Annotated in this window: 215 protein-coding genes, 2 tRNA genes and 2 pseudogenes (2 of these 219 cut by a window edge); 109 read left to right on the top strand and 110 right to left on the bottom strand. The window is 69.2% G+C overall.

The window, feature by feature from the left end:
* The 4 genes in view from JJQ90_RS11340 to JJQ90_RS11355 are tightly spaced (at most 28 nt apart) and all read right to left on the bottom strand, a layout consistent with a single transcriptional unit that may run on beyond the window.
* Nucleotides 1-140, bottom strand: partial view of an MBL fold metallo-hydrolase gene (locus JJQ90_RS11340; RefSeq protein WP_216875465.1) — the beginning only. Its footprint begins 754 nt before the window's first position; the window shows 140 of its 894 coding nt (coding positions 1-140); its start codon is at nucleotides 138-140; the stop codon falls past the left edge of the window.
* A gap of 28 nt (nucleotides 141-168) precedes the next feature.
* A complete protein-coding gene (locus tag JJQ90_RS11345; protein ID WP_216875467.1) occupies nucleotides 169-624 on the bottom strand; it encodes a DUF6691 family protein in 456 nt (151 codons plus the stop codon).
* A gap of 8 nt (nucleotides 625-632) precedes the next feature.
* Entirely contained in the window at nucleotides 633-1,061 is a 429-nt protein-coding gene (locus JJQ90_RS11350; RefSeq protein ID WP_329959431.1) for a YeeE/YedE family protein, read from the bottom strand.
* Nucleotide 1,062: 1 nt separating this feature from the next.
* Nucleotides 1,063-1,281, bottom strand: coding sequence for a YgaP family membrane protein (locus tag JJQ90_RS11355; RefSeq protein ID WP_216875469.1), 219 nt, complete (start codon nucleotides 1,279-1,281; stop codon nucleotides 1,063-1,065).
* 97 nt (nucleotides 1,282-1,378) lie between these two features.
* On the opposite strand from JJQ90_RS11355, the gene JJQ90_RS11360 reads away from it, so the two are divergent.
* Complete coding sequence (locus JJQ90_RS11360; protein WP_216875471.1) at nucleotides 1,379-1,684, top strand: ArsR/SmtB family transcription factor; 306 nt, start codon at nucleotides 1,379-1,381, stop codon at nucleotides 1,682-1,684.
* Here JJQ90_RS11360 and JJQ90_RS11365 read toward each other — a convergent pair.
* The gene (locus JJQ90_RS11365; RefSeq protein WP_216875473.1) at nucleotides 1,645-2,118 is read right to left on the bottom strand and encodes an RrF2 family transcriptional regulator; all 474 of its coding nucleotides are present in this window, start codon (nucleotides 2,116-2,118) and stop codon (nucleotides 1,645-1,647) included. The genes JJQ90_RS11360 and JJQ90_RS11365 overlap by 40 nt on opposite strands.
* A 99-nt stretch (nucleotides 2,119-2,217) precedes the next feature.
* Between JJQ90_RS11365 and JJQ90_RS11370 the strand changes: the two genes are divergently transcribed.
* The 4 genes from JJQ90_RS11370 (at nucleotide 2,218) to JJQ90_RS11385 (ending at nucleotide 7,277) form a co-directional block, all read left to right on the top strand.
* Nucleotides 2,218-3,630 (top strand): cytochrome ubiquinol oxidase subunit I, encoded by a 1,413-nt coding sequence (locus JJQ90_RS11370; protein WP_216875475.1) that lies wholly within the window; start codon nucleotides 2,218-2,220, stop codon nucleotides 3,628-3,630.
* 9 nt (nucleotides 3,631-3,639) lie between these two features.
* Nucleotides 3,640-4,644: a cytochrome d ubiquinol oxidase subunit II gene (gene cydB / locus JJQ90_RS11375; RefSeq protein ID WP_216875477.1), complete on the top strand. Its 1,005-nt coding sequence runs from the start codon at nucleotides 3,640-3,642 to the stop codon at nucleotides 4,642-4,644.
* A gap of 165 nt (nucleotides 4,645-4,809) precedes the next feature.
* The gene (locus JJQ90_RS11380; RefSeq protein ID WP_216875479.1) at nucleotides 4,810-5,259 is read left to right on the top strand and encodes a hypothetical protein; all 450 of its coding nucleotides are present in this window, start codon (nucleotides 4,810-4,812) and stop codon (nucleotides 5,257-5,259) included.
* Nucleotides 5,260-5,951: 692 nt separating this feature from the next.
* Nucleotides 5,952-7,277: a tyrosine-type recombinase/integrase gene (locus JJQ90_RS11385; RefSeq protein ID WP_216875481.1), complete on the top strand. Its 1,326-nt coding sequence runs from the start codon at nucleotides 5,952-5,954 to the stop codon at nucleotides 7,275-7,277.
* A 367-nt stretch (nucleotides 7,278-7,644) separates the two neighbouring features.
* On the opposite strand, the gene JJQ90_RS11390 is transcribed toward JJQ90_RS11385, so the two are convergent.
* Together JJQ90_RS11390 and JJQ90_RS11395 are read right to left on the bottom strand one after the other, a co-directional pair.
* Nucleotides 7,645-7,989: a hypothetical protein gene (locus JJQ90_RS11390; RefSeq protein WP_216875483.1), complete on the bottom strand. Its 345-nt coding sequence runs from the start codon at nucleotides 7,987-7,989 to the stop codon at nucleotides 7,645-7,647.
* Complete coding sequence (locus JJQ90_RS11395) at nucleotides 7,986-8,198, bottom strand: helix-turn-helix domain-containing protein (RefSeq protein WP_216876285.1); 213 nt, start codon at nucleotides 8,196-8,198, stop codon at nucleotides 7,986-7,988. Before JJQ90_RS11395 ends, JJQ90_RS11390 begins: the two co-directional genes overlap by 4 nt.
* Before the next feature lie 254 nt (nucleotides 8,199-8,452).
* Between JJQ90_RS11395 and JJQ90_RS11400 the strand changes: the two genes are divergently transcribed.
* From JJQ90_RS11400 to JJQ90_RS11465, 14 genes are all read left to right on the top strand, one after another.
* Nucleotides 8,453-8,833, top strand: a complete 381-nt coding sequence (locus JJQ90_RS11400; RefSeq protein WP_216875485.1) for a hypothetical protein — start codon at nucleotides 8,453-8,455, stop codon at nucleotides 8,831-8,833.
* Nucleotides 8,830-9,351: a hypothetical protein gene (locus JJQ90_RS11405; RefSeq protein ID WP_216875487.1), complete on the top strand. Its 522-nt coding sequence runs from the start codon at nucleotides 8,830-8,832 to the stop codon at nucleotides 9,349-9,351. The genes JJQ90_RS11400 and JJQ90_RS11405 overlap by 4 nt, the downstream gene beginning before the upstream one ends.
* The gene (locus JJQ90_RS11410; protein WP_216875489.1) at nucleotides 9,348-10,130 is read left to right on the top strand and encodes a hypothetical protein; all 783 of its coding nucleotides are present in this window, start codon (nucleotides 9,348-9,350) and stop codon (nucleotides 10,128-10,130) included. Before JJQ90_RS11405 ends, JJQ90_RS11410 begins: the two co-directional genes overlap by 4 nt.
* A complete protein-coding gene (locus JJQ90_RS11415) occupies nucleotides 10,127-10,351 on the top strand; it encodes a hypothetical protein (RefSeq protein WP_216875491.1) in 225 nt (74 codons plus the stop codon). Before JJQ90_RS11410 ends, JJQ90_RS11415 begins: the two co-directional genes overlap by 4 nt.
* Nucleotides 10,352-10,489: 138 nt before the next feature.
* Nucleotides 10,490-11,347, top strand: a complete 858-nt coding sequence (locus JJQ90_RS11420; protein ID WP_216875493.1) for a hypothetical protein — start codon at nucleotides 10,490-10,492, stop codon at nucleotides 11,345-11,347.
* Between the two features lie 443 nt (nucleotides 11,348-11,790).
* Nucleotides 11,791-12,093 carry a hypothetical protein gene (locus JJQ90_RS11425; RefSeq protein WP_216875495.1) on the top strand — a complete coding sequence of 101 codons (303 nt, stop codon included), beginning with the start codon at nucleotides 11,791-11,793 and terminating at the stop codon, nucleotides 12,091-12,093.
* Nucleotides 12,093-12,581 (top strand): hypothetical protein, encoded by a 489-nt coding sequence (locus JJQ90_RS11430; RefSeq protein WP_216875497.1) that lies wholly within the window; start codon nucleotides 12,093-12,095, stop codon nucleotides 12,579-12,581. Before JJQ90_RS11425 ends, JJQ90_RS11430 begins: the two co-directional genes overlap by 1 nt.
* Nucleotides 12,578-13,438, top strand: coding sequence for a DUF7146 domain-containing protein (locus JJQ90_RS27480; protein WP_216875499.1), 861 nt, complete (start codon nucleotides 12,578-12,580; stop codon nucleotides 13,436-13,438). The genes JJQ90_RS11430 and JJQ90_RS27480 overlap by 4 nt, the downstream gene beginning before the upstream one ends.
* A complete protein-coding gene (locus JJQ90_RS11440; RefSeq protein ID WP_216875501.1) occupies nucleotides 13,431-14,978 on the top strand; it encodes a hypothetical protein in 1,548 nt (515 codons plus the stop codon). Before JJQ90_RS27480 ends, JJQ90_RS11440 begins: the two co-directional genes overlap by 8 nt.
* A gap of 66 nt (nucleotides 14,979-15,044) precedes the next feature.
* Entirely contained in the window at nucleotides 15,045-15,695 is a 651-nt protein-coding gene (locus JJQ90_RS11445; protein ID WP_216875503.1) for a hypothetical protein, read from the top strand.
* A gap of 37 nt (nucleotides 15,696-15,732) precedes the next feature.
* Complete coding sequence (locus JJQ90_RS11450; protein WP_216875505.1) at nucleotides 15,733-16,266, top strand: HK97 family phage prohead protease; 534 nt, start codon at nucleotides 15,733-15,735, stop codon at nucleotides 16,264-16,266.
* A complete protein-coding gene (locus JJQ90_RS11455) occupies nucleotides 16,266-17,027 on the top strand; it encodes a hypothetical protein (RefSeq protein ID WP_216875507.1) in 762 nt (253 codons plus the stop codon). The genes JJQ90_RS11450 and JJQ90_RS11455 overlap by 1 nt, the downstream gene beginning before the upstream one ends.
* 55 nt (nucleotides 17,028-17,082) lie before the next feature.
* Nucleotides 17,083-19,974: a hypothetical protein gene (locus JJQ90_RS11460; protein ID WP_216875509.1), complete on the top strand. Its 2,892-nt coding sequence runs from the start codon at nucleotides 17,083-17,085 to the stop codon at nucleotides 19,972-19,974.
* Nucleotides 19,975-20,628: 654 nt separating this feature from the next.
* Nucleotides 20,629-21,195, top strand: coding sequence for a hypothetical protein (locus JJQ90_RS11465; RefSeq protein WP_216875511.1), 567 nt, complete (start codon nucleotides 20,629-20,631; stop codon nucleotides 21,193-21,195).
* Nucleotides 21,196-21,780: 585 nt separating this feature from the next.
* Here the strand turns inward: JJQ90_RS11465 and JJQ90_RS11470 are convergent.
* Both JJQ90_RS11470 and JJQ90_RS11475 read right to left on the bottom strand, forming a co-directional pair.
* Nucleotides 21,781-21,855, bottom strand: a tRNA-Gly gene (locus JJQ90_RS11470).
* A gap of 382 nt (nucleotides 21,856-22,237) precedes the next feature.
* Nucleotides 22,238-23,134, bottom strand: a complete 897-nt coding sequence (locus tag JJQ90_RS11475; RefSeq protein WP_216875513.1) for a LysR substrate-binding domain-containing protein — start codon at nucleotides 23,132-23,134, stop codon at nucleotides 22,238-22,240.
* A gap of 145 nt (nucleotides 23,135-23,279) precedes the next feature.
* On the opposite strand from JJQ90_RS11475, the gene phnA reads away from it, so the two are divergent.
* From phnA to JJQ90_RS26955, 11 genes and pseudogenes are all read left to right on the top strand, one after another.
* Complete coding sequence (phnA, locus tag JJQ90_RS11480; RefSeq protein WP_216875515.1) at nucleotides 23,280-24,554, top strand: phosphonoacetate hydrolase; 1,275 nt, start codon at nucleotides 23,280-23,282, stop codon at nucleotides 24,552-24,554.
* The gene (locus JJQ90_RS11485; protein ID WP_216875517.1) at nucleotides 24,551-25,846 is read left to right on the top strand and encodes an alkaline phosphatase family protein; all 1,296 of its coding nucleotides are present in this window, start codon (nucleotides 24,551-24,553) and stop codon (nucleotides 25,844-25,846) included. Before phnA ends, JJQ90_RS11485 begins: the two co-directional genes overlap by 4 nt.
* Nucleotides 25,839-27,392: an ABC transporter substrate-binding protein gene (locus JJQ90_RS11490; protein WP_216875519.1), complete on the top strand. Its 1,554-nt coding sequence runs from the start codon at nucleotides 25,839-25,841 to the stop codon at nucleotides 27,390-27,392. Before JJQ90_RS11485 ends, JJQ90_RS11490 begins: the two co-directional genes overlap by 8 nt.
* Nucleotides 27,393-27,394: 2 nt before the next feature.
* Nucleotides 27,395-28,243, top strand: a complete 849-nt coding sequence (locus tag JJQ90_RS11495) for an ABC transporter permease (RefSeq protein WP_216875521.1) — start codon at nucleotides 27,395-27,397, stop codon at nucleotides 28,241-28,243.
* A complete protein-coding gene (locus JJQ90_RS27290) occupies nucleotides 28,240-29,151 on the top strand; it encodes an ABC transporter permease (protein WP_216875523.1) in 912 nt (303 codons plus the stop codon). The genes JJQ90_RS11495 and JJQ90_RS27290 overlap by 4 nt, the downstream gene beginning before the upstream one ends.
* Entirely contained in the window at nucleotides 29,148-30,671 is a 1,524-nt protein-coding gene (locus JJQ90_RS11505; RefSeq protein WP_216875525.1) for a dipeptide ABC transporter ATP-binding protein, read from the top strand. The genes JJQ90_RS27290 and JJQ90_RS11505 overlap by 4 nt, the downstream gene beginning before the upstream one ends.
* Nucleotides 30,672-30,797: 126 nt before the next feature.
* On the top strand, nucleotides 30,798-31,154 hold the full coding sequence (gene tnpA / locus JJQ90_RS11510; protein ID WP_216875527.1) for an IS66-like element accessory protein TnpA: 357 nt from the start codon (nucleotides 30,798-30,800) through the stop codon (nucleotides 31,152-31,154).
* Entirely contained in the window at nucleotides 31,154-31,501 is a 348-nt protein-coding gene (gene tnpB, locus JJQ90_RS11515) for an IS66 family insertion sequence element accessory protein TnpB (protein ID WP_216840555.1), read from the top strand. The genes tnpA and tnpB overlap by 1 nt, the downstream gene beginning before the upstream one ends.
* 45 nt (nucleotides 31,502-31,546) lie before the next feature.
* On the top strand, nucleotides 31,547-33,148 hold the full coding sequence (tnpC, locus tag JJQ90_RS11520; protein ID WP_216875529.1) for an IS66 family transposase: 1,602 nt from the start codon (nucleotides 31,547-31,549) through the stop codon (nucleotides 33,146-33,148).
* An 8-nt stretch (nucleotides 33,149-33,156) separates the two neighbouring features.
* Nucleotides 33,157-33,324 carry a hypothetical protein gene (locus JJQ90_RS11525; RefSeq protein WP_216875531.1) on the top strand — a complete coding sequence of 56 codons (168 nt, stop codon included), beginning with the start codon at nucleotides 33,157-33,159 and terminating at the stop codon, nucleotides 33,322-33,324.
* A gap of 96 nt (nucleotides 33,325-33,420) precedes the next feature.
* Nucleotides 33,421-33,588, top strand: a pseudogene (locus JJQ90_RS26955) (transposase); the annotation flags it as partial.
* A 94-nt stretch (nucleotides 33,589-33,682) separates the two neighbouring features.
* Here JJQ90_RS26955 and JJQ90_RS26960 read toward each other — a convergent pair.
* From JJQ90_RS26960 to aroA, 15 genes are all read right to left on the bottom strand, one after another.
* Nucleotides 33,683-34,024: a hypothetical protein gene (locus JJQ90_RS26960; protein WP_230410677.1), complete on the bottom strand. Its 342-nt coding sequence runs from the start codon at nucleotides 34,022-34,024 to the stop codon at nucleotides 33,683-33,685.
* A gap of 303 nt (nucleotides 34,025-34,327) precedes the next feature.
* Nucleotides 34,328-35,380 (bottom strand): gentisate 1,2-dioxygenase, encoded by a 1,053-nt coding sequence (gtdA, locus tag JJQ90_RS11535; RefSeq protein ID WP_216875535.1) that lies wholly within the window; start codon nucleotides 35,378-35,380, stop codon nucleotides 34,328-34,330.
* Between the two features lie 43 nt (nucleotides 35,381-35,423).
* Nucleotides 35,424-36,242 carry a tryptophan synthase subunit alpha gene (gene trpA / locus JJQ90_RS11540; protein ID WP_216875537.1) on the bottom strand — a complete coding sequence of 273 codons (819 nt, stop codon included), beginning with the start codon at nucleotides 36,240-36,242 and terminating at the stop codon, nucleotides 35,424-35,426.
* A 74-nt stretch (nucleotides 36,243-36,316) separates the two neighbouring features.
* A complete protein-coding gene (locus tag JJQ90_RS11545) occupies nucleotides 36,317-36,790 on the bottom strand; it encodes a hypothetical protein (protein ID WP_216875539.1) in 474 nt (157 codons plus the stop codon).
* A 178-nt stretch (nucleotides 36,791-36,968) separates the two neighbouring features.
* Entirely contained in the window at nucleotides 36,969-38,207 is a 1,239-nt protein-coding gene (trpB, locus tag JJQ90_RS11550) for a tryptophan synthase subunit beta (RefSeq protein WP_216875541.1), read from the bottom strand.
* Nucleotides 38,208-38,241: 34 nt separating this feature from the next.
* Nucleotides 38,242-38,772: a GNAT family N-acetyltransferase gene (locus tag JJQ90_RS11555; protein WP_216875543.1), complete on the bottom strand. Its 531-nt coding sequence runs from the start codon at nucleotides 38,770-38,772 to the stop codon at nucleotides 38,242-38,244.
* A complete protein-coding gene (locus JJQ90_RS11560) occupies nucleotides 38,769-39,404 on the bottom strand; it encodes a phosphoribosylanthranilate isomerase (RefSeq protein ID WP_216875545.1) in 636 nt (211 codons plus the stop codon). Before JJQ90_RS11560 ends, JJQ90_RS11555 begins: the two co-directional genes overlap by 4 nt.
* Nucleotides 39,404-40,105 (bottom strand): orotidine-5'-phosphate decarboxylase, encoded by a 702-nt coding sequence (gene pyrF / locus JJQ90_RS11565; protein ID WP_216875547.1) that lies wholly within the window; start codon nucleotides 40,103-40,105, stop codon nucleotides 39,404-39,406. The genes JJQ90_RS11560 and pyrF overlap by 1 nt, the downstream gene beginning before the upstream one ends.
* 4 nt (nucleotides 40,106-40,109) lie before the next feature.
* A complete protein-coding gene (locus JJQ90_RS11570) occupies nucleotides 40,110-40,442 on the bottom strand; it encodes a LapA family protein (RefSeq protein WP_216875549.1) in 333 nt (110 codons plus the stop codon).
* Nucleotides 40,443-40,543: 101 nt separating this feature from the next.
* Nucleotides 40,544-40,879: an integration host factor subunit beta gene (gene ihfB / locus JJQ90_RS11575; protein ID WP_216875551.1), complete on the bottom strand. Its 336-nt coding sequence runs from the start codon at nucleotides 40,877-40,879 to the stop codon at nucleotides 40,544-40,546.
* A 76-nt stretch (nucleotides 40,880-40,955) separates the two neighbouring features.
* Nucleotides 40,956-41,882, bottom strand: a complete 927-nt coding sequence (gene sppA / locus JJQ90_RS11580; protein WP_216875553.1) for a signal peptide peptidase SppA — start codon at nucleotides 41,880-41,882, stop codon at nucleotides 40,956-40,958.
* A gap of 6 nt (nucleotides 41,883-41,888) precedes the next feature.
* Nucleotides 41,889-42,035 carry a hypothetical protein gene (locus JJQ90_RS11585; protein ID WP_216875555.1) on the bottom strand — a complete coding sequence of 49 codons (147 nt, stop codon included), beginning with the start codon at nucleotides 42,033-42,035 and terminating at the stop codon, nucleotides 41,889-41,891.
* A gap of 418 nt (nucleotides 42,036-42,453) precedes the next feature.
* Entirely contained in the window at nucleotides 42,454-44,160 is a 1,707-nt protein-coding gene (gene rpsA, locus JJQ90_RS11590) for a 30S ribosomal protein S1 (RefSeq protein ID WP_216875558.1), read from the bottom strand.
* 275 nt (nucleotides 44,161-44,435) lie between these two features.
* Entirely contained in the window at nucleotides 44,436-45,104 is a 669-nt protein-coding gene (gene cmk, locus JJQ90_RS11595) for a (d)CMP kinase (protein ID WP_216875560.1), read from the bottom strand.
* Nucleotides 45,101-46,459: a 3-phosphoshikimate 1-carboxyvinyltransferase gene (gene aroA, locus JJQ90_RS11600; RefSeq protein WP_216875562.1), complete on the bottom strand. Its 1,359-nt coding sequence runs from the start codon at nucleotides 46,457-46,459 to the stop codon at nucleotides 45,101-45,103. The genes cmk and aroA overlap by 4 nt, the downstream gene beginning before the upstream one ends.
* Nucleotides 46,460-46,572: 113 nt before the next feature.
* On the opposite strand from aroA, the gene JJQ90_RS11605 reads away from it, so the two are divergent.
* Nucleotides 46,573-46,893: a TIGR02300 family protein gene (locus tag JJQ90_RS11605; RefSeq protein ID WP_216875564.1), complete on the top strand. Its 321-nt coding sequence runs from the start codon at nucleotides 46,573-46,575 to the stop codon at nucleotides 46,891-46,893.
* A gap of 51 nt (nucleotides 46,894-46,944) precedes the next feature.
* On the opposite strand, the gene JJQ90_RS11610 is transcribed toward JJQ90_RS11605, so the two are convergent.
* The 5 genes from JJQ90_RS11610 to JJQ90_RS11630 all read right to left on the bottom strand — a co-directional run bounded on the left by JJQ90_RS11610 (nucleotide 46,945) and on the right by JJQ90_RS11630 (nucleotide 52,198).
* Nucleotides 46,945-47,301 (bottom strand): AbrB/MazE/SpoVT family DNA-binding domain-containing protein, encoded by a 357-nt coding sequence (locus tag JJQ90_RS11610; protein WP_216875566.1) that lies wholly within the window; start codon nucleotides 47,299-47,301, stop codon nucleotides 46,945-46,947.
* A gap of 285 nt (nucleotides 47,302-47,586) precedes the next feature.
* Nucleotides 47,587-47,991: a hypothetical protein gene (locus JJQ90_RS11615; RefSeq protein WP_216875568.1), complete on the bottom strand. Its 405-nt coding sequence runs from the start codon at nucleotides 47,989-47,991 to the stop codon at nucleotides 47,587-47,589.
* A gap of 451 nt (nucleotides 47,992-48,442) precedes the next feature.
* Nucleotides 48,443-50,272, bottom strand: a complete 1,830-nt coding sequence (gene typA / locus JJQ90_RS11620; protein WP_216875570.1) for a translational GTPase TypA — start codon at nucleotides 50,270-50,272, stop codon at nucleotides 48,443-48,445.
* A gap of 237 nt (nucleotides 50,273-50,509) precedes the next feature.
* Nucleotides 50,510-51,100 carry a hypothetical protein gene (locus tag JJQ90_RS11625; RefSeq protein ID WP_216875572.1) on the bottom strand — a complete coding sequence of 197 codons (591 nt, stop codon included), beginning with the start codon at nucleotides 51,098-51,100 and terminating at the stop codon, nucleotides 50,510-50,512.
* Nucleotides 51,101-51,208: 108 nt separating this feature from the next.
* The gene (locus tag JJQ90_RS11630; protein ID WP_216875574.1) at nucleotides 51,209-52,198 is read right to left on the bottom strand and encodes an adenosine kinase; all 990 of its coding nucleotides are present in this window, start codon (nucleotides 52,196-52,198) and stop codon (nucleotides 51,209-51,211) included.
* A 120-nt stretch (nucleotides 52,199-52,318) separates the two neighbouring features.
* Between JJQ90_RS11630 and JJQ90_RS11635 the strand changes: the two genes are divergently transcribed.
* From JJQ90_RS11635 to JJQ90_RS11645, 3 genes are all read left to right on the top strand, one after another.
* The gene (locus tag JJQ90_RS11635; protein WP_216875576.1) at nucleotides 52,319-52,972 is read left to right on the top strand and encodes an EI24 domain-containing protein; all 654 of its coding nucleotides are present in this window, start codon (nucleotides 52,319-52,321) and stop codon (nucleotides 52,970-52,972) included.
* A 415-nt stretch (nucleotides 52,973-53,387) separates the two neighbouring features.
* Nucleotides 53,388-53,921, top strand: a complete 534-nt coding sequence (locus tag JJQ90_RS11640; protein WP_216875578.1) for a bactofilin family protein — start codon at nucleotides 53,388-53,390, stop codon at nucleotides 53,919-53,921.
* Nucleotides 53,922-53,978: 57 nt separating this feature from the next.
* Nucleotides 53,979-54,626 (top strand): hypothetical protein, encoded by a 648-nt coding sequence (locus JJQ90_RS11645; RefSeq protein ID WP_216875580.1) that lies wholly within the window; start codon nucleotides 53,979-53,981, stop codon nucleotides 54,624-54,626.
* Nucleotides 54,627-54,663: 37 nt separating this feature from the next.
* Here the strand turns inward: JJQ90_RS11645 and JJQ90_RS11650 are convergent, their stop codons facing one another.
* The gene (locus tag JJQ90_RS11650; RefSeq protein WP_216875582.1) at nucleotides 54,664-54,879 is read right to left on the bottom strand and encodes a hypothetical protein; all 216 of its coding nucleotides are present in this window, start codon (nucleotides 54,877-54,879) and stop codon (nucleotides 54,664-54,666) included.
* An 88-nt stretch (nucleotides 54,880-54,967) separates the two neighbouring features.
* Between JJQ90_RS11650 and JJQ90_RS11655 the strand changes: the two genes are divergently transcribed.
* Together JJQ90_RS11655 and JJQ90_RS11660 are read left to right on the top strand one after the other, a co-directional pair.
* Nucleotides 54,968-55,555 (top strand): helix-turn-helix domain-containing protein, encoded by a 588-nt coding sequence (locus JJQ90_RS11655; protein ID WP_216875584.1) that lies wholly within the window; start codon nucleotides 54,968-54,970, stop codon nucleotides 55,553-55,555.
* A 56-nt stretch (nucleotides 55,556-55,611) separates the two neighbouring features.
* Complete coding sequence (locus JJQ90_RS11660; protein WP_216875586.1) at nucleotides 55,612-56,529, top strand: AEC family transporter; 918 nt, start codon at nucleotides 55,612-55,614, stop codon at nucleotides 56,527-56,529.
* 6 nt (nucleotides 56,530-56,535) lie between these two features.
* Here JJQ90_RS11660 and JJQ90_RS11665 read toward each other — a convergent pair whose 3' ends face one another.
* Nucleotides 56,536-57,159, bottom strand: coding sequence for a Maf family protein (locus JJQ90_RS11665; protein WP_216875588.1), 624 nt, complete (start codon nucleotides 57,157-57,159; stop codon nucleotides 56,536-56,538).
* Nucleotides 57,159-58,064, bottom strand: a complete 906-nt coding sequence (locus tag JJQ90_RS11670; RefSeq protein ID WP_216875590.1) for a pyruvate, water dikinase regulatory protein — start codon at nucleotides 58,062-58,064, stop codon at nucleotides 57,159-57,161. Before JJQ90_RS11670 ends, JJQ90_RS11665 begins: the two co-directional genes overlap by 1 nt.
* A gap of 467 nt (nucleotides 58,065-58,531) precedes the next feature.
* Here JJQ90_RS11670 and hemE point away from each other — a divergent pair, with 467 nt between their 5' ends.
* On the top strand, nucleotides 58,532-59,578 hold the full coding sequence (gene hemE / locus JJQ90_RS11675) for a uroporphyrinogen decarboxylase (protein WP_216875592.1): 1,047 nt from the start codon (nucleotides 58,532-58,534) through the stop codon (nucleotides 59,576-59,578).
* Between the two features lie 3 nt (nucleotides 59,579-59,581).
* Here the strand turns inward: hemE and mltA are convergent, their stop codons facing one another.
* The gene (gene mltA, locus JJQ90_RS11680) at nucleotides 59,582-60,685 is read right to left on the bottom strand and encodes a murein transglycosylase A (protein ID WP_216875594.1); all 1,104 of its coding nucleotides are present in this window, start codon (nucleotides 60,683-60,685) and stop codon (nucleotides 59,582-59,584) included.
* 58 nt (nucleotides 60,686-60,743) lie between these two features.
* Nucleotides 60,744-61,424 (bottom strand): Tim44/TimA family putative adaptor protein, encoded by a 681-nt coding sequence (locus JJQ90_RS11685; RefSeq protein WP_216875596.1) that lies wholly within the window; start codon nucleotides 61,422-61,424, stop codon nucleotides 60,744-60,746.
* Between the two features lie 192 nt (nucleotides 61,425-61,616).
* On the opposite strand from JJQ90_RS11685, the gene JJQ90_RS11690 reads away from it, so the two are divergent.
* On the top strand, nucleotides 61,617-62,174 hold the full coding sequence (locus JJQ90_RS11690; protein ID WP_216875598.1) for a histidine phosphatase family protein: 558 nt from the start codon (nucleotides 61,617-61,619) through the stop codon (nucleotides 62,172-62,174).
* Between the two features lie 153 nt (nucleotides 62,175-62,327).
* On the opposite strand, the gene JJQ90_RS11695 is transcribed toward JJQ90_RS11690, so the two are convergent.
* Nucleotides 62,328-63,023, bottom strand: coding sequence for a YggS family pyridoxal phosphate-dependent enzyme (locus JJQ90_RS11695; RefSeq protein WP_216875600.1), 696 nt, complete (start codon nucleotides 63,021-63,023; stop codon nucleotides 62,328-62,330).
* On the opposite strand from JJQ90_RS11695, the gene JJQ90_RS11700 reads away from it, so the two are divergent.
* The 8 genes from JJQ90_RS11700 (at nucleotide 63,022) to JJQ90_RS11735 (ending at nucleotide 72,199) form a co-directional block, all read left to right on the top strand.
* Entirely contained in the window at nucleotides 63,022-63,675 is a 654-nt protein-coding gene (locus tag JJQ90_RS11700) for a thiamine phosphate synthase (protein ID WP_216875601.1), read from the top strand. The two genes, JJQ90_RS11695 and JJQ90_RS11700, sit on opposite strands and share 2 nt — an antisense overlap.
* Before the next feature lie 228 nt (nucleotides 63,676-63,903).
* Complete coding sequence (locus JJQ90_RS11705) at nucleotides 63,904-65,085, top strand: porin (protein ID WP_216875603.1); 1,182 nt, start codon at nucleotides 63,904-63,906, stop codon at nucleotides 65,083-65,085.
* Nucleotides 65,086-65,253: 168 nt separating this feature from the next.
* A complete protein-coding gene (locus tag JJQ90_RS11710) occupies nucleotides 65,254-65,799 on the top strand; it encodes a DUF3576 domain-containing protein (protein WP_230410594.1) in 546 nt (181 codons plus the stop codon).
* A 94-nt stretch (nucleotides 65,800-65,893) separates the two neighbouring features.
* The gene (gene leuS, locus JJQ90_RS11715) at nucleotides 65,894-68,524 is read left to right on the top strand and encodes a leucine--tRNA ligase (protein WP_216875607.1); all 2,631 of its coding nucleotides are present in this window, start codon (nucleotides 65,894-65,896) and stop codon (nucleotides 68,522-68,524) included.
* Entirely contained in the window at nucleotides 68,490-69,152 is a 663-nt protein-coding gene (gene lptE, locus JJQ90_RS11720) for an LPS assembly lipoprotein LptE (protein ID WP_216875609.1), read from the top strand. Before leuS ends, lptE begins: the two co-directional genes overlap by 35 nt.
* A gap of 7 nt (nucleotides 69,153-69,159) precedes the next feature.
* The gene (gene holA, locus JJQ90_RS11725) at nucleotides 69,160-70,170 is read left to right on the top strand and encodes a DNA polymerase III subunit delta (protein WP_216875611.1); all 1,011 of its coding nucleotides are present in this window, start codon (nucleotides 69,160-69,162) and stop codon (nucleotides 70,168-70,170) included.
* Nucleotides 70,171-70,328: 158 nt separating this feature from the next.
* Nucleotides 70,329-71,009: a DUF1194 domain-containing protein gene (locus JJQ90_RS11730; RefSeq protein WP_329959432.1), complete on the top strand. Its 681-nt coding sequence runs from the start codon at nucleotides 70,329-70,331 to the stop codon at nucleotides 71,007-71,009.
* 128 nt (nucleotides 71,010-71,137) lie between these two features.
* Entirely contained in the window at nucleotides 71,138-72,199 is a 1,062-nt protein-coding gene (locus JJQ90_RS11735) for a glycosyltransferase family 32 protein (RefSeq protein ID WP_216875615.1), read from the top strand.
* 9 nt (nucleotides 72,200-72,208) lie between these two features.
* Here the strand turns inward: JJQ90_RS11735 and JJQ90_RS11740 are convergent, their stop codons facing one another.
* The 5 genes from JJQ90_RS11740 to JJQ90_RS11760 all read right to left on the bottom strand — a co-directional run bounded on the left by JJQ90_RS11740 (nucleotide 72,209) and on the right by JJQ90_RS11760 (nucleotide 77,273).
* The gene (locus JJQ90_RS11740) at nucleotides 72,209-73,147 is read right to left on the bottom strand and encodes a hemolysin family protein (protein WP_216875617.1); all 939 of its coding nucleotides are present in this window, start codon (nucleotides 73,145-73,147) and stop codon (nucleotides 72,209-72,211) included.
* Nucleotides 73,144-73,620 (bottom strand): rRNA maturation RNase YbeY, encoded by a 477-nt coding sequence (gene ybeY / locus JJQ90_RS11745; RefSeq protein ID WP_230410595.1) that lies wholly within the window; start codon nucleotides 73,618-73,620, stop codon nucleotides 73,144-73,146. Before ybeY ends, JJQ90_RS11740 begins: the two co-directional genes overlap by 4 nt.
* Before the next feature lie 87 nt (nucleotides 73,621-73,707).
* Nucleotides 73,708-74,679 (bottom strand): PhoH family protein, encoded by a 972-nt coding sequence (locus tag JJQ90_RS11750; protein ID WP_216876287.1) that lies wholly within the window; start codon nucleotides 74,677-74,679, stop codon nucleotides 73,708-73,710.
* An 80-nt stretch (nucleotides 74,680-74,759) separates the two neighbouring features.
* Nucleotides 74,760-76,169 carry a tRNA (N6-isopentenyl adenosine(37)-C2)-methylthiotransferase MiaB gene (gene miaB / locus JJQ90_RS11755; protein ID WP_216875621.1) on the bottom strand — a complete coding sequence of 470 codons (1,410 nt, stop codon included), beginning with the start codon at nucleotides 76,167-76,169 and terminating at the stop codon, nucleotides 74,760-74,762.
* A gap of 153 nt (nucleotides 76,170-76,322) precedes the next feature.
* Entirely contained in the window at nucleotides 76,323-77,273 is a 951-nt protein-coding gene (locus tag JJQ90_RS11760) for a lysophospholipid acyltransferase family protein (protein ID WP_216875623.1), read from the bottom strand.
* 230 nt (nucleotides 77,274-77,503) lie between these two features.
* Here JJQ90_RS11760 and JJQ90_RS11765 point away from each other — a divergent pair, with 230 nt between their 5' ends.
* From JJQ90_RS11765 to JJQ90_RS11775, 3 genes are all read left to right on the top strand, one after another.
* A complete protein-coding gene (locus tag JJQ90_RS11765) occupies nucleotides 77,504-78,553 on the top strand; it encodes an NAD/NADP octopine/nopaline dehydrogenase family protein (protein WP_216875625.1) in 1,050 nt (349 codons plus the stop codon).
* A 107-nt stretch (nucleotides 78,554-78,660) separates the two neighbouring features.
* Nucleotides 78,661-79,482 (top strand): hypothetical protein, encoded by an 822-nt coding sequence (locus JJQ90_RS11770; protein WP_216875627.1) that lies wholly within the window; start codon nucleotides 78,661-78,663, stop codon nucleotides 79,480-79,482.
* Nucleotides 79,479-79,832: a hypothetical protein gene (locus tag JJQ90_RS11775; RefSeq protein WP_216875629.1), complete on the top strand. Its 354-nt coding sequence runs from the start codon at nucleotides 79,479-79,481 to the stop codon at nucleotides 79,830-79,832. Before JJQ90_RS11770 ends, JJQ90_RS11775 begins: the two co-directional genes overlap by 4 nt.
* A 6-nt stretch (nucleotides 79,833-79,838) precedes the next feature.
* Here the strand turns inward: JJQ90_RS11775 and JJQ90_RS11780 are convergent, their stop codons facing one another.
* The 6 genes from JJQ90_RS11780 to hrcA are packed head-to-tail and all read right to left on the bottom strand — an operon-like array spanning nucleotide 79,839 to nucleotide 84,322.
* A complete protein-coding gene (locus tag JJQ90_RS11780; protein ID WP_216875631.1) occupies nucleotides 79,839-80,237 on the bottom strand; it encodes a helix-turn-helix domain-containing protein in 399 nt (132 codons plus the stop codon).
* Nucleotides 80,234-80,785 (bottom strand): Smr/MutS family protein, encoded by a 552-nt coding sequence (locus JJQ90_RS27295; RefSeq protein WP_268958630.1) that lies wholly within the window; start codon nucleotides 80,783-80,785, stop codon nucleotides 80,234-80,236. Before JJQ90_RS27295 ends, JJQ90_RS11780 begins: the two co-directional genes overlap by 4 nt.
* Before the next feature lie 7 nt (nucleotides 80,786-80,792).
* Nucleotides 80,793-81,560: a LutC/YkgG family protein gene (locus JJQ90_RS11790; RefSeq protein ID WP_216875635.1), complete on the bottom strand. Its 768-nt coding sequence runs from the start codon at nucleotides 81,558-81,560 to the stop codon at nucleotides 80,793-80,795.
* The gene (locus JJQ90_RS11795) at nucleotides 81,557-81,784 is read right to left on the bottom strand and encodes a hypothetical protein (RefSeq protein WP_216875637.1); all 228 of its coding nucleotides are present in this window, start codon (nucleotides 81,782-81,784) and stop codon (nucleotides 81,557-81,559) included. Before JJQ90_RS11795 ends, JJQ90_RS11790 begins: the two co-directional genes overlap by 4 nt.
* Nucleotides 81,781-83,211, bottom strand: a complete 1,431-nt coding sequence (locus tag JJQ90_RS11800) for a LutB/LldF family L-lactate oxidation iron-sulfur protein (RefSeq protein WP_216875639.1) — start codon at nucleotides 83,209-83,211, stop codon at nucleotides 81,781-81,783. The genes JJQ90_RS11795 and JJQ90_RS11800 overlap by 4 nt, the downstream gene beginning before the upstream one ends.
* A 52-nt stretch (nucleotides 83,212-83,263) precedes the next feature.
* On the bottom strand, nucleotides 83,264-84,322 hold the full coding sequence (hrcA, locus tag JJQ90_RS11805) for a heat-inducible transcriptional repressor HrcA (protein ID WP_216875641.1): 1,059 nt from the start codon (nucleotides 84,320-84,322) through the stop codon (nucleotides 83,264-83,266).
* Between the two features lie 323 nt (nucleotides 84,323-84,645).
* On the opposite strand from hrcA, the gene JJQ90_RS11810 reads away from it, so the two are divergent.
* The 4 genes from JJQ90_RS11810 to JJQ90_RS11825 all read left to right on the top strand — a co-directional run bounded on the left by JJQ90_RS11810 (nucleotide 84,646) and on the right by JJQ90_RS11825 (nucleotide 86,827).
* Complete coding sequence (locus JJQ90_RS11810; RefSeq protein ID WP_216875644.1) at nucleotides 84,646-84,855, top strand: hypothetical protein; 210 nt, start codon at nucleotides 84,646-84,648, stop codon at nucleotides 84,853-84,855.
* Nucleotides 84,856-84,887: 32 nt separating this feature from the next.
* A complete protein-coding gene (locus JJQ90_RS11815; RefSeq protein WP_216875646.1) occupies nucleotides 84,888-85,523 on the top strand; it encodes a lysozyme family protein in 636 nt (211 codons plus the stop codon).
* A 54-nt stretch (nucleotides 85,524-85,577) separates the two neighbouring features.
* Nucleotides 85,578-85,829 carry a GlsB/YeaQ/YmgE family stress response membrane protein gene (locus JJQ90_RS11820; RefSeq protein WP_216875648.1) on the top strand — a complete coding sequence of 84 codons (252 nt, stop codon included), beginning with the start codon at nucleotides 85,578-85,580 and terminating at the stop codon, nucleotides 85,827-85,829.
* 923 nt (nucleotides 85,830-86,752) lie between these two features.
* Nucleotides 86,753-86,827 (top strand) — tRNA-Gly (locus JJQ90_RS11825).
* 316 nt (nucleotides 86,828-87,143) lie between these two features.
* Here JJQ90_RS11825 and JJQ90_RS11830 read toward each other — a convergent pair.
* Nucleotides 87,144-87,569: a dsDNA nuclease domain-containing protein gene (locus tag JJQ90_RS11830; protein ID WP_216875650.1), complete on the bottom strand. Its 426-nt coding sequence runs from the start codon at nucleotides 87,567-87,569 to the stop codon at nucleotides 87,144-87,146.
* A 380-nt stretch (nucleotides 87,570-87,949) separates the two neighbouring features.
* Between JJQ90_RS11830 and JJQ90_RS11835 the strand changes: the two genes are divergently transcribed.
* On the top strand, nucleotides 87,950-88,864 hold the full coding sequence (locus tag JJQ90_RS11835) for an acetamidase/formamidase family protein (protein WP_216875652.1): 915 nt from the start codon (nucleotides 87,950-87,952) through the stop codon (nucleotides 88,862-88,864).
* A gap of 3 nt (nucleotides 88,865-88,867) precedes the next feature.
* Here the strand turns inward: JJQ90_RS11835 and JJQ90_RS11840 are convergent, their stop codons facing one another.
* From JJQ90_RS11840 to JJQ90_RS11850, 3 genes are read right to left on the bottom strand one after another with little or no spacing between them, the layout of a single operon-like run.
* Entirely contained in the window at nucleotides 88,868-89,296 is a 429-nt protein-coding gene (locus JJQ90_RS11840) for a hypothetical protein (protein WP_216875654.1), read from the bottom strand.
* The gene (locus JJQ90_RS11845; RefSeq protein ID WP_216875656.1) at nucleotides 89,293-90,645 is read right to left on the bottom strand and encodes a recombinase family protein; all 1,353 of its coding nucleotides are present in this window, start codon (nucleotides 90,643-90,645) and stop codon (nucleotides 89,293-89,295) included. The genes JJQ90_RS11840 and JJQ90_RS11845 overlap by 4 nt, the downstream gene beginning before the upstream one ends.
* Nucleotides 90,642-91,172, bottom strand: coding sequence for a DUF2924 domain-containing protein (locus tag JJQ90_RS11850; RefSeq protein ID WP_457851885.1), 531 nt, complete (start codon nucleotides 91,170-91,172; stop codon nucleotides 90,642-90,644). The genes JJQ90_RS11845 and JJQ90_RS11850 overlap by 4 nt, the downstream gene beginning before the upstream one ends.
* 244 nt (nucleotides 91,173-91,416) lie before the next feature.
* On the opposite strand from JJQ90_RS11850, the gene JJQ90_RS11855 reads away from it, so the two are divergent.
* The 5 genes from JJQ90_RS11855 (at nucleotide 91,417) to JJQ90_RS11875 (ending at nucleotide 97,665) form a co-directional block, all read left to right on the top strand.
* Nucleotides 91,417-92,376: a hypothetical protein gene (locus tag JJQ90_RS11855; RefSeq protein ID WP_216875657.1), complete on the top strand. Its 960-nt coding sequence runs from the start codon at nucleotides 91,417-91,419 to the stop codon at nucleotides 92,374-92,376.
* Nucleotides 92,377-92,442: 66 nt separating this feature from the next.
* The gene (locus JJQ90_RS11860) at nucleotides 92,443-95,277 is read left to right on the top strand and encodes a hypothetical protein (RefSeq protein ID WP_216875658.1); all 2,835 of its coding nucleotides are present in this window, start codon (nucleotides 92,443-92,445) and stop codon (nucleotides 95,275-95,277) included.
* Nucleotides 95,278-95,520: 243 nt separating this feature from the next.
* Complete coding sequence (locus JJQ90_RS11865) at nucleotides 95,521-95,946, top strand: helix-turn-helix domain-containing protein (protein WP_216875659.1); 426 nt, start codon at nucleotides 95,521-95,523, stop codon at nucleotides 95,944-95,946.
* On the top strand, nucleotides 95,939-97,243 hold the full coding sequence (locus JJQ90_RS11870; RefSeq protein ID WP_377098644.1) for a site-specific DNA-methyltransferase: 1,305 nt from the start codon (nucleotides 95,939-95,941) through the stop codon (nucleotides 97,241-97,243). The genes JJQ90_RS11865 and JJQ90_RS11870 overlap by 8 nt, the downstream gene beginning before the upstream one ends.
* Nucleotides 97,231-97,665 carry a hypothetical protein gene (locus JJQ90_RS11875; protein WP_216875660.1) on the top strand — a complete coding sequence of 145 codons (435 nt, stop codon included), beginning with the start codon at nucleotides 97,231-97,233 and terminating at the stop codon, nucleotides 97,663-97,665. The genes JJQ90_RS11870 and JJQ90_RS11875 overlap by 13 nt, the downstream gene beginning before the upstream one ends.
* Before the next feature lie 101 nt (nucleotides 97,666-97,766).
* On the opposite strand, the gene JJQ90_RS11880 is transcribed toward JJQ90_RS11875, so the two are convergent.
* The gene (locus JJQ90_RS11880; RefSeq protein WP_216875661.1) at nucleotides 97,767-98,831 is read right to left on the bottom strand and encodes a peptidoglycan-binding domain-containing protein; all 1,065 of its coding nucleotides are present in this window, start codon (nucleotides 98,829-98,831) and stop codon (nucleotides 97,767-97,769) included.
* Nucleotides 98,832-99,334: 503 nt separating this feature from the next.
* Between JJQ90_RS11880 and JJQ90_RS11885 the strand changes: the two genes are divergently transcribed.
* Nucleotides 99,335-100,303, top strand: coding sequence for a Bug family tripartite tricarboxylate transporter substrate binding protein (locus tag JJQ90_RS11885; RefSeq protein ID WP_216875663.1), 969 nt, complete (start codon nucleotides 99,335-99,337; stop codon nucleotides 100,301-100,303).
* Between the two features lie 222 nt (nucleotides 100,304-100,525).
* Here JJQ90_RS11885 and JJQ90_RS11890 read toward each other — a convergent pair whose 3' ends face one another.
* From JJQ90_RS11890 to JJQ90_RS11900, 3 genes are all read right to left on the bottom strand, one after another.
* The gene (locus JJQ90_RS11890) at nucleotides 100,526-101,233 is read right to left on the bottom strand and encodes a recombinase family protein (RefSeq protein ID WP_216875665.1); all 708 of its coding nucleotides are present in this window, start codon (nucleotides 101,231-101,233) and stop codon (nucleotides 100,526-100,528) included.
* Nucleotides 101,233-102,012, bottom strand: a complete 780-nt coding sequence (locus tag JJQ90_RS11895) for a DUF3489 domain-containing protein (protein ID WP_216875667.1) — start codon at nucleotides 102,010-102,012, stop codon at nucleotides 101,233-101,235. Before JJQ90_RS11895 ends, JJQ90_RS11890 begins: the two co-directional genes overlap by 1 nt.
* A 306-nt stretch (nucleotides 102,013-102,318) precedes the next feature.
* On the bottom strand, nucleotides 102,319-102,696 hold the full coding sequence (locus JJQ90_RS11900; protein WP_216875669.1) for a MerR family transcriptional regulator: 378 nt from the start codon (nucleotides 102,694-102,696) through the stop codon (nucleotides 102,319-102,321).
* Between the two features lie 107 nt (nucleotides 102,697-102,803).
* Here JJQ90_RS11900 and JJQ90_RS11905 point away from each other — a divergent pair, with 107 nt between their 5' ends.
* The 6 genes from JJQ90_RS11905 (at nucleotide 102,804) to JJQ90_RS11930 (ending at nucleotide 114,455) form a co-directional block, all read left to right on the top strand.
* Nucleotides 102,804-103,616 carry a glutaredoxin family protein gene (locus JJQ90_RS11905; protein ID WP_230410597.1) on the top strand — a complete coding sequence of 271 codons (813 nt, stop codon included), beginning with the start codon at nucleotides 102,804-102,806 and terminating at the stop codon, nucleotides 103,614-103,616.
* A gap of 199 nt (nucleotides 103,617-103,815) precedes the next feature.
* Nucleotides 103,816-104,175 carry a hypothetical protein gene (locus JJQ90_RS11910; protein WP_216875670.1) on the top strand — a complete coding sequence of 120 codons (360 nt, stop codon included), beginning with the start codon at nucleotides 103,816-103,818 and terminating at the stop codon, nucleotides 104,173-104,175.
* Between the two features lie 334 nt (nucleotides 104,176-104,509).
* Entirely contained in the window at nucleotides 104,510-106,066 is a 1,557-nt protein-coding gene (locus tag JJQ90_RS11915; protein WP_216875671.1) for an ATP-binding protein, read from the top strand.
* Nucleotides 106,067-106,069: 3 nt separating this feature from the next.
* Nucleotides 106,070-108,109 (top strand): Druantia anti-phage system protein DruA, encoded by a 2,040-nt coding sequence (locus tag JJQ90_RS11920; RefSeq protein WP_216875672.1) that lies wholly within the window; start codon nucleotides 106,070-106,072, stop codon nucleotides 108,107-108,109.
* Between the two features lie 275 nt (nucleotides 108,110-108,384).
* The gene (locus JJQ90_RS11925; RefSeq protein WP_216875673.1) at nucleotides 108,385-111,387 is read left to right on the top strand and encodes a hypothetical protein; all 3,003 of its coding nucleotides are present in this window, start codon (nucleotides 108,385-108,387) and stop codon (nucleotides 111,385-111,387) included.
* Nucleotides 111,384-114,455, top strand: coding sequence for an SNF2-related protein (locus JJQ90_RS11930; protein ID WP_216875674.1), 3,072 nt, complete (start codon nucleotides 111,384-111,386; stop codon nucleotides 114,453-114,455). Before JJQ90_RS11925 ends, JJQ90_RS11930 begins: the two co-directional genes overlap by 4 nt.
* Here the strand turns inward: JJQ90_RS11930 and JJQ90_RS11935 are convergent.
* The 7 genes and pseudogenes from JJQ90_RS11935 to JJQ90_RS11965 form a co-directional block, all read right to left on the bottom strand.
* On the bottom strand, nucleotides 114,448-115,458 hold the full coding sequence (locus JJQ90_RS11935; protein WP_216875675.1) for a hypothetical protein: 1,011 nt from the start codon (nucleotides 115,456-115,458) through the stop codon (nucleotides 114,448-114,450). The genes JJQ90_RS11930 and JJQ90_RS11935 overlap by 8 nt on opposite strands.
* Nucleotides 115,455-117,191 carry a nuclease-related domain-containing DEAD/DEAH box helicase gene (locus tag JJQ90_RS11940; protein ID WP_216875676.1) on the bottom strand — a complete coding sequence of 579 codons (1,737 nt, stop codon included), beginning with the start codon at nucleotides 117,189-117,191 and terminating at the stop codon, nucleotides 115,455-115,457. The genes JJQ90_RS11935 and JJQ90_RS11940 overlap by 4 nt, the downstream gene beginning before the upstream one ends.
* Nucleotides 117,191-123,358, bottom strand: coding sequence for a DEAD/DEAH box helicase (locus JJQ90_RS11945; protein WP_216875678.1), 6,168 nt, complete (start codon nucleotides 123,356-123,358; stop codon nucleotides 117,191-117,193). Before JJQ90_RS11945 ends, JJQ90_RS11940 begins: the two co-directional genes overlap by 1 nt.
* Nucleotides 123,359-124,228: 870 nt before the next feature.
* Nucleotides 124,229-125,377 (bottom strand): annotated as a pseudogene (locus JJQ90_RS11950) (IS3 family transposase).
* Between the two features lie 572 nt (nucleotides 125,378-125,949).
* Complete coding sequence (locus JJQ90_RS27715) at nucleotides 125,950-126,129, bottom strand: hypothetical protein (protein ID WP_216875679.1); 180 nt, start codon at nucleotides 126,127-126,129, stop codon at nucleotides 125,950-125,952.
* 274 nt (nucleotides 126,130-126,403) lie between these two features.
* Nucleotides 126,404-129,550, bottom strand: coding sequence for an efflux RND transporter permease subunit (locus JJQ90_RS11960; protein ID WP_216875680.1), 3,147 nt, complete (start codon nucleotides 129,548-129,550; stop codon nucleotides 126,404-126,406).
* Nucleotides 129,547-130,647 carry an efflux RND transporter periplasmic adaptor subunit gene (locus tag JJQ90_RS11965; RefSeq protein WP_216875681.1) on the bottom strand — a complete coding sequence of 367 codons (1,101 nt, stop codon included), beginning with the start codon at nucleotides 130,645-130,647 and terminating at the stop codon, nucleotides 129,547-129,549. Before JJQ90_RS11965 ends, JJQ90_RS11960 begins: the two co-directional genes overlap by 4 nt.
* A 108-nt stretch (nucleotides 130,648-130,755) precedes the next feature.
* Between JJQ90_RS11965 and JJQ90_RS11970 the strand changes: the two genes are divergently transcribed.
* A complete protein-coding gene (locus JJQ90_RS11970; RefSeq protein ID WP_216875682.1) occupies nucleotides 130,756-131,301 on the top strand; it encodes a TetR/AcrR family transcriptional regulator in 546 nt (181 codons plus the stop codon).
* 496 nt (nucleotides 131,302-131,797) lie between these two features.
* Here the strand turns inward: JJQ90_RS11970 and JJQ90_RS11975 are convergent, their stop codons facing one another.
* Entirely contained in the window at nucleotides 131,798-133,663 is a 1,866-nt protein-coding gene (locus JJQ90_RS11975) for a bifunctional sugar phosphate isomerase/epimerase/4-hydroxyphenylpyruvate dioxygenase family protein (protein ID WP_216875684.1), read from the bottom strand.
* A 97-nt stretch (nucleotides 133,664-133,760) separates the two neighbouring features.
* Here JJQ90_RS11975 and JJQ90_RS11980 point away from each other — a divergent pair, with 97 nt between their 5' ends.
* The gene (locus JJQ90_RS11980) at nucleotides 133,761-134,636 is read left to right on the top strand and encodes a shikimate dehydrogenase (RefSeq protein WP_216875686.1); all 876 of its coding nucleotides are present in this window, start codon (nucleotides 133,761-133,763) and stop codon (nucleotides 134,634-134,636) included.
* Here the strand turns inward: JJQ90_RS11980 and JJQ90_RS11985 are convergent.
* From JJQ90_RS11985 to JJQ90_RS11995, 3 genes are all read right to left on the bottom strand, one after another.
* Nucleotides 134,621-135,262 (bottom strand): TetR/AcrR family transcriptional regulator, encoded by a 642-nt coding sequence (locus JJQ90_RS11985; protein WP_216875688.1) that lies wholly within the window; start codon nucleotides 135,260-135,262, stop codon nucleotides 134,621-134,623. The genes JJQ90_RS11980 and JJQ90_RS11985 overlap by 16 nt on opposite strands.
* 71 nt (nucleotides 135,263-135,333) lie before the next feature.
* Nucleotides 135,334-135,999 carry a GntR family transcriptional regulator gene (locus tag JJQ90_RS11990; RefSeq protein WP_216875690.1) on the bottom strand — a complete coding sequence of 222 codons (666 nt, stop codon included), beginning with the start codon at nucleotides 135,997-135,999 and terminating at the stop codon, nucleotides 135,334-135,336.
* Nucleotides 135,996-136,733 (bottom strand): GntR family transcriptional regulator, encoded by a 738-nt coding sequence (locus tag JJQ90_RS11995; RefSeq protein WP_216875692.1) that lies wholly within the window; start codon nucleotides 136,731-136,733, stop codon nucleotides 135,996-135,998. The genes JJQ90_RS11990 and JJQ90_RS11995 overlap by 4 nt, the downstream gene beginning before the upstream one ends.
* Nucleotides 136,734-136,919: 186 nt before the next feature.
* On the opposite strand from JJQ90_RS11995, the gene dctP reads away from it, so the two are divergent.
* The 5 genes from dctP to JJQ90_RS12020 all read left to right on the top strand — a co-directional run bounded on the left by dctP (nucleotide 136,920) and on the right by JJQ90_RS12020 (nucleotide 140,538).
* Nucleotides 136,920-137,924 carry a TRAP transporter substrate-binding protein DctP gene (gene dctP / locus JJQ90_RS12000; RefSeq protein WP_216875694.1) on the top strand — a complete coding sequence of 335 codons (1,005 nt, stop codon included), beginning with the start codon at nucleotides 136,920-136,922 and terminating at the stop codon, nucleotides 137,922-137,924.
* A gap of 4 nt (nucleotides 137,925-137,928) precedes the next feature.
* Nucleotides 137,929-138,408, top strand: a complete 480-nt coding sequence (locus tag JJQ90_RS12005) for a TRAP transporter small permease (RefSeq protein WP_216875696.1) — start codon at nucleotides 137,929-137,931, stop codon at nucleotides 138,406-138,408.
* Nucleotides 138,405-139,706: a TRAP transporter large permease gene (locus JJQ90_RS12010; RefSeq protein ID WP_216875698.1), complete on the top strand. Its 1,302-nt coding sequence runs from the start codon at nucleotides 138,405-138,407 to the stop codon at nucleotides 139,704-139,706. The genes JJQ90_RS12005 and JJQ90_RS12010 overlap by 4 nt, the downstream gene beginning before the upstream one ends.
* A gap of 37 nt (nucleotides 139,707-139,743) precedes the next feature.
* Nucleotides 139,744-140,181 (top strand): type II 3-dehydroquinate dehydratase, encoded by a 438-nt coding sequence (locus JJQ90_RS12015; RefSeq protein WP_216875700.1) that lies wholly within the window; start codon nucleotides 139,744-139,746, stop codon nucleotides 140,179-140,181.
* A 180-nt stretch (nucleotides 140,182-140,361) separates the two neighbouring features.
* A complete protein-coding gene (locus JJQ90_RS12020; protein ID WP_216875702.1) occupies nucleotides 140,362-140,538 on the top strand; it encodes a hypothetical protein in 177 nt (58 codons plus the stop codon).
* A gap of 6 nt (nucleotides 140,539-140,544) precedes the next feature.
* Here JJQ90_RS12020 and JJQ90_RS12025 read toward each other — a convergent pair whose 3' ends face one another.
* On the bottom strand, nucleotides 140,545-140,751 hold the full coding sequence (locus tag JJQ90_RS12025) for a hypothetical protein (protein ID WP_216875704.1): 207 nt from the start codon (nucleotides 140,749-140,751) through the stop codon (nucleotides 140,545-140,547).
* A gap of 64 nt (nucleotides 140,752-140,815) precedes the next feature.
* Between JJQ90_RS12025 and JJQ90_RS12030 the strand changes: the two genes are divergently transcribed.
* Entirely contained in the window at nucleotides 140,816-141,949 is a 1,134-nt protein-coding gene (locus JJQ90_RS12030) for an amidohydrolase family protein (RefSeq protein ID WP_230410598.1), read from the top strand.
* Here the strand turns inward: JJQ90_RS12030 and JJQ90_RS12035 are convergent.
* The 4 genes from JJQ90_RS12035 to JJQ90_RS12050 form a co-directional block, all read right to left on the bottom strand.
* A complete protein-coding gene (locus JJQ90_RS12035) occupies nucleotides 141,925-142,410 on the bottom strand; it encodes an amidohydrolase family protein (protein ID WP_216875706.1) in 486 nt (161 codons plus the stop codon). The genes JJQ90_RS12030 and JJQ90_RS12035 overlap by 25 nt on opposite strands.
* Before the next feature lie 8 nt (nucleotides 142,411-142,418).
* Nucleotides 142,419-143,390 carry a tripartite tricarboxylate transporter substrate binding protein gene (locus tag JJQ90_RS12040; protein WP_216875708.1) on the bottom strand — a complete coding sequence of 324 codons (972 nt, stop codon included), beginning with the start codon at nucleotides 143,388-143,390 and terminating at the stop codon, nucleotides 142,419-142,421.
* A 56-nt stretch (nucleotides 143,391-143,446) separates the two neighbouring features.
* On the bottom strand, nucleotides 143,447-144,454 hold the full coding sequence (locus JJQ90_RS12045; protein WP_216875710.1) for a hydroxyacid dehydrogenase: 1,008 nt from the start codon (nucleotides 144,452-144,454) through the stop codon (nucleotides 143,447-143,449).
* Nucleotides 144,455-144,616: 162 nt separating this feature from the next.
* Nucleotides 144,617-145,591, bottom strand: a complete 975-nt coding sequence (locus JJQ90_RS12050; protein ID WP_216875712.1) for a tripartite tricarboxylate transporter substrate binding protein — start codon at nucleotides 145,589-145,591, stop codon at nucleotides 144,617-144,619.
* A 126-nt stretch (nucleotides 145,592-145,717) separates the two neighbouring features.
* Here JJQ90_RS12050 and JJQ90_RS12055 point away from each other — a divergent pair, with 126 nt between their 5' ends.
* From JJQ90_RS12055 to JJQ90_RS12065, 3 genes are read left to right on the top strand one after another with little or no spacing between them, the layout of a single operon-like run.
* Entirely contained in the window at nucleotides 145,718-146,722 is a 1,005-nt protein-coding gene (locus JJQ90_RS12055) for a Bug family tripartite tricarboxylate transporter substrate binding protein (protein WP_216875714.1), read from the top strand.
* A gap of 4 nt (nucleotides 146,723-146,726) precedes the next feature.
* Nucleotides 146,727-147,617: an SMP-30/gluconolactonase/LRE family protein gene (locus JJQ90_RS12060; RefSeq protein WP_216875716.1), complete on the top strand. Its 891-nt coding sequence runs from the start codon at nucleotides 146,727-146,729 to the stop codon at nucleotides 147,615-147,617.
* 35 nt (nucleotides 147,618-147,652) lie between these two features.
* Complete coding sequence (locus tag JJQ90_RS12065; RefSeq protein ID WP_216875718.1) at nucleotides 147,653-148,384, top strand: IclR family transcriptional regulator; 732 nt, start codon at nucleotides 147,653-147,655, stop codon at nucleotides 148,382-148,384.
* Between the two features lie 139 nt (nucleotides 148,385-148,523).
* On the opposite strand, the gene JJQ90_RS12070 is transcribed toward JJQ90_RS12065, so the two are convergent.
* Genes JJQ90_RS12070 through JJQ90_RS12085 form a run of 4 tightly spaced genes read right to left on the bottom strand, consistent with a single transcriptional unit; the run spans nucleotide 148,524 to nucleotide 153,414 of the window.
* Complete coding sequence (locus tag JJQ90_RS12070) at nucleotides 148,524-150,107, bottom strand: dipeptide ABC transporter ATP-binding protein (protein WP_216875720.1); 1,584 nt, start codon at nucleotides 150,105-150,107, stop codon at nucleotides 148,524-148,526.
* Nucleotides 150,104-150,913, bottom strand: coding sequence for an ABC transporter permease (locus JJQ90_RS12075; RefSeq protein WP_216875722.1), 810 nt, complete (start codon nucleotides 150,911-150,913; stop codon nucleotides 150,104-150,106). The genes JJQ90_RS12070 and JJQ90_RS12075 overlap by 4 nt, the downstream gene beginning before the upstream one ends.
* Nucleotide 150,914: 1 nt before the next feature.
* On the bottom strand, nucleotides 150,915-151,859 hold the full coding sequence (locus JJQ90_RS12080) for an ABC transporter permease (RefSeq protein WP_216875724.1): 945 nt from the start codon (nucleotides 151,857-151,859) through the stop codon (nucleotides 150,915-150,917).
* A 1-nt stretch (nucleotide 151,860) separates the two neighbouring features.
* The gene (locus JJQ90_RS12085; protein ID WP_216875726.1) at nucleotides 151,861-153,414 is read right to left on the bottom strand and encodes an ABC transporter substrate-binding protein; all 1,554 of its coding nucleotides are present in this window, start codon (nucleotides 153,412-153,414) and stop codon (nucleotides 151,861-151,863) included.
* 81 nt (nucleotides 153,415-153,495) lie between these two features.
* Here JJQ90_RS12085 and JJQ90_RS12090 point away from each other — a divergent pair, with 81 nt between their 5' ends.
* From JJQ90_RS12090 to JJQ90_RS12100, 3 genes are read left to right on the top strand one after another with little or no spacing between them, the layout of a single operon-like run.
* Nucleotides 153,496-154,344, top strand: coding sequence for a GntR family transcriptional regulator (locus JJQ90_RS12090; RefSeq protein ID WP_216875728.1), 849 nt, complete (start codon nucleotides 153,496-153,498; stop codon nucleotides 154,342-154,344).
* Complete coding sequence (locus tag JJQ90_RS12095; protein WP_216875730.1) at nucleotides 154,344-155,627, top strand: NAD(P)/FAD-dependent oxidoreductase; 1,284 nt, start codon at nucleotides 154,344-154,346, stop codon at nucleotides 155,625-155,627. The genes JJQ90_RS12090 and JJQ90_RS12095 overlap by 1 nt, the downstream gene beginning before the upstream one ends.
* Nucleotides 155,624-156,943: an aminotransferase class III-fold pyridoxal phosphate-dependent enzyme gene (locus tag JJQ90_RS12100; RefSeq protein WP_216875732.1), complete on the top strand. Its 1,320-nt coding sequence runs from the start codon at nucleotides 155,624-155,626 to the stop codon at nucleotides 156,941-156,943. The genes JJQ90_RS12095 and JJQ90_RS12100 overlap by 4 nt, the downstream gene beginning before the upstream one ends.
* Here the strand turns inward: JJQ90_RS12100 and JJQ90_RS12105 are convergent, their stop codons facing one another.
* The 5 genes from JJQ90_RS12105 to JJQ90_RS12125 all read right to left on the bottom strand — a co-directional run bounded on the left by JJQ90_RS12105 (nucleotide 156,944) and on the right by JJQ90_RS12125 (nucleotide 161,429).
* On the bottom strand, nucleotides 156,944-158,071 hold the full coding sequence (locus JJQ90_RS12105; RefSeq protein ID WP_216875734.1) for a C45 family autoproteolytic acyltransferase/hydolase: 1,128 nt from the start codon (nucleotides 158,069-158,071) through the stop codon (nucleotides 156,944-156,946).
* Between the two features lie 453 nt (nucleotides 158,072-158,524).
* Complete coding sequence (locus JJQ90_RS12110) at nucleotides 158,525-159,295, bottom strand: (Fe-S)-binding protein (RefSeq protein ID WP_216875736.1); 771 nt, start codon at nucleotides 159,293-159,295, stop codon at nucleotides 158,525-158,527.
* Nucleotides 159,296-159,305: 10 nt separating this feature from the next.
* Complete coding sequence (gene dnaQ / locus JJQ90_RS12115; RefSeq protein ID WP_216875738.1) at nucleotides 159,306-160,010, bottom strand: DNA polymerase III subunit epsilon; 705 nt, start codon at nucleotides 160,008-160,010, stop codon at nucleotides 159,306-159,308.
* Nucleotide 160,011: 1 nt separating this feature from the next.
* Nucleotides 160,012-160,593: a dephospho-CoA kinase gene (gene coaE / locus JJQ90_RS12120; RefSeq protein ID WP_216875740.1), complete on the bottom strand. Its 582-nt coding sequence runs from the start codon at nucleotides 160,591-160,593 to the stop codon at nucleotides 160,012-160,014.
* Complete coding sequence (locus JJQ90_RS12125; RefSeq protein WP_230410599.1) at nucleotides 160,590-161,429, bottom strand: shikimate dehydrogenase; 840 nt, start codon at nucleotides 161,427-161,429, stop codon at nucleotides 160,590-160,592. Before JJQ90_RS12125 ends, coaE begins: the two co-directional genes overlap by 4 nt.
* Before the next feature lie 108 nt (nucleotides 161,430-161,537).
* Between JJQ90_RS12125 and gshB the strand changes: the two genes are divergently transcribed.
* On the top strand, nucleotides 161,538-162,488 hold the full coding sequence (gshB, locus tag JJQ90_RS12130) for a glutathione synthase (protein ID WP_216875742.1): 951 nt from the start codon (nucleotides 161,538-161,540) through the stop codon (nucleotides 162,486-162,488).
* 82 nt (nucleotides 162,489-162,570) lie between these two features.
* Nucleotides 162,571-163,158, top strand: a complete 588-nt coding sequence (locus tag JJQ90_RS12135) for a D-Ala-D-Ala carboxypeptidase family metallohydrolase (RefSeq protein WP_216875744.1) — start codon at nucleotides 162,571-162,573, stop codon at nucleotides 163,156-163,158.
* Nucleotides 163,159-163,216: 58 nt separating this feature from the next.
* Here JJQ90_RS12135 and JJQ90_RS12140 read toward each other — a convergent pair whose 3' ends face one another.
* A complete protein-coding gene (locus tag JJQ90_RS12140; protein ID WP_216875746.1) occupies nucleotides 163,217-163,486 on the bottom strand; it encodes a hypothetical protein in 270 nt (89 codons plus the stop codon).
* A 136-nt stretch (nucleotides 163,487-163,622) separates the two neighbouring features.
* On the opposite strand from JJQ90_RS12140, the gene metW reads away from it, so the two are divergent.
* Entirely contained in the window at nucleotides 163,623-164,222 is a 600-nt protein-coding gene (gene metW / locus JJQ90_RS12145) for a methionine biosynthesis protein MetW (protein ID WP_216876299.1), read from the top strand.
* Between the two features lie 43 nt (nucleotides 164,223-164,265).
* Here metW and JJQ90_RS12150 read toward each other — a convergent pair whose 3' ends face one another.
* Complete coding sequence (locus JJQ90_RS12150) at nucleotides 164,266-164,439, bottom strand: hypothetical protein (protein WP_216875748.1); 174 nt, start codon at nucleotides 164,437-164,439, stop codon at nucleotides 164,266-164,268.
* Nucleotides 164,440-164,680: 241 nt separating this feature from the next.
* On the opposite strand from JJQ90_RS12150, the gene phbB reads away from it, so the two are divergent.
* Genes phbB through yddG form a run of 4 tightly spaced genes read left to right on the top strand, consistent with a single transcriptional unit; the run spans nucleotide 164,681 to nucleotide 167,311 of the window.
* On the top strand, nucleotides 164,681-165,403 hold the full coding sequence (gene phbB, locus JJQ90_RS12155; RefSeq protein WP_216875750.1) for an acetoacetyl-CoA reductase: 723 nt from the start codon (nucleotides 164,681-164,683) through the stop codon (nucleotides 165,401-165,403).
* A 12-nt stretch (nucleotides 165,404-165,415) separates the two neighbouring features.
* A complete protein-coding gene (locus JJQ90_RS26970) occupies nucleotides 165,416-166,060 on the top strand; it encodes a YciI family protein (protein ID WP_230410600.1) in 645 nt (214 codons plus the stop codon).
* Nucleotides 166,053-166,436: a carboxymuconolactone decarboxylase family protein gene (locus JJQ90_RS12170; protein WP_216875752.1), complete on the top strand. Its 384-nt coding sequence runs from the start codon at nucleotides 166,053-166,055 to the stop codon at nucleotides 166,434-166,436. The genes JJQ90_RS26970 and JJQ90_RS12170 overlap by 8 nt, the downstream gene beginning before the upstream one ends.
* A gap of 26 nt (nucleotides 166,437-166,462) precedes the next feature.
* The gene (gene yddG, locus JJQ90_RS12175; protein WP_216875754.1) at nucleotides 166,463-167,311 is read left to right on the top strand and encodes an aromatic amino acid exporter YddG; all 849 of its coding nucleotides are present in this window, start codon (nucleotides 166,463-166,465) and stop codon (nucleotides 167,309-167,311) included.
* Between the two features lie 65 nt (nucleotides 167,312-167,376).
* On the opposite strand, the gene JJQ90_RS12180 is transcribed toward yddG, so the two are convergent.
* On the bottom strand, nucleotides 167,377-169,968 hold the full coding sequence (locus JJQ90_RS12180; protein WP_216875756.1) for a tetratricopeptide repeat protein: 2,592 nt from the start codon (nucleotides 169,966-169,968) through the stop codon (nucleotides 167,377-167,379).
* Between the two features lie 136 nt (nucleotides 169,969-170,104).
* Between JJQ90_RS12180 and rph the strand changes: the two genes are divergently transcribed.
* Genes rph through JJQ90_RS12195 form a run of 3 tightly spaced genes read left to right on the top strand, consistent with a single transcriptional unit; the run spans nucleotide 170,105 to nucleotide 172,205 of the window.
* On the top strand, nucleotides 170,105-170,857 hold the full coding sequence (gene rph, locus JJQ90_RS12185; RefSeq protein WP_216875758.1) for a ribonuclease PH: 753 nt from the start codon (nucleotides 170,105-170,107) through the stop codon (nucleotides 170,855-170,857).
* Nucleotides 170,854-171,471, top strand: coding sequence for a non-canonical purine NTP pyrophosphatase (locus JJQ90_RS12190; RefSeq protein WP_216875760.1), 618 nt, complete (start codon nucleotides 170,854-170,856; stop codon nucleotides 171,469-171,471). The genes rph and JJQ90_RS12190 overlap by 4 nt, the downstream gene beginning before the upstream one ends.
* Nucleotides 171,468-172,205, top strand: coding sequence for an alpha/beta fold hydrolase (locus JJQ90_RS12195; RefSeq protein ID WP_216875762.1), 738 nt, complete (start codon nucleotides 171,468-171,470; stop codon nucleotides 172,203-172,205). Before JJQ90_RS12190 ends, JJQ90_RS12195 begins: the two co-directional genes overlap by 4 nt.
* Here JJQ90_RS12195 and JJQ90_RS12200 read toward each other — a convergent pair.
* The 8 genes from JJQ90_RS12200 to JJQ90_RS12235 all read right to left on the bottom strand — a co-directional run bounded on the left by JJQ90_RS12200 (nucleotide 172,184) and on the right by JJQ90_RS12235 (nucleotide 179,966).
* Nucleotides 172,184-172,933, bottom strand: coding sequence for a GNAT family N-acetyltransferase (locus tag JJQ90_RS12200; protein WP_216875764.1), 750 nt, complete (start codon nucleotides 172,931-172,933; stop codon nucleotides 172,184-172,186). The genes JJQ90_RS12195 and JJQ90_RS12200 overlap by 22 nt on opposite strands.
* Nucleotides 172,930-173,499 carry an HD domain-containing protein gene (locus tag JJQ90_RS12205; RefSeq protein WP_216875766.1) on the bottom strand — a complete coding sequence of 190 codons (570 nt, stop codon included), beginning with the start codon at nucleotides 173,497-173,499 and terminating at the stop codon, nucleotides 172,930-172,932. The genes JJQ90_RS12200 and JJQ90_RS12205 overlap by 4 nt, the downstream gene beginning before the upstream one ends.
* A 63-nt stretch (nucleotides 173,500-173,562) precedes the next feature.
* Complete coding sequence (gene rho, locus JJQ90_RS12210) at nucleotides 173,563-174,837, bottom strand: transcription termination factor Rho (protein ID WP_216834699.1); 1,275 nt, start codon at nucleotides 174,835-174,837, stop codon at nucleotides 173,563-173,565.
* A 302-nt stretch (nucleotides 174,838-175,139) separates the two neighbouring features.
* Nucleotides 175,140-175,592 (bottom strand): protoporphyrinogen oxidase HemJ, encoded by a 453-nt coding sequence (gene hemJ / locus JJQ90_RS12215; RefSeq protein ID WP_216875768.1) that lies wholly within the window; start codon nucleotides 175,590-175,592, stop codon nucleotides 175,140-175,142.
* Nucleotides 175,589-176,266: an HAD family hydrolase gene (locus JJQ90_RS12220; RefSeq protein ID WP_216875770.1), complete on the bottom strand. Its 678-nt coding sequence runs from the start codon at nucleotides 176,264-176,266 to the stop codon at nucleotides 175,589-175,591. Before JJQ90_RS12220 ends, hemJ begins: the two co-directional genes overlap by 4 nt.
* Entirely contained in the window at nucleotides 176,263-177,402 is a 1,140-nt protein-coding gene (gene hemH / locus JJQ90_RS12225; protein ID WP_216875772.1) for a ferrochelatase, read from the bottom strand. Before hemH ends, JJQ90_RS12220 begins: the two co-directional genes overlap by 4 nt.
* Before the next feature lie 99 nt (nucleotides 177,403-177,501).
* Nucleotides 177,502-178,899: an ATP-binding protein gene (locus JJQ90_RS12230; RefSeq protein WP_329959433.1), complete on the bottom strand. Its 1,398-nt coding sequence runs from the start codon at nucleotides 178,897-178,899 to the stop codon at nucleotides 177,502-177,504.
* A gap of 17 nt (nucleotides 178,900-178,916) precedes the next feature.
* The gene (locus JJQ90_RS12235; protein WP_216875773.1) at nucleotides 178,917-179,966 is read right to left on the bottom strand and encodes a penicillin-binding protein activator; all 1,050 of its coding nucleotides are present in this window, start codon (nucleotides 179,964-179,966) and stop codon (nucleotides 178,917-178,919) included.
* Nucleotides 179,967-180,172: 206 nt separating this feature from the next.
* Between JJQ90_RS12235 and rsmI the strand changes: the two genes are divergently transcribed.
* Nucleotides 180,173-181,063 (top strand): 16S rRNA (cytidine(1402)-2'-O)-methyltransferase, encoded by an 891-nt coding sequence (rsmI, locus tag JJQ90_RS12240; RefSeq protein WP_329959434.1) that lies wholly within the window; start codon nucleotides 180,173-180,175, stop codon nucleotides 181,061-181,063.
* Nucleotides 181,064-181,392: 329 nt separating this feature from the next.
* Here the strand turns inward: rsmI and JJQ90_RS12245 are convergent, their stop codons facing one another.
* Together JJQ90_RS12245 and hemW are read right to left on the bottom strand one after the other, a co-directional pair.
* Entirely contained in the window at nucleotides 181,393-182,454 is a 1,062-nt protein-coding gene (locus tag JJQ90_RS12245) for a hypothetical protein (protein ID WP_216875775.1), read from the bottom strand.
* A 147-nt stretch (nucleotides 182,455-182,601) separates the two neighbouring features.
* Nucleotides 182,602-183,765, bottom strand: coding sequence for a radical SAM family heme chaperone HemW (hemW, locus tag JJQ90_RS12250; RefSeq protein ID WP_216875776.1), 1,164 nt, complete (start codon nucleotides 183,763-183,765; stop codon nucleotides 182,602-182,604).
* Nucleotides 183,766-183,781: 16 nt separating this feature from the next.
* Here hemW and JJQ90_RS12255 point away from each other — a divergent pair, with 16 nt between their 5' ends.
* Complete coding sequence (locus JJQ90_RS12255; protein WP_216875777.1) at nucleotides 183,782-184,273, top strand: YbaK/EbsC family protein; 492 nt, start codon at nucleotides 183,782-183,784, stop codon at nucleotides 184,271-184,273.
* Between the two features lie 9 nt (nucleotides 184,274-184,282).
* Here the strand turns inward: JJQ90_RS12255 and JJQ90_RS12260 are convergent, their stop codons facing one another.
* Together JJQ90_RS12260 and JJQ90_RS12265 are read right to left on the bottom strand one after the other, a co-directional pair.
* Complete coding sequence (locus JJQ90_RS12260) at nucleotides 184,283-185,254, bottom strand: quinone oxidoreductase family protein (RefSeq protein ID WP_216875778.1); 972 nt, start codon at nucleotides 185,252-185,254, stop codon at nucleotides 184,283-184,285.
* Nucleotides 185,251-185,763 carry a methylated-DNA--[protein]-cysteine S-methyltransferase gene (locus JJQ90_RS12265; protein ID WP_216875779.1) on the bottom strand — a complete coding sequence of 171 codons (513 nt, stop codon included), beginning with the start codon at nucleotides 185,761-185,763 and terminating at the stop codon, nucleotides 185,251-185,253. Before JJQ90_RS12265 ends, JJQ90_RS12260 begins: the two co-directional genes overlap by 4 nt.
* 180 nt (nucleotides 185,764-185,943) lie before the next feature.
* Here JJQ90_RS12265 and JJQ90_RS12270 point away from each other — a divergent pair, with 180 nt between their 5' ends.
* From JJQ90_RS12270 to JJQ90_RS12295, 6 genes are read left to right on the top strand one after another with little or no spacing between them, the layout of a single operon-like run.
* Nucleotides 185,944-186,324: a (2Fe-2S) ferredoxin domain-containing protein gene (locus tag JJQ90_RS12270; protein WP_216875781.1), complete on the top strand. Its 381-nt coding sequence runs from the start codon at nucleotides 185,944-185,946 to the stop codon at nucleotides 186,322-186,324.
* Nucleotides 186,325-186,357: 33 nt separating this feature from the next.
* Nucleotides 186,358-187,683: a tRNA uridine-5-carboxymethylaminomethyl(34) synthesis GTPase MnmE gene (mnmE, locus tag JJQ90_RS12275; protein ID WP_457851886.1), complete on the top strand. Its 1,326-nt coding sequence runs from the start codon at nucleotides 186,358-186,360 to the stop codon at nucleotides 187,681-187,683.
* A gap of 18 nt (nucleotides 187,684-187,701) precedes the next feature.
* Complete coding sequence (mnmG, locus tag JJQ90_RS12280) at nucleotides 187,702-189,576, top strand: tRNA uridine-5-carboxymethylaminomethyl(34) synthesis enzyme MnmG (RefSeq protein WP_216875783.1); 1,875 nt, start codon at nucleotides 187,702-187,704, stop codon at nucleotides 189,574-189,576.
* Between the two features lie 11 nt (nucleotides 189,577-189,587).
* Nucleotides 189,588-190,220 (top strand): 16S rRNA (guanine(527)-N(7))-methyltransferase RsmG, encoded by a 633-nt coding sequence (gene rsmG, locus JJQ90_RS12285; protein ID WP_329959435.1) that lies wholly within the window; start codon nucleotides 189,588-189,590, stop codon nucleotides 190,218-190,220.
* Nucleotides 190,207-191,022 carry a ParA family protein gene (locus tag JJQ90_RS12290; protein ID WP_216875785.1) on the top strand — a complete coding sequence of 272 codons (816 nt, stop codon included), beginning with the start codon at nucleotides 190,207-190,209 and terminating at the stop codon, nucleotides 191,020-191,022. Before rsmG ends, JJQ90_RS12290 begins: the two co-directional genes overlap by 14 nt.
* Nucleotides 191,019-191,885 carry a ParB/RepB/Spo0J family partition protein gene (locus JJQ90_RS12295; RefSeq protein WP_216875787.1) on the top strand — a complete coding sequence of 289 codons (867 nt, stop codon included), beginning with the start codon at nucleotides 191,019-191,021 and terminating at the stop codon, nucleotides 191,883-191,885. The genes JJQ90_RS12290 and JJQ90_RS12295 overlap by 4 nt, the downstream gene beginning before the upstream one ends.
* Nucleotides 191,886-191,900: 15 nt before the next feature.
* Here the strand turns inward: JJQ90_RS12295 and JJQ90_RS12300 are convergent, their stop codons facing one another.
* Nucleotides 191,901-193,064 (bottom strand): DegT/DnrJ/EryC1/StrS family aminotransferase, encoded by a 1,164-nt coding sequence (locus JJQ90_RS12300; RefSeq protein WP_216875788.1) that lies wholly within the window; start codon nucleotides 193,062-193,064, stop codon nucleotides 191,901-191,903.
* A gap of 176 nt (nucleotides 193,065-193,240) precedes the next feature.
* Here JJQ90_RS12300 and JJQ90_RS27300 point away from each other — a divergent pair, with 176 nt between their 5' ends.
* Together JJQ90_RS27300 and JJQ90_RS12310 are read left to right on the top strand one after the other, a co-directional pair.
* Nucleotides 193,241-195,304, top strand: a complete 2,064-nt coding sequence (locus JJQ90_RS27300) for a methyl-accepting chemotaxis protein (RefSeq protein WP_216875789.1) — start codon at nucleotides 193,241-193,243, stop codon at nucleotides 195,302-195,304.
* 109 nt (nucleotides 195,305-195,413) lie between these two features.
* Nucleotides 195,414-197,477 (top strand): methyl-accepting chemotaxis protein, encoded by a 2,064-nt coding sequence (locus JJQ90_RS12310; protein WP_216875792.1) that lies wholly within the window; start codon nucleotides 195,414-195,416, stop codon nucleotides 197,475-197,477.
* Nucleotides 197,478-197,510: 33 nt separating this feature from the next.
* Here JJQ90_RS12310 and hisA read toward each other — a convergent pair whose 3' ends face one another.
* Genes hisA through hisB form a run of 5 tightly spaced genes read right to left on the bottom strand, consistent with a single transcriptional unit; the run spans nucleotide 197,511 to nucleotide 200,472 of the window.
* Nucleotides 197,511-198,236 (bottom strand): 1-(5-phosphoribosyl)-5-[(5-phosphoribosylamino)methylideneamino]imidazole-4-carboxamide isomerase, encoded by a 726-nt coding sequence (gene hisA / locus JJQ90_RS12315; protein ID WP_216875794.1) that lies wholly within the window; start codon nucleotides 198,234-198,236, stop codon nucleotides 197,511-197,513.
* 11 nt (nucleotides 198,237-198,247) lie between these two features.
* The gene (locus JJQ90_RS12320) at nucleotides 198,248-198,829 is read right to left on the bottom strand and encodes a GNAT family N-acetyltransferase (RefSeq protein WP_216875795.1); all 582 of its coding nucleotides are present in this window, start codon (nucleotides 198,827-198,829) and stop codon (nucleotides 198,248-198,250) included.
* A complete protein-coding gene (hisH, locus tag JJQ90_RS12325) occupies nucleotides 198,826-199,479 on the bottom strand; it encodes an imidazole glycerol phosphate synthase subunit HisH (RefSeq protein ID WP_216875796.1) in 654 nt (217 codons plus the stop codon). Before hisH ends, JJQ90_RS12320 begins: the two co-directional genes overlap by 4 nt.
* Nucleotides 199,476-199,874, bottom strand: a complete 399-nt coding sequence (locus tag JJQ90_RS12330) for a DUF2628 domain-containing protein (RefSeq protein ID WP_216875797.1) — start codon at nucleotides 199,872-199,874, stop codon at nucleotides 199,476-199,478. Before JJQ90_RS12330 ends, hisH begins: the two co-directional genes overlap by 4 nt.
* A 1-nt stretch (nucleotide 199,875) precedes the next feature.
* Nucleotides 199,876-200,472 (bottom strand): imidazoleglycerol-phosphate dehydratase HisB, encoded by a 597-nt coding sequence (hisB, locus tag JJQ90_RS12335; protein WP_216875798.1) that lies wholly within the window; start codon nucleotides 200,470-200,472, stop codon nucleotides 199,876-199,878.
* 127 nt (nucleotides 200,473-200,599) lie between these two features.
* Between hisB and hslV the strand changes: the two genes are divergently transcribed.
* From hslV to JJQ90_RS12360, 5 genes are all read left to right on the top strand, one after another.
* Nucleotides 200,600-201,178: an ATP-dependent protease subunit HslV gene (gene hslV / locus JJQ90_RS12340; RefSeq protein WP_216875799.1), complete on the top strand. Its 579-nt coding sequence runs from the start codon at nucleotides 200,600-200,602 to the stop codon at nucleotides 201,176-201,178.
* Nucleotides 201,175-202,491, top strand: a complete 1,317-nt coding sequence (gene hslU, locus JJQ90_RS12345) for an ATP-dependent protease ATPase subunit HslU (protein ID WP_216875800.1) — start codon at nucleotides 201,175-201,177, stop codon at nucleotides 202,489-202,491. The genes hslV and hslU overlap by 4 nt, the downstream gene beginning before the upstream one ends.
* Nucleotides 202,492-202,583: 92 nt before the next feature.
* On the top strand, nucleotides 202,584-202,808 hold the full coding sequence (locus JJQ90_RS12350; RefSeq protein ID WP_168032336.1) for an AbrB/MazE/SpoVT family DNA-binding domain-containing protein: 225 nt from the start codon (nucleotides 202,584-202,586) through the stop codon (nucleotides 202,806-202,808).
* Nucleotides 202,809-202,821: 13 nt separating this feature from the next.
* Nucleotides 202,822-203,211 carry a type II toxin-antitoxin system death-on-curing family toxin gene (locus JJQ90_RS12355; RefSeq protein ID WP_216875801.1) on the top strand — a complete coding sequence of 130 codons (390 nt, stop codon included), beginning with the start codon at nucleotides 202,822-202,824 and terminating at the stop codon, nucleotides 203,209-203,211.
* A gap of 17 nt (nucleotides 203,212-203,228) precedes the next feature.
* Nucleotides 203,229-204,050 carry an EcsC family protein gene (locus tag JJQ90_RS12360; RefSeq protein WP_216875802.1) on the top strand — a complete coding sequence of 274 codons (822 nt, stop codon included), beginning with the start codon at nucleotides 203,229-203,231 and terminating at the stop codon, nucleotides 204,048-204,050.
* A 16-nt stretch (nucleotides 204,051-204,066) separates the two neighbouring features.
* Here JJQ90_RS12360 and JJQ90_RS12365 read toward each other — a convergent pair whose 3' ends face one another.
* Entirely contained in the window at nucleotides 204,067-204,768 is a 702-nt protein-coding gene (locus tag JJQ90_RS12365) for a response regulator transcription factor (protein WP_216875803.1), read from the bottom strand.
* 94 nt (nucleotides 204,769-204,862) lie between these two features.
* Here JJQ90_RS12365 and JJQ90_RS12370 point away from each other — a divergent pair, with 94 nt between their 5' ends.
* Both JJQ90_RS12370 and JJQ90_RS12375 read left to right on the top strand, forming a co-directional pair.
* Nucleotides 204,863-205,579: a HugZ family pyridoxamine 5'-phosphate oxidase gene (locus JJQ90_RS12370; protein ID WP_216875804.1), complete on the top strand. Its 717-nt coding sequence runs from the start codon at nucleotides 204,863-204,865 to the stop codon at nucleotides 205,577-205,579.
* Nucleotides 205,580-205,707: 128 nt separating this feature from the next.
* On the top strand, nucleotides 205,708-207,303 hold the full coding sequence (locus tag JJQ90_RS12375) for a phosphoenolpyruvate carboxykinase (protein ID WP_216875805.1): 1,596 nt from the start codon (nucleotides 205,708-205,710) through the stop codon (nucleotides 207,301-207,303).
* A 70-nt stretch (nucleotides 207,304-207,373) separates the two neighbouring features.
* On the opposite strand, the gene JJQ90_RS12380 is transcribed toward JJQ90_RS12375, so the two are convergent.
* On the bottom strand, nucleotides 207,374-208,537 hold the full coding sequence (locus JJQ90_RS12380; RefSeq protein WP_216875806.1) for an oxygenase MpaB family protein: 1,164 nt from the start codon (nucleotides 208,535-208,537) through the stop codon (nucleotides 207,374-207,376).
* An 83-nt stretch (nucleotides 208,538-208,620) separates the two neighbouring features.
* Here JJQ90_RS12380 and JJQ90_RS12385 point away from each other — a divergent pair, with 83 nt between their 5' ends.
* Complete coding sequence (locus JJQ90_RS12385; protein WP_216875807.1) at nucleotides 208,621-209,388, top strand: SDR family oxidoreductase; 768 nt, start codon at nucleotides 208,621-208,623, stop codon at nucleotides 209,386-209,388.
* Nucleotides 209,389-209,679: 291 nt separating this feature from the next.
* On the opposite strand, the gene pdxR is transcribed toward JJQ90_RS12385, so the two are convergent.
* On the bottom strand, nucleotides 209,680-211,107 hold the full coding sequence (pdxR, locus tag JJQ90_RS12390) for a MocR-like pyridoxine biosynthesis transcription factor PdxR (protein ID WP_216875808.1): 1,428 nt from the start codon (nucleotides 211,105-211,107) through the stop codon (nucleotides 209,680-209,682).
* Between the two features lie 91 nt (nucleotides 211,108-211,198).
* Between pdxR and JJQ90_RS12395 the strand changes: the two genes are divergently transcribed.
* Nucleotides 211,199-211,921: a pyridoxamine 5'-phosphate oxidase family protein gene (locus JJQ90_RS12395; RefSeq protein ID WP_216875809.1), complete on the top strand. Its 723-nt coding sequence runs from the start codon at nucleotides 211,199-211,201 to the stop codon at nucleotides 211,919-211,921.
* 69 nt (nucleotides 211,922-211,990) lie between these two features.
* Here the strand turns inward: JJQ90_RS12395 and JJQ90_RS12400 are convergent, their stop codons facing one another.
* From JJQ90_RS12400 to JJQ90_RS12425, 7 genes are all read right to left on the bottom strand, one after another.
* Nucleotides 211,991-213,388 carry an ABC transporter ATP-binding protein gene (locus tag JJQ90_RS12400; RefSeq protein ID WP_216875811.1) on the bottom strand — a complete coding sequence of 466 codons (1,398 nt, stop codon included), beginning with the start codon at nucleotides 213,386-213,388 and terminating at the stop codon, nucleotides 211,991-211,993.
* On the bottom strand, nucleotides 213,385-214,197 hold the full coding sequence (locus JJQ90_RS12405; RefSeq protein ID WP_230410601.1) for an ABC transporter permease: 813 nt from the start codon (nucleotides 214,195-214,197) through the stop codon (nucleotides 213,385-213,387). The genes JJQ90_RS12400 and JJQ90_RS12405 overlap by 4 nt, the downstream gene beginning before the upstream one ends.
* The gene (locus JJQ90_RS26990) at nucleotides 214,194-215,135 is read right to left on the bottom strand and encodes an ABC transporter permease (RefSeq protein ID WP_230410602.1); all 942 of its coding nucleotides are present in this window, start codon (nucleotides 215,133-215,135) and stop codon (nucleotides 214,194-214,196) included. Before JJQ90_RS26990 ends, JJQ90_RS12405 begins: the two co-directional genes overlap by 4 nt.
* Nucleotides 215,123-216,643, bottom strand: a complete 1,521-nt coding sequence (locus tag JJQ90_RS26995; protein WP_230410603.1) for an ABC transporter substrate-binding protein — start codon at nucleotides 216,641-216,643, stop codon at nucleotides 215,123-215,125. Before JJQ90_RS26995 ends, JJQ90_RS26990 begins: the two co-directional genes overlap by 13 nt.
* A gap of 255 nt (nucleotides 216,644-216,898) precedes the next feature.
* Nucleotides 216,899-217,630, bottom strand: coding sequence for a lysophospholipid acyltransferase family protein (locus JJQ90_RS12415; protein WP_216875816.1), 732 nt, complete (start codon nucleotides 217,628-217,630; stop codon nucleotides 216,899-216,901).
* Complete coding sequence (locus JJQ90_RS12420) at nucleotides 217,627-218,247, bottom strand: YdcF family protein (protein WP_216875818.1); 621 nt, start codon at nucleotides 218,245-218,247, stop codon at nucleotides 217,627-217,629. Before JJQ90_RS12420 ends, JJQ90_RS12415 begins: the two co-directional genes overlap by 4 nt.
* Nucleotides 218,244-218,386, bottom strand: the 3' end of a protein-coding gene (locus JJQ90_RS12425; protein ID WP_216875820.1) for a cell division protein FtsX. Its footprint extends 724 nt past the window's final position; only the last 143 of its 867 coding nucleotides appear in the window; its start codon lies off the right edge, out of view; the stop codon is at nucleotides 218,244-218,246. Before JJQ90_RS12425 ends, JJQ90_RS12420 begins: the two co-directional genes overlap by 4 nt.

Below are 218,386 nucleotides of genomic sequence, written 5' to 3' on the forward strand. Positions count from 1 at the left end.
TCCATGACGGAATCGACCACGGCGCAGGCGGCCGAGGTGGGGTCCTTCACGACGTAGCTGATGGTGTTGGTCGGCGCATCGAAGAAGGCCGTGACGTCCGGCTTCACCGACAGGTCGACGCGATGCGGGATGGCGTTCATGATGCTTTCCTCTCGGGTTTCTTGTTCGTCAGATGCGCGGCGTGACGGGAAAGAGCCTGGCAGGGCGGCTGGCGAGCCAGCGGGCACCCGCCATTCCGACAAGCATCGCCAGGACAAAGCCCAGTGCCGCGTTGCCGCCGGTGGTCAGTGCCGTGAAGGCCGGGCCTGGGCAGAAGCCCGCAAGGCCCCAGCCCACGCCGAAGATGGCGGGGCCCGCGACGATGCGTGCATCGATCCCGGTCGCCGTGGGCAGGTGGAATTTGCCGCCGAAAATCGGCTGGGATCGCCGCAGCACCAGCTTGAAGCCGATGAAGGTGACGGCGATGGCACCCGTCAGGACGAAAGCGAGGCTGGGGTCCCAACCGCCGGTCGGAATCGCGGCCAGGTCGAGAAAGTTCAGCACCTTCGCCGGGTCGGACATGCCGGCGATGACCAGGCCGAGGCCGAAGACCAGGCCAATGGCGAATTGCACCAGGATGGACATGGCTGGCCTCACAGCAGGTGTCGGGTGAGGAAGACGGTCAGCATGGCGGTCGCCATGAAGGTGAGCGTCGCGACCAGCGAGCGCAGCGACAGCCGCGACAGCCCGCAGACCCCATGGCCGGAGGTGCAACCATTGCCCCAGACCGAGCCAAAGCCGACCAGCAGGCCCGCCACGACGAGCAGCCCAGGCCCGGCCTCGATGGTCTGCACCGGCGCGGCCCCGGTCGCCAACATCACCACCAGCGGCGCCACCACGATGCCGAGAATGAAGGCGAACCGCCCGACGAGTTCACCATCGGCGTAGGGCGGCAGCAGTCGCACCGCGATGCCGCTGACGCCGGCGATACGACCCTGGGCGGCCATCAGCATGACGGCCGACACACCAATGAGGGCGCCGCCGAGCAGCGAGGCCAGCGGGGTGAAGTCGGTGGCGGTCACGTCAGGCCTTGCCGATCGCGCAGGTGCGGATGCCGAACAGCATGTAGGCCGGGCAGATGCGGAAGACCGCGGTGCCGAACAGCACGGCACCGACCGCGGCGACGGCAAAGCGCCACTGGCCGAGCGGGGCGAAAAGCTCCGGCAGCAGGAAGGGGGCCGCCAGCAGCGCCGCGCCCAGCACGAAGCGGGCGGCGCGATCGAGTGAACCGATATTGACCATGACGAGACGCTCCGGTGGATTGGTATTCACTTCATATCTGCGAATATTCTAATATGTCAAGATGAAAATGGATATTCCAGGTGATGCTTTCGGACCCATGGAGCCCAAGGCGGAGGACGCGGCACGCCTGCTCGCGGCCCTGGCGAATGCCAAGCGGCTGATGGCGCTTTGTCATCTTGTCGAGGGTGAGAAGTCGGTGGGCGACCTCGCGGAACGTGTCGGCCTGGCGCCGTCCGCCCTGTCGCAGCACCTCGCCCGGATGCGTGACATGCGGCTGGTCGAAAACAGGCGGGAGGGCCAGACGATCTACTACCGCCTGGCCAGCGCCGAGGTCGCCGCGATCCTGGAGACGCTCTACCGCCTCTATTGCGCGCCGGCCGGCAGCAACGCCGAGGCGGCCTGACCCCGACCCTCCAGGCGATCGAGCAAGGCACTCTTGTTCAGCGCGATGTCGGCGACGGTCATGTCGTCCAGAACCGAGAGAAATGCACGCATTGCGCGGTGTAGGCCGCGTGAGAGGTGGCATACGCCGAGCAGCGGACAGGTGTTGGTCTCGGCGTTGAAGCACTCCACCAGTTCGAGCGGCGCCTCCGTCCAGCGGATGATCTCACCCACCGTGATCTGATCGGCCGGCCGCGCCAGGCGCATGCCGCCACGCCGGCCGCGGATGGTTTCGATATAGCCACGCCGCGCCAATTCGCCGGCGACCTTCACGAGATGCGCCTTGGAGATGCGATGCGCCCGGGCGACGTCATCGACCGTGACGATCTCCGGCGCACGGAGCGCCACGAGTTGCAGGGTGCGCAGGGTGAAGTTGGAATACTGGGTCAGACGCAAGGGCGATCCTCTGTCATCGAAAACCTCTAGACAGCATATTGCTTTTCGAACGATCCGACAATATCCTGCACCCGCGATGACAGTTTAAGCGGGGTTGCCATGGAGTCTCTCGACGCACTGACGCTGGCGCGCATCCAGTTCGCCTTCACCGTCAGCGCCCACATCATCTTCCCCGCCTTCTCCATCGGGCTGGCGAGCTTCCTCGCCGTGCTGAACGGCCTCTACCTCAGCACCGGTCGCGCCGTGTTCCTCGACCTGTTCAACTACTGGAAGAAGATCTTCGCCGTCGCCTTCAGCATGGGCGTCGTCTCCGGCATCGTCATGAGCTACCAGTTCGGCACGAATTGGAGCGTCTTCTCCGACAAGGTCGGCCCGGTCATCGGCCCGTTGATGGGCTACGAGGTGCTCTCGGCCTTCTTCCTCGAGGCGGGCTTCCTCGGCGTGATGCTGTTCGGGCGCGAGCGCGTCGGGCCGAGACTGCATTTCCTGGCGACGCTGATGGTCGCGCTCGGCACCTTCATGTCGGCCTTCTGGATACTGGCGGTGAACAGCTGGATGCAGACGCCGGCGGGCTACGGCATGAACGATGTCGGCCAGTTCATCGTGACCGACTGGTGGTCGGTGATTTTCAATCCATCCTTCCCGTATCGCCTCGTGCACATGGTGCTGGCTGCCTACCTCACCACCGCCTTCGTGGTGGGTGCGGTCGGCGCGCTGCACCTGCTGCGCAACCGCGCGCAGCCGGCGGCGCGCATCATGTTCTCCATGGCGATGTGGATGGCGGCCATCGTGGCCCCCATCCAGATCATGGCCGGCGACTTCCACGGCCTGAACACGCTCGAATACCAGCCCGCCAAGCTCGCCGCGATGGAGGGCCATTTCGAGACCCATGCCGGCGCGCCGCTGATCCTGTTCGGCATCCCCAACGCCGCCGAGGGCCGCATCGACTACCGCGTGCAGATCCCGAATCTCGGCGCCTTCATCCTGACGCATGACTGGAATGGGGTGGTCCGGGGCCTGAACGAGTTCCCGCCCGATCAGCGCCCGCCCGTCGGCATCGTGTTCTGGAGTTTCCGGATCATGGTCGGCATCGGCTTCCTGATGCTGGGCATCGGTATCTGGAGCCTGTGGCTGCGCTATCGGCGCGCCCTCTATGACGCGCCTTGGCTGCATCGCGCGGCCATCGTGATGGGCCCCTCCGGCTTCGCCGCCGTGCTGGCCGGTTGGATCACCACGGAGGTCGGCCGCCAGCCCTGGACGGTGCAGGGGCTGCTGACCACCGCGCAATCGGCCTCGCCGATCGATGCGGCGGCCGTCGGTGCCTCATTGATCGCCTTTGTCGTCGTCTACTTCGCGCTGTTCGGCGCCGGCACCTTCTACATCCTGCGGCTGATGAACCAGCCCGCACATGGCCATGAACCTGGCCTGCCGGCGGAGCAGCCGATCCGCGCCGGCGGCATCATGCCGGGGCCGGTGATGGCGGCGAAGAACGCCCTGCCGGTCGCGGAATAGGAGGCTTCCATGACACTCGATCTTCCCCTGATCTGGGCCGGCCTGATTGCCTTCGCGGTCCTCGCCTATGTCGTGCTCGACGGCTTCGACCTCGGCGTCGGCATCCTGTTCCCGCTGATCCGCGGCGAGCCGCATCGTGACGAGGCGATGAATTCGGTGGCGCCCGTTTGGGACGGGAACGAGACCTGGCTGGTACTCGGCGGTGGCGGGCTGCTGGCGGTGTTCCCGCTGGCCTACGCGATCATCATGTCGGCGCTGTATGTGCCGATCATCGTCATGCTGCTGGCGCTGGTGTTCCGCGGCGTCGCCTTCGAGTTCCGCTGGAAGACGCAGCGCGGCAAGTTCCTGTGGGACTGGTCCTTCGCCGCGGGCTCGACCCTCGCGGCCTTCGCCCAGGGCGTCGCGCTTGGCGCGCTGGTGCAGGGCATCCCCGTCGCCAACCGCGCCTATGCGGGCGGCTGGTGGGACTGGCTGACGCCGTTCAGTATCCTCACCGGCTTCGCGCTGGTCATCGGCTATGCCTTGCTCGGCGCCACCTGGCTGATCTGGAAGACCGAAGGCCATGTGCAGCGCCGCGCCTATGACATCGCCTTCTGGGTCGCACCGGCGACGCTGCTGCTGATCGGTGTGGTCAGTCTCTGGACCCCCTTTCTCAGCGGCCCCTACATGGCGCGCTGGTTCGCCTGGCCGCAGGTGCTGCTGGTGGCCGTGGTGCCGCTCGCCGTGCTCGGCGCCGGCTTTCTGCTGATCCGTGGCCTGACGGAGCGGCGCGAGATTGCGCCCTTCCTCGCCTCGCTGCTGCTGTTCGTGCTGTGTTTCATCGGGCTCGGCATCAGCTTCTTCCCGCATCTCGTGCCGAATTCGGTGACCATCTGGGAAGCGGCGGCACCCGACAACAGCCTGTCCTTCCTGCTGGTTGGCGGCGTGGTGCTGATCCCCATCATCCTCGCCTACACCGCTTATGCCTATTGGGTGTTCCGCGGAAAGGTGAACGCTGCCGGGGGCTATCACTGATGGGCATCCCGCGACCAACCCGCTCGCTTGGCGTTCGCCTCGCCTGGTTTGGCGCCCTTTGGGTGGGGAGCGTGATCGGCCTCGGTATCATCGGCCTTGCCATAAAATTCGCGCTGCGATGAACACGCGGCCGCCCCGTTCCCGCACAAGAAAAGGACCGTCCGCATGACCCGCGCCACCCTCCGCCGCGCTGCCCTCGCGCTGCTCGCCACCAGCTCGGTCGCCATCACGCCGGCCCTCGCGCAGGAGCCGCAGCGCGTGCTCGCCCTCGTCACCACGGCCGAGCCGCAAGTGCAGGGCATGGCCTTCGTGCTGCTCAACGCCATGCGCATGCAGGGCGCCACCGTCGAGGTCATGCTCTGCGGTCGGGCCGCCGATCTGGCGCGGCGCGAGCCGCCCGGCCCGGCCGCCACGCCGATGCGCCCGATGAACGCGACGCCCGCCCAGATGCTCGCCGGCATGGTTCGTGCCGGCGTGCGCACCGAGGTCTGCGCGCTGTACCTGCCCAATGCCGACATCGGGCCCGAGGCGCTGATCGAAGGCGTGCGCCCCGCCCAGCCGCCCGAGATGGCGCGCCGCCTGATCGACCGCGCCACCACCGTGCTGCCGTTCTGATCCGAACCGCCGCATGCTTCTGGCCGCCGCAGGCCAGGTCGACAACTTCGCCGGCCCCGGTCAATGCGATCATCACCACCATCGCCAGCCGAACCATCGCGCGGGACGCTTGCTGTCGGCATCTTCTGGCTCCGGGCCGTTCAGCTTCGCGGTTTCGGCGAGGGGGTCGATGATGGCGGCGCTGCCCGCCATGACCGCCACATCGGCGAAACCATCACCATCAGCTCAAGACCGGGGTCGGCTGAGACTTACGCATCGCCTCATGCCTGCCAGCACCAGTCGCACCAGACTGGTCCGCGACGCCATGCTGTGCTGACGCATCGAGCGCGACGAGCAGGAGATGAAGCGCTCGCCAACTCGCCCGCAGCCTGCCTCGATGCCCATGCTGCCAACGCCTCAACGGCGCCAACTCACGACACAGTGGTAAACTTCACGGAGATGATGGAGCGGGCGGGGGGAATCGAACCCCCGACATTCAGCTTGGGAAAGGGCCGCCGGGCGGCCTAAAGTGCGGGGTGCGGTGACGGCCTGAAGGTGAAAGCAAGGATTTTCAGCCTCTTGCAATCTCCCGCAATCTCACCGCGTATCTGGCCGTCTCGCCGGATTTGTGCCCCCGGTGTGCCCCCCGGCGAATCCAGGGGCATTTTCGGGGGCACAGCCGATAAGAATTGTCCCCGCCGGAGCCCGCCCGCGTGAAAGCCAAGCTGACCGTCCCCTACATCGATGCGCTGCGCCCGCCGGAAACGGGCCGGGTGGAGATCAGGGACACCATCGCGCCGGGCCTGGTGCTGCGCATCACCTCCGGCGGGGTGATGACATGGAGCCTCCGCGCCCGCACGGCAGATGGGCGGCAGACGCGCCCTCGGCTGGGCACCTATCCCGCCCTGTCGCTGGCCGATGCCAGGAAGGCCGCCACGGCCATGCTGACGGCGGTCCAGAAGGGCGGCGATCCGGTGGCGGAGAAGCGGGCCGCGCGGGCTGCCAGGGTGCAGGCGGTGGCCGCCAAGGGCGCCACGGTCGCCGCCAGGCTGGCGGAGTGGCAGGCGGCGCGCCTCGCCGATCCCGCCGCGCCATGGTCCACCAAATATGCGGCCGAGATCGCGCGGACCTGCAACCAGGCCATCATCCCCAAGCTGGGCGCCCTGCAACTGGACACCACGACCCGGGAGCAATGGACCAAGGTCATCACCGCCTGGCGCCAGCTGGTGACGAAGCCGAAGGCGGTTCCGCCCGGCACCAAGCGCCGTCCTGCCGGCGCCCCGGCGCGAGACGGCTCCGGCGCCGCCGCCTTCCTGTACCGCACCGTCTCCGCCTTCCTGAACTTCGCCGAGGCCCATGGCTGGATCCCGGCGCCGCTGCTGCCTCGGAAGGGCGCTTCGGTCATCGCCCCGCCGCCAGCGGCGCGCGCCCGGGTGCTGACGGAAGCCGAGCTGGTGGCGGTTTGGAAGGCCGCGGACCGGGAGCCGCCGAAGCTGCGCGCCTTCATCCGTCTGGCGATCCTGACCGGCGCGCGGGAGGGGGAGGTGGCGGAAATCTCGGCAGGGGAGGTGGATCGGGCGGCCGGCCTCTGGGCGATTCCGGGCGTGCGGACGAAGAACGGCCTCGGCTACACCCTGCCGCTGTCACCCCTGGCCCTGGCTGAGCTGGGCGCCGTCTGGCCGGCGGAGGAACCCGCCGCCGCCGATCGGCTGTTGGGCCGCACTGCCTTGCGCGGTTTCCAGGGATTTGGGCGGTTGAAAATCCGGGTGGACGCGGCCAGCAAGGTGACCGGCTGGCGCTGGCATGACATCCGCCGGACGGTTCGTACCGGCATGACGCGCCTGGGCGTGCCACGGGACCATGCCGAGGCTGCCATCAACCACGTCTCTGGCCGCACCATGCTGGAACGGACCTATGACCGCCACGACTACGCGCCGGAGGTCCTGGCGGCGCTGGCGCGCTGGCAGGGGCATGTGGCGGGGCTGGTCGGTGCCGGCGCGGAGGTGGTGCCGCTTCGCAGGCCGACACGCAACGCGTAGGCAATGCCGGCGTCCGCGGCGCGGACACCGGGAAAGCCATCCTCCCTGAGATCGGCATCCCCCGCCAGCGCGCCAGCCAAGGGCCGGGCTCAACCCGGAGTGCGGGTTCAAGCCGCGCCAGCCCCGCGCAGCGAGCCGGCGGGGCCGCAGGCCTTCGAAGTCTGCGGTGCGCAGGTGCAGCGCGGCGGTGGGGCCTCCCATGAACCCCACATTGCGCTCCCGCCCAAAGGCGGTGCTACGGCCGGGAGAGTTTCACCGTGTCACGTCGCGCTGCGGTGGCATTATTAGGCGGCGTGGGCCTCACCGCCACCTCCGAATGCCGGTGGCGCGGGCTGATGATCTCGACGCTGGTTTGTCCTGGTAGAAGCTATTCCGGACGGGTGTCTGCCATCGTGACATTGCGCCCGCCTGCCGCCAGGGCCTGACCCAGGGCATCTATGGCGGTGGCAGTTGGCAGGCCCTTCACCTCAACGGAAGTGCCGTCTGCCAACCGGATCTGCACGAAGCGCGAAGCGCGGGCCTTGATCCACTCGACGATGATCTTGGTGACGAACGGCGCCAGCGCGACCGTGATGGCGACTGTTTCGGCCGAGGCATAGACCGCGCCGGGCCGGGGCAGCGGGCGTTCGAAGGGAATTTCCGCCTTCGCGAGCATGGCGAGGAAATCGTCACGTCCGTGACGAAACACGGTGATGTGGCTGAGCTCGCTCATGATGCGCCGGCCTTGCGCAGCCGAACGCCTGGCCCGCCCCCATTCTCCGCGATGAACTCCACGCCGGCCGCTTCGAGGGCGGCGCGGATGGCCGCGAGGGTTCGAGGTTGCAGAACCTCGCCCTTTTCCAGGCGCACCACGGTGTCTGCTGATACGCCTGCCGCAGCGGCCAACTCCCTCACCCCGAGGCCAACTGCGGCCCGCGCCATCTTCGACTGGACTGCTGCCAACTGAACCACGTTCGGAAAGCCTTGCGTCGTGCTGATACGACGCATATCCTAACCGGGTTCTGATACCTGAACAACGTCAGAACGGCCGGACGGGGAAGGTGGAAGCTCCCCGCGCCCGGCCTGACCACTCCACGAGCCCCACGGAGGCCCGAAAGATGGCTGCTGTCCTCACTACACCCACGCCTTCCCGGCGTGGAGTGCTTGCCTGCACCTCTGCTGCTGGCCTCGCCGCAATGGCGGCCTCCGGCCTGGGTGACATCGCCCCGGAAGCGGATGCGGTGCTGGTGGACCTGGCGCAGCGGTGGCGCGCCGCCTGGCCGGAAGTGGATCGCATCTGCGATGATCTCGAAGCCGCCGAGCTGCGGGGCGATGTGGCAGGCCAGGCGGCGTGCCACCGGCGCAGCGGCGCTGTCTTCGCGACGCTGGCGACAATCGAAGAGGCGATTGCGGCGGCGCCGGCCCATGGCGCCGAGGGCCTCGCGGTCAAGGCTGCGCTGCTGGCCCGCGTGTTCCTCGGCCCGCATGAGCCGCTGCCCCGCAACCGGAATTTGGCGCGATCCCTCGCCGCGGATGCGCTGCGCCTGGCACCCTTCGCCGCTGAGGTGGAGGCATGAAGCCCTCATCATCCCGGCGTGGAATCCTCGCCTGCGCGCTGGCGGCGCGCCTCGCCGAACTGGCGGCCGCTGGCCCGACTGACCAAGCCGCCAGCCTGGCGCCGCAAGCTGGCGGCCTGGTCGCCGCGAGCGGCAGCGGGATCGCCAACGATCCCTGTTTCCTGGCGGGCCTTCGGTTCGGCCAGGCCTCTGCCGCCTATCGGGCGGCCAGCCTGACCGTCTGGTCTGGTTCGAGCGCGGACCCGCTCTATCGCGAGTGGACCTCCGCCGCTGCGCAAATCCTGGCCGCGCCGGCCCATAGCCTTGGCGGTGTCCTGGCCAAGCTCATCATGGCGTTGGACCAGATCGGCATCGCCCGGGAGGACGCGGAAGCCCTCGAGCCCTGCGAGGTGGCGGAGCATGCCTTGCTGGAATGCATCCGCGCCCTTTCGGAGATCACGGGAATCAGCCTGGACGCGATGGGGGCGGACTTCGTCAGCGCCAAGCTCCGCGCCCCGGCGGCGGAGGCGCGGGCATGACGAACGCAACCACCCGCCGCGGCGTCCTGGCCTTTGCGCCGGCCGCGCTGTTGCTGTCCGTCGCGCAGCCTGCGGAGGCGCCGCCTCTGCCTCCGGCGACGCCCGTGGATGCCCTGCCGGAAGCCGATCGCCGGCTGCTGGCGCTGCGTGAATCCGCCAGGGCGGGAAGTGCGGCCTATTACGAAGCCATGCGGGCCGGCTGGGCGGCCGATGAGGCCGGCGACCGCGCTGCCCGCGCCGAAGCGGACGGCGCCCAGGAAGACGCCTGGGCGGCCTATGTGACCGCGCTGGAGGAAATGGCGGAGATTCCAGCGGCAGGCTTCGCCGGCGTGCTGGCGAAGCTGTCTGCCACGGATGCCTACACGGATATCCACTGCGCCGCGAACGCCGAGGAATTTGCCACCCTCGCCAGCGCCGCGGCCGATGCCGCGCGCATCCTGGCGGAGCTCGGCCTGGCCGCCGCCGCGCCGGCGCCTGTGCCGTCCCGCGATTGCGCGCTGCTGACCTGGTGCGAGCAATGGCACGAAGCCGCCATCGAGCGCGAAGAGCGTTTCGACCTGGCGCCGGAGACGATGACCGCATCGGAGCTTCGGGCGGAAGCGGCGCTGCGGCACCGCATGGCCGATCGGATGAGTCTCATCATCGGCACCCCGGCCCTGACCCGGGAAGGGCGGGTGGCGAAGGCGGAGATCCTTGAAGGCTATCTGGACGACCGGCGGGACATGGTCGCCCGGCTGGCGGCATCCCTGGTTCAGGATGTGACGCGGGGTGCCGCATGACAGCCCGCGCCATCTGCGCCATGCGGCGCGCGCAGCGCCGGGCTGTCCGCGGCATCACCTATGGCGAGGTGCAGATGCTGGCCCTTGTCGTCACGGTGCTGGGCGAGGATGCCGCGCGCGCCCTGGTCGCCGCGATGCCCGTGGCCGATGGGCCGGATGCGGTGGCCTGGGCGGTCGCCGAGGCCGCCCGCACGGCGGCGCCGGCCAGGGCGGCGGCGTGATGACGCGGGCATTGTTGCGGCGGCCCGCGCGGGCCGCCATGCTCGAAATCGGCGGGGCTAGGCTGGCCCCCGACAAGTCCGGACCCTCCGCGCCGGATTGCCCCGCCGACTACAGGCGCGGGGCGTGCGGAGGCGCGGATGCAGCATCGGGAATCGGTGCCCGACGATCATGTGCCTGGATCGGGCATGCTGCGGATAGAAGCCGGCGCGTCCCTGCCCTTCGATCTGTTCGCGGCTGCGGATGTCGAGTTGCTGTGTGGTGCGGCCCGCCGGTCGCCAGTGCCGGGACTCAGACACCAACAAGAAGCCCTCCGCCTCAGCGATACGGCGATCGCGTTCGTCATGGAGCGGCGTCGCCGCGACATGACGGACAGGGAGAAGGTCGAGCTTATGAGCCGGATGGCGAAGCTCGCCGAGGAGCTGCACGGCTTCATGCGTCGTTCGGATATCGCGGATCTGTGGGACCCGGACATTGGCCACCTTCCGGCGATTCAGCTTGCGATGGACGCGCCCCACGATGCGGAGTTTTGGAGGCGGAAAGACGCCGCGAAGGAAGCGCGGTATCTGATCGGCGGCGATTCGGACCCTCAGCGCTTTCTTTGGATATTGCAGGTTGCCGCCACCGAACAGGCTCGGCGGTCAACCTTCCCCTCGCGCCGCGGCCCCGAGCGGCAGACGGCCCGGCATGTGTTCGTGTCGCGGGTGTTGCACGCCTACACCGCAATGACGGGCCAAGCTCCAGGCATCGGGCCTGCGAATGGCGGGACCCGCAAGGCCGGGCCGGCTGCGCGCTTCGTCGCCGAGGTCTGTCGGCTGATGCGTGCGAGGCTCACGCATCATGAGCGCGAGGTCGATCCCGGGATCGATGGGCTGCTTGCGTCGGGCGAAGCGGAACACGTCGCGGGCCAATGGGTTAGTGAGGCTCTTCGCCACCGCACGCGTGAAGAGCAGTTGCTGGCCCAGTTGCGTGGAGGGCCGCGCGGCTCGGCGACTTAACCGCGCTTTACCGACTGCGGTTCAGCGTCGTGACGGGGGAATTATCCGTCGATGCGCAACCGCGATTTGTGTTGATAGTGGGACACCTCGGAACACTCCAGAGGTAAACCTCCATATGCGGTACCAACCACCTGATCCGCTGTTGCCGCCCGAAAGTGCCGCAATTGAAGCGGGCCTTAGCATTCCTGCGTTCTATAAGGCGGTAGCCGCCAAGCGGCTGCCATCGCCAGTCTACCCGGCGCCGCGTGCGCCCCGTTGGCGACGAAGCGAGTTGCTTGCCGCGCTGGAAGTCACCCGCGCTCTTCCTTCCCAGGCCAAGGCGGCTCGCCGCGAAGCCAAGCTGGCCCTGGCGGGCTGAGGCGGCACTCATGCAAACCCGTGCGATGCCCTCGGCGACCCCCGCCGCGGCGCATAACCCTGTTGGCCATGCGATGGGATCGCCGATGCGCGAGTCCCTGCGGAGCCTTCCCCTCGGCGCGCGCTGCCTGCTTCTGCTGCTGGCCGATGCAGCGGCGCAGTCCGGCCACGATGAGACGCTGCCCTTCTCCGACACGCCAAGCCTTGCCGTGGTGGCCCATGCCGAGGAAGCGGAGATCGCCGAGCATATCGCGACGTTGATCGATCAAGGGCTGCTGGCCGTCACGACCAGCGGGCGACTCCGGGTGGTTGCCCTGACCCGTACCGGTGGCATCCGCCGCCTGGCGCGGTTGGTGATGCAGCCACATGCCGGCGGAGGGCGCGGCTGATGCCGGGCACAACCTTCAATGCCCTCCCGCTCCATCTTCGCGGCATCGTTGACTTCCGGATCCAGGGCGGCCGTCTGCACATGGTAGGGCCGCGCGACCGGCACCCCCACGGCCCGCCATCACGAAGCGAGCTGCTGTTCATCGGCGATGACCGGGACGGGCCGAATGGATCCCTCGGTCCGGCAGCTTTCGACGGTCCACGGCTGCGCCGCTGGTTGGCATCCTTCGGGCGTGGCGGCGGCGCCGTTGGCGTCTTCGGCGGGGCGCCAGACGCGGCGGCCTATAACTCCCTCTGTCTCTTCGCGGTGACGCTGCCGCGCGGCGCCGTCATCATCGAATGCGCGGTCGGTACGTGGCTGGAGTGGTCGCGCTACATCTACTCCCTTGCCCCCGACGCGCTGCGCATGGATGTGGTGCCAGGCGAAATTCAGGCCGAAGCCGTCCGGCACATGCGCGCCGAAGGCGCCTTTCCGGTGCAGATGCGGTGAGCACCGCCCCGGAAATCGCGGCGCTGCTGGGCGGGCGCAAGGCCGCTGGTGGTGGCTTCATCGCGAACTGCCCCAGTTGCGGTGGCAAGAACTGTTTTCGAGTAAGTCAGAATCGAGAAAAGACCCTCTGGTGGTGCGCATACTGCCAAGACCAGCGCGCCATTACGGCGGCGGTGCTGGCGATCATCGGCGGGCAGGCGCCGATGGCGCCCAGCGTCGCGCCCGCCACTTCGCGCCAGGCGGCGCCGAGCGGGGATGCGGCCCTTGGCCTATGGTCGCGGGTGGTCCCGTGGCGGGATACCCCGGTGGCCAGCTACCTCGCCCTACGGCTGCCCGGGGTCGCCCTGCCGGCGCTGCCGGATATCGGCTTCCTTCCGCAGGCCAAGCATCCCGCCGGCGTCAGGCTGCCCTGCATGGTCGCGTTGCTGCGCGACGTGCATGGGGTGCCGACAGCGGTCCATCGGACCTTCCTCGCGCCGGGTGGCGTGGGCAAGGCGGCAGTCGAGCCCGTGCGGATGACGCTGGGCAATGTGCGCGGGAGCGCCCTGCGCATCTTCCCCGTGGCGGAGCGCCTGGTGGTTGGGGAGGGCATCGAAACCAGCCTCGCCGCCGGGCATCTGCTGCGCCTGCCCGCATGGGCCGCCATCAGCGCCGGCAACCTGGGCCAGACGGTCGCCCTGCCGCCGGAGGTGAGGGAGGTGGTGCTGGCGATGGACGTGGACGGCCCCGGCCGCGCCGCCGCCGCGAAGGCCGCCGTCCGATGGAAGGCCGAGGGCCGCAAGGTGCAGCTCGCAAAGCCGCACCGCGAAGGCCAAGACTTCGCTGACGTGCTCGCGGAGCGCGCGAAGCGTGTCTGAGGACGATCCAGACGATTTCAGCATCGGAGATCCGGAGGACTCTCCGCCGGATGGGGGCGGGAAGAAGCCGAAGGCGAAGCGCCGCCGGCGGGACATCTCCACTCTGGTGCTGAGCGAAATCGATCTGTTCCGTGGCGCGGACCACAAGCCCTATGCGGGGGTTCGCTATTCGCGCGGCCATGTCGAGACAATGCTTGTCACCGGCCGCACCTTCGAGTTGCACCTTCGCGGCGTGGCCCATGACATCCACGGGGTCATCATCAGCGCCGCCGCGCTGCGTGCCGCGCTCGACATGGCTGAGATGCGGGCGCTTGGCTCGGGCGATGTACGGCGCGTCTGGCGCCGCACGGCCGAGGTTGATGGCGAGCACTGGTTGGATATGGGTGGCGGTGACCCGAAGGGCGAGCGGCGCGCCATACGAATCACGGCGGCCGGATGGGCCATCGTTCCCGCGGAGGATGTGCCGGTTTTCTTCATCCGTTCCGACGACGCCTTGCCGCTACCTGAGCCCATGCCCGGTGAGGCGCAGTACGGTGACCTTCGGTCCTTCATCAACGTCCAGGGCGAAGATGATGTCCTGCTCATCTGGGCTTTCCTGGTCTGCGCTCTTCGCGCCTTCCTCGGCAAGGGCGCGTACCCGCTGATATCCGTGATCGGTGAAGCGGGAGGCGGCAAGTCCACCTTCTGCTTGCTGCTGCATCTGCTGATCGATCCCAGCACTGTGACGCTGATCGGCCTGAGCGAGGATGTGCGGGATTATGCGGCGATCCTGCCGACGCGCCATGTTGTCAGCTTCGACAACCTGTCGGGGTGCTCGGCGAGCATCAGCGACCTGTTCTCTCGTGTCGCGACGGGTGGCGTGCACATCGCCCGCCAGCTCAACACCAATGGCGAGCTGTATACGGCGAAGCTGCTGAACCCGCTGATCCTGAACGGCATCGCGGACAGCTTCGGGCGGCCGGACCTTCAGGAACGGACGCTGGTGATCGCGCTCGAGCGGCCGGCGGAGCGGCGGACGGATAGCGAGGTGCATGCGGAGTTCGAGCGCCTGCGGCCCGCGCTGTTGGGGCTGCTGCTGGATGGGTTGAGCGCGGCAATCCGCAACCTACCGAATACCGTGGTGGAAGATGCACCGCGCATGGCGGATGCGGCCCATTGGGCGGAGGCCGCGGCGCCTGGCCTCGGCATAGAGCCCGGTCGGATCGTCGCCGCCTGGCGGTCGAACCGCGGCGCCATGGAGCGCGCGGCGCTTTCGGTGGATGACCTGGCGCGGTCGATCATCACGCTGCTGGATGAGGTCGAGCGCGACAGCGGAAGGGCCGAGTGGCGCGGCGAACCTGCCGAGCTGCATCGCCGGCTGAGTGACATTGCCGGGGAGCGTGTGACGAAGAGTCGCCTCTGGCCTTCGAATGCCGCCGGCATGTCGAATGCCCTGCGGCGCATCGTCGGGCCGCTGCGCAACGTGCACGGCATCGAAATCACGAAGGGCAAGGGCGGCGCCGATAGCACCCGATGGGTGAGCGTTCGCCGAGGTCCCTAGTGCCAGGTTTCGGGCGCGCGCCGCTTCGCCCGATGCCTTTTCACATAGCGGCATGGAGTGACGAAGATGGATTTCAAAGCACTGTTTCCCATGCGCCCGAAGGGTGAGTCTGTGAAGGATATCGACGAAGCCCTTCAGCTTGCGCGGAACGCCGGAGAGGCGGCGCGCGCCAGCATCGGGGATATCCAGGCGCGGCGCGCAGCCGTGCTGCTGAATGGCAGCGAGCAGGAGGTCGCCAGCGCAGAGGCCGCGCTTGCGGCGGCGCGGGCGGATGCCGAACGGTCGGATGTCCTGGTGCCGGCCCTCGAACAGAAGCTCGCCGAGGCCCAGCGCCGCGAGCGGATCGCCGCCCTCGTCGTCCAGGTGGCGGAGGCCAACGCGAAGTGCGCGGCGGCGGAGAAGGCGATCCATGCCCGGTATGAAGAGCTGGCGCACGCTCTCGTGCGGGATGTGTTGCAGCCGGAGAATGAGGCGATCCGGGCGCGAGAAGCCGCGGCGCTGGCCGTGGATCGGCTGGTGCAGGATCTTCGCCTTGACGAGATCCCGGAAAACCTTCGGGTGAGGAAGGTGCCTTTCGGTGTGCAGATGCCGAACACCCTCTTCCGCAATCAGCTCGGCGACGAAATCAGGCTGCCCAGCCTGAAGGGCACCGGCTTTCCGAACGATCATGTCGCGGCGATCTGGCCGCCGCACAATGGACACCGTCAGGGTGGCTAGAGGCGCGGCGCCTCCGCCGGTTCCCCCGCCTCTCGCGGTGGAGCCGGCTTCTATCGACGGGGCTGCGCCGCCTTTCCTGCAATGGGGCGAGGTTGACGGACGACTCGGAAAGCGCGGCTTCGATTCGAAGGCGCGACGCATCGTCGGCCGCATCTGTTCAGAAGGTCCCGTGCAGCATCGGGGGGCGGATGAGCGGCTGATTCTGGACATGGCGAGGGCCGATCTGTCGCTGTTGAATTCTGGGCGGGCGCCTGTGCTGTTGGACCATATGCAGGCGTTCAGCGGCCTTATCGGCGTGGTCGATCGGGCGTGGGTTGAGGGCAACGCCTGCCTGGCAGAGATGCGGATCGGCCCCACGGCGAGATGCGCTGAGGTGTGGGATATGATCGCTGCCGGAATGCTGCAAAACATATCCATCGGATTCCGCTTTCTGGCCTGGCCTTCGGCGGCGGGTGTCCTGCGTGCGGCACAGTGGCACCCCTTTGAGGTCAGCCTTGTTACTGTGCCGGCGGACTGGACTGCGTCGCTGCTGCATGGTCGTTTGCCCAGCGCGGCCCCTTCGGTGGACTGATGTCCCGTCGCCTCACCTCACATCGCTGCTGGCCGGCCGCTCCGGCCGGCGCGCGCGATTCCATCCATGCGATTGCGGTGGAGATCGCGGGTGGTGTGGCGAAGAGCGTTGCGCCCATCTGCACCGCGCTGGAAGCGGAGGCGGTGGCGCTGCTGCGGCGCTTGGCGCGGCAGGGAGGCGCGCCGACACGTGCCGTGGCCGTCGAACGCCTGCGCCGTCTACAGGCTGCCGCCGCAGCCCTGGCGCAAGCCTGCGCCGATCTGGACCCGGTGACGCTGAGTCTTCTGGCGGCGCGATCGGCCACCCTCCCGCTGCGCGCGGCGGTGGTTATGGCAAGGCGCATTGCGGATTCGGCGAACGTCGCGCGGCTGGATCTGGTGAACGCCACGCCGCCGACACCAGGCCCCGGCAATCTGGCGGATCGGCTATGGGGCGATCCGCGGTTGTCCCTCTGTCGCGGGTGTTGCGGCATCGTCTCCGCTTTTGCCGGCAAGGATGCATGCAGCAGCTCGCCCGGCGGCTTGGTTCATCGCACGGCAGCGGCCGTGTGGGACCGCGCAACTGGCGAGGTTGGGGAAGAGGCCGGCCTTGAGCGGTACGTCGCCATGGCACTGAGCATGACGCGGGCAGCGGATGCAGGCGGTTGCAGTGCAGAAGCGCGGTTTGTCGAATCTCCCGGCAGGGCGGGGGAATACGACAAAGCCTTTCGTGAGGAATCGATGCAGTTTTCCCCGACGCCGCAGCCTGCGGTCGCGCCGTAGATGCGGCGGGCCTTGGTGATGGCCTTGCCGACGTCTGGTAGCGGGAGAATTGAAGATGAGCGGATCGCGGGGGCGTAGCGTCTACAACTTCCGCGTCCAGGCTGAGGGGTTCAACGAATTCGTCCAGGACCTGCGCAGCGTCGCGGGTGAATCCGAGGCCGCGAACCGCGCCATCGAAACCCTGGTGCGATCCAGCCCGCAACTGGCCAGCGCGATGGAAGCGGCGGCCGCGGCGACGGAACGGGCGGCCAAGCGGGCGGTGGAGCTGCGGGAGCAGCAGGACCGAAGCGTCACTTCGGGCGGCCGGGCGACGCAGACGGTGGGCGGCCTGTCTGCGGCGCTGGGCGACCTGGAAGGCAAGACGACGGCGGCGCGTCGCGCGGCCGGGGATTTCCGTGGGGCGCTGGATCTGATCGGCGCCAACACCATCGCCCAGAAGGTCGGCGATGTCAGCAGCATCATCAGCAATGTCGGCGACACGCTGGGGGCCGCCGGCCTGGCTGCGGGGCGGTTCGAGGGTGCGTTGTCGCTGCTGTCGGGCCGTCTGGTTGCCGTGGCTGGCGTCGTCGCGCTGCCGCTGTTTTTGAACAGCGTGGGCCTCGGCATCAGCACGGCTGGAGAGGCAGCCACGACTGCCGGCACTGCGATGGATCAGTGGCGCGAGATGCTGCTGCGCCTCAACCCGACCTTGGAACAGACGGCGCAGCTTGCGGAGCGGACGGCAAAGGCGCTCCGCGAGACGGAGCTGCGCGAGGTCGAGCTGCGTTACGGCCGTGTGGTGGAGGAGCGCGGTACGGCCATTGGCCGGCTGCCGGAAGTCGACGCGCAGCTGCGCGCGGCCGAGCGTGCGGCTGCTGATGCGGAGGCGCGTGCTGTTCGGATCGAGCTGGAACTCGGCGCTGGAGAAGGGCCTGTTGGCGACCGCGCAATGTTCGGCGTGGCGCAGCGCCGGCAGCGGGAGCGCGCGGCGAGCGCCGCGGTGGCGGCGCGCGAGCAGGTGAACACCCTGCGGAGCGAGCGGCTGCGGCTGGAAGAACAGATTAACGCGGCCGGGGTCGCGGCCAATCAGTACCGTAATGAGCGCGCGCGCCTTTCAGGCCCGATCTACGGCGAGCCCGCCGGGCCGCCAGCGCCGCCCGGCCTGACGGTACCGGCATCTTCCGCCGGTCGCCGCATCGCCGATACCTCCGCGCGCGACGCTGCGGCCGAGGCGCGCGATTACGATCGTTCCGAGCAATTGGCTCGGCGCACGGCGGAGGCGCAGTTCGATGCGTTCAGCCGCGTCCAGACCGAAATCACCCGCGCGCAGCAGCGCGAGGAAGCGGTGCGGGAACGCTCGGCGGAGCGGGTCACGGACAGCATCACCCGTTACGCGGCCGACGGCTTCGCGGACCTGTTCCAAAGCGTGGAAGGCGGCTGGGCCGCGACGCTGCGGAAGGTGCAACAGACGGCCCAGAACACCGTCATCCGCTTCGGGGCGGAGGCGATTATCCGCCCCGTGGTTGCCTCCGGCGTCAGTGCGCTGGGGCTGGGCAGCGGCGGCGGTGGCCTGTCGGACCTGCTGGGCCTCGGCCAGACCTTCGGCCAGGCGACCAGCCTGCTGGGGCTCGGCAGCGGTGGCGGCATCGGCGGTTTCCTCGGCCAGCCCATCTTTGGCCAGGCGGCGCTGGCCGGCTCCACCAACAGCGCCCTGGCGGCGCTGGGCCCGGGCGTCTACGGCCCGGCGACGCCTTCGGCCCTCGGGCTAAGTGGTGCCACCTTCGGCCAGGCGTTGGGGGGCATCGGCGGCGGCTTTGCCATCGGCAGCACCATCGGCGGGCTGATCGCCGGCAACAGCGCCGCGCGGCAGACCAATGCGCAGATCGGCGCGGGGCTCGGCGCCGGCGCCGGCTTCCTGATCGGCGGGCCGGTGGGCGGGCTGATCGGCGGCGGCCTGGGCGGCGCACTGGGTGGCGTCCTCGGCCCTGGCGAAAAAACCAACGCCTTCGGCTATGGCGTCACGGCCTCCGGCGGCCAGTTGGGCCTGTCCGGGCTGTCGACCACGGGCGATGGCGCGGGCGGGGATGCCGCGATCCAGGCGGCGCAGCAGCAGGTGGCGCAGATCAATGCCGCGCTGGCCGCGGCCGGGCTGACGGTGCGGGACAACAACCGCGCCGTCACCGGCGGCGGAAACCGGCCGACCGATGGCAGCCAATCCGCCAGCTTCGAGGAGGCGCTGCGCACCTTCCGCTTCAGCAGCGGGAACAGCAACGTCCAGACGGCGCTGGATCGCCGGCCGGATGCGACGCTGGATGAGGCCCTGGCCATCGCCCAGAATTTCGAGGCGGTGAAAGCCGCGATCGAATCGCTGACGGCGGCACCGGTCTCCGCCCTGACGGCGGAGCTGCGGCAGATCGGCGTCGTCTTCGACGCGGCGCGCGCCAGTGCCGCCGAATATGGCCTGGCGCAGGACGAGCTGAACCGGCGCCAGCAGGAAGCGGTGACGCTGGCCGAGACCCGGTCGGAAGCCGGGTTGCTCGGCGGGCTGACGCAGCGGTCGCGGATCCTCGGCGGTTTCCTGGAAACGCGGGCGCGGTCGACCGGGTCGGCGCAGTCGCAGTTCACCGCGGCGCGGTCGCAGTTCGACAACGCCTTGGCGGCGGCCGGCGCGGCGGGCACCGAATCCGCCGATCTGTCCGGCCTGGTGCGGTCGGCGGAGGCTTTGCTCACCGCCAATTCCGCCTTCAATGGCGGCGGCGCCCAGGCGGCGGCGGTGGAGGCGCGGGTGCGCGGCGCGATCATCGCGGTGGGCGGACAGTTGGACCTGCCCGGATTCACCGATGACCTGACGGGCGCGATCTACCGCGCCGGGGAACGGCAGGTGAATGAGCTGCAACAGATCCGGAGTGGACTGGATGCGCTGCGCGAGGAAGTGCGATCGATCCGCCTCCTTTCATCAAGAGGCTAAATTTCTATCAGGTCATTGCGGTGAATGGAGACGAACTTTGAGACAAAGCCCAACTGATCTTAGCCTTGTCTTGCAGCAATCAACGCGTCTTTTGGACGCGATAAACGCTGCGCTTGCGCGAGAGGAGGACCTACGCCGGGCCTCGGCCGCTTATGAGGCATCGGTTCAAGAGGTTCGCCTGGCAAGGGAAGCGTTCCTGCCGTTAATGGAAAGCAATCCAGAGGCGCGGGCCGCCTGGGACCGGGCGCGGGCTGGCCTGGGTTTGCCGCCGGCTGATCCTCCGGCGTCTTCGCCGCAGCCGAAGGTAGAAGGTCTGACCCTGCTACATGGCGGAAAGGCGTAGCTGGCCCATGCAAGTAGGCGCCCTTCCCCTGCCCTTCCCTGGGATGTCGCACGTTCGCCCGCACGGGACCGGGGTGTTTGGCCCTGGGCGGCGGCGGCGGATGCGCGGTGGAAATCGCTCGGGCGTTCGCATTTCGAGGCTTGACGGGCTCAATGTCCGATTTCGCCCCTTGACAGGCCGAATTTGGCACGGGTTGGCACGGCCCTTGCCGTGGTGGGTCCCTCTGGCGCTCCGGCTAATACGGTGAGAATGCCCGCCCGGCTTCACCAGTAGGTGGGTCGAAAACCTGCCTAAACTATTGATACTTAACGATGGAGAGCGTCATGTCGGTTAAGAGGGCTGAGGCGGCCCGCATTCTGAACGTAAGCAAGGCGAGGATCACCCAATACGTTAAGGATGGCATGCCCTCCCTGGCGGATGGGTCGATTGATATCGATGCGGCGCGGCGCTGGCTTAACGACAACATCGATCCCGCGAAGCGCGCGGGTTGGGCGACGGCGAAAGCGCAGCGGGAGCCGGCGCGGAGGCTGGGAGAATTCGTCCCCTTCACAGCCTATCCCGATCCGACACACCGGGGTTTTGCGGTCGCCGCGTGTGCCGCGATTCTCCAGATGCCGACGCATGTGGTGAAGGCTGCTGCTGATATCGGGCTGAATCAGCGTCAGGCGGAGCAGCTCGCGGACCTGGCAATGACGTTCTTGTGGGGAGACCTGGAGGACAAGGCACGGGGCATCGGAATTCCCTGCAATGATCCGAGCGGCGATGTCCTCCGGCTGGATGATACTTGGTGTCATCGGTGGCAGGATCGGTTTCCGTGGCATGAATTGTACGGCCCGGACGGGGTGAGCAAGGTGACCGGCGAGATCCCAGAGGGATAACTGCCGCCCATCTGTTGCATGGTTTGATAGGCCCGCTTCCAAGTCATGGGGAGCGGGCTTTTTCGTGTCGACCAGGTGGTAACCGCAGCCGCGAATCACCTGGCCGTGGCCCTCTGCCAGCGAGCGGTCTGAGACCATGCGCCACCCCTTCCAGCAGACAAGGAAGAAGCAAAAAAAGCGAGGAAAACCGCCACTTGCGGACGACCCGGACGACCCCGGACGATCAAGGGTGCTGCGAACCCCCCAGGACTTAGGCCGGTTACGGACGACCCGGACGACCCGGACGACCCTTTTTTTCTAATTCAGAAAAAGAGATGCAGAAGGGAGGTGTTGCCGCGCGAATGCGCGAGTCCGGAGATAGGGAAAAAGCCGTCCGGATCGTCCGGGTCGTCCGTAACCGGCCTTCAACCTAGGGTTTTTCCGGACGACCCCGGACGATGGCGGACGATCACTCAGGGGTTTCGGGGCGATATCTCGGGCCTTGGCCCGGGGCGGAGGCTGGAGGCGAGGATGTGCCCCCGATGTGCCCCAGGGCTCTATTGTGCCCCCCGGCTAGTAACTGATGGCGTCTAAGCCATTGAAAAATGGAGCGGGCGGGGGGAATCGAACCCCCGACATTCAGCTTGGGAAGCTGACGTTCTACCTCTGAACTACGCCCGCGCGCTGGAAGAAAGCATAGCGGGCGGGGCCTTCGGCGGCAAGGCAGAGGTGCTTCATCCTGAACAGAGGCCCGGTCTCTGGTACTATCGGACCACGTCGGTGACCTCCGCCTGCCTGTCCCGGCGGCGGGCGGCCCGTTCCGCCCACGCCGGGCCTCATGCTTCGTCCGGACAGGGACGGCGACGGGCAGGCGGACCTCGATCAAGCTGGGCGAGCACCCCGCTCTCAAGCCCGCCGACCGCCTTCGCCGACACAAGGGAAAGTTGGTCGCGGCACGTGCTTGAGGACCGCAATCCACCCCACGAAGTACCCCGGGCTCCGGGCGCACGCCGCGTTCGCTTGAACGCAACGCGTGCTCTAGAAGTAATTGAATCTAAATGCGTCAGATGGCTTGCTGCGCGAGCGCCTCGATCTCCGGATGGAGCCATTCCAGAAATGGCGCCGCGCGCTGCCGCATGGCCGCGGTTGCCGGCATGACGATGCTGTAGACGACACCCGGCACCGTGATGCCGGGCCAGGGCGCCACCAGGCGCCCCGCGGCGACATCCGCCGCGGCCAGCAGGCTCGGTGCCACGATGAGGCCCTCTCCGGCGAGTGCCGCCTCATAGGCAACGTAGAAATGCGCGAAGCGTTGGCGTGGCTGGGCAATCCGCTGCACCGCCGCCGCGGCGAGCCAACGGTCCAGATCGCCGGATCGCGTCTGGCTTTCCAGCAGCGTCAGGGTGTCGGGCGCCGTTCCGCCCTGCGCCAGATGCGGGGCGACGAAGGCCGTCAGGGATTCGCGCAGCAAGGGCTGCGCCTCGTAGCCGGTGGGGACGAAGCCGTCGCGCCGGATCGCGAGGTGATGCGGCAGGGTCAGCCAGTCATCCCCGGTGTTGGTCGAACGCAGGGTGACCTGCAATGTCGGCGCCGCACGCTCCAGCCGGAACAGGCGCGGAACCAGCCACTTCATGGCGAAGGTCGCCGGCGCCAGGACACTGAGCTGCGTGCGGGCCTTGTCCGCCGGCCGCAGCGCCGCCAGCCCGTCGCCGATCTGCGCCAGGCCCGCGGTGACCGATTGCGCCAGCCGGCGTCCCGCGCCGTTGAGCACGGCGTCGCGCCCCTCCTCGGCGAACAGCTTCTGGCCGACCCAGTGTTCCAGCGCCCGAAGCTGCTTGCTGATGGCCCCCGGGGTCACGTTCAGCTCCGCGGCCGCGGCGGCCCGGGAGCCCAGCCGCGCCACGGCTTCGAAAGCTTCGATCATGCGCAGGGAGGGACGGGCGCGGGGCGGATCGGCCATCATGATGTCTCCATGAAAAGAATATGAAAACCTCATGTCAGCAGGAAATAACGGACCAGGATCGACGAATATTCGTTGTTCGACCCCGGCGTTCTCCTGCGACATATAGCGCCGGACACAACGGGTCCGAAAGCTCGACAACCTGATGACCGATGGGCTGACGCAATACACGCACCACGTCACTGTGAATGGGCGCCGCTATCGCCGCCCGGATGGCGCCGTCGTGGTGATCTGCCTGGATGGCTGGGACCCGGCCTATCTGGACGTGTCACTCGCGGCCGGGGAGCTTCCCGCGATCGCGCAATGCGGCCTGCACGGCTTCCACGGCAACGCCGTCTCGGCCATGCCGAGCTTCACCAACCCGAACAACTTCTCGATCGTCACGGGCGTGCCGCCGGCGGGGCATGGCGTCTCCGGCAACACCTATCTGGACCGCGCCACCGGGCAGCCGGTGATGGTCACCGGCGATGCGGAATTCCGCGCCCCCACCATCCTGGCGGCCCTGGCGGAGGCCGGTGTCGCCGTGGCGGTGGTCACGGCGAAGGACAAGCTGCGTCGCGCCCTGGCCAAGGGGCTGCCGATCGGCGCCCGCGGCATCGCCGTCTCCGCCGAACAGGCTGGCGCGGCCCGTCCGGAGACGCATGGCCTGGGCGACCTGCCCGGCCTGGTCGGCGCGCCGGCCCCGGGGCAGTACTCCGCCGAGCTGTCGCTCTTCGTGCTGGATGCTGGGCTGGCGCTGCTGCGCGGCGGCCGCGCGCAATGCCTGTATCTCTCGCTGTCCGACTACATCCAGCACCAGCACGCCCCGGAAGCGCCGGAGGCCCGCGCCTTCCTGCGCGCCGTGGACCAGCGCATCGGCGCGCTGATGGCGGAGGGCGCGCTGGTGGCCGCCACGGCGGATCACGGCATGTCCGACATGGCGCGGCCCGATGGCAGCCCGAACATCGTCTTCGTCGGCGACCTGCTCGATGCGCGCTTCGGCGCGGCGGCGGCGCGGGTGATCTGCCCCATCGCGGATCCCTTCGTGCGGCACCACGGCGCCTTCGGCGGCTATGTGCGCGTCCATCTGGCGCCCGGCGGCCCGGACCCGGCGGAGGTCATCGCCTTCCTGGCCGCGGTGCCCGGCGTGCACCTCGCGCTCAGCGGCGCGGAGGCCTGCGCCCGCTATGAGCTGGTGCCGGAGATGGAGGGCGAGGTCGCCGTGCTCGGTGCGCAGGGCGTCGCGCTGGGCGCGCGCGCGGCGGAGCATGACCTGAGCCAGTTGGCCGGCGCGCGCCTGCGTTCCCATGGCGGCGTGTTCGAGCAGGCTGTGCCCTTCCTGCTGTCGCGGCCGCTCGATCCGGCCTGGCTGGCGGCGCATCCGGCGCTGCGGAACTACGACATCTTTGATGCCGCGCTGAACGGGACGCTGGCGCCATGACGCGGCGCGCCGTCGTCGTCGTGCTGGACGGGCTGCGCCGCGACCTGCTGGGCCCGGCGGCGACGCCGGCGCTGGCCGCCTTCGCAGGCGCGGCCACCAGCTTCGCGGCGCATCGCTCCGTCTTCCCCTCCGCCACGCGTGTCGTCTCCGCCTGCTTCGCCACGGGCTGCCTGCCGGCACGCCACGGGCTGCAGGGCAATGGCGTGGCGCTGATGGAGGATGGCGTGCTGGTCCGGCACGATGTCGGCCACCCCGGCTTCATGGACCATCTGCGCGCCCTGCGGGGCCACAGCCTGGCGGTGCCGACCCTGGCCGAGCGTCTGGCGCAGGCGGGGCGGGAGGCGATGGTCTTCTCCAACGTCTCGCCCGGCGCCGCCCGCGCGCATGACCCGGATGGCCATGGCTGGGTGCTGCACCGCGCCTGGGCGCATGGCCCGGGGCTGCGCCGGCTGAAGGGAGCGGAAGCGGTGGCGGAGGTCACGCTGGATGCCACCGGCGATGCGATGCTGACCGAGGCCTTTCTCACCCGCGCCCTGGCCGGGCGCGAGGCGGCGCTGGCCGTGCTGTGGCTGGGTGAGCCGGATGCCACGCAGCATGCCGTGCCGCTCGGCGCGCCGGCGGCCATGGCGGCCATCGCCGCGGCCGATGCCCGCTTCGCGCAGGTGCGCGCGGCGGTGCAGGCTCGACGCGCAGCGGGCGAGGATATTCTTCTCATTGCCTGTTCCGACCATGGCCACCAGACGGTGAAGGCTGTGGTGGATATCGAGGCGGAGCTGGTCGAGGCCGGGCTGAAGCGGGATGCCGCCGATGCGGGGCTGCTCTCGGTCTCGAACGGCACGGCGGCGCTGGTCTACCTGCATCCGGACCGCGCGGCGCAGGCGGCGGCGGTGCTGGAGTTCCTTGCCGCGCGCCCCTGGGCCGGCGCGGTGTTCAGCGGCGCCGGGCTGGCCGGGATCGGGCACGCGCCGCGCGACCACCTGCTGTGTGCCGTGGCGATGGCGACGGAACACGCGCCCAACGCCCATGGCGTGCCCGGCCTCGCCTATGCCGCGAAGCCGGCCGGCGGCAAGCCGGACCGGCTCGGCTGCGGCCAGCATGGCGGCCTCGGCCTGGCCGAGCAGATGCCGTTCCTGATGATCGAGGGCCCGGGCTTCGCCGCCGGCGCGACGCGATCGGCGCCGAGCAGCCCGATCGACCTGGCCCCCACCATCCTGCGCCAGCTCCACCTGCCAGATGATGGCTGCGACGGGGCGGCGCTGCAGACACCACCACAGGAGAACGACGATGACTGACGTTCCGCTGAACCTGCTTCGCCGTCATCTGCTGCTCGGCGGCGCCGCATTGGCGCTTCCGGCCTCGGCACTTCCGGCATCCGCGCTGGCGCAATCCGCGCCGCGCGCCGGCACCTTGAAGGTGGCCTTCCTCGGCCTCGACACCGCCGACCCGCATCGCCACACCGGCTCCATCGCCGTGCAACAGGTCTTTGTCGAGACGCTGACCTCGATCGCCGATGACGGCACCGTCAAGCCCTTCCTCGCCACGGCCTGGGAGATCAGCCCGGACGGCAAGCGCTACAGCTTCACGATCCGCGAGAATGTGCGCTTCCACAATGGCCGCTTGCTGACCGCCGAGGATGTGCGCGCCAATGCGGTGCGCGTGCGCGATCAGGTGCGCGGCGGCTGGCTCTCCGCGCCGATGCGCCTGGTGGAAAGCCTGGAGGCGCCGGATGCGCGCACCTTCGTCATGACGATGAAGGAACCCTACGGCCCGCTGCTCAACCTGCTGTCGGAGCTGTGGATCGTGGCGCCGGAAAGCGAGGGCTGGGCGCAGACCATCCGCATGCCGATCGGCACCGGCCCGTTCCGCTTCGGCCGCTGGCAGCCGAATGTCAGCTTCCATGCGCCGGCCTTCGCGCAGTACTGGCAGCCCGGCCTGCCGCGCGCGGAAGCGGTGGAGTTCTCGCTGCGCGACAGCAGCGACCTGTCGCTGGCCCTGCGCGCCGGTGACCTGCACATCGCGCGCGTCGGCTACGACAAGCTCGCCTCCGTCCGCGCCGATCCGAACCTGGAAGTGCAGTTCATGAAGGACACCACCTGGTGGTTCTGGTCCTTCAACAACCGCAATCCGCGCGCGCCCTTCAACGACATCCGCGTGCGCCAGGCCGTGTCCTACATGCTGGACAAGCCCGCCTTCATGCGCTTCGTGGCCGGCGAGGCCGGCGTCGTCACCAACCAGATGGCCGCACCGGGCCAGTTCTTCTGGGACAAGGCGATGCATGACGCCGATGCCCATGCCGCGCCGAACGAGGACCGCGCCCGCGCCCTGCTGCGCGAGGCCGGCGTGAACCCGGCGAACACGCCCTGCCGCATCGTCTCCTGGCAGAGCACCTATCCCGAGATCGCCGTGCAGGCGATGCGCAAGCTCGGCTTCCAGGTGGAGCATCTGGCGCTGGACGACATCGGCGCGCAGCGCCGCCTCGGCCAGTACGACTGGGACCTGGCGCCCTTCGCCTCCGGCCCGCGCGCCGACATCTTCCTGCGCTTCGTGCGCATGATGTCGGATGGCCCGAATGTCGGCCTCTGGGGCGGCACGCGGGATGCGGAGTTCGACCGCCTGGTGGAGGCGGCCATCGCCTCAGTCGATCTGAATGAGCGCCGGCGCCTGTACCTCGCCGCCTGGCAGCGGGCGATGGACAACTACTACACCGTCGTCATCGGCCATGCGCCGGAGCCGATCGTGAACCGGCGCGAGGTCACGGGCTATTCGCCGGGCTTCACCTGGGGCCAGCACCGTGTCGATGGCGGGCTCGCCTTCGGCGCGCTGACGGCGCGCGGCTGACCATGTCCGCCAGCGCCACGGCGGCATCGTCCCGCGCTGGCGGGATCGGCGGCTTCGGCATCGGGGCCGCGATCCTCGGTGTCGCGCTGCTCTTCGCGATCCTCGGGCCAAGCCTCGTGCCCTACGACCCGCTGATGCAGGAGCTGGCGGCGCGCAATGCGCCGCCGGATGCGCTGCACTGGCTGGGGCGCGACCATCTCGGGCGGGACGTGCTGGCGCGGCTTGCGGCCGGCACGCAGATCTCGCTCGCGGTGGCGCTGGGGGCCACGCTGCTGGCGGTCGGGCTCGGCGCCGGGCTGGGGCTGGTGGCGGAGGCGCTGGGCCGTTGGCCCTCCTTCCTGGTCTTCGGCGCCTTCGACATGGTCCGCGCCATGCCCTCCATCCTGCTGGCCTTGACGCTGATGGTGGCGCTCGGCGTCGGGATCTGGCCGCTGATCCTGGCGCTCGGCGTGGCCTTCGCACCGCATATGGCGCTGGTGGCCCGCGCGGCCTGGCGCCGTGAAAGCAGCGCGGGCTATGTGGCCGCGGCGCGCGTCATGGGCGCCGCGCCGCTGGCCACCATCTGGCGCCATGTGCTGCCCAATATCGCCGGCGCGCTGGTCACGCAGGCGGCCATCATCATGCCGCGCGCCATCACGACGGAAAGCGTGCTGTCCTTCTTCGGCCTCGGCGTCTCGCCCGAGACGCCGAGCTGGGGCCGCATGATCTCCGGCGCCTCCCGCTTCGCCGAATCCGCGCCGCATGCGGTGCTGGCGCCGGTGGTGGCGCTGTGCGTGGTGACGCTGGGCTTCGCGCTGATGGGCGACCGCCTGCGCCTGGCGCTCGACCCGCTGCGGGAGCGCGGGCGATGACACTCGCATTTCAGGCCGGGCTGGGCCTGCTGCGCCAGGTGCTGCTGCTGGCCGGCATCGCCATCGCGGTCTTCCTGCTGATCCGGGTCGTGCCCGGCGACGTGGTGGATTCCATGGCGCTGGAAGGCAGCCTGGATGACGAGGCCATCGCCGCGCTGCGCGCCGAACTCGGCCTCGATGCCGGGGCGCTGACGCAGTTCCGCATCTGGGCCAGCCATGCGCTGACCGGCGATTTCGGCAATTCGCTGCGCTTCGACCGCCCGGCGGCGGAGCTGATCCTCGACTCGCTGCCGACCACCCTTCTGCTCGCGGCGCTGGCGCTTTCGGCAGGCCTGGCGCTGGGCATCGGGCTTGCGACGGCCGCGGTGCTCTGGCCGCGCTCGCCGCTGCCGGCGCTGGTGGAGGCGCTGAACCTCTGGTCCATCGCGCTGCCGACCTTCTGCGTGGGGCTGGCGGCGATCCTGGTCTTCTCGGTCTGGCTCGGCTGGCTGCCGGTGATCGGGCAATGGCTGTCGCCGGTGCTGATCCTGGCGCTCGACATCGGCGGGCAGGTGGTGAAGCCGCTGCATGAGGATCTGAAGGAAGCCGCGACCGCCAGCCATATCCGCACCGCGCGCGCCAAGGGGCTTTCGCCGGTGCGCATCGTGCTGCGGCACCTGCTGCCCAATGCGCTGACCACGGTGGTGGCGCTCGGCGGGTTGATCCTGGCCGGGATGATCGGCGGCGCCCTGACCATGGAGGTGCTGTTCGGCCTGCCGGGCCTCGGCACGCTGGCCTTCCAGGCGATCTCGGGGCGCGACTATCCGGTGATCCAGGCCGTGGTGCTGGTCTTTGCCGCGGGGGTCGTGGTGGTGAACTGGCTGGCTGACCTGGCGCAGCGCGCCCTGGACCCGAGGTTGCGGCGATGACGGACATCCCCCTGGTGGAATTGCGCGACTTCCGCGTGCGCTTCGGCGCGGCGCTGGCGGTGGGGGGCGTGTCGCTGACGCTGCGGGCCGGGCAGACGCTGGCCCTGGTCGGCGAGAGCGGCTCCGGCAAGTCGCTGACGGCGCTCGGCATCGCCGGGCTGGCACCGCCCGCGGCAACCCTGTCCGGCAGCCTGCGGATCGATGGCGCGGAGATGCTGGGCGCGCCGGAACGCGCCTGGCGCCGGCTGCGCGGCGCGCGGATCGGCATGGTGTTCCAGGAGGCGATGGGCAGCCTCAACCCGAGTATGCGGATCGGCGCGCAGATCGCGGAGGCGATCGCCGCCCATCGCGCGATGCCGCGGCCGGAGATCGAACGCCGCGTGCTGGCCGCGCTGGAGGAAGTCGGCCTGCCCGATCCGCACGGCAAGATGGCGGCCTTCCCGCACCAGCTTTCCGGCGGGCAGCAGCAGCGGGTGATGATCGCCATGGCGCTGGCCGCCGATCCCGCCCTGCTGATCGCCGATGAGCCGACCACCGCCCTGGATGCGACGGTGCAGGCGCAGATCCTGGCCCTGCTGGCGGCGCTGCAGGCGCGGCGCGGCCTGGCGATGCTGTTCGTCTCGCACGATCTGGCCGTGGTCGAGGGCATCGCGCAGCAGGTCGCCGTGATGCAGCATGGCCTGGTGGTGGAGGCAGGGCCGACGGCACGGGTCTTTGCCGCACCAACCCATCCCTATACCGCGGCGCTGCTGGCCAGCCGGCCCGGCCCGGTGCTGCGCGCCACAGCCGGCGCGACGGCGGCGGTGCCGGCGCTGGAGGTTCGCGGCCTGGCGGTGGTGTTCCGCGCGCATCGCCTGGGTGGCACGAAGCTGCGCGCCGTCGATGGCGTTTCCCTCCGCATCGCGCCCGGGGAGGCGCTGGGCCTGGTGGGCGAAAGCGGCTCGGGCAAGAGCACGCTGGCGCGCGCCGCGGTCGGGCTGGTGGTGCCGACAGCCGGGATGATCCGCGTCTTCGGCCAGGACCCGGCCGAGGCCCGTGGCCGCAGGCAGATGGCGCGCGCCGTCCAGATGGTGTTCCAGGATGCCGCCGGCAGCCTGAACCCGCGCCTGACCATCGCGCAGATCCTGGCCGAGCCGCTGGCGGTTCACGCGCTTGCGCCACCCGGGGCGCGCCGCACCCATGCCCGGCGGCTGCTGGAGGAGGTGGGGCTCGCGGAGGCGCATCTCGACCGCTATCCGCACCAGCTCTCCGGCGGGCAGCGGCAGCGCGTGGCCATCGCCCGCGCCCTGGCCGTCGATCCGCGCCTGCTGGTCTGCGACGAGCCGGTCTCGGCGCTGGACATGACGGTGCAGGCGCAGGTGCTGGACCTGCTGGGCCGGATCCGGCGCGAACGCGGTCTTGCCCTGCTGTTCATCGGCCATGACCTGGAGGCCGTGGGCGCCGTGTCGGAGCGGATCGCGGTGATGAAGGATGGGCGCGTGGTGGAGAGTAAGCGTCAGCCGATCCCGGCCTTGAGTTGATGGTGGTAGTTCGCCGAAGTGGCTGTCATGACGGACAGCACGACGACGACGCCACTCCTTAGCCCCTCGTATGACGGTAGTAAGAGCGGTTCCGGTGCCCGCGCGGGCCGCGGCGTCGAGGTTCGTGTGCGGGAGGTCCGGCGCCGGAACTGGTCGACGGAGGAGCGGCTGCGGATTGTCCGGGAGACGCTGGAGCCCGGCGTAATTGTTCAAGCGGTGGCGGACCGGCACGGCGTCAGCACCGGCCAGCTCTACACCTGGCGCAAGCAGATGCTGGCCACGGCGATGGCGGGCTTCGTGCCGGTGGAGGTGGTGCCGCAGGCACCGCAGCTCCCGCCGCCGGGCTCGGTCATGTCGCCTGACAGCAGCGTGCCGTCTGGCATGATCGAGATCACGCTGGCCTCCGGCGCCAGCATTCGCATCACCGGATGCGCCGACGCCGCGACGCTGCGCGTCGTGCTGGCCGGGATGGGTGGGCGCTGATGCTGGGCCCGCCGCCGGGTACGCGGGTGTTCCTTGCCTGCGGCACGACGGATATGCGCAAGGGCTTTGACGGTCTGGCCGCGCAGGTGCAGACGGTGCTGGCGCAGGATCCCTACAGCGGCGCGATGTTCTGCTTTCGCGGCCGCCGCGGCGACCTGCTCAAGATTCTGGTCTGGGACGGACAGGGCCTGATCCTCATCGCCAAGAGGCTGGAGAAGGGCAGGTTTGTCTGGCCGCAGACGCAGGCTGGCGTCGTCTCGCTGACCGCGGCGCAGCTCTCGATGCTGTTCGAGGGGATCGACTGGCGTATGCCAGCCTGGACGGCGCGGCCGCAGGCCACGGTGTAGCCAATCCGCCATTGCAGCGGCCATCGCGTTGCGTAGAATCATGATGTGCACGCCGCGTCGTTCGACACGCCTGACGCCGAAATCGCAGCGCTCCGCGCGCTGCTGGCGGAACGCGACGCGGTGCTGGCCGAGCGCGATGCCGAACTGCGCAACGCGACCTTCGAAATCGAGAAGCTGAAGGTCCAACTCGCCACGCTGCGGCGGGACCGCTACGGCAAGTCGTCGGAGAAGCTGGCCATCGAGATCGGCCAACTCGAGATGCTGATCGGCGATGCCGAGGAGGACCAGGCGCAGGCCGCGGCCCGGGCGGAGGCCAAGGCCGGGACGAAGGGCCAGCCTGGCAACCAGCGGCGCCCCGCGCTCCGCAAGCCGCTGCCGGAGCATCTGCCGCGCGAGACGATCCTGCACGAGCCGGTATTCGCCTGCCGTTGCGGCTGCACCGACCCGAAGCGCCTGACGAGGCTAGGCGAGGACGTCACCGAGGTGCTGGAGAAGATCCCGGCCCGGCTGAAGGTCATCCGCCACGTCCGGCCTCGCTATGCCTGCCGGGCCTGCGAGGCTGTCCTGCAGGCGCCCGCCCCCGACCTGCCGATCGAGAAGGGGAGGCCAGGTCCCGGCCTGCTCGCGCATGTGCTGGTCTCGAAGTATCTCGACGGCCTGCCGCTGTATCGCCTTTCGGCCATCCTGGCGCGCGAGGGCGTGGAGATCGAGCGGCAGACCCTGGCCGACTGGGTTGGCCGCGGCGCCTGGTGGTTGAGCCGCCTGGCCGAGGCGATCGGCGCCTATGCCCTGCGGCACGGCATCATCTGGACCGACGACACACCGATCGCCGTGTTGGCACCAGGGCGCGGCCGGACGCGTGAGGGGCGGTTCTGGGTCTATGCCATCGACCCGAGGCCCTGGAAGGGTCATGGGCCGCCCGCGGCGTTCTACCGCTACTCGCCGGACCGCAAGGGCGAGCGGCCTCGCGGACACCTCGAGGACTTCGAGGGCTGGCTGCATGCCGATGGCTACACCGGCTACGACGCGCTGGCACGGCCGCGCGGCAACCAGCCGCCGCAGGTCATCCATGTCGCTTGCTGGGCGCATGCCAGGCGCAAGCTGTTCGAGGTGTTCGAGGCCACGAAGTCGCCGATCGCCGAGGAGGCGTTGAAGCGCATCGCCGGGCTCTACGCCATCGAGGCAGAGATCAACGGCAAACCCGCCGATCAGCGCCGGGCCGAGCGCCAGGCCCGCAGCAAGCCGCTGGTCGACGACCTGCACGATTGGATGCTGACGCAGCGGCGCCGGTTGTCCGGCAAGTCGACGCTTGGCAAGGCGATGCAATACGCGCTGAACCGATGGGAGGCGCTGGCACGCTATCTCGAGGATGGCAGGCTCTCGATCGACAATAACCTCGCCGAGCGGCTGCTGCGCGGCATCGCTTTAGCGAGGAAGAATTTTCTGTTCCTCGGATCGGACGCAGGCGGCGACCGCGCCGCCATCATCTACACCGTCGCCGAGACCGCGAAGCTGAACGGCCTGGACCCAGAAGCCTATATCGCCGCCGTGCTCGACCGCCTCGCCCGCGGTCACACCATCGACCGCCTCGACGAACTCCTGCCGTGGAACTTCGCGCCCGCCCCGTCACCTGCGGGGACCGGCTGACGCTTACGGTGGAGATCGGCGCATCGCAGGATGTCCTGCAAAACCCGGTCACGGGCTATGCGCAGGCCCTGGTTGCCGCCATGCCGCGCCGCCTTGCCCCGCCTTCGGCCACCAACGCCATGGCGGCCGGCGATTCGGCCAAGGCCCGATCACCCGAACCTTCGCCTTCATCCTGAGAGCGGCATCACAGTTCAGGCGAGCGAGAGGACAACGCCCCGGCCCGGCCTTGAAGGGGCTCTCGCCACCATGTGTCGATCCAATCAGGGAGTACCGAGGCTGACGTCCTCGCCACCATGGACTTCCCGCGCGAACACCGCGCCACGATCCAAAGCGCCAACCCCATCGATCGCCTCGATGGCGAGATCAGGCGCCGCATCGATGTCGTCAGCATTGTTCCGAACGAGGGCGCCATTCTGCCGGAACAGTCCGACGAATGGGCCACCCTGGGCGCTCCTGCGCCACGCGATGGGACAGGACCGCTCCAGACCCGGCACGCTCCGCCATCCAGCCGCCCGCGCACAGCGGCGAACGCTGTCAGGCCGCGTTCAGCAGCCCCTCGATCCGCCCGGCATCGGCGCGCGGAACGCGCAGTTTCAGCAGGCTGCCGTCGAGTGCGGTCGCGTGGCGATCCAGCGGCACGCTGCGCACCAGGCTCTCCAAGGCGAGCTTGGCGGCCTCATGGTCCGCAAAGCGGCGGGAGAGGGTGACGGCGTCGCGCACCTCGGGCCCCTCGGCATCTCCCTGATCCGCCTGGACCGCGCGCGGACCTTGGGTGGAGGTGACGGAGTTCGGATCGCTGGCCGGAAAACTGTCCCGGACGCCGATCTCGACATCGGCATCGGCTTCCTTGTCGGGCCGGTCGCTGGGCTTCTGCATGGCTGAGGTCCCCTTCGTGAACCGATGTAACGCCGGAGGGTCCCGCGGGTTCGGCCCGCGCTGGAGCGTGATCCGTTCACCTTCGCTCACCATGCTTATATCAGCGGGCCGGTCACTTGACCGGTCCGAGCGGCCGCCGCCGCTTATGCGTCGCGCCGAAGGCGCGCCTTCGGCGCGACGAAGCCAAGGAAACCGGAGGTTTCCGCCCGGCGACTGAGGGCGGCCCGGACCGGTCGCGCGATAGGGCCGTTGGTATGAGAGGACGCTGCGTTCGGATGATTCCCCCTGAACGCATTCTGCTTTTTAGAGCCGCGCCTCCCGCCACAGGCCCAGCTTCTGCTGTGCCGCGGCGTCGGAATAGCCGAACAGCACCAGATCGCGCTCCGCCGCCAGGGTCAGGCTGGCCCAGGAGGGAACGACCAGAAGGTCGCGCGGCGCCAGGGCGAAATCCTGCTCACCGACCCGGGCGGTGCCCTGCCCCTCCACCACCACCAGCACCATCGCATCGGTGGCGCGGCGCGGCCTTGTGGCAAAACCGGCGGGCAGAAGGCGGACATGGGCGGCGATGGTCGGCATCACCGGGCCGCCATCGGCCGGATTCACGAATTCCAGCGCATGGCCCAGATGCGGGTCGGGGTCGCCGTTCCGCGCCATGGCCGCCAGGCTGTCACGCCATTCGGCATAGGGGTAGTGGAACAGCGGCAGGCTGCGCGGCCGCCGCGCTGCCTGCGTGTCGGCGAAGGGGCGCAGGTTCCGGCCGTAGCGGGCGGCGGTGTCACCGGCCGGCGCGGTTTCGGGATGCGCCATGACGCCATCCGGCAGGCGCTCCGCAAAGCTCGCGGCAAAATGGCGCACGGTGGGGATATCCAGCCCATCCAGCCAGATCATCGGCGCGCCGCTGGCATTGCCGTGGTCATGCCATTGCCAGTTCGGCGTCAGCACCAGGTCGAAGGGCCGCATCACCGCCTTCTCGCCGTCCAGCGCCGTGAAGGCGCCGTCGCCTTCCATCACGAAGCGCAGCGCGCATTGCGTGTGGCGATGGCAGGGCGCGACCTCCCCCGGCAGGATCAGCTGCAACCCGGCATAGAGGCTGGTGGTGACGGAGGAGGTGCCCGGCAGCCCCGGATTTTCCAGGATCAGCACGCGGCGCTCGGCCTGTTCCGCGGTGATCAGGTCGCCAGCACGCAGCAGATGGTCGCGCGCCGTGTCGTAGTGCCAGAGATGCGGCTGCACCGGGGAGGCCGGGGTCGGCGTGACCAGCGCATGCAGCACTTCCCACAGCGGGAACAGATGCTGCGGCGCCATCTCGGCATAAAGCCCCTGCAGCAGCGCCTTCGGGTCGTTCGTCCCGTCCATTTCCGTCGCTCCCGTCGCGCGGACCGGGCGCGATGGCGCCCGGTCAGCCCTTTCGGACAGCCTCCGCCAAATCCCGCACCCGGTCCAGCACCGCCGGCACGCTGGCCGGGGTGGCGCGGCCCTGCGGGTCGAGGCTGGCGACCAGCCCCTCGATCAAGGCGGAGGCGACCACCGCGCCATCGGCGATGCGCGACGCCTCGGCCGCCTGTTCCGGCGAGCGCACGCCGAAGCCGATGGCGATGGGCAGGTCGGTGAACCTGCGGATGCGCGGAATGGCAGCGGCGAGGTCGGCCGTGCTGGCGCTGCGCGTGCCGGTGATGCCGGTGATCGCCACGTAATAGACGAAGCCGGTGGTGGCGGAGAGCACCTTCGGCAGCCGCGCCTCATCCGTCGTGGGCGCCACCAGGCGGATCAGGTCGAGGCCATTGGCCGTCGCCTCCGGCGCCAGCTCGTCGGCCTCCTCGGGCGGCACATCCACCACGATCAGCCCGTCGACGCCCGCCTCGGACGCCTCGGCGCAGAAGCGGGCGACGCCATAGGACAGGATCGGGTTGAAATAGCCCATCAGGATGACCGGCGTGTCGGTATCCCCCTGGCGGAATTCGCGCACCATGCCGAGCGCGCCGGCCAGCGTGGCGCCGGCCTTCAGCCCGCGCTGCCCGGCCTTCTGCACGGTCGGGCCATCCGCCATCGGATCGGTGAAGGGCACGCCGATCTCGATCAGGTCGGCGCCGGCCGCCGGCATGCCGCGCAGGATCGCCATGGCGGTCTCGCGGTCCGGATCGAAAGCTTCGAGGAACGGAATCAGGGCGCCGCGGCCCTGGACCTTGAGGGCTGCGAAGCGAGTAGCAATACGAGACATTTAATACCCACCAAAAACTGAATTTTTTGGGCGTTGAGCAATCTCCGCCCGCTTGTTTTACTATTCCGAAGCCGTCAGATGGATTGACTCATTTTTTCCATTTCGCTACCCAACGTTCCTCTGGAGCGCGCATAGATAAGATCTTGCGCCTGATCCACTGAAATAGATTTTTTATAGGTTTTGAAAAAGAGCTCGCGCATTTCTCGGATATCATTATTGGATAATATCGGCTCGACGCGCTGCGCCGGTGGGCTGGTGGGCGAGACAGCAAAGCCGTCGCGGTCATCGGAAATTCTAATCGCCTTGGTCTTTTGATTAATAGAAACCAGTTGCTCTCTCATATCGAGAAACAAGGCAAGTATCGCTGCGCCCGGCAATGATACCAAAAATGCTCCAAGTGCACCAAGCAAGCCCGCACCAACACTGAATCTTCCATATGGACTTGCTGTACTTCCAAATCCCACAAAAGCAACCAGAGGGATGACCACTATCATTACGAATAAAACGATATTGGCTATGCCAATCAAGAATTCTCGTAGCCCCGCCATGGCTCACCTCCGGTTCCTGCCTGATTCAGGAAGCGGGAGTGTTGTGGACTCGCAAGAAAATGTAAACTGCCTTTTTTGGGTTTGCGGATTCGGCTCCATACCCTGTTCTAGCGCGTTTTCATCACCCCGAATCTGCCCTCACGCCCATAAAGTCATGCCAGCAGATCCGGAGATAGTATCAGATCTTCTCGCCCAGGTGCCGCGCCACGGTGAAGATGTCCTTGTCGCCACGGCCGCACAGATTCATCAGGATGATTTTGTCCGCCGGCATCTTGGGCGCCATTTTCATGACTTCGGCCAGCGCATGCGCCGGCTCCAGCGCCGGGATGATACCTTCCTGGCGGGAGCAGAGTTGAAAAGCCTCCAGCGCCTCGTCATCCGTCACGCCGGAATATTGCACGCGGCCCAGCTCATGCAGCCAGGAATGCTCCGGGCCGACGCCGGGATAGTCGAGGCCGGCGGAGATGGAGTGCGCCTCCGTGATCTGGCCGTCGCCATCCTGCAACAGGTAGGTGAGGTTGCCATGCAGCACGCCCGGCCGGCCGCGCGACAGGGCGGCGGCATGTTCCCCGGAATCGAGGCCCCGCCCCGCCGCTTCCACGCCGACCATGGCGACGGAGGGATCGTCCAGGAAGGGATAGAACAGCCCCATGGCGTTGGAGCCACCGCCGACGGCGGCCACCAGCACATCCGGCAGGCGCCCCTCGGCCTCCTGCATCTGGGCCTTCGCCTCGATGCCGATCACGCTCTGGAAATCGCGCACCATGGCGGGATAGGGGTGCGGACCGGCAACGGTGCCGATGCAGTAATAGGTGTCGTGGACATTCGCGACCCAGTCGCGCAGCCCTTCGTTCATCGCATCCTTCAGCGTCGCGGCGCCGGAGGTCACGGGCACCACCTCCGCTCCCAGAAGCTTCATGCGGAAGACGTTGGGCTGCTGCCGTTCGACGTCGGTGGCGCCCATATAGACCACGCAGGGCAGGTCCATCAGCGCGCAGGCGGTGGCGGTGGCCACGCCATGCTGGCCGGCGCCGGTCTCCGCGATGATGCGCGTCTTGCCCATCTTCTTGGCCAGCAGGATCTGGCCGAGCACCGCGTTGATCTTGTGCGCGCCGGTGTGGTTCAGCTCGTCGCGCTTGAAATAGACCTTGGCGCCCATGCCGGGGGCTGCGTTCTTGCGCAGATGCGTGGTGAAGCGCTCGGCGAACCAGAGCGGGCTGGGGCGGCCGACATAGTGGGTCAGAAGGCGGCGCCATTCGGCCTGGAAGGCGGCGTCGGTCTTGCTGGCCTCATAGGCGGCCTCGACCTCCAGGATCAGCGGCATCAGGGTCTCGGCGACGAAGCGGCCGCCGAAATTGCCGAAGCGGCCGCGCGCATCCGGGCCTTGGCGGAAGGAATTGGGCAGGGCTTGGGTCACGGGCACATTTCCTGGACGTCGAGAGGGTCTTAGCTCAGCCGGGACGGCGGGTCACGCCGTGCAGGTCGGCCCAGACCCAGGCGGTTTCCGCGATGGCGACATCGCCATGCCAGCCGATCTGGCTTGTCCTGGGGATAGCGCCCGTGGCGGCGTAGAAGGCGCGGGCTCGCAGGTTTTTGTCCAGCGCCCAGGCGCCGGCATCGGCATGGCCGGCCCGCAGCAGCACTTCGGCCCCCGCCGCCAGCAGCGCCCGGCCCAGCCCACGCCCCTGGGCGCGGCGCAGCAGATACAGGCCCGAGACTTCGCCACCCGCGCCCAGCGCCGGATCCCGCGCCGCGCAGACCGAGATGAAGCCCAGTATGGCGCCCGCCTCCTCCGCCACCAGTGTGCTGCCGGGCAAAAGCGGCGCCGCTAGGTTGCGGGCCCAGGCGGCGCGGCGGCCGGCGGGGTCGGTCATCTCGGCCAGCAGGACTTCCGGCACCAGGCCGGGATAGGTCTCGGTCCAGGATTGCGCATGCATGTCGCCGATCGCCGGCGCATCCGCCGTGCTGGCGGGACGGATCATGCGGCCTTCGCGGCCGCCACGAAGGTCGCGATGCGCACCGGGTCCTTGACCCCGCGCGCGACCTCGACGCCGGAGGAGACATCGACGCCCGGCGCGCCACTAGCCGCGATGGCCTGCGCCACATTTTCGGGAGTCAGCCCACCTGCCAGCAGCCAGGGGCGCGGAATCGCGCGGCCGGCGGTCAGCGTCCAGTCGAAGGGGGCGGCATTGCCGCCGGGCAGCGCCGCGCCGGGCGGCGCCTTGGCGTCCAGCAGGAAATGGTCCACCGCCGGGGCGTAATCCGCCAGGGCATCGAGATCGGTCGCATGGGCGATGCCCAGCGCCTTCATCACCGGCCGCCCGAATTTCTGGCGGATGTCGGCGCAGCGGGCGGGGGATTCCTCGCCGTGAAGCTGGATGATGTCGAGCGGCAGGGCGGCCAGAACCTCGGCCAGAAGCGCATCGGTCGGATCGACGAACAGCCCGACCCGCGCCGGCCCGCCCGGCACGGCGGCCGAAAGCGCCGCGGCCTGGGCCGGCGTCACCGCGCGGGGCGAGGGCGGGAAGAAGACGAAGCCGCAGAAATCCGCCCCGGAGTCGCGGGTCGCGCGCAGCCCGGCCGCATCCGAAATGCCGCAGATCTTGACCAGCATCAGTTCACCCGCAGCGCCTGGGCGATCGACCAGGCCGCCTCCGCCGGATCGGCCGCCTGGGTGATCGGCCTTCCGACCACGATCCAGTCCGCGCCATCCCGCGCCACCTGTTCGGGGGTCGCGGTGCGGGCCTGGTCATCCGCCGCGCTGCCGGCCGGCCGCACGCCGGGCACCACCAGCACCGGCAATTCGCCCAGCGCATCGCGGATCGGCGCCACTTCCCGCGGCGAACAGACCAGCCCATCGGCGCCGGCCGCCATGGCCAGCCGCGCCAGCCGCAGCACCTGCTGCACGGGCCCGCCGGAGACGCCGGTCTCCGACAGCGTCGCGGCGTCGATGCTGGTCAGCACCGTCACCGCCAGGATACGCGGCCGCGCCACCCCGCCGGCGGCCTCCGCCGCCTTGCGCGCCGCTTCCACCATGGCCGGACCGCCGGCGGCGTGGATGGTGATCCAGGCCGGGCCGAGCGGCGCCAGGGAACGCACCGCGCCGGCCACCGTGTTCGGAATATCGTGCAGCTTGACGTCGAGAAAGACCGGACGCCGCGTGGCGATCCGCCGCACCGCCGCGCCGCCCTCCGCCGAGAACAGCTCCAGCCCCACCTTCAGCAGCCCGGCATGCGGCGCCACCGCATCCGCCCAGCCCTCGGCCGTGGCGAGGTCCGGCGCATCCAGCGCCACGCAAAGCCCGCAGCGGCGCATGGGTTCAGCGCCCCGCCGGCAGGGTGAGGGTCATCGGGGCCGGTGCGCCTTCATGCCGCGCCCGGGCCTCCTGCGCCTTCAGCACCGCGAGTTCCGCCTCCACCAGCTTGGCGGCGGCGGCCATCTCCCGCGCCCTGCGGCGCCCGGGCAGGCCGGCCGCCCAGGCCAGCACGGCGCCGACCAGGAAGCCGATGCCGGACAGGATCAGCACCGCCACCCCCAGCGGCGCCGCCCAGGCGAGGTCGAAAGGCCAGAGGCGCAGCTGCACCTCCTGCATATTGGACAGCGCGAACAGCGCGAGGAGGATGAGCAGCGGCAGGAACAGCAGCCAGCGCATGGGGAGCCTCTCCGATCTTCGCGGCCTGTCCTACAGGCCCGCGCTGCCGGACGGAAGCACCAGACCCGTGTTCCGGGCGCATCAGGCCCTGGGGGCCGGTTTCACGCCTTGACGGTTTCGGCCTTGGCGCGCGGTCGGCGCGGCGGGTCCTGCAACGGACCGCCATTCACCCGCTCCCGCAATTCCTTGCCCGGCTTGAAATAAGGCACCGACTTGCCGTCCACCGAAACCGCCGTGCCGGTGCGCGGATTGCGCCCGGTGCGCGGGTCGCGGCGCTTGGTGGAGAAGGCGCCGAAGCCGCGCAGCTCCACCCTGTCCCCGCGCGCCAGGGCGCCGATGATTTCGTCGAAGATGGTGGTGACGATCAGCTCGACATCCGGCTGCCGCAGATGCGGGTTGGCTGCAGCAAGCTGCGCGATCAGTTCCGACCTGGTCATCCTGGCCCCCGGCACCCCCGCCCCCGGACGCGCCGGCCCGAAGGGGTCGGCCGGCTGCCCGGGGCTTCCTGATGTCTCAAAGCGAAGGCTGCCAAAGCGCGCGCATGCGGTCAACGCCAACCCATTCATCCGCAAAGCTTTTTGTCACGAATCCGAGGATCGCGCCAAAAGTCCGTTCCGCCAGCCCACGAATCTCGATGTCGCGCGCCGGCAGGGAGGCCGGGATATCCCGCGTTTCGGCCAGCCAGGCCCGTGCCTCGGCCTCGCCGCCGATCGCATCGACCAGGCCGAGCGCCAGCGCCTCCCGCCCCGTGAAGACGCGGCCATCCGCCAATTCGCGCACCCGGGCGGGGTCCATGGCGCGGCCTTCCGCCACCATGGTGATGAATTGCGTGTGCAGGTCGCGGATCACCCGCTCCAGCTCCGCACGCCCTTCCTCGGTCAACGGGCGGAAGGGGCTGGGCTGGTCCTTGAATCGGCCGGACGCCACCGTTTCCGGCCGCACGCCGAGCCAGGCGAGCAGGCCGGAGGCATCGAAGCTCTGCAGGATCACGCCGATGGAACCGGTGACCGTCGCCTGACGCGCAAAAATCCGCTGCGCCGGCAGTGCCACCATATAGCCGGCCGAGGCCGCCGTGCCGCCCATCACCGCCACCACCGGCTTGTCGGCCGCCATCCGCGCCAGGGCCGCATGCAGGGATTCGCCGCCGGCGACGCTGCCGCCGGGGCTGTCGATGGCCACCAGCACGGCGCGCACGGAGTCATTGCGGCGCAGCCGGTCCAACTCCTCGATCAGCTTGCGGTCGTCGCCGATGAAGCCGGAGATGTTGAGCCGCGCGACATGCGCGCTGCCCAGGCCGGGCAGCAGGTCGGCCCGGCGGTCCTCCGACAGGCCGAAGGCCAGCGCCACGGCGGCCACCGCCAGCACGGCGGCGGCGCGCCACAGGGAAAGCCGGCGCTTCAGGCGGCGGCGGTCGAGCAGGAGGTCGGCATCAAGGGGCATGGCGGTTCACTTGGTGGGCGCGCTGGCGGTTGGCCAGGGCGCGATGTAGCCGGCGGCAAGATAGGCCGGCAACTTTGCCACCTCCCCCGGCACCCGGGCGCGGGTTTCGGGGCGCTGGTGCCAGGTGCCGCGCCGGACCGGGCCGAATTCCACCGGCAGGCAGCGCTTTCAGGCGCCGGCCAGTGGCGAGGCAGCGTCATGGCATAACGACGGCCGTTGCAGAACAGCCCCTCGCAGACAAGTTCTGCCGATGCCAGCAACCCGGCTTCCGCCAGGACGCGCAGGGAGAGGGCCACCTTCGCCCCGGTATCGGTCGCGGCGCGTTCCAGCAGCAGGGCGCCAGGTGGGACACCCAGGGCGGCCACCGTCTCCGCCCCGCAGGGTCGCGCCGCCGGAGATCAGGAGGCGGGGCACCAGCCCCTCCAGAAACGGCGAAGCGGCCGACCCCGCTTTCATCCCCGGCAACCGCGATGCGGTGGCGAAGACGAAGGCGCGGTCGGCCGCTTCACGCGGATGGTCCAGTCCAGCCACGCGCTCGGTCCCGGTGGGACCGAGCGCGGTCGAAGGCTGGTTAGTCTTCGCTCTGGCTGCGGCGACGGATCGCCGCGCCCAGAATGTCGCCCAGCGAGGCGCCGCTGTCGGTGGTGCCGTATTCACGGACCGCCTCGCGCTCCTCCTCCACTTCCTTGCCCTTGATGGTCAGGGCCAGGCGGCGGCCGGCACGGTCGACGGCGGTGATCTTCGCATCGACCTTCTCGCCCACGGCGAAGCGGTCGGGGCGCTGGTCGACGCGGTCGCGGGCCAGTTCGGCGCGGCGGATGAAGCCGATCAGGACCTCGTCGACCTTCACCTCGATGCCGTTCGGCTCGATCTTCGTCACGGTGCAGGTGACGACGTCGCCCTTCTTGATCCGGTCCAGCACTTCGGCGGCCGGGTCGGCCTCAAGCTGCTTGATGCCGAGGGAGATGCGCTCCTTCTCCACATCGACGTCGAGCACCTTGGCCTTGACGTTGGAGCCCTTCTCGAAGTTGGCCATCGCCTGCTCGCCCGGGAGATCCCAGGACAGGTCGGACATATGGACCATGCCATCGAGATCCGGACCCAGGCCGACGAACAGCCCGAATTCGGTGATGTTGCGGATCTCGCCCTCGATGACGGTGCCCGGGGGATTCGCTTCCGCGAACAGCTCCCACGGATTGCCCTGCGCCTGCTTGAGGCCCAGCGAAATCCGGCGCTTCGGACCATCCACGTCCAGGATCAGCACGTCGACTTCCTGCGAAGTGGCGACGATCTTGCCCGGATGGACGTTCTTCTTGGTCCAGGACATCTCGGAGACGTGCACCAGGCCCTCGACGCCCGGCTCCAGCTCCACGAAGGCGCCGTAGTCGGTGATGTTCGTCACGCGGCCGCTGAACTTGCCACCCACCGGGTACTTGATGGCGACACCTTCCCAGGGGTCGGACATCAGCTGCTTCATGCCGAGGCTGATGCGCTGGGTTTCCGGGTTGAAGCGGATGACCTGCACCTTCACGGCCTGGCCGATGGTCAGCGCCTCGGAGGGGTGGTTGATGCGGCGCCAGGCGATGTCGGTGACATGCAGCAGGCCGTCCACGCCGCCCAGGTCCACGAAGGCGCCGTAGTCGGTGATGTTCTTGACGACGCCGTCGAGAACCATCCCTTCCTTCAGGCCCTGGATCAGCTCGCTGCGCTGCTCGGCGCGCGTCTCCTCCAGCACGGCGCGGCGCGAGACCACGATGTTGCCGCGGGCGCGGTCCATCTTGAGGATCTGGAAGGGCTGCGGGCTGCCCATCAGCGGGGTCACGTCGCGCACCGGGCGGATATCCACCTGGCTGCCCGGCAGGAAGGCCACGGCGCCGCCGAGGTCGACGGTGAAGCCGCCCTTGACCCGGCCGAAGATCACGCCGTTGACGCGCTGCTGCGCGGTGAACGACTTCTCCAGGTTGGTCCAGGCTTCCTCGCGGCGGGCCTTCTCGCGCGACAGGATGATGGCGCCGTCGCGGTCCTCGTAGCGTTCGACGAACAGCTCGATGACGTCGCCGACCTGGATTTCCGGCTTCTGGCCCTGCGGGGCGAATTCCTTGAGGGGGACGCGGCCCTCGGACTTCAGACCGACATCGACGACGGCGAAGTCGTCATCGATGCGGATGACCTTCCCGGAGATGACGGAGCCGTGGAAGGAGGTGTTCTCACCCAGCGTCGCATCGAGAAGGGCAGCAAAATCTTCGCCAGGATCAGCGAAGGCGGTGGCGGTTGCCATGTAACGGTTGTTTCCCGGTCAAATGCCCCGCTCGCGGGGCACTGGGGCATGCGCCTTCGTGGCAGGCCACGAACACGACGTGATCGGAATGCGGCGCCGGCCGTCCCTCGGGAGCGGTTCCGGTCGCGCAGCCGATCCTCGGCTTGCGGACAGCAATGACGGAGCGTCCAATCCGGCCCCGGCAAGGCGGAGGGCCTGCGGCGAGGGCAGAAGCCCCCGTTGCCGCCACCTTTCCCCCCGGGCCAGGGCACCGCCACCCTGATGGGGTGTGCGGATCACGGGGGAGCGGGTAGGCCCGTCCGGGCGGTGGAGTCAAGCGGAATCCGGGCGCGCACCAGCGCCAGCGCGGTTTCGAAGGCCGCATCGGCGTCCAGGCTGGTGGTGTCGATCAGCGTGGCATCGGCGGCAGGCTTCAAGGGCGCCACGCTGCGGCCGCTGTCCTGCGCATCGCGGGCGCGCATTTCCGCCTCCACCTGCGCCAGCTCCGCCGCCACGCCACGGCCGCGCAGTTCCAGCCAGCGACGGCGGGCACGTTCCTCCGGGCTGGCGCTGACGAAAAGCTTCACCGGGGCATCGGGGAAGACCACCGTGCCGATGTCGCGGCCATCCAGCACCGCGCCATGCTGCCGGCCGAAATCGCGCTGCCAGTCGAGCAGCGCGGCACGCACGGCGGGAATGGCAGCGACGGCGCTGGCAGCCATGTCGGCGGCCGGGCCGCGCAGGTCGTTGCGGGCCAGGTCGGCCGGGGTCAGCGCCCGCGCCTGCGCCGTCGCGGCCTCCGCATCCCGGGGATCGGCGCCGCCATCCAGCAGCCGGCGGCCGACGGCGCGATACAGCAGGCCGGTGTCGAGATAGGGCAGGCTGAGCGCATCGGCGAGGCGCCGCGCCAGGGTGCCCTTGCCCGCCGCCGCCGGGCCGTCCACGGCGATGACCAGCGCGGTCATGCCGCGGCGATCATCGCGGCGCCGGCCGCAAGGCCGTTCAGCCGCGCGGCGAAGCCGGGGAAGGAGGTCTCGATGAAGGCGCCGTCATCGATCCGCACGGGCTGGCGCGCGACAAGGCCCAGCACCAGGGCGGACATGGCGATGCGATGGTCCATGTGAGTCTCCACCAGCCCGCCACCCTCGGGCCGGCCTTCATTCCCGTGCACGATCAGATCGTCCCCCTCGATGGCGCAGCGGATGCCATTGGCCGCCAGCAGCGCGGCGGTGGCGGTCAGCCGGTCGCTTTCCTTCACCCGCAGCTCCCGCAACCCCCGCATCCGCGTGGTGCCCCGGGCGCAGGCCGCCACCACGGCCAGGATCGGATATTCGTCGATCATCGCCGGCGCGCGATCCGCCGGCACCTCGATGCCGGTGAGGGCGGAGGCGCGGATCAGCAGGTCCGCCACCGGCTCGCCGCCCTCGATACGGGGATTTTCCTCGGTGATATCGGCCCCCATCTCGCGCAGCGTGGCGAAGATGCCGGCGCGGAGCGGGTTCAGGCCGACGCCCTGGATGGTGAGCACCGAACCCGGCACCAGCAGCGCCGCGACCGCCGGGAAGGCGGCGGAGGAAGGATCGCCCGGCACCACCACCGGGGCGGCGATCAGCTCCGGCTGCCCGGTCAGCTCGATGACCCGGCCAGCGCCTTGCGGCGTCACCCGCACCGTCGCACCGAAATGCCGCAGCATGTTTTCCGTATGGTCGCGCGTCGCCTCCGCCTCCGTCACCCGGGTCACGCCGCGGGCACCGAGGCCGGCGAGCAGGCAGGCGGACTTCACCTGGGCGGAGGGCACCGGCACGGCATAGTCCAGCGGCAGCGGGTCCGCCGCGCCCTGCACCGCCAGCGGCAGCCGACCACCCGCACGCCCCACGAACCGGGCGCCGGTGGCGGCAAGCGGGTCGGTGACCCGCCGCATCGGTCGCTGGCGGAGGGAGGCATCGCCGGTCAGCACCGCGAAGACCGCATGCCCGGCCAGCAAGCCGCAGAGCAGCCGCGCGGCGGTGCCGGAATTGCCCATGTCGAGCACATCCGCCGGCTCCACCAGCCCGCCAATGCCACGCCCGGCGACCTGCCAGGTGCCATCGGCGCCCTTCGTCACCCGCGCGCCCAGCGCCCGCATGGCGGCGGCCGTGCGCAGCACATCCTCGCCTTCCAGCAGCCCGGTGATTTCGGTGGTGCCCACCGCCAGGGCCCCCAGCATCAGCGCCCGGTGGCTGATGGACTTGTCGCCCGGCACGGTGATCCGGCCGGTCAACGGTCCAGCCGGCGCGGCGGCACGCAGCGGCTTCGGGGCCGTGTCAGTCGGGTTGTGCATGACTTGGCGTTTGACATGCAGGGCGTGAAGTGGCAATCGCGCGCACCCTTTACGCCCCGGCGGCTCGCGGACCCCTGCGTGCGCCGCGGCCTGGCACGAGGCTCTTCTTCCCCATGGCGAAGCCCGAACTTGGACTGAAGCGCATCTGCGTGTCCTGTGGCACGAAGTTCTACGACCTGACCCGCGCGCCCGCGATCTGCCCGAAATGCGGCACCGAACAGCCGGCCGAGCAGCCGCGCCTGAAGCGTGCCGCCCCCCTGCCCGAGGACCGCAAGAAGCGCGCCGCGGTGGCCGAGAGCGAGGTCGAGGACGGCGTCGAGGTCGAGGCGGATGACGGCGACGAGGCGATCGAGGACGCCGAGGAGCTGGAGGATGCGGATGAGGAGCTGGGCGACGACCTGGTCGTCGAGACCGACCGCGAGGAAGAGGTCTGATATTCGGCCGGCGGTCTCCGCCGGCTGAGTGATTGGCAAGGAGGCGTGGCTCTAATCCGGGTCGCGCCCCAGCGCCGATTCCAGCGCCTGCCGCGCCGCCCTCTGCCGGGCGAACAGCCGGCCCGGGGCCACCAGCCGCAGCCCCGGCCGGTCCACCCGCAGCAGCAGGGTGGCCCCCGGCGCCAGGCCGAGGGATTTGCGCAAGGAACCCGGCAGCGTCAGCCGCCCCTTGAGGTCCAGCGTGGGCGCCCTGCCCGCCGCCGCGCCCTCCCCCGGCAGCACATGCAGCTCGCCATCCTCGACCGCCACCACCAGCTTCATTCCGGGCACGATGCCGCAGGCGTCGCGCAGCATCGGGGTCAGCAGCACCCGGCCGCGGGTATCGAGGCGCAGTTTGTGGGGACGCATGGGGAAATCCGGCCGTTTCGGTTGCGCAGTCTGCCGCAGATTCACCCCCCAGTGCAAAGGGGCCGCGTTCACGGCATGGGTGCAGCGTCGCCCCTGCATGACCTGCCAATGGATTCCTTTTGGTGCCGGGCCCCTGCGGCGTGTAGCCTTGTCGATTGAGGCTACGTGGCGCCCCCGCCATTCAGCCGATTCCCTGCGGCGCGCCGCACTACCCCCAAGCCGGACCTCCTCCGGCGGCGCGCCGTGGGGTTTCCTGCCCCGCTTCGGCTGGCGGCCGGATCCAGCTCAATCCACCAGCAGCTTCGACACGGCGAAGAAGCGCAGCGTGGCGGCGCGGATGGTCATGTCGCCGCTGAATGGCGCGGGCTCCCCCTTCCGGTCCAGGAAGCCGATGCCGCCATCCTGGTCCAGATGCAGCGACAGCCCCGGCTCCAGCACATTGATCGCGGAAATGAGCTGAGTGAGGGTCACATGCCGCAGCGCCAGAACGTCCTGCCCCGCCACGCCCTGGAACTGCGCATCGCCATCCATCGGGCTCCAACTGGCGCAGGCAACGGCGGGGGTGGCGAGGCGGGGGTGGCGCGCCGGCGCGCGTCGGGAACCCCGCCCCCAGTCACCCGCCATCTCGCGCCAGTTCCGCGCCGTGCTCCCATCCCGTCGGCCGCTGGCCTTCCCCTGATCCATGCTCATCGTCCTACCTCCTGACCGGGGGCCGCCCGGTGGGCGACCGCCTTGCCGGGAAGCTATCCGCGCAGGCTCCCGGACAGCAGGAGGGTCGTTTCGATGGAGGTCATAGGCAGCGCCTACCCGCCCCAGCCCGCCATGGCCGGAATGCCGGCATGCCCCCCGAAAGGGGACGTGCGGGGGCGCCCGGTTCGGTGATGCGGCAGTGGATCAGAACTGGATCTGGACGCGCTCCACATCGAAGAACGTCATGGTCTCGCCGCCAACGGTGATCTTGCCGCTGAAGCTGACCTGGACCAGGGCGTTCACCAGGATCTCCACGCCGGGCGCGTGCGACGAGGCCCGGCCAATGGGGGGTTCCGGCCACGAAAAAGGCCCGCCTGCAATGCAGACGGGCCTTTCCACGTGAAACGTGCTCTCGCGAACGGCTTACGCCGATTCGGCTCCTGCGAACGGCTTATGCCGCTTCGCTGTCCGAGCGGCGCGCGTTCTTCTTGCGCTCATGCGGGTCGAGGTAGCGCTTGCGCAGGCGAACGGCGGTCGGCGTCACCTCCACCAGTTCGTCTTCCTCGATATAGGCGATGGCCTGTTCCAGGCTCATCCGGCGCGGCGGCACCAGCAGAAGCGCCTCATCCTTGCCGGCGGCACGGATGTTGGTCAGCTTCTTTTCCTTGATCGGGTTCACGTCCAGGTCGTTGTCCCGGCTGTGCTCGCCCAGGATCATGCCGACATAGACCTTCACGCCCGGATCGACGAAGAGCGTGCCACGCTCCTGCAGCGAGAACAGCGAATACTGGATCGCCTCGCCATCGGAGTTGGAGATCAGCGACCCGTTGCGGCGCCCCTCGATCGGGCCGGCCCAGGGCTGATAGCCCGCAAAGATGCGGTTCATGATGCCGGTGCCGCGCGTGTCCGTCAGGAACTCGCCGTGATAGCCGATCAGGCCGCGCGACGGGATGATGAAGGTCAGGCGCTGCTTGCCGCCACCGGAGGGCCGCATGTCCTGCATCTGGCCCTTCCGCAGGGACAGCTTCTGGACGACGACGCCCGAATATTCCTCGTCGACATCGACCAGGCATTCCTCGAACGGCTCCTCGCGCTCGCCGGTCTCGGCATTCTCGCGCATCAGCACGCGCGGGCGGCCGATGGTCAGTTCGAAGCCTTCGCGGCGCATCTGCTCGATCAGCACGCCCAGCTGCAATTCGCCGCGGCCGGCGACCTCGAAGGCGTCGACTTCCTCGGACACCTTGATGGAGATCGCGACATTGCCCTCGGCCTCCTTGAACAGGCGGTCGCGGATCTGGCGGGAGGTGACCTTCTTGCCCTCGCGGCCGCCCAGCGGGCCGTCATTGATGCGGAAGGTCATGGAGAGCGTCGGCGGGTCGACCGGGATGGCCGGCAGCGGTTCGGCCACGGCAGGGTCGCAGATGGTGTCCGGGATGGTGCCGTTGGACAGGCCGGCGATGGCGATGATGTCACCGGCATAGGCCGTGTCCACCACCACGCGATCGAGGCCGCTGAAGGTCATCAGCTTGGTCAGGCGGCCGGTTTCCACCACGGAACCGTCGCGGCGCAGCACCTTCACCGGCATGTTCAGCCTGGCCGTGCCCTGCTCGATGCGGCCGGTCAGGATGCGGCCGAGGAAATTGTCGGCCTCCAGGATCGCGGCGTTCATCGCGAAGGGCAGGTTCGGGTCGAGGCCCGGCGCCGGCACATGCGACAGGATCAGGTCGAACATCGCCGACAGGTCCTTGCGCGGCCCCTCCATCGTCGTGTCGGCCCAGCCCTGGCGGCCGGAGGCGAACAGCATCGGGAAGTCGAGCTGGTTGTCGTCGGCGCCCAGCGCCGCGAACAGGTCGAACATCTCGTTATGGACTTCGTCCGGACGGGCGTCCTGGCGGTCCACCTTGTTGACGACGACCATCGGGCGGATGCCGCGGGCCAGCGCCTTGGTCAGCACGAACTTCGTCTGCGGCAGCACGCCCTCGGCGGCATCGACCAGCACCACGGCGCCATCGACCATCGAGAGGATGCGCTCGACTTCGCCGCCAAAGTCGGCGTGGCCAGGGGTGTCGACGATGTTGATCTTCACGCCCTTCCACTCGACCGCGGTGGACTTGGCGAGGATGGTGATGCCGCGTTCGCGTTCCAGGTCATTGCGGTCCATGGCGCGCTCGGCCACGACCTGGTTGGTGCGGAAGGCACCGGCCTGCTTCAGAAGATTGTCGACGAGCGTGGTCTTGCCGTGGTCGACGTGGGCGATGATCGCGACGTTGCGAATATCCATGGTTCTGTCCGGGTTCCGGCCACAAGAGTTTCAGCGAGGAATCCGAAACGGACCCTTCGCGCCGACCCCCGCCGCCCCGGGCATGACCGTCTGACGACGACCATCCAGGCACCACGCTGGGCCATTGGCATTGATGCGGCGCACACATAAGGCGGAAGCGGGCAAAAAGCGAGCACGAAGCGCATTGCCAGGCCCGGAAGGCAGCCCCGCTTCCTGGGCGGGGCTGCTTTCGCGGGGTTACGGGGTGCTTGGCGCCGGCATCGGACCCGGCGTGAACATCGGCGCCGGGGCCGGGCCGAGGTTTCGGGGTGCGCCACCGCCCATGGTCTGCGGCGTAGCGGAACCCGCGCCGGTCATGCTGTCCGGCACCATGGCGTCGCGGTTCATCACTGCGCCGGTGCTCTGCGCCGCCGGGCTCGGCGCGCTCAGGGCGGCCATGGCCTGGTCGATGCGGCGGTTCACCTCCGCACGGTCACGACGGTTCAGCGCATCCCGCGCCGCGCCAATCTCCGCGATGGCGCCGGAACTCGCCGGAGTGCTGGCACGGTCCGGCATGACGGAGCGCGTCAGGATGCGGGTCTCGGCCTGTTCCAGGTTTTCGCGCGCCTGGGCGATGCGGCCGGCGGAGAGCGATTCCCGCGCCTGGCGCAGGAAGGTCTCGGCCTGATCGGCGGCAGCAGGGCTGGGGTTGGTGATGCTGTGGCCGGGCGCCGAATGGGGCGCGGCGGTGCCCTGCGTCTGCGTCATCACCTGGGCATGGGCCAGCCCGGGCAGGGCAAGCGGAATGGCCAGAGCCGTGGCGAAGGCGAGAGTCGAACGGATACGCATGGAACCTCCTTTCCTGGGCCGGGATTGGCCCCTCGGAGAGTCCAACGCCGCCCGGGACCAGAGGTTCCAGGCGACGTAACGTCTTGATCCGGAAAAAGTTTCCGCAATTCAGGCGGCGACGAGCGCCTTCAGGTCGGCCTGCGGGCGGGCGCCGAAGTGGCTGATCACCTCCGCCGCCGCCACCGAACCCCAGCGACCGCACTCGGCCATCGGCTTGCCCTGGGCGAGGGCCGCGAGGAAGCCGGCGGCATAGGCATCGCCCGCGCCGGTGGTGTCCACCACCTGCGTCGGCACCGCCGCCACCCGCCATTCCTGGTCGCCAGCGACCACCAGGCTGCCCTTTTCCGACAGCGTGATGGCGGCCAGCGAAACTTCCGTCCGGACCTTGGCGATGGCGGCGGCGAGGTCGTCGGTCTCATAGAGCGACAGGATCTCCGCCTCATTGGCGAAGAGGATGTCGGTCTCGTTCTTCACGAAATCCTGGAAGGCGGCGCGGTGCCGGCCGACGCAGAAGGGGTCTGAGAGGGTCAGCGCCACCTGCCGACCGGCTGCGTGCGCAGCCCGGGAGGCCTTGAAGAAAGCGGCCTTGGCCTCGGGCGGGTCGAACAGGTAGCCCTCCAGGTAGGTGACGGCGGCAGAGACCACCTCCGCCTCCGACACATCATCCGGGCCGAAGGCGACGCAGGCGCCCAGGAAGGTGTTCATGGTGCGCTGGCCGTCGGGCGTCACCAGGATCAGGCAGCGCGCGGTCGGCGCGCCGCCGGACAGGGGCGCGGTGGGGAAGTGCACGCCGGCGGCCTGGATATCGTGCCCGAAGACCTTTCCCAGCTCATCGGCCGCGACCTTGCCGAGGAAACCGACGCGCGCACCCAGCGCCGCGGCCACGGCGCAGGTATTGGCGGCGGACCCGCCGCTGCCTTCCACGCCCGGCCCCATGGCGGCGTAGATGCGCTCCGCCGCGGCGGTGTCGATCAGCGCCATGCCGCCCTTGGCCATGCCCTGTCCGGCGAGGAAACCATCCTCGGCCCGGGCCAGCACATCGACGATGGCATTGCCGATGCCGAGCAGGTCGAGCTTGGGCGGGGGGGCGTCGGTCATCGTGGTTCGGGCCTCGCTGCGGGTTCTGCGCGTGATGTGCGCCAGCGCCGATCGGGCTGCAAGGTCATGTGACCGACGGCCAGCTTGGCGCGGGCCGGGCGCCAGGCCATTTCCACCCTCATGCTGACACCGCTGCTGCTGGCGCTGCGCCAGTTTCCCGACCCGGCCTTCCGCCGGCCGTTGCTGCTGGGCGCCCTCGGGGCCTTGGCCGGCCTCCTGGGGCTTGGCACGCTCTCCGCCTGGGGCCTCGGCGCGCTGGCGGGCGGAGAGGGGTGGCTGGCGGCCACGGCGGCCGCGGCCGGCGCCGTGCTGGTCGTCTTCGCGGCCTGGTGGCTGTTCATTCCGCTGCTGCTGGCGGTTGCCGGCCAGTTCCTGGATGGCGTCGCCGCGGCGGTGGAGGCCCGGCATTATCCCGAACTGCCGCCACCGCGCGGCGCCAGCGCCGCCACCCAGGCCTGGAGCGCGGCGGTGCTGGCGGCGAAGATGGCGGGGCTGACGCTGATCCTGCTGCCCTTGTCGCTGCTGCTGCCCGTGGTCGGCGTGGTGCTGCTCTGGGCCGTTGCCGCGATCGGGCTGGGGCAGGGGTTGTTCGAGGGCGTCGCCCTGCGCCGCATGGGTCGCGACGCGGCGGAGGCGCTGCGCCGCCGTCATCGCACTGCCATCTGGGGACTGGGCAGCGTGCTGGCGCTGCTGGCGGCGGTGCCGCTGCTCAATCTGGCGGTGCCGGTGCTGGGCGCGGCTGCCATGACACATCTGCTGCATCGCCTTCGATAGGGCAACGCCCCGAATAGAGCGGCAGGCGAAACCTTCCGGCCCGCATTTCCAGTGGATGGTTCGCAAGAAATGCGGAAGCGGCGCGACCCGCCGTTGTCTCCCCGCGGCGGAGCGTGTTAGCCGGAAGGCCTGCATGGAGTGCCAGCCGCGCCTTGCTCGCATCGTCAGGGGGGTCCTGCCGGGATGCGACAGGGATGCGGTCCGGTATCCTGCCTGCGGCGTCTTGTCTGCGGTGTCACGGCCGTGGGGGACAGCGGGCCAGTACAGTAGAAGGGGGACGATGATGAATGTCTTCGGCCGTCGCCGGGAAGAAAAACCGGCCGAGCCCAACCCCGACCAGTCCACCACCGTGCCCACCAGCCGCGACCCGGATCTGGGCGCGCCCTCACTCCGACCTTCCAGGGATGCCTCGACCATGAGCCTCGCCCCCAAGCCGCCCTCGCCCACCATGCCGGGCGGCCCGACGCCGCCCGCCGGCACCGCCATCCCGCCGCGGCCGCCCCAGATGGGTGGCCAGATGGGTGGGCAACCGGGGCAGATGCCCGGCGCGCCGACCATGCCGGCGCCGCGGCCCCAGACGCCGGATCGCCGCACCCTGGTGGTCGGCCGCGGCATCAGCCTGCAGGGCACCGTGGCCGATGCCGAGCGCCTGGTGGTCGAAGGCACGGTCGAGAGCCAGATGATCCAGGCGACCGAGCTGTCCATCAGCCAGACCGGCGTCTTCAAGGGCGAGGTCCAGGTCGAGGATGCCGAGATCGCCGGCACCTTCGATGGCACGCTGACCGCGCGCGGCCAGCTTGTCATCCGCGGTACCGGCCGGGTCATCGGCACGGCCCGCTGCCGTCGCCTGATGGTCGAGGATGGCGGCCAGATCTCCGGCAAGATGGAGATGCTGGGCGAAGGCCAGATCTCCCCCGGCCCGGCGCCCCGCGCCTACGCCGAGGGCTGACGCGCGCCGCGCTTGATGCGCCGCATCGCCCCAATGGCAGGATCGCCGGCGGCCCCGATGGCCGCCATGCTGGTCGCCCTGCTATCCGCCTGCGCCCAGCCGGATCCGGCGGATCCGGTGGTGGTGTTGCAGGAGGCATTGGCTGCGCATCAGGCGAGCCTGGCGGCGATCGCACCCCGTCCCGCCGCGGCGGGGGGCGAGGGCTCCGTCGCCCCGGCTGTACCGCCGCCGCCGCGAACCACCGCCCGCGACCCGGGTGCGGCGCCCGGCATGGCCGGGCAGTTGGTGGGCCATCCGCCGGACAGCATCGCCACCTGGTTCGGCGAGCCAAGGCTGCGGCGGATGGAGGAGGGGGCGGAGATCTGGCACTACCAGGGTCCGCAATGCCATCTGGACCTGGTCTTCTACCGCGATGAGGCACCAGGCGGCATGCTGCGCGTGGCCTTTGCCGCCGCCCGCGCCATCGGTACCTCACGACGTGGGGAGGCCGCCTGCCTGCGCGACATCGCCCGAGGCGCCCTTCCGGCCGCAGGGCCGGCTTCCACACCGGCGGCGCCCGTATCTGGAACCACATCGGCGGAGCCGGTATCTGGTGCCACACCGGCGGAGCCGGTGTCTGGTGCCACGCCGGCGGAGCCGGTGGAGTTGGTTCCCACCATTCCCCCACCGCCGCCCTCGCCGCCCGATCAGCCGGTGGGCGCCTGACAGCCTGGGCCTTCACGCACGGACATTCCGTCAGGCATCACAGATACCGGCCACGCTCCAGGATTTCGAGGGTGTAGTCGTGGTAGCTCATGCCGAGTGCCTCGGCCCGCGCCAACCGCCGCAGCACCACCTCCCGCCCCGGGCTGCGCCAGGCGCGGCGATGCGCCTGGCGCCAGCAATGAAGGCGCCAGCCTTCCTCCGGATCCGGCTCCTCCAGCGGCGGGCCGCCATTATGGCCGGGCGGCGCGGTCATGCCGCCCTTCGGGATGCAAAGGCACGGATCGTCATGGGGGGAGAGCCCTCGTCCTATCGACTGAAACTATGATAGACGAAAATCCACTATGCAAGATGATCCGATCGCCACAGCCGACGAGGCCACACAGCAGCTCGCCACCCGCCTGAAGACGGAGCGGGAGGCGCGTGGCTGGTCGATTGCCGAACTCGCGGAACGCTCCGGCGTCTCCCGCGCCATGATCAGCAAGGTGGAGCGCGGGGAGGCGAGCCCGACGGCCGCCCTGCTCGGCCGCCTCTCCGGCCCCTTCGGCCTGACCGTCTCGGCCTTGCTGGCGCGGGCGGAGGCTGCGGCACCCGGCGGGGTGGTGGTGCGGGTGGCGGAACAGGCGCTGTGGCGCGACCCGGGCACGGGCTATCTGCGGCGCATGGTCTCTCCGCCCGGCGCCAATCCGGAGCTGGTGCAGGTGGAGCTGCCACCCGGCGCGCGCGTGCCCTATCCCGCCGCCTCCTACGCCCTGCTCGACGGTCGCTGCATCTGGCTGCTGGAGGGGGAGTTGCTGTTCCATGAGGGTGCGCGGACGCATCGCCTGGCCGCGGGCGACTGCCTGGCGCTCGGGCTGCCCGCGGACTGCGCCTATGAAAACCCCTCCGCCACGCAGCCCTGCCGCTATGTCGTGGCGGTGGCGCGGCGGTGAGGGCCGTCGCATGATGATGCGCCGCAGCATGTCAGGGCGGATGTGAGTTCCGGATGATGACCCATTGGCTGGACGCCTTCGTGCCGATCTTCGGCCTGCTCGCGCTGGGCGCGCTGCTGCGCCGCAAGCTGCTGCGGGACGATGCGATCTGGGCGGGGATCGAGAAGCTGGTCTTCTGGGTGCTGCTGCCCAGCCTGATCGTGAATGCCTTGTCCGGCATGCGGCTTTCGGAGCTGCCGGTGGGCGGGCTGGCCGGGACCATCTGGGGCGCGCTGCTGGCCGGCACGGCCCTGGCGCTGCTGCTGTCGCGGGTGCTGGGCGCGCGGCATGCGGCCATGACCTCCATCCTCCAGGGCGGCATCCGCTTCAACAACCTGATGGGCTTCGCCATCGGCGGGGCGATCTGGGGGCCGCCGGGCATCGCGCTGTGTGCCGTCTGCACCGGCTTCATCGTGCCGATGGTGCAGGTGGTTTCCACCCTGGCCTTCGCCCTGGGCGGGGAAAGCCGGGTGCGGCCGCTGCGGCTGCTGCGCCAGGTGCTGCTGAACCCGCTGATCCTGGCCTGCGCCATCGGCTTCCTGCTGTCCTTCGCCGGCGGGCTGCCGGCGGGGATCAGCCCGATGGTGCGGGTGCTCGGCCAGGCTTCCGTGGCGCTCGGCCTGCTCTGTGTCGGCGCGGCGCTGACCCTGCGCGGGCTGGGCGACCGGCCGCTGACCCAGGCGACGACCGGGCTTCTGAAGCTGGGCGTGATGCCGCTGATGACCTTCGGCCTGGCCGTAGCCGTCGGGCTGGGGCCGCTGCCCACCGCCATCGTGGTGATGCTGATGGCGCTGCCCACCGCGGCGACCAGCTATGTGATGGCGCGCGCCATGGGCGGCGATGCGCCGCTGATGGCGGCCATCACCACCAGCGAGCATGTGCTGTCCATCGTCACCCTGCCGCTGTGGATCTGGTTCCTGGGCAGCCGGTTCTGACACTGACTAGCCCGCCAGCACCCCATGCTGGCGGAGAAAGCGCAGCAACGGCAGCAAGGGCAGGCCCAGAATGGCGCTGTGCTCGCCCTCCACCTTGGCCATGAGCTGCACGCCCGGCCCCTCCAGCCGATAGGCGCCGACCGAGGCCAGAAGCGCCTCGCCCTCCGCCGCCAGGTAGTGGTCCAGGAAATCCTCGGAGAAGTCGCGGAGCGTCAGGCGGGGGGTGGTGACGTCCTGCCAGATGCGTTCGCCGCCGCGCCAGGCCACGGTCGCCGTCACCAGTTCATGCCGCCGGCCACGCAGTTCCAGAAGCTGGCGGCGGGCGGCCGCCATGTCCGCCGGCTTGTCGTACCAGCGCAACTGGCCGGCATCATCGGCACAGACCAGAAGCTGGTCGCCGCCGATCACCAGCGCGTCGGGCCGCTTCCGCGCCACGCGCATCGCCTTGGCCTCGGCCAGCATCAGCGCCGCCTCGGCGGGGGGAATCCCCTCCGCCTGCGCGCCCTCCTTGATCGCCGCCTCATCCACCGCAGCCGCGATCGCCTCGAAGCGCAGCCCGGCCGCGGCCAGCACGGCGCGGCGGCTGGCGGAGGCGCTGGCCAGGACCAGCGCAGGCGTCCCGGCCTGCATCACCCGCCGCCCGCCTCCAGCGCCAGCACGGTGGAGGCCGGGTCGATGGAACGCGGCGGATCCTGCGCCCGGACGCCGCGGCGGGCGTGCCAGGCCTCCATCAGCTGCAGCACGGTCGCCGCCGTTTCCTCGATGGAGCGGCGCGTCACGTCGATCACCGGCCAGCCGAATTTGGTGCAGAGCCGACGGGCGGCCTGGATCTCCGCCTTCACCGCCTCATGGTCCACATAATCGGTCACGTCATGGTGCACGCCATGGCCGCCGATCAGCTTCAGGCGGTGGCGGCGGATTTCGATCAGCGCATTGGTCTCGATATGCAGGCCGATCACGGGGCAGGGCGCGGCTTCCAGCTCCATCGGCAGCGGCGCGCCCGGGACCAGCGGCACATTGGCGGCCTTGATGCCGCGATTGGCCAGGTAGAAGCAGGTGGGCGTCTTGCTGCTGCGGGAGACGCCGACGATGCAGACATCGGCCTCCGCGATGCCGGCGGTGCCCTGGCCGTCATCATGCGCCAGCACGTAGTGCATGGCGTCGATCCGGCGAAAGTAGTCGGCATCCATCACATGCTGGGCGCCGCGCTTTTCACGCGCCTGGGCGCCGATCGCCGTCTGCAGCAGTTCCATCACCGGCTCCAGCGGCGACAGATGCTCGATATGCAGGCGCTGGCAATGTTCCTCCAGGGCCAGGCGAAGCGAACGGTCGACCAGGGTGAACAGCACCGGGCCCTGTTCCGCCTCGATCCCCTCCAGCACCCGGTCGAGCTGGAGGCGGGAGCGGATCAGCGACCAGCGATGATGGATGACATGCGCATCCTCGAAGCGGGACAGGGTGGCGCGGGCGATCGAGTTCAGCGTCTCCCCGGTGCTGTCGGAGACCAGATGCAGGTTGATCGTGCGGCTGGGCATGGTGATGCGCCTGATCCCGGGGCCGGGGCGGCCCGACAATTCCCCTGCCGCAAGCCTACCGGAAGCGGCGGGGTCATGACAGGCCGAGGATGACCGGCGACGGGCCGGTGGATTGGGGTGGATGATGGGGACAAGTCGGGACGCCCGGCACCCCCTTCCGATTCAATGGGGACAACCCCGCCGCCGGCGGTACACGGGACTGATTCACAAGGCTGCGGACGGCTTCCGGGGACAGACTGAATCATCCTGCCGAGTCAGGGACTTGGCGAACGCGACGCGGGGGATGGGCCTGTGGATGAAAAGCGGGTCAGCCGTGATCCCCATCGCCCACAGGCCCCTACATCTACCCCAACCTCTATAAGATTCTTTCTTCTTATTGGGGAATTGGCGTTTCCACGCTCCTGCCTTAGGCAAGGGGGCATGGGGCGGAACCAGGGGAGGCCGGTTTGACGGTGGAGCCAGCAGGCGTGGATGCACTCGAAAAGCCCCTTCTGCGGGCATTGTCCGGCGAGGCGGTCTGGCCGCCGCCCATGTGGCTGATGCGCCAGGCTGGCCGCTACCTGCCCGAATACCGGGAGGTCCGGGCCGAGGCCGGCGGCTTCATCAAGCTCTGCACCACGCCCGAGATGGCGGCGGAGGTCACGCTTCAGCCGATCCGCCGCTACGGCATGGATGGCGCCATCCTGTTCTCCGACATCCTGATGGTGCCCTGGGCACTCGGCCAGCCGCTGCGCTTCGCCGAGGGCGAGGGGCCGCAACTGGAACCGTTGCGCGACCTGGCGGCGGTGAATGCTCTGGAGGTGGGCGCCGTGCGGGAACGCTGCGCCCCCATCTTCGAGACGGTGCGCCTGGTGCGCGCCGCCCTGGATGCGCAGCACCCCAGGACCGCGCTGATCGGCTTCGCCGGCAGCCCCTTCACGGTCGCCTGCTACATGGTCGAGGGTCATGGCAGCCGGGATTTCGCCACCACCCGGCAGATGGCCTATGCCGACCCGGCGCTGTTCGGGAAGCTGATCCGTACCCTGGTGGAATCGACCACCGACTACCTGCTGGCCCAGGTGGAGGCGGGGGCCGAGGCGCTGATGCTGTTCGACAGCTGGGCAGGGCTGTTGCCACCCGCGCAGTTCCGTCGCTGGGTGATCGAGCCCACCGCGACCATCGTGCGGTCGCTGAAGCGGCTGCATCCCTCCATCCCGATCATCGGATTTCCGCGCCTCGCCGGGCCGCTGATCGGCGAATACACGCTGCGGACGGGGGTCAATACGGTGGCCATGGACACCAGCATGGACCCGCGCTTCGCCGCCACGGCAGTGGCGCCCACGGTGGGGCTTCAGGGCAATCTGGACCCGCTGGTGCTGATCGCCGGCGGCGCGGCGCTGGAGCTGGAGGCGCGGCAGATCCTGGCCGCCATGCGCGGCCGGCCCTTCGTGTTCAACCTCGGCCATGGCATCGAGAAGGTGACCCCGCCCGAGCATGTGGCGCAGCTTGTCCGAATTGTGCGGACGGGGGGCTGAAGGCTACTTCGGCAGCAGCACGAAAAGCTCTGCCCGATCGCGCATGCGGCCGGCCTGTTCGGCCGCCGCCTCGCCCCAGCCAGTGAACAGATCGGCCCGCGCCGCGCCGCGAATGGCGCCGCCGGTATCCTGCGCCACGGTCAGTTGGCGCAGGGACGGTCCTCCGACCACCCAGACAGGGGTGCCGAGGGGAGTCCTGGTGCGGTCCACCGCGACCGACCGTCCTGGCGTCAGCGGGGCGCCCAGGGCCCCGAGGGGCCCCTGTTCCGCTGGCAGGTCCAGGGGGCGGAAGAAGATGTAGCTCGGATTGCGCGCCATCAGCGCCGCCGCTTCCTCCGGCGTCGCGGCGGCGAGCCAGGCGCGGATGGCCTGCATGGACATCGTCTCCCGCGTCAGCACGCCGGCTTCCAGCAAAGCGCGGCCGATGGCGTAGTAGGGATGGCCGTTCTGGGCGGCGTAGCCCAGGCGCAACACCCGCCCATCGGTCAGCCGGACGCGGCCGGAGCCCTGGATCTGCAGGAAGAAGGCATCCACCGGGTCATCCACCCAGACCAGCTCCAGCCCGCGTCCATCCAGGGCGCCGGCCATGATCTCTGCGCGGCTGGGGAAGGGGTGCAGGCGGCCGTCGCGGACCAGGCCGGCGGTGCGGCGGCCGCGCAGGTCGCCGGCGAAGGCGCCGAGATCGACCTCCACCAGCTCCGGCGGGCGGGCATGCAGGGGGGTGGCGTGGCGGGCATCGGGGGTCGGGCTGCCGCGCAGTTCCGGCTCGTAATAGCCGGTCAGGGTATCGCTGCCGACCGCATGGGCGGTGAAGCGGCTTTCGAAGAAGTCGCGTGCCGCGTCGTCCGTTTCGGGAAGCTGGGCCGCCGCGGCACAGGGCGCGGCGAAATCGCCCGCGGTCCGGGCCAGCGCGCCCTCTCCGCCGAGGGACCGTTCGGCCGGCATCCGGCCAATGACCTCGCAACTGCGCCGGAAGGCCGGCAGCGCCTGCGCCACCCGGTCCTGCCGCCACCCCGGCAGTTCCGAAAACGCCACCTGACGAAGGTCGGGCCCGGCCTCCGAACACCCCGCCAGGAGCACCACAGCCCCCAGCACCCAGCTTCGCAAACCCGGAAAAACCTTCACCCCCGGACCGCGGCAGCGTCCCAAAAAAAGCGTCCCAGAACTAAGCGGAGCGGGTGGCGGTGAGGCGCCAGGTGGGGTCTTCGCTGCGGAGGTCGCGCTGGAAGGTCCAGATGTCGGTCAGTTCCGTCACGGCTTCCGCGCCGGCGGAGATGCTGCCGTCGCTGGCCGTGGTCAGGTTGATCTGGTCGGAGACGAAGCGGACGACGACATCCGCCACCGTGCCGCGCAGATCGGCGGATTCGATACCGGCCTCCTGCATGGCGCGGACCTCGGAGCGCTGGGTTTCGCCGGCCTGTTCGCGGGCTGTGATGGCACCCTCGAAGCCGCCATAGACCTCATCGGCCAGCAAGGCGCGCAGGGTTTCGCGGTCGCCGCGGGCGAAGGCGTCCACCACCATGCGGAAGGCGCCCTCGGCGCCGGTCAGGAAGCCGTGCGGGTCGAAGCTGGGATCGATGCCCTTGATGCGCACGAGGGCCTGGCCAGTCGGCGTGCGCGGGTCGGGCACCACGAGGCGGGTGGTGCTGGCGGCGGCGGCGGGCGGCAGTTCCGGCACCTCGTCGCCTGCGGGGCGTGCCGCGCGCGGGTCGTAGGGCGGCGCATTGGCGTCGCGCGGCGGGCGCTCATAGCCGGTGCGGCGGCCGAGTACGCTGCGCAGGCGCAGCACCAGGAAGGCCGCGACCATTGCGAACAGGATCAGATCGACAGGAAAGCCGCCCGACATTGCCAACTCCTCATCAAGCACTCACTTAAGGCGCCCTCCGGTCCCCCGCAACGGGCCGTCGTGGATTGCCTCCCGGACTGCCATCGGATGGACTGTCCGACACTGGCACCGACGCTGTATCACACTGCCCTCAACGCAGGGCCGGCGCGCGGGATTGCTCCGCCGCGCCGCCCTTTCGGAGCCTCGCCGCCCATGATCCTGCTGCGCCACGGCCAGAGCGAGTTCAACCTGCATTTCAGCGCCACCCGGCGCGATCCCGGCATCATCGATCCGCGGCTGACCCCGCTGGGCCATTCCCAGGCGGAGGAAGCGGCGGCGGCGCTGGCGGCGCAGGGTATCACCCGCATCATTGCCTCTCCCTACAGCCGGGCCCTGCAGACCGCGGCGCCATTGGCCAGCCGGCTCGGGCTGAAGGTGATGGTGCAGCCGCTGGTGCGGGAACGCTACGCCTTCACCTGCGATGTCGGCAGCCCCACCACGGCGCTGGCCGCCGAATGGCCGCATCTGGACTTCAGCCATGTGGAGGAGGTGTGGTGGCCGGCGCAGGAGGAACCGGCGGACCAGGTGCTGGCCCGTGCCGCGTTGTTCCGGGGGGAGATGTCGGCGCTGCACGACTGGTCCAGCACCCTGGTCGTCGCGCATTGGGGCTTCATCCTGGCGATGACCGGCCAGTCCGTCGCCAACGGCACATGGCTACGCTGCGATCCGACGGAGCCGGCGCTGACTGAGGTGTCCTGGAAGCATCATTAGGCCAGTGACATCGGACGCCGGGCGCGGCCTTCAGCCGCCTGGCTCATCGCGCCGAAGGCGCGCCTTCGGCGCGACGCAGTTGCCGCGGCGCCCGTTCGGGCACCCGGCCCCGCGGGCCCCGGGTTGCGCCGGTCTTCGATGTCGGTTCGGGCGTCAGGCCGGCGCGGGACGGCCACCAAAGATGGCGGTGCCGACGCGGATATGGGTGGCGCCCTCGGCGATCGCGGCCTCGAAGTCGCCGCTCATGCCCATCGAAAGCGTGGTCAGGCCGTGGCGGGCGGCCATGGCTGCCAGGGCGGCGAAATGCGGGCGTGGGTCGCCTTCGACCGGCGGGATGCACATCAGGCCGGTGACGGGCAGGCCATGCTCCTCGCGGCAGGCGCGGATGAAGGCATCCGCCTCGGCACGGGCGATGCCGGCCTTCTGAGGCTCGTCGCCGATATTCACCTGGATCAGGAAGCTGGGCTGCCGCGCCTCCTTCACCATCGCCTCCCGCAGCGCCAGGGCCAGCTTTGGGCGGTCCAGGCTTTCGATCACATCGGCGATCCGCACCGCGTCCCGCGCCTTGTTGGTCTGCAGCGGGCCGATCAGGTGCAGGCGCAGCGCGGGGTGGCCAAGGCGCAGATCGGGAAATTTGGCCGCCGCCTCCTGCACCCGGTTCTCGCCGAAAACGGTCTGGCCACAGGCCAGCGCCGCCGCGACGGCCGCCGCCGGATGGGTCTTGGAGACCGCGACCAGCGTCACCGAGGCCGGGTTGCGGTTGGCGCGCAGGCAGGCCTCGGCGATCCTGTCCCGGATGCGCCCGAGATTGGTGGCGATGGCGGCGTCGGTGGGGGAGAGTTCGGGCATGGCGGCAAGGCTAGCGCAGGATCGCCACGCCGGAAATCAGCCCGGCAGCCTTGCCGCACAGGCGGCCCGTCTGCGCCCGGCATCGCTGCGCGGTGGTGCGCTGCCGCGGCTCTGGCTGGTCTCCGATCCCGCGCGGCTGCCTGATCCCTGTGCAGCAGCGGCACGGCTGCCACTTGGGGCCGGGGTGCTGGCGCGGGGCTTGGCGCCCGCGGTGCTGGCGCGGCTGGGGCGGATCGCGGCGCGGCGGGGGATTTGCCTTCTGGTGGGCGGCGATGCGCGGGCGGCCTTGCGGGCACGCTGCGGGTTGCATCTGCCGGACCGGCCGGCGGGTCCCGGGCTGACGGCCTTCCTGCTGGCGCGGCAGCGGCGGGTGCCCTGGGCGATGCTGTCCCTGGCAGTGCATGGCCATGCGGGCCTGTCCAGGGCGCGCCGGGTGGATGCCGATTTCGGCTTCGTCTCCCCGGCCTTTCCCACAGCCAGCCATCCGGGCGCGCCGGCGCTGGGCCCGTTGCGCTGGGCGGCGCTTGCGGCGCGGCTCGGCCGGCCGGCGGTGGCGCTGGGTGGCGTGGCGCCCGCCAGCGCCCGGCGCCTTCCGCGCCATGGGCCTGGCCGTGTCGCCGGCCTGGCGGCGATCGGGGCGCTGGCCGGATGAGCCGGCGTGCTCTGGGCGCCATGGGGGTGTGTGGCGTCTCTGCCACAGTGTCTCAAGGAAGTCGCGACGAGGCGCCAAGCGCCGTTGCCGTCGCCGCAGTCCCAAGACCATTATCCGCCCGGGCCTGACTGCTACCGGGGGGGAACCTGGTAGCGGCGTCCTGCCGAGGGGGGCAGGCGGGTCGTGGGCATGCCGGGGGCTACCCGGCGCAGGAGGAGGTTTTTGGATATGCGCAAGATTCTGCTGGGCACCACTGCGGTGGTTGGCGCCGCGCTGATGGGCATGAGTGTCGCCCAGGCGCAGACGGCCCCGACGGTTCGCGTGGGCGGCTACTTCGAGTTCACCGGTGGCTATGTCGACGACAACTTCGACACCGCGGCGACGACCGGCCTGCCGTCCTCCCGTTCCAAGGTGGACTTCCGGTCCGACATGGAACTCCACGTGATCGTGCGCGGCAAGGCGGCCAATGGCCTGTCCTACGGCGCCGAGATCGAGCTGCAGATGGACGCCAACAACACGTCCTCCACGGCCGTCGACACCGACGAGATGTGGGGCTTCGTCTCCTCCCCGACCCTCGGCACCCTGCAGTTCGGTGACCAGGACAGCGCCGCCGACCAGCTGAAGGTCGCCGCCCCGTCCGTCACCAACCTGGGTGAGTCGGGCGGCTGGGACGAGTTCATCGCGCCGGAAGCCGGTGGCACCCGCTACATCCTGACGACGATCAACGACGGCAGCGACAGCACCAAGATCATCTATCTGTCCCCGCAGTTCTTCGGCTTCGACTTCGGCGTCAGCTATGCGCCGAACCAGTACGAGGGTGAGAACTTCCTGATCGGTGGCTCCTCCACCGTTCTGCAGCGCGACTCCAACGCCGGCTCCATCCGCAACGAACTGTCCGGCGCCATCCGCTACCGCGGCAGCTTCGGCAATGTCGGCGTGGCCGCCGCCTTCTCCGCGATGCGTGGCGATGCCCCGTCGGGCACCACCGTGCGCGACCCGAACGCCTACCAGGCCGGCCTGAACCTGTCCGCCTACGGCGTCACGGTTGGCGGTCACTACGTCTGGGGCCGTTACGGCGGTTCCGCTCCGGGCCGCGCTGGCCTGGCCCCGGGCCTGAACAACTCCAACAACTGGACGATCGGTGCGACCTACCGCGCCGGTGCGATCGCGGTCGGCGCCTTCTACGCCCTCGGCAAGCGTGACAACGCCCTGGTCGGCGTGTCCGACCGTGAGCAGCAGGCGATCGGCGTCGGCGCCGTCTACACCATGGCGCCGGGCCTCGAAGTGTTCGCCAACTACACCAACATCGAGGACGAGAACGTCCGCGCTGCTGGCACCGCGAACGTTGCGGCCAACTACCGCAACCGCAGCATCGATGTCTTCATCATCGGCACGCGCCTGGCCTTCTGATCCTTCCGGATCGGAGACCGAAAGGGGGCGGCAGGGAAACCTGCCGCCCCTTTTTGTTGCCCCCTTTTTGTTGCGTCGGGTTTCGAGACCCTACCCCCGGCTTTGCGATTGGCCGGCATCCGGGTAAAGACCTGTCGGAAGTGCCCCCGCCGGGCTGGGATGGGAAAGATGCGCCTGACGCGACTGATGATGCTGGGCTTCACGGCAACCCTGATCGCCGGGTGCAGCGCGCTCGAAGGCAATGTCCGCACGCCGGAGCTGGACGAATACAGTTCAGACCGCCGGCGCGACCAGGTCCGCGGGCGGCTGGGCGGCACCGATGGCATCCTGATCTTCGGAACCGAGCGCAACCAGCGGGGCGGCACGGGCAGCGGCGATGCCTCCGGCATCGGCGTCAATGCCTTCCTCTGGCGCGCGGCGCTGGACACGCTGTCCTTCATGCCACTGTCCTCCGCCGATCCCTTTGGCGGCGTGATGATCACCGACTGGTATTCGCCCCCTGGCACGACCGGCGAGCGGTTCCGCGCCACGGCCTATATCCTCGGCCGCCAGCTTCGCTCCGATGGCGTGCGGGTGGCGCTGTTCCGGCAGGAACTGCGCGGCAATGCCTGGGTCGATGTTCCGGTCGCCGCCTCCACCGCCTCCGAGCTTGAGGATCAGGTCCTGGCCCGGGCGCGGGAACTGCGCGCCCAGTCCACTGCGGCCGCCCGCTGAGGCGCTGCGCGCATCCCTTGCCGCCGGGGCGTTCCGCCCTGGCGGATAGTGCGCTATTCGGAAGGCCCAACCCAGGCCAGCGCACCCCAGCACGATGAACGACATCGCCTCCCCCCCCGACCAGAAACAGCCGCCCCGGCATGACTTCGCCGCGGCGGAGCCGCGCTGGCAGGCGGAATGGGACCGCCGCGGCTGCTTCGCCGTGCCGGATGTGCCGCCCGAGGGGGCGAGCAAGTACTATGTGCTGGAGATGTTCCCCTACCCCTCCGGCAAGATCCACATGGGTCACGTGCGGAACTACACGCTGGGTGACGTCGTGGCGCGCTACAAGCGCGCCCGCGGCCATCTGGTGCTGCATCCGATGGGCTGGGATGCCTTCGGCCTGCCGGCCGAAAATGCCGCGCGCGAACGCGGCGTGCATCCGGGCGAGTGGACCTACCAGAACATCGCCAATATGCGCACCGAGCTGAAGCGCATGGGCCTGTCGCTGGACTGGTCCCGCGAATTCGCCACCTGCGATGTCGGCTACTACGGCAAGCAGCAGAAGCTGTTCCTGGATTTCTGGAAGGCCGGGCTGGTCGAGCGCAAGGAAAGCTGGGTCAATTGGGATCCGGTCGACGGCACCGTGCTGGCCAATGAACAGGTGATCGACGGCCGCGGCTGGCGATCCGGCGCGCTGGTCGAGAAGAAGAAGCTCTCCCAGTGGTTCCTGGCCATCACGAAATATGCGCCGGACCTGCTGGAGGCGCTGGGCGGGCTGGATCGCTGGCCTGAGCGCGTGAAGCTGATGCAGTCCAACTGGATCGGCCGCAGCGAAGGCGCGAGGGTGCGGTTCAAGCTGACCGAGCCGGTGGCGGAGACGGCCGAGGTGGAGGTCTTCACCACGCGGCCCGACACGCTGTTCGGCATGAGTTTTCTTGCTGTTGCCGCCGAGCACCCGCTGGCGGCTGCAGCCGCTGCCGCCAATCCGGACGCCCAGAAATTCGTGGCGGAATGCCGCAGCATGGGCACCAGCGAAGTGGCCATCGAGCAGGCGGAAAAGCGCGGCTTCGACACCGGCTTCCGGGTGGCGCATCCCTTCATCGAGGGAAAGACCTTCCCGGTCTGGATCGCCAACTTCGTGCTGATGGAATACGGCACCGGCGCCATCTTCGGCTGCCCCGGCCATGACGAGCGCGACTTCGAATTCGCCACCAAATACGGGCTGGAGATCAAGCCCGTGGTGCTGCCGCCGGGCGCCGACCCGGCCACATTCGCGCTGGATGACGCCGCCTATACCGATGACGGCACGCTGTTCAATTCGGATTTCCTGGACGGCAAGCCCGTGCCCGCCGCCAAGCGCGCGGCCATCGAGAAGCTGGAGGCCCAGCAGCAGGGCACCGGCGTGGTGAACTGGCGCCTGCGTGACTGGGGCGTGTCCCGCCAGCGCTATTGGGGCTGCCCGATCCCGGTCATCCATTGTGATGCCTGCGGCGCTGTGCCGGTGCCGGAGGACCAACTGCCGGTCGAGCTGCCGCAGGACGTGGATTTTTCGAAGCCCGGCAATCCGCTGGATCACCACCCGACGTGGAAACACGTCAATTGCCCGTCCTGCGGCGCCCCGGCGCGGCGGGAGACGGATACCTGCGACACCTTCGTCGACAGCTCCTGGTATTTTGCCCGCTTCTGCTCGCCCGGCGCGGCGGAGCCGGTGACGCAGGCGGCGGTGAATGCCTGGCTCCCGGTCGACCAGTATATCGGCGGCATCGAGCACGCGATCCTGCACCTGCTCTATTCCCGCTTCTTCACCCGCGCGATGCAGGCGACCGGCCATCTGGATGTGAAGGAGCCCTTCGCCGGGCTGTTCACCCAGGGGATGGTGCAGCATGAAAGCTACAAGGGCCCCGATGGCCGCTGGCTGTATCCGGAGGAGGTGGATTTCAACCTCGCCGCCGACGGCACACGCACCGCCACGCTGAAGGGTGGCAACGCGCCGGTGACCATCGGCCGTGTCGAGGCGATGTCGAAGTCGAAGCGCAACACGGTCGACCCGGGCGCCATCATCGGCAAATACGGCGCGGATACCGCCCGCTGGTTCATCCTCTCCGACAACCCGCCCGAGCGGGACATGGAATGGACGGAATCCGGCGTCGCCGGGGCGTTCCGCTTCACCCAGCGCGTCTGGCGCCTGGTCAACAACGCATTGCCCAGCCTGCCGCCCGCCGGCACCCCCCTGGGCGAGGCCACCGGCGCGGCGAAGAAGCTGCGCCAGGTGACGCACCGGACCATCGTCGCGATCACGGAGGCGCTGGACAGTTTTGCCTTCAATGTCGCGGTCGCGCGGATCCACGAATTCGCCAATGCGATCGGCGAGGCCGAGCCGCAGGCCGAGGGCATGGGCCCGGCGCTGCGGGAGGCGCTCGAGATGCTGGCCCGCCTGGCCGCACCGATGATGCCGCATCTGGCGGAGGAGCTTTTCGCGCTCCTCAATCCAGACTCGGAAAAGCTCGTCGCACAACTGCCCTGGCCGGAGGCGGATGCCGCCCTGGTGAAGGCGGAGACGATGACCCTGGCCGTCCAGGTGCTCGGCAAGCTGCGCGCCACCATCGAAGTGGCGGTGGGCGCATCCGATGCCGAGATTTTCGCCCTGGCCGAGGCCGAGGAGAACGTGCAGCGTGCCTTCGGCGGCAAGCCAGTGAAGAAGCGGATCCATGTTCCGGGGCGGGTGGTCAATTACGTCGTCTGAATCCCCCACACGGCGCGGGCTGCTGCTCGGCGCCGGCCTTCTGGCCCTGGGCGGCTGCGGCTTCCGGCCGCTCTATGGCCGGGGCGGCATGGCGGAGGGTGAGCCGGATCTGCGCGCCCAGCTCGCCGGCATCCGTGTCGCCTTGGTGCCGGAACGCTTCGGACAGCTGCTGCGCCGGGCGCTGACCCAGCGCCTGGGCCAGGATATCGGCGGGCCGCGCCAGTCTGCCGTGCACGAGCTGCGGGTTTCCCCCAGCCTGCAGGCAGAGGGTGTGGGCATCCAGCTCGATGGCACGGCGACGCGCATCCGCTACCTCGGCACTGCCAACTGGCTGCTGGTGCGCCTTGGCCCGCCGCCGGAAACACTGGCGACCGGCATCGAGCGCAGCATCGAGGCCTACAACATCCCGCCCAACCAGTTCTTCGCGGCCGATAGCAGCCGGGAAGAGGCGGAGCGCCGGATGGCGGAGGTGCTGGCGGAGCTGGTGGTGACCCGCCTCGCCGTCGCCTTCCGCCGCGGCCTCGCCACCGCCCCGGCCCTGGGCCAGGTGCCGGAGCCTGCCGCCACCGAGGCGCTGCCGGCGCTGCGGCCGGAACTGGCGCCAGGGCTGGTCCGGCCCGACCGCTGATCCGGCCTTGGCCAAGCTCGATCCCAAGCGAATCAATGCCTTCCTCGCCGATCCCGGGCCGACCCGGGCCGTGCTTCTGTACGGCGACGATGCCGGGCTGGCGCGGGAAAGGGCGGAGGCGCTGCTGCGCGCCGTGCTCGGCGGCGACCTCTCCGACCCCTTCCGCCTCGCCGAGCTGAGCCGGGAGGAAGCCGCCCGCCCGGGCGCCCTGGCCGGGGAGGCGGCGGCGCTGGCGATGACCGGTGGCCGCCGCGTGGTGCGGCTGCGCGATGCCACCGACGCCCATGCCACCCCGCTGAAGGAGGCCCTGGCCGGGGCCGGAGAGGCGCTGCTGATCCTGGAAGGCGGGGAGATGACGGCGCGGTCCAAGCTGCGCGTCCTGGCCGAGGCGGCGCCGGATGTCGCGGTGATCGCCTGCTGGCGCGAAAGGCCGGACGAACTGGCCGGCACCATCACCCGCCTGCTGCGGGAGGCGGGGGTGCAGGTGGATGCGGCGGTCGCCGGCTGGCTGGCCGCCCGGCTGGGTGAGGATCGCATGCTGCTGCGGCGCGCCGTGGAAGTTCTGGCGCTGCATGCGGGTCCGGGCGGCACGGTGGATGAGGCAGCGGCGCGGGCCTGCGTGGCGGAGGGTGTCGGCGCCGATCTCGACACCGCCCTGATGGCCGCGACCGAGGGCAATGCCAGGGCGGCCGATGCGGCCCTGGACGCCGCCTTCGCCGAGGGCGCCAATGCGGTGATGGTGGTGCGCGCCACCCTGCGCCATGTGCAGCGGCTGCATGAGGCGCAGATCGCGGGTGATTCCGGCGCGCTGCGCCCGCCGGTCTTCTTCCGCCACAAGCCCGCCTTCGACCGTGCCTTGCGGCTTTGGCCGACGGCCGCGCTGGAGGCGCAGGGCGCGGCCCTGCTGGAAGCCGAGCGCCGCACCAAGACCACCGCCTTCCGCGAGGTGCATGAGGCGCTGGCCCGCGCCGGCATCGCCGCCCTGGCCCGCCAGGCCGCCGGCTTCGCCCGGCGGTAGAGCCCCCTGGCCTATTGCTGCGCTGCAAGGCTCACGCAGAAATTTTTCTTCGTGCTTGAAGTGGCGTGCCCATCTGCGGTTGCATCCAACTGTCATGCAGTGGGAGGTCGCGGATGCGCCGCAGGTCCCTTCTCGTCGCGGCGGGTTCCGCGGCCGGCTTGCCTCCCCCCCGACCCGCAAGGGCGGAGGAGCCGGTGGATGTGGCGCTGGTCCTCGCCGTGGATGTCAGCCGCTCGGTCGACGAGGATGAGGCGCGACTTCAGCGGGAAGGCTACCGCAATGCCATGACCGACCCCCGGCTGGTGGAGGCGATCCGCGGCGGCATGATGGGGGGTGTCGCCATCTGCTACGTCGAATGGGCCGGCATCGAATACCAGCGGCTGGTGCTGCCCTGGACGCGCATCGGGGCGCAGCGGGATGCGGAGATCTGGGCGGACCGGCTGGCGGAGGCGCAGCGCAACTCACTCTCCTGGACCTCCATCTCCGGCGCCATCGACTTCGCCCGGCAGGCATTGGCCGACTGCCCCTTCGAGGCGACGCGCAAGGTCATCGACGTCTCCGGCGACGGGGTGAACAACAGCGGCCCGCCGGCGGAGGAGGCGCGCGACCGGGCGGTGGCGGAGGGCATCACCATCAACGGCCTGCCGATCCTGAACGACCGCCCCACCTTCGGCCGCCGCCCGCCGATCCCGCTGGATATCTATTTCCGGGAAAGCGTCATCGGCGGCCCCGGCGCCTTCATGATCGCGGCGGAGGATTTCGACGTCTTCGGCCAGGCGGTGCGGCGCAAGCTGATCCGGGAAATTGCCGGGCTGCCGAGGGAGCAGCGCTTCGGGTGAAACAGGGCGACATGATTGGCCTTCTGTTTCAACAGGTTGCCCGCACGGCGTCGTGATCGGGGGCTGATTGGCCCCTGCGGCATTCTGATCCGCCAGCCGAGCTTCCGGTTGCGCTGGAGACCAGTGCCTTGGCCTTGATTCGCGCCTTCTGGCATGGCGGGGCGCTCAGCCCCTATGAAGTGCTGTGCCTGAGCAGCTTCGTCCATCATGGCCATGCGACGGAGCTCTACAGCTACGACGCCGACCTGGTGGTGCCACCCGGTGTGGTGCTGCGCGATGCGGCGGAGGTGCTGCCGCGGTCGCGCATCTACTTCTACGCCAACGGGCTCGGCGCCGGCAGCATCGCCGGCTTCACCAATCTGTTCCGCTACACGCTGCTGGCGCAATCACCCGGCTGGTGGGTGGATTGCGACGTGATCTGCCTGCGCCCCGACCTGCCAGAGGTACCGGTCTTCTGCGCCTGGGAAGGGCCGGACCATGCCCTGGTCGGCAATGCCATCCTGAAGCTGCCGCCCGATGATCCGCTGCTCGCGGCCATGTTGGCGGATCATGAGGCCTTCGAGCCGGGGCGGAGCTGGGGCACCTCCGGCCCCTATCTCCTGACCAAGGCGCTGCGCGCGGCGGGCCGGCTGGCGGAGGTGCAGGAATGGCCCCTGGCCTATCCCTGGCATTTCACCCGGGCCTTCGACGTCTTCGACCCGGCGGAGGCCGAAACCGTGGCGCGGGCGGCCCAGGGCGCCGCCTTCCAGCATCTGTGGAACGAGATGTTCAACTGCGCCGGCATGAACAAGCTGCTGGCGCCGCCCGAGGGCAGCTACCTGGACCGGCTGTGTCAGGAACACGGGGTGATCTTCCCCAGCACCCTGCGCCTGCGTCCGGGCGATCTGCGCCGTCAGGCCCGGGCCACCCATGCGGCGCAGCAATGGGAGCATGCCCAGGTGGAACAGGCACGGCTGCGCGACCTGCTGGCCCAGGCCAATGCCGAACAGGCCCGGCTGATCGGCCTGCTGGAGAAATTCGAGGCACTCGCCATGGCCGAGCGGCACGAAACCGCGTGCTGGCGCATGGCGCATCGGTCCGAGGCGCGGCTGCGTCAGGCGGCGGTCATACTGCATGATGCCATGGCGGCGCGGCTGGAACTTGCCGAGGCGCCGATCTGGCGCCGCTGGCTGCGTTTCGGCCGCGCGTAGCGGCGCGAGCTATTCGGCCGCCTGCCGCGTCGCCTCCCCGGCCGCGCCGGGCCGGCGCACGCGCAGCCGGCGGATGCGCCGCGGATCGGCGTCCAGCACCCGGAATTCCAGGCCGGAGGGGTGCGAGATCAGCTCCCCCCGCGCCGGCACGCGCCCGGCCAGGGTGAAGATCAGCCCGCCGACCGTGTCGATATCCGCGCTGCGCTCCTCATCGGTCAGCACCGCGCCGAACTTCTGCTCGAAAGCCTCGACCGTGGTGCGGGCATCCAGCTCCACCGTGCCATCCGGGCGGTCCTGGATGGTGGCGGGGGCGACCTCGTCATGCTCGTCGGAGATGTCGCCGACGATGGTCTCCACCAGATCCTCGATGGTCACCAGCCCGTCGATGCCGCCATATTCGTCCACCACCAGCGCCATATGGATGCGGGCGGCGCGCATCTGCAGCAGCAGGTCCAGCACCGGCACGGTCGGCACCACGAAGAGCGGCCGGCGCAGGATGGCCTTCAGCGAGAAGCTCTCGGCGTCCCGTCCGACCGAGGCGAAGACATCCTTGATATGGACCATGCCGACGATGTCATCGAGATTCTCCCGATAGACCGGGAAGCGGCTGTGACCCTCCCGCTGGATCAGGCGGATGGCCTGGTCCAGGGTCAGATCCTGCGGCATCGCCAGGATGTCGGCGCGGGGCACCATGACGTCATAGGCGGCCTTGTCGCGCAGCCGCAGCACATTGCCGAGCAAGGCGCGTTCATTCAGGTCGAGCCCACCGCCGAAGCCGTCCGGCGTTCGGGGCGCGCCTTCCTCCTGCCGGCCCTCCAGCAACTCCTCCACCTGGTCGCGCACGGTGTCGGCTGTGCGGCGGCGCAGCAGGCCCTGGATCCGCCAGAGCAGGCTGTTGCGCCGCTCGATCGGGCTGGGCTGGCTGGCTTGATCTTCGTTGCCGCTCATGTCGATGGCCGTCCCCGGCCCTCCTTCCAGGGGTTGGGGCGGCCGAGGCGGCGCATGATGCGCGCCTCCGCCTGTTCCATGCGCCGGGCCTCGCCGGCCAGCAGATGGTCGTGGCCGGCCAGGTGCAGGGCGCCATGCGCCAGCAGATGCGCCAGGTGATCCTCCGGCCGCCGTCCTGCCTCCCGCGCCTCGCGGCGCACCACGCCGAGTGCGAGCGCGATATCGCCGAGATGCCCCGGCATGCCGCCCGGGAAGGACAGCACGTTGGTCGGCTTCGCCTTGTCGCGATGCGCGTGGTTCAGCCGCTTCACCGCATGATCGTCGGTGAGCAGCACGGTCACGGCGCCTTCGGCACCGGATTCCTGCAACGCGGCCGCCACGGCGCGGCGCGCGAGCTTCTCGGGCTGTCGCACCGTGGCGCGCCAGCCCTGGGTGGCGAGGACGACGGTGATGTCCGCCGCCCCACCCTGCATCCCGGCCCCGGCATTCCTGCCCGGGTCGGGACGACTACTTAACGGTTCCATCGCTCTCCAACTGCCTTCGACCCTTGCGCGGCCCGTTCAGGACCGCGGCGCCGGCCGCTCCACACGCATACGGGCCTGATCCATGCGACCATAGGCCGCCACGATGCGCGCCACCAAGGGATGCCTTACCACATCCGTTTCCGCAAATCGCGCCACCGTGATACCCTCGACACCTTCCAGAATCGAGAGCGCCTCCACAAGCCCGGATTTCTGCCCGGGCGGCAGGTCCACCTGGGTCGGGTCGCCGGTGATGACCATGCGGCTGCCCTCACCCATCCGGGTCAGGAACATCTTCATCTGGGCGGCGGTGGTGTTCTGGGCCTCGTCCAGGATGGCGTAGCAATGCGCCAGCGTGCGGCCGCGCATGAAGGCCAGCGGCGCCACCTCGATCTCCCCGGCCGCCATGCGGCGGGTGAGCTGGTCGGCCGGCATCATGTCGTGCAGCGCGTCATAGAGCGGGCGGAGATAGGGATCGACCTTCTCCTTCAGGTCGCCCGGCAGGTAGCCGAGCTTCTCGCCGGCCTCCACCGCCGGGCGGGACAGCACGATGCGGTCGACGCGCCCGGCCTGGAGCAGCGCCACGCCCTGCGCGACGGCGAGGTAGGTCTTGCCGGTGCCGGCCGGGCCGACGCCGAAGACCATGTCGTTCCGCGCCAGCGCGTCGATATAGGCGGCCTGGGCCGGGGTGCGGGGCGCGATGGCGCCCTTGCGGGTGCGGATGGCCGGCAGGTCCTGCAGGGGCAGGCGGGGGTCCGCCTCCTGCACCCCCTCGGCCATCCGCATCGCCGCTTCCACCTCTGCCCCGCCCACCGGCTCACCCTTCTGCAATCGTCGCCACAGCGCCATCAGCGCTGCCTCTGCCACATCCGCCCGTTCCGGCGTGCCGGTGATGGTCAGGCGGTTGCCCCGGCTGCCGAGGCGGATGCCGAGGCGCATCTCCATCCGGGCCAGGTTGCGGTCGTGTTCGCCGTAGAGCAGCGGCACCAGCGCATTGTCATCGAACTGCATGGTGACAACACGCTGCGTGTTCTGGTCCCGCAAAGCGGGACGCGGCGGGGGGCGGAGGTTGAGCGCGGCGGGGGTTGTGTTCAAGCGGCGGCCTTCTCCTGACGGGGCGTTTGTGGGGGCGGACCGAGCGCCTCATTCCCCTCGAGGCGGACAGTGAGCGAATTGCGCAGGGCGGCGGTGATGGTGGCCTGCACCATCTGGCCCGCCATGCCCGCGGAACCAAGGCCATGCACCGGCTGAAGCCAGGGCGAGCGGCCGGCGAACTGGCCTTCATCCCGCCCGGCGCCGGTCACGAGCACTTCGCAGCTCCGGCCGACACAGGCGCTGTTGAAGGCGTCCTGCTGTTCGCGCAGCAGGGCCTGGATTTCCTGCAGCCGCCGGTCCTTCTCGGCTTCCGCCACCTGCATCTGGGCGGTGGCGGCCGGGGTACCGGGGCGGGAGGAATATTTGAAGGAATAGGCCAGGGCGAAGCCGACATCCTCGATCAGCTTCAGTGTCGCCTGATGGTCGGCCTCCGTCTCCCCCGGATGGCCGGCGATGAAGTCCGACGACAGGGCGATATCCGGCCGCACCGCGCGCAGCTTCTCCGCGATGTGGCGATAGGCATCGGCCTTGTGGCCCCGGTTCATCGCCTGGAGCATGCGGTCCGACCCCGACTGCACCGGCAGGTGCAGGAAGGGCATCAGCTGCGGGATCTGGCCATGGGCCGCGATCAGCGCGTCGTCCATGTCCCGCGGATGGCTGGTGGTGTAGCGCAGCCGGGCGAGGTCCGGGATCTCGGCCAGCTCCAGCAGCAGGCGCGACAGCGTCCAGGTGCCGCCCGAGGGCCCCTCCCCATGCCAGGCATTCACGTTCTGCCCGAGCAGCGCGATTTCGCGCGCGCCCTGGGCGACCAGCCGCTTCGCTTCCGCGATCACCGCGGTGGCAGCTCGCGAATATTCGGAACCGCGGGTGTAGGGGACGACGCAGAAGGAACAGAATTTGTCGCAGCCTTCCTGGATGGTCAGGAAGGCGGTGACGCCCTGGGGCGTGGTGGAATCCGGCAGGAAGTCGAATTTTTGTTCGGTGGGGAAATCCGTCTCGATCACCGAGCCGGTCGCGCGGCTGATCCGGGCGACCATTTCCGGCAGCCGATGATAGCTCTGCGGGCCGAGCACGAGGTCGACATAGGGGGCGCGGGCGGTGATCTCCGCGCCCTCGGCCTGGGCGACGCAGCCGGCGACGGCCAGGATCATGCGCTCCCCGCCCTGTTCCTTCGCCTGTTTCAGCACCCGCAGCCGGCCGAGCTCCGAAAACAGCTTCTCGCTGGCCTTCTCCCGGATATGGCAGGTGTTCAGCACCACCATGTCGGCGTCTTCGGCCGTGTCGGCTGGTGCATAGCCGAGCGGCGCCAGCACATCGGCCATGCGGCCGCTGTCATAGACATTCATCTGGCAACCCCAGGAGCGGATGAACAGCCGCTTGCGGGGAGGTGCGGGGGAAATGGTCATTCCGGGCCAAGCTCCGTCGCCCCGCCTGGAAGGCCGCGGGGGGAAACGGGGGATTTGCGCAGGCCGCGCGCCCGGGTCAAGCGAGGCGCTGCGGCCAGAGTGGCGGGGAATATCTCACCATGGCCGCAGGCTGCGTGATGCGGCCGCGCCGGGTCAAGCGGGAAGCGTCTCGGCCGGCAGGGCGGCGGGGCGCGGCGGGACAACCCGCAGCGGCGCGGCCTGACGGTTCTGCCGGAGGGTGGAGCAGGCATCGGCGATGACGTCGGCGCAGGCCAGGGTCAGGGACTTGCGGTCCGGGAAGCTGGCGGGGTCGACCGGCGCATGCAGGATGATGGTGGCCCGCCCGCCGGGGCGCCGCGCCAGGCGCCAGAAATGGGTGAAGATGTCGGTGTCGCCGTACCAAGCAAACAGCGGCCGGTCGCGACGGCAGGCCGGCAGCCCGCCCAGCCGATCGAAGACCACGGAAACCGGCTGCACCTGCCGGGCGGTGTCCGCCACGGAGAGGAAGGCGCTGCGGAAGGGCAGCACCCGGCCACCATCGCTGGTCGTGCCCTCGGGGAACAGGATCAGGCTGTCGCCGTCCGAGAGGCGGGCGCGGATCGCATCGGCCTCCCCTTTCGTTCCCGTGCGCTTGCGGCTGACGAAGACGGTGCGGCCGAGCTTCGCCACGGTGCGGATCAGCGGCCAGCCCTCGATATCCGACTTGCCGACGAAGCTCGCTTCCAGCGTCGCGCCAAGAACCAGCACGTCGAGCCAGGAGGAATGGTTGGAGACGAACAGCACCGGCGCGTCGCGCGACGCCTCCCCCACCACCTGGATGCGCAGGCCCATCAGGGCGCAGAGGGTGCTGTGGTAGAAGCGTGCGAAGCGCAGGTGCAGCCGGCCCGGCAGGATCAGCAGCAGGGCCTGGATGGGGATGGCGACCAGGGTCCAGAGCACCAGACAGACCAGTCGCCGCACGGCGCGGAAGCGGCCGCCCAGCGGGCGCAGCCCCAGCACATCCCCCCAGAGCCCTTCCGGGTCGGAGGAGGAGAAGTGGATGGCCTTGCGCCGCTTGCGCGGGCGCAGGGCATCGGGGGCGGTGAGACGGGCGGTTGCCTGCATAGCCAAGCATTAAGACGGAGAATGAAGTCAGGGCAATGAATCCCTGGCGACGGTCCCGTGAACTCCGCGCCAGCGCCGCGCTTTTTGTTGGGGATGTGGCGAACTGGGGGGGTGCCGGCGCGTCGCGGCGGGGTGCGGAACCCGGCGAGGGGCTGTAAGGTTGCGGCGATGACCCTTTTCCCTCCCCTTCGGCGGCGCCCGCGCGCGCCGCGCCCCAGGGCCTGAACCGCATGCGTCTGGCAGTGCTCGGAGCCGGTGCGGTGGGGCCGGGGGCGGCGGCGCTGGCCGTCAGCCGGGGGCATGAGGCGGCGCTGTGGTCGCCACGCGGCGGCGGCACCCATGGCATCGGCAGCAGCCTGACGGTGCAGGGCGCGCTTTCCGGCACCGCACGGGTGGATGTGGCGGTGGATGTGGCGCGCGCCATCGCCGGCGCCGATGCGGTGCTGGTCTGCGTGCCGCCGCATGCGCTGGGGCCGGTGCTGCGGCGCATCACGCCGATGCTGGCGGAAGGCGTGCCGGTGCTGCTGGCGCCGAGCCAGTCCCTCGCCCCCCTGCTGCTCGACCGGCTGCTGGCCCGGCAGGGCCGCCATGTGCCGATCGGCGCCCTGGCCGCGCCGCCGGTGGTGGCGGAGCGTCTGGCGGGGGATGAATTGCGCATCCTGGCCTTGCCGGAACGCGTGGAGATCGCCGCCGTGCCGGCCGGCGCGGCGCCCGAGCTGGCGGCGCTGTGCCAGTCCCTGTTCGGCATGGCGTTCCTGCCGCTGTCCGATGCGCTGGGCGCGGCGCTGGCGGCGCATGAGCCGGTGCTTCAGGCGGCCCTGGTGCTCGGCAATGTCACCCGGATCGAGGCCGGTGAGGATTGGGACGAACACGCCCGCCTGACCCCCGCGCTGTGCCGGCTGGCGGAGCGGTTGGATGCGGAGCGGCTGGACCTCGCCCGCGCCCATGGCCATGCCGTGCCGAGCCTGACCGCCGCGCTGCACCGCCAGTCCGGCGTGGCGGAGGCACCCCTGCCCATGATGGCGCGTGCCCTGGCCGAGGCGCGCCACACGCCCGGCCTGCGCGGGCTGGATGCGGCGCATCTGGCGCGCAGCGTGACCTACGGTCTGGCGCTCTGGCTGCGGCTGGCGGCGGCACGCGGCGTGCCGATGCCGCTGACCGGCGCCGCGGTGGCGGTGCTGGAGGCGATGTGGGGCACCGGGCTGTCGGCGGATGACCTGCTGGAAGGGTTGGATTTTTCGCAATTGCCGAAGCTGCTGCGGGATGGGCACGCGCGGTAGGCGCTACTGTCTGGCGCCTGCGTGCAGCATGGTTGTTGCTAGACCAAAAAGACGAATATGCTGTCCTGGTGTGGCCGTCAGCCGCCAACGAACCCAGGAGTTTGAAAATGACAGATGCTGGGATTCGCAGCCTGCTCGCAGATATCGACCGAATCCCCAACTTCCGTGGCCTTGGCGTTATTCTTGTACAAGATGATAAGGCACGAATGTTGCGAAAACCGACTATGTGCAGTGTCGGGGCCGACTACATCCTGATCGAGTTACAGTCTCGCCCATCCAGCGTGCCACAGGCCGGGGGTCGCGGCATATTCGTGGAGGGTGGGCTGGCAGCACTGAACTGTACGGCGGCTGTCTTCGCGAGTCTGCTCACTTTCGGTTCCGCCACCGCGGCACCGGTGACGGGCGGTAGCAGTCTGGTTATCACCACCGTCAGCTACGCCGCGACAACAGCTGCAGGATTGAGTTGTGGGGTCGCTGCGATGCGAACCTACAACGAGGTCATGGATCCTCAGGCCAATGTTCGCTTGGATGAGCAAGCTTGGTACGCGCGATCCATGGCGGTGGTGGACGGCGTAACATTACTGGGCGTCGGCGCCTCCGTCGCAACAGCTTCGCGGCTGCTCGGCACACTCTCCCGGTCAGGTGTGAAGTTGGGGCCTGCGCTGGCCGGCAGTGTCGAACGGCAAGCTCGCGCACGCATGGTGCGGGAGGCCGCACGGGGCGCGCAGGCCAATATTTCGAATGGCAGTATCAAGGCCTTGCAGGCGAGCGGCCAACTTCCAAAACGGCTGACGAACACCGAGATATCTTCAGCTGCGGTAACGCAGTTGAAGGATGCGGTGGCGGCCGGGCTTTCCTTCACAGCAAGCGGGCTGGATGGACATGTGAAGGGTGTTGCGGTCTATTTGCTGGAGATGGAGCAGGATTGAGGCTCGATTTCGCTATGGGATGGACACCATTGCGCCGAAGTCTTGGCTACGTCCTGCTCATTATTGCTCTATGCTTGGCCCTGCGCGGTTGGTTTGAGATCGCCGGTATCCCCGCCATGGCCTCCAGCGTGCTGGTTCCAGCGCTTGCTGTGCCCATCGCCCTGATCGTGGCGCGTTTCGGTGGCGGTGTATCGATGCGGTATCCCTGGGGTCTCCTCATCGGCTTGGCCGGAATGACCAATCTTCTGGCTTTGGCTGAGCGGCCTGTCGTGGCGATCACCGTGACAGTTGGCGGAATGGTATCAGCTCTCGCGGCCCAGCGCCTGATCAGGGAGCGAGGCCCAAGCTGACATGCGCTACCTTCCCGCCGCCCTTCGCAGCCTTGGCTTCTCCCCCGCCGGCATCTCCCGGTCCAAGAGGCCGTGCATCGCCGCCACGGTCTGGGGCGTCAGGCGGTGGATGGATTCCGCCAGCCGGTTGGCCAGCGCCGTTGCCTCCGGCGTCAGGCCCCCCGTGTCCAGCGTGACCTTGGGCTGGGAGAGTTTCGCCAGTTCGGACAGCGCCTCCGCCTCGTCCCAGATCAGGCCGAAGAACTCGTTCACCTGGTGCACCAGTCCGGCGGAGGGCCGCCCGCGATGACCGTGCTCCAGGGCGGAGAGATAGGCGGAGGAGACCTGGAGATGGGTCGCCAGGTCCTTCAGCGTCACCCGCCGCTGCCGCCGCAGCATGCGCAGCCGGGCGCCGAAGGGCGTCACCGGATGGGGGTTCCATTGGTGCGGCGGCGGCGCAGCAGCAGGTTCACCGCGCCCGAATTGGTCGGATGCGGATGCGCGGCGCCGAGCACCAGCGGCCGCATATCCGGCGCGTTCAGCCAATGCGGCAATTCGCGCTGCAGGATGCCGCCTTCCGGCTGCGGCCCCTTGCCGGTCACCACGGTGACGCTGCGGATGCCCTCCGCCGCCGCGCGGTGCAGGAAGGCCCGGAACACCAGATGCGCCTCCGCCACCCGCCGGCCATGCAGGTCAAGCGTCCGCTCCGCCCGCATGTCGCCGCGCCGCAGCGCCGCCCAGCGCTTGCGGTCGAGCCCGCCCGGCACCTCCCCCACCCGGATCTCGGGTGGCGGGGCGGGGCGTGCCGGCCTGGGTGGCGGGGTGATGGCGAGCTGGGCGGGCGGCGCGGCGACGGGGGCCGGCGCGGGTTCGGGGGGTGCCGGCGGGCGCTGATGCCCGAACAGCGGCTTGATCTCCGCGGTGAAGGCGCGCCACAGCGCGATGTCGGCCTGGTTCAGCCGTTTCTCGCGCATGGCTCGATCAATCGCCCGGTGCGGCGGGGGCGCCCGGCTGGGTGGTGGCTTCCGCACGCGCCTCGGCGGGGCTTTCCATGCGCGGCGCCGGCTCATCCTCCACCAGCAGGATATGCAGGCGGCGCGGGCCATGCGCGCCCAGTTCCAGCGTCTGCTCGATATCGGCGGAGCGGGAGGGGCCGGTGACGAACATGATGTTGCGCGGCATGAAGCCGCCGGTCAGCGCATCCGCCGGCCCGGCGCGCAGCCGGTCCCACACCTCCTCATAGGCGCCCACGATGTCGGAGGCGCGCAGCACCGCGATCTCAGTATCCGGCAGCAGGTTCAGCGTGGTGGGGCGGGTGGGGTCGGAGGGCAGGACCAGCGTGCCGGTCTCCGCCACGCCGGACCAGGCGTGCTGGAGTGACACCGCATCGCCTTCCTGCGCCCGCCGCGCCTCCCGCTCCAGCATCGGGCGGGTCGACCAGTCGATGCCCAGAAGGTCGGGATGCGGGGCCATCACAAGGCGGGCCGGCAGGTTCTGCGCCGCCAGGTAATCCGCCACGGCGGCGGGGATGGCGGCGTGGTCGGGCACGCGCTCCACCGTGCCGAATTCCTTTTCGACATTGCGGATGAACAGCGCGATCTGTTCGGCGCGCGGCAGGCGCGACCGGGCCGGGATCAGGTGGCGCGGATGCGTCGCGATGCGGCCGGCCAGCATGGCCTGCTGGTCGGCGGGCAGCGGCCCGCGCTTCAGGCCGCGGCGGATGCCGCCGAGAATCGCGTCCCTGCTCATGACTGACCGGCCTCCATCGCGTCGCGCACCGCCTGTTCCAGCTTGCCCAGGGCGTCCTCGATCCGGTCCAGGTCCTGGTTCAGCCGCGCCGCCGGGGTGTCGGCGTCGATGCGCGCATAGATTTCCTCCAGCGTCCCGGTGGCGCGGGGGGCGGTGCGGTTGGGCGTGCCCTGGTCGGGGAAGCGGTAGCCGTGGATGCGCTCGGCTTCGTCATTCTGGTTCATCGGCGCGCCCTTTTCTGGGCCTTGTAGCGGGCCATGAAGGTGCCGCCCGGCTCCGGCACCGGCAGGTCGCGCCCGGCGGTCCAGCCGCCGGCCAGCGGCAGCGAACGGAAGGCGCCCTTGCCCCGGCCGAGCAGGGACAGCGCGCCGATGCCGAGCTTCGTCGCCATCCGATAGGCCGTGGGCCGCTGGGCGAACCAGGCCCAGATGCCGAGCCCGGTGCGGACGGATTGCGGCGACAGATGCCGCTCGAACTCCCGTTCCCGCCAATGCCGCATCAGTTTTGGGAGTGGGATTTTGACCGGGCAGACGCTCTCGCATTTGCCGCAGAAGGTGCTGGCATTGGGCAGGTTGCCCGCCTTGTCGATGCCGATCAGCGTCGGCGTCAGCACTGAGCCCATGGGGCCGGGATAGACCCAGCCATAGGCATGGCCGCCGGTCACGCCATAGACCGGGCAGTGGTTCATGCAGGCGGCGCAGCGGATGCAGCGCAGCATTTCCTGGAAATCGGTGCCGATCATGTTCGACCGGCCATTGTCGATCAGCACCACATGATAGTCCTCCGGCCCATCCAGGTCGGGTTCGCGCCGGATGCCGGTGGAGAAGGTGGTATAGACCGAAAAGTCCTGGCCGGTGGCGGAGCGGGCGAGCAGGCGCAGCAGGCTGGTCGCATCCTCCAGCGTCGGCACGACCTTTTCGATGCTGGCCAGCACGATATGCGTTTTTGGGAGTGTCTGCGTCAGGTCGCCATTGCCCTCATTGGTGACGATGACGCTGCTGCCGGTCTCGGCGATCAGGAAGTTGGCGCCGGTGATGCCGACATCGGCGGCGAGGAAGCGCGACCGCAGTTTTGTCCGCGCCTCCGCCATGATGTCGCTGCGCTCGTGAAACACGCGGTCCTTCGGCAGCTCCGTATGGATTTCCCGGAAAGTCTTTTCCCAGTCCTCGCGATTGAGATGAAAGGCCGGCCCGATGATGTGGCTCGGCGGCTCCTTGCGAATCTGCAGAATATATTCGCCGAGGTCGGTTTCCACCGGCTCGATGCCATGGGCTTCCAGGTGCTCGTTGATGCCGAGCTCCTCCGAGATCATCGACTTGCCCTTGGTGACCGTGCGCGCGCCCTTGTCGCGGCAGATTTTCAGAACGGCCGCGCGGGCTTCATCCGCCGTGGAGCACCAATGCACGGTGCCGCCGGCGCGCTCCACCTGCGCCGCATAGGCTTCGAGGTAGAAATCCAGGTTGGCCAGGGTGTGGTTCTTGATGTCGCGGCCGATGTCGCGCAGCCGCTCGAACTCCGGCAAGGCGGCGACGGCGGCGGCGCGCTTGGCGTGGGACGTGCCCTTGCTGCGGTCGAGCGCCTTCTGCAGCCCGGCATCGGCCAGGGCGCGGGTCGCATTCGCCTTGAAGGCGGGGGAGGTGATGTGGACCACGGGCGCTCTCCTGCTTCCTGCTGATATAGCGCGGAAAGGCGGCCCGTGCAGCCTAGCCGAGCAACCGCCCGATCACCCTTGCCGTATAGTCCACCACCGGGATGATCCGCCCATAGTTGATCCGCGTCGGCCCGATCACCCCGATGGCGCCCACGATCTGCTCCGCCCCGTTCCGGAAGGGCGAAACCACCATCGAAAGCCCGGCGCTGTCGAACAGCCCGCTTTCGGCGCCGATGAAGATCTGCACACCCTCCCCGCGCTGGGCCAGGTCGAGCAGGCGCAGCATGGTCTCCTGCGCCTCCAGCCGCTCGAACAGCGCCTGGATCTCCTGCACCCGCTGCGCATGGTCCAGGTTCTGCAGCAGCTTGGCCTGGCCGCGCAGGATCAGGGACCCGCCGGCGCCGCCGGCCCAGGTGCCGAGACCGGCCTCGATCACCTGGTTGGTCAGGGCGTCCAGCGCGGTGCGGTTGGTGGCGATTTCCTCCGCCACCGTGCCGCGCGTTTCCTCCAGCGTGCGGCCGGACAGGCGGGCATTGAGGTAGTTGCTGGCCTGCTGCAGGGCGGAAGGCGGCAGGCCGAGCGGCACCTCGATGACGCGGTTCTCCACCTGGCCATCGGCGGTCACCAGCACCACCAGCGCCCGGCCGGTGCCGAGCGCCACGAATTCGATATGCCGCACCGGGGCTTCCCGCTTCGGCGCCACCACGAGGCCCGCGGCGCCGGCCAGGCCGGACAGCATCTGGCTGGCCTCGCCCAACGTCTCCTGCAACGAGCGGCCGCCGGCGGCGCAGCGGGCGGCGATCGCGTCCCGCTCCTCCTCCGGCAGGGCGCCGAATTGCAGCAGGCCATCGACGAACAGGCGCAGGCCGCGCTCCGTCGGCAGGCGGCCGGCCGAGGTATGCGGGGCGAAGAGCAGCCCGGCATCCTCCAGATCCGCCATCACATTGCGGATGGTGGCGGGCGACAGGGCCTGGGGCAGGCGGCGCGACAGGGTGCGGGACCCCACCGGCTCCCCGGTCGCCACATAGGTTTCGACCAGTTCGCGGAAGATCGCCGCGCTGCGCTCATCCAACCCGGGCGGCAGCGGGATGGCGGTGGCGGAGTGACTCATGGCGGGCGCCCCGGTGGGGCGGGGCGGCCTGGTGATCGGACCCATCGGGCATGTGTCCCAAACCGTGAATATTCAGGGATAAAGCTAGGGGCCGGTCGGTGACCGGGTCAACCTTGCCTTGCCATGCAGGGTCACGTCGCGCCCGCCACCGCAAGGGGCGCTTCCCACGCGGCAAGGTTTCGACACAGTTGCGCCATGCGGCGGTTACGACACGCAGCCTAGCCTGACACCGGAGCGGATACAGGAGCTGGGCGAATGACGAAGCAGGGGGTGACCGGGCTGTGGATCGCGCTGAGCATGGCCTGGCTTCGGGGCGGCGGGGCGTGACGGCCTTGTTCACGGCGGCTTCCCTGTTGCTGGCGGGGGGTGCGGGGCTGCTGTCCTCTCTGCTTGTCGCGCCGGTTCGGGGCGTACGGCGGATGGTGGCGCTGGTCTTCGCCTCCGCCGCCGCGGTCGGGCTGGGCCTGCTGCTGCTGGTCGGGCCGCCGGAGCTCGACGTTTTCTTGACCATGGCACTGCCCTCCTTCGCTTGACGCTGGCGGCGTGGCGCGGGCAGGTGGGGCGCATGCCGCGCTCCATGATCCTCGCCGCGCTGCTTTTGGCCTGGCCCCTCTACGCCCAGGCGCAGGAGGATGACCCCTGGACCGCCTGCACCCGCGCCATCGCGGCGGCGGAGGCGCGCAGCGGCATCCCCGCCGGGCTGTTGCTGGCCATCGCCCGGGTCGAAAGTAGCCGCCCGCGTCCGGGCGGTGGTGGCGGCCCCTGGCCCTTTGCGCTCAATGCCGGCGGCGAGGCCATCTTCCCCGAAACGGCGGCGGAGGCGGTGGCGCGCGTGGAATCGCTGCGCGCCGCCGGGCGGCTTTCGATCGATGTCGGCTGCATGCAGATCAACCTGGTCTGGCACCCGGACGCCTTCGACGAGCTGGAGGACGCCTTCCACCCGCCGACCAACGTCGCCTATGCGGTGCGCTTCCTGCGTGAATTGCGCGGCCGCTCCGCCGGGTGGCCGGAGGCTGTGGCGCAGTATCATTCCATGGAGCCGGGGCGGGGGCTGGCCTATCATACGCGGGTGCGGGTGGCGCAGGGCGCGGCGGCGCTGCCGCCCCGGGTGGTGGCCGGGCTCTGCGCCCCGGGCCTGCAGGCGCGGTTGGTGATTCCGCCGGGGGGCGGAACAAGGCCGCGCCTGGTCTGTCGCCGCTGAGGGAACCCGAGGGGTTTTGGGCGTTTAGTCGGGCATCACGCGGAGGCGAGCGGCATGGGCTTCATCTGGACGATCATCATCGGCTTTCTGGCCGGGGCATTGGCGAAATTCCTGATGCCCGGGCGTGATCCCGGTGGCTTCATCATCACCGTCCTGCTTGGCATTCTGGGTGCGGTGGTTGCGACCTGGCTGGGCCAGGCCATTGGCTGGTACCGGGCCGGGGAAGGTGCCGGCTTCATCGGGGCCGTGGTGGGCGCGGTGATCGTGCTGGCGGTGTTCCGGGCGGTGGCCGGGCGCCGCGCCTGACCCATATACCATCGGCCCTTCCGCCTGACCGCTTCGGGCCGCCCTTGCAATACCGGCTGGCCTGTCCCTTGCCGGTCTGAGCGGCCGAATGCCGCCGCCGCTTGTGCGTCACGCCGCAGGCGTGCTTTCGGCACGACCGCATGAGGGCGGCCCGGAAAGGTTACGCGGAAGGGCTGCCGGTATAAGTCTGGTGCGTCCGAATTGGCTGGCGATCAGCTGGCTGGTGCGGTGCAGGACGCCCCGGCGTGGAGCTGACAGAAGCAAAGCCTGCCGCTGGGCGGAGCGGGTCAAGGCCAACGTTGCAGGAGGGCGTCGATGGGCTGCTGCGCGACAGGGCGGTTCAAGCCATCGTCGACAAAACGCCGCCCACAAGCACCCAGATGTGCACGACTTCACGCCCACCAGGGCCTCGTGGCGCGCCGTCGAGGGCTTCTTCTCCGGCGCTCACGGGGCGTTGGCTCAAGCGTGGGGCCTTCTCTCCCTCGCCGACCTCCAGGCCGCCCAACCGCGACGTCGCCGAGCACAACAGGCATCCCGAGCCCGTCGCCTGGACAGTTGACCCGGATCGCGTCCTCGCCGCCATCAAGCGCGGGAAGCACATGTTGGAGTCACTCCAGGAGCCCTACACCCCGGACAACACCAGATTTTCCGTCACCTCCGCAGACGCTACCCCCATAGCATCAGCCCCATGACCTCCGGAAAGGTCTACAGCACCTTGCCCGGCTGCCGCGGGTGGTTGAGCGCTGGAAAATGATGCAGCAGCGTCGCGCCGGCCATCGGGGAACCTCCGCAATAGAGGTCCCCCAAGAATCAGATTCCAGTTCGCGCCGGAATCCCCGGACCGTTCAGGCGATTGCCCTGGGTCGGCTGGGAGAGACTTGCAATCTCGGCTCGGCATGGTAGGTAGCGACCACCGACGGAGCGCGGGCGTAGCTCAGGGGTAGAGCACAACCTTGCCAAGGTTGGGGTCGAGGGTTCGAATCCCTTCGCCCGCTCCAGTCGGCCTCCCTCCAACATTCTTTGTCCGAGTGACCGACGCCGTGAGGCGCAGGTTTCCTGCGGATTTCCGCGTGCACCTTGATGGTTCAATAGCGGAACGAGAGCGGAATTCTCTCTCTAAAGGGCGGATTCTCTCCAGAGGTTGAGGGTAGCCCGATTTTCCCAACAAGGTTTAACTAGCTGAAAATGCTGGATATTATCCGATGTGGGGCTGCCAAAGTTTGTGCTTCCGATCGCCCTACCGGTCGAGTCTGGGAGCGCGAATCTCGCTCGCTTCCCTCAAGCTCTTGCCCATTCGCGGCGCCCTGGTCGACCCTACGCGATTGCCATGTGATCCGGTGTGGACGACCCGCCAGCGGCCAGGTCGAACTCGAAGGGTGCGTTAGTGAGGAAGATGGCTGCCTCGACCTGGCCGCCGAACGCGACGGTGTGGTGGTACATCTTGCCAATCGTGGTGCGCGGCGAGTCGCCCGAGACGGTGCAGAGATTCCCCGGCTTCCACGGCCCGGGCTCCCGGCCCTTGATCTGGTAGAACCTCACGCCGGTGGGCTCGCCAGAGCCCACCATGATGGTGAGGTCGTCGAAGTGGTCGAACAGGGGGCGGTAGTCATGGCCAGCCTCGTGGAGCTCGAGGAGCTTCACTATGGACGCATGAACCTGAAAGGCGAACCGAGCGCTGGTGCGGGCGCCGGCTTTCTCTCTCGGCTGCGCCTGGAGGATGACGGTCGCAGTGGCGGTCATGTTCTCACTAGTTTCGGTTCATTACGGCGTGCCACCCTGAAGTTTCTGCTCGAACTCGACAAGCCCTGCCGTCGCCTGATGCGACGATGTCCAGCGTCCTGCGCACCAGGCCCTCGCCACGCGCTGAAATGGCTTGTCCTGCCAGCGGCACCCGGACAGGGAACTGGTGGCAGAGCTCATGCGCCCCTCCGCCCGTTGGCCGCCATCGCGCCGAGATCCCGTAGCCGCCCGGCCAGCCCCTCGACTCCCATACGGATATTGGCGCCGAAGCCCTGGCCTGCGCCGCGCCTTGACCGCTGCGCGACCCCGTTCATAGCTTGCCTGGAGCAGCCTTGGCGCGGACCGATCAGCCCATGCCAGCGAGATGTCCCGGAGAGCCCATGGCCACGCACCGCTTCCATCCCACACGATACTTCAACGCGATCGGCGTCGCCGAACCCTGCCTGCGCGTCGCTGATGGCGACACCGTGGTGACGGACACGGTTGATGCGTCAGGCCTCGATGCGCGGGAGGTGACGGTCGCCAGCCGGCCGAACCCGATGACGGGTCCGTTCTTCATCGAAGGCGCCGAGCCCGGGGACACGCTCGCCGTGCGAATCGATAGGTTAACACCGAACCGGGCGACCGGCTGGACCTATTCGCCGCTCGCCCTAACCGTACTGGACCCGGCCGCCATCATCGATCGCCCACCGCAGCAGCGCGCCGTCTGGAGCATCGACCGCGAGGCCGGGACGGTGCGGCTGCAGGAGGAGGTGAAGGGGCTCGAGGATTTCGCACCACGCCTCCAGCCGATGATCGGCTGCTTCGGCGTCGCGCCGGCGGGCGGGCAGGCGCTGTCCACCGCGACCAGCGCTCAGAACGGCGGCAACATGGACTACCGCCTGTTCGCACCCGGCACGACGGCCTGGTTTCCCGTCGCGGTTTCCGGCGCGCTCTTCTATCTCGGCGACGGGCATGCCTGCCAGGGCGACGGAGAGATCACCGGGACCGGCATCGAAACATCCTTCGAGATGGAGGTGACCTTCCGCGTCCTGAAGCGGACGATCACCTGGCCGCGCGGCGAGACCGCCGACGACATCTTCACCGTCGGCAATGCCCGGCCGCTGGACCAGGCCCTGCAGCACGCCACGACCGAGATGTTGCGCTGGCTCGGCGAGGACTACGGTTTGGACGCCCGCGCCGCCAGCCACCTGATGGGCCAGGTCGTTCGCTATGATGTCGGCAATGTCTTCAATCCCGCCTTCACGGTTGCCTGCCGCATTGCAAAGCGCTGGATCCCAAAGCGGCAGGGTTAGACGTCATGCCTCGATTCGGACATCCGGCTCGGCGCGTCGGGTCGGCCCGTCGGATAAGAGGTGTTCCCGCTGATGGGCCCATGCCAAGGGCATCGGCTCCAGCAGCGCCGGAAGCGCGACACGATCCGCCGCTCGTCCATCCAGGACCAGCTCAACCAAGTCCGGCGCCATGAGGGTCAGGCGGAGGAGGTTGCCCAGGTAGCCACGCTCAATCTTCTCGGCGGTCGCCATCTCGGTGATCGATGCGTAGCGCCCCTCGTCCAGCATCCGCTGGTACCGGAACGCCCGCCCTAGAGCCTTCACCAACGCCGGGTCAGCTCGCGTGGTGACCGGCGTCACGCCATCCCCCATCGGCGACACGACGGTCTTCCGTCCTGGCCTGTGGCGGATCGCCAGCGGTACCCGGACGGTGATGCTGGTGGCGGTCGTCATGCTGCCGCCCTCAGGGCATCCGGCCGGATGGCGGTGAGGTCGCGGACGAGGCCACCGAGCCCGTCCAGCCGCAGCCGAATGTCCGCCCCGGCCGGGCCGACCACCACCCGTTCCACCAGGGACCTGACAATCCGCGCCTGCTCCGCCGGGAACAGGTGCTCCCACAGCGGGTCGAGCCGATGCAGCGCATCCTGGACCTCGCCCTCGGTCAGGTCCGGCGCCTCCCTGCGCGCCGCCCGCCAGGTGCCGACCACGATCTCGGGCTGCCGCAGCAGCGCCCGCAACTGGTCCACCACCGCCGCCTCGATCTCCGCGGCCGATACCCGGCGCACGATGCTGGCGTCCCCAGCGGCGTCGCCCTTCAGCACCCGCTGCGCGACATAGTAGCGGTAGAGCCGGCCATTCTTCCGGGCGTGCGTCGGCGACAGCGCCCGCCCATCCACCCCGAAGATCAACCCCTTCAGCAGCGCCGGCGTCTGCGCCCGGTTCTGGTTGGCGCGGACCCGCGGGCTGATCTGCAGCACGGCATGCGCCCGATCCCATAGCTCCCGCGGCACGATCGCCTGGTGCTCGCCGGGATAGACCTGCCCCTTGTGCGCGGCCTCGCCGACATAGGTCCGATTGTTCAGCAGCTTGTAGACATCACCCTTATCCAGCGGCCGGCCCGCCTTGCTGGTGGCGCCTTCCGCCCGGAGGCGAGCCGCCGTCTCGATGCCGGACCCCGTCTCGGCGAAGATCTCGAAGACCCTGCGCACGCGCGGTGCTTCGTCCTCATTCACCACCAGCTTCCTGGCGACGACGTCGTAGCCGAGCGGCACCTTGCCCCCCATCCACATGCCGCGGGCGCGGGAGGCGGCGAATTTGTCGCGGATTCGCTCGCCGATCACCTCCCGCTCGAACTGCGCGAAGCTGAGCAGGATGTTCAGCGTCAGCCGCCCCATGCTGGTCGTCGTGTTGAAGGACTGCGTGACGGACACGAAGGTCACGCCGTGCGCGTCCATCACCTCCACCAGCTTGGCGAAGTCCATCAGCGAGCGGGACAGCCGGTCAATCTTGTAGACCACGATGACGTCGACCAGATCCGCTTGGATGTCGCGCAGCAGACGCTGCAGCGCCGGCCGCTCGAGCGTGCCGCCGGAGAAGCCGCCATCGTCGTATCGGTCGCGGACCAGCAACCACCCCTCGGCGCGCTGGCTGGTGATGTAGGCCTCGCAGGCGTCGCGCTGAGCGTCGAGGGTGTTGAATTCCTTCTCCAGCCCCTCGTCCGTGGATTTGCGCGTATAGACCGCGCAGCGCAGCTTCTTCGTGGTGGCCGGCATGGGCGGCTCGATGCGGGCGCGGCGGGTCATGCGTCACCTCGCACGCGCAGCCCGAAGAACGTCCAGCCGTTCCAGCGCGTGCCGGTGATGTGGCGCGCGATGGCTGACAGCGACTGATAGGGTCGTCCCTCGAATTCGAAGTCGTTGATGCGCACGGTGACCACGTGCTGCACGCCCTGCCATTCCCGGATGAGGCGCGTGCCGGCCATCGGCCGGCTGTCGGCGCGGATGCGGCGCAGGACGACGTTGCCGCCGTCCAGTTGCTCGCCGAGCGCCACCAGCCGATCAACGGTCTCGGGCTTCAGCCCGCCATACGCGAGCTCCTGGATGCGATAGGCAAGACGGCTTTGGATGTAGGTCCGGCTGAAAGGTGGAGGCTCCTTGCCGAACAGCTCCCGCCACTGCTGCTTCAGGGCGGCGATTGGGGCCGCCTGGAGGGCCGCCAGGCGCCCCAAGACATCGGTGGGGGGAATGGCAGGAAAGACCTGTTCATGCGCCTCCGCGGTGGTCTGTGCGGTGCCCCTGGCTTTCCTGGTCATTGCGGTGGTGCGGGTCATGCGCGTCTCCGGTTGGTCCGGTTTGCACACACGCTCTGGTCGGCGGTGAAGTGTAGCGAACTCTCTCCGGCTGCGTCAGAATTCGCCGCGTCACGGGCCTGATCTTCCGCTGCACGCTGCCGGAGGCGCACCAATCCCACGGCCAGGATCGTGCAGACCTCCCGGAGATGCGGTGGGAGGTGATGCAGCTGGGTTCCGGGCGCGCGCATCACGCGCCACGACCAGAAAGAAGGACCAGAGCAGCATGGCTTCCAAAGGGCCGCAGCCTCAGCCAGAGACGCAGTCGACTGCCGCGCACGCCAGTTCGGGACACAACGACGTTCGGGACGCTGCACCGGACTTCCCGCTCCACCTGCCGCTTCGACAGGCAATCCTTACCTGGTGCAAGCCAGATCTCGTGGCTGCCGTTCGACAGGAGGAGGTCCGGCTCACCGAGCACCAGCAAGCAGGGCTCGACCTTCCGCTGCTGTGCGATGTGTCGGAGCTGGCGGTTCCGCATCGAGACGGTTGGATGGCCGGGTATGCAAGCCACACGGCCCTGCGGGGCGCCTGGGACCGGCTGTTCAACGACCTGCGGCGCAAAGTCGAGGGCGGTGAACTGTTTCTGGAGGGGGTGCGACTGGCACCGGAGCGTGGAACCACGCCGGAGGAGATCAGCAGCAGCTGGGCCGCCGACATGAAGTTCGACCTGGACCGGAACACGGTTCAGGTTGGTCAGGACCGGTTCGGCGCGATCACGGTCTCCACGCGCCCGTCGCCATGGCAAACTGCCGTGGAAACCCCCTTCGCCCAACGTCTGGCGGCGCCCGCGCAGTCTCGGGCAGCCAGGGTGGCTAGCCGCGACGCGCCTGAGCGGATGACGGTAGATCAGGTCGCCGGGCTGTCCGACGATGTCATTCTGGTGCTGCTGGAGGAGCACGCGCGGCGTGTCATCGACACGCCCGACGCGAAGCTGATCGCCCCGGGCAAGATCTCGTTGATGCCGATCATCTTGCGGAAGATGCTGAAGCGCGCCGACGACGGCGAACTGCTGAACACGCTTGCCGCCGAAGGGCGGTTTCTCGCTCAGTGGATCACCAGCAAGGTCGAACATCATCACGTGCCCTCGGAGCGCACCATCACCAAGGTGCTGGGCAAGGAGTACGGAGCAGCCAAGGCGCGATCCAACGCCGCGATTCAAAAATCCAAGACTTTGGGTCGCTGAAACGCGGTCCTGGATCGCGGTGCCACAACGGTCCTTCTCTCCGCCATCTTTGCGCGGGGCCAACCGGTGGACGATCAGGGCGACAGCCAGGACTACCAGGACCTTGCTCCGCGGCCGACCCGAGCGGCGGCTGGGACCGATGTGCGCCACTACCGCGTCACCTTCGGCAGCGGCGATAGCCAGACGGCGCCGTGGTCTGACGTTCGCAGCTTCACCTGGCCCGAACTCTGCGACCGCCTGACGCAACACGAGATTGGTGCCAAGGAGGGCAACTGCATCGTGCCCGCCGTCTTCCGTGCCGGCCGGCGCCAGAAGCTGGACGCCGAGCGGATCGAGATAGCAATGCTCGACAGCGACGCGGGCGCCACGCTGGAGCAGATCGCGACCGCAGTCAGGGGGCAGGGTTGGGCTGCCGCCATCAGCTCGACCCACTCGCACCTCGGCACCCGGACCATCGCCAAGCGCGGCAACTGGGACAAGTTCCGTGCCGCCCATCCGAATCTGTCCAATCCGGCGCAGGCATTTCTGGAGGCCGAGCGGAGCTACAGGCCCGGCATTGCAGATGGCGCGCGGGTCGTGGCCGAGACGGATGACCAGGTCACGTTCGACCACGCGCCATGCCCGAAGTTCCGGATAACCCTGCCGCTGCACCGTCCCTGGATCGCGTCAAGTTACGACAGCCAGGCCACCGCGAACCGAGCCTGGAAAGAGCGCGTGACGGCGCTGGCCCAGGCATTGGCTCTGCAGCACGACCAATCCTGCACCGACACCTCCCGGCTGTTCTACCTGCCGCGTCGCCCGGCGGACGGGCCGCCCTCGGAGATCCTGGTCCTGGAGGGCCAGCCCTGCGACCTGTTCAGCCTCCCGAGCCCGGCTACGGCGCCACGCGCTTCTGTGCAAGGGAAGCGCCAAGGTCGAGCCGCCCGCGCGACTACGGACGCCAGCGGCCCGTTCGGCCTCGACTTCGGCCGCATCACCTTCACCGATCCGGACACCGGCGAAATCCTCGATCTCACGGCCTGGGCGGCCGCTTCGGCACGCCACTTTGAGATCGTCGCCGCCCTCCGCGCCCGCAGTCCGCACATCCTGCTCGGCAAGGTGGCGGACGGTACCAAGCACCACATCTGCTGCCCGAACGAGGCGGCCCACACCCAGGCTGGCGCTGACGCCGCCACCTTCATCGTCAACGCCAGCCAGAGCGAAAGCCGCGGCTTCGTCATCCACTGCCGCCATGCCCACTGCGACGGACGCGACCGCCTGCTCTTCCTGCGGCAGATGCTGGAGCAGGGATGGCTCAAGATCGAGGACCTGCAGACCCCGGAGTTTCTGCAAAGTCAGCCTGCCGAGCGCCCGCTGATCCGCATCTCAGGCGGAGCACTCCCAGAGGTTGTCCAGCAGGCCCAGGAGGCGCTGCTGGCTAAGCCGCACCGGGTGTATCAGCGCGGATCCTTCCTGGTACGACCAGGCGTCATCCGCCTCGGTGTCGGCCACGACCCGCACCGAAGCCACCTACAGATCCTGGAGATTGAGGATCAAGCGCTGGCCGAGGTTCTCACCGCCGCCGCGTGCTGGGAGCGCGTCGATAGGCGCAAAGATGAGTGGGTGTCCATCGATGCACCGCTGCGCGTGGCCACGATCCTTCGCCAGCGGCGAGGGCATTGGCGCCTGCCGGTCCTCGCCGGCATCCTGTCGGCCCCGACGCTTCGGGCCGACGGCACGGTGCTTGACCAACCCGGCTACGACGCCACCACCGGGCTGCTTCTCGACTTTCGGGGGAGCCAGTTCCCGGACGTGCCGGATCGTCCCAGCAAGGAAGATGCGCGCGCGGCGCTCGGTCTTCTACTGAGGCTGATCTCGACATTTCCGTTCGTCGACGAGGCCAGCCGCAGCGTGGCGCTGTCGGCCATATTGTCTTCCGTGATCCGCCGGGCGCTACGAACCGCCCCGCTCCACGGCTTCTCGGCACCGGTGGCAGGATCGGGCAAGTCGATGCTAGTCGATCTGTGCAGCGTCATTGCCACCGGCCGCGTCGCCGCGGTGATCTCCCAGGGCAAGACGGAGGAGGAGTTTGAGAAGCGCCTCGGCTCGCTGCTGCTGGAGGGTGAGCAGTTCATCGCCATCGACAATTGCGAAGCTCCTCTTGGCGGTGAGTTTCTCTGCTCGCTGCTGACCCAGGAAACCGTGCGCTGCCGCATCCTCGGCCGATCGGAGGCGCCGCAGCTGCCGAGCAACAGCTTCGTCACCGCCACCGGGAACAACCTAGTGATGTTGGGCGACATGACCCGCCGCGCGCTGCTCTGCCAGTTGGACCCACAGGTCGAGCGGCCGGAGCTTCGTCAGTTCGATTGCGATCCTCTGGCAGAGGCGCAGGCGAACAGGTGCCAATTGCTGGTCGCCGCGCTGACCGTTCTCCGCGCCTACCACGTGGCTGGCCGTCCCGGCTCGCCTCCCCCACTCGGATCGTTCGAGGCATGGTCGGATTGGGTGCGGGGCGCGCTGCTGTGGCTGGACCAAGCCGATCCCGTGGCCACCCTTGATGTGGTCAGGGCACAGGACCCGCGGCTCGACGCCATTACCGCCCTGCTCAGCCAATGGCACGAGTACCTCGGCACCCGTGACGTCACGGTGCGCGAAATAATCGAATGCGCGACCGCCGGGCCCTCGTCTGCGGGCAGCAGCTTCGGTCACCAACGGCAGCATTTCGAGCGCGCCGACTTCCGCGAGGCACTGCTCGTCATCGCCGGCGACAACGGCGCGATCAACAGCAAGCGCCTTGGGCGCTGGATCGGCGACCACCAGGGGCGTGTGGTGAACGGCCTGCGCATCACCCGCGCGCGCCTGCTCGCTGGCAGCCAGCGATGGAAGCTCAACGTGGAGGCCAAGCATGCTGACGCAGCCTGATTTAGGTGGATGTGGTGGGTTTGGTGGATCTCTCCCATACCCCACGCGAAAACTGTCAGAGCAGTACATGTACATACACATGCTGTGTGTGTTTGACAGTTTATATAGAGGGGCCGGAACAAAGGCACCAAACCCACCATATCCACCTGCCGCAGCGCGTCACGCCGGATCGGCCGGATGGGCTGGCGCCTTCCCCTCTAACAAAGCTGCTCCCGCCCGTCGCCACGTCGGCAGGGCCTACCGATGACCGGCCGCCCGCCCTTCGCACCAACCGATGAGCAGCGGCGCCTGGTGCGTGCCATGGCCGGCTACGGCGTGCCGCACGAGGATATCGCGCGCGTCGTCCGGTGCAGTGCGCCCACCCTACGCCGGTACTTCCGCGACGAGCTCGACGTCGCTGCCATCGAGGCCAATGCGCGCGTCGCCCAGACCCTGTTCCAGCAGGTCAGCACGCCCGGCAACATCGCGGCCACCATCTTCTGGCTCAAGGTGCGCGCCGGCTGGCGCGAGAAGCGCCCCGATGAGGCCGCCCCGCCGCCCGCAGCCACCGCGCCACCCGAGCCCTTCGTCATCGTCCGTCGCATTGTCGATGCGCGGTCCGGCGATGACCAGGCGCCGCTGATGGTGCTGCCGCGCCTCCGTCCGCAGAAGGTTGAACGCAGTGAGTGACATCCAGCCCGCCGGCGCGCCGATCCCCGAGAACACGACGTTGTTTCCGCCCTACAAACTCGCGGCCGTCGCCGCGCTGGTGCCCTACGCCCGCAACGCCCGCACCCATTCCGAGGCACAGGTCGCGCAGATCGCCGCCTCCATCCGCGAGTTCGGCTTCACCAACCCGATCCTGGTCGATGGCGAGCGCGGCGTAATCGCCGGACACGGCCGCCTGCTGGCCGCCCGCAGGCTTGGCATGGCGGAGGTGCCGACGCTGGAGCTGAGCCACCTCACACCGGGCCAGCGCCGCGCCTACGTGTTGGCCGACAACCGCCTCGCACTGTCCGCCGGGTGGGACGACGCCATGCTGCGGCTCGAACTCGGCGAGTTGCATGCCGAAGGCTTCGACCTGGCGCTGACCGGCTTTGATGAGCTGGAGCTAGGAGCCTTCCTGGCAGACCCAGCCGCTGGCCTCAGCGACCCGGACGCGGTGCCGGAGCCGCCCGCCAATCCCGTGAGCCGCCTCGGCGACGTCTGGCGCCTGGGACGCCACCGGCTGATCTGTGGCGACGCCACCGAGGCGATCGTGGTCGAACAGGTGCTGGCCGGGGTGCGGCCGCACCTCATGGTGACCGACCCACCCTACGGGGTAGAATACGACCCGGCCTGGCGCAACGCGGCGCTGGAAGGGAGCAAAACCGCCCGCACCGGCAAGGTACTGAACGACCACCGGGCCGACTGGCGGGAGGCCTGGGCGCTGTTCCCGGGTGATGTGGCCTATGTCTGGCACGGCGCGCTGCACGCCAGCACCGTCGCCGACAGCCTCACCGCCTGCCGGTTTGAAATCCGCGCGCAGATCGTCTGGGCCAAGGAGCGCCTGGTCATGGGGCGCGGGCACTACCACTGGCAGCACGAGCCCTGCTGGTACGCCGTCCGCGGCGGCGCGACCGGTCACTGGAGCGGTGACCGCAAGCAGACGACGCTATGGCAGATCGCCAGCCGCGGGCAGGATGCCGAGACCACGCACGGCACTCAGAAGCCGGTCGAGTGCATGCGCCGTCCGATCGAGAACAATTCCAGCCCCGGTCAGGCCATCTACGAGCCCTTCAGCGGCTCCGGGACGACGCTGATCGCCGCCGAGAGGTCGGGGCGGGCCTGCCACGCGGTGGAGCTGTCACCGGCCTATGTCGATGTGGCGGTGCTGCGCTGGCAGGCCTTCACCGGACAGCAGGCGGTGCTGGAGGCTGATGGGATATCGTTCGCAGGGGTCGCAGCGGCGCGCGGCGCTGAGGAGGCTGTGCCATGCAGGGCGTGACCTACGTGCCGACCGACGAGCAGCGGCGCACGGTGCGCGCCATGTCCGGCCTCGGCATCCCGCAGGACGACATCGCCACCTTCCTGGAGATCGACAAGAAGACGCTGCGGAAGCACTTTCGGGAGGAACTCGACCGCGGCTCGATCGAGGCGACGACGAAGGTGGCGCAGAGCCTGTTCCGGATGGCGACGGATGGCGGCTCGGTCGCGGCCGCGATCTTCTGGATGAAGGCGCGGGCTGGCTGGCGCGAGAAGCACGACGGCTCCGGCAGCGCTGCGACCGATGAGGTGGACAAATCGCTCAGTGTTGTCTTCCACATCGTCGATCCGAAAGAGCCAGGTCCACCACGGCCAATCCTCGACGCCGAGCTGGGCCGGCCCAATCGGCGCCTGCCGCAGATCGACGATCAGGAGGGCGACTGACGCATGTTCACCACCGACCAACGACCGTTGATCGGTGGTGAACAGGGCTGGAGTGGTTGCAGGTGGGTCGGACCGGAGCAAGTGGCCAGCGGGCAGTTTTTTCAGGGATCGGTGATGGTGCCAGCATTGCTGACGAAGGGGCTCCGCTCGAATTTCTCAACGTGGCCATAGTCGCGGACCATTGAAGGCGAACCGAACGCGGCGTCATGTGCAAACGTGCCGTAACATGCTGCGGTGTAGACACGGCGCCCCATCGGCAAAGGCGCGTACCTTGGTTCATGGGGATAGGCATAATCATTGACCGAATTCGGTTGATTTTCTTTGAAGCCGAATCCGTGCGCGAGCTCGTGGATCACAATGCTTATCTTGAGTTGATCCGAAAGCTGCGACCATAGTGGGTAAAGAGTGACCCAGCCGCCGACAGGAACTCCGGGCAGGATTGTCCAGGCAGATGCCCAATACATGGCTGCTGCCGCATTTGGCCCTTGTAATGCCTTTGAGCCCACAAAAAACCCGCGCATGGGCGCCTGAGCTATTCGGGTCGCAAGGTTGTTCTGTGCGAGCACGAAGATGCCGTAGATGAAGTCTATATAGACGTTTAGTGGATCTGCTGATTCTTTTCGTTCGGTGAAGTGTTTCGCGACCAGCGATAGGGCTTGTCGGTTCTCGGGTGTGTCGCGCTTGAGGCGGAGCAAGTCGCGAGCTTGATCGACAATGCGCACTGCCTTGGCCGCAACGGCGAGCGTCCGCGGCAAAAGAGTGAAGGCCGCATTAGCGCGTTCTTCGTCCTCATTGGTTGCTATCAGAGGCGGCGGCAGCAGCGGAATTTGGTCAATAGGATTGGGGATATCGCGAATCAGCGTGCTGCGAACGGGCATGCTGATACTATTATTTAGACCGAAAAATGAAGTGGCGATTCGGCTCTCATAAGCCAGCGCCCGAATTGTTGGACGCCCGGGCGAAATTACTCCGTCGGAGGCCCCGAAGCGATCCGCCTGATAAGCCTTTATCGCGTTCAGAGTTCGCGGCCCAAACCGTCCATCGGTCACAAGTCCAGACGCCATTGGCTGGCGGCGCGGCATACGTCCACAACAGTTCAGCAGAGCTTGTACTAAGCGAACATCTGCGCTCAAGTTCGCCTTGCCTAGTCCGACGCGCTGCTTCATGTAGCCGGCGCTAAGGTCCGGTAATTCCACCATGGTCCCGCCCCGAAGGGACCGGACACGTAAAGTCGGAATCATAAGCGCCATCATTACCTCTTCAGCCGCAAGAACAGCCAGTGACGTGAAGGCGAACGGTCCATCAGCGGTGAGGCAGTATACGCGTATCGTCGAATATTGGGCCGAGACACAAGCTTCTCGCTTGTGTCAGCCTAAGACTTCTTGTCCCGCGTTGCGATTTCAGAGGATTGCATTGTGTTTCACCGGCGTGGCAGCTTCTGCCCTCCGCTCAGTCAAGCTCGGTAGATCGTTTCCCGAGCGACAACCAGCTCGCGCTCCTTCTGCGCCATCGCCGCGTAGATCAGGCGCATCAGTTCGGTGGTAGATCGGGACGCTCCGGGCGATCACGCTGCACTGAAATCTTTCCGGAATGCGGAACATGGCCAGAACGCGGTTCGCCGAACCGCGTCTTCACCCTAGGATTCGTGTTCGGGAGGAGCCGGACCGCCATGATCCTGTCAAGACGACACCTGCTAGGCGTCGGCGCCGGCCTCTCCACGCCGGCGCTCGCGCAACCCACCTGGCCGCGCGGGCCGGTCCGCCTCGTCGCCCCCTACGCGCCAGGCGGTACCGTGGACGCTGTTTGCCGCCTGGTGCAGCCCGGCCTGCAAAGCGAACTCGGTGTGCCGGTGGTGGTTGAGAACCGGCCGGGCGCCGGCGGGACGATGGGCACAGCCGCCGTAGCGCGCTCAGCGCCGGATGGGCAGACGTTCGTGCTGGTGTTCGACAGCCATGTTACCAACCCAGCACTAATGCCAAACCGCGGCTTCGATTCCGCGCGTGACCTGGCGCCGGTCACCCTGATCGGCACAACACCGATGCTGGTGGTCACCCCGGCGCCACGCCGCTGGCAGAGCCTTCCCGAGGTCTTCGAGGCGGCGAAACGCTCAGAGCCCGAAGCCATCTCCTGCGCGTCCAACGGCAACGGTACGCTGACGCACCTCGTGCTCGCGCAGATACAGAAGGCGCTCGGCGTGAGCTTTCTGCACGTACCCTACAGTGGGGGCGGACCGCTGGCGACGGCCGCGGCGTCCAACCAGACGGACCTTGCCCTGGGGGCAGCGGCGCTCTCCGGCCATGTCGCCACGGGCCTGGTGCGCGCGCTCGCCCAGACTGGCGCCGAGCGTTCCGGCAAGTATCCGAATCTGGTGACGCTGGCGGAATGCGGTGTGCCGGGGATCAACGCGGTGTCCTTCACCGGCGTGCTGGCGCCGATTGCCACCCCTGAGCCGATCCTGCGCCAGTTCCGCGCAGCGCTGGTAAAGGTAGTCGAGCAGCCGACCATCAGTCAGCGGCTGCGCGACGGCCTCGGCTTCGACTTGCTGATGTCGGAGCCCGCCGCCTTCGGTCGGTTCATCGACGTGCAGACCGAGACCTGGGCGCGCGTGGTGCGCGAAAACAGGGTCAGGATCGATTAACGTGGCCGGAATGTGCCCTGTGCAACGCGAGCGGCTGACCAGGTTCACGCAGATCGCGAGCCATCGTCCGGTCGCTTGGCGAGAAACCTGAGATGTAGAAGTTGGACATGTTCTGACTGACGCTTGATCCGATTGGGCCGCTGGGCGTCATGCATATCGAGATCGTCAGCCGGACGCGAACTGGTGCGAGATCGGCCTCGCCTGACTCTATAGCCGGTCCGATTAGGTTGAGTTTTCGAACGCTCGTGCTAGCACCCTTGCCACTGTAGTGTGAGTCCAAATCGGCCCGCCACGCGGCGTTGGCACCCCGCGTTCCGTCAGCGCCCGCGCCAGCGCCTGATGGCTGGCAGCTCCGCCGGTCCGTGATGTCTCCACCTCAAGGGCCAGTCGATGCGCCGCCTGTTCCGCCGTCTTGCGGCGCGCCAGGGCCGCCGCACTGCTGTCAGGACCTGCTGCGGGTCGGTAGCCGCGGTCGCCGCCCAGCACCGCCCCACGCGCCTTGGCGGCCGCCAGGGCCGCCCTGGTGCGCTCGCTGATCAGTTCCCGCTCCTTCTGTGCCATCGCCGCGTAGATCCGCAGCATCAGCTCGTCCGCGCCCGGCATGTCGGCCGCGCGGATCGCGTGGCCGTCTTCCAGCAGCTGCGACAGCGTGTGGGCGCGGCGGGTGATACGGTCGAGCCGCGCAGCCACCAGCACGGCCCCAAGCTGCCGGCACCGCGCCAGTGCAGCCTGAAAGCCTGGCCGACGATCGTCCTTGCCGCTGGCGATGTCGGAGAATTCCGCCACCAGCGTCCACCCCTGCCCTGCCACGAAGGCGCGCACGCTGGCCTGCTGCGCATCCAGGCCAAGCCCACTCTGCCCCTGCTCAGCGGTCGAGACCCGGTAGAGGCCGACCGCAAGGCGCGAAGCGGCGTGTTGGGTCGCCCACATCAGGCCGCCACCACAGCGATCTGGTAGATGCTGTAGCTGCCGCGCGCGCCGGTTTTGTTCGGGCCAACCTGCCGCACACGCTCCAGCACCGTCACCTCAATGCCGTGCCGGGACCGGAGGCCAGCGAAGAACCCGCGGACCGTGTGCGGCGCCCAGCCGGTGGCCTCCACCACCTGGGGCACGGTCGCGCCCTCGGGCCGGCGCAGCAGCGCCAGCACCGCCGCCTGCTTCGTGCCTTCGCGTGGCTTACGAGGGGCGCCGGCTGCTAGCGGTGCGCGCGCCGTTCGACCCGCCAGGATTCCGCACAAGGTCGTCAACGGAGCCTCGAGCGGCAGCGATGCTTCCCAGGCGGCAATCACCGCAGCAGCGGCGGCGCGCAGGGTGGTCCGGCTCGGGCTCGCGGCCTGAGGCATGGATGCCGCCTCGGGGCCCTGGCCCGGGCTGTCGGCGCTGCCGCAGGCCGTGGCTTCGATCTGCGCAGCCTCGGGGGCCACGGGCGCCACGTCGGTCTCCTGGCTCGTCTGAACGAGCTCCAGGCCGATGGCGGTCAAGCCAGCGTTGGTAATACGGAGCGCGATCCAGGCATCCGCCTCGTCCTGGCGCCAGCCGCGCCCGACATGCTCCGGCAGCGCGGCCAGCTCCGCCAGCAGCCCACCTCTGAGCATGCTACGGAAGACGGCGTTGCGTGCTGCTGCGGGGATCTTTGGCAGCGGGGCAAGTCCCGCCTCGTGCTGCGCAGCCTCGCGCAGGATCTGGCACTGGGTGTCGGACAGCGTCATGGTGGTGGTCTCCGGCGGCGGGCGCCGAGGATCGGCCCCTACCACCACGCGCCCCGTTGGGATGAACCGGCCGGGGCGTGAGCAACGCTTCGCTCTGGAGCCGATCGAAGCCAAGCGCCTTCTGCAAAACGTGCTGCCGCCTCCCAGACGGCCACCGCGGCAGCACGCTAGGTACAGAGCCTACCAAGCCTGCCCACCCCGGGGGCTTCAAATTCCTATCTCAACCCCCTGGCTTGCCCTGCAAATTGCACTCGGGGCGTCAGCATCTGCGTTAAGGCGAATGCCGAGATGGATGTCTCGCCAGCCTCAAACGTCGAAGGAAGCCAAGATGGGGCATGGCCCGGTACTTCCCTCGGCGCACTCCCTCGCCAGTCGTCGTAGGGCGTCCCGTGCACGCTGGAGGTCGGCGATCTTGTCGTCGAGCGCCTTGATGCGGGTCGTGGCAAGCTTGCGAGCACGGCTGCGGTCCTCGCCGGCATCGAGATCCAGAAGCTCCCTGATCACCTCCAGGGTAAAGCCAGCCGTCTGCGCCTGCCTGATGAACCGCAGGCGGCGTAAATCGGTTTCATCGTAGTGCCGGATGCCGCCACCTCGTACCGGCGTCCTGAGCAGGTGTTTCCGCTGGTAGAAGCGGATTGTCTCGACGCCCACGCTGCCGGCGGTGGCAAGCTCGCCGATCGTCATGGATCCAACCATTTCGGGCATGCCGCGGGTAAGCATTTTCGCCTCTTGACCCCGTACTATGGTACGGAACCTATATTCAGGCCGACCGTTTTTCAAGGAGACCCAGCATGTCGGCTACAACCCTCCCTTCCGCCGCATCGAGCAGCCCCAAATTGCCGAAGAAGGCGGCCATCCACCGCATGGTGATGCCGCAGCACACCTGCCCCTATGGCCTCAAGGTGAAGGATCTGCTTGAGCGGTCCGGCTACGAGGTGGAGGACCACCACCTCACCACGCGCGAACAGACCGACGCCTTCAAGGAACAGCATGACGTGGCGACAACGCCCCAGGTCTATATCGGGGCCGAGCGCGTCGGCGGCTACGACGACGTTCTCAGGTTCCTCGGAAAGCCTGTCGCGGATCCGAAGGCGACCAGCTACCGGCCAGTCGTCGCGCTGTTCGCAATGACCGCGCTGATGGCGATGGCGGCGAGCCATGCCGTGACGGGCAACCCCTTCACCATGCGCGCGGCGGAGTGGTTCATCGGCTTCTCTATGGTCGTGCTGGCGCTGCTGAAGTTCCAGAACATCGAGAGCTTCTCGACGATGTTCCTGAACTACGACCTGCTCGCCAAGCGGTGGGTGCCCTACTCCTACATTTACCCCTTTGCGGAGGGCCTGGCGGGGGTGCTGATGGTTGCGGGTGCGCTCACCTGGCTATCGGTGCCGGTTGCACTCTTCATCGGCACCATCGGCGCGGTCTCGGTGTTCAAGGCCGTCTACATCGACCGGCGCGAGCTCAAATGCGCCTGTGTCGGCGGGTCGAGCAACGTTCCCCTCGGCTTCATCTCGCTGACCGAAAACCTGATGATGATCGCCATGGCGGTGTGGATGACGCTTGCCGCATTCGGATTGGTGACCGGCGCGGGCCACGCGATGTAATGCGCTGCTCCGACTACACGGCGACGGCCAGTCGCTGCGGCAATGCGGTGATCAACCGGCACCGTGCGCCGGCGTCGCGGTTACAGCGGTTCCGGGCCGGCGTCCCTAACACCCGCTCGGCTGCGTTTCCGCAGTCGGCGACGGAGGTCGGCGGGGAGGGCTGATCACCATCGCCACCTCGACCACCACCGCGACCTTCATGCCGGATTTCTGCTTCAACGGGCTGCCGGAGGCGGCACCCGCGGTGCTGAATGACACGCCGTTGCTGACGGGGGCGCTGTTCGGCTCAGGGCGGCGGGAATTCGCCGCGGAGGTGTCCTGGGACCTGCCGAGCCTGGCACCGGGGCCCACGGCGCTTCTCGACGTCACGGTGAACGGGGCGCGGGCCGGCGACCTGGCACAGGCATCGCTGGTGTCGTCGACGCGGTTCATCGAGTTCGACGCTGCCGTGTGGTCGAACAACACGGTGAGGGTGATGGCGCGGAACATCTCTGTGGCCACGTTCGATCTGGCCGCAGCGACGCTGTCGGTGTGGGTGGCGAAGCGGCGGGTGCCGTGAGCGGAGCGCCCGGGATCCGCCCCTGCACCGCAATGAGGCATGTGCTACTCAGCGCATCGGACTTGAGGCCTGCTGAAGTCGACCGCGAGACGCCTTGGTGCAATGATACGTATCGGGCCCATGGCTCTTGATCAGCCGAAGTCCCGCAGATGCCCAGCCATTCAGCCATTGCCCTGCAATCCCATCCGAAGCGGCCGCCGGGACGCGCTCGAGAGACCACCTTGAATGCTCCGCGGGCTGCGTTATTCCGGGGCGGCGTGCCAAATGACCTTGAAAAGCAGGGCTTCTATTAGGAAACTGGGTACAGGCGAATGAATTCGGCAGAGCGGGGCCAATGACGAAGAGTATAGATGAAGATTATTCGATCGTCGCCTTGGACAAATTCATCCAGGCGACCCGTGACTCCGGTTACAAAGGCACATCCAGCGCGGTCGCAGAACTAATCGACAACTCGCTTCAAGCTGGGGCGACCGAAATTGCCGTGTCCATCAGTGTGGACGAGACAGGCGAGGAGCATCCCCTGGTCCTGTCCGTTGTTGACAATGGATCAGGAATGGACGCCCGAACGCTGCGGACCGCACTGCGCTTTGGCGGCAGTTCGCGGTTCAATGATCGGAACGGTCTCGGACGCTACGGCATGGGGCTGCCGAACAGTTCGCTCAGTCAGGCGAAGCGCGTCACGGTTCACACGTGGCGATCACGCAGAGGCCAAGTCCTCAGTTCATATCTCGACATCGATGAGATCGCGAGCGGTGCGATCACAGCGGTGCCTGAGCCGAGGGTCGTGCCCCGGCCAACGTTCATCAACGGCCACGCGAGCGGCACCGCGGTCACCTGGTCCCGCTGCGACCGTCTGGATAACCGCCGCATATCGACGCTGACCAGACGGCTCCTGGTCTCCCTCGGACGTCGCTTCCGGCACTTTCTCTGGGGCGGAGTGTCGTTGACGATCAATGCAGATCCCGTCGAACCGGTCGATCCCCTCTATCTATGTCCGAGCAGCCGATTCTCCGGCGCAACGCAGTTTGGGGATGAACTGGTCATTGAAGTCGCAGCCAGGTCTGACGACCGGACGACAACCGGTAGCGTGCGTATCCGCTTTTCGGAACTCCCCGTTGAGGCGTGGTCGAAACTCGGGAACGATGAGAAGCGACTTCGGGGCATCGCCAAGGGCGCTGGCGTGTCGGTCGTCCGAGCGGGCCGCGAGGTCGACTACGGCTGGTTATTCCTGAACGGCAAGCGGCGCGAGAACTATGATGATTGGTGGCGCTGCGAGGTGAATTTCGATCCGGTGCTCGACGAAGCTTTCGGAATTACGCACAGCAAACAGCAGATTCGCCCGATGCCGCACCTAGTTGAGGCCATCGCGCCCGACATCGAAGCAATTGCCAGGGCGCTCAATGCTCGGGCACGAAAGGCGCATCTCGCTGTCAAAACCGCCGAGCGGTTCAGCGCATCCGAAGGACGGGCAAGCGAGAAGGACGTGATGCTCCCTCCGCTGCCACAGCGGCGCAGGCCTCGTGACGAGCAGGTCCTAGGCGGTCTCGGGAAGAATCTGCCGCCGGCTGCTGACGCGGGCGAGGCGCACCGCAAGACAGAGTACCGAATTCTTGCAAAGTCGCTCAGCGAGACGCTCTTTTTTAACTACGCCCGCGACGACGGGCGATTCGTGCTGGTCCTCAATCCGGAGCACCCGTTCTACAAGATCATCTACAAGCCTTTGCTCGACGCAGACACCCCGGCCGAGGCGACCCTACGAGGACACCTCGATCTCCTCCTCCTCGCCATTGCGCGAACCGAGGCGCTCCTTGAGAAGGAAACAGATATCAAGGTCGCTGAGTACATTCGGAAGGGTTGGAGCGATACGTTAGCAACCCTCCTTGACGGCTAACCGATGAATAAGCCTTCCCAAGATGAATGGTTCGTCCTGGCGCCGTCGCTGCCCGAAGAGGGGGGCGCGCGCGCGGCCTTCCGCGCGCACGCCGAGCGACTGTCGAGCCTTTCGCAGCCCGCCGAAGATGGGGCAATCGAACGCGTCACAAACGAAGCGATGCAGCACCTCGGCGGCCTCTCTCGCACGGCACCGTTGCGCGCGGCACTCCTCATCCTAACGGACCTTGCCCACCAGCGATGGCCCATTCGCCTTACGACCGATGGATCCGTCGAAGTGAGACGCCCGGAGGAGCAGCGCCTCGACCCTCTGAGCGAGAAGGAGCGCATCCGCAGGCAGGAGTTGGTGAAGCGCGACGAGCAACTCCGCGAACCATCGACCCGACGATTTGTCAGCGGGCTTGAAGCGAGCCATCTCTTTAAGGGTCGACGAGTCTCCGTCTTTTCGCTGATGCGCGACGGCCGTGAACTCGCGGCTGGACTTCGGCGTGTCCGATCATCAGATCCGGAGAGCGTCACCGCAAGCCTCAAGCAGATCGTCGATCCCTATCTTCAGTTTGTCGATGCTGGCGCGACGTGCGAGCACACAGGCCTCGCCCTGCAGGACATCTGGCGCTACTTCCGCCACACATGGAGCAATCAGTATACGAGCACGCCAGGTCGGACGATGGCCTTCCTCGTCCGCGATCGTGCGTGCGATTACCACCCGATCGTTGGCATCGGCGCACTCGGCAGCCCGATCGTCCAAATCCGCGAGCGGGACGCCTGGATTGGCTGGCACCCGGATGCGTTTCTTGAGTTTGCGGACGAAGAAGGCTCTGTAGCATTGGCCGCCTGGCTGACGCAGATCGTCGATGCCAGTGTCAGCGAATGCTACATTGAAGACTTCATCGAAGAGCAGTTGCTCAAACCGGGAGATTTCCGAGCCCCATCCGTCGACGTCATCTCACAACTCACGGTTTACGCCGAGCGCCAGCGCGAGTTGCACCACAGGCTGGCCCGCAGCAAGGAGATGAAGCGCAGCGCGCGATCGAACGCCGAAAGCGCAGAAGCCCATTGGCGTAAGCAGGCACAGTCACACCTGTATCGCAGCAAGCGGGCACTCGCGCTGGCGGACATGTTCCGCGTCAAAATAGCCCTTGGAAAATTCTTATCGGAGAGCCCCACGGCCGAGGAGGTGCGAGCACTGCTGAAGGACCAAGAGGGCCGGCAAGCGATCAAGACTGTGCTTCGCAAGGCCAAGGCCGACCGCGTCGGCATCGCCATGGCCGACATCACGGTATGCGGTGCGGTTGCCCCTTACGGTCCCATCCTAGGAGGAAAGCTAGTCTCGATGCTGGCTGCGAGCCCGGAAGTCATCGCAGCCTACCGGCAGCGATATTCCGACCAACAGAGTGAGATCGCGTCATCAATGGCCGGCCGTCCGATCGTGCGGCCGTCGCACCTCGTCTTCCTTGGTACGACGTCGCTCTATGGCGTTGGATCGAGCCAGTACAATCGCCTCCGGATGTCGGCCGCTCGGCTCGGCGGCAAGGCCGACGAGCAACTCGTCTTCCTTGAACTCGGTCGGTCCGGCTCATACGGGACGTCTCACTTCGGGTCCGCGACTGTCGAGGCTCTGGTGGCACTCGTGCAGCAGTCACTTACCGGCCAGCGCGTAAACAGCATCTTCGGTGAGGGAGTAAGCCCGAAGTTGCGGAAGATCAGGGAGGGCCTGGATCGGCTGAAGCTACCTACCGACGCGCTTCTGATGCACGGCCGCCACCGCATCGTCTATGGCGTGCCGCTGATCCGAAACCTCCGCGAGTACCTCCTCGGAATGGACAGGGAACCGGACTACCTCTTCGACTTAAGTGACCCCAAGGCGGGAACGCGTGCTGTCGTGTCCTGGTGGATGGAAAGGTGGCTTGCTCCGCGGCTTAAGAACAACGACGCGCTGAGCAAGATGGCAGATCACTCGCTCGTACGTCCCATTCGACACGGAGCTCGAGTCGTGCTTTCCCCCGAGGATCCGAACCAGACGTCCCTCTTTGATGATCTGTAAAGGGACGGAACCGACCTGTGGCCACCTGAGTGGCCCCGACCGTACCCTCGTACGTGCCTCGAGGAGCTTTACTGTGTTGCGCTCCGCATCCAATATCATACAATCAAACACGTGATGGAAGACAGTCCGGTCTTCAGAGCCGCGTCTAGAGGGGGCCACTTGTTCCTGTGGAATCGAAGCCGTTGCTCAATCGCGGCGGACCGATGTCACGAGGCGCCTCGCCCTAACAGACAGTTTTGGCGTTCGCTCCCCACCGTGGTCGGTGGTGGTGCTGCTTGAAGGATTTCCAGCGTCGCCTGACTGAGCGGTTCAGCGCGCTACGTGACTCGCGCCAAAGCGCGGTGTTCTTCGTGGAGCATGGTCTGGACGACGACGAATTGACAGAGTTGCGTGCCGAAGTGCGGGCCCGTTTGCGATTCCACGCCGTCGACAGCGGCTGGTGGGACGACAACTATCTGTCGCTACTCGTCGCGGCTACGGAGGTCGGCTACCGGTACCGTGGTTCCGGGACGGACTTCTGGCCGCTTCTCGAAGAGGAACTGGGCCTCGAACTGCCGCCGGTGGGACGCCAGCGAATCAAGGATCTATTCGTCCGCGCGTCCGAGCAGTTCCGTGGAGCACGACCACCGACGACCGCGTGGGCGGAGGCGTTCCACCTCATCGCGTGGCCGATTACCCATGCGCTTCTGCCACTAGAGTTCCACCGGCCCTTCGCGGCGACCCTCGCCAACCTGCGCGTAGGTATGAGCGACTCGGACGAGGCTACGCTTTATCGAGCGGTCCGGAGCGCCGCGGCATATCCGACCGCGCGATTCGCCACCTTTCTGGAGGACCTCGGGGTGGTCGTGTCGCTCACTCGCAGCGTGCTGTGGCGGGAGGGGTATGACCTCAGTCCAGAAATCATTGGCCGGCTCTCCGCCGACCTAGAGGCGGACGACGTGGCTCGCCGTGGCGTCGCGGTGGCTCGGAGCATCCAGCGCGCAGCCAAGGCCGGCGCCAGCGGCCCAGTCCAACTCCCGGCCTTGACTAAAACAAAGGGAGCGCTCCAACTCAGGCTGACCAACGACGCGCTGCTCCTTGAGGCAGGTTTTCCGCTGCTAGACGCGACGATTGCCCCGCGGCTCCGTACCTCCCTACGTCGTAGGCGGTTCGCACCTCAGCTTTGGGGCATCACCGCGCGGGTCGCGAGCGACCAGTTGCTGTCGGGCCTCCCCTTTCCACTGAAATTCACGGCGCTCCCGGAAAGGAACGCGCCGCTGTTTCCTGACCTCGACGGGGTCGGACTTGAGGCACAGGATCTGGCTGTCCTTCATGGATTCGACCTGGAGTTGGCACCTCCGCACCTATTTGCTGTGAGCGCGGAGGGCGATGTTGCGCGGCAGGTGCTTGGGACAACCATCACGGGTCACCGGACGTACTGGGTGCTAATCGGCGAGGGTGATGAGCCGATTCGTGGTTGCCCGACCGTCGGCGAGATCGGACCGCTGAGGTGTCTACAACTCGCACCTGATTCTGCCGGCGGCGCCCGCGCGCTCGCACAACTCGGCTTTGACGTGCGCCGCGGCGTGTCAGTGCGGTTTGCCGGCACGCCTTCGGTGGGACGTGCAGACGACATCCCGTCATTCGTCGCCGGAGACCAGCGCGTGCTGGTCCCACAGCGCTTGTCCGGCGATGAGGCGCTTGTCGTGCATCTCAATGGACGCTCGGCGGCGGCGACAGCGACTGAGGTAGTGCGTGTCGCTGTCGAGCCTGGCGAGCAACGGCTTCGCGTCGCCGGTGAGACTGACTCACGCGAGTACGTATTCCGAGGGGTCGGTGCACTGCCCCCCGTGGCGGCCTCGGTTCGCCTCGAGTTACGGTCTGAGGAGCGGACCGTACAAGCCCTCTTGGGCGGACGCTTCAGCTTCGTGGTCGACGGCGCAGCGCCTATCGACGGCCTCCCTCTAACCATTGATCTAGAGGTCGGCGGGCGCGTCTTCACCGCGACGGGCGCGCTCGGCCCGGTCCCGCAAGCTGTCTCCTCAGAGCACGCGGTCTTGAAGACCCTCCTCGACGAGGACGTGCGGGATTTCGTATCTGGTGCGGAGGCTGTCACCCTTCGCGCGCGGGTTGGCCACATCGCCGTTGCCGCCTGGGAACTGGAGCGTTTTGTCCGCCCCTGCTGGTGGCAGGGGAGGGATGAGCCGCAACTCCTCAGCGAGGGTGGCCCGCTCCGGTTTGGCGTCGTCAGTGCCGACGATCCCGTCAGCAAGCCGACCGAGGATGGGCTACGGAGCCGGACCTACTTGTTGGCTCCGATCGAAGCCGACCACCTGCAGTTCGGCGCGTTAGCCCCCTTTACGACGCTCTGCATAGCACCAAAACGCCTCCGGCTTAGCGACCTCGCGGTGGACGGCGCGACCAAGCCGAGGCTCGAGCGCCGGCGGCGTGGCAGCCGCGGCGGCGTCGGACTCGAGGATCTCGTGGAGGCATACCTGCGCTGGTCGCTGGCGGAGACGCGCAGCGCGATCGGCGAGATCCACCGCGGCCAGGTGGCAGCACGCATTGAGGAGTGGATGACGGAGGTGTGCTGCGGCCCCGAGTGGACGCGCGCTGAGGTCACGATCCCACACAAGAGTACCTGGAGCATCCTCGAGCAGGTATGTCAGGCCATGGCGCTCGGTCGCGACGGACTGACGGAACTGTCGGACGAACAAGAGACCCAAATCCGGCAACTCGCTGTCGCCGAAGTTCGCCGGTTGCTTCCGACATTGTGGACGCGCGTCGGCCCGCCGTCAGATCTTGGCGATGACGACTATGAGGTCCTCGATGGCGCATGGACAAATGCCTACGAAGCGCTAGCAGCACGATATCGAGCACGCGGCCAAACCGACGCCGCAGACCAACTCGGCGACGCGGATCCCCACGAGAGCCTGGAGCGCTGGGATGAAGCATTCGTCCGCGTGCGGGAGCGCGTCGAGTTGCATGCGCTCGCGGCCATGCTGTTGCCTTCGGACAGCCCGGCCCGCCTCATGGCGCTCGAGGTCGGCACGATGACAGTGGACGAAGTTGCAGACGAACTGTCGGCTTGGGCTACCTCGGCGCGCCGATCCTTTGGGGGCTCAGCGCCGACGCGTGATGCGCTGAAGGCCAGCTACGCGCTCTGGGTCGCGCCGGAACTGGCGCTGACCACCGACTGGCGAGCAGCCATCGACACGCTGCTGGTGGAGCGATCCGTCGCGCGCGCAACGCGATACCTCGCGCTGAGGGCCCGTGAAGCACGTTGGGGGGGCTTATGAGCCGAAACCCCTACGTCGACCTCTGTCTGCACCTGCAGGCGCTCCGGCGCCAAGCGGAGGAGACCCGCACACCACTCGCGCCGGCGCTGGGAGTGGCGGGTTCGATTTACACCCACCAAGTTGCAAACGTGCTCCGAGTGCTGACGGACGTTCGGGTCCGGCACCTCCTTGCTGACGAGGTCGGCCTGGGCAAGACAGTCCAGGCGCTGATGATCCTCAATGCGCTGCGTAGGCAGCGCCGAGACCTGCGCGCCCTCGTCGTCGTACCCGACCGGCTGGTGCCGCAGTGGCGCGACGAATTGATGAACCGCTCGCACGCAGCGCCATACGAGACGATTGAGGCGGAAGACGGCCAATACGTCAGGCTGGCGTGGGAGGACCAACTCCGGCAGAGGGACGACGCTGTTCCGCCAAAGCTAACGCTTACTGACATTGACCCGACACGTTATCAGGTTCTCATCGTCGACGAGTTGCACCGCCTGCGCGGTGACCTTCAGGATCGGATTGTCCGCGTGTCGGGCGAGTTCGAGCACTTGCTCGTCCTGACCGCCACTCCGTCATTCCAACGACCTGAGCGGCACGCGCAACTCTTTGCGCTACTCGAGCCAGAACGTGCAGCGCGCGCTCGCTGGGAGGTCGCAGACGATGCGGGTGAACTGGCGGTCAACGACGACATTTCGAAGTGGCCCGGTTGGGCGACACAGCGTATTGTCGACGCGCTGCTCGAGCGGGACCGTGCGGCGGCATCCGCCGCGGAGCAAAACACGCTGAAGGAGGCCGCGATGGCGCTTTGCGCCTATCGCCGCGTGATCCGCACCCGCCGTGTCGACTACAGCGGCGTTCTCCCTCGGCGCCAGCATCACCCAATCGTCGTCGAGCCTCTGGGCGCAGAGGTGGACCGCCAAACGCTCCTGTGGAGGTACTTCACCCACCTCGATAGTCTCAGTGCTCGGTTTGAACCCGTGCTGCTGGCCAAACGTGCCATCCTGAGTTCTCCGTCCATAGAGCAACGCGTCGACTTCTTTCGTCGACGCGGGCACGAGCGCGATGGGCTACTCGAGCGGGTGAAGCCACTGCTCCACAAGAGCGCCGGTGATTCGCGTGCCGACGCGCTCGTCGATCTGCTCGCAATGATCTGGTCGGACGCACCCGGGGAGCGCGTTCTTGTAGCGGCGCAGGATAACCTCACCGTCGACTACCTATTCGGGCTCGTCCAGGCGAGGCTACCGGAGATCGGCCCGATTGGCGCACGCGTCCGGCTCGTCGCTGCGCGCGTGCGCCAAGGCATGGAAACCGTTGCCGTCGAGGACCTGGGCGGATTCGGCAATGAGACGAACGAGAACCTGGAGGCGTTCCAGCGCGGCGACGCACAAGTCCTATTCGCGCCTGAGGCTGCGCAGGTCGGGCTCAACCTGCAATGCGCGCGCGTACTGGTACTCTACAGCGTTCCGTGGAGGCCGGAGGAGGTCGAGCAGTGGATAGGGCGGCTCGACCGAATTGGGAACGTGGCTGCGTTCTCGAGCGAGGGTGCGGCGCGTACGATCGATGTTTACACGATCGCGCAGCGTGGCCTGGTAGACGAGAAGGTGGTCACCGTCCTTGGTAGGTTCAGCGCATTTGAGCGCAGCGTCAATCTCGACGGCGCGCACCTCGCCGAGGTCGCCCAGGCGATCGAGGACGCGGCGCTGCGTCCCGAGAACGCCAGTTGGCGCAGCCTTGAGGAGCGCACGGCGTTGATGGCGGCCGAGGATGCCTCCCAGGAACTCACCTCAGCCCTGCGTCCACACCTCCCATGGCATGTCGGGTGGGCGGCCGCTCTGCGCGAGCGGCTAGATGCGATGCAGCCGGTTCCGCCGGTCATCGGCGGCGCCCCCGGGTACTCGTCCGTGGGGCCGAAAGCCTGGGATCGGGCGATAGAACCAATGCTTTGGCTGCTCGATAAGGCGGGCGACTATCACGTTCGTTCCAACATCGATCCTGACACGGGCACGAAGTTCCGCACGCTCTGGTACCGGTTCGGTGATTTCGCCGTGTCCGGCCGGAGGGAAGCCAGTGCAAAGGTGGTGTTCACGTTTGGCGCTGACCCGTCGCACGAGCGCAGTCCGCGGCACGCGCACGCCTTCATTACCCGCCGCGCGGATATCGGGACTCCCCCGCTTCGCTTTGTAACGATGACGCTCGACGGGTTAGCGATCCGCAGGAAACTCAGGTTCGCGAATTTTGGCGACCAACTACACGACGAACTCATCGACAATTGGGCAAACCAGCAGGTCGTGCACCAGGCGCTGGACGTAACCTACTTTGATGATCACGAGTTGTGGCAGCACACGGAGCCGGGCTGGTTCCTGCTGCGGATGAGCACTGTCGACCCCGCTGAGGCACTGGCGCATCAGTTCACGCTTGAAGCGACAGAGCGCGCGGTGGCCGCGGTGGTCACTAGGTCGCCTAACGAAAAGCTTGTCCAGTTGATGGCCCCATTCGCGCGAGCGGCAGAATGCGCGCTTGAGGCCGACGCTCGGTGGCTCCGCGCTGCGCTTACGGCGAGGACCAACCTTTGCGTGCGGAGGAAGACGCCGGCCGGGTGGCAGGACGTTCCGCAGCAATGCATCGCGGCGTTGATGAACCCAATGGCTCACGAGCGCGAAGGACTTCCCCGAGCGGCAACGCTCCCCGAGCCCGACGCCGCGATCAAGGCCGAGCTTCGTCAGGTGCGTGCGGGCGAGCAATGCGGCGGCGTCGTTTGGAGCGCAGAGCGGTCCTCTTTTGTCGATGAGTTGCGCGCCCGGCTCTGCGTCGTCGCAGAAGAAGCAGGTGATGCGTGGGAGTTAGCCCACCGGGAATTGATGCGAGCCGAGGCGACGTTGGCGGACACGCGGGAGCGTGGAAACAGAGCGCAGATTACGCGCGCAGAGAATCTCCGCGATGCTGCCGCTGATGCCGCCGCAATGACTAAAGTGTATTGGGCTCAACGCGAGGCATGGCTCCGCGCCTGCGAACCAGCAATCGTCGGCCTACGGCCGCGCGAGAGGCTGGTCGCGGCCATCCGTGCAAGAAAACCCTCTAACTGAGCAGGGCCCAAAGATCAGGGACGTCGGCGGCAACTCGCCACCTCCATCTTCCAGCCGGAACCCCGACGATGTCCAACGCGGCGCGAAGTTGTCCGGGTAGTGGCCAGGTCACCTGAACCTCATCGCCGGAGTACCGAACAATCTCCGCTGGACCAATGGCTCTGGAACGCGCGAGAAGCGCCCATCGCCACTCGTCATGGTCGAACAGGTCGAAAGCCCGCCGCTCATTACCGTCTACGGAGACCAGCGTGGGGAGCCAGTGATCGTCCCCGTGGCCTCGGCGATACGCGCACCACACGCCGTCCGGGGCGGCATCTCGCCAGCGCCCCTCAAGTGTCGCAGCGGCGTGTCGTCCGAAGAAGCCACCCGGCTCACCCGCCAGCATGCGGATCTCGGCGTCGGGGTCGACCTGAAGCCACTCCTCGCTGGCAACGTCGACCAACTGCTCCCAAAACGTCGCGAGAGCGACCTGGTCTGCGCGGATGGCGTCACCAGAACGCCGCGCTGCGTGGCGCAGGAAGCCAAGCGGATGCAGCCATTCCGCCAGTGAGACCTGCCGGGCGCCGCGTGCCTCGAGCGTCGTGGCCTGTTCCTCGCTGGCCATCTCGACCCGTACCGCCACGTCGGTAGGGTCCAGCGTCGCCATTCGGGGCGTTTCGGATGGCACGGCGACCGGGCCGAGCACGACCGCGATGCCGCTGCCCGAGGCTACCCAGCGAGGTTCCGCTGGCGCGATGTATGCCTCGTGACCGACCGCGACTTCCGCGCATTCGCCGATTGCGATGAGCCGCTCGAGTACGCGCGGGACGATGTCCGTCGGCACGTCGCCGGCCCGGAGTTGCTCCCTGGCGTACTTGAGAAGCGCACGCTTCGTGCAGAGACCCCAGCGCCCCATGGCATCGCGCATGAATTGAGCGACCGCGCGCGGGCTTGCGTTACCCTCGGGATCGATGGAGCCAAGGTCGCTTGCGAGTTGGGCACGCGACAGGGTTTCTATCGTCATCGCTCAGCCTCCGACGCGGCCTGTGCCGCGGCGATCACCTCCCGGCACTGATCACCGTGAACGACCGCGACGAGCAGCACCTTTGCACGCGTGCATGAAACGTAGAGGTCTTCACGCTTGAATAGGGCACCAAACCCTCCGAGGTCATAGAGGATGACGACCTCCGCCTCGAGTCCCTTGAACGAACGCGCCGTGGTCACAAGCACACCGCCACCCGTGCGCCAGGTCAAAGCGGAGGTCACGAGCGGCACGCCGTCGATGTCGCGCACGTCGGCCAGACTGCCCTTGTCCTTTGCGGCAGGCCCGATGACGGCAATCTGGTTGGGCGTCACGCCCTCGCGCTGCAGCAGCGACCGTAGTTCCTGAAGCACGAGGCCCTTCTGCTGTCGGTCCGAGCCAGCACGGAGGACGCGAAGCGCACCACCAAGCGGTGCACGCTTGAAGACGTGCGGCGTCAGCGAAAGGACCGAGGCGCTCGCGGTTGCGATCCGCTGGGTGTTCCGGCAGTTGATCGTGAGCTTGAAGCGCGCACCGAACACGACATCTGGCCACTGGACCTCGCCGCGTAAAGATTGATGCGGGTCCAGGAAAGCGTACAGGGGGCCGTCCGGCTGCGAAAGAACGGAGTTGGTCAGCGCGTACCACCAGCCCAGGCAGAAATCCTGAGCCTCGTCCACGACGATGGCGTCGAACTTTGCCGCGTCACCGAGATTGAGGATCGCTTGCTCGATGAGGTCGGGCACCTCGTCGTTCCAAAAGGAGTCTGTCGGTTCACGCCCGCTCTGTGGACGGAACTCGATGTCAGCGTCTCTCGCCAGGTCGGCGGCGAGAGAGTGGAAGTGCTTGACGGTGAGAAGGCGACCGAACCCGGCCGTCGTAGGATCCTCCTCGACCTGCACACGCAGCCACGCCGCCAATTCCTTATTATAACACACGAAGAGCGTGCGCTTCCCCTCCCGTGCGAACGCCATTGCCCGGTGAAGGGCGAGGAACGTCTTCCCGGAGCCTGCGACACCCTCGACGAGGACGCGGTGCTCGACGTAGAGCCCCTCAAACACCTGCGCTTGCGTCTCGGTCAATTCGAGCAGGCGCTCCGCGGCTTTCGAGATGTCGGGCCCTACGGGTCGGAACACGCGGAACTTCGGCATCAGGCAGTCGTGCAAGAGCATCCGGTACTGCTCCTGCCTCAGCGGCTTCGAACCGCTCGCGGCGTCGGTCCACGCCCCGTACGCAGCTTCGATAGCCTGCGCCATCATTGGAAGGTGCTTGCGTGAGATGATGATGGCCTTATCGGCATGCGGAGGTGGCGAGCCATCGTAGTCCAGATGGGGAAAGACGACCGCGTATCCATGGGCCACGTCTTCCTTGGAGAGCCGCCTACCGGAGCGCTCCCGGACAATGTCGAGCAGCGCGTGCATGTTGTTCCGCGCCTGGACGAAGGGGTCCTGGAATTCTTCGGGTCCCCTCGACGTGCTGCGAAACCACCGACGGCCGTCGTGCCGGATCGTCTCGCCGCCCTTTACCTCGAGCACCAAGATCCCGCGTTGGGGGTGGAGCACGACGAAGTCGGCCTCGCCCTCAAGGAGCGCGTCGCCGCGCCAAGGCCGCAGCCATGGGTATGAATGCAGAACCGCGTAGTCGTCGCCGAGTTGATCCCGGAGGGCTACGTAGACGGGCTCCTCGGATGAGTGCTCCAGATCTCCCGATGGGACATCCGGGTACATCCGTGCCATCAGACCCCTCCTAGGGGCTGGAGTTGACCTCCGACGAAGACACCGAATGCTCGGCCTACAACGGTGACCTCCTCGGCCCGCGGCGCTTCCGAGCGCGGCGCGACGTGCGAGAAGTACAAAATGTGGGCCTTGTCTCCGCGTACGGACGGGAGCCCGAAGGTCCAGCGCTCCTTCGTCGCGTTGAAAGCCCCCACCTTGCTCACCAGCAGCCGCGGCGTCCTGTCTTTCCCTTGCGCGAAGTCGGCAGGAGGCGTCGGAGCAAACACGACCCACGCGTCGAGTCCGAGTTCGCCCTTGCCCATACGCTCGAGCGTGGGGCGTGAGAGCTTCACAACGAATGCCCCAGACGGCGCGCCGGGGACCAGCACCGTGGCGAGCGTTGGCGGAGGAGTCGCGAGGCAAAGTGTCGCCGGGTCGTACACCGGGCATCCTCCAACTGCCTCTACAAGGAACGGCGGCAGGACGAAGCCTCCGCGCTCTTGCACGAGCGCACCGGTCGCAGCCTTTACCGCTGCAGGCAACGCCCGATCGACAAGGAGTTGGTCGACCACCACCGATTGCCCGGCCTGCTCGAAGAGAACTCGTCCGCGTACGGAGCCCGCCTCGCCGTGCGTCATGGGGTGACCGAGTACGATGACACGATCGCCGAGGCCCGGGAGCCGGAGCCCTCCGTCGACAGCGACGGCTTCGTGTCCTGCCTCCTCAAGATCGACACGCAATGCGTGGAGCATGCGCTCCTCGTCATCGGTGTCGATCGTCGGCTGCTGGCCCCGCACGACGTGCCGGATGAACGCGGCCCCCAGCTTGCGGTCTAGGTACTTGTGATCCCATTTGTTCTTAAAGCTACGCAGGCATTGATAACAAGAGTGGGTGCAGTCGCAAGCCTCCAGGCGCCTTAGCGCAGTGTCGAATAGGAGGCCGGGCCTCTCCACCGCCGCACGAACGAAACCGGCGCCGCCAGGCGTCAGATCGTAGAGATAGACCTCGACGTCACGGCCTGTACGCCCACCGCTCGTCATGGCGACGCGGAACTCGGCGCCGATATCAGACTCCTCGATGTCGAGGATCTTTGCTGCCGCCGACGCCAGCGCCTCCGCCACCGTGGTGAGGACGATCTTGGCGACGGTTGACCCCGGCGCGATTGCCGCCGCGCCGCCGAGGCGGAAGCGGAACAGCGCCACATCAGTCTCAAACTCGTTCCCAAGCACCACCACCGTCGGAGTGCCGTTGCAACTCGCGCCATGCGGGAAGTGGTCGGGGTTCGGCCTTGGGTGGCCGCCTTGCTGGAATTTACCGGCGTTCCAGCCGTTTGGCTCAGCGCGGCCGCACTTCGGGCAGTGAAGGAAGCCCGGCTTCATCCGGTCCTGCGAGCCGGTGTTTGTAAGGACCAGCCGCTGCTTCGCGGTCCACACCTCGTATCCCGCGCCATTTGCCGCCTTGTCGGCGTGCGCCGGCGGCCCGCGGTCCGTGAAGGGCGCACTGAGTTTGGCGCGCGTCGGCCTCGTCGGGGCCGGGCTGTCCTCAAGAGGGAGTTCCGCGTCGACATCTACAGGGTGTGCGAAGCCTGCCGGCTGGAGCCAGCGGGTGCCGACGCCGAGCGAGCCTGCGGTGCCGCACGCCGGGCAGTTCAAGACCTGTCCGACGTAGTGTTCATTGCTCCGCTGCTCGACGCGCGCATAGCCGCACCGATCGCATTCGAAGTACACTTTCATCCCGAACCACGCCTGCCAGCACTCTCGGCGCTTAAAGGGTGTCCAGAGGGCGAAGGAGTAGTGACGCTCGCCGTTCACCCAGACTTCGCGGCCCGGTGCGTAGCTGGACAGCGCTTGGTTCAGCCCGAGTTGGGGCGAGTACTTGAGGACTGCCTTGCGCTCGGTGCTCGCACTCTTGTCGAACACATGGAAGGTTACAACGTCCGTGGGGAATGCGTAGCGGGGAAGTACACCACGATCAAAGAGCCGATCGAGCAGTTTCTCGGGATCGAGCCCACCCTCGGGGGCCTCTTCGGCGCGATCCACGTCGGCGGCGCCAGGAGCGTCGGGCGTGGCGGCGGGGGCTCCAACCGTGTCGAAGTCGACAGCGTCGCCCCAGTCCATCGTGAGCCCGCCCCGCGCGGTCGCAGCCTCGTCGCCACCTCCCTCCATGATGAGTTCATCCACAGCAGGCGAGAGCACGGCAGCAAGGTCAGCACCTTCCACTGGACCCGCACCCACCTCGCGGAGCCCGTTAAGCAGCCGTGCAGGGATTGCTTCGACGAAACCCGGCTCCACCACGATCACGTCGTCGGGGACGACCTCAGCCAAAGCGTCCTCGACTGATGACGCGTTCTCACCAAGCCAACGCTCCAACCCAGCGTAAGAGAACTCCGACGCTCCGCCACTGCGGAAGTCGCGGAGCCTCCCCAGGCTTTCAAACACATTGGCGCTGACGCTGTCGTCGTGCGGGTCCGCGATAGCGTCCATCTGGAACATGCTCATCACTAACGCGAAGCAGTGGCGACGGACGATCTCGAGATTATCAAGGTTGAGCGTCGGGTCGGGCACCGGCCCGCTCACCATCGCCTCTGGGCTGGCATAGAATTCCTGGTCGTGGCTGTCGGCGCCGCAATAGGTGACGACCGTCGAGAGCGCGGAGCCTCGGCGACCGGCGCGGCCGGCGCGCTGCTGGTAGTTGGCGCGCCCAGGCGGGACGTTCCTAAGCGCGACGGCGGTGAGGCTGCCGATGTCGATGCCGACCTCCATCGTGGTCGTGCACGAGAGCACGTCGATTGGGCCGTCCTTGCGGCCCTCAGGCCCCTCAACGTCCAGATCCTGAAACCGTAGTTCGTGCCACTCGGTCCGAGCAACCGCGCCGCTGTTGCCGCCGTCGTTAAGCGCTGCGGAGTGCTCGGCCGCGACATAAGGGTGCGGCGCGTAGCCGTGCTCTGACGCAAGCCGCTCGGTTTGCCGGCGGAAGTGGCCCTTCCGAGAGCGGAATACCGGGTCAGTCGACGGATCGAGCGGGCTAGTGGTCTGGCCACATTCACGTTGACCAAGCCGCATCCGGCATCTCTCACCGCTCATCGGGTTGAAATGCTGCACGGTCGTGCACGTGTCGCAGCGGCGCCACTGGATGCCGGCGGTAGCGACCCGGAGCTTCGCTGCACGCAGGATGAAGCCGTTGGCGGTCTCGCTCGCGCCGAAGGTCCTTCGGAGGAATGCTCCCCAAGGCGTTAGAGAAGCAGTGGTGCCCCTCAGGTTTGCGTTGAACCATTTGGCTCCAACGAGGTCCTTCACAAATCCGGGAAAGCTGGCCTTGGTCCGATTGATCCTCGCGCCCTTCGGTGCATCCAGCCAGTCGCTCGGCGTCGTCGGGAAGAAGACCGCATGGCCGAGAACGGCGTCGTTGAGCCACAAGTCCAGCAGAGCGAGGCGCCGCTCATCTTCGGTCAGGCCCACCGGCTCCGCCGGCGCTGGCAGCCTGTGGAGCGCCGCAAGATCGGTATCGTCCAGAAGCGCCTGGACGGTCCCAAGCCCAAGTGCGCTGAGGCCGGTGTGCGGGTCCTTCAGCACCGGGTAGAGCGCGAGCATCAGCGCCTTGTTCGTACGGTGTGTGTTCAACTCCGCAGACCGCGAGAGGAAGGCGCGCTCGGTAAGGGGGGGGACGCTGGCCAGCAACTCGCGGAAGAGTTGAAGATCCTCCTCGAAGTGCGGGGCCTGCGCGGGGCGAAGCGTTACCCCCCGCATCACACACCCCGTCAGGAGTGCGGCATAGGCGTGCTCCAGGGCGACCGGCGCACCAAACCGCCGCTCCAAGTCCGCAAGGCCGTCGAGAATGAGTGGGCGGACGGCATCACGCATCGAGTATTGCTGAAGTTTGCCGGCGAGCCGTGAAGCAGCCTGCCGGCCATCGGAGAAGATGAGGGCTTTGCGGCCCTTGAGCGGCGTATTGACGTCAGGACGCGGCGGTTGCTCGAGCAACTGCGACGACACGATCTCCTGGAACGGCTCGTCGCCCTTGGTGACATGGTCCATGATATTGTCGCCGGGCGCGCCGCAGCGGAGGCAACTCTGGAAGTGGCCAGGCGCGGTGTCTTTCTGGCCGACCGGTGGCAGCCAGATCTCTCGCGTTGTATCACTCTCGGAGCCGACGCGGCCTGACACTGGGTCTAGGTGGTTTCGGCTCGCGCCAGAGCCTAAGGGTGGTTCCTCGAGCGCGAGAAACACCGGCTGCACGACTCCGTCGATGTCATCCACCTCACCGACGTCCTCTGCCCACAGGTAGGCGGGTGCGGCTGGGTCGAACGAGAAGGCCTTGAAGTAGCCCGACCCACACGAGCGACAGGTATGAACCTCAAAAACACGAGCGTTGCATTTGCACGTGCGGCGCGGCTGCGCATAGAGTGCACCAGTTGGAGGCAGTTGGCCGGCCCAGCGCTCCCGTAGGTCGTTTGGAACGCAGGAGCATTTCGGGTCCGAGCACGCCCACAGGCCCGGCAGCCCCCGGAAGAACGCGTGTGCACGCGCGGCGAGGAGCGGGGCCTTACCGTTGCTCTCCTTCGCCAGCGACGCCAATTCCACGAGGCTGTTGGCTGCTGAGCGCGCCAGAGCCGGGTCGATGTCCGGGAACAGCCGGAGTGCCAGTTTGGCTACGTCCTGTGCGGGCCCCACGCCGACGGGATCGCGCTCCTGATCGCCCCCGGCCCGCGCGCCACTGGTGAGGTTCACGAGCCGACCCGTTACGGGAAGTTTGCTAAGGGCGGAGTTGAGTGCACGCGCGACCGGGTCCGCGTCGGTCACTTCTGTCGCGGCGCGTGTCAGCGCATCGACCGACGTCTCGGGGTCCGACAATTTGAGCAGGGGGAGCACGGCGGCGAAGCGCACAGCGAGTTCGCCGTCGTGGACGCGCTGTAGATCGACACCTGCGAGCGCCCTGGCAACGTTGTCGTCGCCGGGTCCCGAAGGCTGCGCCGCGCGCTTGTTGCCCGTCAACACCTCGAAGCCGGAGACGGGCTTGCCGGCGAGGTCGGCAGCGAAGCGCTTGGCGGCCTCCGGGTCAGAGAACGAAGCGCTGGTGCAGATCACTTGAAACTGGCTGAGTGGGAGCCGCAGTCGATTGCGCAGGCGCCGGATCAGCATCGCTACCTCGGTACCCTGCGCGCCGCGATAGAGGTGCGCCTCGTCTAGGATGAGCATCAGCCGCTGGTTGGGGTTCGCCGCGTAGTAGTCTGCCGTCTCTCGAAATATATCCCGCTCGATCGGCCGCAGGAGCATGTACTCAAGCATTGAGTAGTTGGTGACCAGCAGATCGGGCACCTGCTCCTGAACCTCGTGGCGCAGGAACAACTCCGAATCCTCGGGTTGCTCAACAGTACGGACCCACTTGCCCTGGTTCTTCCACTTTCCTTTTCCGAGCCACCGGCTGATGCCGTCCTCCTTTGTAAGACTAGACGACGGCTTGGCCGGCCACTTTCCTCGGCTCCGGAGTTCAGCGATGAGCGCCCGGGTCGCCGAGTCCGATACGGCCCGGTCTTCTAGCTTTGTGAAGAACTCAAGTGGCTCCTTCAGACGGGACCAGTGCTTATCCGTGTCCTCCTTCCGTCGCCCGGGATAGAGCGAGCGCCCAGTGTAGCGGGCGAACTTCATGGGGCGTCCGCCGTGGTCGGTGAACCACCGCGCGACATCGTTGCCGCCGAATAGCACCCGGAAGCGCCCGAGTTGGTCGTTGACCAGCGCGTTCATCGGGTAGAGCAGCAACGCGCGGACCGCGCGCGTTGAGAACGACGACGGGATGGCTGACGCCTCGGCGGCCAGACGACCGAGGATCGGCAGAAGGAACGTCTCCGTCTTGCCGGAGCCGGTCCCTGTCGTAACCACGATGTCGCGGTAGTCCGCCGCGAGCGCCAGTTCAAGGGCGCTCGCCTGGTGGTCATACGGCGGGTCGAATACGGCCTTGCGCTTCCCCAACTGCGTTAAGAGGTCCGCGACTGGCCCCTCGATCTTGAGGTCCTCGAAGCGACGGCTGGCTTCGTAGCGCGCGGTGCTCTCGAGGTAAGGCCTTTGCGCGATCGCTCCTTCGCGGGTGAGGAGTTCGTCGCGGAGATCGACCAAAGCTGGATGCGAGATATGGTACGTGGAAGTAATGTATGTGCGCAGGGCAGTGGCATACTGCTTGAGTTCTTGATCCATTTTCATCCCCAGGGGAGAGTAGCCCTTTGTGGGGCTACAAACCCGGCCTTCGCCTATCGTGCTCTAGACGATTGCACTAGTTACAAGCGTCAGGATAGGCAGCACGACGCCGATCACGGAAGAGCCAAAGCGCTTGGCTGATGCAAATGAGGCCGAGTGAGTTATTCGGTGCGTCGGGAGGTTCCGGCCGGCGTAGCGCAAGCTTCTGATTTGTCACGGAATCCTGGGGCGTTCAGGCCGGGCTGCCTCGGCACAGGCCGCGAAGTGAGCGAGCGAAGAACTGCGCGTGCGACGCCGATGTAACGAATCGAGGAGTGCAGCGGTCACCGATGTGATAGAGAGGATCACCAGAGAAGGTTGGATTCCGGTTCCCACCGCTGCTCCAATTTTACCCGCAAATTCAACACCTTGTAGCCAATATCGTGGGGCCGCCTTATGGAGCAATGTTCCTGGGGGCCGGATAGGGTGCCGTTTTCGCGTGGCTGTAGGCGGTTTTGGGCGAACTTCGGCGAACCGTCGGCAGGTAGGCGGCCCTCAGGCCGCTGGATTCAGGGGCACGAATGCGGCCCCACGAAAGGTGCAGCCGGCGAAGAGGCTATAACGGGTTCGGTGCGCAACCTGACGTCCTTCGCGGCGGAGCGCCTGCCATACGACTCGAGCCGTAGATGTACGCGCTGATGCAGTGCCGTCCCGTCGGCCCTATGGCCGAGCCAGGATTGGCGGAGTTCGGCGCCGCGCTTCGAAATGTGCTGAGTTCGCGGTGGAGTGAGAACCGGCATCGGGGCCATCAGCAGGGCCGAGCAGCTACCAGTGTCCGGCGGGTGGTGGACGCAATGTGGACTTGCCCCGCTTTTATGGAGCGGCATTGGGTCAGGCAGCGGCCATCTTCTCGAACTGCGCTGGGCTTGTGAAGTCGAGCGCGGAATGGCGCCGAACGGGGTTGTAGAAGCCGTCGATGTATCGTGCGATGGCGGCTGCGGCGTCGGCGCGTGTCTCGAAAGCGGTGCGCCAGACGAGCTCGGATTCAGCGTCTTGAAGAACGTCTCCACCATGGCGTTGTCGAAGCAGTTTCCCCGCCCGGACATGGAGATCAGGATGCCGTTGGCCGTCAGTTCGGCCTGGTAGTCCGCGGAACAATATTGACTTCCGCGGTCCGAGTGATGGATCAGGCCTGCCGCTGGGCGGCGCATGACGACCGCTTTCCGCAGTGCGGCCAAGGCCAGATCGCGGTGCAACCTGTCGCCGGTCGACCAGCCGACAACGCGGCGGGCGAACAGGTCGATGACGACGGCGAGGTACAGCCAGCCCTCCTTCGTCCAGATGTAGGAGATGTCGGCGCCCCACTTCTCGTCCGGACCTGCCGCCGTGAAATCCTGATCGAGCAGGTTCGGCGCCACCGGCCACGCGTGCTGACTGTCGGTGGTTCGCGTGAACCGCCGCTTTGCCGCGCCCGCAGCCCATTCTCACGCATCAGGCGCGCTGTCCGGCGGCGGCCGACATGCAGGCCATCGTCGCGCAGGTCTCGCGTCATGCGCGGGCTGCCGTAGGTGCCGTTCGACAAGGCAAAGGCCGACCGGACATGCGCCAGCCGCACCATGTCCTGGTGCTGACGGCGGCAGGCAGGGCGGCCCTTCCAGGCGAAGTAGCCGCTCTGGCTGACACCAAGGACGCGGCACAGGCGGTGCACGGGGAACTTCTTCTTCGCCTCGTCAACGAGCTTGAAGCTCATCGACTTCCCTCCCGGGCGAAAAAAGCTGTGGCGCGCTTCAGAATGTCGCGCTCCTGTCGGAGGATCTCGTTCTCCCGCCGCAGCCGCTTCAACTCCGCCGCCATGTCAGGCGAAGCCGACCCGCCAGGCGTTTCCGCCGCTCGGTCCCGACTCCGGCCGATCCAGCGGACCAGCGTCGAAAGCCCCACCCCGAGATCCTCCGCGATCTCCCGCTGAGTTCGCCCGCTCGTCCGAACCAGGCGCACCGCCTCGTCCTCAAATTCCTTCGTAAACCGTCGCTGCTGCTTCATGAGGGTCCTTTCGCATCATCGGGACCTCTCCACTTCCCCGAAGCAAGTCCACTACGCGCCTGGCCCGGATGGGTGCACGATGCGCGTCCTGCCAGCGGGCTACCGCACCGGCGGAAGACCGCCCATGCGACCCCCGTCCTGGCGCGCACGCTCGTGCAGTTCAAACTCGGCTTCGAGGCGGATGGCGCCCCGCGCGCCAAGGCCTATTTCGGCATCCTGCGGCGCTGTGTGCCGATGCCTGGCGCCTGACGCCTCACGCTGCGCTCCTCAGCGCAGGCCCTTATCACCGCCAGCAGCGGCCTTGCGGGATTCTCCGTCGCGACGTCCCCACTGCGCCTCTGCTGGTCGCGTTCTGCAGCAGTGGAGGCTGCGCTAGCAGTGCACTCGCCCAGGCGCAGGCCGGGCGGATCGGCGCCGCCGGGCGCGATGGCGTGTCCGAAGGGCACGATCCCGCCCTGGCGCAGCGTCCGTCACGCCCTTTCGTCCGCACGCGCTAATTCACCCGATCGGAGGCCCTGGGATAGGACGAAGTACATTCAGCCGCGAGTTCAAGCTTGAGGCGGTAAAGTTGGTCAGGGATCGCGGAGTGGCGGTGGCGCGCTGATCGCGTCCGCCGCGATCATCAGGAGGCGACGGCTGTAGCGGTCGGCAAAGACGCCGCCGAGCGGGCCAAGCAGCGCCTGCGGCAGCAGGGCCGCCATGCCAGCCGTGGCCAGCGCCGAGACGCGCCAGTGGTGTCGGTGATCCACCATAGCAGCACGAACTGCGTCAGTGCCGAACCGATGAGCGAGAAGGCCTGTCCCGTGAAGATGGACCAGAAGCGCAGGCGCCACGCCGGGCCAGGGTCGAAGCGGATGTCGGAGGCTGCCAACTCCGTGGCGCCGAGAACCGGTCGGCTTATTCGCGCCGCCGACCCAACGGAACGGAGGAAGCGACATCCGGGCGCTGGAAGTCGGGGCCGACGGCGCAGCCCGCGAGCAGCAGGAGGGCCACCGCGGAGAAAAGGGGTGCGACGCTGGGTCATGGTCAGATCACCCGCCCGGGCGCTGCCGCGGGACCCTGGTCGGCGGCCTCGGCCTCGGCCTTGACCTCGGCCTTGCCCGCGAACCACTTGTAGAAGAGTGGGATCAGGAACACGGCCAGGAAGGTTGCCGCCACCATGCCGCCCACCACGGCGGTACCGATGGACACGCGGCTGCCGGAGCCCGCGCCGGTGCTGATGGCCAGCGGCACGCAGCCCAGGATGAAGGCGAGCGACGTCATGATGATGGGCCGGAAGCGTAGCCGTGCGGCTTCCAGCGCCGCGTCGAAGGCAGACTTGCCCGCGCGCCGCTGCAACACCGCAAACTCGACGATCAGGATCGCGTTCTTGGCGGCGAGGCCCACCAGGGTGATCAGGCCGACCTGGAAGTAGATGTCGTTGTTCAGCCCGCGCAGCCAGACCGCCAGCAGCGCACCGAACAGGCCGAAGGGCACCGCCAGCAGCACGGCGACCGGCAGGGTCCAGCGGCCGTACTGCGCCGCCAGGATCAGGAACACCATGACTACGCCGAAGCCCAGCGCCAGCGCGGCGGCATTGCCGCCTGCCAGTTCCTGGTAGGCGGCGCCGCTCCAGGCGATGCCGAATCCCTGCGGCAGGGTGCTGGCAGCCAGTTCCTGCATGCCCGTCAACGCCTGGCCTGAGGAGTAGCCGGGCGCAGCGCCGCCGTTGATGGTGGCGGCCGGGTAGCCGTTGAAGCGCTCCGCCAGATCACTGCCGACGACACGCGTCAGCGTCAGCATCGTGCTGGCGGGCACCATCTCGCCGCTTCCGGCGCGCACGTAGACGCGGCTGAGGTCGCCAGGCTCCCGGCGGTACGCGCCCTCGGACTGCAGGTTGACGCGGTAGTTGCGGCCAAGCAGCGAGAAGTCGTTGACGTAGAGGCTGCTGAAGGTGCTTTGCACCGTCTCGAACAGGGCGGTGAGCGTCACACCGTGCGCCTTGGCGGCGTCGCGGTCGATATCGAGCCGGTAGCGCGGCACATTGGACTGCATGGTGGTGCTGACACCCGCCAGCTCCGGGCGCCCTTGGGCGGCTGTCACCAGGGCCTGCACGGCGGCCGCCATGGCCTCCCGCCCGGCGCCGCCGCGGTCCAGCACCTTCATCTCGAAGCCGCCCACCGTGCCGAGTCCTTCGATGGCGGGCGGGTTGAAGGCCATCGCGACGGCATTGCGAACCTCCGACAGGGCGCCGAACAACGCCCCCGCCAGCAGGCGCGCGTCCTGCTCCGGCGCGCGGCGCTCCGACCAGTCCCTCAGCTCGACGAAAGCGGCACCGGCACTGCTGCTGGCGGCGTTGGAGAGCAGGTTGAAGCCCGAGAAGGACATCACCGAGCGGACGCTCGGGTCGGCGCGGAGGATGTCCACGACCTCGCGTCCGGACGCCTCCGTGACGTCCAGCGCCGTCGCAGGCGGCATGCTCCAGACCACGAAGAGGTTGCCCTGGTCTTCCTCGGGCACCAGGCCGCCCGGCACCGCGCGGAACAGCATGACGGTCAGGACGCACACCATGGCGAACGAGAGCAGCCCCAGGAGGCCGCGGCGCAGGAACAGGCGCACCCCGGCCGTGTAGCCGCGCGTGAGCAGATCGAAGCCGCGGTTGAAGAGGCGGAAGGGCAGCAGTGGCTGACCGTGCCCGGGCTTGAGCATGACCGCGCAGAGAGCGGGCGTCAGCGTCAGCGCCACAACGCCGGACAGGATGACGGAGATCGAAATGGTGATGGCGAACTGCTTGTAGAGTTCGCCGGACAGCCCACCCAGGAAGCCGACCGGGATGAACACGGCGCAGAGCACCAGCACGATGGCGATGACCGGGCCGGTCACCTCCTCCATGGCCTTGATGGACGCCGCCTTGGGGGACAGGCCTTCCTCGGTCATCAAGCGCTCAACGTTCTCGACCACCACGATGGCGTCGTCGACCACGATGCCGATGGCCAGGATCATGCCGAACAGCGTCAGCATGTTGATGGAGAAGCCCAGCGCGTACATGCCCGCGAAGGTGCCGATGATGGAGACGGGAATGGCGATGAGCGGAATCACGGTCGCCCGCCAGTTCTGTAGGAACAGGAAGACCACCACGACAACGAGCGCCACGGCTTCGAGGAAGGTCACGATGACCTGCCTGATGGAGACCTTGACGAAGGCCGTGGTGTTGTAGGGGATGGAGTACTCCATCCCCTGCGGCATGGCGGCGGCCAGCTCGTCCATGCGGGCGGTGACCGTATCCATGGTCTGCAGCGCATTGGCGCCGGGCTGGAGGTAGATGCCGAAGGGCGCGCTCGGCCTGCCGTTCAGGTTGCCCTGGAAATCGTACTGCTGGGCGCCGAGCTCCACGCGCGCGACGTCGCGTAGCCGCAGGGTCGAGCCGTCCGGGCGCGCCTGGAGGATGATGTTGCCGAAGGCTTCCGCGTCCGGCAGGCGGCCCTGCGCTGTCATGGCGTAGGTGTAGGCGCCGCCTGCGCTCGGGGCGTCGTTCAGCTTGCCCGCGGCGAACTGCTGGTTCTGCTCGCGGATGGCGGCGGAGACATCCGACGCGGTCAAGGAGAACTGCGCCAGCGTGTCCGGCTGCAGCCAGACACGCATGGCGTATTCCTTTTGCCCGAACAGCGAGGCATTGCCGACGCCGGGGATGCGCTTGATCTCGTCGATGACGTTCCGCAGCGCGTAGTTGCTGAGGAAGATCTCGTCGAACCGCTCGTCCGTCGCGGTGAGCGTCACCACCGCCAGGAAGGCAGTCGACTGCTTGTTGACCGTGACACCGACGCGCTGCACCTCGCTCGGCAGCGTGGCGAGCACGCCCTGCACGCGGTTGCTGACGTTGATGGTGGCCTGGTCGGGGTCGGTGCCGATCTCGAAGCTGACGTTCAGCGTCATGCTGTCGTCGGTGTTGACCGACTGCATGTAGATCAGCCCCTCGACGCCGTTGATGGCGCGCTCCAGCGGCGCGGCAACCGTCTGGGACACCGTGTCGGCGTCGGCGCCCGAGTAGGTGGTGGAGACGACGACCTGCGGCGGCACGATCTCAGGATATTGCGCGATGGGCAGCACGCGCATGGCGACCAGGCCGGCCAGCACGATGACGATGGAAAGCACCCCGGCCAGCACCGGGCGCTCGATGAAGAAGCGGGCGCTCACGGGCGTGCCTCCGCGGCCTGCATGGGCGCCGCCTCAAGGGGCGCGCCCTCGACCACCTTCACCACCCCCTCGGCGACGACGCGGTCACCCGGCCGGAGGCCGTCCTCGATGATCCACTCCTGCCCCATTGTCCGGCCGAGCCGGAGGCCGCGCCGCTCCGCCTTGCCGTCGGCGCCGACCACGTAGGCGAATGGACCCTGGACGTCCTGCTGCACCGCCGCCTGCGGGATTCGGATGACGTCCCGCGACGGGCCGGATACGCGGATACGGACGAACTGGCCGGGGATCAGGCGCCGCTCCGCGTTGGCGAAGGTGGCGCGGCCGCGCACCGTGCCGGTGGTCGGGTCCACGGTGGCCTCGGTGAAGCTGACCTTGCCCTCGGCCTCGCCCCCGCCGTCCAGTATCACCTGGGCCGTAAGGTCCTGAACGCCCTGCGCCGAGAGCATGGCAAGGTCCGGCCTGTTGAACGCGAAGGCCACATGGACCGGGTCCATCTGGGTGATGCGGGTCAGCAGGGACTTCTCCCCCCCGGCGCTGACAAGGCTGCCTTCCGGCACAGCCTCCAGGCTGGTGATGCCGGAGATGGGCGCGAGGACGGTGGTGTAGCCGAGTTCAAGGCGGGCGCTGGCCAGCCGCGCGCGGGCAGCCGCCAAGGATGCCTCCGCCTGCGCGAGCGTGGACATGGCGTCGTCACGATTCTTGCGGCTGCCCGCGTCGGCACGCAGCAGTTCCGCCGCGCGCCGTTGGTCGCGACGGGCGCGTTGGACCGTGGCGTCGGCCTCATGCACCTGCGCCTGCGCCAGATCGGCCGCGGCCTGGTAGGTGGCCGGGTCGACGCGGAACAGCACGTCGCCCTCCCGGACCTCGGCGCCCTCCGTGTAGGCGCGCTCCAGCAGGATACCGCCGACCCGGGCGCGTACCTCGGTCTGGCGCACGGCCGTCACGCGGCCGCCGTATTCGAAGGTGACCGGCGTCGGAAGCGGGCGGGCCTCGACGACGCCGACCTTGGTGGGGGGTGGGACGGAAGCGGGAGGCGCCGCCGCCTCGCCGCAGGCCGCGAGCAGCAAGACCAAGAACAACGATTGGCGGCGGAGCATGGGATTCACCAGACTGTGGAGACGAAAGAGTCAGGACGCTTGCCGGGCTTAGCGCTCAGACATATAAATCCATACGAACGTATTCATTAGTGGTCAAGGAGGTTCGCCATGGGTCGCCCACCGACGATCGACCGCGACAAGGTCCTGGACCTTGCGGAGCAGATCCTGCTGAAGGAGGGGACGGGCGCGCTGACCATCGACGCCGTGGCCAAGGCAGCAGGCGTCTCGAAGGGTGGCATCCAGTCGCGCTTCGGAACCAAGGACGACCTGATCGGCGCAATGCTGGAGCGTTGGAGCGAAGAGTACAACGCGCAGATGAGAGCCAGGCTCGGCCCGGAGCCCGAGCCGATGGCGGTCGCGCGCGGGCATGTCGACATCACCATGGCCTTGAACGCCGCGGAGCGCGCCAGGGCGGCCGGATTCATGGCAGCCATGATCGACGCCACGCATCGCCGGGCGGAATGCAGGGCCTGGTACGCGGAGCTCTTCGGTGGTCTCGACCCCCGGTCCAAGGAAGGACGGCGCGCCAGGATGACGCTGTTGGCCACCGAAGGCGCGTTCCTGCTGCGCACCTTTGGGCTGATGGATTTTGGCGACGACGAGTGGGCCGATGTCCAGGACGGGCTGCGCGCTATCCTCGACGGCACGATCTAAGCGGGAGCCGAAGATGGGTTGGACCTAGCTGGCTTTGGTGGGCCTCTTCGAGATCGGCTGGCCGCAGTCGTTGGGGCGCAAGCCAACGCCAAACGCCATCATCGCCAGCACCATGGTCAGTGCTGCTCAGAAGGAGTTCCGGGACGAAGTTCGATGGCGCCTGGAAATTGGGGTGATCCTGCTTAGCGGGATCCAGGTCGAACCAGAGCTTCAAACGGAGCGAAGTCACATTCCGGGAGAATGGGCGATGCGGCCACGGTGGTCGGGGCCGATGCCGGACTGCACGTGGTTGTCTGAAGGTGCCGCGGCCGCGGCCGCAGCCGAAGCGGGGCGGCTGTGGCTGAAGGACGGCCCCTCAGCAGGGAACAGGCGCCAGCGCCCGCGATACGCTCGGATATGTCCAGGTGCAGCAGGCACCGGCGAACAACCTTCGCCGGAAAGCGGCCGCCGCTTCAGTGCCTGGCCACCGACACCGCCTCTTCTTTCGGAACATGGATCATTCTCTCGAACCCTGGCGCATCTGCGCCGCCATGCGCACGGGCGCGTTGGCGGCGCCGAAGCCGGCATAGCCCTTCTGTCGCGCGACGATCTCCAGGAAGAAGCGGTCGCGGAAGGCGTGCGTATAGGCGTGCAGGAAGCTGCCGCCGGCCGCGTCACGGTCATACAGCAGGTGGCGCGCCGCCAGCGCCGCAATCTCCGCATCCTCCAGGTCGAAGCGGGCGCCGAGGTCCTCGTAGTAGTTCTCGGGAATGTTGAGCAGCGGGGCCGCCCGCCCCGCCGCGGCATCGACCTCGGCCGCCGCATCCGCGGCCTGGAAGGCGATGTGGTGCACCCCGGCGCCGGCGCGGGCGGAGACGAAGCGCCCGGTGCCGGTGCGCCGGCTTTCCGAGACGTTCAGCGGCATGCGCACGCTGCCATCGGCGCTGACAAAGGCGCAGGACCGCACCAGGCCGTAGGGGTCAGGCAGTTCCCAGGTCGCATCCGGCGCCAGCCCCAGCAAGCTGCGGTAGAACAGGACGAAGCTGTCCATCATGTCGGGCGTCATCGCCTGGGCCACATGGTCCACGCCCAGCAGCCCGTCTGCCGGCGCCGCGCCATCCAGCCGAAAATCATCCTCCCAGATCGGGCGGCCGCCAGAGACCGGGTCCTCCACCAGATAGACCAGCGTGCCATCCGGCGCGCGGATCGCCGGAATGGCGCGCTCCCCGGCATCGATGCGCTCGCGCCAGACGCGGTAGGACAGCGCCTCGGCGCGCGCCACCAGGCGGGCCGGGTCATCGACGCGCAGCGCGATGGCGCAGACGCAGGGGCCGGCCTGTTCGAAGCGTTCGCTGGCGGCGCTGTCCGGTTCGGAATTCAGCACCAGGTTCACGCCGCCCTGGCGCCACAGTTCCACATCCTTGGAGCGATGCGTGCCGCCAGGCCGGAAGCCCAACGTGCCGATGAGGGCGCCGAGTTCGGCCCGCGCCGCATGGTCCACGGCGAATTCCACGAATTCCAGGCCGGAGAGTTTTGGCAGCGCGGGCAGCGACGCGATTCCCACTTGGTCCTCGATCCAGACCAGGCTGCGCTGCCCGTCGCGGGCGATGCGGCGGGATGGGGCGGCGCGGAATTCGTCGTTGAAGATCTCGAGCGAGAGCGGCCCGGCATAGCCCGCCGCCAGCAGGTCCTTCAGGAAGGCCGGCACCGGCAATTCACCCTGGCCGGGGAACAGCCGGTGATGCCGGCTCCAGGAGAGCACATCCATCGAAAGGCGCGGCGCATCCGCCAGCTGCAGGAAGAACAGTTTTTCGGGCGGCACAGCATCCGCGAGGCCGGCGAGGTCGTCGCCCAGCGACAGCGTATGAAAACTGTCGAGGCAGAGGCCGAGCGCGGCGTGATCCGCGCGCTGCACGATCTCCCAGGCCTGGCGCCAGCGGTTGACGTGGCGGCCCCAGGCCAGCGCCTCGTAGCAGACGCGCAGCTGGCGCGAGGCGGCGCGCTCCGCCATCTCGCGCAGATCCTCTGCCGCGCGTTCGGGCTCCGGCAGGGCCGCGGCATGGGTGGTGGAACAGACCAGGATGAGGTCGGTGCCCAGCGCCTGCATCGTATCGAACTTTCGCTCGGCGCGATCCAGGTTCCGGCGGCGCTGCGGCTCGGGCATGGCTTCGAAATCGCGGAAGGGCTGGAAGATGGTGATGGCGAGGCCGAGATCCTCACACATGCGGCGCACTTCGGCGGGGGTGCCGTCGAAGGTGAGCAGGTCGTTCTCGAAGATTTCCACACCGTCGAAGCCGGCGGCGGCGGCGGATTCCAGCTTGTCCGGCAGGGTGCCCGAAAGGCAGACCGTGGCGATGGATTTCGGCAGGCGGTGCTGTGGCATCACGCATCCTTCCTTCGGTTGCCGGCCGCGGCATTGAGTTGCTTTGTACCAACGGGTACATAAGCACGGCAAGCAAGACCTCCCCTGGAGATGCGGCATGACGACCCCGGACATCGCCCGCGCCCTCCTCGCCGGGCTGATCGGCTTCGGCATCCAGGCCTCGCTGTCGCCTGCGATGCATGAGCGGGAGGGGGCGGAGCAGGGGCTGCGGCTGGTCTATCGGCTGATCGACCTGGAATGCCTGCGCCTGGGGCCGGAGGCGCTGGAGGATCTGCTGACGGCGGCGGAGCGCATGGGTTTTGCCGGGCTGAACATCACCTACCCCTGCAAGCAGGTCGTCGTCCCGCTGCTGCATGCGCTGTCGCCGGATGCGGAGGCGCTGGGCGCGGTGAACACGGTCGTGCTGCGGGATGGCCGACGCATCGGCCACAACACGGATTGCACCGGTTTTGCCGAGGGGTTCCGGCGCGGCCTGGCGGATGCGCCGCGCGCGCGCGTCGTGCAACTCGGCGCCGGCGGTGCAGGGGCCGCGGTGGCGCATGCGCTGCTGAGCGAAGGCGTCGGCCGGCTGGTGATCGCCGACAGCGACGCGCCGCGCGCGGCCGCGCTGGCCGCGGCGCTCTGCGCCCGTTTCGGCGCCGGCCGCGCCGTGGCCTGCACCGACCTGGCGGCGGAGATGCCGTCAGCCGATGGGCTGGTGAACTGCACCCCGGTGGGCATGCAGAAATTCCCCGGCACGCCGCTGCCGGTGGAATGGCTGCGGCCCGCGCTCTGGGTCGCCGACATCGTCTATTTCCCCTTCGAGACCGCCCTGCTGCGGGCCGCGCGCAGCCTCGGCTGCCGCACGCTGGATGGCGGCGGCATGGCGGTGTTCCAGGCGGCCGGCGCCTTCCGGCTGTTCACCGGGCTGGAACCCGATGCCGCGCGGATGCTGCGGCATTTTGCCGGAATGGTGTCTCAGGACGCGACGTAGCGCAGCACCGCGTCGGCGATCATGCGCCGCTGCGCCGCCGCGGCCTCCGGCGCCTCCAGCGCGCGCCCATAGATCGCGTGCAGCGTGTGGCGGTTGGAGATGCGGTAGAAGCAGAAGCCACTGATCAGCATGTGCAGGTCGAGCGCATCCAGCCCGGCGCGGAACACATCCTCCGCCTGCCCGCGCGTGATCAGGTCGCGTAGCGTGCCGATGATGGCGGCGTTGCGCGCCGGGATGGTCTCCGAGGCCGCGACGATGCGCGCCTCGTGGATGTTCTCCACGCTGACCAGGCGGACAAATTCCGGGTGCTGCGCATGATGGTCGAAGGTGACTTCCACCAGGCGCCGCAGCGCCTCCATCGCCGGCCGCGTGTCGAGCTGCAGCGCCTGCTCGGCATCCCGCATCCGGCCATAGACATGCTCAAGCACCGCCGCATAGAGCTGCGCCTTGCCGCCGAAATAATAGTAGATCATGCGCTTGGTCGTGCGCATGCGCGCCGCGATGTCGTCCACGCGGGCGCCGGAAAAGCCCCTGGCGGAGAATTCGGCGATGGCCGCCTCGATCACCTCGCGCCGCGTTTCCGCGGGCGCGCGGCGCTGCCGGCGGGGTGGCGGGCCTTGAGCCATGGCGAAGCTGCGCTTTCGTGTCGATGCGGCGGCATCCTGCCACGCACCGCGCGCCCTGTGACCCCGCTGCGCTAGATGGCGCCGCTGGCCAGCGCGTGATCGACGCCGCCCAGGATATGCGCGGCCAGGATCTGCCGCGCCGCCGTCGCGTCCCGGCGGGTTGCGCTGTCGCACAGCGCGCGATGCTCCTCCACCGCGATCGCGCCGCGAAAGCCCAGCGCCAGGTTCTGGTAGCGCAGGTAGCGGTCGAAGACCGTCGCATGGGTCGCCATCAGGGTGCGCGACCCGCAGGCGGAGATCAGCGTCCGGTGGAATTCGACGTCGAGGCGCCGCCACACATCCAGCGCCGCAGCCTCGCCATCGCCGAGCCTTTCCTGCATCTGCGACAGCTTGTGATACGCGGCGACAACGCGTCCCTCCCACTCCACATCGCCAGCCCGGAAGGCGTGTTCCAGCGCATGGCCTTCCAGCAGCAGGCGAAGCTGCGCCAGCTCCCGCAGTTCCTTGGCCGAGAAGGGCGCCACCTCGAAGCCGCGCTGGCCCTCGGCCACCACCAAGCGCTCCGCGATCAGGCGGCTCAGGCTTTCGCGCAGCGTGCCGACGGCGACGCCATAGCTGTCGCGCAGCCCCTCCAGCCGCAGCTTGCGGCCGGGGGCCAGCGTGCCGCGCAGGATATCGGCGCGGATCAGCCGCCAGGCGCGCTCGCTCGCCGCCTCCGCGGCTTCGGGCGCGCTCATCGGCCAAGCGCCATGGCAAGGGCCGGTGCAGGGCGGGCGCGGCGCCTGGTGGCGGCGAAGGGCGCCAGCGCGCCGCCCTCCACCACATGGTGCACACAGCCTTCGACATGCGCCCGCAGCAGGTCCTGCGCCCGCGTCACGTCGCGCGCCAGTGCGCTTTCCAGCAGCACCGCGTGCTGTTCCGCCGCGATGGCGCCGCGGAACACCACCGCGACCATCTGGTAGCGCAGGAAGCGGTCGTAGGCGGCGGCATAGGTCTCCAGCAGCGCCACCGAGCCGCAGGCGGCGATCAGCGCGGTATGGAATTCGCGGTCGTACTGCTTCCACTGGGACGCATCGGCGCCCTCCCCCGCCAGCAGCCGCCGCTCCAGCACGGCAAGCTTGTGATGCGCGCCCACCACCTGGCCTTCCCAGTCGAGGTCGCCGGCGGCGAAGGAGGCCGCGATCGCCTCGTTCTCCAGCAGCAGGCGCAGTTCGGCGATCTCCCGGAAATCCTCGGCGGAGACCGGGGCCACGGCAAAGCCGCGCTGGCCCTCGGCGATCACCAGGCCTTCCGAGGCCAGTCGGTTCAGTGCCTCCCGCAGCGTGCCGATGCCGACGCCGTAGACCTCCCGCAGCCCGTCCAGCCCCAGCTTCTGCCCGGGCGCGAGCCGGGCCAGCACGACATCGGTGCGGATGCGGCGATAGGCCGCCTCGCCGGGCGATTCCCCGGCATCGCCTTCGGCCGATGTCACGGCAGCGCCTCCCTCGTCCAACCAGAGCCAGTATCAGGGCGGCTGCCCCGCCCATGCAAGAGCCGGCATTCTGCCGAATATCGGAGATTCCGGCGAATCTCTCTTGATCGGCTTTCACCGCCCCCTTAGCGTCGCGGCAAGCCGACCCGTCGGGGCCGAAAAGAACATCGAGGGAGGGATCACGCCATGCCAATCACCATTGGACGTCGCGCCACCATGCTCGCCGGGGCGGCCGCCCTGGCCGCGCCCGGCCTGGCCATGTCCAGCCGGACCGCCGAGGCCCAGGCGCGCCGGCGCCTCCGCTTCACCGCCGTCTTCTCGGACCAGGACATCCGCGCCGAGGCGATGCGCGGCTTCGCGCAGGATCTGCAAGCGCAGTTCGACGTGGAGCTGCACCTGAACGCGACGCTGTTCCGCCAGGGCACGGAGCTGGTGGCGATCCAGCGCAACAATGTCGAGATGGCGAACCTCTCGCCGCAGGACCTGTCGCGGCAGATTCCGGCCTGGTCGGTGATGGCCAGCGCCTATCTGTTCCGCGACGCCGAGCACATGCGGAAGGTCTTCGCCGGCCCGGTCGGGCAGGAATTCAACCGCATGGCGCGGGACCAGTTGAACGTCCATGTGCTCGGCCCGCTGTATTTCGGCACGCGCCACGTGAACCTGAAGCCGCGCAAGCGGATCAGCACCCCGGCCGACATGGCGGGGATGAAGCTGCGCATGCCGCCGGGCGAGACCTGGCAGTTCCTCGGCGAGGCGCTGGGCGCGAACCCGACGCCGGTGGCCTTTGCCGAGCTGTACACCGCGCTGCAATCCGGCACGGTGGATGGCCAGGACAATCCGTTGCCGACCAGCCGCACCATGCGCTTCCACGAGGTGACGACCCAGTTCGTACTCACCAGCCATCTCGTCGCCTACGACCTGCTCTCGATCTCCGCCCGCCTCTGGGATTCGCTGACGCAGCCGCAGCGCGATGCGATCCAGGCCGCGGTGAACAAGGCGATCGACCAGAGCACGCAGCGCCACATCGCGCAGGAGCAGGAGATGCTGTCCTACTTCCGCTCGCAGGGCCTTGAAGTGTACGAGCCGGATGTCGCGGCCTTCCGGGCGGAGGCGCAGCGCCGCTACCTGGCTTCGCCGCAGTCGCAGGGCTGGCCGGCCGGAATCCTGGACCGCATCGCGGCGGTGCGCTGACCCGATGACCACGGCGTGCCGCCTGTTGGGCTGGGCCAGGCGGCGCGCGGAGAACGTGCTCTCGCTGATGCTGGTGACGATGTTCGCAGCCTTCATCCTGCAGATCGTCACGCGCTACGTGTTCAATGCACCGCTGAGCTGGACGGCGGAACTCTCGACGCTCGCCTGGGTCTGGGGCGTGCTCTGGGGCGCGGCACTGGTGCTGCGGGATGAGGAGGAGATCCGCTTCGACATCCTCTATGGCGCGCTGCCCAGCCTGCCGCGCCGTATCTGCGACGCCTTCACGGGCCTCGCGGTCGTCGGCGTCTTCGGCTGGTCGCTGCCGGCGATGGTGGACTACGTCACCTTCATGAAGGTGGAGCGCAGCGCCTATCTCGGCATCCGCTTCGACCTTCTCTATTCGGTCTGGCTGATCTTCGCTGTGGCGATGATCATCCGTCACGCCGCCATCGCCTGGCGCGCAGTCGCGGGGCGCACACGGTGAATTTCGAAGATCCCTTTACCCTCTCGCTGGTCGCGCTGCTGGCGCTGGCCTTGATGGGGCTGCCGATCGGGCTGACCATGATCGTGGCCAGCATTATCTATCTTGCCCTGTCCGGGCAGGACATGTCGATCGCGGCGGAGCAGGTGCTGAACGGGCTGAATGGCAGCTACGTGCTGCTCGCCGTGCCGCTGTTCATCTTCTCTGCCGGCCTGATGAATGCGGGCAGCCTGACGGACCGCCTGCTGCGCTTCTGCAACCTGCTGGTCGGCCGTCTGCGCGGCGGGCTCGGCCATGTGAACATCGTCCAGAGCGTGATCTTCGCCGGCATGTCAGGCTCCGCCATTGCGGATGCCGCCGGCAGCGGCAAGCTGCAGATCGACATGATGACCAAGGGCGGCGCCTATCCGTCCAGCTATGCGGCGGCGCTGACGGCGGTGACGGCGGTGATCGGGCCGATCATCCCGCCCTCCATCCCCATGGTGCTCTATGCGCTCGTCGCCGATGCCTCGATCGGCTACCTGTTCCTGGGCGGCGTGATCCCAGGCCTGCTGATGGCCATGGCGCAGATGGCCATCAACAGCTGGATGGCCCATCGCCACAACTTTCCGATCTCGGAGCGGGTGCCGCTGCGCGAGGTGCCGCGCCTGACGCTGGAGGCCTTCCCCGCATTGCTGATGCCGGTGATCCTGCTGGGCGGGATCTATGGCGGCGTGATGACGCCGACCGAGGCCGCCGCCGTCGCCGCGGCCTATGCCTACCTGATTGCCGCGGTGTTCTACCGCAGCCTGACGCTGCGCCAGACCTATGCCGCCGTGGTGGCCAGCGCGCGATCGACCGCCGCCATCGGCATGCTGATCGCAGGCGCCCTGGCCTTCAACTACGTCATCACCAGCGAGAACGTGCCGAACACGGTGCGCGACATCCTGGCCGGCTGGGAGATGTCGCGCTGGGAATTCCTGCTGATCATGAACCTGGTCCTGCTTGTGCTGGGCTGCCTGATGGAAGGCAGCACCATCCTGCTGGTGGTGGTGCCGGTGCTGGTGCCGACCGCGCAGGCGCTGGGCATCGACATGGTGCATTTCGGCGTGGTGGTGGTGGTGAACATCATGCTCGGGCTGGTCACGCCGCCCTACGGGCTGCTGCTGTTCATCGTCGCGAAGCTCTCCGATGCGCCGCTCACCGCCGTGGTGCGGGACACGCTGCCCTTCGTGATCGCGATGATGGCAGCCCTGGCGCTCATCACCTTCATCCCGGAGCTGGTGCTTTGGATGCCGCGGCTGCTCGGCTACCAGGGCTGACGCCGCGGCGCGCAAGATCGCAGAAAAGGAACACGCCGTGACGCGCAGCCTGCATGTCCTCAACGGGCCGAACCTGAATCGCCTGGGCAAGCGCGAACCCGAGATCTATGGCCGCACGACGCTGGCCGAGGTCGAGGCGATGTGCCGGGCCGAAGCCGGCGAGGATGAGGTGGTCTTCCACCAGACCAACTATGAAGGCCAACTTGTGGACTGGATCCATGAGGCGATCGACGCCGGCGCGGCGGGCCTCATCATCAACCCGGCCGGACTGACCTTCCGCTCCATCCCGGTGCTCGACGCGCTGAAGATGGTCAAGGCGCCGATCATCGAGCTGCATATCTCGAACATCCACAGGCGGGAGGCGATCTACCACCAGTCCCTCGTCTCCAGCGCCGCCACGGCGGTGATCGCGGGGCTGGGCGCGCGCGGCTACGCGACCGCGATGCGGGCGCTGCGCGAGATGCTGGACAGCTGAATGGGCCTTCCCGAATCGTCTGGGCAGCGCGGCGCCGTATGCCGGGAGCGTGCTGTCCCGCAGGCAGGCGGGTCCAGGGCCGGGGTGGATCGGGCGTTTCACCTCGCCGGACCCGGAGCCCGCCCAGGAACACATCCAGCAGGCGCATCGCCTGGGCGTGCCAGCCTGGACACGCGCGCGGTGGCGTTCCGGCAGTCGGCGACGGAGGTCGGTGTGGAGGGGCTGATCACCATCGCCACCTCGACCACGACCGCGACCTTCATGGCGGATTTCTGCTTCAACGGGCAGACGGACGCCACGCCGACCGATCGCGCGGCGACGCTATCGGTGCAGGTGGGGAAGCGCCGGGTGCCGTGAGCGAGGTCACAGCACGCGATCGGTGATCATCAGCGGCGTGTTCGGCGGGACGAGACCCTGTTCGCGCGCCAGCAATAGCGCGAAGAACAGCAGCAGCTTGCGGCTGTCGTCATCCACAAGGTTCCAGATGCGCAGCAGTTCGTCGCGCTGCGCGGGAGCAGGCGTGCGGCGAGGAATCCGTTCTGGCTCAACTACGATGATGCCCGCGGCCATGGCAACGTACCCTGCCCTGGTCTCCTGGCGAGAAGATGCCGGAGGCTGAGGTGAACGGCCAAGCTTGCGCTGCCTGGTGGCGGAGGTCACTCTTCGCGTCATGACATTCTCAACTGCTTCGAGCTTCACGCCCTCGCGCCAGATCGCCGTCCGTCAGGAGTGGCTTGCACAGGTGCGGGAGGAACCGCTCGATCCGACGCTGCCGATCGTCGACCCGCACCACCACCTGTGGGATCGCGCCGGCGAGCATTACCTCCTCGACGATCTGCTGCGTGATGCGGGCGCGGGCCATGACGTGCGGGCCACTGTCTTCGTCCAGTGTGGCGCGATGTACCGCGCGACTGGCCCGGAGGAGGAGCGCTCCCTCGGCGAGACCGAGTTCGTCAACGGCATTGCCGCCGCAAGCGCCAGTGGCACATACGGACCGACACGTGCCTGCGCCGGCATCATTGGCTTCGTGGACCTCACGCTAGGCGATCGCGTCGCACCGCTACTCGAGGCGCACCTTGCGACGGCACGGGCGAGGTTCCGGGGCGTGCGCAACCGCACAGCCTGGCATCCTTCGTCGCAAGTGCGCTCCAACCTGCTCACGCCACCGCCGGGTCCGCTTGAGGATCCGCGCTTCATCGAAGGAGCCCGGCATCTCGCGGCACGCGGTCTCGTTCTCGATGTCTGGGCCTACCAGACCCAGTTGCCGCTCGTCGCGGCGGTCGCGCGAGCCGTGCCGGAGCTGACGCTGGTGGTCAATCACTGTGGCGGACCGCTCGGCGTAGGTCCCTATGCCGGCCGCCGCGAGGAAGGCTTCGCGGAATGGCGACATGAGGTCCTGGGGCTGGCCACGCTGCCGAACACGGTGATGAAGTTGGGCGGCCTGGCCATGGAGGTGGGTGGCTATGACTTCCACCTGCGCGACCTGCCGCCGTCCTCCGCCGAACTCGAACGAGCTTGGCGGCCCGTGATCCACACGCTTATCGAGGCCTTCGGCGCCGCGCGCTGCATGTTCGAGAGCAACTTCCCCGTGGACAAGGGCATGTGCGGCTACGGCGTGCTCTGGAACGCCTTCAAGCGCCTCGCCGCTGGCGCCGGAGAGGATGAGCGCGCCGCGCTGTTCGCCGGCACGGCCACGCGCATCTACTGCCTGCACGAGGCAGTGGGCTGCGAAGCCCTTGGCGCTCAGGTGGCGGTGTCGAAGCCGTAGAGCGCGGCCGGGTTGCCCACCAGGACGCGCGGCCTGGCAGCGGCATCGGGCACCCAGCTCCGGAGCAAGTGGAGCAGCGACCGGTCGTCCGGCTCCGCGTCGGAAGGCTCGGTCGGGTGCGGCCAGTCGCTGCCCCGGACCACCCGCTCCGGCGCAGCGCGCGCAAGGACCGCGGCGATCTCCCCCGCATTCGCGTAGTCTGGCGGACCAAGGCGGCTCTTGATGTCGGGGCCGGACAGCTTCGCCCAGCTGTTCCCCACATCCAGGAGGCCTCGAACGGCCGAGAAGGCGGCGCTGCGAAGGCCGACCGGCTGGCCGAGCCGCGGCGTCAGCATGTCGGCGATCAGCCGGCCTGGGATGTCCACCGCGCCGCCGGGCGGAAAGCCCACAATTGTGCGCAGCGACCTGGCAGGCCAGGCCAGGCCTGCACCCGGGCCAGGCGCGGCGCGGCGGCGGATCATGTCGCCGCTCACTGCCACGGCGTCCGCTGCCAGATCCCCTGGAAGCGCGCGAGTTGCGCCGGCATCTGCGCCTCCCACTCGGCGCCGCGCAGGAAGGACATCGCGAGTTCCAGTTGGCGCACCTTCTCGGCCCATTCCGGTGTGGCGATGACCTTGGCGATCGCATCCTCCAGCCGCGTCGCGATCTCGTCCGGGATGCCACGCGGCGCACCGAGCCCGCGCTCGCTTGTCATGAGGACGTCGTAGCCCTCCTCGCGGAAGGTCGGCACGTCCGGCATCAGCTCCCAGCGCCGCTCACCCATGCCGGCGATGGGGCGGAGCAGGGGGTTCTCCTGCCCCAGCATCCCGATCTCGCCGAGGTTGAGACCGGCAATGTCGATCTGCTTGCCGAGCACGGCGTTCCGCACCGGCCCCGCGCCGGCGAAGGGTGCGTGGATGAATTCTGTCCCGGACGCGGCCTCGAACAGCGTCAGGCCGAGATGGTCGTCGGTGCCGATGCCGGAGGAGCCGACGCTGATCGTCCCGGGCTGGCGCTTCGCCGCCTCCACCACGTCCTTCAGCGTGCGGAAGGGGGAATCGCGGTGCACCACGAAGGCGCTGGGATCGTCGACCAGGCGCGCGATCAGGCGGATCTGGGCGCGGTCGTAGCGGACCCGGCGCTGGATGCCGAGCGAGACGTAGCCCGGCGTGTTGATGGTGCCGAGCGTGTAGCCGTCCGGGCGCGCGCCCTGCAGCGCGACATAGGCGGTCTCGCCGCCGGCGCCGGGCCTGTTCGAGACGACGAAGTTGGCGCCGGGCAACTCGGCCGGGAGGAACTGGGCGAGGGCCCGCACCATCACATCCGTCCCGCCGCCCGGCGCGAAGCCGACGACGACTTCGATCGGCCGGCCGGCTGGCCAGGCGGGCTGCGCAACGGCGGGCGCGGCCAATGCGGCAAGGCTGGCGCCAAGGACGCCGCGGCGCGTGAGGTCGGGGTTCATCTTCATTGTTTCCTCTCCATGGGGATAGTTCAGGACCGGCCGCAGCCGGCAGCGCGTCAGGCCGCTGCGCGCAGGCCGCCTGGGATCACGACGGCGCCTGGCAGGGCTGGCAGCCTTCCCGCCAGCACCGCGACAATGCTCTCGGCGGCGCCGGTGGACATGCCGACGGCGCCGAGCGGCGTGTTGGCCGCCAGGTGCGGCGTCGGCAGGACGCGGGGATGGCCGCGGAGCGGGCTGGCGGTGTCCAGCGGCTCATTCGCGAAGACGTCGATGCCGGCCCAGGCGATGTGACCGGAGTCCAGCGCGGCCAGCAGGGCCGCCTCGTCCACGATGCCGCCGCGCGCGGTGTGCACCAGGATGGCGCCGCGCGGCAGCGCCGCCAGTTCCGCCGCGCCGATCATCCCGCGCGTCGTGGCCTCCAGCGGGCAGTGCAGCGACAGCACCTCGGAGCGGGCCAGCAGTGTGGACAGGTCGGCGACGCGCTCCCCGGGGCCCGGCAGCGGGCCGGCGGGCAGCAGCGGGTCATAGGCGGCGATCCGCATGCCGAAGGCATCCGCGAAGCGCGCGACCTTGGACCCGATCGCGCCATAGCCCACGAGGCCGAGCGACACGCCCTCCACGTCACGGGTCATGCGGGAGGTCTTCTCCCACAGCCCCTCACGCATGCCGGCGGCGACCGAGGGGAGGTCCTTCAGCAGCGCGAGCATCAGGGCCATCGCATGCTCGGCGACGGAGCGGGAGTTGGCGCCGGCGGCGCGCGTCACCGTCAGCCCACGCGCCTCGGCGGCGGGAAGGTCGATGCCATCGACGCCGGCGCCGTGACGCGCGATGACGCGCAACGCGGGCGCCGCGGCATCCATGACCGTGCCGTTGATGATGCCCTGCCGGTGCAGCAGCGCGACCGGCCGGTGCTCGGCGATGGCGGCCAGCAGCTCGGCCTCGGAGGGGTAGCCGGAGGTGCAGGGCACGGCATAGCCGGCGGCCTCGAGGATGGCGACCGCCTCCGGGGCGAGCTTCGCGGCCGTGACGAGAACTGCGGGCTTCGCGGCTTCGGGCTGAGGCATGAAGGATACTTTCGGGAGGGGTCAGTGCGCGGGGTCAGATGAGGCCGTCGGAGACCAGGCGGCGCAGGGTTGCGTCCACCCAGAGCGATAACGGTCCTCTCCGTCAGATGGTTTTGATTATCGAACCAGTGCCGTTTCCGAAACACGTTTTCGAAATTGCGGTCACTCTTTCCACGGATGCCGGGCCCAGAGCGCGCGGAGCGCCGCCTCACCCCCAAGCGCCGCCTCGCGATAGGCCGCGCCAACCAGGGGCTTGCGCGGCAGGCCCGCGCGCGCGGCCGCCTCGGACCAGGCCGGATCGGCGAAGGTGGCCGCGAAGGCCTCCTCGATCTGCGTACGCACCTCGTCCGGCAGTCCCGGCGGCCCGAAGATGCCCCGACCGGCGGAGAAGACGACGTCCACCCCGGTCTCGCGGTAGGTCGGGATCTCCGGCGCGGTGGGGTCACGCGACGCGCTGGCCAGCGCCAGGCCGCGGATGGCGCGGTCGCGCAGCAGGGGCAGCGCTTCGCTGATGTTGAAGGCGCCGACATCGAGCTGGCCGCCGAGCAGCGGCACCAGCAGCTGCGAGGTGCCGTTGAAGGGGATGTGGCTCAGCCGGACGCCGGCGGCCTCCTCCAGCAGCAGGGCCGCGATGTGGTCGTCCCCGCCGATGCCGGCGGTGCCGTAGGGCAGGTCGCCCGGCCGCGCCCGCGCCGCCGCCAGCAGATCCGGGAGCCCCTTGAGCGGGCTGTCGGTACGGACGAAGAGCCCGCAGGCATCCTCGACGACCTGCGCGAGGTAGGTGAGCTCCGCCGGGCGCCAGCGGACCGGGCGTTCGATGGGCTGGCTGAGGATCGTGGGTGTCGCGCAGGCGCCGAGCACGAAGCCGTCCGGCGCGGCGTTCGCCACCACCTCGGTCCCCACCTGGCCACCGGCACCGGCCCGGTTGCTGACGATGACACGCGCGCCGGGCAGGCGTGCGGCGAGGAAGGGCGCGATGGTGCGCGCCATGACATCCATGCCGCCGCCCGGCGCGAAGGGCACCACGATCTCGATCGGGCGACCCGCCGGCCAGCCGCGCTGGGCGAGCGCTGGGGTGGCGAGGACGGCAGCGGCACCGAGGAGGGCGCCACGACGGCCGATCTGGGTTTCCTGCATCCCGAGGTTTCCTTCCCAGGGCCCGGCTTTTCTTGACAGATCCGGGCCGCCCTCGCTTATAACGAAACGCGATTTCGAAATGCAAGCCCTCAGACAGTAGGGCGCCTTGGGAAGGAACCGCGTACCATGCTCTCCCGTCGCAACATCCTCCGCACCAGCCTCGCCATGCCGCTCAGCCTCGGGGCGCTGCCGCGCGCTGGCTACGCCCAGGCCGGCGAAGCCTGGCCGTCGCGCCCGATCCGCATCGTCGTCGCCTGGGCGCCCGGCGGCGCCGTGGACACCATCGCGCGGCGCCTCGCGCCCAAGCTCTCCGAGAGCCTCGGACGGCCGGTGGTGGTGGAGAACAAGTCGGGTGCCACCGGCACGATTGGCGCCGCCGACGTCGCACGCGCCACGCCGGATGGGCACACGCTGCTGGCGATGGACAATACCTACGCCATGCTGCCCTACCTGTTTCAACGCCTGCCCTTCGACCACGCGAATGCCTTCCGGCCAGTGACGGTCAGCGCCTTCTCGCCGGTGATGATCGCCGTGCACCGCGACGCGCCCTGGCGCGACCTTGCCGCGCTGATCGCGGATGCGAAGCGCGAGCCGGAGCGGCTCACCTACGGCACCGGCGGCATCGGCAGCGCCCCCCACTTCGCCACCGCCGCCTTCGCCCAGGCCGCCGGCATCCAGATGCTGCACGTGCCGTTCCGTGGCGCCGGCGAGGCAGTGACCAATGTTCTGTCGCGCCAGGTGGATGTGGTGATGGTCTCGCTCGGCTCCGCGCTTGGCCATGTGCAGGGCGGCCTGCTGCGGGTGCTCGCGATGAGCGGCACGCAGCGCACGCCCGTCCTGCCGCAGGTCCCCACCTTCAAGGAAGCCGGCCTGCCCAACCTCGGTCCGAATGGCACCGGCGTGGTGAACTGGTCGGGGATCGCCGCACCGGCGGGAACGCCGGACGGGGTGGTGGCGCGGCTGCATGCGGCGGTGGCGCAGGCGCTGGAGGCGCAGGACATGCGTGACTTCCTGGCCTCGCTGGCGTCCTCGCCGGGCGGAATGCCGCCCGGCGAATTCGCGACGCTGCTCGCCGAGGAATCCGCCCTGTGGCGCGATGTCGCCGCCACCAGCGGCATCGAGCGGCAATAGGCCGATGCCGTTCTTCGCGCCGCCGCCGCGCATCGGGACCGAGGTCTTCGCCCGGCTGCCGGACCGCTTCCGCCGGCCGCGTGCGACCGAATGGGCACGCTGGAATCGCGGCGGACGCGAGATCGACAGCTTCCTGGAAGGCCCCTGCTTCGATGCGGAGGGAAGGCTCTACGTCACGGACATCCCCTTCGGGCGCATCTTCCGCATCGCGCCGGACGGCGCGTGGGATCTCGTGACCGAGTATGACGGCTGGCCGAATGGCCTGAAGGTGGCGGCCGACGGCACGCTGCTGGTCACCGACTACAGGCGCGGCCTGATCCGCATCGACCCCTCCAGCGGCGCCATCACGCCGCTGCTGGAGACGGCGCGCAGCGAGGGCTTCCGGGGGCTGAACGACCTGGCCCTCGGCGCGGATGGCAGCATCTTCTTCACCGACCAGGGGCAGACCGGCCTGCACGACCCGACCGGCCGGGTCTATCGCCTGCGCCCCGACGGCAGGCTCGACACGCTGATCGGCACGGTGCCCAGCCCGAACGGCATCGTCGTCGCGCCGGACCTGTCGTACTGCCTCGTGGCCGTCACCCGCGCCAACCAGATATGGCGCCTGCCGCTGCACGGCGATGGCGCGGTCACCAAGGCGGGGATTTTCGTCCATTTGCATGGCGGACCTGGCGGCCCCGACGGGTTGGCGTGGGACGCGGACGGGAATCTGCTGGTCGCCCATACCGGGGTCGGGACGGTCTGGCGTTTCAACGCACGGGCAGAGCCGACGCTTGCGGTGAGCTCCTGCGCCGGCGCCTCCACCACCAATCTCTGCCTGGGCGGGGCGGATGGGCGCGACCTGTTCATCACCGAAAGCGAGACAGGAAGCGTCCTGCGCGCGCGTGCGGAATGAGCTAAAGTGGGACCGTGAGGCCGGAGGCGACCACGATGGAGAAGGGGAAGCGGCGATCGGCGCTCGAGGGTGTGGCTTCGGCCGACCGCGCCCTGACCGTGCTCTCCGCTTTCCGCAAGGGCGACCGCGCCCTGTCGCTGGCGGCCCTCGCGGAACGGACGGGCCTAGTGAAGAGCACCATCATGCGCCTCGCCATCTCGCTTGAGGAGCAGGGCTACCTTGCGCGCGAGGATGACGGCGCGTACCGGCTCGATGCCGAGGTGCTCCGCCTCGGCATGATCTACACGCAGTCCTTCCGGCTGGACGCGCACGTCATCCCGGTGCTGGAGGAGCTCGTGGCGCGGACGGGCGAGACGGCGGCCTTCTACGTCCGGCGTGGCGAGCAGCGGCTCTGCCTGCACCGCGTGGACAGCCCGCACCTGCTGCGGATGCATGTCCGGGTCGGCGACGCACTGCCCCTCGACAGTTCCGCCATCGCCCAGGTGCTCCGCGCCTTCGCGCCGCGGCCGCTGCCACCCTATGTCGCGACGCTCGACCTGCCGATCGTCACCATGGGCGCGACGGATCCGCACACCGGGGCGATGGCCGCCCCGGTCTTCGGGCCGGGCGACAAGCTCGCCGGGGCCCTCGCCCTCTCCGCGCCGGTGATCCGTTGGACGCCGGACGCGCAGGCGGCCGCACGACCGATCCTCGCTGAGGCAGCCATGGCACTGACCAGACGCATCGGTGGCGAGCTGCCGGAACGGCCGCGCGTCGCGGCGGAGTAGCTCTGGTTGAGCGGCGATTCGGCATTCCGCCTACGCCGGAGAAGGTTGGAATCCGGTTTCCACCGATGCTCCAGTCGGCTTCCCAACCTCACTGGCCCCCGTCCCGAGTATCGCCGCGAACCCGCGCAGCCCTCGCCGGTCAGACCCCCGGTCTGCGCAACGCCGCCGCCAACAGCGCCCGCGTGTAGTCCTGTGCCGGCGCGTCCAGCACCGCGTCGCGCGGCCCCTGCTCCACGATGCGCCCGCCCTGCATCACCACGATGCGGTCCGCGATTTCCTCGACCACCCCCAGGTCATGCGTCACGAACAGGCAGGCAAAGCCGCGCCGCCTTTGCTGTTCGCGCAGCAGCGCCAGCACCTGCTTGCGCACGGTGGCATCCAGAGCGCTCACCGCCTCGTCGGCCACGACAAAGGCCGGGTCGCGCACCAGCGCGCGCGCGATGGCCACGCGCTGCCGCTGCCCGCCCGACAGCGCATGCGGAAAGCGCGCGCCGAGGCCACCCAGCCCCACCTCTTCCAGCATGACCTCGGCGCGGCGGAGGCGTTCCGCCATGGGCATTCCAGCGGGCAGGCGCAGCGGCTCGGCCACGATGTCGCGCACGCGCATGCGCGGATCGAGCGAGGAATAGGGATCCTGGAACACGATCTGGCAGGCCAGACGGAAATCCAGCAGCGCGGCGCCGCTGCGCTGCGTCACCGCCTGCCCGCGGAACAGCAACTGCCCCGCGCTGCTCGGCACCAGCCGCAGCATGGCGCGCCCCAGCGTCGTCTTGCCCGAGCCCGAACCGCCCACCAGCGCCACCACCTCGCCCGGATGGATGGCAAGGCTGACATCATCCACCGCGGTAAAGATCTCCGCGCGGCGGAACAGCGCGCCGCGCTTCGGATAGGTGACGCAGAGGCCGCGCGCCTCGATCAGCGGCGCCGAGGCCGCCGCCGCGGGCCGCGCCGGGCCGCGCCGAGGCAGGGCGTCCACCAGGGCGCGGGTATAGGCCTGGCGCGGGTTGTCGAGCAGCGGCGCGGCGGGGCCTTCCTCCACTGCGCGCCCCTGCTGCATGACCAGCGCGCGGTCGGCATAACGCGCGACCAGGCCGAGGTCATGCGTGATGAGCAGCAGCGCCGTGCCGTGCTCGCGCGCCAGGCCGGACATCAGCTCCATCACCTCGGCCTGGGTGAGCGTGTCGAGCGCGGTGGTGGGCTCGTCGGCGATGAGCAGCCGCGGCCGCAGCAGCATCACCGAGGCGAGCATGATCCGCTGCCGCATCCCGCCCGAGAATTCATGCGGGAAGGCGTTGAGACGCGAGGCCGGGTCCGTGATGCCCACGCGCTCCAGCATGGCGATGCAGGAATCCCGGCGCTGCGCAGGCGAAAGGCGCGTGTGCAGCGCCAGTCCCTCCTCCATCTGGGCGCCGATGCGGTGCGCGGGGTTCAGCGAGGTCATCGGCTCCTGGAACACCATGCCGATGCCGGGCCCGCGCAGGCGGCGCAGCGCGGCCGAATTCGCCGCCAGTGCCGCACCCTCAAAGCGGATGGCGCCGCCATCGGGCGCCAGCCCCGGCGGCAGCAGGCCGATCACGGCGCGCGCGGTGGCGGACTTGCCGGAGCCGCTTTCCCCCACCAGCGCCAAGGCCTCGCCGGGCGCGATACGGAACGAAAGGCCGTCCACCACGCGGCGCCCGCCGGCGGCAATGGACAGGCGCTCCACCTCCAGCACGGGGGTCATGCGCCGTCCCGCGGGTCGAGCAGGTCGCGCAGCGCGTCGCCCAGCAGGTTCACGCCCAGCAGGCAGGTCGCGATCATCGCCCCCGGCGCGATGGAGAGCAGCGGCGCCTGGTCCATGAAGGGCCTGGCCGAGGCCAGCATGTTGCCCCAGGTCGCGGCTGGCGGCGGCACGCCGAGGCCAAGGAAGGACAGCGCGCTTTCCGACAGGATCACCCAGCCGAACAGCGATGTCGCGAGCACGGTGACCGGAGCCGCGGTGTGCGGCAACACATGGCGCAACAACGTGTAGCCCTCGGAATTGCCGAGCGCGCGCGAGGCCTCGACGAATTCACGCTCGCGGATGGAAAGCACGCTGCCGCGCACCACGCGAGCCACGCTCGGCGCATAGGCCAGGCCCAGCGCCAGCACGATGCCCCAGCGCGAAGGCCCGAGCACCGCCAGCAGGCCCAGCGCCAGCAGGATGCCCGGGAAGGCCAGCAGCGTGTCGTTGACGGCCCCCAGGATGCGGTCCGTCCAGCCGCGGAGAAAGCCGCCGGCCAGTCCGATCGCCATGCCGAGCACCAGCGCCACCACCACGGTGGAGGCCGCGACGCTCAGGCTGGTGACCGCGCCCTCCATGAGGCGAGAGGCCACGTCCCGTCCGAACTCGTCGGTGCCGAGCCAATAGTTCTGGGAAGGCGGTACCAGCCTTCGGCGGAGGTTCGTCCGCACCGGGTCATGGGGTGTCCAGACCAGTGCGGCGGCGGCCACGGCGAAGACGAAGCCCAGCAGCGTGCCGCCGATGAGCAGGTTGGGGCGCAGCCGCATCTCAGCCGGCCGCCACGCGTGGGTCGAACACCGGGTAGAGCAGGTCTACCACCAGGTTCACCACGACGTAGATCACCGCGATGAGCAGCATCACGCCCTGGATGACGGGATAGTCCCGCGCGAAGATCGCCTCCACCAGCAGCCGCCCCAGGCCCGGCAGGGTGAACACCGTCTCGATCACCGCGATGCCGCCCAGCAGGCTGCCCATGATGAGGCCGATCAGCGTCAGCGTCGGCGCGAAGGCGTTGGGAAAGGCGTGGCGCGCCAGCACGCGCCATTCGGGCACGCCCTTGGCGCGGGCATGGGCGATGTAGTCCAGCCGCAGCACCTCGACCGTCGAGGCGCGCGCCATGCGGATCAGCACCCCCGTCTCGATCAGCGCCAAAGTGGCCACAGGCAGCGCGATGTAGTGCAGCGCCCCCCAAAAGTCCTCGGCGAAGGTGACGTAGCCCACCACCGGCACCCAGCCGAGCCACAGCCCGAACACCAGCAGGAAGATCAGCCCAAGCCAGAAGGACGGGATGGAGAGCAGGAAGGTCGCGGCCGCCACGGCGGCCACATCGCCCCAGGAATTCTGCTTCCAGGCGGCGAGCATGCCGAGCGGCACCGCGATCAGCACGGCCAGCCCCACCGAGGCGAAGACGATGGCCGCCGTCACCTGGAAGCGTTGCAGGATGAGCGGCCCCACCGCCTCGCCGCTGGTGATGGAGCGGCCGAGATCACCGCCCAATGCACGCTCGATCCAGAGCGCGAACTGCACCAGCACCGGCCGGTCCAGCCCAAAGGCGATGCGCAGATCCGCCACGGCTTCGGGCGTCGCGGCGTCGCCCAGGACGACGGTGGCCGGGTCGCCGGGGATGAGGCGCATCAGGAAGAAGACGCTCGCCGCCACCAGCAGCAGGGTGGGCAGGGCGACGAGCAGCCGCTTCAGCACATAGGACAGCACCTCAGCGCTGCACCCGCACGCCCCAGGCCCGCGGCGCATCCACCGCCCAGCTGCGGTAGCCCTGCACAGAGGCGGGCGTGACCGCATGCGTCACGGAGGAATAGAGCGCCACGACGGGCACATCCTCCATCAATTGCCGGAACATCGCCTCGAAGATCGCGCGGCGGCGGGCGGGGTCCGTCTCGCGCATCGAGGCGTCCAGCATCGCCTGCACCTCGGGGTTGTCCCAGGCCTTGCGCGGCTGGGTTGCCTTGGGGCCGGTGAACATCTCGAAGGAGAGCGAGGGATCGAGCCGGGCGGAGAAGCCGAAGGCCATCATCTGGTAGTCACCACGGGTGTAGCGCTGCAACTGCGTGGCCCATTCGATGACCTCCAGCTCGAGATTGATGCCGGCATCGCGCAGCATGTCCTGCGCCAGAACGGCGATCTCGTAGAAGGCCTCGTAGCGCCGGGTGGTGACGATGCGGATGGGCTGGCCGCGATAGCCCGCTTCCTGCGCCAGGCGCCGCGCCGCGGCGAGGTCCCGCGCAGGCACCTCCGACATCGCCGGCGTGTGGAAGCCCGACCCCACCGGGATCGGTGCGCGCGCGGGGCGGGAGCTGCCCTCGGTGACCGCGCGCACCAGCTCCGGCACGTCCAGGGCCAGGGCGATGGCGCGGCGCATCCGCACGTCGCGCAGCAGCGGGTCGGTCGTCTGCATCAGGATGATCTGCAGATCGAAGGACGGCGAGGAATGCACGCTCATCCCGGGCCGTGCGCGCAGATCCGGCAGGTCGCGCGTGCGGGCATCGGGCAGCACGTCGATGTTGCCGGCGAGCAGCGCCGCGCGGGCTGCGGCGTCGTCGGGGATGATGGTGAAGCGCACGCGGTCCACCATCGGCGTCTTGTTGCCGGCCAGGCCATCGGGTTCGCCGGACAGGGCGGCGTATTCGGCGAAGCGCTCCAGCTCCACGAACTGGCCGCGGCGCCATTCGCCCAGGCGGAAGGGACCGGTGCCGACGGGCGCGCGCCAGCTTCCATCGGGGTTCAGGCTGTCGCGGTGGAAGATGCCGGCCTGGCCGCAGTCGGGCCGGGCCAGCATGGTGAGGAACAGCGCGGATGGCTGTTCGAGGCGCATCACCACCGTGTGCGGATCGGGTGTTTCGACGGCGGTCAGGCGCGTGACGGCGCTGTCGAGGTCGCCGCGGCAGCGCCAGTTGGTCTCGCGCTTGCGGTAGCGTTCCATGGCGAAGGCGACATCGGCCGCGGTCAGCGGCTGGCCGTTGTGGAAGCGCACGTTGCGACGCAGCGGGAAGGTGTAGGTCAGGCCGTCCGCGGAGATGTCCACCCGCTCGGCCAGCATGGGCGCGATGGTGGCGTCGCCGCGCAGCGCGACCAGACCCTCCAGCACATGCCACACCAGGCCGTCGGTGTTGGCGTCGCGGTTCACGCCGGGGTCGGTCGAGCGGATGTCCGCGTTGAGGCGGATGCGCAGGGCCTCCTGCGCGCCGGCGGGGGCGGCCATGGACAGGCCCAGGCTGGCGGCGATCGCCAGGATTGATGCGCGCAGACGCATGATCCGAAATCCCTCTGGTGAAGCCTGCTTGGTTCTTCATTTGCAGAAAATACCAGAATGGGCGTAAACACAAGCGCGATGATGTCGACCCCCCTCCTGCACCACGAACTGGCCCGCGCCGCGCGGGCGCTTTGGCTGGCCGAAGCCACGCCGCCTGGCACGCCGGTGACCGAGGCCGCGCTGGCCGCGCGCCTGTCCGTCTCGCGCACGCCCTTGCGCGCCGCGCTGCGCCTGCTGGAACAGGCGGGCATCACCGCGCGCCACGGCCGGGCCATGGTGGTGGCGGACCCCACCCGCGACCTGCCGGAGGACACCGCCCGCGACCCGGCCGAAACTCTCGCCACCGAGATCGTCCGTGCCCATGCCGAAGGCGCGCTGCAGGGCCCGCTGCGGGAGGCTGACCTCATGCGCCAGCTCGACCAGCCGCGCGGCGTGGTCTCCCGCGCGCTCGGGCGGTTGGAGAAGCTCGGCGTGGTGGCGCGCAACCCGGCCCAGGGCTGGCATTTCGCCCCCGGCCTGACCAGCGCCGAGGACTGCGCGGCGGCGCAGCGCTTCCGGCTGGTGCTGGAGCCGGCGGCCCTGCTGGAGCCGGGCTATCGCCTCGACCCCGGCTTCGCACGAGCCATGCGCGCCAGCCATGAGGCGGTGCTCGCCCGGCCCTGGCACGACCGGCACGCGATGGGCTTCTTCGAGATGAATGCGGCCTTCCATACGGGCCTGGCAGCCGGCAGCGGCAACCGCTTCTTCGTGGATGCCGTGGAGGCACAAAACCGCCTGCGCGCGCTGCGCAACACGGATTGGCGCTTCGGCGCCGAGCGCGCTCATGCCTCCTGCCGCGAGCATCTGCGCGTGCTGGATGCGCTGGAATCCGGCAACCCGCCCCGCGCCGCCGCCCTGCTGGTGGAACACCTGGTGAGCGCCGGGCCGTGATGGCGCAAAACCCCCTGTGGGAGGCGACCGCCGAACCCGCCCCCGCGCTGGCACCGCTGGAAGGTGCCGCGGAGGCCGAGGTCGCCATCATCGGCGCCGGCTTCTCCGGCCTGTCCACGGCCCTGGCGCTGGCCGAGCGCGGCGTGGCGGTGACGGTGCTGGAGGCCCAGGCCCCTGGCGCCGGCGCCTCGGGCGCCAGTGGCGGCCAGGTGATCCCGGGCCTGCGTCACTTCGCGACGGACCTCATCGCCGAATATGGCGAGGTGCTGGGCCGTCGCCTGCACGCGCACGGCGCGCGAGACGCGGATGCCACCTTCGCGCTGATCGAACGCCTCGGCATTGCCTGCGAGGCCACGCGCAACGGCTGGCTGCAGGTGGCCGACAGCGCCGCGGAACGCGCCGCCTGCGTGCAGCGCGCACGGGCCCGGGCCGATTGGGGCGCGCCCGCTCGCGCGCTGGATGCCGAGGAGGTGCGCGCGATCACGGGCGCGGAGGGCTATCTGGGCGGCTGGATGGATTTGCGCGGCGGCACGGTGCAGCCGCTGTCTTTGGCGCGCGGCCTGGCGCGGGCGGCGCTGGCGGCGGGCGCGCGCATCCATGCGCCGGCGCGCGTCACCGCCATCGCGCCGGAGGGGCGGGACTGGCGCCTTTCCACCGCCACGGGCCATCTGCGCGCGCGCCGCGTGCTGCTGGCCACCAACGCCACGGGTGGCGCGCTGTGGCCGGGGCTTGCCGCGACCATGATCCCGGTCTGGTCCTTCCAGACCGCCACGGCGCCGCTGCCCGAAGGCAGCCCTGTGCTGCCGGGCCACCAGGCGGTGTCGGACACACGGCGCGTGCTGCGCTATTGGCGGCGCGATGCGGCAGGGCGGCTGGTGGTTGGCGGCAAGGGCACGCTGCGTGCGCCGCGCGGCCCGCAGTCCTTCACCGTGCCGGAGCGCATGCGCGCGCGGCTCTATCCCGGCCTGCCCGATGTGGCGCCCGAATACTGGTGGGGCGGCCAGGTGGCCGTCACGCTGGACCGGCTGCCGCGGCTGTTCGCGCTGGCCGAGGGCGTCTTCGCCACCGTGCAATGCAACGGCAAGGGCGTGGGCTGGTGCACCGCCTCCGGCCCCGCCTTCGCCGATCTGCTGACGGGCGAGGACCCGCGCGACCTGCCGCTGCCACCCGTGACGCCCCTGCGCCCCATCCCCCTTCACCCGCTGCGCACGCTGTATGCCATGGCCGGATCGCTCTGGTTCCGCACACGCGATGCGCTCGACCGCGCGAGGCCTGCCCCATGAACCGGATCCGCAACGCGCCCGAGCCCGAGGAGGGCTTCTGGCTGCCCTTCACCGCCATGCGCGCCTTCCACGACGCGCCCGTGCTGTTCGAGCGCGCGGAGGGCATGCACTACATCACCCCCGAAGGGCAGCGCGTGCTGGACATGATGGCGGGGCTGTGGTGCGTGAACGCCGGCCACGCGCATCCGCGGGTGACGGCGGCCATCCGCGAGGCGGCGGGCAAGCTGGATTTCGTCTCCTCCTTCCGCATGTCGCACCCGGGCGCCTTCACCTTCGCCCGCCGCCTGCTGGATGCGGTGCCGATGATGGGGCGGGTGTTCTTCTCCAACTCGGGGTCGGAGGCGGTGGACACCGCGCTGAAGATCGCGCGCGCCTATCACCGCGCCCGCGGCGATGCGGGGCGGACGAAGTTCATCGGCCGCGCCAAATCCTATCACGGCGTGGGTTTCGGCGGGCTGTCGGTGGGCGGCATCGCGCGGCACAAGCGCGACTTCGGGCCGCTGCTGGCCGATGTGTTCCACATGCCGCTGCCGCATGACCCGGCGCAGCGTTTCCTCACGGCGCGACCCGTGCAGGACGCCCGCTGGATGGCGGCATTGGAAGACATCCTGCTCGTGCAGGACCCGAGCACGGTGGCCGCCATCATCGTGGAGCCGGTGACCGGTTCGGGCGGCGTCTACCCGCCGCCCATCGGCTACCTGGAGGGGCTGCGCGCCATCTGCGACCGGCACGGCATCCTGCTCATCTTCGACGAGGTCATCACCGGCTTCGGCCGCCTGGGCGCCTGCACCGCGGCGGAGGCGCTGGGCGTCACCCCCGACATCATGACCATGGCCAAGGGCCTGACCAATGGCGCCGTGCCGATGGGCGCCACGCTGGTGACGCCCCCGGTGTTCGAGGCCTTCATGGCGCATCCGCGCGGCGCGCCGGAGTTCATGCACGGCTACACCTATTCGGCGCATCCGCTGGCCTGCGCGGCCGGCCTGGCGACGCTCGACGCCTATCAGCAGGAGGGGATGTTCGAGGCCTCTGCCCGCATCGCCGCGCCCTTCCGCGCCGCGCTGCTGGCGCTGCGGGACGCGCCGCATGTGGTGGATGTGCGCTGCTGCGGGCTGCTGGGCGCGGTGGACCTGGCGCCCCGCGCCGAGGCTCCCGGTGCCCGTGGCGCCGCGGTGGCGGATCATTGCCTGGCCGCCGGCGTGCTGGTGCGCGCGGCGGGGGACATGATGGTGCTCTCGCCGCCGCTGGTGGTCAGCGAGGCGCAGGTCGAGGAGACAGTGGCGGCGCTGCGTCGCGCGCTGGCCGCCGTGGAATGACTACCCCGCAGCCCGCGCCGCCGGCGCGAGGCTGTAGCTGGTGAAGTGCCGGTTCAGCGCGGGCAGGGGCGCGATCTCCATGTGTCCCGCCGCCGGCCGCATCAGGATCATCGCGACCGTGGCGGAGAGATTGCCGCCGAGGTTCATCCGTGGTGGGCGGCAGACCGACCAGGGCGACTGCCAGTCGTCGAACAGGGCCGCGCGCAGGTCGTCCAAGGTGAGCCGGCCGCGCTTCGCCGCGAGCGCCGCCATCACGCGCCGGTCTCGATAGACGCTGTCCGGCGTGGTGGCGATGCCGGTGTCGCGCAGCTTGGACAGTGCCACGGGCGAGCGCCAGTTGTTGGCATGCACCAGCACGCCGCCCTCGGCTTCCAGAAGGAAGCTCTCATCGGGCGCGCATTCGATATCGAGCGCCCAGCCCGATCCGTGCGAGAGCATCACATTGTTCGAGGCTGATTTCGGCGTGGCGTAGATGGTCCGCACCGCCAGCGCCACATGCGCCTGCTCCAGCACCTTGCGCCGCAGCAGCGAAAGCGGAATGCCCTCGGTCCGGTAGTCGCGGTCGCTCTCCAGGTAGTTCGCCGTGATGGCGATGCCCGCCGCGTTCAGTCCCGCGCGCGAAAGGCCGCCCGCTTCCACGAAGGTGAGGATGTCCGGCCCGTCCTCGCGCCGGATGCGCAGCACCACGCCGGTCTCGGCGCATTCGCTTTTCCAGTCCCAGTTCTGGCCATGCAGCAGCGCGCCATCGGCCGTGGCCTCGGGCAGCAGGATGGCGCCGGTGCAGCCGTCGGGGTCCGCCTCCGGCAGCAGGCCGCGCTTGGCGAGCTGCAGGATCTCGGTGCGGCAGTTGAGCAGCATCACATCCTCGAACGCCACCGCCGCCCCATGGGCGATGCCGCGCATCTCGGCCACGTAGTCCGCGTCGAAATTCTCCACGCGCGGCACGAAGGCGCGGGCCATGCGATGGATCTTCCCCGCATCGAGCCCGCCCGCCGAAAGCTGCGCGTGGTAGTGGCCGATGCTCCGGCGCACCCGCGCCGCCGCCTGGCGGCCATAGGAGAGGCCGCGGGCCTCGGCCCTGCCCGAGATTTCGTAAAGTGGGAACGGCGGCGGGACGGGCTGATTCATGGTTTTCCCTCGCAAACAAATACCGGCGCAGCCTCGCATGAGCCGCCAAGCCAGGCCAGACCGTCTTCCGCCTTCGGGCCTCGCACCCAGCCCTGTGGCGGGCCTGGGTGGCACAAGAGAAGTGGCCTTCGCTGATCCGAGGGCTTTGACGGAATGACCGCGACCCGGAGCCGTTTCGAAACGCCCTCAATCTTGTCAGATTGCCGGCCGGCGGCGGACTTCTCCCACCCGAACCACGACGCCGCGGCCCGCGCGAGCGTCGGAACCGCTCCTACGACCGTCGTAAAAGGAGTTGGCGGGAGGTGCCGCTGTCGTGCTGTCCGCCATGACGACCGCTTCGGCCAACCACCACCATCAGGTCGTGCCCCAGGCGATGCCGACCTGCGGCCGTGGGGCGGCGTGATCTGAAGGCGATGTCGGAGCGCCACATGATCCCGGAAGGACTCGTAGACCCTACCCCTTCACCATCCCGATCGGTGCCACATCCTCCGTGACGCCGGCCAGCACCTCGGCCACGTGCCGCACCTGCACGGGCGAACCCTCCCGCGCCAGTTTGCCGGCCATGTTCAGCAGGCAGCCGAGGTCGCCGGCCAGCAAGGTGTCGGCGCCGGTCGCGGTGATGTCCTTGGTCTTGTCGCCGACCATGCGGGTCGAGATGTCGGGGTACTTCACGCAAAAGGTGCCGCCAAAGCCGCAGCACAGCTCGCTGTCGCCCATCTCCCGCAAAGCCAGCCCGGCGACGGTCCCCAGCAGCTTGCGCGGCTGCGCCTTCACGCCGAGCTCGCGCAGGCCGGAGCAACTGTCGTGATAGGTCGCGATGCTGTCGAAGCGCGCCTCCACCTGCGTCAGGGCGCGCACATCGGTCAGGAAGGAGATCAGCTCATGCGTCTTGGCGGCCAGCGCCTCCGCCTTGCCGCGGTAATGCGGGTCGTCGGCGAAGAGGCCGGGGAAGTGATGGCTGATCATCCCGGCGCAGGACCCGGAAGGCGCCACGACATAGTCAAACGCCAAAAATTCATCGACCACGGCGCGGGCCAGTTCGATGGCCGTGGCGCGGTCGCCGGAATTATAGGCGGGCTGGCCGCAGCAGGTCTGGCCTTCCGGCACCACCACCTGGCAGCCCGCCTGCTCCAGCAGTTTGATCGCGGCGAAGCCGACCGATGGGCGGTAGAGGTCCACCAGGCAGGTGACGAACAGCGCGACGCGGGGGCGGGTCTGGCTCATGTGGCGAAGCCTAGGCCAAGCCGGCCGGCGCTGCGAGGGTGGACCAGAGGGGGTCCTTCAGCTTCTTCGCGACGAATTCGGCATGCGCCGCCAGTTCCGCCTCACTGACCACGATCGGGCGCGGCGTCCGGATCACCGGCGCCACCACCAAGGCGCCCATGGGCAGGGGCCGGGCGGGGCGGGCGGCCAGTTCGAAGCCGGGCTGCTTGCCGCCCATCAGCTCCAGATAGACTTCCGCCAGCAGCTTCACGTCGAGCAGCGCATTATGCGCCGTCCGCATGGAATTATCGACGCCGAGGCGCCGGCACAGCGCGTCCAGGCTGTTCGGCAGGCCCGGATAGCGCCGCTTGGCCACCGCCAGGCTGTCGACCATCCGCGTCCGGTCCAGCTTCGGGAAGCCCGCGCGCACCAGCTCGGCATCCAGGAAGCCGAAGTCGAAGGGCGCGTTATGGGCGATGATCTCGGAGTCACCCAGGAAATCCAGCATGCCGCCGGCGATGTCGCGGAACAGCGGCTTGCCGCGCAGCATCTCCGCCGTCATCCCGTGGACGCGGGTCGCTTCCTCCGGAATGTCGCGCTCCGGATCGACAAGCTGGTGGTAGGTCGCGCCGGTCGGCATGAAGTTGAAGATCTCGATGGCCGCCACCTCGATCACCCGGTCGCCGGAGGCGGGGTCGAGGCCGGTGGTCTCGGTATCCAGCACGATCTGGCGCATGTCAGAGGCTCCGGACCAGCGCGCGGATCTGGCGCTGGGCGTGGTGGCGGGTCAGGCCGGTATGGATGACATGATCCGCCATCCGACGCTTGCGGGCATCCGGCATCTGCCGGGCGAGGATGGCGGCCAGCCGGTCCGGCGTCATGCCGCCGCGGCGCAGCACCCGGGCGCGCTGCACGGCGGCAGGGGCGGAAACGACAACCACGAGGTCCACGCGATGCTGGCCGCCGGTTTCCAGCAGCAGCGGCACGTCGAGCACGGCCAGCGCCTCCCCCCGCCTGCGGCAGGCGGCCAGGAAGGCGCGTTCGGCGCGGCGCACCAGCGGGTGCATGATCGCCTCCAGCCGCTTCAACGCGGCGGGGTCGCCGAGGACGCGGGCGCGCAGCGCCTCCCGGCTCACCCGCCCATCCCGCGTGGTGCCGGGAAAGGCGGCCTCGATCGGGGCGACGGCGGCGCCGCCCCGGCCTTGCAGGGCATGCACGGCGGCATCGGCGTCGAAGACCGGCACGCGCAGCCGCCGGAAGGTGTTGGAGGCCGTGGACTTGCCCATGCCGATGCTGCCGGTCAGGCCGATGACCTTCATCGCAGCAGGTCGTGGGCGACGAAGGCGCGCAGCTCGGCATCCACGGTCGGGGCCACGCCGAACCACTGGTGAAAACCGGGCCGCGCCTGGTGCAGCAGCATGCCGAGCCCATCCACCGCCCGCAGCCCGCGCGCCCGCGCCTGGGCCAGAAGCGCGGTTTCCAGCGGCGCATAGACCATGTCCGCAACCACCGCATGGCCGGGCAGCGGTGCCAGGTCGATCTCCAAGGGCGGCTCCCCCATCATGCCGAGCGAGGTGCCGTTCACCAGCAGGGCGGCGCCTTCCAGCCGGGGCTGGTCGGTGACCTCCACCGGCCCGCCAAGGTCCCGCGCCAGGGCCTCCGCCCGTGCCAAGGTTCGGTTGACGAGCACCAGCCTGGGGCAGCCGGCATCGAGCAGGGCCGCGGCCACTGACCGCACCGCCCCGCCGGCCCCCAGGATCACCGCCGGCCCGTCCGTCGCCTGCCAGCCCGGCGCCTGCTCGCGGATGGATTCGAGAAAGCCGTAGCCATCCGTGCTGGTGCCCTCGATCCGCCCATCCTCGCGGAAGAACAGCGTGTTCACCGACCCCGCCCGCTGCCCCACCGCATCCACGCTGTCGCACAGCGCATAGGCCGCTTCCTTGTGCGGGATCGTCACATTCGCCCCCGAAAAACCCAGTCGGGACAGGGCGATGACGGCCTCCCGAAAATGCTCCGGCCGCACCGGCAGCGGCAGATAGGCGCCGTCGATGCCGTGCCGCGCCAGCCAGAAGCCGTGCAGGCGGGGGGAGCGGGAATGCGCCACGGGCCAGCCCAGCACGCCCGCCTTGCGGGCCTTTCCGGAAAGGATGTTCATGCCGCCTGAAGTGCCCCGCCCCTGCCGCGCCGGTCAATGCCGGCGCCCCCTCTTTCAACCTGCGCCCGGCAATGCCACAGGAAGGCTCGAAAGCGGAGAACCACCCCCATGGCGCGCAGCCTCAAGGTCGCGGTCCAGATGGACCCCATCGCCTCCATCAATATCGACGGCGACAGCACCTTTGCCATGATGCTGGAAGCGCAATCGCGCGGCCATGCCCTGTGGCACTATCATGTCCGGGACCTGGCGCTGCTGGGCGGCCGGGTGCTGGCCCAGGCGCAGCCGGTGGAGGTGCGCCGGGTGAAGGGCGACCACTTCACCCTGGGCGCGGTGGAGGAGCTGGATCTGGGTGAGGTCGACGTGGTGCTGATGCGCCAGGACCCGCCCTTCGACATGGCCTATATCACCGCCACCCATATCCTGGAGCATATCCACCCGAAGACCCTGGTGGTGAACGACCCGGCCAGCGTGCGCAACGCGCCCGAAAAGCTGTTCGTCACCCACTTCCCGGAACTGATGCCGGAGACGCTGGTGACGGCGGATGTCGGCCAGATCCGGAAATTCCGGGAGAAGCACGGCGACATCATCATCAAGCCGCTGTTCGGCAATGGCGGCGCCGGCGTCTTCCACCTGCGCCCCGAAGACCCGAACATGAATGCGCTGGTGGAAATGTTCACCGAGCGGTCGCGGGAGCCGCTGGTGATCCAGAAATACGTCCCCGCGGTGCGGGAGGGTGACAAGCGCATCATCCTGGTCGATGGCGTCGCCATGGGCGCCATCAACCGCGTGCCGGCGAAGGGCGAGGCCCGGTCCAACATGCATGTCGGCGGCAAGGCCACCCAGACCGTCATGACGGACCGCGAGAAGGAAATCTGCGCCGCCATCGGGCCGGAATTGAAGGCACGCGGCATGATCTTCGTCGGCATCGACGTGATCGGCGGCTATCTGACGGAGATCAACGTCACCTCCCCCACCGGCCTGCAGGAGATCGCCCGCTTCGACGGCATCCACCTTGAGCGGGCGCTGTGGGATGCGATCGAGGCGAAGGTTTCGCCCTGACACAAATGACACATGGCCGCGACGCGGGGTGAAATCGCCGCGTCACCTCCCGCACCCATCCTGGGGGCGGGAGGACAAGGCGATGTCGGACTACAAGACCAAGTTCGCCGCCCGCATCGACGCGGTCGGGCTGAAATACTTCAAGGCATCCGAGCTGCTGGCCCGGACTTCATCCAAGAACAAGTTCGGCACCGCCAACAGCACGCCGCCGGAGCGGCTGTGGGACAACATCATCCCCACCATCATCGTGCTGGACGCGCTGCGCGAACATCTCGGCAAGTCCATCAGCCTGCAAAGCGTCTATCGCAGCGAGGCCTATAACCAGGCCTCCACCGACAAGACCCAGGGCTATGCCGGCCGGGCCAAGACCAGCCAGCACATGGCCTTCACCGCCATCGACTTCATCGTCTCCGGCATGGCCTGCACCGAGGTGGAGAAGGTGCTTCAGGAATGGAGCAATTCCGGCAGGATGTTCCATGCCCCGGTCATGTTCGAACGCAAGGCGGAGAAGGTCTCGGCCGGCACCATCCCCTTCGGGGAGTTGCCGCGCACCTTCCGGATGTGGCCCTTCGGCGTGTGGTTTGCCCTCAAGGGCTACATCCATGCCTACCCGTCCGAGAACTTCACCCATATCGACACCCGCGGGATCACCAGCAAGATGTCGGAATGACAAACCCGTCTCCGATCGTTTCGGCTTGCGGCGACGCGGCGCCATCTGACTCGATGGGTCATGGCTGGTGCTTTGCGGAGCACGGATGACCGCACAATTTTCGGGGCGATGCGGAGGCGCTTTTCGTCGATGCGGAGACGGTGCGCGCGCGCCGCCGGACCTTGCCGCGCGGCACCCGCACGCCGAGGCGATCGGCGTCAACGGCGGCCTGTCGCTCCCGAATGGGGAAGTTGACGTTCCACCCCTGAACGACGCCCGCAGCGCCGCCCTCTTTCACATCGGTCGAGATTGCCGGGGGCAAGCGGAAGGCGCGGAACGGCCAGGCCATTGCCCGCGCTGCGACGGGATCGCTGCCGGCGCCCGTAATTCCCACACGGCCCGCCTTGCTGTAGATATGGACCCGTCAGTCACCCGAGGGGATGCGCGTGCCGGACGCCATGGAAGTGCGGTTCGTCGCCAAGAACATGCGGCTCGATCTCCGCCTGATCGCGGAGATGGTGGAGCCCGGCGCGCGGGTGCTGGATATCGGCTGCGGCGACGGCCTGCTGATCGAGCATCTGACGCGGGAGAAGCGGGCCGATGCCCGTGGCATCGAGATCGACATGGCCGAGGCGACGGAAGCGGTGGCGGCCGGCCTTCCGGTGATCCATGGTGACGCCGATAGCGACCTGGAATTCTACCCCGACGGGGCCTTCGATTACGTGGTCCTGTCCCGCACGCTTCAGGCCGTGGAACGGCCCCGGGAGGTTTTGCGCCAGATGCTGCGCATCGGGGAGCGGGCCATCGTCTCCTTCCCCAATTTCGGCCACTGGCAGTTGCGCATGCGCCTGCTGCTGACCGGGCGGATGCCGGACAACGAGACCTGGGACCGCCCCTGGTACGAAACGCCCAATATCCACCCCTGCACCATCCGCGACTTCTTCGAGCTCTGCCGGATGGAGAATTATGTGGTGGAGCGCTGGCTGGCTGTGGATGAGAGGGGGTTGCGCTCCCCCTGGAAGCGCTCTCCATGGCTCGCCAACCTGTTTGGCGAACAGGCGCTGTTCCTGCTGCGCCGGCGCTAGCCAGGCGCCGCGCAGCCAAGCCGGCGCGGAGGCGCCGAAAGCATCAGTTCACGCGCGCGCCCTGCGGCAGCGTCTGGCCCGGCATCATCTCCGCCGCCAGGGCGGCATGGCGTGCCGCGGCGTCGGCGCCGAGGCGGCGGCATTCGGCCTCGACATAGGCCAGCAGCAGAAGAAGGGCGTTGCGATCCGTGGTGTCGGCGGGCTTCGGGCTGGGCATCTCTGGGCGTCCTGGCGCGAGGGGGAATGTTCTCGGTCACCTCTTACAGACAGCTTATGCCCGAATTATCACGTATTCGTGAAGTGTAAAAATGCACGCCCCTCCTCAACCGCAAGGCACGGCCGATCGGGAATTGCGCGTCTGCCGCAGCCGGGCGAGGATGCCCCACGCGCGATCTGCCTCAAGAAGGCCGCGAGCGCGGCGGCCGGATGAACCGCGACAAACAGGGAAGGATGCCAGCATGGCACGGGTGGCTTTGGTGACAGGCGGGCAGCGGGGCATCGGCGCCGCGATCAGTGAGACCTTGAAGGCGGCGGGCCGGCAGGTTGTCGCCTCCTATGCCGGGAATGACGCGGCCGCGCAGGCTTTCACCGAGAGCACGGGCATTCCCTGCTACAAGTTCGATGTCGGTGATTTCGACGCCTGCCTCGCCGCCGTGGCGAAGATCGAGGCGGAGGTCGGCCCGATCGAGGTGCTGGTGAACAATGCCGGCATCACCCGCGACGCGATGATGCGCAAGCTGACGCGGCAGATGTGGGATGACGTGATCGATACCAACCTCGGCTCCTGCTACAACATGTGCAAGGCGGTCTGGGACGGCATGTCGGCGCGGAAATTCGGCCGCATCGTCAATATCGGCTCGATCAACGGCCAGGCCGGGCAGCTCGGCCAGGTGAACTATGCCGCCGCCAAGTCCGGCATCCATGGCTTCACCAAGGCGCTGGCCCTGGAAGGCGCCCGCAACCAGATCACCGTGAACGCCGTGGCCCCCGGCTATGTGGACACGGAAATGGTGCGCGCCGTGCCGCCGGACGTGCTGGAGAAGATCATCGCCCGCATCCCGCGCGGCCGGCTCGGCACCGCGCAGGACATCGCCCGCGGCGTCGCCTTCCTGACCGCCGATGATGCGGACTTCGTCACCGGCTCCACGCTGTCGATCAATGGCGGCCAGCACATGTATTGAGGGGTCGCCGCGATGACCCATGCGATCCTGGCCTGGGACGGCACGGATGCGGAAGCGCCCGCCCGCCGTGCCGCCGCCCGCGCCGCCCATGTCGCCTTCATCACGGCGGAGGCGGCGGCCGGACGGCTGCTGCTCGGCCTGCCGCTGCATGACGAGGCGGGGCGCAGCCTCGGTTCGCTGATGCTGGTGGCGGGCGATGCGGCGGCGAAGGATGCCTATCTCGCCGCCGAGCCCTTCGCCACTTCGGGCGTCTGGCGCAAGGTGGAGGCGTATCCCTTCGGCATCGCGCCGCTGCCCTACCGGCCCTGGCCCGCGCCGGATGCCCCGGCCCCCGGCGGCCGCACCCATTCCGTGCTGATCGGCTGGGACGGCACCGACGCTGCCGCGCTGGACCGGCGCATGGCGGTGCGGCCGGCGCATTTCGCGCGGGTGAAGCCGATGGCCGCGGATGGCACGCTGCTGTTCGGCGGCGCCATCCTCGATGCGCCCGGCGGCCGCATGATCGGCTCCATCGCCGCGACGAACCACACCAGCCATGCGGCCGCCCGCGCCTGGGTGGAGGCCGACCCTTATTTCACCGGCGATGTCTGGCGCGACATTTCCGTCCATGCGACCGCCTTCCGCGCTTTGCCCTACGCGCCGTTGCCCCATGGCTGAGGATTTCGCCCCGGAGGCCCTGCCCGAGGTTCTGGCCGTGTTCGAGGAGATCAAGGCGGCGCGCGGCGTGGCCGACGTCAACAACTTCTGGAAATCGCTCGCCGTCGATCCGGTGCTGCTGCGGCGGACCTGGGAGAGCCTTTCCGCCGTCATGGCGCCGGGCGCGCTGGACCCGCTGGTGAAGGAGATGCTGTACCTCGCCGCCTCCATGACCAGTGGCTGCGCCTATTGCACCGCCAGCCACACCGCCGCGGCGCGGGCCAAGGGCATGACGCCGGCGCAGTATGGCGAGCTGCTGGCCGTGGTCGGCATGGCGGCCGAGACCAACCGGCTGGCGGAAGCCTTGCGGGTGCCGATCGACCCGCAGTTCCAGTGAGGCGCGGCGCGGCGTAGAAGCGCGCCATGTCTCCCGCCACGATTGCCGGCTGCGGCGCGCTCGCGCTCTGGGCCTTTCTCGCGCTGCTGTCCCGGCTGGCCGCCGGGCTGCCGCCGCTGCAACTCACCGCCATGGGCTTTGCCGTGGGCGGGCTGGTAGGGCTGGCGGTGGTGGCGGCGCGGGGCGGGCTGGGGGCGCTGCGGCCGCCGCCGATTGCCTGGCTGCACGGGGTGGGCGGGCTGTTCGGCTATCACGCGCTGTATTTCATCGCGCTGGCCCTCGCCCCGGCGGTGGAGGCCAATCTCATCAACTATCTATGGCCGCTGCTGATCGTGCTGCTTTCCGCGCCGCTGCGTGGGTTGCGGCTGGGGCCGGCGCGGCTGGCCGGGGTGGGGCTGGGCTTCCTGGGCTGCGCGCTGCTGGTCGGGACGGGGGCCAGTTTTCCGCCGGAGGCGATTCCAGGCTTCCTGGCGGCGCTGGGCTGCGCCGTGGTCTGGGCGGTCTATTCCGTCACCTCCGGCACCCGGCGGCTGGCGACGGTGCCGACCGAGGCGGTGGCCGGCTTCTGCCTCGGCACCGCGGCCCTGGCGGTGCTGGCGCATCTGGCCTTCGAGGCGACGGTGCTCCCGGATGCGCGGCAGGCCGTGGCCGTGCTGCTGCTGGGGCTGGGGCCGGTGGGCGCGGCCTTCTTCCTGTGGGATGTCGGGATGAAGCGCGGCGACCCCCGGCTGCTCGGCACCCTGGCCTATGCGGTGCCGGTCACCTCCACCCTGCTGCTGATCCTGGCCGGCGAGGGCGCCTTCACGGCCAAGGTGGTGCTGGCGACGCTGATGGTGACAGGCGGCGGCTTCATCGCGGCCCGGGCCAGGGCGTGACGGTCGGAAGAAAGGGCGGCGGCGCTGGTGCCGGAGTTTGCGCATGAGGATGGGACAAGCGGGGGTTAGTCGGGGAGGGCGGCGAGGCGGGCGAGGAGGCGATCGCGGAGGGTGGTGGCTGTGCCGATGTCGTAGTCGGCGCCTGCGCGGTGGTATTCCTCCAGGGCGTCCTCGACATGGCGCAGAGCGGCCGACCAGTGGCCGCGCGGTGCTTCCCGCTCGCCGAAGGCTTCTTCGGCCAGGGCCAAGTTTTCCATGGTCAGTGCCCAGAGGTAGGGCAGGCCTGTGCGGGTCCTCTCCTCCAAGGCGAGGCGATAGGCGGCCACCGCCTCCTCCAGCCGCGCCGTCCCGCTCTCTCGCCCCCCGAGCGTGGCGAGCGCATTGCCGAGGTTGTTCTGCGTCGTCGCCCAGTCGAGCGGCAGGCGGTCGCGGGTCCACTCCTGCAAGGCGAGGCGATAGGCCGCGACCGCCTCCTCCAGCCGCGCTGTCCCGCTCTCACGCGCCCCGAGCGTGGCGAGCGCATTGCCAAGGTTGTTCTGCGTCGTCGCCCAGTCGAGCGGCACGCGGTCGCGGGTCCACTCCTGCAAGGCGAGGCGATAGGCCGCCACCGCCTCCTCCAGCCGCGCCGTCCCGCTCTCACGCGCCCCGAGCGTCCGGAGCGCACTGCCGAGGTTGTTCTGCGTCGTCGCCCAGTCGAGCGGCACGCGGTCGCGGGTCCGTTCCTCCAAGGCGAGGCGATAGGCTGCCACCGCCTCCTCCAGCCGCGCCGTCCCGTTCTCACGCGCCCCGAGCGCGGCGAGCGCAGTGCCGAGGTTGCTCTGCGTCGTCGCCCAGTTGAGCGGTACGCGGTCGCGGCCCCTCTCCTCCAAGGCGAGGCGATAGGCCGCCACCGCCTCCTCCAGCCGCGCCGTCCCGCTCTCACGCTCCCCGAGCGCGGCGAGCGCAGTGCCGAGGTTGTTCTGCGTCGTCGCCCAGTTGAGCGGCACGCGGTCGCGGGTCCACTCCTCCAAGGCGAGGCGATAGGCCGCCACCGCCTCCTCCAGCCGCGCCGTCCCGCTCTCACGCGCCCCAAGCGTTTGGAGCGCATTGCCGAGGTTGTTCTGTGTCATCGCCCAGTCGAGCGGCACGCGGTCGCGGGTCGACTCCTCCAAGGCGAGGCGATAGGCCGCCACCGCCTCCTCCAGCCGCGCCGTCCCGCTCTCACGCTCCCCGAGCGTGGCGAGCGCATTGCCGAGCAGATTGCCGGCAACGCCCCGTTCATCGGGCGTTGCGGCGATGGCACGCATCCGCGCGGCCAGGGCAGCGGCAACTTCCAGGGAGAAGTTGACGCCCTTCGCGGTACCTTCTTCGTACAAGGCATCCCATCGCGCCTGGAAAGCCGCCGTCCAGGCAGGTCGCTCCGCATTGTCCAGGGCCACCAGGGCCTCGATGCGGCGCGCGATGGCGGTGGCGTCCCGTCGCAGCGTGTCCTGAGCCATGCCGGCTTCCAACAGGCTGGCGCGGGAGCGTCGGAAGGAATCGCGTTGCTCCGCCTCCCGCCGATCCAACTCCGCCAGCCCGTCATCCACCGTCCTGGCCGCCGCGTCGAAGGCGCCGTCGCGGGTCTGGCGCGCCACCTGCGCCAGCACCTGGTCCACGAAGGCATCCTCGTTGGAGGCCCGCTCCCCACGCCGGATCGTCGCCAGGGCAATGTCCACCGCCTGGTCCAGTGCGGCGATGGCCTGGTCGAGATCGGGCGCGTCCTCGTTCCGCAGACGCTTCGCCAGGGCCAGGATGGTCCGGCGCTCAAGCCCTTCCTCCTGCGCCCGCGCAACATGACCTCGCGCCTCCATTGCGGCCATGAGCTGCTCGACGATCTCGGCCGGCAGCCGCTGCTGGTCGTGTCGGAGTTCCTCCATGTTCCGACGCGTGGCCGCGGTGTCGGCGGCGATCTGCGGAAGGGCGCGCAGTGCCGCCGCATCGCCCGCCAGCGCATCCAGCACGGTGCCCATCCTGGCGCTGTCGTCGCGCAGGGCGGCGAGGCGCGAGATGTCGAAGGCGATCTTGACCCGTGGCCGTTCCTTCAGCGCCTCCCGCACCAATTCACGGAAAACGTCACGCCAGCCAGGGATCGATTCTGTCTGACCCATGAAGCGGGCGCGGAACTCGGCGGGCAGGTCTGGCACGCCGGCGGCGAGTTCGGCCCAGGCCGCAGCCTCGACCTCCGCGATCCGTTGGCGGGCGGCGGCGCTCGGGTCGCCGCTGCGCAGCAGGCCATCCAGGGCGCGTTCCATCTTCTCCACCAGCGTCTCGTTCGCCCGCACCGTCATGCGCGGGCAGAGGCCGATCTGGTCGCGCAGCCAGTCATGCGTGGCCTTGATGAAGGGTGGTGGGGCTGTGCCGCGCTGGTCGAAGCGGTCGGTTTCGTCCGCGATCTCGTAGGCGCGCAGGATCAGCAGGGTGCTGGTGAGTTGCAGCAGCCGCAGCGTGCGTTCCAGGTCATGGTTGGTGGGCACGCCGCCCGTGTAGCCGCGGACCCTGTCGGCGACTTCCTCCATCACCTCGGAGACGCGCCGGCCGAACAGGGCGGCCAGCGCCGAATCCACGGCGCCGGCCACTTCCTTAGCCGCCTCGATCCCCAGTGCCCCGAAGATCGCACCGAATATCGGCACCGCCATCGGCTGCCCTCCTTCACAGCCGAGGCTACCTTTCCGACTCCGTTCTGTCCCACTGATCTGGCGGACTCCCGAAAAAAGGAGGGGGCGCGGGGGAGTTCACTCCCCCGTCTTCATCCCCCGTGATACGCAGCGCCCCATGATCGATTTCCCCGCCGGCTTCAAAGCCCCCTTCGTCCGTCCCTCTGGCCGTGTCGCCGATGCGATGCGGGAGGTGACTTTCACCCCTGGCGCCGCGCGGCATGCGGAGGGGTCCTGCCTCATCCGCTTCGGCCTGACGGAGGTGCTCTGCACCGCCAGTGTGGAAAGCCGGGTGCCGCCCTTCCTGCGCAACACCGGCCAGGGCTGGGTCACGGCGGAGTACGGCATGCTGCCGCGCGCCACCCATACGCGCGGGGACCGGGAGGCGGCGCGGGGCAAGCAGTCCGGCCGGACGCAGGAGATCCAGCGGCTGATCGGGCGGTCCTTGCGCGCCGTGACGGATCTGAAGGCGATGGGGGAGATGTCGATCACCCTCGACTGCGATGTGCTGACGGCGGATGGCGGCACGCGCTGCGCCTCCATCACCGGGGCCTGGGTGGCCCTGCATCTGGCCTTCCAGCATTGCGTGAAGATGAATGTGCTGAAGACGATTCCGCTGCGCGACCATGTCGCCGCGATTTCCTGCGGCATCTGGCAGGGCACGCCGGTGCTGGACCTCGATTATGAGGAGGACAGCAAGGCGGAGACGGACGGCAATTTCGTCATGACCGGCTCGGGCGGCGTGGTGGAGGTGCAGGCGACGGCGGAGGGTGCGCCGTTCAGCGAGGAGGAATTGCTGAAGCTGATGGGCCTGGCCCGCGCCGGCACCACCAAACTGTTCGAGATGCAGAAGGCGGCGATCCGCGGATGATTTTTCGGCGGCGGCTGACGGACACCCGGATCGTGCTGGCCTCGCACAATGCGGGGAAGGTGCGGGAGAATGCGGCGCTGCTGGCGCCGCATGGCATCGCGATCGTCAGCGCCAAGGAGCTTGGGCTGCCGGAGCCGGAGGAGACGGAGGATACGTTCCTCGGCAATGCCACCATCAAGGCTCTGGCTGCCGCCAGGGCCTCGGGGATGGTGGCGCTGGCCGATGACAGCGGGTTTTCCGTCGCCGCTTTGGATGGCGCGCCGGGCGTGCGGACGGCCGATTGGGCGGAGACGCCCGCCGGCCGCGATTATGCGATGGCCATGGCCAAGGTCGAGAAACTGGCGCGGCATGCGCCGGACCGGCGGGCCTGGTTCTCCTGCGCCCTGGTCCTCGCCTGGCCGGATGGACACACGGAGGGTTTTCTCGGCGAGGCGCATGGCGCCTGGATCTGGCCGCCGCGCGGCGGCAACGGCTTCGGCTACGACCCGATGTTCGTCCCCGATGGCATGGCCGAGACTTTTGGCGAGATGACCGCCGAGGCCAAGCACGCCATCAGCCACCGCGCCGCCGCCTTCCGGCTGCTGGCCGAGGCCTGCCTGCCGCCGCCCGCATGATCCGCGCGGCCCTGCTGCTTCTGCTGCTGGGCTGGCCGGCGAGGGCGGAGGAGGCCGGGCCGCTGCGGACGGAAGCCGGCGTGCTGGCGCGGGATGCGGCGGCCACCGGCGCGCTGGTCTGGCTGCATCCGCACTACACCGAGGGTCAGCCCCCCGCGGCGCCGGCCTGGACGGCGCGGCTGGTGGCGGCGGGCTGGGACCTGTGGCGCTACGATCGCGCGGGCGGGCGGGATCCGTTGGAGGCCGGCGCGGCCGGGCTTGCGGCGGGCAGCGCGGCGCTGCGGGCGCGCGGCTATCACCGCGTGGTGTTGGTCGGCGAAAGCCGCGGCGCCTTCATCGCCCTGCTCGCGCTGCGACAGGCCGGGCTGGCGGATGCGGTGGTGCTGGCTGCGCCGGCCGCGCATGGCACCCGGCCGGAGCGACGGCCGCAGGCGCTGGCGGATTTCCGGGGCGCACTGGAGAAGGCCGCCGTGGCACCCGGACAGCGCCTGGCGCTGCTGCTGTTCCGGGACGATGCCTATGATCCCGACCCGGATGCGCGGGCCGCGGCCTTTCGCGCGGCGGTGGCACGGGGCGGCGCGGAGGCTCTGCTGATCGACCGGCCCGCCGCGCCAACCGGGCATGGCGGGGTGCAGGAGGCGGATTTCGACCGGCTGTTCGGCGCCTGCCTCGCCGCTTTCCTGGATTTTTCCCGGACCCCGCCCTGGGCCGCTCAGCCCCGTTTCAGCCAATAGACGTAGCGATACTGCTCCCGCAGGCCGAGGCCGGCATTCATGGCGAGCGAGGCGGCATTGGCGCAGGAGACCTGGGCATAGGCCCAGTCCGCGCCCTGGCCCGCGGCCCAGGCGCCGGCGGCGGCCATGACGCGCTGGCCGAGGCCACGGCGGCGGAATTCCGGCCGCACCGCCAGGTCGAACAGCCCGGCGCAGCGGCCCTGGGCGGTGACGAAGGCGCTGGCGGCGGCCTGGCCGTCCACCATCAGCAGAACCCAGGCGGCGGGCACGCCGAGCAACTCCGCCATGCGGGCCTTCTCGGCGCGGCGGGCCTCCGACTGGTGCTCGGCGGTGGCGACCACCTCCATCCAGTCGGGCTCGGGGCCGGACAGGATGCGGGCGTCCGGGTCGGAGCGGGCGAAGCCGGCCAGCGGGCCGGTGATGACCTGGCTTTCGTCATGCGCGGTATAGCCGCGCGCCTGCAGCAGCCCGGCCAGCCCCTCGGGGTCCAGCGCGGTGGAGCGGAAGCGGCAGACCTGGCCGGCGGATGCGTAGAACGCCTCGATCCGGGCGATGCGGGCGGGCAGTTCGGGGTCCGGGCCCGGGTCCAGCCCGCAGGCGGCATTGGCGCGGCCGGTGCCGCCCAGGAAGCGGCGCACCACGAAGGGGCCGTCGAAGGCCAGGATCGGGGCGGGCACGGCGGAAAGGGTGGCCTGCTCGATCTCGAGCAATGTGGGCGGCGCGGTCATGCCTCGGCGGCCAGCCTTGCCATGGCGTCGCGATAGGTGGCGTCGAACAGCGCGTCCAGCCCCGGATTGGCGCCCTTCAGCCCGGCGGCGACGCGCCCGGCCCAGCCGACATATTCCACGCGGCGGGCATGGTCCCAGCCCGAGGGCGGGCTGGCGGCGATGGCACGCAGGTTGGATATCTTGTCCGCCAGCTTCAGCATCTTCGCCCCGGGCGTGCGGCTGAGCGCGTGGCGCACCTGCAAGGCCTTGCGGGATTCCTTGGGCAGGGATTTGTCATCCGTCGCCTCCGCCACCAGGCCGGCGACCGTCTCGCCGAACTCGGCGACCAGGCGGGCATGGGTGATGGGGTCGGGGTCGGTGTCGCTGTCCTCCACCGTGTCGTGCAGCAGCGCGGCGAGGATCGCCTCCTCCGGCGCGCCATGTTCGGCCAGAAGCTGCGCCACCTCGATCACGTGGTTCACATAGGGCTCGGCGGCGGCGCCCTTGCGGCGATGGCCGGCATGGACGCGGGCGGCGAAGGCGGCGGCGCGCAGCAGGCGGGCGATGGGCGTGTCTTCGGCTGGCATGGCGCGTGCGCGCTTGTCCTTGGGTAGGGGCAGGGCGCCGCGGCATCCGCGGCGCCCGCCGGGTCAGGTGTTCATCGCGTCGAAGAAGTCCTGGTTGGTCTTGCTGTACTTCAGCTTGTCCAGCAGGAATTCCATCGAATCCTGGGTGCCCATCGGGTTCAGGATGCGGCGCAGGACCCACATCTTCGAAAGGGTCGCGCGATCCACCAGCAATTCTTCCTTGCGGGTGCCCGACTTGGTGATGTCGATCGCCGGGAAGGTGCGCTTGTCGGAGAGCTTGCGGTCGAGGATGAGCTCGGAGTTACCGGTGCCCTTGAACTCCTCGAAGATCACCTCGTCCATGCGGCTGCCGGTGTCGATCAGCGCGGTGGCGATGATGGTGAGGCTGCCGCCTTCCTCGATGTTGCGCGCCGCGCCGAAGAAGCGCTTCGGGCGCTGCAGGGCGTTGGCGTCCACGCCGCCGGTCAGCACCTTGCCCGAGGACGGCACGACGGAGTTGTAGGCGCGGCCGAGGCGGGTGATGCTGTCCAGCAGGATCACCACGTCCCGCTTGTGCTCGACCAGGCGCTTGGCCTTCTCGAGCACCATCTCGGTGACCTGCACGTGGCGGGTGGCCGGCTCGTCGAAGGTGGAGGCCACCACTTCGCCGCGCACGGTGCGGGCCATGTCGGTGACTTCCTCGGGGCGCTCGTCGATCAGCAGGACGATGAGGAAGACGTCGGGGTGGTTCGCCGTGATGGACTTGGCGATGTTCTGCAGCATCACCGTCTTGCCGGTGCGCGGCGGTGCCACGACCAGGGCCCGCTGGCCCATGCCGATGGGGGCCACCAGGTCGATGATGCGGTGGGTGTAGTCCTTGGTCGGACCCTTCGCCACGGCCTCGGCCTCGGGGTTTTCCATCTTCAGGCGCCGTGTGGGGTACAGCGGCGTCAGGTTGTCGAAGTTGATGCGGTGCTTGAGCGCCTCGGGCGGCTCGAAATTGATGGTGTCGACCTTCAGAAGGGCGAAGTAGCGCTCCCCATCCTTCGGCGCCCGGATCTGGCCTTCCACCGTGTCGCCGGTGCGCAGGCCGAAGCGGCGCACCTGGGCGGGGGAGACGTAGATGTCGTCGGGGCCGGGCAGGAAGTTGGCCTGCGGGCTCCGCAGGAAGCCGAAGCCGTCCGGCAGGATTTCCAGCGTGCCGTCGCCGTAGATGGCCTGCTCGTTCTCCGCGAGCGTCTTCAGGATCGCGAACATGATGTCCTGCTTGCGCAGCGACGACGCGTTCTCGACCTGAAGGGACTCCGCGAAGGCGAGGAGGTCGGCCGGGGACTTGGCCTTGAGTTCGGATAGATGCATGTGCGGACGCGTCCGTCGTGCGCGAGGAAGGGGGCCTGGGGTCTCGGTCTGGCCCTCTGCCGCCGCCGCTGCGCGTGGCGGGGTGAAGGCCATTCCCGCGCCGCGATCCCGTTGCACGGGCTGGGTTGCGGCGACCAGGAGAAGTCTGAGGAGAGGAGGGACCAGCTACGCCGCAGAACGCGACGCTACGCCGATTTGTCGGAACGACGCCATGACCCTATGGGCCACAGCCTGCACCGTCAATCCGCACATGGCGGTTTTTGGCGGGCTTTGCAAGCCGGGTCGCCCTGAAGGCGCGGCCGTCAGAACGGCTTCACGATCACCATGATGACGATGACGATCATCAGCAGCGTCGGCGCCTCGTTCCAATAGCGCCAGGCGCGTTCCGTGCGCGGGCGGCCATCGGCCTCGAAACGCTTGCGGGCGGCGCCCAGCATGCCGTGGAAGCCGGACATCAGCAGTACGGCCGTCAGCTTCATGTGCCACCAGCCGGCGGTCCAATCCACCACGCCCGGGGTCAGCACCAGCGCCAGGCCGAGCACCCAGGTGGCGATCATCGCCGGGTTCATGATGGCCTTCAGCAGGCGGCGCTCCATCACCTTGAACAGCTCCGACCGCGGATCGCCGACCGGGGTCTGGAAATGGTAGATATACAGGCGCGGCAGGTAGAACAGCCCGGCCATCCAGGCGATCACCGCGATCAGGTGCAGCGCCTTGGTCCAGGGATAGAGCGGTGCCAGCAGGTCGAGCGTCATGCCGCCAGCTCCAGCCCCAGCAGCCCGGGCAAATCCGCCATGTCGAAGAACGGCTCGGCGCCCACGGCGCGTAGCGCGGCGGGGTCGCCGGAATGGGCGAAGCCGAGCACGCGGCAGCCGGCGGCACGGCCGGCGCGGCTGCCGGTGACGCTGTCCTCCACCACCACGCAGCGATGCGGATCGGCGCCGCAGGCCGCCGCCGCCGCGCGGTACATGTCCGGCGCCGGCTTGGGCTGGGCCACGTCGTCATAGGAGAAGGTGCGGCCCCGGAAGGTCGCGGCGAGGCCCAGCCGGCGCAGTTTGGTGGCCAGTTCGGCGCGGGAGGAGTTGCTGGCCACCGCCACCGGAATGCCGGCGGCGACAATGGCCTGGACGGCCGCGAGGGCGCCGGGGATCGCCGGCACCTCCTGCTCCAGCGACAGCAGCACGCGGCGCACGATGCCCTCGACGAAGTCGCCCGGCACGCTGTCCGGGCCCAGCCGCGCCTCGATCAGCGGCACGATGCCGCGCCAGGACAGGCCGATGAAGCGGCGTTCCGCCTCCGCCGCGTCCATCTCCCAGCCCAGCTCGGTGATGGCCTGGGCGACGACCTGGTTGTGCATCGCCTCGCTATCGGCCAGCACGCCGTCGCAATCGAACAGCACCGCCTGCGGGCGGGCGATGGGCGGGCTCATGCCGGGACCTTGGCGCGGCCGCCGGTGTTCACGTTCCGCAGCAGCACATGGGAGCAATCACCGAAGCGGTTCGGGCATTGCCGGGGGCCGGCGAAGGAGCACAGCGGCCGGTCCTGGCGGCGCGCATGGCGCACCAGCGCGGCCAGGGCGGCGATGAAGCCGGGGTCGGAATTCTGGGCCGGCGCCCGGAAATAGCCGGGCACGCCGAGCTTTTCGGCTTCCTCCCGGTATTCCACGTCGAGTTCGACCAGGGTTTCGGAATGCTCCGCGGTGAAGGCGATCGGCACCACCAGCACCGCCACCTTGTCATGCGCCGCCCGCTCCAGCTCCACCTCGGTGGAGGGGGAGATCCACTTCTGGGGCGTGACGCGGGACTGGTAGCAGACGACGTGGTCGAGGCCCGGCAGGTCGAGCCGCTCCACCACCCGCTCCACCGTCTGCTCGACCTGCCACTGATAGGGGTCGCCGGCTTCCACGATGGTCTCGGGCAGGCCATGGGCACTGAACAACACGCGGAGCGGAATGGCCGGGTCCAGCTCCGCCCGCGCCTTGTCCCAGGCTTCGCGCACCTGCCGCGCGGTGGCGGCGGAGAAGTCGGGGAAGGAGTGGAAGCAGCAGAGCGTGGTGGTCGGCGCCACCAGCCCGGCGCGCTTCGCAGCCTTCTCCCAGGCAATGGCGCTGCTGCCCGTGGTGGTGGTGGAGAATTGCGGATAGAGCGGCAGCAGCAGCACTTCCTCCGCGCCCCAGGCCTTCACCGCGGCGGCGGTCTCGTCGCTCATCGGGTGCCAGTAGCGCATGGCGACGAAGCACTTGGCCTCGACATCGCCATCGGTATTCAGCACCGCCTCCAGAGCCTCGCCCTGGGCGATGGTCAGTTCCAGCAGCGGCGATTTGCCGCCCAGGATCGCGTAGTTCTCGGTGGCCGGCTTGGTCCGGCGATAGGCGATCAGCCGGCCGAGCAATGGGCGGATGAAGCCCGGCACGCGCAGGATCGCCGGGTCCGTGAACAGGTTGACCAGGAAGGGCCGGATGCTCTCCGGCTTGTCCGGCCCGCCGAGGTTGAGCAGCACGACCGCGAGCCGTTTCCGGCTGGCAGGGGCGGCGGGGAACGGCACGGTCGGGGCGTTGGATTGCATCACCGTCCGGACATGCCACGTCGCGGCCAGGGGTCAAGGGGAAGGATCCCCCTATGCCGCGCTGCCGCCCGAATTTCACGTCCGCGGCGATCCGTGGCGCTACGCCGCCGGCAGCCAGACCCGGAAGGTGGAGCCCACGCCTTCCTCGCTCTCGATCTGCATCTGGCCACGATGGCGGTTGACGATGTGCTTGACGATGGCCAGGCCCAGCCCTGTGCCACCGGCATTGCGGCCCCGGCCGCGATCCACCCGATAGAAACGCTCGGTCAGGCGTGGCAGGTGCTGGCGGGGGATGCCGGGGCCGTCATCGGCGACCGTCAGCACCAGGCCGGGGCGGGCGGGCCAGCGCGGCGGCATCGTATCCTCGGCGCGTGCGACGCCCAGGCGGATGGTGCCACCCTCCCGCCCATAGCGGACCGCATTCTCCAGCAGGTTGCGCAGCACCTGGCCAAGCTGGCCGGCATCGGCCGGGCTGGCGATCAGGCCGGGGGCGACATCCATGGCCACCTGGGCATCCCGGGCGGCCAGGATCGGACCCATCGCCTCCACCTCCGCCGCCGCCAGCGCACCGAGATCGACGCGGCCGGTGGGGGGCTGGTGTTCGGTGATCTCGATGCGGGACAGGCCGAGCAGGTCGTCGATCAGGCGGCGCATGCGGTCGGCCTGTTCGGCCATGATGCCGAGGAAGCGGGCGCTCGCCTCCCGGTCATCCTCGGCCGGGCCGCGCAGGGTCTCGATGAAGCCGATCAGGCTGGCCAGCGGGGTGCGCAGCTCATGGCTGGCATTGGCGACGAAGTCGGCGCGCATCCGCTCCACCGCCCGGTCCCGGGTGCGGTCGGACAGCAGCAGCAGCAGGCGGCCGCCATCGCCCAACGGCGGGTCCATCGGCACGGCATGGACGCGGAGTTCACGCGGCACGGGTACCGGCAGTGCAATATCCGCCGTCTGCGGCGCCCCGCCGGCCAGCGCGGCCGCCACGGCCTCGGCCAAGGCGGGATGGCGCAGCAGCGCCGCGAGGTCGCCACCACTGCCGGGGGCGGCGCCGAACAGGCTGCGGGCCTCCGCATTGGCGCGCAGCGGGGCGGCATCGGCATCCAGAACCACCAGCGGGTCGGGCAGCCGCTCGATGATCGCCTCATCCGCCTGGCGCAGGCGGGAGATCTGCTCGGTGCGGGCCTGGAGCACCCGGGCGACGCGCCGGGCGGTTTCCGCCACCTCCGCCACCGAGGGCAGCAGCAGCGGCCCGGAGAGTTCCGGCACCATGCCATTGCCGCCTTCCGCCGCCTGCCGCAGGGCGGCGCCCAGACTGTCCAGGTTGCCGAGCCAGATGCGGGAGACGGTGAGCGCCGCGACCAGGGTGCTGGCCAGGGCCAGCAGCCCCGGCAGCACGGCCAATTCACCGCCCAGGATCAGCAGCAGCAGGGCAATGGCCGGCACGCCGCCAATCAGCGCGGCGCCGGCCAGCCAGCGGCCTGTGGGGGGGGCGGCGACCGGCACGCGATGCAGCGCGGTGCTTAGGAGCCAGGCGTGCCGGGCTGCGGCGCCTGCTCGATGAGCTGGGGCTCGCTGCCGGTGCCGACGGCATAGACCGCGAGGCCGCGCCGCGTCTGGCCATCCGGCAGCAGCAGCAGCGGGCCATCGGCGCCGGCGAAGCTCTCGCCACCGAGGCCGTCACCCAGGCCTGCCTGGCCGGGGGTGGTGCCGTTGCGCAAGGCGCGCGTCGCGATGGCGGCGGCGTCATAGGCGGTGGCGGCGACGCGTGGCGGGGTTTCGCGGAAGGCGTCGCGGTAGCGGGCCTCGAAGCGGGCGCGGGCGCGGCCATCCGGGCCAGCGAACCAGGCGCCGGCCAACGCCGGCTCGCGGCCCAGGCCGCTGTCGGTGAGCCAAAGGGCCGTGCCGAGCATGCGGGGTGTCTGGCCGCCGGCCTGGGCTTCGGACATCCAGGTGGCGGCGAATCGGCGGGCGCGCTCGCCGGTCTCGCCGATCAGCACCGCATCGGCCCGGCTGCCGGAGATGCGGGCGCCGGAGGCGGCCATGGCGGGCTCGGCATTGCCCGGATGCAGCGCGATGCTGGGCGGCGGCAGCCCGAGATCGGAGGTTGCGCCGCGCAGGGCGGTGGCCAAGGCGCGGCCAAAATCATTGTCCGGCGCGCCGAGGGCGAATTGCTGTGCGCCCTGTGCGGCGGCGGCGGCCACCACACGACGGACCTGCTGCTGCGGCGTGATGCCGAGCACCCAGACGCCGGTGCCGGCGCGCTGCGAATCATTGGTGAAGGCCAGAACCGGGACATTGGCGGCACGCGCCGGGCCGGTGACCGCCGCGACCTCCGCGCTGGTCAGCGGGCCGATCAGGATGCGGGCGCCATCGGCGATGGCGGCGCGGGCGGCGGCGGCGGCGCCGTTGGGGGTGCCGCCGGTGTCACGCGGGGCGATCTCGATGCCGGATTGCGATTCGTCGAACAGCGCCATGTAGCCGGCATTCAGCATCGCCTGGCCGAGCGGCGCCTGCGGGCCGGTCAGCGGCAGCAGCATGGCGGCGCGTTGCGGCCCGACCGGCCCGGGCATCTGGGGGCCACCGATTGGCGGCGCGACGCCGATGAAGGAAGGGCGGGGGGCTTGCGGCGCACAGGCGGCGAGGCCCAGAACGGTGGCGAGCAACGCGCCAAGCGATGCCCGGCCAAAGCGGCGGCGGCCCTGGGGCCTGCTTGTCGCCTGGGGCGCAACGGGCGCTTGGGGCTGCGAAGCGGCGAACAGGTGGCGGGACGAGTGACGTGGCAAACGGCGACCCTCCTGAGCGGGCGGCGCCCCGAGAGGCCCCTGTTGGGCTTTCCCTGGTGGCGACACCCATCGGCAATCTCGGCGACCTGTCGCCCCGGGCTCTCGCGGTGCTGGGCGCGGTGGATGCCGTGCTTTGCGAGGACACCAGGGTAACAGGCCAGTTGTTACAGCGTTATGGCGCCTCTGCGACGCTGGTGCCACTGCATGACCACAACGAGGCGGAAATGATACCCCGCCTGTTGGCGCGGCTTGAAGGCGGCGCGCGGTTGGCGCTGGCATCGGATGCCGGCACGCCGCTGGTCTCCGACCCCGGATACCGGCTTGTTCGTGCTGTCATCGAGGCTGGGCTTCCCGTCACGGCCATTCCGGGACCCAACGCGGCGGTCGTCGCCCTGACACTGTCGGGTCTGCCACCTCACCCTTTCGTGTTCCTTGGCTTCCTGCCGCCGAAGGAGGGACCCCGCGCCGCGGCGATTGCCCGGCACCGGGCGGTGGAGCGCGCAGGGCTTGCGGCGACGCTGGTGCTGCATGAGGCGCCGCATCGCCTGGCGGAGACGCTGGCCTCCCTCGCCGAGGGTCTGGGCGGCGATCGCCCGGCCGCGGTGGCGCGGGAATTGACCAAGCGATTCGAGGAGGTGCGGCGAGGGAGCTTGGCGGAGCTGGCGGCGCATTACGCGACCGAGCCGGCGCGCGGCGAGATCTGCATCTGTGTCGGCCCGGCGCCGGAGGAGGTGACGGCGGAGGCAGATCTGGATTCCCAGCTTCGCGCGGCGATGGAGGGCCAGAGTCTGCGGGACGCCGCCGCGATGGTGGCCGCCGCCACGGGCCTGCCGCGCAAGCAGGTTTATGCGCGGGCGATCAAGATATTACAGGCGAAAGTCTAAACCGAAATCTGATTAGAACGATCACCGAAAAACGCTGCTGGATGCTTGCGTCCGGCATTTTTGGGCGCCGTCATTTTTCTCGCAGTTCGCTAAGCGCGATCTGCTGCCTGTCGTATTCTCGATATATCCGCATATCCGCCGGCGTGTCACCAGAGGTCGCGAAAGCCATGGGTGTCACCGTGGACACCTGTGCCTGGGCGCCATAATCATCAACGGCAAAAGCCATCTTCAGGAGCGCCCCAGACCAAGCCTGCAAGGGAGAATGCGAGTGAGCCCCTGCTGTCGGCGAAAATCTCCGCCACAACGAGCAAAAAATAAATAACGATGACTTAGGCTGCTTCTATGCTGATCGAGCCCAAAATTGCGCCGGAGGTGAGCAGTGAAGTAACATCGGTGGAAATGCCAGGGACAAAAATACGATCCGAGTACATGAAAATATGCAATGCTGCGGCCTCGGTGGATGGAGGCAGCAGTATCTCGATCCGGTTGCCCGTCTTGGCCATCGAAGAGGCCTTGGCGATCTGGGTGAACTCCGAAAAAAATACCTGGAATTCCGTCTCGAGGTCGACAAACCTTGTCCGCTCCAATGAAATTCCGATTCGCGCACCCGTAGGAAGGGGAGGCAGGCAGGTTGAAAGACGGGAGCGAGGTCGAGAAGCCCTGAGCCCATTTGAGCCATCTGACTGAAGGTCCGACATGGAAAAAACGTCGGACAGGGCAGATATGGTGGAGGTCTTGAGATCGATTGTCTTTCCCACGGGAAAGAACGGAACAGGAGAAAGATTTGAAATTTCCTGAGTTGGCGGCAGCAGGGGAGCCCCGCGCTGCTCCACCTCGTCAAGGATGTTATTTCTCGTCCTTTCAAATTCCGGTGTTATGTAGTTGAGGCGGCGGACATTGTAACCCATCCGCTCGATCTTGGAAAAGAGGTACGATTTGTCATACATCACCCTGGTGCTGTCGACGAAATCGAAATCAAGAAACTGCTGGTCGATCGCATCCATGGAGTGGACATATTTCCATGACCTCTTCAGCAGGCTGTGGCGGACAGCCATCAAGTCCCGTCTGATATAAAGCACGTTGCACAGGCCGGGGTTTTCCCGGAGAAAACGAATCGTGTGAAACGGCTGGACGACGTCCTTGATGACATATTTTGAGTCTGGAAACAGGAAAGTCTTATAGACCTCGCATATTCCCGCGTAATTTTCATCACGGCGGTCGTAAAATCGCATCCCATTGATGCCTGCCGGCGGCTCAGCCCATCGCTGCCAGTTCAATACCTCACCAGAGGAAGCGGGAGGTTCAAGCAACTGTGTGGACTGCTGAACAAGCCTGTAAGATTCGCTCGTGAAGCCGCGCGGTAATCCCACGATGAGAAGCGGTTTGCTCAATTTCATTCTCATGAATGGTGGAAGCCGGTTCAACTTAACGCCTGTGAAATCCCCCGACTAGCCTCTGGTCTAATTTGCCCGGTGGCCGCCAGGCTTTGCCGGGGTCGTCATCAAATTCCATGCGACGAACAGACCCGAGCCATGCCGCTATCTGACCAGCAAGGGCAGCAGCGCGTCCAGCCGCAGCAGGCCGTCCTGTGTGGCGGCGAGGCGTCCATCGGGGCACCAAACGAGCAGGCCTTCCTCCGCCAGATCGGTGAGGGCGGCGTTGTCGACACATTGGTCGAAGGGCAGCCCGCTGCGGCGTTCGATGCGGGCGGGGTCGACGCCCTCAGTCAGGCGCAACCCCATCAGCAAGGCTTCCCGTGCGCGGTCGCGAGGGGACAGCGCTTCCTCCTCCACCACCGCATGGCCGTCGCGTTGAACCCGGGTGAGCCATTCCTCCGGCGCGCGGTGGCGGCGGGCGGCCATCAGGCGGCCGTCGGGCAGGGTCAGGCGCTGATGCGCGCCGGCGCCGATGCCGAGATAGTCGCCGTAGCGCCAATAGGCGAGGTTATGTCGGCTTTCGGCGCCGGGCTGGGCGTAGTTGGAAATCTCATAGGGCAGCAGGCCGAAGCGCGCGGCTTCCTCGGCGGTGGCGGTGTAGAGGCGGGCGGCCTCGTCGCCCTCCGGCAGGGTGAAGGCGCCGCGGCCGAACAGGGTGGCGAATTGCGTGCCGGGCTCGATGGTGAGCTGGTAGAGCGAGAGATGGTCGGCGGCCAGCGCCAGGGCCTGGCGCAGCTCGGCCCGCCAGGCGGCTTCGGCCTGGCCGGGGCGGGCATAGATGAGGTCGAAGGACACGCGCGGGAAGGTGGCGCGGGCCTGTTCCAGGGCGGTGATCGCTTCCGTCGCACCGTGCTTGCGGCCCAGGAAGGCGAGCGCGGCGGGGTCGAGCGCCTGGACGCCGAGTGAGACGCGGTTGACTCCCGCCGTACGGAAATCCCGGAGTTTTGGCAGCTCGACGCTGGTGGGGTTGGCTTCCAGCGTGATTTCAAGATCGGGCTCGGCGTCGAACAGGCGCGTCGCATCCTCGATCAGTGCGGCGGCTGTGGCGGGCGCCATGAGACTCGGCGTGCCGCCGCCGAAGAAGATGCTGGCGAGGCGGCGGCGGCCGGGCTGGTTGGCGCGGACGGCTTCGCGGGATAATTCCTGGCGCAGCGCCGCGGCGAAGGCGGCCTGGTCGACGCGGTCGCGGACATGGCTGTTGAAGTCGCAATAGGGGCACTTGGCGGCGCAGAACGGCCAGTGGATGTAGAGGGCGAGGGGTTCCATTGGCGGAGATATGGCGATGTCGGGCGGGTCTGTCGAACGGGTGAGGGCGGCGCTTCGGGCAGCGGGGCATGCGGACAGCGTGGCGGCCTTCCCCGAGGGCACGCGCAGCGCCGCGGAGGCCGCGGCAGCGGTGGGCTGCGACGTGGCGCAGATCGCCAAATCCATTGTCTTCCGGGCGGGTGAGCGGCCGGTGCTGGTCATCGCCTCCGGCGCCAACCGCGTCGACATGGCGAAGGTCGCGGCGGCGCTGAATGCGGGCGCTGCTGCGCCGGTGTTTCACGTGAAACGCGCCGACGGGACCTGGGTGCGGGAGGTGACGGGCTTCGCCATTGGTGGCGTGGCACCGCTGGGCCATGCGACGCCACCGCTAGTGCTGGTGGATGAGGCCCTGTTCCGCTTCGAGCGGGTCTGGGCGGCCGCGGGCTCGCCCATGCATGTCTTCGAGACGACGCCCGAGGCGCTGCTCAGCCTGTCCGGCGGCCGGCGCGCGGAGGTGCGCGAAGGCTGAGCTGCGCGGTCAGGGGAGCAGGACGGTGCTGCCCGTGGTCTTGCGGGCTTCCAGTGCCCGATGGGCCTCCGCCGCATCCTTCAAGGCAAAAGTCTGGTTGACGCGGATCTTCACCGCCCCCTGGGCGACCACGTCGAACAGAGCCGCCGCCTGTGCCTCCAGATCCTCGCGCTTGGCGGTGTAGGTCGCGAGCGTCGGGCGAGTGAGGTAGAGCGAGCCCTTGGCGGCCAGGATGCCGATATCGGTGGTGACGGGGCCGGAGGCATTGCCGTAGGACACCATCATCCCGTAGGGCGCCAGGCAGTCGAGGGACGGCGTGAAGCTGTCGCGGCCAACGCTGTCATAGACCACGGGCAGCATGGCGCCGCCGGTGATCTCCTTCACCTGGGCAGGCAGGGTCTCGAGCCCGATGACGATGTGGTCGGCGCCATGCGCCTTGGCGAGCGCGGCCTTCTCCTCCGTGCTCACGCAGCCGATGACGGTGCAGCCCAGATGCTTGGCCCATTGCGTCATGATGAGGCCAACGCCGCCGGCGGCCGCATGGATCAGGATGGTCTGGCCCGGCTGCACCTTGTAGGTGCGGGTCAGCAGGAAGCCGGCGGTCATGCCCTGAAGCATCATCGCTGCGGCCTGCTCGAAGGCGATCGCCTCCGGCACCTTCACCAGGCGATCGGCCTTGATGGTGCGGGCTTCGGCATAGGCGCCGATCGGCGCGGTGGCATAGGCGACGCGGTCACCCGGGGCGACATGGGTGACACCTTCCCCCACGGCCTCGACCACGCCGGCGGCTTCCATGCCGATGGTGGCGGGCAAAGCAGGCGCCTTGTAGAGGCCGGTGCGGAAATAGACATCGATGTAGTTCAGCCCGACCGCCTGGTGGCGGACCAGGGCCTCCCCGGGTTTGGGGGCGGGAACGGGCACTTCCTCCCACACCATCTTCTCGGGACCGCCATATTCGTGGACGCGGATGGCATGGTTCATGGGGGTGTCGTCCCTGCGGCTGGATGGAGGGGGAGGTCGGCCTGCGGGCCATCGGAGTTCGGGCGGGCGCGCCGCTCCAGTTCAAGAAGCACGCGCTTGGTGGGGGCGCCGTCGCCCCCGGAATAGCCACCGATCCTGCCGCCGGCCGCCACAACACGGTGGCACGGGATCAGGATCGGGATGGGGTTCGCGCCATTGGCCTGGCCGATGGCGCGGGCGGATGAGCCGAGCAGGCGGGCCAGGTCGCCATAGGACCGGGTCTCGCCGGGCGGAATGGCCCGCAGCGCGGCCCAGACCCTTTGCTGGAAGGCGGATCCGAAAGGGGCGAGCGGCAGGTCAAATATCGTCCGAACCCCATCGAAATAGTCCTGGAGCTGGCCGACCGCGTCGCGCAGCAGCGGTGTCGGCGATTGGTCGCGGCCACGGCCCCAGTCGAGGGCCACGATCGCGTCGTCTTCGGCCGATAATGTCACCTCCCCGATCGGGGTGAGGCAGGAGAGCTGGGGCATTCACATTTCGTCCAGGGGACCGCCATGCGCCACACTCCGCAGGCGGTCGTCAAGCCGGGGTCATCCTACAACCCTTTCGCCCCGGCTGTCGCGGCATCCCGCAGGCCTGCCCTGGCGGTGCTGCGGCGGCCTCGCTACATGACGCGGAGCCCAGGCTGCCCGCGCGATCCGGAGGTTCTCATGACCGATGCCCTGACCGACCTGGCGGTGGAGCCTCAGGACCCGCCCGCCTATTTCCGCGCGCATGTCTTCGTCTGCTGCAATAGGCGTCCCGATGGGCATAGGCGGGGATCCTGCGCGGCACGGGGCAGCGAGGCCCTGCGGGACTACATGAAGGTCCGGGCGAAGGAGCTGGGCCTTGGTGGCATTCGCATCAACCAGGCCGGCTGCCTGGATCGGTGCGAATTCGGTCCGGCCCTGGTCATCTATCCCGAAGGCGTCTGGTACAGCCCCCAGACGCGGGAGGATGTGGACGCCATCCTCCAGGCGCATCTGGTGGAAGGTGGCCGCGCGCGGCAGTTGATGCTGACGGAACACGACGTGCCGCCGCCCAAGGGCTGAGCGCCCCCGAGTGTTTCACGTGAAACAGACCGCATGAGCGGCATGACCGACACCATCATGGCGCGTGCCTCCGGTGCCGGGCAGGCGGCCGTTGCCGTTCTGCGCCTGTCGGGCGCCCGGGCGGGGGAGATGGTGGCCACCTTGGCCAACGGACTTCCGTCGCCTCGTCGCGCAAGCCTGCGCCGTCTGGTGGACGCGCAGGGCGACCTTCTGGACCAGGCCCTGGTTCTCTGGTTTCCCGGCCCCCACAGCTACACCGGCGAGGATGCGGCGGAGCTGCATCTGCATGGCGGCGCGGCGGTGATCGCGGCGGTGGAGGTGGCGTTGCTGGCGCTGGGCTGCCGCCCCGCAGAGCCCGGTGAATTCACCCGCCGCGCCTTCCTGCATGGGCGCATGGACCTGACCCAGGCGGAAGCCATCGCCGACCTGATCGCCGCGGAGACCGATGCCCAGCGCCGCCAGGCGCTGCGCCAGGCCGATGGCGCGCTGGCCCGGCTCTATGGTGGCTGGACGGCGCGGCTGACAGGGATCCTGGCCCAGCAGGAAGCCGCCATCGAGTTCGAGATGGATGACCTGCCGTCCGACCTGTCCTCCCAGGCCCGCACCGCCGCCACCACCTTGCGCGGCGAGATCGAATGGCATCTGACCGATGGTGGCCGCGGCGAGAAGCTGCGGGATGGTCTGTCCATCGCCATCATCGGCGCCCCCAACGCCGGCAAATCCTCCCTGCTGAATGCGCTGGTGGAGCAGGAGGCAGCGATCGTCTCGCCCCAGCCCGGCACCACCCGCGACATCGTGGAGTGCCGACTGGTGCTGCGCGGCGTGCCGGTGGTGATCGCCGACACCGCCGGGCTACGCGCGACCGAGGATGCGGTGGAGCAGGAGGGCGTGCGCCGCGCCACCCGTCGAGCCGGCGCCGCCGACCTTCTGATCGCCGCCTTTGCCTGCGACCGGGCGCCCGACGCGGACGCACTGGCGCTGCTGGCCAGGTCGGATGGCGCGATCGTCGTGGCGACCAAATGCGACCTGGCGCCCGCGCCCATGACGATCCAGGGCCACGTGACCTTGCCGACCAGTGTCCGGACAGGGCAGGGGCTGGCCGCGCTGAAGCAGGCGCTGAGCGAGGTGGCGCAGCGCCATGCCGGCCTCGGCGATGCCCCCGCCTTGACCCGCACCCGCCACCGTGCCGCCCTGTCCGAGGCTGTGACCCATCTGACGGAAGCCGAATCGGCCACCCTGCCGGAGGTCGCGGCGGAGGGTTTTCGGGCCGCGCTGACGGCGCTGGGGCGCCTCACCGGACGGGTTGAGGTGGAGCAGGTGCTCGACGCCGTGTTCCGCGACTTCTGCATCGGCAAGTAGTCGGCCTATACCGCTCCCATGGCGACGATTCCTGACTTCGATGTGGTGGTGGTGGGCGGCGGGCATGCGGGCTGCGAGGCGGCGGCCGCGGCGGCGCGATGTGGCGCGCGCACGCTGCTGCTGACGCATCGCCTCGACTCCATCGGCGAGATGTCCTGCAACCCGGCCATCGGCGGCATCGGCAAGGGCCATCTGGTGCGGGAGGTGGATGCGCTGGACGGGCTGATCGCCCGCGCCGCGGATGCCGCGGCCATCCATTGCAAGGTGCTGAACCGCAGCAAGGGGCCTGCCGTGCGCGGCCCCCGCATCCAGGCCGACCGCCGACTCTACCGGCAGGCCATGCAGGCCCTGCTGGCCCAAACGCCGAACCTGACCTTGCGTGGCGAGGCAGCCGAGGATCTGGAGATCGACGCCGCAGGCCATGCCCGCGCCGTCATCACCGCCAGCGGCACCCGCATCCCCTGCGGCGCCATCATCCTCACCACCGGCACCTTCCTGCGCGGTGAGATCCATCTCGGCGACACCCGCACCCCGGCCGGGCGGGTGGGGGAGGCGCCGTCTGTCGGCCTGGCCCGAACGCTGGACCGCCTCGGCCTGCCGCTGGCCCGGCTGAAGACCGGCACGCCGCCACGCCTCGATGGCCGCACCATCGACTGGGAGGCGCTCGAGCCCCAGCCGGGCGACGATCCCGCGGAGCCGATGTCCTGGCTGACGGAGCGCATCACCAATCCGCAGATGCTTTGCCGCATCACCTGGACGACGCCGGCCACCCACGCGCTGATCCAGGCCAATCTGCATCGCTCCGCCGTCTATAGCGGCCAGATCCAGGGCGTCGGTCCGCGCTACTGCCCCTCCATCGAGGACAAGGTGGTCCGCTTCGCCGATCGCCAGCGGCATCAGATCTTCCTGGAGCCGGAGGGGCTGGATGACGACACGGTCTATCCCAACGGCATCTCCACCAGCCTGCCGGAGGATGTGCAGGCGGCGCTGATCGCCTCGATCCCAGGGCTGGAGCGCGCCCGCATCCTGCGGCACGGCTATGCCATTGAATACGACCATGTCGACCCCCGCGCCCTGCATCGGACGCTGGAGGTGCGCAGCGTCCCGGGCCTGTTCCTGGCAGGGCAGATCAACGGCACGACGGGCTATGAGGAGGCGGCCGCCCAGGGCCTGATGGCCGGCCTCAACGCCGCCCAGCGTGCCGCCGGCCAGGCGCCGGATCGAATCCTGAACCGGGCCGAGGCCTATATCGGCGTGATGCTGGACGATCTGGTCGCCCAGGGCGTCAGCGAGCCCTACCGGATGCTGACGGCCCGATCCGAACACCGGCTGAGCCTGCGCGCCGACAATGCCGGGCTGCGCCTGACGGATCGTGGCCTCGCCTGGGGCTGCATCGGTTCCGCCCGCGCCGCCCGCCATGCCGACTTCGCCGCGCAGGTCGCCAGGGCGTTGCAGCGCGCGGCCCAGGACGAGGCAACCCCCTATGCGCTGACCGTCGCCGGCGTGCCGATTCGCCAGGACGGCCGCCGACGCACGGTGCTGGAGGTGCTGGCCCTGCCGGATGTCACCGCCACCATGGCCGCCGCCGCTTTTCCCTGGTTGGCCGACCTTCCCCCCGCCGTCGCCGTGCAGTTGGAAGCCGAGGCCTTCTATGCCCCGCATCTTCGGCGCCAGGAGGTCGAGCGCCGCATGCTGGCGCGGGAGGAATCCTTCACCTTTCCGCCGAGCCTCGATTTCCGCGGCATCCCCGGCCTGTCCAACGAAATGCAGCAGCGCCTGTCCCGCGCCCGCCCCGACAGCCTCGGCAGCGCCAGCCGTGTGCCCGGCGTCACCCCCGCCGCCATAGCCGCCCTGGCCGTGCACCTTCGACGCGGCGTGGCCGAGCCGGTATAGGGCTGTTTCACGTGAAACAACCCGCACCTCTCCCCCCGCATCCCACCCCTGACCTGCCGCACCTCGACGCCGAGGCGGCGGAGCGTCTGCACGCCTACGCGGACCTTCTGCTGCGTTGGAACAGCCGCATCAACCTGATCGGCCGCGCCACCATCGAATCGCTCCGTCAGCGCCATATCGAGGATTGCCTGCAGCTCGTCCCGCTGCTGCCCGAAGGCGACGGCCCCATCGGCGATCTCGGCTCCGGCGCCGGCCTGCCCGGTCTCGTGCTGGCCATCGCCACCGGCCGCCCGACCCATCTGGTGGAATCGGATCGCCGCAAGGCTGCCTTTCTCACCGAGGCCGCCGCCCGACTCGGCCTCACCCGGGTTACCATCCACCCGACCCGAATCGAGGAAGCCCGCCTGCCACCGCTCGCCCTCCTCACCGCCCGCGCCCTCGCGCCCTTGAAGGCTTTGCTGCCGGAGGCCGCGCGCCTGCTCGCCCCCGGCGGCACAGCGCTATTCCCCAAGGGCCGCATGGCCGAGGCCGAACTGGCTGAGGTCGCCTCCGATTGGAGCTTTACCCTGGACCGCTTCGCCAGCCGCACCGACCCGGAGGCCACCATCTTCCGCCTCAGCGATATCCGCCATGTCCAGCCGTAAACCGGGGGGGGCGGCGCCGCGCGTGCTCGCCTTCGCCAACCAGAAGGGCGGCGTCGGCAAGACCACCACCGCCATCAACCTGGCGACCGCTTTGGCCGCCGACCACAAGGTGCTGCTGCTCGACCTCGATCCGCAGGGCAACGCCTCGACCGGCCTTGGCATCGGCCGCCAGGACCGCGCCGCAGGTAGCTACGCCCTGCTGGTCGATGGCCGACCGCTGGCGGAGCTGCTGCGACCCACCCAGGTCACCAATCTGTCCATCCTGCCCGCCGACCCCGATCTGGCCGGTGCGGAGATCGAGCTGGTGGGGTTGGAGAACCGCGAACGCCGCCTCGCCACCCTTTTCGCCGAGGCGCGGGAGGCGCTGGCCGATTTCGACTATGTCTTCCTCGACTGCCCGCCGTCCCTTGGCCTCATCACCCTCAACGCCCTGGTCGCGGCGGATGGCGTGCTGGTGCCGCTGCAGACCGAGTTCTTCGCGCTGGAAGGCATCAGCCAGATCACCCGGACCATCGACCGCGTGCGCCGCGCCTTCAATCCGCGGCTGCATCTGGACGGAATCGTCCTGACGATGATGGACCGTCGCAACAACCTGTCGGAGCTGGTGGCCAGCGACGTGCGCGGCTTCTTCAAGGACAAGGTCTTCGAGACCTCCATTCCCCGCAATGTCCGGGTCAGCGAGGCCCCTTCCCACGGCCTGCCGGTCCTGCTGTATGACTTCCGGTCACCCGGTGCCCAGGCCTATGTCAGGCTTGCGGCGGAATTCCTCAAAAGGGAGCGTGCGCGGATCCGCGCCTCATGAGCAGCTCAACCCGCAAACCCCTCTCCCGTCTCGGCCGCGGCCTCTCGGCCCTGATCCCGGACGCCCCCGCCAGCCCCGCGAGCGGGGATGCGCTCCGCAATGTGCCGGTCGAGGCGCTGGAACCGGGCCCCTTCCAGCCGCGCGGCGGCATGGACCGTGCGAGCCTGGAGGAACTGGCCGGCTCGATCCGGGAACACGGCATCCTCCAGCCCATCCTGGTCCGCCCCAAGGCGGGCAGCCCCGGCAGCTACGAGATCATCGGCGGCGAACGCCGCTGGCGCGCCGCCCAGGCCGCGCAGCTGCACGAGGTGCCGGTCGTCATCCGCGACCTCGGCGACCGCGAAGCCATGGCCGCCGGCCTGGTCGAGAACCTCCAGCGCCAGGACCTGAACGCGCTGGAGGAGGCCGAGGGCTACAAGCGGCTGCTGGAGGAATTCGGCCTGACGCAGGAGGGCCTTGGCCAGTCCGTCGGCAAAAGCCGCAGCCACGTCGCCAATACGCTGCGCCTGCTGACCCTGCCCGATCCGGTGCGCGAATTGCTGCGCGGCGGCGTGCTCACCGCCGGCCATGCCCGCGCCCTGGTCGGCACGGCCGAGCCCGCGAAGCTTGCCGCCCAGATCGTGGCGCGCGGATTGAGCGTCCGTCAGGCGGAGGCCCTGGCCGCGGCCCCGCCGAAGACGGAAGGCGCCGGCGGTCCGCCGCGCCCGCAGGACCCGGAGACGCGGGCGCTGGAGCGCGACCTGACCGAGCGCCTCGGCCTGAAGGTGGCAGTGCGCCACCAGGGCAAGGGTGGCGAGGTCACCATCCGCTACCGCGACCTCGACCAGCTCGACGGCCTGGTGCGCCTGCTCTCGGGGGGCTGAACCCCCCGAGGTCCTTCACACCGCGCTGGCCACCGCCGCCACCACGCGGGCCACCTCGGCCTCGGTCAGATAGGGGTGCATGGGCAGCGACAGGATGCGCTGGCACAGCATCTCCGCCACCGGCAGGTCCGGCGCGCCGGCGGCGATGCCCTCGGCATGGGCCTTGGCATAGGCCGGCTGGTGGTGCAGCGACTTCGGATAATAGATCCCGGTCGGCACGCCGGCCGCCTTGCAGACGTCCTGCACCCGGCTGCGCGCGGCCGCATCCTCCAGCAGGATCGAATAGAGACCCCAGGCATGGCCCGGCACCATTGCCGGCACCTGCACCTTGCCTGCCAGCCCCGCCGCATAGCCCGCCGCCACCCGGGTCCGCGCCGCCAGCTCGCCTTCCAGCAGCGGCAGCTTGGCCAGCAGCACGGCGGCCTGGATCGTATCCAGCCGGCCGTTCATGCCGGTGCGCTCCACCTCGTAGCGGGTCTTGCCCTCGCCATGGGTGCGCAGGCTGCGCCACAGCTCGGCGCGGTCGGCATCGTCGGTCAGCAGCGCGCCGCCATCGCCGTAGCAGCCCAGCGTCTTGGTCGGGTAGAAGCTCAGCGCCGTCGCATGCCCCCAGCGCCCGAGCCGCTTGTTGCCGAGCGAGGCACCAAAAGCCTGCGCCGCGTCATCCAGCGCGAACATGCCCTTCTCGGCGCAGATCGCCTCGATCGCGGGCCAGTCGGCGGCCAGGCCGAACAGGTCGACGCCGACCACGGCCGCCGGCCGCAGCCGGCCCTCGGCCTCGACCAGGGCGATGCGGCGCTTCAGGTCGGCGATGTCGATGTTGAAGGTCACCGGGTCCACATCGACGAAGATCGGCGTCGCCCCCAGCACCAGCGGCACCTCCGCCGTCGCGGTATAGGTGAAGGCGGGCAGGAACACCGCGTCGCCGCGGCCGATATTCTCCCCCATCATGGCGATCACCAGCGCATCGGTGCCGGAGGAGACGCCGACGCCATGCGCACAGCCGGCGAAGGCGGCCAGCTTCTGCTCCAGCTCCACCACCTCCGGCCCATTGATGAAGCGGCCGCTGTCCAGCACCGAGGCCAGGCGCTGATCCAGCTCCGCACGGATCAGCGCCTGCTGCGCCTTCATGTCGAACAGGGCGATCGGAGGAAGCGGGGAGGAGGGCTGGCTGGTCATGAGGATCCGTCACGCGATGTGCGGCGCCCTCCATAGACCCCGACAACCGCGCCGGCCAAATCACCGGGCGTTTCGCCGCTTTGCCGAGCCCCGCCGCGGCGTCCTCCGCGACCTTAGCGGGATGGCAATACCCCAGTGCCATTCTAGGATATCTTCCCAGCAGGATCCTTCCGCCGATGCGCATCCGCTCCGCCTTCCTGATCGGCTTCGTCGCCGTCGCACTTCCTGGACTTGGGTTGTCCGGCTGGATGGCGGCGCAGGCCTGGCGGGATGCCGCCCGCGCCGACCAGGCCATCCTGGCGACACAGGTGTTCAACGATGTGGGCCGCGCGCAATCGGCCTTCGCGGTCCAGACCGGCAATCTCAGCGTCGCCCTGCGCGCGCCCAGCCCCGACATGGTGGCTGTCCAGCGCAGCCATGAGCAGGCCATGCGCCTTCTGGAGGCTGCCCAGGCCAGCGCTGGCGCCGCGGGATTCGACGCGGAGGGGCCTCGGGCCGCTGCACAGACGCTGGAGGCGTTGTTGCAGCGGGCACGGCAGGCCGCAACCCGGCCGCCGGCGCAGCGCGACCCGGGCGACATGCGGGAACTCCTGGCCCGCCGGGCGGAGGTCGGCAATCGCCTGTCGGGGATCGGCTCGGCCGCGGCCCGCGAAATCGGCCGTCTGGCACCGGACATTGCCGCATTTACCGAGATGGCGACCCAGGTCATGTCACTTCGGGAAATGGCGGGACGGCGCGCCTTGGGCATCGCGCCCATGCTGGCAGGTGCGCCGGTCACCGCGGAAGCCCTGCGTCCACTGGACGAGGCCAGCGGTCGCATCGCCGAGGCCATGGCCAATATCGAGCGGATGACCGAAGCCGCCGCCATCCCCGCCTTGCAGCAGGCGCTGGGGCGGCTGCAGCAGGGCTTCGTCCGTGAGGCCGATCCCTATTGGCGCGCCAATCTCGCGGCGGCACGGGTCGGGCTGGGTGGGGTCGCGCCTGTCTGGCCGCAGGATTCAGCCGCCTTCAACGCCTACACCATCCCCGCCTTGGCCCGCATTCTTGAGATGCGGGACGCGGCGCTGGACCAGGCGCTTGCGCGCGCTGCGGAGGAAGGGGCCTCCAACCGCCGTACCCTGGTGGTGACCTCCGCCATGGTGCTGGTCACCCTTCTCCTGGTGGCGGCGGCGCTGACCACCCTGCTGCGACGCGTCGTGGCCCCGCTGGGGGCGCTGACCGGGGTGGTGGGTCGGATTGGCGGCGGTGAGCTGACGCTGGATGTTCCCGGCCGCGACCGCAGCGACGAGCTGGGGGAGATGGCGGGCGCGATCGAGCAGCTGCGCCAGTCCTCGCTGGAGCGGGTGGCGCTGGAAGTCGCCCAGGCGCGGGAACAGCAGGCCCGGCTGGCGCGCGCCGGCCAGGTGGAGACGCTGCTGCACGGCTTCGAGGCGGAGACGGCCGGGGTGCTGCGGACGGTGGCCTCGGCGGCGACGGAGCTGGATGCGACGGCGGCCTCGATGGCCTCGACGGCGGAAAGCGGTGCGGCGCGCGCGACGGCGGTGGCGGATGCCTCGGCGCTGGCGAGCACGAATGTGGGCAATGTGGCGGCGGCGACGGAGGAGCTTTCGGCTTCCATCTCCGAAGTCGTGCGGCAGATCGAGGCCTCGGCGCGGGCGGCGCGGGAGGCGACGGAAGCGGCGGAGGCCACGGATGCGACGGTGCGCGGACTGTCGGAGGCGGCGTCGCGGATCGGGGATGTGGTGCGGCTGATCGGCGATATCGCGGGGCAGACGAACCTGCTGGCGCTGAATGCGACGATCGAGGCGGCGCGGGCCGGGGAGGCCGGGAAGGGCTTCGCGGTGGTGGCGTCGGAGGTGAAGCAGTTGGCGGCGCAGACGGCGAAGGCGACGGAGGAGATCGGGGCGCAGATCGGTGCGATGCAGACGGAGACGACGCGGACGGTGGATGTGGTGCGGGCGATCGCACGGACGATCGAGACGCTGAACGCGACGACGGCGCAGGTGGCGGAGACGGCATCGCAGCAGGCGCAGGCGACGGCGGAGATCGGTCAGGCGGTGGCGGAGGCGGCGAGCGGGACGCAGCAGGCCGCGCACCATGCGACGGGCGTGTCGGAGGATGCGGCGCGCACGGGGGCGGCCGCGGGCGATGTGCGCTCGGCCTCGGCCGACCTGGCGCGTCAGGCTGAAATCCTGCGCGGCAAGGTGGACATCTTCCTCAGCGATATCCGCGCAGCCTGAGGCGATGGTTCGTACAGCGGCGGAACGCGAGATCGCGATTTTGTGATGTTAGGAAGATAAAAAGACATCTGGGGGATAATGGGACAACCCAGAACAAGGCACGCAAATTATGCGTATCCGCACCATCTTCCTGCTCGGCTTCGCCATGATCGCGCTGCCGGGCCTCCTGCTATCCGGCTGGATCGCGAATGAGGCCTGGCGGGACGCGCGGCGCGCGGATGGCGCCATCCTCGCCACCCGCACCATCAACGACGTGCTTCGGGCCCAGGCCGCCTACGCCGTGCAGTCCGGCCGGCTCAGCGCCGCGCTGGTCCAGGCGCGCCCCAATCTGACCGAGTTGCAGGAGGGACACGCCACCGCGATCCGGCAGCTTGAGGCCGCGACCGGCAGCGCGCGCGCCGCCGGCTTCGACACGGCGGCGCTGCAGCGCACGCAATCCATCGCCACCGACCTGCTCCGCCGGGTCACCGCCGCGGTCCCCGCGCCCATCGAAGCCCGCGATCCCGCTATCCTGCGCGATCTGACCGCGGCCCGGGCCTCCATCGGCAACGAGCTGAGTGCCCTGGCGCTTTCCATCGGCAAGGCACTGGCGGCCCAGGCGCCCGGCCTGGCGGTGCGTGCGGAGGTGGCGATCCACGCCGCCAATCTGCGCGACCAGGCTGGTCGCCGCGCCCTGTTCATCACCTCCTGGCTCGGCGGCCAGCCGGTGCGCCTGGAGACCTTTGCGGCGGCCCAGGTGCTGACAGGCCGGATGCAGGAATCCTTCGCCAACATCGCGCGCCTGTCCGAAGCCCTGGCGACACCCAGGCTGCTGGAGGCCCTGGAGGCGCAGCGCCAGAGCTATGTCGCCCGGTCGGAGCCCGGCTGGTACCGGCTGATCGAGGAGGCGGGCACCCGCCTCGGCAATCCGACAACGCCCTGGAGCACCAACGTCGCCACATTCCGCCCCTTCTCAGTGGCGGCCTTGGCCGACCTGCTGAACATGCGGGACGCGGCGCTGGAGGTGGCGCTGGAAGCCGGCGAGGCGAATAGCGACCTGCATTGGCGCGAGGTGCTGTTCTCGGCCCTGGTCATGTCGGCGACGCTCGGCCTGCTTCTCGGCTGTCTTGTGGTGTTGCTGCGCCGCGTGCTGACCCCGCTGGGGGCGCTGACCGGGGTGGTGGGTCGGATTGGCGGCGGCGAGCTGACGCTGGATGTCCCTGGCCGCGACCGCAGCGACGAGCTGGGGGAGATGGCGGGCGCGATCGAGCAGCTGCGCCAGTCCTCGCTGGAACGGGTGGCGCTGGAAGCCGCCCAGGCCCGGGAACAGCAGGCCCGGCTGGCGCGCGCCGGCCAGATGGAGACGCTGCTGCACGGCTTCGAGGCGGAGACGGCCGGCGTGCTGCGGACGGTGGCCTCGGCGGCGACGGAGCTGGATGCGACGGCGGCCTCGATGGCCTCGACGGCGGAAAGCGGTGCGGCGCGGGCCACGGCGGTGGCGGATGCCTCGGCGCTGGCGAGCACGAATGTGGGCAATGTGGCGGCGGCGACGGAGGAGCTTTCGGCGTCCATCTCCGAAGTCGTGCGGCAGATCGAGGCCTCGGCGCGGGCGGCGCGGGAGGCGACGGAAGCGGCGGAGGCCACGGATGCGACGGTGCGCGGGCTGTCGGAGGCGGCGTCGCGGATCGGGGATGTGGTGCGGCTGATCGGCGATATCGCGGGGCAGACGAACCTGCTGGCGCTGAATGCGACGATCGAGGCGGCGCGGGCCGGGGAGGCCGGGAAGGGCTTCGCGGTGGTGGCGTCGGAGGTGAAGCAGCTGGCGGCGCAGACGGCGAAGGCGACGGAGGAGATCGGGGCGCAGATCGGCGCGATGCAGACGGAGACGACGCGGACGGTGGATGTGGTGCGGGCGATCGCGCGGACGATTGAGACGCTGAACGCGACGACGGCGCAGGTGGCGGAGACGGCCTCGCAGCAGGCGCAGGCGACGGCGGAGATCGGTCAGGCGGTGGCGGAGGCGGCGAGCGGGACGCAGCAGGCAGCGCACCATGCGACGGGCGTGTCGGAGGATGCGGCACGCACGGGGGCCGCTGCCGGGGATGTGCGCTCGGCCTCGGCCGATCTGGCGCGCCAGGCTGAAATCCTGCGCGGCAAGGTGGACACCTTCCTCAGCGACATCCGCGCCGCCTGAGGCGCGGTCGGCCCGGCGGCTGTGCCTCAGGCGCTACGCCGCCAGCCGCAGCGCCGCCACCGGGTCCACCCGGCCGTCATACAGCGCGCGCCCCAGGATGGCGCCGGCCACCACGCCATCCGCCTTCAGCGCCACGATGTCGTCCGTGGAGGCCACGCCACCCGAGGCGATCACCGGGATCGGCACGGCCCGCGCCAGCGCCGCGGTGGCTTCCACGTTCACACCGGTCAGCATCCCGTCCCGCGCGATGTCGGTGTAGATGATCGCCGCCGCGCCGCTCTCGGCAAAGCCGGTGGCGAGGTCGGTTGCCGTGGTGCCGCTGGTCTCGGCCCAGCCTTCGGTCGCGACGAAGCCATCCCGCGCATCGATGCCCAGCGCCACGCGACCCGGAAAGGCACGGCAGGCAGCCCGCGCGAAATCCGGGTCCTTCACCGCCGCCGAGCCCAGGATGATGCGGGTGACGCCGGCCGCCAGCCAGGCCTCGGCGGTTTCCATGTCGCGGATCCCGCCGCCAAGCTGCACCGAAAGCCCCGGCACCGCCGCGATGATGGCCTTCACCGCCGCCGCATTGGCCGGGCGGCCGGCGAAGGCGCCGTCGAGATCCACCACATGCACCCAGGCGAAGCCGGCGCGGGCGAAATCGGCGGCCTGCGCCGCCGGGTCGGCGTTGTAGACGGTGGCCTGCGCCATGTCGCCGCGCTTCAGCCGCACCACCTGCCCGGCTTTCAGGTCGATGGCCGGATACAACGTCAATGCCATGGTGTCGTCCTTCAGCGCGCGCCGATCAGGCTGTCCGTGGACCGGCCACGCCCCGGCTCCAGCAGCTTGTGGTAGAAATGCCCCGCGACCGTGCGGCCATCGACCCGCGCATAGGCGGGGTGGGTGCCCCAGCGCGTGTAGCCCAGCGCCTCGAACAGCGCGATGGCGCTTTCCTGGGTTTCCCGCACATCCAGGTTGAGCACGCGCAGCCCGGTGCCGGCGGCATATTCCTCCACCCGGTGCACCAGCTTGCGCGCCAACCCATGGCCCCGCGCATAGGGGGCGATATAGGCGTGGGTGAGCTGCGCGGCGAAGGCCTGGGCCTCGTTGTTGCGGGGCGGGCGCAGAAGCTGGGCGCTGCCGACGACGATCCCGTCCAGCCGGGCGATGAACAGGGTGCGGTCCGGCACCAGCAGCACGCCGCGGAAATGCCGCGCCAGGGCGGCGCGGTCCTGGCTCTGCACCCAGCCGAAGCCGCCACCCTCGATGATCGCGGCATTGGTCGCCTCGCAGAGATCGGCGAGGTCATGCGGGTTCAGGGAGGTCACGACCTCCACCACCATCTCATGCGTGCCGGCGCGCAGGCTGCTCATGGCTGCCAGGTCAGGAAGTTGGACAGGATGCGCAGCCCGACCAGGCTGCTTTTCTCCACATGGAACTGCGTGCCGGCCAGGTTGTCCCGCCCGACGATCGCCGCGACCGGGCCGCCGTAATCGGTGCTGGCCAGAAGCTGCGCCGGATCGCCGCCCGACAGGGCGTAGGAATGCACGAAATAGGCATGCGCGCCCGGGGCGATGCCGGCCAGCAGCGGATGCGCCGGCTGGTGCAGCGTCAGGCCATTCCAGCCCATCTGCGGCAGCGGCAAGGCGGCGCCGGCGGCATCGCGCGGGTCCATCGGCGCGATCTCCCCGGCGATCCAGCCGAGGCCTGGCGTCACGCCATGTTCCAGCCCGCGCTCCGCCATCAGCTGCATGCCGACGCAGATGCCGAGGAACGGTTTGCGTGCGCCAAGCACCGAATCCTCCAGCGCCGCGACCATGCCGGGCAGCGCATCCAGCCCGCGCCGGCAGGCGGCGAAGGCGCCCTGGCCGGGCAGCAGGATGCGGTCGGCAGCGCGCACATCGGCCGCCTCGGTGGTGACGGTGATTTCGGCGGGGAGGCCGGATTCGGCCACCACCCGTTCCAGCGCCCGCTGGACGGAGGCGAGGTTGCCGGAGCCGGGATCGATGATGGCAATCTTCATGGCGCGGTCCGCACCAGGTCCGGTCGCTGCTGCATCAGCCGGAACCAGGCGATCTCCCGATCCGGCGCCGCGACCACGGCGGCCATCGGCTGGCCGCGCCGCGCAAGGCGGGCGCGCAGCCGGTCCCGCGCCTCGAAACCGGCGAGGACATGCAAGGCGGGAATGACAACGCTGGCCCAGGCCTCCGGCAGCAGAAGCCCGGCGGCGATGACCAGCGCGAGCATCGCCAGCGCCTCCCACCACAAGCGGTTGGCGAGGAGCCAGATCGGCCCCAGCACGGCGGCCCAGAACGAAAAGCCTTCCTTGACCAGGACCGGCGGGCGCGACTTCGGCTCGGGCCAGCCCTCCGGCCCAGGCGGCGGGGGCGCTTCGGCGTGGACGGTGAAGAGCCTCATCTCAGCCCTCCAGGGAGCCCTTGGTGGATGGGATCACGCCCGCCGCGCGCGGGTCCGGCTCCACCGCCATCCGCAGGGCGCGGGCGACGGCCTTGAAGCAGGCTTCTGCCACATGGTGTGCGTTGCTGCCGGCTTTCAACGTCACATGCAGGGTGATGCCGGCGTTGAAGGCGAAGGCGCGAAAGAATTCCTCGACCAGCTCGGTGTCGAAGGTTCCGATCTTGGGACGCTGGAAGGGTACGGACCAGGCCAGAAAGGGTCGCCCCGAAATGTCGATCGCGGCCTCGGCCAGGGCTTCGTCCATCGGCAGCAGGCACTGGCCGTAGCGCCGGATGCCGCGCTTGTCGCCCAGGGCCTGGCGCAGCGCCTGGCCGAGCACGATGCCCACATCCTCCACCGTGTGGTGGTCGTCGATATGCAGGTCGCCCTTGGCCGCCACCGTCAGGTCCAGCAGCCCGTGCCGCGCGAGGGCGGTCAGCATGTGGTCGAAGAAGCCGACCCCGGTCGCGACATCGGCGCTGCCGCGGCCATCCAGGTCCAGCGTCAGGCGGATGTCGGTTTCCGAGGTGGCGCGGGCGAGGGTGGCTTGGCGCGTCATGGGCGTTGCACTACCCGATAGGGCGCGCCGGGTCCACGTCTTCGGCGGTGGCTGCCAGGGCAGGGATGCAACAGGCGCTGGTCGCCCCCCGCTTGCCGCGGGCCACGCCCCGCGCCATCTGGGCGTGATGCACGCGACACACGCACCCCCCTCCTCCAGCCACGACCCCCTCGGCTGGCACGGCACCACCATCCTCTGCGTCCGCAAGGACGGGCATGTGGCCATGGCCGGCGACGGCCAGGTCTCGCTCGGCCAGACCGTGGTCAAGGGCAATGCCCGCAAGGTCCGCCGTATCGCCCAGGGCAAGGTCCTGGCCGGCTTCGCCGGCGCCACGGCGGATGCCTTCACCCTGCTCGAACGGCTCGAAGCCAAGCTGGAGCGCTTCCCGGACCAGCTGGAGCGCGCCTGCGTCGAGCTCGCCAAGGACTGGCGCACGGACCGCTACCTGCGGCGGCTGGAGGCGCTGCTGGCGGTGGCCGACGGCAAGCGCAGCCTGCTGCTGACCGGCCAGGGCGATGTGCTGGAGCCGGAGGACGCCGTCATCGGCATCGGCTCCGGCGGCAATTTCGCCCTCGCCGCGGCGCGTGCGCTGCTGCCGGTGGATGGGCTCTCGGCCGAGGAGATCGCGCGGCGGTCCATGGCGATCGCCGCCGGCATCTGTGTCTATACCAACGGCAATATCGTCATGGAGACCATCCAGTCGTGACCGAGACCGTCAATCTCTCCCCGCGGGAAATCGTCTCGGAGCTGGACCGCCACATCGTCGGCCAGAACGACGCCAAGCGCGCCGTGGCCATCGCGCTGCGCAACCGCTGGCGCCGCCAGCAGCTTCCCGCTGGCCTGCGGGAAGAGGTGGTGCCGAAGAACATCCTGATGATCGGCCCGACCGGCTGCGGCAAGACGGAGATCGCCCGTCGCCTGGCGCGCCTGGCCAATGCGCCCTTCCTGAAGGTGGAGGCCACGAAGTTCACCGAGGTCGGCTATGTCGGCCGCGACGTCGAAAGCATTATCCGGGATCTGATCGAGGTCAGCATCACCCAGACCCGCGACCAGTCCCGCAAGGCCGTGCAGGCGAAGGCGGAGCTCGCCGCCGAGGAACGGCTGGTGACCGCGCTGGTGGGCGAAGGTGCCGCCGGCGAAACCCGCCAGAAATTCCGCCGCATGCTGCGCGAGGAAACGCTGGAGACCCGCGAGATCGAGGTGCAGGTGGCCGAGCAGCCCGCCGCCATCGGCATGATGGACATGCCCGGCATGCCCCCGCAGATGGGCAACATGCAGGAAATGCTGGGCAAGATGTTCGGCGGGCGGACGAAGCCGCGCAAGATGCAGGTGGCGGAGGCGCGCCAGCACCTGATCAAGGACGAGGCCGACAAGCTGCTGGACCAGGAGGCGCTGAACCGCGAGGCGATCTCCAACGCCGAGAACAACGGCATCGTCTTCATCGACGAGATCGACAAGGTCTGTGCCCGCACCGGCGAGGGCGGCGTGCGCGGCGGCGACGTGTCCCGCGAGGGCGTGCAGCGCGACCTGCTGCCGCTGATCGAGGGCACCACCGTCACCACCAAGCATGGCCCGGTGAAGACCGACCACATCCTGTTCATCACCTCCGGCGCCTTCCACCAGGCGAAGCCTTCTGACCTGCTGCCCGAGCTGCAGGGCCGCCTGCCGATCCGCGTGGAATTGTCGGCCCTGACGCGGGAGGACTTCCGGCGGATCCTGACGGAGCCGGAGCATTCGCTGGTGAAGCAGTATATCGCGCTGCTGGGGACGGAGGGCGTCACGCTCGACATCACCGAGGGTGCGACGGATGCCATCGCGGACCTCGCCGCCGAGATCAACGCGACGGTCGAAAACATCGGCGCGCGGCGGCTGGCCACGGTGATGGAGCGGCTGCTGGACGAGATCTCCTTCACCGCCTCCGACCGGGGTGGGGAGAGCATCTCGGTGGATGCGGAGCTGGTCCGGACCCGCGTGGCGCCGCTGGCGGGGAATGCGGATCTGTCGAAGTTCATCCTGTAGGGCAAAATGCAATAAGGGTTGGACGTTAGGGAAGCTAACAGTTATAACTTCTGTTGACACGCCGGTCGTTCCGGCGGACGATGGAGGCATGCATGGCAACCCTCAAGCTGCGGGCGATCGGCAATTCGGTTGGCGTCGTCCTGCCGAAGGACGTGCTCTCGAAGCTCGACCTTCGGGAGGGCGACACGCTGCACATGGTGGACAGCCCGGACGGCATTCGCCTGAAGCGTGCCGACCCGGAATTCGAACGACAGATGGAAGAAGCCCGCGCGGTGATGCGCCGCCGGCGCGCGGTCCTGCGCGAACTCGCCAAGTGATGGGGGCCAGGTGATGGCGGAGATCACCTGGATCACCATCGATGTGGCGCTGGCGATCCACGAGGAACAGATTTCCGAACATGGCGGTGGCGAAGGCCTGCGGGATCGCGGGCTGCTTGAAAGCGCGTTGGCGCGGCCGTTGAACCTGGCCGCCTATGAAGCCGCGGACCTTCCCGCCCTGGCCGCGGCGCTGGGTTGCGGCATCGCGCGCAACCATCCCTTCATCGATGGCAACAAGCGCACGGCGTTCGTGGCGGTCGAGACCTTCCTCGGGTTGAACGGCTTCGACCTGACCGCCGACGATGCAAACTGCGTCCTCACCATGTTGTCAGTCGCAACTGGCGAAATGTCCGAGGGTGACTTCGCAATTTGGCTACGCGCCCATACCGAACCGCGCGCCTGACACCCCATATCCCCTCCATGTCCATCACCCTCGCTCCCCCGCCCCCGGATATCCTGCCCGCCGAGGCCCGTGCCGAGCTGGCGCGCGCCGTGGCGAAGCTGGAGGATGTGTCCCTCGCCGCGCGCTTCTCGGCCGCCCTCGGCACGCCGATCGAGGCGCTGAAGAACCGGCTGCCTGGCGCGGCGCAATCGATGCTGGACGGCGCGGTGAAGCGCGCCTTGTCCTCCGCCATGCAGGCGGCGCTGCGGGCGCAACCCTCGGCCAATCCCACGCCGCTGCCGGCGGCCTGGTTCCACCGGGGCCTGGCGGCGGCGGCCGGCGCGGCGGGTGGCGCCTTCGGCCTGCCGGGGACGCTGGTGGAACTGCCGGTCTCCACCACCCTGCTGCTGCGCCAGATCGCCGCGGTGGCGGAAGCCAATGGCGAAACGCTCGGCGACCCGCTGATCGCCGCCGAATGCCTGAAGGTTTTCGCCCTCGGCGGGCGGGACAGCCGGGATGACGCCGCCGAATCCGGCTATTTCGCCGTGCGCCTGGCCTTGGCGGAGGCGCTGAAGGGCGCTGTCGGCAAAGGCATGGCCGGGGCCTTGCTGCCGGGTTTCCTCGGCACCATCGCCGCGCGCTTCGGCGGGCCGGTGGCGCTGAAGCTCTCGGCCCAGGCGGCGCCGGTGATCGGCGCGGCGGCCGGCGCCGCGGTGAATATCGCCTTCCTCGAGCATTTCCGCGGCATCGCGGAAGGCCACTTCACTGTCCGACGGCTGGAACGCCTGCATGGCAAGGTGGCGGTGAAGGCAGCCTATCAGGAGATCGAGACCGAGCGGGACGCCCGCTTCCTCGGCTGATGAACGCCCCGCGGCATCACGCCTCCTTGTAGCGATATCCCAGCCCGTACAGCGTCTCGATCTGCTGGAAGTCGTCGTCCACCTGGCGGAACTTCTTGCGCACGCGCTTCACATGGCTGTCGATGGTGCGGTCATCGACATAGATGTTCTCGCCATAGGCGCCGTCGATCAACTGATCGCGGTTCTTCACCATGCCGGGCCGCACGGCCAGCGCCTTCACCAGCAGGAATTCGGTGACCGTCAACTGCACCTGCTTTCCCTTCCACATGCAGGTGTGCTTCGTCTCGTCCAGCATCAGATCGCCGCGGGCGATGATGCCGCCGGCGGGGGTGCCGCTGCCCTCGGCGCGGCCGGCTTCATTGCGGCGCAGCAAGGCGCGGATGCGTTCCAGCAGCAGGCGCTGGCTGAAGGGCTTGGTGATGTAGTCATCGGCGCCGAGCCGCAGACCCATCAGCTCATCCAGCTCGTCATCCTTGCTGGTCAGGAAGATCACCGGCATGGCGCTGCGCTGGCGCAGCCTCTGCAGCAGCTCCATCCCATCCATGCGCGGCATCTTCACATCGAGCACCGCGAGGTCCGCCGGCCGGGCCATCAACCCCTGCAGGGCGCTTTCCCCGTCGGTATAGGTGCGCACGATGAAGCCTTCCTGCTCCAGGGTCATGGAGACGCTGGTCAGGATGTTGCGGTCGTCATCCACCAGGGCGATGGTGTGCGGCACAGTTCGGGACTCCTCGGGCGGCTGTATGGGCGCCTTCGTCACTGTAACGGGTAATTGTGGCAAAGCCGGGTCAGCATGGGAGGTGGTGACGAGGATGGCGGATATCGATCACGGATTTGCCGCCCGCAAGCTGTTGCGCGGCGCCGCTTCCGCCACCCTGGCCACGGTGACGGAGGGCCAGCCCTTCGCCAGCCTGGTGACCCATGCGGTGCTGCCGGACCTGACCATCCTGCTGCTGCTCTCCGACCTGTCCGAACACACCCGCCACCTGAAGGCGGAGCCACGCTGCGCCCTGCTGGTGCAGGGCCTGGCGGAGGAGGCCAATCCCCAGACCGCGCCCCGCCTCAGCGTGACCGGCCTGGCGGAGCTGGCGCCGGACGGGCTCAAGCCGCGCTTCCTGGCGCGCCACCCCTATGCCGCGCTCTATGCCGATTTCGGCGACTTCCACCTGTGGCGGATCCGCCCCGCCGCCGGGCTGCTGGTGGCGGGATTCGCCCGCGCCACGCGGTTGCGGCAGGCCGAGTTGCGGCCCGATCCGGCCGCCGTGACGGCGCTGGCACAGGCCGAGGCAGGAATTCTCGATCATGTGAACAGCGACCATGCGGATGCACTGGCTGCCATCGCCACCGGTCTTCTGGGCCGCCCAGCCGGCGATTGGCGCATGACGGGCGTCGATCCGGATGGTTGTGACCTCGCCGCGGGCGATTGCACCGCCTATCTGCCCTGGCCCGCGCCAGTTTCCGACTCCGCCGGGGTGCGCATGGGGCTGGTCCAGGCGACGCGGGAGGGTCGCGCGCGGCTGGCGGCATAAAGTAACCAAGCGGTTCGCATTGATTGTGACAGCTTACCCGCCCTAATTTGGCCGCGCTGGGCGCCCAGATGGGACGCGCGGTGCGGCTGGCGCGTTCGGTGCCCGCTGCGCCCTTTTGGAGGCTTGCGATGACATCCGAAATATCCGCCCTGTCCGGGACCGGCGTTGCCGGCTCGGCGACTGTCCACGCCAACCTGACCGCGCCGGGCCTCTATGCCCATGCGCTGCGCCGGGGCGAGGGGCGGCTTTCGGCGGATGGTGCCTTCATGGCGGTGACCGGCCAGCACACCGGGCGTTCCGTGCAGGACAAGTTCGTGGTGGACGATCCGGAGGTGCATGACGCCGTCTGGTGGGGCAAGATCAACCGCCCGCTGGCGCCTGAGAAGTTCTCGGCCTTCACGGCGAAGGTCCGGACCTGGCTCGGCGAGAAGCCGGAGCTGTTCACCCAGGACCTCTATGCCGGCGCCGACCCCGCGCATCGCATCAAGGTGCGGCTGGTGACGACGAACGCCTGGCACGCGCTGTTCGCGCGCAACATGTTCATCCGCCCGGCGCGTGAGGAGCTGGCCGACTTCAAGCCGGACTACACCATCCTGCACGCCCCGGAATATGAGGCCGACCCGGCCGTCGATGGCTGCCGCACCAGCACGCTGATCGCGCTGTCCTTCGCCGCGCGCACCATCTGCATCGCCGGCACCAGCTATGCGGGCGAGATCAAGAAGTCGATCTTCACCGTGATGAACTGGATCCTGCCGGATCGCGGCGTGCTGCCGATGCACTGCTCCGCCAACCTCGGCAAGGATGGCGACACCGCGCTGTTCTTCGGCCTGTCCGGCACCGGCAAGACCACGCTCTCCTCCGACCCCGAGCGCCAGCTCATCGGCGATGACGAGCATGGCTGGAGCGAGACCGGCGTCTTCAACTTCGAGGGCGGCTGCTACGCCAAGGTCATCAAGCTGTCCCGCGAGGCCGAGCCGCAGATCTGGGACGCGAGCCACCGCTTCGGCGCGGTGCTGGAGAATGTGGTCGGCGACGACTACGGCAGCCTCGACCTTGAGGATAACGGCCTGACCGAGAACACCCGGTCCTGCTACCCGATCGAGTTCATCCCGAACACGGTGCCCGGCGGCCAGGCGGGCAAGCCGAAGAACGTGGTGATGCTGACGGCGGATGCCTTCGGCGTGCTGCCGCCGATCGCCAAGCTGACCGCGGCGCAGGCCATGTACCACTTCCTGTCCGGCTACACCGCGCGCGTGGCGGGGACGGAAAAGGGCCTGGGCAAGGAGCCGCAGGCCACCTTCTCCACCTGCTTCGGCGCCCCCTTCCTGCCGCGCCATCCGGAAGTCTATGGCAAGATGCTGGCGGAACGCATCGCCAAGGATGGCGCCGAGGTGTGGCTGGTGAACACCGGCTGGACCGGTGGCGCCTATGGCACCGGCAAGCGCATGTCCATCCAGCACACCCGCGCGCTGCTGCGCGCCGCGCTGGACGGTTCGCTGGCCAAGGTGGAGTTCGAGACCGATCCCTTCTTCGGCCTGTCGATCCCGAAGGCGGTGCCGGGCATCCCCGCCGACGTGCTGAACCCGCGCAACAGCTGGGCGGACAAGGCGGCCTATGACAAGCAGGCTAAGCAGCTCGTCTCCCTGTTCGAGCAGAACTTCGAGACTTTTGCGGGTGCCGTCAGCGAGGACGTGAAGGCCGCCGCGATCCGCGCCGCCGCCTGAAAGCCTGGAAAGACATATCAACGGTCGATGGAATCGACCGTTGATATGACATGGGGCAGACCGGCCCGGATCAGTCCGGCCGGTCCGTCTCCGCATGCAGCTTGGCGGGAAGGCGGTAGCTGATGGGCCCCTTGTCGTCGTAGGACATGCCCAGCATGTGGCTGTATTGCTCGGCACGTCGGCGGCCTTCCCGCCCTGGCACCCACTTCCGCATCAGCCGATCCGTGCGGGCACGGAGCCGGAAGAAGGGCAGCACCCCGAAGGTCGAGAGCTTCGGGAAATTGAGCTGGTCCGAGATCTCATCGCCGAGCAGGGCACGCGAGACGCGATAGACGTATTGCGCCAGCTTGCGCCGCTTGTCGGGGTCCGTGATCCCGGCGACGAGGGCGGCCGAGTTGATCAGGCCATTGGCCACCAGGATCGCCTCCATCGTCGGCGGCGGCTCGCACATCCGCCCGATCCGGACGAGGCGCTGCGCGTCCTCGGCGGTCACCGCCTGCATCTCCAGCGGCACGCCCATCAGATGGCCGGAATAGCGCCAGGTGTGCATGAAGCTGTCGACCTCCTCCTGCGTCATCCGCAGGCCAAGCTGCTTGCCGCGCATCAGCAACTGGCCGGAGAAGGCGGAGGCGGCGAAGGCGATGTGGGACCCGCTGAGCGGCACGCCCCAGGCGGCCTTGTCCCATTCCTCCGAGCGGTTCAGCATCTGGCGCACCCGCGCATGGATCATCCGGATGCGGACGGAAAGCCTCCAGCCCTCCGCCTGCCGGTCCAGCCCGCCCGGCATGAAGATCTCGACCAGGTGGCGGTTGTTCTGGTGCATGCGCGACACGCCCGTATCCGTCACCCGCCCGGTGATGGCGAAGGACTTGCTGATCATCGTAGCGAAGCCCTCGACCAGCACAGCCCCGACGAAGGCGCCGAGCAGCAGTTCCAGATTGGCGTGGAAGGCATGGCTGCCGGCACGCGTGGCCTCCGGATCGTACCAGTCCGGCACGCGCTCGATCTCCGCGAACAGGGCGCGCATCGGCTCCGGCGCATCGGCCAGGGCGGCGCCGCCCTCCTCGATGCCCCGCTGGATCCAGAGTTTTTCCTCACCGGGCTTGAGCGAGGCCAGGGCGGCATCGGCCAGCGGATCGCCCTCGGTGATGAAGCGGAGGTAGGTTTCCGCCATCTGCGGATCGTGCTTGCGTGCCTCGGCGAAGCCGGCGGCGTAGTCTGTTGGGATGAGCATGGCCGTCGGTATCCTTCCATCATCAGCCTTCGCAAGCGGCCGACCGGTTGCAATCTAAACGAAAATCAATGGGGAAAACGCACATGAACCAGGCACATCTGCGCAAATTCGACCTGACGGGGCGCGTCGCCCTGGTCACCGGCGCCTCGCGCGGCCTGGGTGCGGCCATGTCGCGCGGGCTGGCGGAGGCCGGGGCCGAGGTCATCCTGAACGGCCGCGACAAGACGGCGCTGGAGGCGCAGGCGGAGGCGATGCGGGCGGATGGCCTCGCCTGCCGCGTCAGCGCCTTCGATGTGACCGACGGCAAGGCGGTGGAGGCGGCGGTGGCCGGCCTCGGCCCGATCGACATCTTGCTGCACAACGCCGGCAACCAGCACCGCGCCCCGATCGAGGAAACCACGGAGGCCGGCTGGCACAGCGTGATCGACACGCATCTGACCGCGCTGTGGCGGCTGTCCCGGCTGATCGTGCCAGGCATGAAGGAACGGCGCCGCGGCAAGGTGATCGCCACCGGCAGCCTGGCCAGCGACCTCGGCCGCGCCACCATCACGCCCTATGCCTCGGCCAAGGGCGGGTTGAAGATGTTCATCCGCGCGCTGGCGGTGGAACTCGGGCCGTGGAACATCCAGTGCAATGCGATCGGGCCGGGCTGGTTCGACACGGACATGAACAAGCCGCTGCTGGCCAATCCGGAATGGCTCGCCATGGTGCAGCGCCGCTGCCCCGCCGGGCGCTATGCGCAGCCGGAGGAGATTGCCGGCACGGCGGTGTTCCTGGCGTCGGAGGCGTCCGACTTCATCTCGGGGCAGTTGATCTTCGTCGATGGCGGCGTCACGGCGAGCATGAGCTGAGGCCGCGCTTCGTGCCAAGCCTTCGCGGGCTTGGGCGCAGGGTCGGGTTGCCGGGATCTTCAACCTGATCCCCGCGGGCCGGCCACTTGACCGGTCCGGGTGCCGCTCAGGCCTCATGCGCGCTCGCATCCCCCCGACCATCCTCGCCTCCCGCGCCGCCACCGGTCCGCGCGACGACCCCCCCTGCTTGGCCGCGCTCTTCCCGCGGCGAGGCAACGCTATCCAATATCCGCGGACGGCGACACGACGATCATGCCTCTGGGGACCATAGGCGACGCCTCTCGCGACGCTTCAGCCCGCCAGGGCCAGCGCCAGTTCCTCCACCGCCCAGCGCAGCGCGCCCGGGCTGTGGCCCGAGAAGCCCAGCATCAGCGCCGGTTGCGGGGCCGCCGCGCGGTACATCGGGCTGACCGCGCGCAGCGTCAGCCCGCGCCGGGCCGCCGCCGCCGCCATCGCCAGGTCGCACCGGCCATCCTTCGGCCGCGCCAGCAGCTTCAGCCCCTGCTCCGGCACCGCCACCTCCAGCACATCGCCCAGGCGGTCCCGCAGCGCTGCCGCCAGCGCATCGCGGGCCGCGCGATAGTTCAGGCGCATGCGGCGCAGATGCTGGGCGAAATGGCCTTCCGCCAGGAAATCCGCCACCACGCCCTCCGCCAGGGTCGGCGGATGCCAGTCGCTGCGCAGCCGGGCCGTCAGCACGGCGTCCCGCAGCCCGGGCGGCAGCACCGCGTAGCCCAGCCGCAGGCCGGGAAACAGCACCTTGCTGAAGCTGCCGACATAGATGACGCGGCCGGCCTCATCGATGCCCTGCAGGGCGGCCAGCGGGCGGCCGGCGTAGCGGAACTCGCTGTCGTAGTCATCCTCCAGCACCCAGGCGCCGGCGCGCCGTGCCCAGGCCAGTAACTCCAGCCGCCGCGCCATGGAAAGCACCACGCCCAGCGGATATTGCGAGGAGGGGGTGACATAGGCGAGCCGCGCCTGGGGTGCCGCCGCCACCCCCGCCGCCACATCCAGCCCCTGCCCATCCACCGGCACGGAGGCCACCGCCGCCCCGGCCGCGACCATCGCCGCCCGCACCGCCGGGTAGCCCGGATCCTCCATCCACACCGCATCGTCCGGCCGCAGCACCGCGCGCAGCACCAGGTCGATGGCCTGCTGCGCCCCGGCCGTCACCACCACCTGATCCGCTTCGCAGCGCACCGCGCGGGCGGCGCGCAGATAGGCCGCCACCGCCTCCCGCAGCTTCGGAGACCCGCGCGGGTCGCCATAGCCGAGCATGCCGTCATCGACGGCATCCAGGTGGCGCAGCATCAGGCCACGCCAGACCTTGCGGCTGCGCGCATCCCAGTCGACCCGGCCGGTGGTGAAGGGGGCGGTGCCATGGGGGCCATCGCCGGGGATCGGGCCATCCGGCGCGGCGGTGGGCCGCGACGGCGCTTCCACCGCCTGCGGCAGGGTGCGGGAGACTTCGGTGCCGGCGCCGGTCCGACCCTCCGCAAAGCCCTCCGCAATCAGTTGTTCATAGGCCGCGACCACGGTGTTGCGCGCCAGGCCCAGCCGCTGTGCCAGCGCCCGGCTTGGCGGCAGCCGAGCCCCCGGCGGCAGGTGCCCATCGAGGATGGATTGCCGGATGCCGAGATAGAGCTGCCGCAGCACCGGCACCGGACTGGCCCGGTCGATGCCCAGCAGCATGAGGTCGGAGGGATCAGCGGCCCACATTGGTCCAGCCTTGTGGGCCAGAATTGGCCCTTTCGCCGGACCAATATGGGGGCTTTGCTGGCCCCGTCGCCAGCCCTCCGGATGTCCCGCCATGCCCGATACCGCCAGCTACCCCGTCACCGAGCGCAACAAGGTCCGCCGCCTGCATGAACGGGCGCGCTACGACCATGACTCGGTCCATGCCATCCTCGATGCCGCGCTGCTGTGCCACATCGCCTATGTCATCGATGGCGCGCCCTATTGCACGCCGACGGTCTTCTGGCGGGAGGGGACGCATCTCTATTGGCACGGCTCCTCCGCCAGCCGGATGTTGCGCGTGCAGAAGCCCGGCGTGCCGGTCTGCCTGACGGTCACGCATCTCGACAGCCTGGTGCTGGCGCGCTGCGGCTTCAACCATTCGGTCGACTACCGTTCCGCCATGTGCTTCGGCCAGGCCCATATCATCGACGACCCGGCGGAGAAGGCCCGCGCGCTGGACGCGATGATCGACCGCCTCTACCCCGACCGCAACGCCACGCTGCGCCCGAGCACGGCGCAGGAGCTGAAGGCGACGATGGTGGTGGGGATGGAGATCGAGCAGGCCAGCGGCAAGGTGCGCGCCAAGGGTGTGGGCGACGAGGAGGCGGATTACGCCCTGCCGATCTATGCCGCGCGCATCCCGGTGACGCAGGTGCTGGGCGCGAGCGAGCCCTGCCCCCGGATGCCCACGGGCGTTTCGGCGCCGCCGGGCCTCGCCGGCTTCACCCCGGGACGGCGGCTGGATGAGGTGATGGCGGAGAACCAGGCCCGGCTCTACGAGGCCAGCCCAGGCTGAACCAGCGGCTCTTTGCATCCCTCCCCGGGGGATTCGAGATCAGGCCAAGGGCCTCCCCGGGGGGCAGGGTCAAGCGCCGCGCAGCGTGACCTGGCGCCCCGCCACCTTGCGCGCCATCGCGAGATCATGCGTCACCAGCAGCACGGCCAGCCCGCGCTCGCGCGAGATCTCCTGCAACGCGGCCATCGTCTCCTGCTGGGTGATGGGATCGAGGCGCGAGGTGGGCTCATCGGCGAACAGGAAGACAGGGTCCGGCAGCAGGGCGCGCGCGATGGCGATGCGCTGCAGCTCCCCGCCCGAGACCTGGTCCGGCCGGCGGTCGAGCAATGCATCCGGCACGCGCAGCCGGTCGAGCATCGCCGCCAACTGCGACCAGGCCACGCCATGCAGCGCCGCCGCCTCGGCCAGGGCGGTGCGCAGCGCGAGGCGCGGCGCGAAGGTGGCGACGGGGTCCTGGTACAGCTTCTGGTAGCGCGTGCGCACCAGGCCGCCGCGGCGGCGCACCACGCCCGCTGCGGGCCGCAGCAGGCCGAGCAGGACATTGCCCAGCGTGGTCTTGCCGCAGCCGCTTGGGCCGGTGACCGCCACCCATTCGCCGGCACCAACCGTCAGGTCCAGCGCCTCGAACAGGCGCCGCCCGCCCCGCTCGGCGGAAAGTCCGGTGGCGGACAGCACCTCGGCGCCCGGCACCGGAAGCTCGCCCTCGGCCCAGGCCTCCGGCTCGGCCGCCAGCAGACGCCGCGTATAGGCGTGCGACGGCGCATCAAGCACCTTCTCCGCGGAACCACGCTCCACCACCTCTCCATCCAGCATGACCATCACCTCGCCGCCCAGCGCGCGGGCGACGGCGACGTCGTGGGTGATGCAGAGCAGCGATCCGCCCTCCTGCAACGCGCCGCGCAGCAGGGCGACGACGGCGTCGCGCAACGCGGCATCCAGGCCCTTGGTCGGCTCATCGGCCAGCAGCAGCGGCGCCCCGCCGGCGCGCGCGGCGGCCACTGCCACGCGTTGCGCCATGCCGCCGGAAAGCTGGTGCGGGAAGCGCGTGGCGGCATTCGCCAGGCCGAGTGCCGCGAGATCCTCCCGCGCGCAGGCCGTGGCCTCCGACCGGCCCAATCCGCGCACGAAGCGGTGCCCCTCGGCGACCTGCGGCAGGACACGCATGGTGGGATCGAGCGCGAGCCAGGGTTCCTGCGGCAACAGTGCGATGCCGCGACCCCAGAGATGCCGCCGCGCGGCGCGGTCGCCCGCATCGGACACCGTGCCACCGAGCACGACCCAGCCGGAGGCGGAGAGCTCCGGCGCCAGCGTGCCCATCGCGGCCTCGGCCACCAGGGTCTTGCCCGAGCCGGTCTCGCCCACGATGGTCAGCGGCACGCCGGGCGTCACGCGGATCGACACGCCGCGCAGCAGGGCGGCGCCGTCGGCGCTGACGCGCAGATCGTCGATGGTCAGGGACGTGGTCATCGTGGATCCCGTCCCGCCAGCAATTGCAGGCCGAGCACCAGCGCGAACAGGCACAGGGCCGGCGCCAGCATCGCCAGCGGCGCCTCGTCGTAATAGGGCAGCAGCTCCACCATCATCAGGCCCCATTCCGCGGTCGGCGGGCGCAGGCCGATGCCGATGAAGCCGAGCGCGCCGACCGCCATCACCGCGCCGGCGAAGCCGAAGGCCGCGAGCGTGCCGAACAGCGGCGCCATCTCCGGCAGCACATGCCGGCGCAGCACATGCCAGGGCCCGAAGCCGAGCAGCCGCGCGGCCTCCACTGCCGGCGCGGAGAGCAGCGCGCCGGAGGCGGCGCGCGTCACGCGGAACCATTCCACCCACATCGCCAGCGACAGCCCGAGGAACAGCGGCCAGAAGGCGCCCGGCGCCAGCGCCACGACCAGCAGCACCAGCAGCAGCCCCGGCAAGGCGAGCACCGCATCGCCGAAGCCGGACAGCACGCGGTCCGTCCAGCCGCCGGCCCAGGCGGCGAGCAGGCCGAGCAGGATGCCGGGCACCGCGGCCGCCACCACCGTGGCAGCACCGAGCGAAACCGAAAGCCGCGCCGCATGCACCAGCCGCACCAGCACAGACCGCCCGAGTTGGTCGCGGCCGAGCAGCGCATCGGGCGATGGCGGCTGCAGCACCGCCGAGAGGTCCTGGCGCGTCGGGCTGCCATCGACCAGCAACGGCCCCGCGATGGCCATCAGCACGACCAGCCCAACCAGCGTGGCGCCGAGCAGGCGCGCCGGCGATTGGCCGCGCGCCGCAATCCGTCGAAGGCCTCTCATCCGCGTCGCCTCGGATCCGCGGCCAGGATCGCCACATCGGTGAAGGCGTTCAGCGCCACGAAGATCAGCCCGAGCGACAGCGCCGTGCCCTGCAGCATCGGCACGTCGCGCGCGGAGATGGCATGCGACAGGGCATGGCCGATGCCCGGCCAGCCGAACAGGCTCTCCACCACCACGACGCCTTCGACCAGCAGCGCGAGATTGACGCCGAGATAGGCAAGCACCGGCACCGCGGCGTTGCGCGGCACGTGTTGCCGTACGGCCTGGGCGCGGGTCAGGCCGCGCAGCAGGGCGAAGCCGAAGAAGGGCGCGTTGACCGCCGCGACCGTCGCATCCCGCGCCACCCGCGCCGAGGCCGCCGCCAGGCCGAGCCCGAGCGCCAGCGCCGGAAGCACCAGGTTCTCCGTCGCATGGAAGCCGGCGACCGGCAGCCAGCCCAGCGTCACGCCGAAGACCAGCATCAGCCCGATGCCGAGCGCGAAGACCGGCAGCGCGCGCAGCGCCGCGGCACCGACCATCCCGGCCTGGTCCAGCACGCCGCCCGGCCGCAGCCCCGCGAAAAGCCCCAGCGCCGGTCCCGCGAGCAGCGCGAGCGACAGCGCGGCCAGCGACAGCAGCAGCGTGTGGCCGAGCTGATAGGCGATCTCCACCACGACCCTCTCGCCGGTGACGAGCGAGACGCCGAGGTCGCCCTGTGCCAGCCGGCCGACCCAGGCCAGGAACTGCTCCACCGCCGGCCGGTCCAGGCCGAGCTCGGCGCGCACCGCATCGGCGCTGGCCGCCGTCACCCGGTCGTAGCCGTAGCGGCCCTCGGCAACACGCATCGCCTGGTCACCGGGCAGCAGGCGCACCAGCGTGAAGCACAGCCCGCTCACCAGCACCGCGACGAGCACCGCCTGAACACCCCGCCGCAGCAGGGCGCGCGCTACTCCGCCCAACGGATCGTCTCGATGCGGTAGGAGAGTTCCAGCGGGTCCACGCTGACATTCGCGAGGCGGCGGGAGATGGCGACGCGGTGGTCGTACCAGACCACCGGGATCACCGGCAGCTCGGCCTGGAGGATGGTCGAGGCCCGGCCGCGCAGCGCGGCGCGCTCCGCCGGATCCGTGCTGCGGCCGAGTGCGGCGAGGATTTCGATCAGCTCCGGCGAGTTCCAGCCCATCGCGCCCCAGTCGCCGCCGCGCGGGCCGAAGTCGGCCAGCAGCGTGCCGATGGGGTCGGGCACGAGGGAGAAGTTGCGCGCCATCAGCCCGGCCTCGAGCGTGCCGTCGCGATGGCCCGCCGGGATCTCGCTCGACACCACCACCGCGACCTGCATGTCGATCCCGACCTCGCGCAGGGATTCCTGGATCGACGCCGCGACGACCGGCAGTTCCGGGCGCGTCGAGAAGGTCCGCAGCGTGAATCGGAACGGCCGCCCCTCGCGCGCCAGGATGCCACCGGCACCCGGCGTCCAGCCCGCCTCGGCCAGCAGGCGGCGCGCCTCCGCCGGATCGCGCCGCAGCGACGCCAGGCCCGGGACGTGCCATTCCGCCAGCGTCGGCGGAAAAAGCTGCGTCGCCGCCGCCGCGGGCGAGCGCAGGATGCCGCGCGCGATGCCCTCGCGATCGATGGCGAGGCTCACCGCCTGTCGCGCCCGGACATCGGCGAAGAACGGCAGGCCGGCATTCAGCTTGAGAGTCTGCGTGCGCGGGATCGGCATCACCCGCACCTCGACGCGCGGGGACCGGCGGAGCCGGTCGGTGCCGGCGGGATCGAGGGTGAAGACCAGGTCGGCGCGGCCGCTCTCCGCCATCAGGGCGCGGGTCTCGCCGCGGGCCACCGATTCGTAGACGGCGCGCGCGATGGCCGGCGGCGGGCCGCCGTTCCAGCCCTCGAAGCGCTCGACCTCGAAGCGGAAGGGCGGTTGGAAGCCGGCCAGGCGGTAGGGGCCGGTGGCGATCAGGCGCCGCACCGCGCCGGCCTCGTCCCAGGATGCGGGGGCGAGGATCTGGCTGGAGGATTCCGCCAGGAAGGCCAGCAGCGGGGTGAAGGGGGTGGAGGTCCGCAGCTCCACCACGCCGGGACCATCGGCGGCGATGCTGGTCAGCGGTGCATTGGCGAGCGGGCCGGGCTGCGCGCGGGCGCGCAGCAGGGACGCCGCCACCGCCTCGGCGGTCACCGGCGTGCCGTCATGGAAGACGGCGCCGGCCCGCAGCGTCATGCGCCAGGTCAGCCGGTCCTCGGACAGGGTCCAGCCGGAGGCGAGCTGGGGCACCGGTAGCCCGCCATCATCGGCGCCGACCAGGGTCTCGGCAACGCCCATGCGGGTGAAGTTGAACCCGTCGCGGCTCGGCTCCAGGGAGTCGACGTGGAAGGGCGCCACCACGCGAAGCGGCTGCTGGGCCAGGGTCATGCCAGGCCAGAGCGCCAGGGCGAAAAGCGACAGAGCGGTGCGGCGTATCATGACTTGGCCCTGGAGCTTGGTATGTCATGTTATAACATTTCATAAATTTGCTGCAAGCCGGGCCCGGCGGTTGCGACAGGCAGGCAGCAAGGTGGCAGTCCGGTGCCCACCGCTTCTGCTCCGGCCGCAGGCTGCTTTCGGCAAACCTCGGCGAACACGCGATGCTGGCAGCCCCCAGACACGCCAGAGGCGTGACGCACCGGCTTTGGCGCGCATTCAAGCGCTCGAACCGGTCAAGAGACCGGCCCGCCGGTATTACCCCGCCGGAGCCCCATGCTGCGGCTCGGCCATCAGCCGGTCCGTCTCGCCCTCGATCTGCGTCTCCAGCGCCGTCAGCATCGCCGCCCGGTTCAGCTTGGGCGGCAGCGGCGGCAGGACGGAGATACGGATCACGCCGGGGCGCTTCAGGAAGTGCCGCCGGCCCCAGACCCGGCCGCTATCGGTCGCCACCGGCACCACGGGCGCCCCGGTGCCGGCGGCGATCGCCACCACGCCGGGCTGATAGGCCACGCGGTCGCCCACCGCGGTGCGCGTGCCTTCCGGAAAGATCACCACCTGCCGGCCGGCGGCCACCGCCGTGGTGGCCGCGCGCAGCATGTTGCGCAGCGCCACGCCGCCGCCTTCCCGGTCCACCGGAATCATCCCCGCCTTGCGCGCATGCCAGCCATAGAGCGGGATCGCCAGCAGTTCCTTCTTCATCACATAGGCGGGGTCCGGCAGCAGGCTCAGCCAGATGATGGTGTCGAAGGCCGATTGGTGCTTGGCGGCGATCACCACGCCGCCCGGCGGCAGGTTCTCCCACCCCCGGATTTCCACGCGCACGCCGACCGTGAAACGCAGCGCGCCCACCACCAGCCAGGCCCAGAACCGCGTCACCCCCATCGCCGCGAAGCGCGGCATGAACAGCGCCGGGACCGCCAGCAGGGACACCACGGCGGTGATGCCGAAAAACAGGATGTTGAAGGCCAGGGACCGCAGCCAGATCATCGGGGAGCCGTTTCCTTCGCCGGCAGGAAGCGGGTCACCCCGGCCGCCGCCATCACATACTTCAGATACTCGCCGGACAGCAGGGTCCAGCGCCGCAATCCCGAAAGGCCCCTGCCCCGCCCGCTGGGCTCGCGCAGCGCCGCCGGCGTCACCGGATGCGGCACCACCACCAGCCCGGGCGCCGCGCGGCGCAGCTCCAGCAGCGCGCGCGGCATGTGATAGCCGGCAGTGACCAGGCGGAGGGACGAAATGCGCCGCCCGCGCGCATAGGCCGCGACTTCCGCCGCATTGCCCAGCGTGGTCGCCGCCGCCTGGCCCAGCGCGACCTTGCCGGCCAGCGCGGCCGGGTCGCGCCCATGCGCCCGCGCCAGCTCCGCCAGGGTCAGCCCGGCGCTGGTGCCGGAGACCAGAAGGCGCGGCGCCGCCCCCTGTTCCAGCAGCCGCAACCCGGTCTCCACCCTGTCGCCGCCGCCGGTCAGCACGATGATCGCCTCGGTGGGCCGCAGCGGGTCATCCACCGCCGCATCCACCCCATCCAGGAATCGCAGGAAGCCCCAGCCGAGCGCCAGCAGCCCGATCAGGACCGCGATCCCGAGCCACCGGAACAGCCGCCTCACGGCAATTCCCGCAACCAGCGCCGCACCGTCGCCTGGGCGGTGCCCCAGCCGAGCAGGTAGGCCACCGGCGGCAGGGCCAGCAGCGCCGCCCAGGGCAGCCCGGTCAGGCTGTCGAGCCGCCCCTCCCCGCCCACCCAGG

The sequence above is a fragment of the Falsiroseomonas oleicola genome, assembly GCF_019029495.1.
In the GTDB taxonomy this organism is placed as follows: domain Bacteria; phylum Pseudomonadota; class Alphaproteobacteria; order Acetobacterales; family Acetobacteraceae; genus Falsiroseomonas; species Falsiroseomonas oleicola.

What these genes read in the sequence shown, in the direction of transcription:
- JJQ90_RS11345 (WP_216875467.1), bottom strand. Translation starts at nt 624, where the DNA reads ATGTCCATCCTGGTGCAATTCGCCATTGGCCTGGTCTTCGGCCTCGGC.
- JJQ90_RS11355 (WP_216875469.1), bottom strand. Translation starts at nt 1,281, where the DNA reads ATGGTCAATATCGGTTCACTCGATCGCGCCGCCCGCTTCGTGCTGGGC.
- JJQ90_RS11360 (WP_216875471.1), top strand. Translation starts at nt 1,379, where the DNA reads ATGGAGCCCAAGGCGGAGGACGCGGCACGCCTGCTCGCGGCCCTGGCG.
- JJQ90_RS11370 (WP_216875475.1), top strand. Translation starts at nt 2,218, where the DNA reads ATGGAGTCTCTCGACGCACTGACGCTGGCGCGCATCCAGTTCGCCTTC.
- cydB (WP_216875477.1), top strand. Translation starts at nt 3,640, where the DNA reads ATGACACTCGATCTTCCCCTGATCTGGGCCGGCCTGATTGCCTTCGCG.
- JJQ90_RS11380 (WP_216875479.1), top strand. Translation starts at nt 4,810, where the DNA reads ATGACCCGCGCCACCCTCCGCCGCGCTGCCCTCGCGCTGCTCGCCACC.
- JJQ90_RS11390 (WP_216875483.1), bottom strand. Translation starts at nt 7,989, where the DNA reads ATGAGCGAGCTCAGCCACATCACCGTGTTTCGTCACGGACGTGACGAT.
- JJQ90_RS11395 (WP_216876285.1), bottom strand. Translation starts at nt 8,198, where the DNA reads ATGGCGCGGGCCGCAGTTGGCCTCGGGGTGAGGGAGTTGGCCGCTGCG.
- JJQ90_RS11400 (WP_216875485.1), top strand. Translation starts at nt 8,453, where the DNA reads ATGGCGGCCTCCGGCCTGGGTGACATCGCCCCGGAAGCGGATGCGGTG.
- JJQ90_RS11405 (WP_216875487.1), top strand. Translation starts at nt 8,830, where the DNA reads ATGAAGCCCTCATCATCCCGGCGTGGAATCCTCGCCTGCGCGCTGGCG.
- JJQ90_RS11410 (WP_216875489.1), top strand. Translation starts at nt 9,348, where the DNA reads ATGACGAACGCAACCACCCGCCGCGGCGTCCTGGCCTTTGCGCCGGCC.
- JJQ90_RS11415 (WP_216875491.1), top strand. Translation starts at nt 10,127, where the DNA reads ATGACAGCCCGCGCCATCTGCGCCATGCGGCGCGCGCAGCGCCGGGCT.
- JJQ90_RS11420 (WP_216875493.1), top strand. Translation starts at nt 10,490, where the DNA reads ATGCAGCATCGGGAATCGGTGCCCGACGATCATGTGCCTGGATCGGGC.
- JJQ90_RS11425 (WP_216875495.1), top strand. Translation starts at nt 11,791, where the DNA reads ATGCGCGAGTCCCTGCGGAGCCTTCCCCTCGGCGCGCGCTGCCTGCTT.
- JJQ90_RS11430 (WP_216875497.1), top strand. Translation starts at nt 12,093, where the DNA reads ATGCCGGGCACAACCTTCAATGCCCTCCCGCTCCATCTTCGCGGCATC.
- JJQ90_RS11445 (WP_216875503.1), top strand. Translation starts at nt 15,045, where the DNA reads ATGGATTTCAAAGCACTGTTTCCCATGCGCCCGAAGGGTGAGTCTGTG.
- JJQ90_RS11455 (WP_216875507.1), top strand. Translation starts at nt 16,266, where the DNA reads ATGTCCCGTCGCCTCACCTCACATCGCTGCTGGCCGGCCGCTCCGGCC.
- JJQ90_RS11460 (WP_216875509.1), top strand. Translation starts at nt 17,083, where the DNA reads ATGAGCGGATCGCGGGGGCGTAGCGTCTACAACTTCCGCGTCCAGGCT.
- JJQ90_RS11465 (WP_216875511.1), top strand. Translation starts at nt 20,629, where the DNA reads ATGGAGAGCGTCATGTCGGTTAAGAGGGCTGAGGCGGCCCGCATTCTG.
- JJQ90_RS11475 (WP_216875513.1), bottom strand. Translation starts at nt 23,134, where the DNA reads ATGGCCGATCCGCCCCGCGCCCGTCCCTCCCTGCGCATGATCGAAGCT.
- phnA (WP_216875515.1), top strand. Translation starts at nt 23,280, where the DNA reads ATGACCGATGGGCTGACGCAATACACGCACCACGTCACTGTGAATGGG.
- JJQ90_RS11485 (WP_216875517.1), top strand. Translation starts at nt 24,551, where the DNA reads ATGACGCGGCGCGCCGTCGTCGTCGTGCTGGACGGGCTGCGCCGCGAC.
- JJQ90_RS11490 (WP_216875519.1), top strand. Translation starts at nt 25,839, where the DNA reads ATGACTGACGTTCCGCTGAACCTGCTTCGCCGTCATCTGCTGCTCGGC.
- JJQ90_RS11495 (WP_216875521.1), top strand. Translation starts at nt 27,395, where the DNA reads ATGTCCGCCAGCGCCACGGCGGCATCGTCCCGCGCTGGCGGGATCGGC.
- JJQ90_RS27290 (WP_216875523.1), top strand. Translation starts at nt 28,240, where the DNA reads ATGACACTCGCATTTCAGGCCGGGCTGGGCCTGCTGCGCCAGGTGCTG.
- JJQ90_RS11505 (WP_216875525.1), top strand. Translation starts at nt 29,148, where the DNA reads ATGACGGACATCCCCCTGGTGGAATTGCGCGACTTCCGCGTGCGCTTC.
- tnpB (WP_216840555.1), top strand. Translation starts at nt 31,154, where the DNA reads ATGCTGGGCCCGCCGCCGGGTACGCGGGTGTTCCTTGCCTGCGGCACG.
- JJQ90_RS26960 (WP_230410677.1), bottom strand. Translation starts at nt 34,024, where the DNA reads ATGCAGAAGCCCAGCGACCGGCCCGACAAGGAAGCCGATGCCGATGTC.
- gtdA (WP_216875535.1), bottom strand. Translation starts at nt 35,380, where the DNA reads ATGGACGGGACGAACGACCCGAAGGCGCTGCTGCAGGGGCTTTATGCC.
- trpA (WP_216875537.1), bottom strand. Translation starts at nt 36,242, where the DNA reads ATGTCTCGTATTGCTACTCGCTTCGCAGCCCTCAAGGTCCAGGGCCGC.
- JJQ90_RS11545 (WP_216875539.1), bottom strand. Translation starts at nt 36,790, where the DNA reads ATGGCGGGGCTACGAGAATTCTTGATTGGCATAGCCAATATCGTTTTA.
- JJQ90_RS11555 (WP_216875543.1), bottom strand. Translation starts at nt 38,772, where the DNA reads ATGATCCGTCCCGCCAGCACGGCGGATGCGCCGGCGATCGGCGACATG.
- JJQ90_RS11560 (WP_216875545.1), bottom strand. Translation starts at nt 39,404, where the DNA reads ATGCTGGTCAAGATCTGCGGCATTTCGGATGCGGCCGGGCTGCGCGCG.
- pyrF (WP_216875547.1), bottom strand. Translation starts at nt 40,105, where the DNA reads ATGCGCCGCTGCGGGCTTTGCGTGGCGCTGGATGCGCCGGACCTCGCC.
- JJQ90_RS11570 (WP_216875549.1), bottom strand. Translation starts at nt 40,442, where the DNA reads ATGCGCTGGCTGCTGTTCCTGCCGCTGCTCATCCTCCTCGCGCTGTTC.
- ihfB (WP_216875551.1), bottom strand. Translation starts at nt 40,879, where the DNA reads ATGACCAGGTCGGAACTGATCGCGCAGCTTGCTGCAGCCAACCCGCAT.
- sppA (WP_216875553.1), bottom strand. Translation starts at nt 41,882, where the DNA reads ATGCCCCTTGATGCCGACCTCCTGCTCGACCGCCGCCGCCTGAAGCGC.
- rpsA (WP_216875558.1), bottom strand. Translation starts at nt 44,160, where the DNA reads ATGGCAACCGCCACCGCCTTCGCTGATCCTGGCGAAGATTTTGCTGCC.
- cmk (WP_216875560.1), bottom strand. Translation starts at nt 45,104, where the DNA reads ATGACCGCGCTGGTCATCGCCGTGGACGGCCCGGCGGCGGCGGGCAAG.
- aroA (WP_216875562.1), bottom strand. Translation starts at nt 46,459, where the DNA reads ATGCACAACCCGACTGACACGGCCCCGAAGCCGCTGCGTGCCGCCGCG.
- JJQ90_RS11605 (WP_216875564.1), top strand. Translation starts at nt 46,573, where the DNA reads ATGGCGAAGCCCGAACTTGGACTGAAGCGCATCTGCGTGTCCTGTGGC.
- JJQ90_RS11610 (WP_216875566.1), bottom strand. Translation starts at nt 47,301, where the DNA reads ATGCGTCCCCACAAACTGCGCCTCGATACCCGCGGCCGGGTGCTGCTG.
- JJQ90_RS11615 (WP_216875568.1), bottom strand. Translation starts at nt 47,991, where the DNA reads ATGAGCATGGATCAGGGGAAGGCCAGCGGCCGACGGGATGGGAGCACG.
- typA (WP_216875570.1), bottom strand. Translation starts at nt 50,272, where the DNA reads ATGGATATTCGCAACGTCGCGATCATCGCCCACGTCGACCACGGCAAG.
- JJQ90_RS11625 (WP_216875572.1), bottom strand. Translation starts at nt 51,100, where the DNA reads ATGCGTATCCGTTCGACTCTCGCCTTCGCCACGGCTCTGGCCATTCCG.
- JJQ90_RS11630 (WP_216875574.1), bottom strand. Translation starts at nt 52,198, where the DNA reads ATGACCGACGCCCCCCCGCCCAAGCTCGACCTGCTCGGCATCGGCAAT.
- JJQ90_RS11635 (WP_216875576.1), top strand. Translation starts at nt 52,319, where the DNA reads ATGCTGACACCGCTGCTGCTGGCGCTGCGCCAGTTTCCCGACCCGGCC.
- JJQ90_RS11640 (WP_216875578.1), top strand. Translation starts at nt 53,388, where the DNA reads ATGAGCCTCGCCCCCAAGCCGCCCTCGCCCACCATGCCGGGCGGCCCG.
- JJQ90_RS11645 (WP_216875580.1), top strand. Translation starts at nt 53,979, where the DNA reads ATGGCCGCCATGCTGGTCGCCCTGCTATCCGCCTGCGCCCAGCCGGAT.
- JJQ90_RS11650 (WP_216875582.1), bottom strand. Translation starts at nt 54,879, where the DNA reads ATGACCGCGCCGCCCGGCCATAATGGCGGCCCGCCGCTGGAGGAGCCG.
- JJQ90_RS11655 (WP_216875584.1), top strand. Translation starts at nt 54,968, where the DNA reads ATGCAAGATGATCCGATCGCCACAGCCGACGAGGCCACACAGCAGCTC.
- JJQ90_RS11660 (WP_216875586.1), top strand. Translation starts at nt 55,612, where the DNA reads ATGACCCATTGGCTGGACGCCTTCGTGCCGATCTTCGGCCTGCTCGCG.
- JJQ90_RS11665 (WP_216875588.1), bottom strand. Translation starts at nt 57,159, where the DNA reads ATGCAGGCCGGGACGCCTGCGCTGGTCCTGGCCAGCGCCTCCGCCAGC.
- JJQ90_RS11670 (WP_216875590.1), bottom strand. Translation starts at nt 58,064, where the DNA reads ATGCCCAGCCGCACGATCAACCTGCATCTGGTCTCCGACAGCACCGGG.
- JJQ90_RS11685 (WP_216875596.1), bottom strand. Translation starts at nt 61,424, where the DNA reads ATGTCGGGCGGCTTTCCTGTCGATCTGATCCTGTTCGCAATGGTCGCG.
- JJQ90_RS11690 (WP_216875598.1), top strand. Translation starts at nt 61,617, where the DNA reads ATGATCCTGCTGCGCCACGGCCAGAGCGAGTTCAACCTGCATTTCAGC.
- JJQ90_RS11700 (WP_216875601.1), top strand. Translation starts at nt 63,022, where the DNA reads ATGGCGGCAAGGCTAGCGCAGGATCGCCACGCCGGAAATCAGCCCGGC.
- JJQ90_RS11695 (WP_216875600.1), bottom strand. Translation starts at nt 63,023, where the DNA reads ATGCCCGAACTCTCCCCCACCGACGCCGCCATCGCCACCAATCTCGGG.
- JJQ90_RS11705 (WP_216875603.1), top strand. Translation starts at nt 63,904, where the DNA reads ATGCGCAAGATTCTGCTGGGCACCACTGCGGTGGTTGGCGCCGCGCTG.
- JJQ90_RS11710 (WP_230410594.1), top strand. Translation starts at nt 65,254, where the DNA reads ATGCGCCTGACGCGACTGATGATGCTGGGCTTCACGGCAACCCTGATC.
- leuS (WP_216875607.1), top strand. Translation starts at nt 65,894, where the DNA reads ATGAACGACATCGCCTCCCCCCCCGACCAGAAACAGCCGCCCCGGCAT.
- lptE (WP_216875609.1), top strand. Translation starts at nt 68,490, where the DNA reads ATGTTCCGGGGCGGGTGGTCAATTACGTCGTCTGAATCCCCCACACGG.
- JJQ90_RS11740 (WP_216875617.1), bottom strand. Translation starts at nt 73,147, where the DNA reads ATGAGCGGCAACGAAGATCAAGCCAGCCAGCCCAGCCCGATCGAGCGG.
- ybeY (WP_230410595.1), bottom strand. Translation starts at nt 73,620, where the DNA reads ATGCAGGGTGGGGCGGCGGACATCACCGTCGTCCTCGCCACCCAGGGC.
- JJQ90_RS11750 (WP_216876287.1), bottom strand. Translation starts at nt 74,679, where the DNA reads ATGCAGTTCGATGACAATGCGCTGGTGCCGCTGCTCTACGGCGAACAC.
- miaB (WP_216875621.1), bottom strand. Translation starts at nt 76,169, where the DNA reads ATGACCATTTCCCCCGCACCTCCCCGCAAGCGGCTGTTCATCCGCTCC.
- JJQ90_RS11760 (WP_216875623.1), bottom strand. Translation starts at nt 77,273, where the DNA reads ATGCAGGCAACCGCCCGTCTCACCGCCCCCGATGCCCTGCGCCCGCGC.
- JJQ90_RS11765 (WP_216875625.1), top strand. Translation starts at nt 77,504, where the DNA reads ATGCGTCTGGCAGTGCTCGGAGCCGGTGCGGTGGGGCCGGGGGCGGCG.
- JJQ90_RS11770 (WP_216875627.1), top strand. Translation starts at nt 78,661, where the DNA reads ATGACAGATGCTGGGATTCGCAGCCTGCTCGCAGATATCGACCGAATC.
- JJQ90_RS27295 (WP_268958630.1), bottom strand. Translation starts at nt 80,785, where the DNA reads ATGCGCGAGAAACGGCTGAACCAGGCCGACATCGCGCTGTGGCGCGCC.
- JJQ90_RS11790 (WP_216875635.1), bottom strand. Translation starts at nt 81,560, where the DNA reads ATGAGCAGGGACGCGATTCTCGGCGGCATCCGCCGCGGCCTGAAGCGC.
- JJQ90_RS11795 (WP_216875637.1), bottom strand. Translation starts at nt 81,784, where the DNA reads ATGAACCAGAATGACGAAGCCGAGCGCATCCACGGCTACCGCTTCCCC.
- hrcA (WP_216875641.1), bottom strand. Translation starts at nt 84,322, where the DNA reads ATGAGTCACTCCGCCACCGCCATCCCGCTGCCGCCCGGGTTGGATGAG.
- JJQ90_RS11815 (WP_216875646.1), top strand. Translation starts at nt 84,888, where the DNA reads ATGCCGCGCTCCATGATCCTCGCCGCGCTGCTTTTGGCCTGGCCCCTC.
- JJQ90_RS11820 (WP_216875648.1), top strand. Translation starts at nt 85,578, where the DNA reads ATGGGCTTCATCTGGACGATCATCATCGGCTTTCTGGCCGGGGCATTG.
- JJQ90_RS11830 (WP_216875650.1), bottom strand. Translation starts at nt 87,569, where the DNA reads ATGACCGCCACTGCGACCGTCATCCTCCAGGCGCAGCCGAGAGAGAAA.
- JJQ90_RS11835 (WP_216875652.1), top strand. Translation starts at nt 87,950, where the DNA reads ATGGCCACGCACCGCTTCCATCCCACACGATACTTCAACGCGATCGGC.
- JJQ90_RS11840 (WP_216875654.1), bottom strand. Translation starts at nt 89,296, where the DNA reads ATGACGACCGCCACCAGCATCACCGTCCGGGTACCGCTGGCGATCCGC.
- JJQ90_RS11845 (WP_216875656.1), bottom strand. Translation starts at nt 90,645, where the DNA reads ATGACCCGCCGCGCCCGCATCGAGCCGCCCATGCCGGCCACCACGAAG.
- JJQ90_RS11850 (WP_457851885.1), bottom strand. Translation starts at nt 91,172, where the DNA reads ATGACCCGCACCACCGCAATGACCAGGAAAGCCAGGGGCACCGCACAG.
- JJQ90_RS11855 (WP_216875657.1), top strand. Translation starts at nt 91,417, where the DNA reads ATGGCTTCCAAAGGGCCGCAGCCTCAGCCAGAGACGCAGTCGACTGCC.
- JJQ90_RS11865 (WP_216875659.1), top strand. Translation starts at nt 95,521, where the DNA reads ATGACCGGCCGCCCGCCCTTCGCACCAACCGATGAGCAGCGGCGCCTG.
- JJQ90_RS11875 (WP_216875660.1), top strand. Translation starts at nt 97,231, where the DNA reads ATGCAGGGCGTGACCTACGTGCCGACCGACGAGCAGCGGCGCACGGTG.
- JJQ90_RS11880 (WP_216875661.1), bottom strand. Translation starts at nt 98,831, where the DNA reads ATGAAGCAGCGCGTCGGACTAGGCAAGGCGAACTTGAGCGCAGATGTT.
- JJQ90_RS11885 (WP_216875663.1), top strand. Translation starts at nt 99,335, where the DNA reads ATGATCCTGTCAAGACGACACCTGCTAGGCGTCGGCGCCGGCCTCTCC.
- JJQ90_RS11890 (WP_216875665.1), bottom strand. Translation starts at nt 101,233, where the DNA reads ATGTGGGCGACCCAACACGCCGCTTCGCGCCTTGCGGTCGGCCTCTAC.
- JJQ90_RS11895 (WP_216875667.1), bottom strand. Translation starts at nt 102,012, where the DNA reads ATGACGCTGTCCGACACCCAGTGCCAGATCCTGCGCGAGGCTGCGCAG.
- JJQ90_RS11900 (WP_216875669.1), bottom strand. Translation starts at nt 102,696, where the DNA reads ATGACGATCGGCGAGCTTGCCACCGCCGGCAGCGTGGGCGTCGAGACA.
- JJQ90_RS11905 (WP_230410597.1), top strand. Translation starts at nt 102,804, where the DNA reads ATGTCGGCTACAACCCTCCCTTCCGCCGCATCGAGCAGCCCCAAATTG.
- JJQ90_RS11910 (WP_216875670.1), top strand. Translation starts at nt 103,816, where the DNA reads ATGCCGGATTTCTGCTTCAACGGGCTGCCGGAGGCGGCACCCGCGGTG.
- JJQ90_RS11915 (WP_216875671.1), top strand. Translation starts at nt 104,510, where the DNA reads ATGACGAAGAGTATAGATGAAGATTATTCGATCGTCGCCTTGGACAAA.
- JJQ90_RS11920 (WP_216875672.1), top strand. Translation starts at nt 106,070, where the DNA reads ATGAATAAGCCTTCCCAAGATGAATGGTTCGTCCTGGCGCCGTCGCTG.
- JJQ90_RS11930 (WP_216875674.1), top strand. Translation starts at nt 111,384, where the DNA reads ATGAGCCGAAACCCCTACGTCGACCTCTGTCTGCACCTGCAGGCGCTC.
- JJQ90_RS11935 (WP_216875675.1), bottom strand. Translation starts at nt 115,458, where the DNA reads ATGACGATAGAAACCCTGTCGCGTGCCCAACTCGCAAGCGACCTTGGC.
- JJQ90_RS11940 (WP_216875676.1), bottom strand. Translation starts at nt 117,191, where the DNA reads ATGGCACGGATGTACCCGGATGTCCCATCGGGAGATCTGGAGCACTCA.
- JJQ90_RS11945 (WP_216875678.1), bottom strand. Translation starts at nt 123,358, where the DNA reads ATGGATCAAGAACTCAAGCAGTATGCCACTGCCCTGCGCACATACATT.
- JJQ90_RS27715 (WP_216875679.1), bottom strand. Translation starts at nt 126,129, where the DNA reads ATGGTGGATCACCGACACCACTGGCGCGTCTCGGCGCTGGCCACGGCT.
- JJQ90_RS11965 (WP_216875681.1), bottom strand. Translation starts at nt 130,647, where the DNA reads ATGCTCCGCCGCCAATCGTTGTTCTTGGTCTTGCTGCTCGCGGCCTGC.
- JJQ90_RS11970 (WP_216875682.1), top strand. Translation starts at nt 130,756, where the DNA reads ATGGGTCGCCCACCGACGATCGACCGCGACAAGGTCCTGGACCTTGCG.
- JJQ90_RS11975 (WP_216875684.1), bottom strand. Translation starts at nt 133,663, where the DNA reads ATGCCACAGCACCGCCTGCCGAAATCCATCGCCACGGTCTGCCTTTCG.
- JJQ90_RS11980 (WP_216875686.1), top strand. Translation starts at nt 133,761, where the DNA reads ATGACGACCCCGGACATCGCCCGCGCCCTCCTCGCCGGGCTGATCGGC.
- JJQ90_RS11985 (WP_216875688.1), bottom strand. Translation starts at nt 135,262, where the DNA reads ATGGCTCAAGGCCCGCCACCCCGCCGGCAGCGCCGCGCGCCCGCGGAA.
- JJQ90_RS11990 (WP_216875690.1), bottom strand. Translation starts at nt 135,999, where the DNA reads ATGAGCGCGCCCGAAGCCGCGGAGGCGGCGAGCGAGCGCGCCTGGCGG.
- dctP (WP_216875694.1), top strand. Translation starts at nt 136,920, where the DNA reads ATGCCAATCACCATTGGACGTCGCGCCACCATGCTCGCCGGGGCGGCC.
- JJQ90_RS12005 (WP_216875696.1), top strand. Translation starts at nt 137,929, where the DNA reads ATGACCACGGCGTGCCGCCTGTTGGGCTGGGCCAGGCGGCGCGCGGAG.
- JJQ90_RS12025 (WP_216875704.1), bottom strand. Translation starts at nt 140,751, where the DNA reads ATGGCCGCGGGCATCATCGTAGTTGAGCCAGAACGGATTCCTCGCCGC.
- JJQ90_RS12035 (WP_216875706.1), bottom strand. Translation starts at nt 142,410, where the DNA reads ATGATCCGCCGCCGCGCCGCGCCTGGCCCGGGTGCAGGCCTGGCCTGG.
- JJQ90_RS12040 (WP_216875708.1), bottom strand. Translation starts at nt 143,390, where the DNA reads ATGAACCCCGACCTCACGCGCCGCGGCGTCCTTGGCGCCAGCCTTGCC.
- JJQ90_RS12045 (WP_216875710.1), bottom strand. Translation starts at nt 144,454, where the DNA reads ATGCCTCAGCCCGAAGCCGCGAAGCCCGCAGTTCTCGTCACGGCCGCG.
- JJQ90_RS12050 (WP_216875712.1), bottom strand. Translation starts at nt 145,591, where the DNA reads ATGCAGGAAACCCAGATCGGCCGTCGTGGCGCCCTCCTCGGTGCCGCT.
- JJQ90_RS12055 (WP_216875714.1), top strand. Translation starts at nt 145,718, where the DNA reads ATGCTCTCCCGTCGCAACATCCTCCGCACCAGCCTCGCCATGCCGCTC.
- JJQ90_RS12060 (WP_216875716.1), top strand. Translation starts at nt 146,727, where the DNA reads ATGCCGTTCTTCGCGCCGCCGCCGCGCATCGGGACCGAGGTCTTCGCC.
- JJQ90_RS12065 (WP_216875718.1), top strand. Translation starts at nt 147,653, where the DNA reads ATGGAGAAGGGGAAGCGGCGATCGGCGCTCGAGGGTGTGGCTTCGGCC.
- JJQ90_RS12070 (WP_216875720.1), bottom strand. Translation starts at nt 150,107, where the DNA reads ATGACCCCCGTGCTGGAGGTGGAGCGCCTGTCCATTGCCGCCGGCGGG.
- JJQ90_RS12075 (WP_216875722.1), bottom strand. Translation starts at nt 150,913, where the DNA reads ATGCGGCTGCGCCCCAACCTGCTCATCGGCGGCACGCTGCTGGGCTTC.
- JJQ90_RS12085 (WP_216875726.1), bottom strand. Translation starts at nt 153,414, where the DNA reads ATGCGTCTGCGCGCATCAATCCTGGCGATCGCCGCCAGCCTGGGCCTG.
- JJQ90_RS12090 (WP_216875728.1), top strand. Translation starts at nt 153,496, where the DNA reads ATGTCGACCCCCCTCCTGCACCACGAACTGGCCCGCGCCGCGCGGGCG.
- JJQ90_RS12095 (WP_216875730.1), top strand. Translation starts at nt 154,344, where the DNA reads ATGGCGCAAAACCCCCTGTGGGAGGCGACCGCCGAACCCGCCCCCGCG.
- JJQ90_RS12100 (WP_216875732.1), top strand. Translation starts at nt 155,624, where the DNA reads ATGAACCGGATCCGCAACGCGCCCGAGCCCGAGGAGGGCTTCTGGCTG.
- JJQ90_RS12105 (WP_216875734.1), bottom strand. Translation starts at nt 158,071, where the DNA reads ATGAATCAGCCCGTCCCGCCGCCGTTCCCACTTTACGAAATCTCGGGC.
- JJQ90_RS12110 (WP_216875736.1), bottom strand. Translation starts at nt 159,295, where the DNA reads ATGAGCCAGACCCGCCCCCGCGTCGCGCTGTTCGTCACCTGCCTGGTG.
- dnaQ (WP_216875738.1), bottom strand. Translation starts at nt 160,010, where the DNA reads ATGCGCCAGATCGTGCTGGATACCGAGACCACCGGCCTCGACCCCGCC.
- coaE (WP_216875740.1), bottom strand. Translation starts at nt 160,593, where the DNA reads ATGAAGGTCATCGGCCTGACCGGCAGCATCGGCATGGGCAAGTCCACG.
- JJQ90_RS12125 (WP_230410599.1), bottom strand. Translation starts at nt 161,429, where the DNA reads ATGAACATCCTTTCCGGAAAGGCCCGCAAGGCGGGCGTGCTGGGCTGG.
- gshB (WP_216875742.1), top strand. Translation starts at nt 161,538, where the DNA reads ATGGCGCGCAGCCTCAAGGTCGCGGTCCAGATGGACCCCATCGCCTCC.
- JJQ90_RS12135 (WP_216875744.1), top strand. Translation starts at nt 162,571, where the DNA reads ATGTCGGACTACAAGACCAAGTTCGCCGCCCGCATCGACGCGGTCGGG.
- JJQ90_RS12140 (WP_216875746.1), bottom strand. Translation starts at nt 163,486, where the DNA reads ATGGCCTGGCCGTTCCGCGCCTTCCGCTTGCCCCCGGCAATCTCGACC.
- metW (WP_216876299.1), top strand. Translation starts at nt 163,623, where the DNA reads ATGCGGCTCGATCTCCGCCTGATCGCGGAGATGGTGGAGCCCGGCGCG.
- JJQ90_RS12150 (WP_216875748.1), bottom strand. Translation starts at nt 164,439, where the DNA reads ATGCCCAGCCCGAAGCCCGCCGACACCACGGATCGCAACGCCCTTCTT.
- phbB (WP_216875750.1), top strand. Translation starts at nt 164,681, where the DNA reads ATGGCACGGGTGGCTTTGGTGACAGGCGGGCAGCGGGGCATCGGCGCC.
- JJQ90_RS26970 (WP_230410600.1), top strand. Translation starts at nt 165,416, where the DNA reads ATGACCCATGCGATCCTGGCCTGGGACGGCACGGATGCGGAAGCGCCC.
- JJQ90_RS12170 (WP_216875752.1), top strand. Translation starts at nt 166,053, where the DNA reads ATGGCTGAGGATTTCGCCCCGGAGGCCCTGCCCGAGGTTCTGGCCGTG.
- yddG (WP_216875754.1), top strand. Translation starts at nt 166,463, where the DNA reads ATGTCTCCCGCCACGATTGCCGGCTGCGGCGCGCTCGCGCTCTGGGCC.
- JJQ90_RS12180 (WP_216875756.1), bottom strand. Translation starts at nt 169,968, where the DNA reads ATGGCGGTGCCGATATTCGGTGCGATCTTCGGGGCACTGGGGATCGAG.
- rph (WP_216875758.1), top strand. Translation starts at nt 170,105, where the DNA reads ATGATCGATTTCCCCGCCGGCTTCAAAGCCCCCTTCGTCCGTCCCTCT.
- JJQ90_RS12190 (WP_216875760.1), top strand. Translation starts at nt 170,854, where the DNA reads ATGATTTTTCGGCGGCGGCTGACGGACACCCGGATCGTGCTGGCCTCG.
- JJQ90_RS12195 (WP_216875762.1), top strand. Translation starts at nt 171,468, where the DNA reads ATGATCCGCGCGGCCCTGCTGCTTCTGCTGCTGGGCTGGCCGGCGAGG.
- JJQ90_RS12200 (WP_216875764.1), bottom strand. Translation starts at nt 172,933, where the DNA reads ATGACCGCGCCGCCCACATTGCTCGAGATCGAGCAGGCCACCCTTTCC.
- JJQ90_RS12205 (WP_216875766.1), bottom strand. Translation starts at nt 173,499, where the DNA reads ATGCCAGCCGAAGACACGCCCATCGCCCGCCTGCTGCGCGCCGCCGCC.
- rho (WP_216834699.1), bottom strand. Translation starts at nt 174,837, where the DNA reads ATGCATCTATCCGAACTCAAGGCCAAGTCCCCGGCCGACCTCCTCGCC.
- hemJ (WP_216875768.1), bottom strand. Translation starts at nt 175,592, where the DNA reads ATGACGCTCGACCTGCTGGCACCGCTCTATCCCTGGACCAAGGCGCTG.
- JJQ90_RS12220 (WP_216875770.1), bottom strand. Translation starts at nt 176,266, where the DNA reads ATGAGCCCGCCCATCGCCCGCCCGCAGGCGGTGCTGTTCGATTGCGAC.
- hemH (WP_216875772.1), bottom strand. Translation starts at nt 177,402, where the DNA reads ATGCAATCCAACGCCCCGACCGTGCCGTTCCCCGCCGCCCCTGCCAGC.
- JJQ90_RS12235 (WP_216875773.1), bottom strand. Translation starts at nt 179,966, where the DNA reads ATGCCCGGGCCGGTCGGGCCGCAACGCGCCGCCATGCTGCTGCCGCTG.
- hemW (WP_216875776.1), bottom strand. Translation starts at nt 183,765, where the DNA reads ATGGAACCCCTCGCCCTCTACATCCACTGGCCGTTCTGCGCCGCCAAG.
- JJQ90_RS12255 (WP_216875777.1), top strand. Translation starts at nt 183,782, where the DNA reads ATGTCGGGCGGGTCTGTCGAACGGGTGAGGGCGGCGCTTCGGGCAGCG.
- JJQ90_RS12260 (WP_216875778.1), bottom strand. Translation starts at nt 185,254, where the DNA reads ATGAACCATGCCATCCGCGTCCACGAATATGGCGGTCCCGAGAAGATG.
- JJQ90_RS12265 (WP_216875779.1), bottom strand. Translation starts at nt 185,763, where the DNA reads ATGCCCCAGCTCTCCTGCCTCACCCCGATCGGGGAGGTGACATTATCG.
- JJQ90_RS12270 (WP_216875781.1), top strand. Translation starts at nt 185,944, where the DNA reads ATGACCGATGCCCTGACCGACCTGGCGGTGGAGCCTCAGGACCCGCCC.
- mnmE (WP_457851886.1), top strand. Translation starts at nt 186,358, where the DNA reads ATGAGCGGCATGACCGACACCATCATGGCGCGTGCCTCCGGTGCCGGG.
- mnmG (WP_216875783.1), top strand. Translation starts at nt 187,702, where the DNA reads ATGGCGACGATTCCTGACTTCGATGTGGTGGTGGTGGGCGGCGGGCAT.
- JJQ90_RS12290 (WP_216875785.1), top strand. Translation starts at nt 190,207, where the DNA reads ATGTCCAGCCGTAAACCGGGGGGGGCGGCGCCGCGCGTGCTCGCCTTC.
- JJQ90_RS12295 (WP_216875787.1), top strand. Translation starts at nt 191,019, where the DNA reads ATGAGCAGCTCAACCCGCAAACCCCTCTCCCGTCTCGGCCGCGGCCTC.
- JJQ90_RS12300 (WP_216875788.1), bottom strand. Translation starts at nt 193,064, where the DNA reads ATGACCAGCCAGCCCTCCTCCCCGCTTCCTCCGATCGCCCTGTTCGAC.
- JJQ90_RS27300 (WP_216875789.1), top strand. Translation starts at nt 193,241, where the DNA reads ATGCGCATCCGCTCCGCCTTCCTGATCGGCTTCGTCGCCGTCGCACTT.
- JJQ90_RS12310 (WP_216875792.1), top strand. Translation starts at nt 195,414, where the DNA reads ATGCGTATCCGCACCATCTTCCTGCTCGGCTTCGCCATGATCGCGCTG.
- hisA (WP_216875794.1), bottom strand. Translation starts at nt 198,236, where the DNA reads ATGGCATTGACGTTGTATCCGGCCATCGACCTGAAAGCCGGGCAGGTG.
- JJQ90_RS12320 (WP_216875795.1), bottom strand. Translation starts at nt 198,829, where the DNA reads ATGAGCAGCCTGCGCGCCGGCACGCATGAGATGGTGGTGGAGGTCGTG.
- hisH (WP_216875796.1), bottom strand. Translation starts at nt 199,479, where the DNA reads ATGAAGATTGCCATCATCGATCCCGGCTCCGGCAACCTCGCCTCCGTC.
- JJQ90_RS12330 (WP_216875797.1), bottom strand. Translation starts at nt 199,874, where the DNA reads ATGAGGCTCTTCACCGTCCACGCCGAAGCGCCCCCGCCGCCTGGGCCG.
- hisB (WP_216875798.1), bottom strand. Translation starts at nt 200,472, where the DNA reads ATGACGCGCCAAGCCACCCTCGCCCGCGCCACCTCGGAAACCGACATC.
- hslV (WP_216875799.1), top strand. Translation starts at nt 200,600, where the DNA reads ATGCACGCGACACACGCACCCCCCTCCTCCAGCCACGACCCCCTCGGC.
- JJQ90_RS12350 (WP_168032336.1), top strand. Translation starts at nt 202,584, where the DNA reads ATGGCAACCCTCAAGCTGCGGGCGATCGGCAATTCGGTTGGCGTCGTC.
- JJQ90_RS12355 (WP_216875801.1), top strand. Translation starts at nt 202,822, where the DNA reads ATGGCGGAGATCACCTGGATCACCATCGATGTGGCGCTGGCGATCCAC.
- JJQ90_RS12360 (WP_216875802.1), top strand. Translation starts at nt 203,229, where the DNA reads ATGTCCATCACCCTCGCTCCCCCGCCCCCGGATATCCTGCCCGCCGAG.
- JJQ90_RS12370 (WP_216875804.1), top strand. Translation starts at nt 204,863, where the DNA reads ATGGCGGATATCGATCACGGATTTGCCGCCCGCAAGCTGTTGCGCGGC.
- JJQ90_RS12375 (WP_216875805.1), top strand. Translation starts at nt 205,708, where the DNA reads ATGACATCCGAAATATCCGCCCTGTCCGGGACCGGCGTTGCCGGCTCG.
- JJQ90_RS12380 (WP_216875806.1), bottom strand. Translation starts at nt 208,537, where the DNA reads ATGCTCATCCCAACAGACTACGCCGCCGGCTTCGCCGAGGCACGCAAG.
- JJQ90_RS12385 (WP_216875807.1), top strand. Translation starts at nt 208,621, where the DNA reads ATGAACCAGGCACATCTGCGCAAATTCGACCTGACGGGGCGCGTCGCC.
- pdxR (WP_216875808.1), bottom strand. Translation starts at nt 211,107, where the DNA reads ATGTGGGCCGCTGATCCCTCCGACCTCATGCTGCTGGGCATCGACCGG.
- JJQ90_RS12395 (WP_216875809.1), top strand. Translation starts at nt 211,199, where the DNA reads ATGCCCGATACCGCCAGCTACCCCGTCACCGAGCGCAACAAGGTCCGC.
- JJQ90_RS12400 (WP_216875811.1), bottom strand. Translation starts at nt 213,388, where the DNA reads ATGACCACGTCCCTGACCATCGACGATCTGCGCGTCAGCGCCGACGGC.
- JJQ90_RS12405 (WP_230410601.1), bottom strand. Translation starts at nt 214,197, where the DNA reads ATGAGAGGCCTTCGACGGATTGCGGCGCGCGGCCAATCGCCGGCGCGC.
- JJQ90_RS26995 (WP_230410603.1), bottom strand. Translation starts at nt 216,643, where the DNA reads ATGATACGCCGCACCGCTCTGTCGCTTTTCGCCCTGGCGCTCTGGCCT.
- JJQ90_RS12415 (WP_216875816.1), bottom strand. Translation starts at nt 217,630, where the DNA reads ATGATCTGGCTGCGGTCCCTGGCCTTCAACATCCTGTTTTTCGGCATC.